Here is a 230,686-nt window from a genome sequence, read left to right as displayed (position 1 = left end):
GAGCTATTGCTGCGCATCAACGGCTTTTTTCTGGGCGCCATCGGCATCGATATGATTGTATCAGGTATAAGGAACCTGGTGACAACCGAGATGATGTAAAACGTATACCAGAAGATATGTTTGGAGTCAATGATCTACCTAAGTTTTTTCTAGCTTTCTTCCTTGTACTACCTGTTATTTCTTTTGTGCACGAGGCGGGGCATGTATTCTTTGCCTGGCTGATGGGTGGCAAAAACATTAAAGTGTCGATTGGGTCGGGTAAAGTGTTGTTTCGATTGGGTATGCTGGAGGTACGGCAATATTATTTCTGGTATGGGCTCTGCTCCTTTGACAACCTGAAGCGGAACCACCGCTTTGCCAATATCGTCATCTTTTCAGGTGGGGCATTATTTAACGCACTTACTGCTCTTGCGGCAATCTTCCTTATCGAGAACGAGGTGCTGGAGCCAGGAATGCTGACTTACCAGTTTACTTACTTCTCGCTCTACTATATTTTTTTCGCTTTGCTGCCTATGCCTTACCCGGATGGCAACGAGAGCGATGGGAAAGTTATCTTTGATTTGATCCGGAACAAGTCACTCTTGAGAACTTACCGGGTGGAGTGGGATGAGGAGAAAAAGCAGTGGTGCGTGCTGGATCATGACAGGGAACTGGTACAGACTTTTGAAGACGAAGAGCAGGCGATGGCCAGAGCACATGAGGTGGCGCAGCAGAATCGGCCTAGCCGCCTGGTGAACAGCAGGAGCGGTCAGGAGATAGAAGTGCACAACTACCCGAAAGTACCTTTGTAAGAGATGATGCTTTTAGCTGTCGCTTCAGGTATACCTGGAGCGGCTTTTTAGTATTCAGAGGAATGAATTATTGAACTTTATCTACAGGGATTTAGCGGCTGTACGTAAATATTTGGAGGAGGCCCAACTTTGCATAAAAACATTATGGATAGTAGGGCTTAGCAAGGCTCAAGATTAGATACTGTAAAAATAAATCAGGTTATGAGTACCAGAGCAAGAGACCAACAAAAAAAGCAGCGCCAAAAAGAATTTCTGGAAAGGAAGAAACATCAGGAGTCTCTAAAGACCGCGGCAAAAAAAGCTAAACGTAATGCATCTAAAAAGGATGATGAAGTTGATCAGCCACCTACATCAGAAGACTAAGCTTGTCCCTTTCTATTCGGGAAGATTATGTGATTCCTTCCTTTGATGTAGTAAACCACTGAATAACCAGTAGTGATGGTTTAGCATCTTATCTATCATTTTAAAACTAGGCAGGAAATTATATTTTCTACTACTTTGTATTTTATAAGCTTATCTCAAGATAAAAATTATGGAAGGAAATAAAGTGCTTAACTATATACAAGATGTATTAGAAAACATGCCAACTGACTGGGTGAAGCTAACAACCCATCGGCTGGATATTTATAATGAAGAATTAGCCAAAACCCAATTCTTAGAGCAGTTTGAAAACCTGTTTAGAGACAGCAATTCAGAAACATCAGCGCTCAATGCACTACCCACTGCTTTCGATTACATCCGGTTAGGACATCCATTATCTTCAGTACTGGAATGGAGTATTGCTAAGCTGAATGATCTGAAACCGGAGCATGTCATCAGCTTTTCTTCCAGGACGGTTCCTGTTTTAGCAGTTCTCAGGAAAAACTTACTGGACCGTAAGAACACACAGATCCTATATGCCGGTGAATTACCAGATGCTTTCGATGCTGAAGTTCTGAAGCATGTTTATGGCTATAAGTTTGATTTAAAGCAGGTTGAAAAAGCAGAAGAGGTTGCTGAGTTTAACGGCAGTACCATTTTCGTTTCGCAGGAAGATGAGATTGGTAAAGTTGACCTCTACCCGAATATTGACTTCTTTGTCCAGGTTCATTCTCAATTTGGAAGTATCCTGTTGGTAAATGGTGAACAAAACGAGCGCTATATCTCAGAAATACAGCATGTGCGAAGAAGAGAAACAATTGCCATGACTCCGGCTAATTGTTTTGCTGCCCTGCAGAAGCTGACAGGGAAAGATTCTTCCAATCATGAGCAGCGTGACGTCGAGAAGAACAACGCACGTGTTTTAGAGTCAATCAGAAAGATCACCGGTACCAATGCAAAAGCACTGGTTGCTTCTTCCGGACTGTCTATGCAGTATGCGATTATGATGGGACTGGTACACGAGGCCCTGGAAAAACATAAAGGAAAGGGAATCAGATTTATTGTTCCTCCCAATTGCTATGGTGGCACAAACGACCAGGCAAGACGGGTAGCTGCTTGTTTGGATAATGTTGAAGTGGTGGACTTACTCGTTGATGGGGAGCATGATATGGTGCGAAGCATTGATACCGTGCTCGATAAAATTGCCAGCCAGGATGCTGTCCCTTACATCATCGCCGAGATTCCAACAAACCCAAGGGTCGAAGTTCCGGATCTTAAAAAATTGAGAGATGTTTTAAGTAAAGAGCGTAAGACTGCAGCCGGTGAAGTCGCAATAGATCCGGTGTTTATCCTGGATCAGACATTTTGTCCTAATGTACAATTCGCAAGTGAGGATAATATACTCTCAGCGATCAGGATCATATCTTACGTTAGCGGGTCGAAATTTCCTAGTGGCGGAAAAGTTACTGCCGGCTACTGTGTAGCAAACACAAAAGCAGAAGCTTTGCTTGAAAAAATAGAAAAGCACCTGATACTCTGCGACAACGAGGCTACAGATCTTCAGATGGAGATACTGGCAGAGCAACTGCCTTCCATGAATCAACGGATTGCAGATGCTTATAAGAACACACGTGACTATGTAAACTTTATCAAGGAAGTTTTACCAGCGGCTAAAATCAATTTTGTTTCAGAAGAATTGGCACAGGAAGGATTTACGCCATCCGTGTTTTCACTGGATCTTCCTACAAAAGGAGATACCGATGCAGAAAGGGAAGCTTATAAAAGAGCGTTAAATCTAAAGCTGATCAACTTAATGATCGAGGAAATTCCCCACGAAAGTAAATACTGTGTGAGCTATGGGCAACTGAAAGGATGCTATTGGACGATACCCGCAACATCCACGCAAGGCACGACGAAAGAAGACGACAAAGATTACATTGCCCGTGTAGCACTATCTCCTGATATGGATCTTGAACTTCATAAAAAAGTCTTTCTGGATTTTGTGGAGCAAATTTAAGCCATCACCAACGCCCCATTGCAACCTGTAGCAATGGGGCTTGATGTTCAGGTCTGGTAGATCAGGGAAGTCTGCACGGGTGCTCTGTCATTGGAAGAGGTTGAAGAAACGGTAGCTCGTATAAAAGGCACCTCCGTAGTGCCAGGTGACTTCAAGAACGCAGCGGCAGACTTAGGGATGTGGCGTAGAGGATGAGGGATAGATAACTCCTTTGATGCAACATCTCCTGTTTTTCTGTGGCTATTGAACCACATGTACGTCTCTAAAGAAATTAGAGTGGTTGAGTTAGAGAGGCTACGAGAGTTCAGATCATATCACTTTCCTATATTCCCGAATACCTCCTATACCTGAACCGAATTGGAAATCGACTAAAAAGTGGGCTGATTTTATGAGTTGAGCGTTTGAAGACAGGTAGATTACCAACCTTAGCACAACCAGACAGTTTTCTGTAACTTCTAGTGAATTGTTTCGAGCGCCCCAAAGGCAAGTCGAACATTTTCAGTATCCCTTAAGGATATAATGTAGTTTCAGAAGTTAATGGTGATGGAACCGCAACTTATATTGGTGATGTAAATCGAACCTCTATGAACAATTGGCATACAAAAACAAGCGAGCAGGTCTTTTCTGAATTGAGGACATCAGCTACAGGCCTTACAGATGCCGGTGCAGAGGCTATCCTGAGGGAGGTCGGGCCAAACAAGCTGGAGGAAAAGAAAGGGAAAAATCCTCTCAAGATGCTGCTCCAGCAGTTCACAGAGACCATGGTGGTTATCCTGATAGTCGCCGCGCTGCTTTCCCTTTTCCTTGGCAAGACCACCGAGGCGGTGGCCATCCTCGCTATCGTGCTGCTCTTCGGGCTTCTCGGCTTCTTCCAGGAGTACCGCGCAGACCGCGCTATGGCCGCGCTGAACCGTATGGTGGTTCCGAAAGTGCGGGTGAGAAGAGGCGGGAAAGTCAGGGAAGTGTCAGCAACCGATTTGGTGCCTGGAGACATAATAGAGCTGGAGGCAGGCAACGTGGTCCCGGCAGACCTCCGGGTGATAGACGCGTTCAACCTCAAAATACAGGAGGCAGCCCTGACAGGTGAGTCGGAGCCTATAGACAAGGACACTGACCCAATACCCAAAGGGGACCTCCCGCTGGGTGACAGAAAGAATATGGCTTACATGGGGACGGTGGTGACCTATGGAAGAGGGGTTGGTGTCACCGTCTCCACAGGGATGCAGACCGAGCTCGGGACAATCGCCAACCTCATAGACTCCGTTGAGTCAGGCAAGACCCCACTGCAGGAAAGGCTCGACAAACTCGGCAAGATGCTTGCCCTGTTCGGCGCCGCAGCGGCCGCACTTGTATTCGGTGTGGGGATGCTTATGGGGGAGGCTGCCGCAGACATGTTCCTCACAGCTGTGAGCGTGGCAGTGGCTGTCGTTCCTGAGGGGCTTCCTGCGGTGGTCACCATCACACTGGCACTGGGCGGGCAGCGCATGCTGAAACGGAACGCGCTGATCAGAAAGCTTCCTGCAGTTGAGACATTGGGCTCCGTCACGGTCATCTGCTCAGACAAGACAGGCACCCTTACCCAGAACAAGATGACAGTGACGGTGGTGGACCTGCCGGAGCGGTCAGTGGAGATAGACCCCTCCGCCATGACGGAAATGGACAGTGCGTCAGCAGATGACCTGGACTTCGCCCTTGCCATTTCGGTTCTGTGCAATGATGCCACGCTCGACCACGGTGCAGAGTCGGATAGCGGGCAGGTCATAGGAGATCCTACAGAGGCCGCCTTGCTCATAGCCGGCGCGAAAAGAGAAATCAGTAAAGAGCACCTCTACGAAACCCTGCCGAGGGTGAATGAGGTGCCTTTTGACAGCACCAGGAAAAGGATGTCCACCATTCATAAAGTGGAGGGTGATTTACCCGATTATTTACTTCCGCTTCAGAACACTCCCTTTTTGCTCTGCACCAAAGGCGCGCCTGACTCTCTGTTGAGTGTTTCGGAGTATGTGTGGGTGAACAACTCGCAGGTGCCGCTGAATGCTGAGTGGAGGGAGCGGATTCTGGAGGCAAACTCGAAGCTGGCCCAAAACGGCATGCGGGTGCTGGGACTCGCTTTCCGCAGCCTGGAGGCGCCAAGCAATGGCGCTGATACGGAGCAGGAGCTGGTGTTCGTAGGCCTTACTGGTATGATAGACCCGCCACGGGAAGAGGTGAAGGCGGCCGTTGAGAATTGCAAGCTAGCAGGTATCCGGCCTATCATGATTACTGGCGACCATCCCCTGACTGCCTCGGCAATAGGCTGTGAGCTGCTGTTCACGGAGCAGTCTGATGCGGTGACAGGTCAAAAGCTGCAGCAGGCAGATGAGGAGGAGCTCCTGGCTTTGGCCAAAACAACCTCTGTCTATGCCCGCGTTTCCCCGGAGGATAAACTAAGGATTGTAAGCGCCTTGCAGAGCCAGGGAGAGGTCGTGGCGATGACGGGCGACGGGGTGAACGACGCCCCGGCGTTGCGAAAGGCTGACATTGGGGTAGCCATGGGCATAACCGGAACCGACGTGGCCAAGGAAGCAGCGGACATGGTGTTACTCGACGACAACTTCACGACCATTGTCGCGGCTGTGGAGGAAGGCAGGGTGATATTCGACAACCTGATTAGGTTCATCAAGTTCTCTCTGGCAGGCAACATCGGCAAGGTGCTGATCATGCTCCTTGCTCCCCTGTTCGGTATGGTCATCGCCTTGCAGCCCTTGCAGCTGCTGTGGCTGAACCTGCTCACAGATGGCTTGCTCGGCCTGGGTTTGGGCACGGAGCCTGGGGAGAAGGATACCATGAGAAGACCACCGAGAAATCCGGAGAAAGGGGCGCTGGAGAGAAAAGACTTCTACCAGATGGGAGTAGTCGGCGTTACCATTGCGGCGGTTTCGCTCGGACTGGCCCTGTACTACTACAACCCTAACAACCCTGAGGACCTGACCTGGCAGACTATGATTTTTGCGACCGTGGGGTTTGCGCAGGTTTTCCAGGCCCTTGCTCTGCGCTCTTCGGCCTACTCCCCGCTAGCCATCGGCACGAACCTACTGATGGTAGTGGTGGTGGTATCCGCTATCCTACTACAGCTCGCCGTTATCTATCTGCCGTTTATGGAGAGCTTTTTCAGACTTGTGCCTTTGTCAGCACAGGACCTGCTGATTTCTATTGCAGCAGGGAGTTTGGTTTTTATTGTTGTAAAAATCGATAGGAAAATCTTCAAAAGGTAAGGTTGAGTCTAGTGCTCCTCAGCCACTGTTTCTAATCCATCCGGAACAGTGGCAAAACAGAGGGTTATTAAATCATCTGATAAATCCTAAACCTACAGTATGGATACCTTTTCAGGCTGGAGTAGAAAGTGGTTGAAAAAGAAAAAGGGAAAAGCGATTCTCAAAATCACTTTTCCCTTTCAGTAGTCCGTAGGGGAATCGAACCCCTGTTGCCAGAATGAAAATCTGGAGTCCTAACCCCTAGACGAACGGACCGTGCTACTGTATTGCGGGTGCAAATATACAAGCCGAATTTTAGGATGCAAAATTATTTTTCAAAAAAGTAGAACTACTGCATCGTTCCCACTTCTGATGCCCTGACAGGCGATTCTTACGGATAACGAGCGGTAAATTTTGTAAACTTCGTCTTATCTTGTGCCGTTATACTTTCATCCATAAAAGAGATAAATACTATGTCAAAAAGAGCACTATATACCGGTGTAACGCCTGAGGCTTACAATGAACTGAAAAGCAAGCTTCAGACCTATGGCATGAATTTGCAGGGCAACAGCGGACGCATAAACGAGAAGGGTGTCAATGCCAATTTCAACTATAACCCTGAGGCAAAGTCGCTTGAGATCAGTGACCTGTCAGTAGGATTTCCGGCCAGTATGATGATCAGCGCCGACAGTCTGATGCAGCGCATGAGCGAGATGATCACCAAGTACGGTGGTCGTGCAGAAGGGTAGGTGATATCCTGTCGCGCATAATGCCGTATAAGAAAATCACTTGAACTTAATACCTAAACGAAACCGAGTATAACTATGGAAAACGATAACAAGAGCAACCAGAATGCCGGCAATGGCGGACAAAGCCAGGGCAAGAAGGAACAAAGCGCTCTCAAACTTCTACAGCCACATGATATGTCTAAAACAGTGGAGTCGGCTATGCATGTGTTCCAGGGCAAACACGATAAACTGCCTGAACTACTGCACGATGTAGGAAAACTGGTACTGCAGGGCGCCCGTCGTATGAGCACGACACAGCTTATTCTGACGGCTGGTGCTGTGACGCTGGGTGCTGTGCTGGTAGCCAAATATGTAGCTGACCAGGATTTTGATTTAGAGGCTTAGTAAGCAACCATTCTAATAGAAACCCTTCACTTAAATCGTGAAGGGTTTTTTTATGCAAATCTATTTCTGGTACGGCCTTTGTAATTGGTTCTATATAGCAAGTAGCTATATTTACCAGAGTGTTTCTAACCTTTTTTATTCAGAACTATGAAAAAAGTATCTTTTATCGCCCTTATGTTTTTGCTGGCGGCTATGTTTCCGGCAATGGCTCAGCAACAAATCATGCCTCCACTTATCAGTGTGAACGGAATAGGGGAGGTGAAGCTTGAACCAAATGAAGTCGTGATAAGCCTGGGAGTGGAGACACGCGAGAAGACCCTGGACCAGGCCCGGAAGCAAACCGATAAGCAAGCCGCTGCCATTATTGCTTATTTGCGCAAACAAGGTGTAGATGCCAAAGATATTCAGACTTCATACGTTAACCTGCAGCCTATCTATTCAGGAAACGAGTTTGGAAAAGCACAGCCCGAATTTTACATGGCGCAGAAAACCATGACCATCGTCATCAGAAAAATCAACAGGTTTGACGAGCTGCTTTCGGGTTTGTACGACAATGGGGTGAATCGCATCGATAACATCTATTTCAGAGTTTCAGACATTGAGAAGCACCGTGCTGAGGCCCGCAAAAAAGCGGTGGCCGACGCCAAGCAGAAAGCCAATTCCCTGGCAGCGGAGTTGGGAGCTAAAGTGGGGAAGGTATATTCCATCAACGAGCATACCTCTAACGGTTCGCCACGCATAGGCTATGCGAAAATGTCAATGGATATGGAAATGGCACAAAGTGGTGGCCCGTCCATAGCAGGAGGGGAAGTGACGGTGACTTCTAATGTAAACGTGAGCTTTGTGATAGAGCAATAGGCTGTAATAGGTAATTAAATCTAAAAGAAGCTCCCTGGTACAAGTCAGGGAGCTTCTTTTAGATTTATAGAGTAGGTATATAACGATATAGTTGCAGCTTACTTTTGAAAGTGCTCCATCGGTTTGAAGTTTTGCTGCTCATCCAGCAGGAAACTTAATGGTTTGCCAGGCTCAGCCAGTATTTCCTTTTCGCGGATGTCCCAGGGCTTGAGCATTTCTTCCAGCATATGGGCATAAGCGGTCATCTCCCAAGGGTTAAAGATCTCGTTCGTTACATCGTCGATAATAGTGTCGAAGGTGATGTGCGTGTCTCCAGGCTTGAATGGTCGCTCAAAATACTCCGGCACTACGTTGAAGATATAAGCTGCATAAAACACACGTGCTTTAAACTCAGCCACCTGAATCGGATGCAGTTGCTGGCCCTGCGTGAGGCGATAAAGCTTGCCGAGGGCTTTGCCGATGATCCCATTGTCGAGGAGCGTGCATACGAGCACGACCGGTCCCAGCTTGATGCTAAAGGCCATGGTCGTCAGTTCGTCCTGGTATTCAAAAGGCAGCTCGTCCTCCGTGGGGCTCACCTCCAACATAAACTGGGAGCAGGGAAGAAAATCGGAAAACTCCATCGGCACCCGGATTGACTGCAGTACCTTAAAGAATTCGCGGAACTTGCCCAGCATTTTCGGGTTTTCACTCACGGGGTTCTGCGGCATAATCAGCGGGTCCGCTTCCTTGATCAGCTCTGTGATCAGCGTACCATAGTACATCTTGCCGATCCACTGGAACAGCTTTTTAGGCTCCAGTGCCTGCAGGCCGGCCATGCCTTTTTCTGTGGCTTTGGCTATTTCTTCCTCCAGCGGAATAACATGATGGGTATGGCAGTGGTCGCAGCAGGGGATGGTGAGCTCACCGTAGGTGCTGACGCTCTTGTCGAGCATAAGCAGCTCCTTGTCACGCAGCTTATACCTGTCCTGCAGCCAAGTGGCGAATACAGGCGTTCGGTTCTCGGGTCCGGTATGTGCCCCGCACAAAAAGCAGTGCTTGTCGCTGAACTGCATGTTCGGGAATGGGTCGTATAGTTTCAACTCAGTCATAATCGCGTCATTTGAGGGTGCAAAGATACGAAGAAGAGCTTGTCAGGATCAGGATTTTCAGGATTAAAGGATTAGCAGGATTTTCATACACGATTTTTAAACCGGTGCCCATTTCAAAGTGGACTTCTGTAGCTGCTAATTCAAAGGTATAGCCTTATAATTCACATTGCATATACCGGGTCCAACCACCCCAGCCCCTCCTTATCCAAGGAGGGGAGCTCCAGCTATTGCTGCTTGATAGGTATAAGCTATGTAGTTTCTCTTTGTAAGTAGATAGACCACTGGCAGGTATAGCAAGACTAACTTACCCCTGATCTATGCAACAGGTCACTTTTGCCAGGTGCACCTTGTGGCGCTCCACTGTTGGGGGTAAAGGGGTCCCCCTGTCAAGAGCGTTCAGCGAGTGGGGGTAGGGGCCCTCGATTTGGAGCGTCTTGATTTTTTTGCTTACTGGGGGTAGGGGCCCTCTATTTTTTCATCAAGGAAAAAAGTAAGGCCCGCCCGGCCAGGGCAAGCTATGAAACAACACATTTGCTATACCTGCAATAGCAGTAATTATACAACTGCTAAAGCGGCAACTAGAATGCCCATTGCCCGCCACACAGGCGAAAAGCCAGCTATGCAATTTTGCTCTAGCTATACCTGAGCCAGCTGCTGCTATACTAGAAGGAATTGATGGAGAGTATAAAGATTCGCTGAGAAAAGGAAGAAGAGAAAAGTTTAACAGCAAGCCTGTAAGCCGGGTTCTGTCATCAGGCCGAAGCCCAACGTCTTATCATTTATCTAGGCCTGCACTCGCGCACAGGCTCCATCGACCTACCCACTGACATCGGACGAGCAGCCCTTAGCCCCGCCGAAGCGGAGCGCTGTCAGCCTATTTGGTCTTTCAACTCCTAAGGTTTACCCAGCCGGACTGGTCACCCAGCCGCTGGTGCGCTCTTACCGCACCTTTTCACCCTTACCAGCTTTGCAGCTGGCGGTTATTTTCTGTGGCACTGGCTGTAGCCTTCCCGTCTCCCGGAAGGCCCCTTCCCGTTAGGAAGTAGGATGCTCTGTGTTGCCCGGACTTTCCTCTCCTCCAGGCGGAGCAGCGATAAGACGGCTTGCTGTTAAGCTTTCTATACCTGCAAAGGTATGGCAAATTGTTGGATTGCTTACTGGTTAAATTGTTGAAAGCAGGTATAAGTTCCCGTTATGAACTCTCCAGATGCTTTAACTTTCTAAATTCACTAAATCACTCATTCACCCATTTACCTTAACCTCACCAGGGTCGCGCCATACCCGAACTTCTCTTTCTTGGCGTCCTCGAAGAAGCGGATGCCCGGAGTGCGGCTCAGGATCTTTTGAATCTCCTTGCGGAGCACGCCGTTGCCGGTGCCGTGTATGAACACGATCTCGTGCATGTTGGCGGCCATGGCGCGGTCCAGTGCATCCTGAAAACGATCAAGTTGTAGCCTTAGCATGGCGCTGTTGCTCATACTGCTGTAATCTTCCACCAGCTTGTCGATGTGCAGATCTACTTCATGTTCAGGTGCCTGTACTTTCGTGCTTTCCTGCGTGGCAGGTTTCTCTGAGAGTTGCTCTTTTATCTTGTCGGTGTCTACGGCAACTGGTTTGGTGTCGAGTTGGAAGAGGTAGGCCTCTTTGTTGAGTACCGGAGCGGTTTTTTTGCTCTTGTAGAAAGAGTTGGCGCGGAACTGCACCTTTTTGGTCACCGGCTCCAACAAGCTCGGACTGCCATTGCGGTGCTGCAAAAACTGCACGATCAGCGTCGGCCACTTCTCGAAGTCCTTCATGTGGTAATGACTCACAACACGGCTGGCTTTCGGAGCCAGCTTGTCGTTTTGCAAACCGCGGTACTGATTATTACGCTCTTCGCCACTGGTAAAAAGTACGTCGTAGTCTGTGTTATTCACCACCGTGGCTGCTAGCAGCTCGTCTGACTGGTGTACCATGGCCAGGTATATGCCTTTTTGGGCCAAAACAGGCGCCGGCGGTTCCTTACGGGCGGCTGGCTTTGCGTAGGGCTCAGGCTCGGTATTTCGGAAAGCCTTGGCTTCTTCCGGCGCGATCAGCACGATTTCACGACGTGACACAGGTATAGTGAAGTCGTTGTCGATGGCGACCTCTACAATGTTATTATCCAGTATGCGGGTGATGATGCCTTCCTCTCGTCCTGACATCAGGCGCACGCGATCTCCTACGTTCATATTTTCGTTGTTCGTTATCCGTTAATGGTTGTTCGTTGGTCACAAGTATAAAGCCTGTGCTGAGGTATAGAGTTGTTTGCTATACCTTATTATACAAGTACAAATTGACTTTACACAAAGATACGATTTGTGCGGCGGAATAATCGTGCCGATTTAGAAGTATACCGGATGGAAGCGCAGTCCGTCTGTGCGGTTGTACTCCAGGGCGGGAGCCGGGATTTTGATGATGCTGAGCACGTATAGCGTGGTGTTGAGGAATTTGCTGCGGCCTTTGAAGTGCATCAGGTTGAGGTCGGGGCTGAGATAGAACTGGCGGCGTGCACTGAAACCTTGTGCCTTGTTCAGCTCCGGATCATTGTATACCATGCCCTCGGCACCGTAGCCAACCGCTATGCTCAGCCATTTGGGATACTTGCTCTCCTCTTTCAGAAAATCGCCCACATTGACGGAGAGCCAATAGGTCTGGCCATTGTAGTCTTTCAGTACCTGCTCCGGAAGGGTGCTGCCCAGCACATTGGGGCGCTGGTCGGCGTAACGGGTGGTCTGGAAAGAAAACTTCGGCATGATGCGCACCTCCCGCCAGGCCAATTCCTGCGCCACCACGGCAGCCGAACCCACCGTGTTGGCAATCGCATCGCCCACTGAGGCGCCGTAGTCAGACTGAAAACCATCGAAGATCTCGATCGGCGTTTGTAAAATAATACCTGTCAGGCCGCCATACCAGATCGCTTTTCTATCAGGCACGCCCGCCCAGCGCAGCAGGTCTATACCTGCACGGCTCTGGTGAAAAGCGCCCCAGAAATGACCGGCTTTGTCCATTTGCTTCCATTGCCGGTTGTCGTTGAAGAAGTGGAAACCTGTACGTTCCTGATCACTGTACCATGCCTTGTTCAGTGAAACCAGCATGGCCGTGTAGCCAACTGTAAAGCCGCTGCCGAGCAGCAGCAAACGTCCTTTGTCAGGCGCTGTGTTGGTGCTGTCAGGTATAGCGGCCATGCCCTGCAAGGGTTGGAGCAGGAGCAGACAAGAGAGCCAGAGAAAAAGCAGGTTTCGCGACATTGCGTGGCAAAGATACACATACCTGTCAAAATCAGTCTGCCCCTCTACCTCAGATCAGCTGCTTTAATCTGTTTCTAATCTACTTTTAATATGCCTTTAATAGAGCCGCCCTACTTTCGTCCTTATTTTGGTTTAAACCTTTTATGAAACGGACTTTATTTCTTTCAGCTCTTTTTATCACCATCACTTTTACAGCATACGCACAGGAAATAGCCATACCTGACACAACCCGGCAGCAGCCCCAAAAGCCACTCAAACTGCACCACGCCGAGCCCCTGTACATCGACCTGATCCGGGACCTTGGCGCGCACAAAGGGGAGAAGGAGTGGAACATCGGTGCCGGCATGACCGACAACCTCGGCTACGACCGATATAATTTTCTGATAGAGTATGAATGGGCGCCGATCGACAGGCTGGGACTGGAGATTGAAGTACCAGTGTCGGTTTACACAACCAACAGCAAAGACCGTCGACCGGAGGTGAACCGACCCTCTGACCGCATCGAGTCGCTGAAGCTGGCGGCGCAGTATACCTTTCTGGTGAATAAGCGGTTTAACACGTCCATGGCTTTGGGCACTATCACGGAGTTCGAACTGACGGACCTCGACCGCATCCGGCGGGATGACGTGTTTCAGGGATTTCTGTTTAATCCCTTTTTAGTGGCGGCCAAAAAGTGGGGCAGTAATTTTCACTCGTTGATCTATACCGGTCCACGGGTGTTCAACCACTTCGGCCACAGCGGACTGGAGACCAGCTACGAGATCAATACGAGTGCACACTACATGATACCGAACAGCCGCAACTTTGTAGGCCTTGAAGTGAACAAAGAGGTGCAGGGTGGGCATATGGACATGGTGCTGCGTCCGCAGATGCGACTGGTGATCAACGAGGGCCTGATGATCGGTATTGTGACAGGTATACCGATTACAAAAGAGCGGGAGCGCATGAGCACCTTTTTCCGACTGATCTACGAGCCGGGGCATAAAAAGCATTAAGAGTAAGCAGGTATAGCAATAGATTTTCTGATCAGATTAAAGTTTAGGTTGTTGTTTATTTGATAGCGTCACTGTTTAACGGTGGCGCTACTTTTTTGCTATCTGCCAAACTGTAAGCATATTAGTATGTTACGATATGTTACAGAGGCTCCAGCCTATAAGGTATAAATACCGCTGTTTATCCTTCGAATTTGCAATATAACCTTATCCGGAAAAAGCCTGTATTAAGGGATGTTTTCAAAACGGCAGGTCGCTTCATTTCCCGCCTGCCATTCGTCTGTACCTAATTATTATAGTGTTGCTTATACCTGTGGCGCATCGGTGTTTTCCTTTTCGCCCTTTATCCATAAAAATATAGTGCAGCTATACCTTACATCTCACCTTATATGAAAATCAAAAAAGTACTTGTCGCTAACCGCGGCGAAATTGCCATCCGTGTGCTCAGGGCCTGTACGGAGCTCAACATCCAGACGGTGGCCATCTATACCTACGAAGACCGTTACTCCCTGCACCGCTACAAAGCCGACGAGGCCTACCAGATCGGCAAAGACAACCAGCCGCTGCAGCCTTACCTCGATATTGACGGCATCATCACCATCGCAAAGGAAAACGGAGTAGACGCTATCCACCCGGGCTACGGCTTCCTTTCCGAAAACCAGCATTTCTCCCGCAAGTGCGCCGAAAACGGCATCATCTTCATCGGTCCGCGGCCGGAGGTGATGGGGTCGTTAGGGGATAAAGTATCAGCCAAGAAAGTAGCCGTTAGCTGTGACGTGCCGATCATCCAGAGCAACGACCTGGATCTGAATACCTATGACACAGCTTTGGAGGAGGCGCACCGCATCGGCTATCCGCTTATGCTCAAGGCCGCTGCCGGTGGTGGTGGGCGCGGCATGCGCGTGATCCGGGATGACGAGCAGCTTGAGAAAGGCTTCTTCGAAGCGAAGAACGAAGCCCTGAAGGCCTTTGGCGACGACACGCTTTTCCTGGAGAAGTATGTCGAGAACCCGAAGCACATTGAGGTGCAGATCGTGGCCGACAACTACGGCAATATCACTCACCTCTTTGAGCGGGACTGTTCGGTGCAGCGCCGCTTCCAGAAAGTGGTGGAGGTGGCCCCGGCCATCAGTCTGAACGAAGAGACACGGCATCAGCTGTACGACTACGCCATCCGCATCTGTAAGGCCGTGAACTATAATAACGTGGGCACGGTGGAGTTTCTGGTGGAGCCGCAGACGAACAACATCTACTTCATCGAAGTAAATCCGCGCATACAGGTGGAGCATACGGTGACGGAGATGATCACAGGTATAGATTTGATCAAAACGCAGATCTTCATTGCCGACGGCTATACCCTGGACCACGAGGAAGTGCTGCTCGGTCCGCAGCACACGGTACGAGCAAATGGCGTAGCCATCCAGTGCCGCATCACTACTGAAGACCCTGAGAATGACTTTAAGCCGGACTACGGCACCATTATCGCTTACCGCAGCGCCGGTGGTTTCGGTATTCGCCTCGACCAGGGCAGTGTGTACCAGGGTGCCAAAATCAGTCCGTTCTTCGACTCGCTGCTCGTAAAAGTATCGGCACAGGCACCGACCTTGCGCCACGCCGCTATGAAGATGTCGCGCACGCTGGACGAGTTCAGAATCAGGGGTGTAAAGCAGAACATCCAGTTCCTGCAGAACATCATCAACCACCCAACTTTCATCTCCGGTGACGCGACCGTGGACTTTGTGAAGAACCACTCCGAACTCTTTGTGTTCCGCAAAAGCAAGGACCGCGCAACGAAGCTACTCAGCTTCCTAGCCGACGTGATCGTGAACGGGCACCCGGACGTGAAGAAACCTGACCCGGACAAGGTGCTTTCCAAACCGGATTTCACAGGCTTTAACCTGAACAAACCTTATGAGCCGGGCACAAAGGATTTGCTCACAAAGCTTGGTCCGGAGGAGTTCTCCAAGTGGCTGCGCAATGACAAGCAAATTCACTATACCGACACCACTTTCCGTGACGCGCACCAGTCCTTGCTTGCCACCCGCATGCGCTCTTTTGACATGCTTAAAATAGCCGAGGCCTATGCCAAGGACCATCCGCAGACCTTCAGCATGGAGGTATGGGGCGGTGCGACTTTCGACGTGTGCCTGCGCTTTTTGCACGAGGACCCGTGGCGCCGACTGGCCGAGATCCGGGAAGCAGTGCCGAACATCTTGCTGCAAATGCTGATCCGCGGGTCGAATGGGGTAGGGTACAAGGCCTATCCGGACAACCTGATTGAGTCGTTTGTAGAGAAGTCGTGGGAGACAGGCGTGGACATTTTCCGCATTTTCGACTCGCTCAACTGGATGAAGAGTATGGAGCCTTGCATCAACTTTGTGCGCAAGCGCACAGGCGGTCTGGCAGAGGGCACAATTTGCTATACCGGCGATATACTAAACCCGAAAAAGACCAAGTATAACCTGGAGTACTACCTGCAACTAGGCAGACAGCTGGAGGAGGCCGGGGCACATATTCTGGCCATCAAAGACATGGCCGGTTTGCTCAAGCCATACGCTGCGCAGGTACTGGTAGAGGCGCTCCGCGATACCGTGAAGCTGCCGATCCACCTGCATACCCACGACACATCAGGTATACAGTCGGCCACCTACCTCAAAGCCATTGAGGCAGGGGTAGACGTGGTGGACGTGGCCCTGGGAGCTATGTCGGGGCTTACCTCGCAGCCGAACTTTAACTCGATGGTAGAGGCCATGCGCTTTCAAGAGCGACACCGCGAGTTCGATCAGAAGAGCCTCAACCGCCACTCCAACTATTGGGAAACGGTGCGCGAGTACTACTATCCGTTTGAGTCCGGCCTAAAAGCAGGTACGGCAGAGGTATACCACCACGAAATTCCGGGCGGACAGTACTCCAATCTTCGTCCGCAGGCCAATGCGCTAGGTCTGGGCGACAAGTGGGAGCTGATCAAAGAGACCTATGCGGAGGTGAACCAGCTGTTCGGGGACCTGGTGAAGGTAACGCCAAGCTCCAAAGTAGTGGGCGACATGGCACTATACCTGGTGTCAAACGGACTGACGACGGTGGATGTACTGGAGCGCGGCGAGCAGATATCTTTCCCTGAATCGGTGCAGTCGCTGTTCCGTGGTGATCTGGGGCAGCCTGTGGGCGGTTTTCCGAAAAAGCTGCAGGCCATCGTGCTCAAAGACGAACAGCCTTACGACGGTCGACCGAACGAGCACCTTGAGCCGATCAACCTGGACCAGGAGTTCAGGAAGTTTCAGGAGAAGTTTGGGGAGCATACCAAGTATACCGACTTCCTTTCGTACCAGCTCTACCCGAAGGTATACGAGGCCTACCACAAGCACTATGATCAGTACGGCAACGTCTCCAAGATCCCGACGCGCCTCTTCTTCTACGGCATGCAACCAGGCGAGGAGGCCATCATCGACATTGCCCGTGGCAAGTCCATTGTAATCAAATACCAGTCGCTGGGCCACGTGGACGAGGACGGTATGCGCACCGTGTTTTTCAAACTAAATGGACAGACGCGGAACATCGAGGTGCGTGACAAGTCGGTAAAAGTGGAGCGGGTGCAGCACCAGAAGGTCGACAAAGGCAATCCGAAGCACATCGGGGCGCCGCTGCAGGGCCTGCTCTCGAAGATACTGGTGGAGAAGGATCAGGAGGTGAAAAAGAACACGCCGCTGTTCGTGATCGAAGCCATGAAAATGGAAACGACCATCACAGCTTCAGAAGCCACCAGGATTGCCGACCTGCACCTGCCGGAGGGCTCGCTGGTGAACACCGACGATCTGGTCCTGAGTTTATCTTAGCACATAAGGTCTAAGCATGAAAAGCCACCAAACCTGCAAAGGCGGTGGCTTTTCTTCTTGCTATCGTAAACCTTCGGGCGCTATATCTAGTACGCTACAGAAGCCATTAGAAAACATTTCGGCATAAAAGCCTGTTTTATACTTGCAGATATGCTGCATGCATACTATTTTTGATCTGTAGCGCAAAAGGTGCTACTCGTCTTCGTAGTCAAGTCCTGCAAACTTGTTATACGCCTGTTGCAACTCTGCAAATGCGTGCATGTTGCCTTCCTGACGGCTGATCAGCATGCCTTTTTTGTAGGTTTGCTCGGCTTTTTCAGGTTGTCCAAGTTCGGCGTATAGGCTGGCTGCGTGGTAGTAAGTGCCTACGTAGCGCTCATGCTCAGACAGCAGTTTCTCGTAAAACTCCATCGCTTTTTGCGGTTCGGATCCACGTAACTCTGTCGCAATTGCATAGATCGTGAATGGATCGTTCGGGTCCTCTTCATAGAATTTGAGGAGCTGTTCTAATCTATTTTGAGACATTTCTATTTGGCTATATTTTAACTAACTTCGCACAAATCTAATTTTAAATAAGCTAACATTTCTAATCATGAAAATATTAGTTTGCATCAGTAACGTTCCGGATACCACATCCAAGATCAACTTTACTGGAGATAACAAAGAGTTCGACAAGAACGGGGTGCAGTACGTAATCAACCCTTGGGATGAGTACGCCCTCACCCGCGCCATTGAGCTGAAAGAGGCCAAAGGCGGCAGCGTAACCGTGCTGAACGTGGGCGAAGCCGACGCTGAGCCGAACATCCGCAAGGCACTGGCCATTGGCGCCGACGACGCCATCCGCGTGAACGCACACCCGAAAGACGCTTTCTTCGTGGCGCAGCAGATCACTGCCATCGCCAAAGAGGGAGGTTACGATATGATCCTGATGGGCAAGGAATCCATCGACTACAACGGCTTCCAGGTACATAACATGGTAGGTGAAATGATGGGTATTCCGTCTGTAACGCCAGCCTTTAAACTGGACATGGTGGACGATAGCACGGCCCGTCTGGAGCGTGAGATCGAAGGTGGCAAAGAAGTGGTGGAAGTAAAACTGCCTTTCGTAGCCAGTGCCCAGCAGCCGATGTGCGAGCCTCGCATCCCGAACATGCGTGGCATCATGACAGCCCGCACCAAGCCACTCAAAGTGGTGGAGCCTACGGGCGGCGAAGCCAAGTCGCAGTACGTGAACTACAGCAAGCCCGAGAAAAAGAGCGGCGTGAAGCTGATAGAACCGGAGAACGCCGGCGAATTGATTAAACTATTGAGAAACGAAGCTAAAGTACTGTAATATGTCTGTATTAGTATTTGTAGAAGGTCTGAACGGAGAGATCAAGAAGTCCTCACTCGAGGCAGCATCCTACGGCAGCCAGGTGGCGCAAGCCATGGGTACCACTGCCACAGCAGTAGCTATCGGCGATGTACACGAAGAGGCGCTTACCAGGTTAGGTGAGCAGGGCATCAGCAAGGTGTTGTACGACGCCGATGACCGCCTGAAGCAGTTCGTGGCTGACGCTTATGTGAAAGTAATCGCAACAGCGGCGCAGCAGGAAAGCGCCAAGGTTCTGGTATTCTCGAACTCCAACATCGGTGCCGCGGTAGGCTCCAAGCTGGCTGTTCGCCTGAACGGCTCACTGGCAACTAACGTAACCGAGCTTCCTAAGATTGACGGAGGTAACTTCACCGTGACACGCGGTGTGTTCTCAGGCAAGGCGTTTGCCGACGTAAACCTGACTTCCGATGTGAAGATCATCGCGGTGAAGAAAAACAGCACCGACATCATCAGCAATGGCGGTTCAACCGCTACGGTAGAGAAGCTTTCAGCTGACCTGGCTGAGTCTGATTTCGCTGCCGCTCCGAAGGAAACGGTAATGCAGGAAACAGGCGGTGGCGTGTTGCTGCCAGAGGCTGAGATCGTCGTGTCTGGCGGTCGCGGTATGAAGGGCCCTGAGAACTGGCATCTGATCGAAGAGCTTGCCCGTGAACTGGGTGCTGCAACCGCTTGCTCCAAGCCTGTTTCTGACATCGGCTGGCGCCCGCACCACGAGCACGTTGGCCAGACGGGTATCACCGTAAGCCCTAACCTGTACATCGCGGCTGGCATCTCTGGTGCCATCCAGCACCTGGCAGGGGTTAACTCTTCTAAAGTGATTGTCGTTATTAATAAGGATCCGGAAGCGCCGTTCTTCAAAGCCGCTGATTATGGCATAGTTGGCGATGCGCTCGAGGTACTTCCTAAATTAATCGAAGCTGCCAAAGCTTTAGACAAATAGACTTAAGAAGAACACAATTGTGAAAAAAATACAGCTAGAGATACTCGGGCTCTCCTCCAGCCAATCGCAGACGGGATCGTTTGCACTGGTGCTGGGAGAGCGTGATGGAAACCGCAGGCTGCCGATCATCATCGGCATGTTCGAAGCGCAGTCCATCGCCATACAGATAGAAAAAATCAACCCAAACCGTCCGCTCACGCACGATCTGTTTAAGACCTTTGCAGAGCAGATGAGCGTGAACATCACTGAGATCCTGATCTCTGACCTGAAGGAGGGCGTGTTCTATTCTAAGATCATGTGCACCGACGGGGAGAAGGAGTTCGAGCTGGATGCACGCCCGTCCGACGCTATTGCGATCGGTCTGCGGTTCGGGGTACCTATCTACACCGTGGAAAGTGTGCTGTCAGAAGCTGGCATTATTTTGAGCGATCTGGAAGAGGAGGAGGACGAAAACGAAGAAATGACCGTAAAGAGCAGTTCTTCATCGACTCCGAGCGCCAAGGAGCCGCTCAACCAGACGTCAGTAGATGACCTGAACAAAATGCTCAACGAGGCTCTTGAAAAAGAGGACTACGAGCGTGCCGCAAAGATCCGTGACGAGTTGAACAAGCGAAACTAGCATAACATACGCTATACTTTAAAAGTCCTGTGTCTATATGGCGCAGGACTTTTTGTTTTAAAAGATATTCGGCTTACTTTTGGCCAAATTTTGTCCCACAGCATGTTCGATATTTTCAGAGGGCTTCTTGGCCTCATAGCCATTATTGCCATCGCCTTTGCGTTCTCTAAAAGCCGTAAAAACATAGACTGGAGACTCGTCGGCTACGGCGTGTGCCTCCAGGTTCTGTTTGGCGTACTCGTAACGCAGGTACCCGTCGTGGCAAAAGGCTTTGCCTACGTCAGCGAAGGCTTTGTTACGTTTCTGGATTTCTCGCAGGCGGGCGCTCAGTTTCTTTTTGGCAACCTGGCCGATCCGTCTAAAAACAGCGGATTGGGCTTTATTTTCGCCTTCTCTGTTCTCCCCACCATCATTTTCTTTTCCACTGTATCGGCTGGTTTGTACTACCTCGGTGTGCTCCAGAAAATTGTGTATGGCATTGCCTGGGTGATGTCGAAGGTGATGCGCCTGTCAGGGCCTGAGAGCCTTTCTGCCGCTGGCAACATCTTCCTGGGGCAAACGGAAGCTCCTTTGCTCGTGCGTCCTTTCATCTCCCGCATGACACGCTCCGAGCTGATGTGTTTGATGACGGGAGGTATGGCAACCTTGGCCGGCGGTGTACTGGCAGCTTACGTGTCTTTCCTCGGTGGTACTGATCCGGCGCAGAAAGCGATTTTCGCGGCGCACTTGCTTACGGCTTCCATCATGAACGCCCCGGCAGGTATAGTGCTCGCCAAAATTCTGGTGCCCGAGACAGAGCATGAAGAGATTACTAATAAACTCGAAGTGAACGAAGAGCAGCTGGGTGTGAACCTGATTGACGCACTCTCAAGAGGAGCGGGGGACGGACTTCGGTTAGCCGCGAACGTAGGTGGTATGTTGCTTGCTTTCATTGCCGTGATTGCTTTGGTAAACTACGTTCTGACCGACATGATTGGCGTTTGGACCGGACTGAATGAAATGGTAGTTGCCAGTACGAACGGGCAATTCAACGGTTTCTCCCTGCAGTACATCCTGGGCCAGATCTTCCGGGTGTTTGCCTTCATCATGGGTGTGCCTTGGGCGGATACCCTGCAGGTAGGCAGTTTGCTTGGGCAGAAAACTGCCATCAACGAATTCGTGGCCTACCTCGACCTGGCCAACATGAAGGAAGCTGGTACCCTTGGCCCGAAAGCCCTGGTGATGGCTACCTACGCACTGGCAGGTTTTTCTAACTTCAGCTCCATTGCCATTCAGATCGGTGGTATCGGCAGCATGGCGCCTAACCAGCAGGGGCAACTCTCTAAGCTGGGCTTCATTGCCTTGCTGGGTGCCTCACTGGCCTGTATGATGACCGCTACTGTGGCAGGTATGCTGTTCGGCCTGAACTTCTAAAAAGATATTTTTACCACATAAAAAAGGCTCCCGCTATACCTTAGCGGGAGCCTTTTTTATAGGTATGCAGGTATAGCTATACCTTATCTTTACCAGTTTGTGTAGTTGCAGCAGGACCCTCCGGCTTTTCAGGCTGAGGCTTGTCCTGTGTCTGTACTGTCTCTTCGGAAGGAGCCTTTTCTTTGCCCTGTGAAGCTAGCTGACCATTATGCCTGCGTTCCTCCTCTTCTTCGCGCTCTTCTTCTTCCACCTTCTTGGCATCACGCATCAGACGGTTGGCGAAGATAAAGTCGTTGAGCTCCTTGATGTCGGTGTCCATGATCTCGTCACGAGTACCCTCCCAAAGCTTTTTGCCTTCGTAAAGGAAAAAGATCTTGTCACCGATTTCAATCACGGAGTTCATATCGTGCGTTACGATGATAGTGGTGATGTTATACTCCTCCGTAATCTCCTTGATCAGTTCGTCGATCTTTAGGGCGGTCTGGGGGTCGAGGCCGGAGTTGGGCTCGTCACAGAACAGGTAGGTACAGTGCGGGGCGATAGCCCGGGCTATACCTACACGCTTCTTCATACCACCACTTATCTCTGAAGGCATTTTTTTATTGGCACCCTCCAAGCCTACACGCTTCAGGCAGAAGTCAACGCGCTCTTTGCGCTCCTCCTTGCTCATGTCCGTTAGCATTTTAAGCGGAAACTCGACATTCTGCTCCACCGTCATGGAGTCAAACAAGGCAGAACTCTGAAAGAGCATGCCGATCTTTCGGCGGATCTCCTGGCGGATGTCTAGTTTGTTATTGGTGAAGTAGGTCCCGTCGAAAGTTACGCTGCCAAGGTCAGGCTTGATAAGGCCTACAATGCACTTGAGGAGCACACTCTTGCCCGTGCCACTGGCGCCTAGCAGGAGGTTGGTTTTGCCCGTCTCAAAGACGCCGCTCACCCCATCCAGCACTTTCTTGTCGCCAAAAGCTTTGTGTATGTTATGTATTTCAATCATGGTGATTCTTGTATTCGGGAGCTAAAGGCAAAGACGCGAAGAACTCCTGTAAATTTTAAATGGCCAACAACCCTACAGTAAGATGTATGCCAGCACAAAGTCTCCAATCAGGATAGCGATTACACTATTGGTTACAGCGGCTGTACTAGCAGCTCCAACTTCCAGCGCTCCGCCTGAGGTATAGTAACCGCGAAATGAGGAGATAGACGAAATCAGAAAAGCAAACACCACTGACTTGATCAGTGCAAACGTAATGTTGTAAGGGATAAACTGGTCGCGTATACCTGTAATGTACTCCTGCGGTGTTAGTTCGCCTGAAAGGGTTCCGGCTAAGTAGCCACCCAGTATGGAAAGAAACATGGCCAGAATAACCAGCATCGGGAAGACCAGGATGGCTGCGATCACCTTGGGCAGCACCAGATAAGAGGCCGAGTTAATACCCATAACCTCGAGTGCGTCTACCTGCTCGGTGATCTGCATGGTACCCAAACCACCGGCTATGCTCGAGCCAACCTTACCTGCCAGAACAATAGAGGTGATGGTGGGTGCCAGCTCCAGAATGGTCATTTCGCGCACCATAAAACCAATGGTGGAACGGGGTATAAAAGCATTGTTGAGGTTGTAAGACACCTGCACACAGGTAACCGCGCCAATGAAGGTAGATACGATGGCAACGATGAGTATAGAGTTGATGCCAATCAAAATAGCCTCGTCGACGGTTCGACCGAACAGAATCTTGGCGGATTCTTTACGGGTGAAAAGGCTTTGCATGAACAGCAGGTATTTCCCAAAGGATTGTAGCATACAGGCGATACGTGTTAAACAAGGTATTAAACGTGTTTCTAAGCAAAAATACTGTTTAAATGCCTATATTACGGTTAAATTTTGAAAACGTATTATCTTATATCTATATAGAGCACATGCAGCAGTATATTTTGGTGACAGGTGGCACAAAAGGCATTGGCAGGGCCGTAATCGAGCAATTTGCAAAAGAGGGCTTTCATATCATTACTTGTTCCCGCAACGAGAAAGACCTCAAGAAGCTGAAACTGGAAATTGAAGAGCGCTATACCTTTTCCAAAGTGTTCTACCAGGAGGCCGACCTGAGCGATATGGGCTCGCTCAAAAACTTCATCTCCTATGTGAAAGACCTCGATGTCAGGATAGAGGTAATTGTTAACAACAGTGGTCTGTTTATACCTGGTAAATTGCACGAGGAGGACGATGCGGCGCTTCCGATGATGATCAACACGAACCTTTACAGCGCCTACTACATCACCAAGGCTTTTGTGTTGGATATGAAAAAGCGCAGGAGCGGGCATGTTTTCAATATGTGCTCCACGGCCAGCATTACACCCTACACCAATGGCGGCTCTTACTGTATTTCAAAATATGCTCTACTCGGGATGTCAAAAGTATTGCGGGAAGAGATGAAAGAGCACGGCGTTCGTGTAACGGCCATTCTGCCCGGCGCAACCTTAACTGCCAGCTGGGAAGGGGTGGACCTGCCGCCAGAGCGGTTTATGCGTGCCGAAGATGTGGCTATGGCCATCTACGGTGCTTATGCCATGTCACCCAACAGCGTAGTGGAGGAGATCCTGATCAGGCCGCAGCTAGGCGATATTTAAAGTTAGAAAGTGAAGCGGGTATGCAGGGTTGATTTGAATCAGAAACAAACTTATGCCTATATGAAAAGAGTATACCTGTTACTACTCGCCCTCGGAAGCGCCACGCTGTCCTTCGGGCAGAAAATGGAATACAGCGCTCATCTGAGCTCTGGTGTGTCGAGATTTGCAGGCGAATCGTCTACCAAAACGACTACGATGGTCCTTAACGATAACTGGGGCAGCGCTCCAATGGTGATCAATCCGTATGGCAGCGGGTATAACGTGACATATGGTGGCAGTTTGCAGGCGCAATTTGTTGCAGCTGGCGGCTTTTTACTTGGTACTCAGGCAGGGTACGAGCAACTACGAACAAGGGCTAAGATAGAGAGAGCCCATGGCGTTTGGTCGCACAGTTCTTCTATGACACATCCGGCTGACGGAAAAGCTGTCATCATAGCCGATTATATCAATCTGCAGCCTTACATTGGCTGGCGGATCAAGCAAAGCCCCATAGCCCTGGATCTGACCCTGGGTTCGGACATTGGTTTCAGTCAGCAAATGAAAGAGCGATCGGAGGCGACACTGGAAGATGGAACTGAATTTAAGACAAGAAAAGACCGCAGCGAGTCGATCACTGATTTCAGACCTAGACTGGGCATAACAGGTTACCAGGGTCACTTCGGCCTGTCCTTGAGTTACGCCCATGGTATCAAGAACTACAAGGCTAACATGGAAGGCGCCAATATGAAACTGTATACCCAGATAATCCGGGTAGGCCTGCTTTACAGATTATAAACTCCCCTAAACATAAAACTATGAAACTGGAAAATAAGATAGCCGTGGTAACCGGCGTGAGCAGAGGTATAGGACTGGCAGCCGTGCATGCGCTGCTGGAGCAAGGTGCGAAAGTGGCAGGCTGGGGCAGAACAAACCCGGAGGTGCAGCACGAGCGCTTTGAGTTTGTAGAATGCGACGTACGCCGCGCCGACTCGGTGCAAATGGCCTATAAGCATACCGTAGAGCATTTTGGAGGCCAGATCAGTGTGCTGGTAAACAACGCCGGCCTGGGTCGATCGTCTACGCTGGAAGACCAGGACCTGGATGAATGGCACCTGATGTTCGACACCAACGTGCACGGTCTCTTTTACTGCACCCGTCTGGTAGTACCGGGGATGAAGGAAATGGGTGAGGGGCACATCATCAACATCTCCTCCATAGCGGGCACCACAGGTATAGAACAGATGTCAGCTTACTGTGCCACCAAGCATGCCGTGCGTGGCATCTCGCATTCGCTCTACAAAGAGGTGCGCGATTATGGCGTGAAGGTTACCTGCATCTACCCCGGTTCGGTGCAAACCAACTTCTTCGACAACATCGACAGCGTGACCGTGAACGATAACATGATGCGTCCCGAGGACATTGCCTCTACCATTGTGCATTGCCTGGAATCACACGCCAACTACCACCATGTAGACATCGAGGTGCGTCCGCTGATGCCGAAAGGCCGAAAACAGGTATAGCCATAATGTGGAACAGCTTTTGTAGCTTTGCAGACTTTATTTAATGAATAATTAACAATGACGAATGACTGATAATTATACATTATTCGTTCGTCATTGTTCATTCGCAGCAGATGTCAGTTGAAGTAAAAAATCTCACCAAGCTTTTCGGGTCGCAGCGGGCTGTCGATGATATTTCATTTTCGGTCTCGCAAGGGCAGATACTTGGCTTTCTGGGCCCGAACGGTGCAGGCAAGTCCACTACCATGAAGATTGCTACCTGCTACCTGCCCCCAAGTGCGGGTACTGTGTTGGTAGCCGGCTACGACGTGTTGCAGGACCCCATCGCGGTGCGCCGCAACGTGGGTTATCTGCCGGAGCACAACCCGCTATACCTGGACATGTATGTGCATGAGTACCTGGCTTTCGTGGCTTCGGTATACGGCCTGAAAGGACGACGTGCAAAGGAGCGGGTGCAGGAGATGGTTGAGCTATGCGGTCTCATACTAGAGCAGGGCAAAAAGATCGGAGCACTCTCCAAAGGCTACCGACAAAGAGTTGGCCTGGCGCAGGCGCTGGTGCATGACCCTCAGGTGCTTATCCTGGACGAACCCACCACCGGCCTCGACCCGAACCAGATCGTGGAGATACGGGCACTTATCAAGCGCATCGGGCAGGACAAAACCGTAATCTTCTCGACCCACATCATGCAGGAAGTAACCGCTATTTGCGACCGTGTCGTGATCATCAACCGGGGCAAACTAGTGGCTGACAGTGATGTGGCTAGTCTGCAGGCTGGCTCCCGTAATGAAAAGACAACCTTGGTGGAGTTTGAGCAGCCTATACCTGTGGAGGCCTTAGAGCAAGTACCAGGTGTATTGACGGCTACGCTAACAGAGGGCGCCACCTACCGGGTAGTTTCACGCAAGGATACTGATATCCGCGCTACCCTTTTCCGGGTGGCAGCCGAGCGCAACTGGCCGCTGGTAGGCCTGCGCCACGAAGAGAACTCACTTGAAAAGATTTTCCAGCAACTGACGAAGTAGGTATACCTCATGCTCGCTATACTTAAAAAAGAATTTAACGGCTTCCTGAACACCCTGATCGCCTATATCGTGATCACGGTATTCCTGGTGGCCATTGGCATGTTCATGTGGGTGTTCCCCGAGAGCAATGTGCTCGATTACGGCTTTGCCGATATGCAGACGCTCTTTAACATGGCACCCTGGCTGTTCCTGTTCCTCATCCCGGCCATCACCATGCGCACCTTTGCCGAGGAAAAGCGGGAAGGCACTATCGAGCTGCTGCTGACCAAACCGATCTCGGATCTGCAGCTGATCCTGGGCAAATACTTTGCTGCGCTGCTGTTGGCGCTCTTTGCCCTTATACCTACCCTGATTTACTACTATACCGTGTACGAACTCGGCAATCCGCAGGGCAACGTTGACTCCGCCGCTGTGGTAGGCTCTTACCTGGGACTGGTGTTCCTGGCGGGCGTTTTTGTCGCTATCGGGGTGTTTGCTTCTTCTGTCTCGGACAACCAGATCATATCGTTCGTGATCGCTATTTTCCTGTGCTACATCATTTACGCCGGCTTCGAACTGATCGCCTCTATACCTGTGTGGGGCGGGTACGGCTACTTTATCAGCCAGCTAGGTATAGAATACCACTACACGGCCATCAGCAAAGGGCTGATCGACTCGCGTGACGTGCTGTACTTCCTGAGTGTGATCGCGATCATGATTTTTTCCACCAAACTTGTATTGAGCAGCAGAAAATGGTAACAGAGCAGGCAACGACACATAAGAGCAAGCGCAGCCGCGACCTGGTCCGTTTTCTGATCGCGATAGCAGCCATTGTGCTGCTTAACATACTGGCCGCCAATTTCTTCTTCCGCCTCGACCTGACCGAGGACAAGCGCTATACCATTTCGCCTGTTACGAAGCAGATGCTGGCGGAGCTGCCGGAACCGGTGTTTGTAGAGGTATACCTGGAGGGCGAGTTTCCGGCAGGCTTCAAGCGGCTACAGCAGTCGGTACGGGAGACCCTGGACGAGTTCCGCATCTACGCAGGCGGCAATGTGCGCTACGAGTTCATCGATCCGAATGACATCACAGACGAGAAGCAGCGGGTAGAGTTTTTTCAGAAACTGGCGCAGGCAGGTATACAGCCGACTAACCTTCGTGCCAACGAAGGCGGCAAGCAGGTGGAGCGCCTGGTGTTTCCGGGTGCGCGTATCATGTACAAAGGCAAGGAAACAGGTGTGATGCTCCTAAAAGGCAACCTGGCAGCCTCTCCTGACGAGCGCCTGAACCAGTCGGTAGAAGGCGTGGAGTACGAACTGGCTACGGCAATCCGCAAAATGGCTTTTCAGGGCAGTAAGACCATCGGCTACATCAGCGGACAAGGCCAATTGGAGACGCAGTACGTGACCGATTTGCTGGGCTCTTTGCAGGAGTTTTACCGGGTGGCCCGTGGCGAACTGCGCGACATACCTACACTGCAGGGCCTGGATCTGATCATTATTGCCAAGCCAACTGAGGCTTTTACTGAAGCCGATAAGTACAAGATCGATCAGTTCATCATGAATGGTGGCAAAGCCGTGTTCTTCGTGGATGCGCTTAACGCGAATATGGACAGCGTTGGGGCAGGAGGGATGTTTGCGATGCCTTACAACCTCAACCTCGATGATATGTTCTTCCGCTACGGCGTGCGCCTGAACCCGACGATGATCATGGACCTGAATTCAGGCTTTATACCGATCGTGACCGGCTATACCGGTGAGCGGCCGCAGACCGAGATGATCAACTGGCGCTTTTATCCGTTGCTTAATACCTTCGCCAAACATCCGATTACCCGCAACATCGACGCGGTGTATTCCAAGTTTATCGGTACAATGGACACGGTACGGGCTGACGGCATACGCAAAACACCTCTAGTCTATACTTCGGGTTACTCCCGTATCATGCAGGCGCCGGTACCGCTTACGCTTGAAGAAGCCCGTATGGAAGTGAAGCCGGAGCAGTACCAGGCGGGGCAGCAGCCGGTGGGCTATCTGCTGGAAGGCGCCTTTACTTCGCTCTTCCGTAACAGGAGAGCACCGGAGGGAGCGGCTGACCCACAGGTGAAAGAGACAGGAGTACCGACCAAAATAGCAGTTTTCTCGGATGGAGACCTCGTGCGCAACGATGTGAACCCACGTACCGGACAAGCCTACGAGCTGGGTTTCGACAGGTATAACAATGTGACGTTTGCAAACCGTGAGCTGGCCATGAACACCATCCATTACCTGCTGGACTCAGAAGGCCTGATCAACGTGCGCAGCAAGGAAATACAACTGCGGCCGCTGGACAGGGTGCGGGTGAAGGAGGAGCGTACCTTCTGGCAACTGCTCAACATCGTGGCTCCAATCGTACTGCTGGCCCTGTTTGGGGTGCTGCGCTACTACCTGCGCAAGCGTCGCTACGAGCGCTTCTGATTTTTTTGCCCTGTATGTAAAGAAATTGTGAAAAAGCGGGGCTGTTGCAGGTAGCATAAATGCGAAAAATTTTTAACTTTGTCCAAATAACATTATAGCTATACATAATGAAATTTATCGTCTCTTCCTCTGCTCTTTTGAAGCAGTTAGCCAGCATAAACGGTGTGGTAACCAACAACCCGGTGGTTCCTATCCTTGAGAACTTCCTGTTCGAGATCAACGACAGCACCCTCACCATCACAGCCAGTGACCTGGAGACTTCCATGATCACCGAACTGCAGGTAGAGGCGAAGGAGAGTGGCCGTATTGCTGCCCCTGCCAAGATCCTGATCGAGACGCTGAAGAACCTGCCAGACCAACCGGTGACCTTCACGATCGACGAAGAGACCTATACCATCGAGATCAGCTCAGCAAACGGACGCTACAAGCTTTCCGGTGAAAACGCAACCGACTTCCCGCGCGTACCTGTGGTGAAAGGTGGCAGCGCCATCGAGATCCCGTCAAACGTGCTGGCTCGTGCCATTAACAAGACCATCTTTGCAGTGAGCAACGACGAGCTTCGTCCAGCCATGACGGGTATCTACGTGCAACTGCGCCCCGACAATGTAACATTCGTAGCCACAGACGGTCACCGTTTACTGCGTTTCCGTCGTACAGATATCTCCACCAGCCAGGAGGCTTCTCTGATCATCCCACGCAAGGCCTTCACACTGCTGAAGTCTACGCTGCCTTCTGAGGCTACTGCCGTGCGTATGGAATTCAACCAGTCTAACGCGTTCTTCAGCTTCGACAACATCCGCATGATCTGCCGTCTCATCGACGAGCGCTATCCGGATTACGAGAACGTTATACCTGTACAGAATCCGAACAAGCTGGTGATCGACCGTGCTGCTTTGCTGAGCTCTGTGCGGCGTATCTCCATCTACTCAAACAAAACAACACACCAGATTCGTCTGAAGCTGTCCGGTTCTGAGCTGCAGGTTTCTGCCGAAGACCTGGATTTCTCAAACGAAGCAAACGAGCGCCTGACTTGCCAGTATGACGGTGAGGACATGGAAATTGGTTTCAACGCGAAGTTTTTGATCGAAATGCTCAACAACATCGATGCCGACGAGATCTCTTTTGAGTTGTCTACACCGAACCGTGCCGGTCTGTTGATGCCGCTTGCGAATGAAGATAATGAAAATGTTCTGATGTTGGTGATGCCTGTAATGCTGAACAATTACGTATAAGAAGATAATTTCTCCTAATGCAGAAAGGCGGACCGGTATGGTTCGCCTTTCTTGTTTTTAGGGTATATCCTATTTAAGAGTATAGCCTACTTTTGCAGCATGATGTATACCGGGAAGTGATCGCTATACCCGCCAATGTAGAGGGTGCCCGACCAGGTCTGACGAGGCGTATCCTTATACCTGCCGAATGTGAATTTGGCAAACTCCGGATCGTGGATGAAGGCAGAGCCGTGAGCATAGTGTAAACCACCCCTGGCATTGAGAAGCGATTTGGACAACAGGATCTGATCACGCATTTTGTTGTCGTTGCGGGTATGGAAGCTACCGCGGCCCTGCACAAACCACAAGTAAAAGGTATTGAACAACTCTTCGTTGTAAGACGGATCAGGTCGCCCTGTCGCCATCAGCACCTTCTCCATGTTCGTGGACTTTGGTTCATCCGTAAAATCGCCCAGCACGATTATTTTAGCATCTCTGTCAGCTTTCTGCTGCGCATCCAGCTGCCGTCTGAGTTCCGCTGCAGCGTCTCTTCTGCGGGCTGTGCCGAGCGTCGTGCTGCCACGGTCTTCCGGCCAGTGGTTGACATAAACTGTCACAGGCTCACCTGCCAGCGTCCCTTTTACCTGTAGTATGCCCCGTGAGCTAAAGCCCTTTTCGGAAAACTGAATAGGAAGGTTTGTGTGAGCCGTTGGTTTGAAAACTCTGGGATTGTAGAGCAGGGCCACATCGAGCCCCTCCGGGTCGGGGGAATCGTAATGAATGATATTGTAGCGGCGTTTGCGAAGAGGAGAGGAGCCGACCAGATCCTCCAGCACCTGACGGTTCTCCACCTCACTGACGCCTAGCAGGTCAGCACCGTTTTTGCCCCCAATGGATTCAATGACTTTTGCAATGTTGCGAATTTTGGTCTTATACCTGTCCTCATCCCACTGCATGATGCCCTCAGGCGTAAAGCCGTCATCATCAGTTTCGGGGTCATTTTTAGTGTCGTACAGCTTCTCTGTGTTATAAAAAGCAACAGTATAGAGTTTCGTTTTTTTAGTAGAGGAGGTTAAGCTGGCACATCCCGAAAGGATGGTCAGGCTAAAAAGAAAGAAGAAGGTTTTTATTCCGTAGCGCATCGCGTAACTTTGTACTTGGTTTGAGTATTCAAGCATAGTACGAGATATATATAGCACAAAGTTTAACAGAAACGAAAATGAAAAAGTCAGAGATATACTTTAGCATCGCGCTGGACGAGCAGCGTGTACCGGAAGCCATCAGCTGGAGAGCTACCGACGCAGGTGAGAAGATCCATTTTGCAAAGGCCATCAACATTTCCCTGTGGGACCGTGATGAAGCTGGCACTATGAAAATCGACCTGTGGACCAAAGACATGCCAATCGACGAAATGAAGTACTTCTACATCGATACGATTGGCGCCATGGCTCAGAGCATCGCTACGGCCACCAGCGACAAGGTAATGGCTGACAAAATGCGTGCACTGTGCGAGGATCTGATGAGCCACGTAGAGGAAGAACGCAAAAAGGAGAACAATTAATAAAGAATTGTCCAGCTCGGTCTATAAACAATGAAAGCCACCCTTAGAGGTGGCTTTTATGCTTTTATTTATAAATGTCGAATTAGTTTACGTTTGAGGCAGTCGTGTTTTCAGTGGCCTTTTCGTTCGTAGCCAGGTTCTGAGAACCTTGTTCGTTCAGGCTTGCCATAAACTCACGGTCTACTTTAGAATATACTTTACGGTCACCGAAGTAGTCGTTATACTGCACGGTGCTCAGGATATCTTCAAACTCCAGGTCACGCACGGCCAGTACTTCTTTGCACTTCTCTGCGATCAGTTGCTCGTTACCTTCGTGCTTCTGCTCGATCTCAGTAATCTGGGCAGCTACGTCCAGGTTGATTTCTCTAATCTTATTGGCCTGGTAGTTATTCAAACGAAGCTCACGAATCATCTGGTCAGACAGGTGGTTGGCACGTTTCTCAGCAATCACTGTTACATTATTACCTGTAGCAAATGCGCCGAATACAGTTCCGAATACCATCAATGTTATTACCAGTAGCTTTTTCATAATTTTAGTGTTTTTGGTGTTTTCAATGCTTTTCATTCTCTCCTGAAGCATTGTAGTTTTAAAACGCAGGCTTCCGGGAAATGATTCCGGCATTTAAAAATTTTTCCTGCTTGCCCTTCAGTGTCGAATACGTGTAATATAGTGCAGAAATAATGCCAAAAAAGGCCAAATAAGCTAATATTTGACCTTTTTTTCATATTCTTTTAGGCAACAATTACCATTCGTTGCGCCACATCATCGATTCGACAGGCTTGGTAGTGCGGTTGTTATACTTGGCATTATCCTTACTATTGTAATAGTTCTCAATGCCGCCCTTTACCTCAAAATAGATCAGCTGACCAATCGGCATGCCAGGGTATACACGCACCTGCTGCGTCACTGAAATCTCCAGTGTCCATGTATTGCAGAAGCCTACATCGCCTTTACCGGCCGTCGCATGAATATCGATGCCGAGACGTCCTACGCTTGACTTGCCTTCCAGAAAAGGTACGTGTGCATGTGTTTCAGTGTATTCCAGTGTCACGCCCAGGTATAGCGTATTAGGCTGCAGGACAAAGCCCTCCTCCGGGATCTCAAACACATCAATCTCGTTGTGGCGACGGGCGTCGAGTACTTCGTCGCGGTAGGTGGCCAGGTAGCGGCCCAGGTGTACATCGTAAGAGTTGGTACCAAGGCTGGAGCGCCTGAACGGCTCAATTAAAATAGTGCCTTTCTCAACCTCTTCTAAAATCTGCTTATCTGTAAGAATCATGGGAGTGCAATGTTAAGACCGTAAAAGTAAGCAAAATGCTTGATTGTTGAATTATTGAATTGCTGTATTGTTGATTGTTAATTGGTCCGACTGCATGGTTAGGTAGGAAGACGAATATGTTGGCAACCGATGCTTCTTCTGTGGGCTATACCTGACTTAATTAAAACGGCAGCCCATTACTGAGCCGCCGTTTTTCTATTTCTCTACTAAATATTTGGTACAGCTTATTGCTGTGCTGCTTCCTGAAGCGCTTCAAGATTTGCCTGCAGGTACTCCTGCACCAGCTCGTCAGTGATGGCCGTAGACACGAACAACGATTCGTACTGAGAAGGAGCCAGGTATACGCCGCGCTGCAGCATGCTGTTGAAATAGCGACCGAACATAGCGGTGTCCGATGTTTTAGCGCTTTCAAAATCTGTAACTGGCTGCTCTGTGAAGAAGATGCTGAACATAGAGCCGACATGATTGATAGTGAAATTCATCCCCAGTTCCTGCATGTTCTGCTTCATTCCGTTTACCATTTTGGTAGTTGTCTGCTCCAGGTTTGTGTATACCTCCGGATGGCCTTGCAGGTACTGCAGCATGGCCATACCTGCCGACATGGCGATCGGGTTACCGGAGAGCGTACCCGCCTGGTAAACCGGGCCGGCTGGCGCTACAAAGTTCATGATCTCTTTCTTGCCCCCGTAAGCGCCTACTGGCATACCGCCGCCGATGATCTTACCCAGCGTAGTCATATCTGGCGTAACGCCAAACAACTGCTGCGCTCCTCCTGGTGTCAGACGGAAACCAGTCATCACTTCATCAAATATCAACACGATGCCCTCTTTGGTGCAAAGGTCACGCAGGCCTTGCAGGAAACCTGCCTCAGGTAGCACTAAGCCCATGTTACCGGCCACTGGCTCCAGTATGATAGCTGCTACCTGATCTTTGTTAGCCTCCACCAGTGTCTTCACAGCCTCCAGGTCATTGAAGGGTGCCGTGAGCGTATCAGCCGCCACTCCCTGCGTTACACCCGGGCTATCCGGCACGCCAAGGGTAATGGCACCACTACCGGCAGCGATCAGGAAAGAGTCGCCGTGGCCATGGTAGCAGCCCTCGAATTTGATCATTTTGTTGCGCCCGGTATAGCCTCTGGCTACACGCACTGCCGACATGGTAGCTTCGGTGCCGGAGTTCACCATGCGCACTTTTTCGATTGATGGCACCATGTCCACGATCAGCTCTGCTATCTCAATCTCTTTGCGGGTAGGAGCTCCAAAAGAAAGCGAGTTAGGTATAGCCTGCTGCACAGCTTCCTGCACGACCTCAGCAGCATGACCCAGAATCATAGGTCCCCAGGAGTTGATGAGCTCCATGTAGCGGTTGCCGTCCTCGTCGAACATATAAGGACCTTTGGCCGATACCATAAAACGTGGATTGCCGCCCACGGCTCTGAAGGCACGTACAGGAGAGTTTACCCCGCCTGGTATGGAGTGCTGTGCACGCTGGAAAAGTTCTTCGCTGATTGGTGCTATTTTCATAATTCTGATTTCTTTGATTTTAAAAGCAATGATCTGATAAGGTGCTATACCTTGAATGTATAATGCCTGGAGCTTAAAAAACCGGGTTTACGACAGTTAGTTGCAGGTTCTCCAGTTTGGTAATCGGGATGTACTGGTTGTCGCGGCGCACTTCATTAAGAGCGGCACGATCGGTATAGCCTATACCTTTGTAAAAAACACCCGGTCTGAGTCCCTCGGAGCCAAGCGCCAGGTTGAAGCGCGGGCCGTAATTTTGGAGCAGTGTTCCGAAATAATACATCATCTCAAAGCCGGCATAAGCATACTGTGATGGCGGCATGTTATATCTGGCAGCATACCTTTTGCGAAAGTGACGCGCTGCCGAGCTCATCTGGTCTATGTATTTCGGGTTTACAAAATAGATCTCCAGATCGTCTAACTGGCGCAGGGTCAGCTGACCTATACCCAGCCACTTTTCAAATGTCACAAGTGGCAGCGTGGCCGCTCTGGACTGCAAGGTGCTAACCGTGTTTGCCGCAGCCGTCATCTGATCTGAGAAAACAGCCAAATGGCCAACGTTCTCCAGTTTCAGGTCTTTAAAAACAGCGGCGGTGGCAGAGCTCTGTGCAGAATTTATTTTTTTGTAAGCTGCCACTTTACCCCCTAATTTCAGGAACTGCTCACGGTAATACTGGCTAAACGCGATGTCATCTTTGTTGTCTTCATACAAGATGACAGCCGTTTTAGGCTCAAAAGTATTATAAGCGTAGGTAGCAGCCTGTCGTGCCTGTGTCGCTACCGAAGACTCAAACAGAAAAATATTGGGATTATCGGCAGCTACTTCCAGGTCTTGTGTAAGCGGATTGACCACAGTCACATTATTCTGTGTAGCAAAACGAGCCGCAATCTTGGCTGCTGACCTGTAAACAGGGCCAATAACCAGATCCATGCTTTTAAGCTCCGGAGTCTCCAGGAGGCGCTTTACAGCAGTTGTATCGGTGCCTGCATCGTAAGCATACAGGTTAATGTTGATTCCCTGGCGCTTAAGGGAGTCCTGCGCCATCCTCATGCCCGCAAAGAGGTCGGTGGCAAACTGATTCTTACGTGCTGCCTGTCCCAGGTCCTGATCCAGCTGGAAGGGCATCAGGGCTGCTACGTTGTAGGCCTGTTTGCGCATGGCATTGGCACTCAGGTAGCGGTTGCGGTCCAGGCGGTGCTTCGAGACAATGCTTTCCAGCGTAGTTCTGTCCTCAGGACGATACCAACCTGCCAATAACTTGTCAGCATAGGTCTGTGCCACAGCTTTATCATCCGGATAGCGCTGCAGGATCTGCTCGAACGTTTCACGGTCCGTAATGCGCATCAGGTAGTGACGCTTCAGGTTCTCGGCGTCGGCTTGTAGTTTAGCGGAACGCAGGCTGCCTAGTTCAGCCAAGGCCTGCTCATACTCGCCCTGCTCAAACAGTACATTAGCCAATAGATAGCTTGCTTCAGGTTGATTAGGCCAGTTAGGGTGCTGGCCCTGTAGCTGCTGTAGCATACGTCGTGCTTCCGGCAGTTTATTTGCCTTGAGCGCCGCTACGGCATAGAGATAAGAAGCTTCGGGAGCATATTGATTTTTAGTACCAGCCTGTGTGATAGGTAAAAGCTCGGCCATGGCCTTGTCGTAACGTTCCTGCTCTAACAGTACCTTACCATTGCTATAGGTTGTGCTATAATCCTGCTGGGCCTGTGCCGGCAGCGCAAGCGCAGCCAGTAGCAGTACACCCGCTGCATGCTTCAATAAGCTTCTCTTCATGTTTATTTAATTTTGAATGGGCGAGATTTTAAATGGGTGAATGAGTGATTTAGTGAATTGCTAAAAACAGTATTTGAATGACTCATTTACTGTTAAAAAACAATTCGATTCATTATTATTCACGCAATCACTCATTCAAAATTCACTCACTAATATTACTCCCACTCGATGGTAGCCGGTGGCTTTGAGCTGATGTCGTATACGACGCGGTTTACGCCTTTTACTTTGTTGATGATCTCGTTTGATACATCGGCCAGGAACTCATACGGCAAACGGCTCCAGTCCGCTGTCATACCGTCGATAGAGGTCACAGCACGGAGGGCCACTACATTTTCGTAAGTCCGTTCATCGCCCATCACGCCCACTGACTGCAGCGGTGTCAGGATAGCGCCAGCCTGCCATACCTCGTCATACAAGCCCGATTTCTTCAGGTTGCTAATGAAGATGTGATCTACCTGCTGCAGCACGTGTACCTTCTCCGGGGTGATATCACCCAATATACGGATTGCCAGGCCAGGACCAGGGAACGGATGGCGCCCCAGGATGGTATCATCAATCTTTAGGGTCTTGCCTACCAAACGCACCTCGTCTTTGAAAAGTGTTTTAAGTGGCTCCACCACCTTCAGTTTCATGAAGTCAGGCAGACCGCCCACGTTGTGGTGCGATTTGATAGTAGCCGAAGGGCCTTTCACACTCAGCGACTCAATTACGTCCGGGTATATAGTGCCTTGTGCCAGCCACTTCACGTCTTCAATCTGATGCGCCTCGTCGTCAAACACCTCGATAAACACGCGGCCAATCGCCTTGCGCTTACCTTCCGGGTCAGAGATGCCGGCCAGTGCCGAATAGAAGCGGTCTTTGGCGTCCACACCTTTTACGTTCAGGCCCATGTGCTTATAAGAGTCAAGCACAGTTTCGAACTCGTCTTTGCGCAGCAGTCCGTTATCTACGAAGATACAGTACAGGTTTTTGCCGATCGCCTGGTGGATCAGCATGGCAGCCACGCTGGAGTCTACACCGCCAGACAGGCCAAGCACTACCTTGTCATTGCCCAGCTGTTCTTTCAGGTCAGCTACTGTGGCATCCACAAACTGCTCAGATGTCCAGTCCTGCTGGCAATCGCAGATGTGCACCACAAAGTTGCGGAGCAGGGTTTTGCCTTCGTCGGAGTGCGTTACTTCCGGGTGGAACTGAATGCCGTAGGTTTCCTGGTCGCGCAGCTTGTAAGCGGCTACACGCACAGTTTCCGTGCTGGCTATTACTTCAAAATTGTCTGGAATCTCTTTAATAGTATCACCATGTGACATCCATACCACCGAACCCGGGGTGAGTTCTTTCATCAGGCGGTTGGCGGTGTGCAGCTCCGTTAGTCTGGCACGTCCGTATTCACGAATGGTGGATGGGGTTACTTCGCCCTGGTGCTCGTAAGCGATCAGTTGTGCGCCGTAGCACACGCCCAGCAAGGGGAGCTTGCCCATAAACTGGCTTAGGTCAATGGTAGGGTGTTCGTGGTCGCGCACCGAGCAGGGGCTGCCCGATAGAATAACGCCTTTGACATCTTCCGTTAGTTCCGGAACATTATTGTAAGGATAGATCTCACAATACACATTTAGCTCGCGCACCCGTCTTGCAATTAACTGGGTGTACTGGGAGCCGAAGTCGAGAATCAGTATTTTTTCTGGCATGCGCAAAGGTAAGGCAGTTTTACAGTTTTTGCTAATACTTGCCACTGGAAATTGCAGGTCCTTCGGCTGGGCAGGTATAAAATCAGGTATGCCAATCCATCTCAACCGACTTTCCATAGGTTTTTTTTGAAATCACTTTACTGTCCGCAAACCTGCAACTAGCACAAGGGTAGGGCGTATAATTTTCAGGCTATGGAGAACAAGGATGAACTAAATATATGGAACTGGGAGCGCATCCTGATAGGGGAGACCCCTCCTGAGTTCATGCTGGAAACGCTGCTGCGAACTATCGTGGTATACCTCTTTCTGATTTTTATACTTCGCCTCCTGGGCAAGCGCATGAACGCACAGTTAACCTTAACGGAGATGGCCGTGATGATAACACTGGGTGCTATTGTGGCGCCTGCCATGCAGATTCCGGACAGAGGTGTCTTACCCACGATCATCATTTTATGCTGCACCTTGCTTTTCCAGCGCGGGCTGGGGCAGCTCTCTTTTAAAAGCAGGAAGGTGGAAGTTATGACGCAGGGGGATGTGAGCCTGATGGTACGGGACGGCGTGCTGCAGGTAGAGGAGATGGCCAAGTCGCGGGTGTCAAGGCAACAGCTTTTTGGGGCGCTGCGCACGCACAGGATAAAACATTTGGGGCAGGTAAAGCGGGTTTACCTGGAGTCCGGAGGCTTTTTTAGTGTTTTCAGGGCCGATGATCCGAAACCTGGCCTGGCCATAGTGCCAGATAAAGACCATGGGATGATCGATGAAACCAAAAGCGATACTATTGAGCAGGTATGCACCAACTGCGGGTATACCGTTCCTTCCCATAAAGATGTTGCCCAAGACAGTACATGCGAAAACTGCAGCCACCAGGAGTGGGGGCAGCCTGTTAGCTTAGAAACCGTAACATGAATCCAGAGGACATTGAAATAACAGACTGGTTGCGGATAATCCTGGGGGATGTGCCCTGGAGCTTTCTGATAGAGGTCATCATCAGGATAACCTTCATCTTTCTGGTGCTGATGGTTGCCATGCGGGCTATGGGAAAAAGAATGGCCGCGCAGCTGACGCGCAACGAAATGGCGGCACTGGTTACTTTGGCTGCAGCGATAGGGGTACCCATGGCTGACCCGACACGTGGATTGGTGCCTATCCTGATTATAGCAGGTGTAGTGATTGGTGTGCAGCGGATAGTATCTGGCAGGGCGCTCGAAAGCACGAAATTTTAAAGTGCGGTACTCGATGATATTGATATTGTGGTAAAAGACGGCACGCTATGTCTTGATAGAATGCAGCATACAAACCTGACAAGGGAGCGGCTGTTTTCGGAGCTGCGGAGTGAGCAAATAGGCAATCTTGGAAATGCCGAAAGAGTGTACCTGGAGGCGAACGGATCTTTTACCGTGTACAAGTACGATGAACCCCGGCCGGGACTTTCGATCATACCACGCTGGGATGATTTTTTTGATGAACAGAGTTTCGTGAAAGATGCTTTTGCCTGCTGTAGCTGCGGTACGGTGGTGAAAGGAAAGGAGGAAAAGCCGGCATTGTCATGCGCACGCTGTGGAAGTCAAGACTGGGATCAGGCTGTTTGTGCTTAAGCAACTGCTTCAGTATCAGGTATGGGGTTAATATCTGAGATTATTATGAGTAATAAATTTGCACTTCAGTATAATCTTCGTACTTTTGTAACGGCAAATCGGCACGGCCAGCTCCCGTCGAACTCCCCCAGGGCCGGAAGGCAGCAAGGGTAGATGGTTGAAGCGGCGCGATGTTGGTTTGCCACTTTTTTTTGCCCATACTTTTCTGACCGGCCCGCTGCCGGTCTTTTTGTTTTAGGCCCAGCTGCTTCTGCTGCTCCTTCCTATACCCTGCCATACAGCAGGTTAACCTGCCTTTGTGGGCTTATACCTCAATTGTCCTGCATCTTTTATACAATGTCTTTTGACTTAGGGCATATTGCGTTAGATTTGTAGGAAAATCTACATCCTCAGCATTATGAAATTCTTTGTTGATACTGCAAACCTGCAGGAAATTCAGGAAGCGCACGACCTCGGTGTGCTCGACGGTGTTACCACCAACCCATCGCTGATGGCCAAAGAAGGCATCTTCGGACACGACAACGTGATGGCGCACTACAAGCAGATTTGCGAAATCGTGGATGGTGACATCAGCGCCGAAGTGATCGCAACGGACTTCGACGGTATGGTACGCGAAGGCGAACTGCTGGCCGAGCTGCACCCGAACATCGTGGTGAAAGTGCCGATGACACGTGAAGGCGTGAAAGCGATCCGTCACTTCAGCGAGCGTGGCATTAAAACCAACTGTACACTGGTATTCTCTGCGGGGCAGGCTATCCTGGCTGCCAAGGCAGGTGCTACGTATGTGTCTCCTTTCGTAGGCCGTCTGGACGACGTATCAACGGATGGTTTGCAGCTGATCGAGCAGATCGTGCACATTTATGGCAACTATGGCTACCAGACACAAGTACTGGCCGCTTCTGTACGCCACGTGATGCACCTGGTGCAGTGTGCTGAGCTTGGTGCTGATGTGGTAACATGTCCGCTTTCAGTGATCACAGGTCTCCTGAACCACCCACTGACTGACATCGGCCTGCAGAAGTTCCTGGCTGACCACGCCAAGGGCAACAAGTAATATTGAATGACTATTGAATAATGATTGATGGTTAATGAATGATGGAGTAGAAGGTATAGACCTGAAACATTATCGTTCATTAACCATTATCTATTTATTTCGTGCAGAATTTCTTCATTAGTCACCATTCATTAGTCATTCTAAAACGATGTACATCATCAAAGTAAAGGGCAAGGCCAAAATTCCGGATTACATTCAGCTGCGCGACGATAATTTCGTGCTGATTGCTTATTTTAGGGCGGACCGTCCCCTCAAGAACTTGGACCGCTATGGTCTGGAAGGAAAAGAGGAGGCTTTGGCTGCGCTGATAGAGTCCCTCGAGTTTGGTAAACTGCAGCAACTAGACATTTAATTTTCTTATGAGCTTTTCTTCATCTACCCCCGTGGTATCGCTACGCGACGTGGCTATTTATCAGGATGTGAACACCGTGCTGAGCAGTGTCAATTTTGACATTGAAAAGGGGGAGTTTGTATACCTGGTAGGGCGCACCGGTAGCGGAAAAAGCTCACTGCTCAAAACCCTGTATGGTGATCTGCCGCTTCAAACCGGTGTAGGTACCATCGCCGATTTTAAACTCACGAAGCTCCCGCGTAAGCAAGTGCCTTTTCTGCGCCGCAAGATTGGCATTGTGTTTCAGGACTTTCAACTGCTTTTCGACCGCACAGTGGCCGAGAACCTGGCCTTTGTCCTAAAAGCCACAGGCTGGAAAGACAAATCGAAGCGAAAGCAGCGCATTACAGAGGTTTTGATGCGTGTAGGACTGGATGCCGCCGCTAACAAACTGCCGCACCAACTGTCAGGAGGCGAGCAGCAGCGTATCGTGGTAGCCCGTGCCCTTCTCAACGAGCCGGTTATTCTGCTGGCCGACGAACCAACCGGTAACCTCGACCCAATCGTGGCAGACGGCATCATGCAACTCTTCAACGAAATCAACAACAGTGGTACGGCTATCCTGATGGCAACGCACAACTACGAGATCATTAACCGCTACCCACACCGTGTACTCAAGTGCGAAAACGGTAAAGTACTTGATTCTAAAGTAGAATCATTCGGCCTGACGACGGGTTACTAGATCAAATTTTCCTGGTATCATAGTAGAGGAGCTTTTACAGAAGGCTCCCTTGACAGGTATACCCTTTCCTATAGCTTATCATAGCTTTCAGTTAATGAGCTCTATGGCTTAGTAAGTCTGCGCAACTGTGCGAGCATCCACTGGTTCATGTCCGGGTATATCCGCAGGCCGAGCATCAGCCCCATGTAAATAGCGGTGATTAAAAGAGACCTTCCAAAGATGTCCAAGTATTTATTGTCTAGGAAAGGCACCAGGTATGAGGCTCCCAGCGCTACGGCTGCGATAGCTGTTACACCCAATGAATTCCAGGCAAAAGGCTGCATCTTGTAGAGCCACTGTACAAAGAACAGGCGTAGCAGGTTGATGGTCACATAGGAAATCATCGAAGCCAGGGCCGCTCCGTTTATGCCGTACAGTGGAATGAACACATAGTTCGTCCAGATAGTCAGGCCGGCCAGCACCACGTTGAAGAGCAGGTCCCAGCGGTACTTCTCTGAGGTAGCCAGGATGATGCCGTTTATACCTGTGGCCAGGTCGATAATGCGGGCCATGGACAGGAACAATACTACATACTTACCAGCCCGGTAGGTTTCCGGCATAAAGGAAAAGAGGTTGTCAATGTTAGCCCAGATACCTATGAACAAAAGCAAACCCACAATCAGGTTGATCAATGTGATCTGTTTGTAAAGCCGTTCCATACCTGCCATGTCCTTGTCTTTCCAGTATTCTGCCACCTGCGGAAAAGCGATCTTGAATATAGACCGTGCCGGCACCATGATGGCGCTGGTAATAAAGAAAGCTGTGGTGTAAATACCGTTGTCGCCCAGGCTGTAGGAACTGATCATGATCTGATCGACAGTCGTGATGATGGTCACCGAAATGTTGCCCAGGAAGGTGAAAAAGCCGAAATACAGCATTTCACGCAAGGGCACGATACTGAGGGCTGCCAGGCGCGGCTTCAGAAACAGTTGCTTTAACCAGAGCGCATACACCACCAGCGAAAGCGTGATCACCGCATTGATGACAATGTAAAGCAGCACGAACTGCCTGAACTCGATCCAGTCAAAGGCATAGAGTCCAATCAGTGCCGTCGTGAGGATGCGCAGCAGAAAGTCCTGGGCGAATGACGAAATGATGGTCTTGAACAGGGAGCGCAGGTAGGCTGTGAGCAAATTGAAAAGTAGCGTGAAAAAGGCCAGCGGGATCACAAAGTAATAGTAATCGAGCAGGAGAGGGGAGTTCTCGATGTAGTAGTCTATCACGACCGGCTTGAACAGCAGGAAGAGCCCTGTAATGGCGCCAAAGCCCAGCACAGGTATAGCCAGCATCAGAAACAGGAAGCCGTGGTGCTCTTTGCTCTTATCCCTGAAATAGGGGAAGTAGCGCACGCTCATGTTCACGAAACCGAGGGCGGAGAACTGCGCAAACATCACCGAGATCTGGATCAGCAGACGCGTTAGACCCACCTCTTCCTCCTCCAAAAAGTTCGGGAAAAGCAGGATGGTGTTCACATAGCCGATGGCGATGCCGGCATATGAGATCACGGTGTTCCAAATACCCTCTCGCTGGAGATGTTTACTCATGTTTCTTTTTCAGGCCACAAAGGTAGCCGATTCTTATAATTGATTGGTGGTAGCCAACATTGCTTTTATAAAGTCAGCTGCCAGTTCGCCGCTCCTGCCGTCGTACTCCGTTCCCACCGTCGCGTGGTAATAGCTGGCTCGCTGGTAAACCTGCGGTTTGTGTGCTATCCCTTGTGCGAGCATTGGCTTGAGCGCATCGTAGGAAGTGGCTTCTTCCACCAGACTATGCTTCACGAAGCCATAATAATCATGTAGCTCCTCTGTCGGGTTGAAGTTATAGTAAACGGACCATACATTGAGCAGCACCGCTTCCAGGTGGATGCCGGAGTTGCCGCTCACTAGCATGTCTATACCTTGCAGGTACTCAAAAACCGACTGTTGTCGGGCGTCAGTTAGGCTGATGTTCGGGCTGATGCCGGTGGCAAAGGAATAGCTGCGTTTGTCGCGGGGGTGGGGGCGAAGCAGAATCCTGAGCTGCGGGAAATCGCGGCTAATCTGGCGTATCAGCTGCTCCACTTCCTCCACCCGGTCCATCAGGTTGCAGGCTATACCTAGTGTTTGCACCTGCTGACTCTTGTTGCGGAGTGAGACAAATTTGTCGGCTTTCGGCATACCGATAAACTCCACTTGCCCCTGCACCGGACCACACTGCCGGTATTTGTCCAGCGAGTCCTGTCCCTCGAGCAGGTTCAGGTCAAACGACAGCGGTGGAAACAAGTTGCTCACGCTCGAGTGTTGCACATAAACGGTAGGTATACCTAATTCCTTCGCCGCCAGCAGTAGGGCACGGGCGTCGGCGTTGTGATCATTGGCAAAGGCGACCGCCTGTGGATGGTATTTTTGTAGCTTCTCCAGGTATACCTCGTAAAAGCCGATGGCATCGTAGAGCAGATCCACGAAGCGGAGTGTGCTGTGCTTGCGATGCTGCAGGAACTGAAAAAACAGGTATGGAAACTTATAGTAGTACAGCAGCTTTTTACGCAGTGATAGCCGCGCCACTTGCTGGTTATACCTGCCAATGGCTTTGCTCTGGCCCGCTACCATCACGGCATCAGGTATAGCCTCCTCCAGAAAATGCAGACTGTCGTAGTTATTCTGGCTGACCACATAGAGCCATACCTTGCCCTTCAATCGCTCCGGCTGCTCCACAGACCGGAACAGATTGCCAAACAGCCGCACCAGAGTGTAGCCAGCCATGCGCAATAGGCGCATGAACGGGTTAGCCGGGGAAGCCGCATTCTTGGCGCTTTCCGGAAGTTGATAGAAACCTTCAGAAAAGTGCAGGTATAGGATGTTGCTGTACAGGGTATACCAGTCTTTCATGCGCTATACCAAGTCCCAACTAAGCGGCGTGCCTGCTTTTATATCTTGTGTGGCGTTTTTTCCCAGCAGATTTTCATAATGCTTCGGCGGCAGCCCCAGGCCCGGTCTGATCACGCGGATATTATCTTTGGTAAATGCTTCGCCTGCTTTGATGTCTTGGGCCGCATAGACAGAGCGCTTGAAAAGGCGGCTTTTTTCCTCTGCCCGCTGCACGCCGTACTGTACCTGCCCCAGCGCCAGCCAGGCTCTTTCCGACTCCACCACCAGCGACTGCAGCTCGGCAGGCTCCAGCGAGAAAGCCGAATCTACGCCACCGTCTGCGCGGCTGAGGGTGAAATGCTTTTCGATAACAGTGGCACCCAAAGCCACAGCAGCCACAGATGCACCAACGCCCATGGTGTGGTCCGAGAGGCCAACTTGTAAGTCATACAAGGCACTTAGGTGCGGGATGGTGCGCAGGTTGGTGTTTTCCGGCGTGGCCGGGTAAGTGGAGGTGCACTTGAGCAGGATCAGTTCCAGGCAGCCTTCTTCGCGCAGCACCTGCACGGCTTCGGCCACTTCCTGCACCGTGGCAGCGCCGGTGCTCATGATCACGGGTTTGCCGGTGGCCGCCACTTTGCGCAGCAGCGGGTGATCCGTGTTCTCAAACGAGGCGATCTTATAGGCCGGAGCTCCCAAGCTCTCCAGGAAATCCACCGCCGATTCGTCGAAGGGGGAGGAGAAGGCGATAAGGCCGCGTTCCCGTGCCCGCTCAAAAATAGGCTGGTGCCACTCCCAGGGGGTATAGGCTTCTTTGTAGAGATCATACAGCTCTCGGCCTTTCCAGAGCGAACCCTCGTCCTCAATGGTGAGGGCACCAGGCAGGGTCATGGTGTCGGCGGTGTAGGTCTGCAGTTTGATGGCGTCGGCGCCTGCGTCAGCGGCGGCGTCTACGATGGCGAGCGCCCGCTCCAGCGACTGGTTGTGGTTGCCTGACATCTCCGCGATGATAAAAGGTTTATGGGATGGGCCGATCATACGGCCGGCAATACTGATATCGTTGATCATGGTTTCTGTTTCTAAACTATGCTCCGGCCTTTGGCTGCCAGACAAAACGGAATGCTTTCGGATGCGCCGGATCGGCCTCTCCATACGCAAAACGGGCTTTTTCAAAAGATCGGACGGAGGCTTTGTGATCCTGCTGCACCAGTCCTTCTACTAGTTGCACATCCGGCCGGTCCTGCAAGAGCTGCTGTATACCTTTGAGCAAAACCGTGTGTCCCAAGCCTTTACCACGATAGTCTGCCGCAATCAGGTAACTGATCGTGGCTGTACTGCCGTTGATGTCGAAGCGAATATGGGCAGTTGGTGTTCCGTCTGCTTCAGCAAGATATAGCATGGCGTCGGGGTTGTCAAGTTTGCCCTGAAACCAGCGGGTGTGATTTTCCAGCAGGATTGGCTCCGGGTTGAAGGAATGCCGGCGCACCTCCGGGTCATTTGCCCAGTCGAAGAGCAGCTGCAAGTCCTCTGGTACAACTTTGCGCAATTTCAGACTTGTAGCCAGGCTGAGGCTTTTGAAAAGCTCCAGCAGTCGCTCGGGGCTTTTGCCGTCGAAAAACAGTCGCTGGGTTAAAATTTGCGCTCTAAAAACCTCTTCGCTTATACCTTGCTGTAGTACTTTTGATAGGCTACCGTAGTCTTGGGCTATACCTTCTGTCGTCAGGAATTGGTGCATACCTGCTTGGTTATCGGCTGTTTGCTTTACAAACAAAAGGCCTCCCACGGCGGCGTATTCATAAGAAATGCCGCTGGCGGAGGTAATGGCAGCCTGGCATTTGGCCATCAGGCGGCGAAGGCTCTCTGCGGAAAGGTCGCGGTGCAGTTTGGCCTGTGGCTGTTCTTTCAGGTGCTGCTTGAGTTCGTGTAATCGGGTATAGGCGCTGCCTACCACTACTTCGATTTGCTTGACGGCAGGTATAGCTTGCAGTGCTTCCAGCGCTTGCTGGGTATGGTTATCCGGATCGGCACCACCCATGCAAACCAGCACACGCAGCTCACCTTCAGGTGTAGCCCTGGCAGCTTTGGCGGCTCTCAGGAAAGCGGGACGGAGCAACGCATAGTGCGGACCGAGCAGCAGTCGGGAATAGGGTGCAGTCTGGTATTTCTCGGGTGAAACGCCACCTGCCTGGTTGATGACTGCATCAGCCGCGAAGGTATAAGCGTGGATATCGTCGATGCAAACCAGTGCTGCGCCGCGGGCTTTGATGTTTTGTTGGTAATTTGTACCAAAGCTATAGCCATCCAGCACCACGATCTCTTCTGCCGAAATATAGGCATCCAGTTCGTGCACAAAGCGATCAGCATCTGGTTCGGCAGGAGGAAGCACGATGATGCCGTCGCATACCTCCCGTATTCGCTCCTGCAAAGCCTGGTCTGGCGATTGAATGGCAAATATGCACTCAAACTTCTGGCGCAGCATGTGCACCAGCGCCAGTGAGCGTGTCACGTGGCCCAGCCCGATGCGGCTGTTGCCGTCTGCCCTGAAAATAATGCGTGTCTTCCTGTTCATGCTATCGTAGTTTTAGCAGCACCCTGGTCAATCCTCCGGACTGCAGCAGTTTCCTGGCAGCTGCCAATTCCTCTTCTTCGGTCACAAAGACCTGTCGCTGCGCATTGGCGGCGTTGATCTCCTGCAGCCAGGGCTGCTCTTGCAGAAGCTGGCCAATCGCCTCGTGTGTGATGGACTGATCCGGTTTCCAGAGCCGCTCAAAAAACAGCGCAGCCAGTGCGTAGTCAGTAGGGTAGTCTACGGTCAGGCGCAGCTGACTGATGCCCGACTCGAAATGCAGGGTCTGATTTATAAAACCGACTTCTTTTCTGATATAAGGCGTCACATGCTCCCGGTCGGCTGTTGCCGTGGACTGGGCAGCGGCTTTTTCCAGCGCTTGTCTGGTAAACACCTCCACGTTGGTACCGAGGGGCAGGCCGGTAGTGATAATATAGTCTGATTCTGTCTGCAGCAGCTGCTCCACCGCCTGATCAATCGTCTCCGGCATCACAAAGGGATTGTCGCCGGTGAGCCGCACGATCACATCCAGCTCGTAGGTATGCGCCGCCTGCCGGAACCTGTCCAGCACATCATCGGCCGAGCCGCGTAGGATGGAAATTTCCCTTTCCTTGCAAAAAGCCTCGATGGCATCGTCTGGGCTTAGGGTGGTGGTAGCGATGATGGTTTGCTGCAGCGATTTCGCCGCACGGGCATTCGTCACCACATGCTCCAGCAGGCAGGTGTTTCCGCTGAAGGGCAGGGGTAGCAGGGCCTTACCGGGCAGTCGCTCTGAGCCCAGACGCACCTGTATGATGGCGCCGACTTTTACCATGCCGTCCAGCCTCCATCCAGCACCATGTTCTGTCCCGTCATAAAAGCCGAGGCGTCTGAGGCCAGATAGACGAAGGCTCCTTTCAGGTCATCGGGTTTGCCGATGCGGTTGAGCGGGTTCTTCTTCTTCAGCTGCTCTACAAAAGTTTCGTTTTGCTGCACCTGCTCGCTCGGGAACGGACCCGGCGTAACGGCGTTGACGGTGATATTGTATTTGCCCAGGTAGCAGGCGAAGTAGCGCGTGAGCTGCAGCACGCCCGCCTTGGCCGCACCGTAGTGCGGCGGGCTCAGGAAAGCCGGACTCTCGTCGTAAATGCTGAAATCGGGGGAAACCATGCCGTACATGGACGACACATTGATGATGCGTCCGCCGTTCTGCTGCAGGTAGGGAATCACCTCCCGGATGCAGCGGTACACGCTGTTGAGGTTGCCGTCGATGCCGTAGGCCCATTCTTCATCTGTGAGCTGCTCCGGCTGCTGTCCTTTGGAGTAGAAGGCGTTGTTCACCAGCACGTCGATGCGGCCCTGCTCTTGCTGCACCTGCTCAAAGGCGGCCGCAACAGTTTTGGTATCGGAGATGTCGCAATAGACGAAAGACAGGTGAAGGTCAGTATATTCGCTGAAAGCCTCCTGAAATTTGGCTTCGCTTCGGCCCAGCACATAAACGGTAGCGCCGGCCTCGGCCAGACCCAGGCTGATGGCGGTGCCCAGATGACCGTAGCCGCCTGTGACGAGGGCCACCTTGTCGGAAAGGGAAAATAAGTCGGTCAGATTGCTGCTCATCGTGTGGACCACTTGTAGGGTAAGAGTATCGTTTCGTTTTCTTCTTTCAATTCTAACAGTTCGGTATGCAGCGCTTCAGGCAGGGTGATATTACTGAAGCTGATGTTCTCCTGCAGTGTCTGCAGGCTCTCCACACCGATCACTACTTTGGAAATATAGGGATTTGCCAGCGCAAAAGCCAGACATACCGCACCGACCGGGAGTTGATAAGCGCTGGTCAACTGCTGCAGCCGCTCCAGTTTGGGCACTGCTTCCTGCAGGTATTGCGGCAGCTTGGTCGGCTGCATAAAGTACAGCCCTTGCAGGTATACAGAGCGGATGTGCGTTTCAATGCCACGGCTTCTCAACTCCGGCAGCAGCTCCTCAAAACGCCTGTCGAAAATACTGTAGGGAAATTGCACCAGATCGATTGGTGCCTCCCGCCGCAGCAGTTCCTCCGCCTCCACCGGATGGTAGAGCGAGATTCCCACCTTCTCCACCTGTCCCGCTGATTTCAGCTCCTGCAGTTCGTCCAATATACCTGGCCTGCCGCTATAACTTGCATAGCTGTGCAACAGGTAGCCATAGAGCTTGTTGACGCGCAGGCGCTCCATAGATTCTTGGAATGCCTGTGCAATGCTTTTATCTGGTTGGTTCGGCGGGTACTTGCTGATGATGCGGTAGGGTGCTGGTAAGGTATGCAGGACGATGCCCAAACATTGCTCGCTGCTGCCGTAGGCGGCCGCCGTGTCCAGGGTGTTTATACCTGCTTTCGCCGCCTCGGCCAGTATAGCTGCTACCTCAGCCTCCGGAATTCGTCCCCGCTGGTTGCTGATGCCGTAAGGGAGCCCGAATTGTGCAGTGCCCAGGACCAGCCTGTTTGTATGTGTCTGACTCGTCAAGCCTATCCTTTGCAAAACTCTTTCACCTTCTCAATCACGAATTGCTGCTCCTCGTCCGTCATGCTTGGGAACATCGGCAGGCTCAGGCAGGCTTCGTAGTAGCGCTCGGCCTTCGGGAAGTCGCCTTTCCTGTGGCCCAGACTGCGGTAGTATGGCATGGTGTGGGCCGGAATATAGTGCACCTGCGCAAAGATCTGGTGTTCGCGCAGGAAGTCATAGAGCCCTTTGCGATCTGCTACCTGGATCACGTACAGGTGGTAGGCGTGGCCAGTCTCACCCGCCTCAGTCAGGGCCGCCGGGTTGGTGCCTAGCACCGCTATACCTGCAGCGCCTGCGAAGGCCTCGTCGTATACCCTTGCGATCTGCCTTCTTCTCGCCATACCCTCATCGGCACGGCTCAGCTGGCTGATACCCAGGGCACAGAGCATGTCGGGAATTCTATAGTTATAGCCCAGTTCCTGCATCTCCATGTACCAGCCGCCGTGGTTCTCCTCCAAAAGGTCCGCCTCGCGTGTGATGCCGTGGGTGCGGTAAAGCAGCAGTTTTTTGTAGAGTTCCTCGTCGTTGGTGGTCACCATGCCGCCCTCGCTCGTGGCGATGTGCTTGACGGGGTGGAAGGAGAAGATGGCCAGTTCGGCAAATTTACCGCTGCCGCAGAACTGCTTCTCGCCCTGGCTGTCGATAAAGAAGCCGCCCGGGGAGTGGGCCGCGTCCTCGATAATCCACAGTCCGTGCTCGTCGGCTAATTGGCGCAGCTCCTCCAGATTTACCGGGTTGCCGGCAAAGTCCACTGGGATGATGCCGCTGTAGTAACCCTTCGGCTTGCCCTCCACCAGCTGCCGCACCTTGGCAATATCGATCAAAGCCGTGGCCGGGTCGATGTCGCAGAACTCGACGGTGCCACCGCAGTAGCGCACGCAGTTGGCCGAGGCCACGAAGGTGATGGGCGTGGTGATCACACGAGAGTTTTCGTTCACGCCCAGCGCCATCGCGCAGAGGTGCAGCGCGGCCGTGCCGTTGCTTACGGCTACAGCGTATTTGGTGCCCACATATCTGGCGAAGGCCTGCTCAAACTCCGCCACCTTCGGCCCCTGCGTCAGGAAATCCGAAGCAAGCGTCTCCACCACCGCCTGTATGTCGGCCTCGGTGATGTGCTGACGACCATAAGGTATAGGGCGCATGTGCTTTTCATTTTGCATGTAAGGAGGTAAAGTTTGGGAGTTAAAGAGTTTAGGAGTTAGAAAGGTAGAAAGTTGAAATGTAGCGACGTTACACCGTAACTTCGTGGTGCTACGTAGTAATTGGCGTACCTCTTGTAAGGACAGGTCCTGACCTGGCCAATCGTGCACCAGAATTCCTCTCTTGGGAGGGGTGGGTTAATCATGCACGAGCAACAATTCAACAATTTAACAACTCAATAATTCATACACTAAAATTCGGATCCACGTGCTGGCGGATCTGATCACGTAACTGCTCTACGCTGAGCCATTCGGTGTTGGTGCCGGAGTTATACTTGAAGCCCAGTTCCACCATTTTACCATTGTGCGCATTCATGAAATCCTCCACTTTCCAGAGCGGCGTGGAAGGCACAATCACGTAGTACTTATCCAACTCCACGGTATTCAGGGAGTCGGTTTCAGTGATCATTTCTTCGTGCAGTTTCTCGCCCGGACGTATACCTACCACCTCTTGTTTGCAGTTCGGACCAATGGCCTCAGCCAGGTCGGTGATCACATAAGAAGGGATTTTTGGTACGAAGATCTCACCACCCCAATGGTGCTCCAGCGCATGGAAAACCAGTTCTACACCCTCTTCCAGGGAAATATTGAAACGGGTCATCTCCGGGTGAGTGATCGGCAACACACCTTCTTCACGCTTCTTTAAGAAGAAAGGCACCACCGAACCACGGGAGCCAATTACGTTGCCGTAGCGAACCACCGAGAACTTGATGTCGCGTTTGCCTTTCATGTTATTGGCAGCTACAAAGAGCTTATCGGAGCACAGTTTGGTCGCGCCGTAGAGGTTGATCGGAGCAGCGGCTTTGTCTGTGGAGAGGGCCACTACGTGCTTCACGCCGGTGTCAAGGGCAGCGTTGATGATGTTCTCTGCACCCAGTACGTTTGTCTTGATGCACTCCATCGGGTTGTACTCAGCGGCAGGCACCTGTTTCATGGCAGCCGCGTGCACGATGATGTCGATGCCCTCACAAGCTCTTTTAAAACGATCGCCGTCGCGCACGTCGCCAATAAAGTAACGAACGGAATTGTACTTGCTGTGCGGAAATACCTGCGACATCTCGAACTGCTTGAGCTCGTCACGGGAGTAGATCACCACCCTTTTTACATCCGGAAAACGGGCATACACCATCTCCACGAACTTCTTTCCAAACGAGCCCGTACCGCCCGTCACGAGTATAGCTTTATTACTTAGGTCTAATGCCATGCTTGTTTTTTACTTAATACCAGGGCTCAGAAACTGTAACCCACGCCAAGCTGCAAGTTAAATATTTAATTGTTGATTGGTAATTGTTAAATTGTTGGATGGATAAATTATTAGTGGCAGGTTGGTTGTTGCATAGGGATGTTGTTATTTGCTGTTTATTATCAGGGGTAATTGTTGATTGTCTAATTGTTGTTTGTGCACGATTAACCCACCCCTGCCCCTCCCAAGAGGGGATTTCGGTGCATGATTCCCAACAATTTATTGCCGGTGCACGGCATTGGGTCGCGACCCGTCCCTACGATTAATAACTCCTAAATTCCCAAACTCTACTGTTTCATGTTGAAAAAAGCTTTTTTCGGGTTGCTGCATACGCTGGGCTATTATTCGCGCTATACCTCGGTGTTGCATCATCCGGGCAAACAGGTACTTTCTCCCGGTTATGTCCTCGACTTTAATGATGTTGAGAAGGCATTCCTGGAGGATTCAGCCCGCAGCTTTAACTACGCCATCGACTATAGTTTGGGCTACAGGCAGAAGGAGCAGTACCTGATTCGGTTACAGCAGGTGGAAGTGCTGGGGAACTCCGGTGCCGTGGTGCTGGACGGAAAGGTCGTGGTGGAGTCGGTAGGAGAGGTGAGTCGGCTGGCCAAATCAGATGCTTTCAAGGAAGTATCGCTGCAGCTGCCTAAAAAGCAGAGCGGGCGCTATACCTCGGTGCTTTTCCTGCCGTGGGCTGACAACAACAATTATCACTGGTTTTTTGATTGTCTGTCGCGCCTATACCTGGTGCTCGAACATACCCAGGAACCGATCAAGGTGATTATGCGACGCGATATGGCCCCTTATCAACTCGAAACGCTGCAATTTGTGCTGATGGACTACCCGCAGGCCAACCTGGTATACATAGGCAAGCACGAGAAATGGCAGGTGGAGGAATTTGTGCTGCCGTCGTTTGTGGCCAATGCGCAAAGCGGATTTCTGCCCCGTGAGGTAGCTGATTGGCTGCGGCAAAAGGTGTGGCAAGGGTATGGTGTACAGCAAAACAGCCCCAAAAGACGTCTCTATATCAGTCGTGCCAAGGCCAAAACCCGTCGTGTGCTGAATGAACAGGAGCTAATTCCGCTGCTAGACAGGTATGGCTTTGAGGTTGTGAGGGCCGAGGAGCTAACTTACCAGCAGCAGGTGCAGCTCTTTTATGAAGCCGAAGCCGTAATTGCCCCCCACGGCGCCGGCCTGACCAATCTTCTTTTCTCGGAGCAATGCCAGGTGCTGGAGTTCCACCCAGCCAACCTGATCAAGACCCACTACTTCCTGCTCTGCAAAGCACTCGGTTTCAGGTATAACGTCGTGGTGGGTACTGTTGGCGGCAGGCTGGAGAATTATACGGTGCCTGTGCAGGAGGTGGAGGCATGGTTGAAAGGCATAGGAATTTAGGTATATTTAGTTAACTTGAAGCTGAATGAAGGGGATTGGTTTTAAGCCACCTCCTTACATAGTGCAGCTAGTGGGAGTAGGTACTCCTGCCAGCAGGTAGTTAGCCAAAATTAGTAATCAATGAAAAAGATGTTTCTTCTGCCCTTAATGCTGGTAATGCTTAGCTGTAACGGCAAGTCTGGAGAACAACCATCAGACTATGGCGAAGTGACTGTAAATGATAATGCTACATCTACTAATGCTAATGAAGAAGCTGTAGAAAAGAATGTATCTTCACTTTATACTTTGGAGTCAGCAACAGAAGAAGACTTTCGCAAGGCAGCTAACGGGAAAACCCACTTCACTATGAACAAAGGTGACGCCCGCAAAGTCAATGGTTCTATAACTCTCAAAATCAATGGCGAGTGGAAATCTATAGAAGCGTTAAAGGACACTCTCATAGGTACAGATGACACAGAACAGGCAGAGTATAAGTATCTAGGTCAAAACAAAGAGCTAAACAAATACTTAATTGCGGGTCACTTCTACGAGCACTATGAAACCTATCTTGTGGACAAGACAACAGGCGAGATAGCCGCAACAGCTTGGACTGAACCTTCTGTGTCACCTGATTTAGGATACTTGGCCAATGTCTCAATAGCGACTGTTATGGACCCTACGCCAAATGGCATCCAAGTATGGAAAGTGACTAAGAATGGGGCAACAACAGCAATTGGAAAATACTTTGAGATAAACCAACAGGACTGGGAAGCTTTCGAAATGAAATGGGAATCTCCAAGGTCAATCATCATCAAAATGATCCCAATGGAACAGTTCGAAATGTTGACGGGAGAGCCAAAACGGGATGACTTCTCTTATCTGCGTCTAACAATAAAATAAAATTGGCTAACACAACACAGGCATCATGTTCGGCTTATGCCTTACCCGTTGCCTGTCCGAACCCGTTCCGAACATCCTCCAACCAACCCATGAAACTACTTTACCTCGCCCTGATCACCACCTTCATAGTCTTCACCGGCTGCTCTACTTCATCTCCCAATTTCCAAAGCATCTACATAAGTGAACTGGAGCACAACCAGGCCATGTATCTCACTAATTTTAAGGAGATCCATGCCATTGTGGAAAGCAAGCATCCTTACCTTAAAAGTAAAGGGATACACCCGGATTCGCTGTTTGCAAAGTACGCAAGCCTAATAACAGAAGTGGAGGATAACACCGCCTATGGTAAGTTGATACTCCGGTATTTTGGCGAGTTGCAGAATGGCCATTCAAGCGTTTATTTCCGGAGAGGCATCATCAACTGCAGTGCAGTCCTGGTAGAAAACCGCTTGTTTATCAGTAGTGTGCGGGATGATCGCTTTGCAGCAGAAGGAATAAAAGAGCAGGACGAGATCATCGGGATAGACGGTATGCCGGTGCTGGAGTGGCTGGAGCAGGAGAAAGCCTATGTATACGCCTCCACAGAGCAGGGAAGAACGACTTTGGCAATTCACAACAACCTTTTCACCAGTTACTTCAAGAACACCCGCCGCTACCTCATAGAGACAGCAGATAGCTTAAAGGAAGTTGCTATCACCTTCGATGATCGGGCTTCTAAATCAGTGCCGGGCTATACCCTGGCTGACGGTAGGAGCATCTCAGACGATGTCGGGTATATTGCCATAAATGGGATGCGGGGCGATGTGGTGGAGCAGTTTCTGCAGCATTACCAGGATTTGAAACACAAGCCCTACCTGATCATCGATCTGCGAAACAACGGAGGAGGAAATTCAGGTTTGGGCGAAAAAATGGCTGCATACCTGGTCAAAAAGAAGCACTGGGCCAGTGTATCACGTAAGTCTTTTAGCCCGGGCCCGAACAGTTACAAGGGCAAATTATTTGTGCTGACGAGCGGCTATACCTTCTCGTCTGCCGAAAGCTTTGCCATTGACCTGTGGGAAGGTGCTGACGCAACGATTATCGGAACGCCAACCCACGGCGACACCGGCAACGGCGCCTCAAACTTTGTAACCAGTCAAGGTATAGCTTTCCGTATACCTACCCGCGAACCAAGGCTTTCTGCCGGCGGCTTCCCGATGGAAGGAAAATCTATACCACCGGCTTACTTGGTGGAGGCTACAGTAGAGGATTTCCTGAAAGGAGAAGACACAGTCCTGAGTTATACCTTGCAGTTGATCGATCAAAAACCGGTGTTATAAGCCAGGAATTGTTAATATCTTAAACCATCACAAACAAACTTTAACATCCTATCACATGAAGTTTCTGAAGATCCTTTACCTCGTATTTGCTGCCGCCATGTTAGTCGATTTAGTCACCTCTTTCTATACTGACCAGGAAGTATTCAGAGTATTTTTCTGGGAGACCAACATCGTGTGGTATCGGATCTATAAACTCTGTTTCCTTTTGTTGGCTGCTGCGGCTTTCTGGGATCAACAGAAGCGTGAAAAATTAAACGAACAGTAAGCTGCCGCTTGATTTTTCAAACAACACTCAAATTTTACGGGGTGTCCGCTATCGAGCAGACGCCCCATTTTTGTATTAAGCCTCTTCCACGAGCCCCAGCTCACGTGCTGAGATTTCCCGCATTTCCACTTTCCGGATCTTGCCGGTCACCGTCATCGGAAAGTCCTCTACAAACTTCCAGTACTTCGGTATTTTGAAGGTGGCTATCTGTCCTTTGCAATAGACCGCTATGTCTTCGGGGGTAGCGTAGAATCCCTTTCGGAGTTTCACCCAAGCCATCACTTCTTCGCCGTATTTGTGGTCGGGCACGCCGATCACGTGTACATCCGAAATGGCTTCGTGTGTGAGCAGAAACTCTTCTATTTCACGTGGGGCAATGTTTTCGCCACCCCGTATGATCAGGTCTTTGATGCGGCCGACCACCTGCACATAGCCTTCTTCGTCCATCACGGCCAGGTCACCGGTGTGCATCCAGCCATTTTGCAGCACCCGTGCCGTTACCTCCGGCATATCCCAGTAGCCCAGCATTACCGAGTAGCCACGGGTGCAGAGCTCGCCCTTCTGCCCACGCGGCACAATCAGGCCTGTTTCCGGGTCCACGATCTTCACTTCCAGGTGCGGGTGTACCTTGCCAACGGTCGAAACGCGCTTCTCCAGCGGATCGTCCAGCTGGCTCTGCGTCGAGACCGGGGAGGTTTCGGTCATGCCGTAGCACACGGTCACTTCCCGCATGTTCATCCGAGACTGCACCTGCTTCATGGTTTCGATGGGGCAGTTGGAGCCGGCCATTACGCCGGTGCGCAGCGTCGAGAAGTCGTATTGAGCGAAGTTTGGGTGTTCCAGCTCGGCAATGAACATGGTGGGCACGCCATACAAGGAGGTGCATTTTTCAACCTGCACGGCCTGCATCACCTGTTCCGGGTCAAAAGTCTCGGCCGGGATTACCATGCAGGAACCGTGCGTAATGCAGGCCAGGTTCCCGATCACCATCCCAAAGCAGTGGTAAAAAGGCACCGGTATGCACACACGGTCTTGCTCGGTATACTTCAGCGTTTCCCCGATAAAGAAGCCATTATTGAGGATGTTGTGGTGGGAGAGGGTGGCGCCTTTGGGCAAGCCCGTGGTGCCCGAGGTATACTGTATGTTGATCGGGTCGTCGAACTGCAAGGTCGCTTCACGCTCCGCCAACTCCTGATCATTCACAGCGCTGCCTGCCGCACTGAACCGCTCCCAGTCACGCTCCATGATCACGGTGCGGGTCGGGTACTCGCAGTCAGGACGGATGTGGTTAAGCATTTCCACATAGTCGGTCTGCCGGAAGTAGTGCGATGCGATGAGCAAACTGATCTGGCTTTGCTTCAGGGCATACTTCAGATCATTGGTTTTGTAGGCCGGGTTAATGTTAACAAGCACCGCACCCACACGGGCAGTGGCAAACTGTACCAGCACCCACTCCATCCGGTTAGGCGACCATATTCCCACGCGGTCCCCTTTCTGAATGCCGTAGGCCATCAGGCTTTTGGCCACTTGATCTACCTGCTCCCACAGCTGTTTGTAAGTAGCGCGGTAGTTTTGCGTCACCATCACAAGGGCTTCGCGGTCGCCAAATTTTTCTACTGTGTTGCGCAAGCTTTGTCCGATGGTTTCGCCGCGAAGGGGCGTGGTGCTTACGCCGTGGCTATAGGAGGGGGTGCTGTTCATGGGGCGTTCCTTTAATATTGCTGGGTATTTGTCAGTTGACTGCGTAATTCATGTTTGAACATTTAAGTTAAAAATCGCCTTCCAGAAAAGCACGTGAAATGTTGCTAATTTGCTATAGCTGGAAAAGTGAAGAGCGCTATACCCAGAACCATGACTTCCGTAGCCGTCTGCAGGTATAGTTTATTGATTGCGGGTATAAAGGATTATTATTTTAATTTTAGAGTGATGGTAGGTGTAGTAAGTTACGAAGGGAGAAACAACTTGGCCATCAGCTTGATCTAAAACCAAACAGATAGTTTTATGAAAATCATATCGCTTGCAGACCATCCGGAATTGATGCAACCAGCTATTCACTATTCCTGGAAGTGCTGGGGCAGCGCCTCTAACTTCAAGTTTTATGAGGACTGCATCCTGCACTCTGTTCAGGATAAGTCACAGCTGCCTATGTTTTATGTGCTGCTGCATGAAGAGCGTATTGTAGGCTCCTACGCTCTGCTCACCAACGACATCATCAGCCGTCAGGACCTGATGCCCTGGCTGGCCTGCCTCTATGTGAATGAAGATCACCGTGGCCAAGGTATAGCCAGCCAGCTACTACAGCACGGGCAGGCAGAAGCCAAGCGTCTGGGTTTCCGGGAGCTATACCTGAGCACAGACCTTGAGAACTTCTATGAACGCAAAGGTTGGCTATACCTGACTGATGGGTATAATGTGATGGGAGAGGCTATTAAGATCTATACCTGCAAAACTGCTCAATCATCTTCAAAATCTTCCTGAGGGGACTATTATACTAAATGCTCCCATAACTATCCGACCCTAACTACAGGCCGCTTACAGGATTGGAAATACGCAGCTTTCCCCGGACTTTCAACCGGAACACAATCTCAAGCAATCTTATTTTATTAATTATACTTTATTAATGATTAATGGAATAATAATTGCTTGCATAGAATATTATGAATACATTGTAATTAACGTTCCACCTCTAATAGAGCCTCATGATGAATAAACTTTACAATTCCGGCCTGATCCTGGCTTGCCTCTCTTTTTCGTTTTATAGCTGCGACTCCAATAAGGAGGGTGAAGTTGTATCTCCTACCCAAGACGAGCTAGAGTACATCGTAATTGACGCCAATACCACTGACCAGCCTGTCCGACCTGATATAAATGCGAATATTGATGGGGCGTTTGCTTACAGAGAAAATCATTATATAGCTCCAGCACCCCATCAGTTTACCATTGACAAAAAATACTTTTGGGCACACTACAGCGGTCAGGACAAAAATGCGCCTGAACTCCCACTTCATGGTAGTAAAGTAAACGGAGAGGCCATGTGCATGAATGGCCTTACAGGCTGCGACAATTTAAAGCCTTCTACTCTCTGGAACTTTTATGGAACGCAGGCGCAGGACAGGAGGCTGAAATGGGAGTATCTCAACAAAGACAAAAGCAAAGGCTTTCGGGTAGAAATGACCAACGTCCCAACGCCTGCCACAGTAGTAGAAGCACCTGTTCGTATTTTGTGGGGGGAAAACATCAATTTTCAATTTGAAAGAAACAGTGCGGCAGATAGTATTGTAATAGCGCTGCTCTTTGTGCCTAAAGACAAGATAGCCGATATACTTCCATTCCCAGTTATTGGAGGTACGCGATCATGGATATTCGCTGCCAAACCTAACGAATCGTCGATTACCATGAAGAAAGAAGTGCTGCAAAGCATGGGGCAGAGATCTGGATTTCCGACTGCAAACGATTCAGTCTTCGTTAATGTAATGACATCCCGCCATGTTATCAAAAATATAGACAACAAGAAGATATTGATCTCCTACACAATAAATGATATAAGTCCTGTCGTGCTGGAAAGAGATGTCGACTAAATCTTAGCAGCCTTTACCGTCAACCGCTTCACCACCTTGGCCAGCTTCTCCGTCAGCGCTCTCCTCGAAAACTGAGAATGGTTGATGTAGGGCAGGTCAAGGTTCGGGTTGATGGACCAGGCTTTGCTCATCAGCATCATGTGGTCGAGCATAAGATCGTAGGCCGTGTAGTGGAACAGGCGACCGGCACCGCATTCGTCAATGATGCGGTCCGTATCGGAGTGTACAGGGCCCAAGCAAACGATCGGTTTGTTTGACGCCAGGTATTCAAACAATTTACCCGGCACATTGGAGTACACGGCGGGTACATCGGCTATGGCCATGAGCAGCATCGTGCTTTCCATCAGGTACTTAATGGCTTCGTTATGCGGCACATGCGGCACAAATTCCGTTATACCTTCCAGTCCGGCCTTACGGATACGCTGCTTCACACCCTCCGACGCTTTGCCCACAAAGCGCAGTTTGTAGTTGATATCGGTGTTAACGGACCTCAGATGCGCGATCGCTTTCAGAAACACATCGATATTGTAATTCTCTGTGATGGTACCGGTATAGGTGATCAGAAATTCGTCCTGCGGTGGGGTCGAGGGGTAGATAAAATCATCCTCGTCATACCCGTTGGGGATCACATGAACCTTATCCGGATCAATATTTACCGGTTTGTTGAGGAAAAGTCGTTTCGTGTCTTCACTTGTCACGATCACGGCATCGGCCCGCTCCAGTACCTGCAACTCGTACTTCTTGTCGATGCGCTTGGCAATCGGGGTATGATAAAGCTGATCGTAGTAATGGATGTTTGTCCAGGGGTCGCGAAGGTCCGCTACCCAGGGCAGCCCGTACTTTTCTTTTAGCTTCAGGCCAATCAGCTGGGTCGAGTGGGGCGGACTGGTGGTGAGGATCGCCTGAAAGCGGCCATCTTGCAGCAGTTCGTCAGCCTTTTTAAGGGCATGTTTGTTCCAGCCCACACGGGCGTCCGGTATAAACAGGTTACCCCGCACAAATTTGAATACCTTATCCAGGAAGCCGGTTTTAGCCTCTTCATTGGCAAAGCCACTATAAGGTATTTCTTTCTTGCCTGAGAGTTTTTTGTAATACTCAAAGGGTTCGGAGGTGGCGGTGCGGTACACGGCTATACCTTCCGGCACTTCTCTCGCAAACGTGTGATCCAGCACCGGGTAAGAGGCTTGCCGCTCATCTACAGTCAGCACACTTGGCCGCACACCCGCCTGTGGCAGGTATTTGCAAAACTTAAGTCCACGCTGCACGCCCGGCCCACCTGAAGGAGGCCAGTAATAGGAGATGTATAGTAAATTGATCTGGTCTGTATTTTCCAAAGCGATCAGTAGAATAACTTCTTTCCCAAATATAACGAATGATTAATTACGGATGAATAATGATTAAGTAATGCATAATGACGAATGATTAATGCAGAATAGTTTAATCTGTATGAAATAAGTAGTTAAGACAATAGGTAGCTCTAAGAATTTAGAGAGTTTTTCCATTCTGCTTAATTCGTAACTCCATAATAATTGATCATTCATTATTACGCATTAATCATTCGTCATTATGCATTACTATAGCAACTATTCCTGATATTCATTAGTTTTGTAGGTAAATCCAGAATTAGAGAGATGTTTGATAATTTAAGTAACAAACTAGACCGCGCCTTTAAAACCCTTAAAGGCCAGGGAAGCATCACAGAAATCAACGTAGCTGCCACCATCAAAGAGGTACGCCGTGCCCTGGTGGACGCCGACGTAAACTATAAAGTAGCCAAAACAGTAACCGACAAGATCAAAGACGAGGCCATGGGCCGCGATGTGCTGATCTCCGTGTCGCCTGGCCAGTTGATGGTGAAGATCGTGTACGAGGAGCTGACGGAGCTGATGGGTGGCCAGAAGCAGGATATCAACCTGAAAGGCGAGCCGGCTATCATCCTGATCGCGGGTCTGCAGGGTTCTGGTAAAACAACCTTTACAGGCAAGCTGGCAAATTACCTCAAAAAGCAGGGCCGTAGCGTGATGGTGGCTGCCTGCGACGTGTACCGTCCGGCTGCGATCAACCAGCTGCAGGTGCTGGCCGAGCAGGTAGGAGTAGAGGCCTATACCGAACTGGAAAACAAGAACCCGGTTCAGATTGCCCTCAACGCCGTTGCCCACGCTAAAAAGACAAACAAGAAAGTAGTCATCATTGACACCGCTGGTCGTTTGGCCGTGGACGAGGCGATGATGAAAGAAATAGCCGAGATCAAGGCTGCCGTGAAGCCAACCGAGACATTGTTCGTGGTTGACTCCATGACGGGTCAGGATGCGGTGAACACAGCCAAGACCTTTAACGAGCGCATCAACTTCGACGGCGTCGTGCTGACCAAGCTTGACGGTGACTCACGCGGTGGCGCTGCCCTTTCTATTCGTGCTGTAGTAGAGAAGCCGATCAAGTTTATCTCTACCGGTGAGAAAATGGAGGCGCTGGACCTGTTCTACCCGGATCGTATGGCCCAGCGTATCCTCGGCATGGGTGACGTGATCTCCCTCGTAGAGCGTGCGCAGCAGGCCTTCGACGAGGACGAGGCGAAGCGCATCAACAAAAAGATCCGCAAAAACCAGTTCAACTTCGACGACTTCCTGACCCAGCTCGAGCAGATCAAGAAAATGGGTGATATCAAGGACCTGGTGGGTATGATCCCGGGTGTAGGCAAAGCCCTGAAAGATGTGGAGATCGATGAAGGTGCCTTCAAACCAATTGAAGCGATCATCAAATCCATGACGCCGCAGGAGCGTGAGAACCCAGACATGATCAGCGGCAGCCGCCGTGCCCGTATCGCCAAAGGCTCCGGTACGGACATCACCCAGGTGAACAACCTGATGAAGCAGTTCAACGACATGCGCAAGATGATGCGCTCCATGAACAAGATGGCCGGTACCAAAGGCGGTATGGCCAACCTTGCCAAGATGATGGGCGGACGTCGCTAAGCGATTCTGGAGATACAGCAAAAGGGCTGAGCAATTGATAGCTCAGCCCTTTTTTATTTTAGGAGCTGTCCGTGTGTGCAGTTTCAGTATACCTGCTTGTTTTCCTTGCTGGCCCAGCGTCTGAATGCCTCCTGTGCTTCTTCCCGGAGCATCTGTTCCATGGGGATAAAGCGGTCCGGTGCATCTTTATCTATCTCGTCGTAAATAAACTGGTCATCAAAACCCACTGCAGCAGCATCGGCCTTGGAGTTGGCATAGTATACCTTGCGCGGGCGGGCCCAGTAGATGGCACCGAGACACATGGGGCAGGGTTCACAACTGGTGTACAGCTCACAGTCTGTCAGCTGGAAAGTGCCGAGCGCCTGACAGGCTTTGCGTATGGCATCTACCTCGGCATGGGCAGTTGGGTCGTTGGTCGCCAGCACATTGTTATACCCACGGGCGATGACCTCACCATCACGCACGACCACAGCACCGAAAGGACCGCCGAAACCTGCTTCCATTTTCTCCAAAGAAAGCTTGATCGCTTCCCGCATAAAGTTTTTCTGTTCTTGTGTCATATGATTAGCTTCACGCTGCAACATACGTAATCGGGCTAGCGTCTGGTTAAAGGGCTGCGAATTTTAATCCTTGACTTTCTGAGGGGAAGCTGCCAGAATTGTTAGTCAGAAGCTTATCCAAATTTCTATTAGATAAGTATATATAAAAGCAATAGCTTACACTACACTTGTGCATTTTAACGCATACTCGTAGTGCAAGCTATTCTAGCTGTTGCTGCTTTACTATTAGGAGAGCAGCCGGTATTTTAATTGATGAAACATCTACTTATGTAAGTATATTGTTTTATTATTGTATTATTATGGCCTTCTAATGCTAAATACGAACCCTGTTTGGTATTAGTTTTGAACAGTCTAAATACGTAAGTATATTTTCGGAATAAACATTGATAACAGGAACTGCCTGATAGCAAATGATTAATTAACTGTATGATAACAAATATTAGTTTGCCTTTTTTACGGTTTTCCAAATTTAGGGTGCTTCTTCTGAGATGGGGTACTTTTGTACTTTTTTTCTGCATGCTCAGTGCCTGCACCGCCACGCGCGAACAGGAGATAGAAGGGGACGTGAACGAGTTTCGGTCCTGGGTAAATGCCCAGACAAACAAACTGGAAGAGCGAACAGAAGAAGACTGGAAGAGAACAAAAGAAGACTTTAAGCGGCGCACGGAAGAGCTTGATCGTAAGCAGGAAAGCTTCTCTGAGAAGTTGAGAGCCGACTATCAGCAGATCAAAGCCGACTTCAAAGCCCGTGAAAAAGAGCGCGACAGGCTGGCAGGCAATCAGGCCGAGCTAACGAAGTGGGAGCGCGACCTGCTGGGGCAGTATGCCAACGGCACCTCCCTGAGTGCCGAAAATGTGGAGCAAGCTTATAAAAACTTTATGAGCAATGTGCGGGCCCGACATAAGACCTGGGACCAGCAGGACTGGGAGATGGCGGCCTCTGTGCTGGATGAGTTGAGCCAGCGCAAAGAGGCTTTCGGCGAACTGCCCGATGAAACAGAAGTGCGCATCAAAGCCCTTCAGATGGAATTTGTCGCCTTGAAAGAAAGCGAAACAGCCAACGAGTAACACCCTATTAACCGCATACACCCTATGGCCAACCTAGAGAACTTAAACCCCGAGTTATACCTTGTCAAAGCCTTTACAGAACAGCCGAACGGAGGCAATACGGCTGGCGTCGTGCTTTTTGCTGACAAGCTTTCACATGAAAGACGCCAGAAGATAGCCGCCATGCTGGGGCTTTCAGAAACAGCTTTTGTGTCAGCCTCTGATGTAGGGGATGTGAAAGTCGAGTTTTATACGCCCATAAAGCAGATTCCGCACTGCGGTCATGCGACGGTAGCTGCTTTTAGTTTGCTGTGGAAGAAAGGGCTGCTGCTCAATGGCAGCGCAGTGAAAGAATCGATAGAAGGCCCACGGCAGATCAGTTTTGAAGGAGGCAAGGTATACCAGGCGCAGCTGCCGCCACAATATACACCTATTGAAACCGCAGATATCAATCCGCATCTGATCGCCGCAGCGCTTGGGCTCCCAGAAGGTTTCGTTTTCCCGTCAGTGCCCGTCATCGCCAGCACAGGAGTTCCTTTTTTGCTTATACCTATACCTGACGAGGACACCCTGCATCACCTCCAACCGGATCAGGAGCTTGTTCGCTCGGTCTCAGACAAGGCGGGTTTGGTAGGCTTCTACGCATTCACGACGGCTACGCCGCTCGCTGACGCGAGTGCCCGTATGTTTGCCCCGAGCTACGGTATACCTGAAGAGTCTGCCACCGGTATGGCAGCGGGGCCGCTTGCCTGCTACCTGCACGATTATCTGCAGCAGCAAAAACCAAACTTCCTGATACACCAGGGTTATCACATGCGCCATCCGTCACCAAGTCAGATCGAAGTGATGCTGCAGCTTGACGGAGAAGGACACATCACAGGCTTGCGTGCCGGGGGGCACGGGCTTGTGATCAGGCAGATGGAGTTAGGAGATTTTTAGTGCTGGCTACCTTAGCCACTGCTGCCGCAGGCGGGTGATCTGCCGGGCATGGTGGTCAAAGTGGTCCTGCAGAAAGGCCAGTGTTTGGGTAACCGTGAGCATACCTGCATACGGGTGACGAAAAACACACTTATCCAACATTGGACGCGGAAGCTCGGTCAAAGTGTCTTCGAGCTGGTAGCGGGCTGCGTCCCATTGTATGCGCAGGGAGTTCAGGCTCGCATGTGCCGGTACTTTCGCCACTGCGGCAGGAGCCTTGAATTTCATGCCCGAATGAAGTGCAACACGAAGCAAGAGAGAGCGGAGTGTATGCGCCAGCGAGGCCGACTCCAGGTCTTCTTCCTGCACTTTGCGCTGTATGTAGCTGTTGGTCAGTTGCTCTACCTGGATCAGGTGGGCCACAGTCTGGTTGATGGACCACTTACCAGTAGCGGCGGGCCGGTTCAGGAGCTCTTCATCCAGGCCCTCGAGCTCGCCGATCAGTCGGTTGCGCGACTCTTCCAGTTTTAAGTATCGGCTTTCAAGCACAGGATTCATCAATTGAATGTGGCTAAATAGTGTCGTGTTCATAGATAAACGTAGGTGTAGGTCGATTATTGAATGCCAATCTACATAAATTTCTGATTAATGCAACGTGGTATGCTATTTTTTTATCTCTAAATAGCTGATAATAAGGCTGGTGGTTTAATATGGAGTAAAATATATAATTGGATAAGTTCAACTTTAAAAAAAGAAAGGAAGAGATTTCTTTTCTTTGCAAAAAAGAATCAGACAGCATGGAGATGACTAATGACCCGGTAGGGGCTGCTATACAGGACTTTATGGCTGGAAACCGCGAGGCAAGCATCGTGGTGGAAAGTAACCTGACCGAAGACGACGAAATAAAAGTAGCATACCTGTTTCGCACATTTGACGAGATGCCGGAATTGGAACTGCTGGCGCTGGAGCAGTGCCGCGGACGTGTGCTGGACGTAGGCGCGGGTGCCGGTTGCCATAGCCTGGCGCTGCAGGAGCGTGGGGTTGATGTAACAGCGCTCGATCTGTCAGCCGGAGCGGTGCAGGCATTACGGGAGCAAGGTATACGTAAGGTAGTGCAGCAGGATATTTTTAAATTGAGCGGTGAGCGTTACGACACGCTGCTGCTGCTGATGAACGGAATAGGTATAGCCGGTGACCTGGAGGGGCTGGAACGCTTCCTGGAGCATGCCAAAACAATTCTTAATCCTGGTGGGCAGATCCTGCTCGAATCGTCTGATATACTCTATATGTTCGAAGAAGAGGACGGATCCGTGCTGCTCGATCTGAATGCCGGCTATTATGGTGAGGTGATGTATAACATGCGCTTTAAGGAGCATCAGACTGGCCAGTTCAAGTGGCTTTTCATCGATCCGGCCATACTGGAAGACTACGCTACTGACCACGGCTATACCTTCGAACAGCTTTACGAGGGCGAGTACGGCAACTACCTGGCCCGACTCGTGCTGCAGCCTGCTTAGCAATGCCCTGCCTGCCTTTCCTAAATCCTGGAGTACGCTTTGCCGTATGGGATTACTTAAGGGAAACAGAAAGCAGGTATGCAGAAAAAGCTTAAAACAACCTGGGAACTCACTAAGCTGACTTTTAAGAAGTTCTTCGACGACAATCCGCTGGATTACGCCGCGATCATCGGCTTTTACACCATTTTCTCATTGCCAGCCGTGCTCATTATAACCATCCGGATTGCGGGTGCTGCTTTTGGGCAGGATGCAGTGCGGGGGGAGGTAGTCAATCAGATCGGCGGCATTATGGGGCGCAACAGCGCAGCCCAGGTACAGAGCATTATCGAAAATGCCAGTCAGTCGGAGTCAAGCACTATTGGAACCATCGTGGGCGTGCTGGTAATGGCTTTTAGTGCGACTACCGTGTTTGTAGCGCTGCAGGACTCGCTCAATGCCATGTGGAAGGTGAAAGCAAAGGCAGATAAAGGTCTTATGAAACTGGTACTCGGGCGTATCCTATCGCTGGCGCTGGTGGTCAGCTTCGGGTTTCTGCTGCTCGTCTCACTTTCTATTGACGTGGTGCTGGGCCTGGTATATGATTACCTGCGGCAGGAGCTGTCAGGTATAGCGGTATACCTGGTCACAATTGGTAATATACTGGTATCCATTGCCATTGCCTCCGTTATCTTTGCGGCCATCTTCAAAGTGTTGCCCGACGCCAAAATTCGCTGGCCTAATGTATGGGTGGGCGCTCTGGTCACAGCCATACTGTTTACCCTGGGCAAGTACATCCTCAACATCTACTTTCAGCATGATCCGCTGGCCGACACCTACGGCGCTGCCGGCTCACTTGTTCTAATCCTGGTTTGGGTGTACTATACCTCCATTATTTTCCTGCTTGGCGCAGAGTTCACACAGGTATACTCAGAAGAGCACGACCAGGGTATAAGGCCCTCCGACACAGCTGTGAAGGTAGAGAAGCAGGAGGTGGAGGAAGATGAAGAAACCGGTAAGGTGGAGGTTAAGCGGAAGTCCGGCTTGAACTAAAGCAAGCACAGTTGGCAGGAGTTAAACAATTTCTGACTTAAGCGTATAAACAGGCAGTAGTAAATGAACGCTGAGAAACCACAACAGAAATTAAAAAGTCTATACCTATGAAAAACTTCAAACCAGTATTCGCAGCCTTTGCGCTACTCTCCCTGTTTCTATTCAGTTGCCAGGAGGGTGGTTCTGATACCACAGAATCGCAAGATAGCAGCACCAATGCTGTGGAAACACAAAATAATGGCTCGAATGACACGGAATCACAGCATGGCGAATCCAGTTCCGTAGCATCTGGCACGTATCAAGGCAGTGTGAAGAAAGTAGAACCTGAAAGGACAGAGATCTATGTGGAAACTGACGATAACCAAACACTAGAACTTTATTTCAGAGAGACTACTAAGCTGACCAGAAACGGTGAGCCAGTCGCTTTCGATCAACTGCGGGAAGGCAATAGAGTAGAGGTGCAAGTCGAGAACGAAGGCGACCGCCTCAACCCGATTGCTGTAAGAATACTGGATTAGAAACAGGAATGCGCTGCGGCCTGAACGCAGGCAATCGCTTTTAGTTTGCGTTCTGAGAGCTTTAAAAAGAATTACTGTGCGTTCCTAGCTAGCAACTTTACGCTGGAAGCACTTGGTTCTTTCCATAAAGTCTCTATCAAACATAAAACGCCCCCTGACTCAAAAGTCAGGGGGCGTTTTATGTTTGGAGGAAGCGGATTAAGCTTTCTTATACATTACTTGCTTCACCGCATCAATCGTGCGTTCCACATTTGGAAGCGAAGCCTCGATCAGGGTAGGCGCATAAGGAAGTGGCACGTCACGGCAGGTTATACGCTTCACAGGGGCATCCATGTAATCGAATGCGTTGCTCTGGATATGGTAAGCCAGCTCAGCAGAGATAGAGGCCAGTGGCCATGCTTCTTCTACTACCACCATGCGGTTGGTTTTCTTCACAGACTCGATCAGCGTTTTGTAGTCGATCGGGCGCACAGTGCGCAGGTCGATTACTTCCGCATTGATACCATCCTTGGCCAGTTCTTCAGCAGCAGCCAGGGCCACTTTCATCATCTTGCCAAACGACACGATGGTCACGTCAGAGCCTTCGCGCTTGATGTCGGCCACACCAATCGGAATCAGGTACTCTTCTTCAGGCACCTCGCCTTTGTCGCCGTACATCTGCTCAGACTCCATGAAGATCACCGGATCGTTGTCGCGGATGGCAGTCTTCAGAAGGCCTTTGGCATCGTATGGGTTAGAAGGAACTACTACTTTCAGACCAGGCGTGTTTGCGTACCAGTTTTCGAAGTTTTGGGAGTGCTGAGAAGACAGCATACCCGCACTACCAGTTGGGCCACGGAACACCATCGGGCAGGAGTACTGACCACCTGACATAGACATCATTTTGGCGGCAGAGTTGATCACCTGGTCAATGGCTACCAGTGAGAAGTTGAATGTCATGAATTCTATGATAGGGCGCAGGCCATTCATAGAGGCTCCTACGCCAATGCCGGCAAAGCCAAGTTCGGCGATAGGAGTGTCAATCACGCGCTCCGGACCAAATTCGTCCAGCATGCCCTGGCTCACTTTGTAAGCACCATTGTATTCGGCTACTTCCTCGCCCATCAGGAATACGCTCTTGTCGCGGCGCATTTCCTCTGACATGGCTTCACGAAGGGCTTCTCTAAACTGTATACTTCGCATATATGTGTTAAAATCTCGGTTCAGTTGGTAAAATTAAGATAAGTCTGTCAATTTGCAATGTATAGCACGTAACTTATCGTATCATCGCTTCCCGGAATGCCTGTTTACCGTGATAGGCGGCAAATTCAGGATCGTCGAATGCGCGCTCCATGTAGCTGCGGTCCTTTTGAATGGCCCGGCGCAAATGGATGCGCACCATGCCCTCGTTCTGCTGACGAGCACCCACGATGGCCAGTGAGTAATGCGCCAGCGGATCATCCTGCTTTAACTCCAGGGCTTTTTCATAATAGTCTCGTGCTCCCTCGTAATTTTCTTTAAGCAGGTAACTCAGCCCCAGGTTCATGTTGGTCTGGTAATCGTCGCCGGAATAGGTCAGGCTGCGGATGGCCTCGTCGTAAAGGCCCATTTCCATTTCGAGGGCGGCTTTGTCGGTGAAGATACGGTGCAGAAGTTCCTGCTCACCACCCAACCGGATGGCGTAATCGTAGATCTGCAGGGCTTTTTCGCGTTCGCCGCGGAGGTGATAGGCACTGGCCAGCGCATAATTCACTTCAGCTGTCGGGTTGCGGAAACCAGCGAAGTTCAGGTTATGAATGGCCTTGTCGAGCAGCGCTTCTCTTGCCTTCGTGCGATATTCCTTGCGGGCCATTTCGGTATACACCACGCCCAGGTTATAGTAAGCAGGCCACTTGTCGGTCGTCTTCACGGCAGCTTCGTACAGCTTGCGGCGTTCCTGCAACAGGGGAGTAAGGGTGGCGGCATACTGCAACTCGTCTGCCGTCAGCACATCAGCGCTGGCAGATTCGTCGGCGATGCGGCGGGCCAGCAGGTATAGCTCGTAATCTGACTTACGGGCACGGTTATAGTCCACCTCCACACGGGCAAAGCGCATGGTCGGGTAGATGTACTTGCGTACGTAGTCGAAGGCTGCACTCTGCTGCAGGGCATCTGCTTTCTGCTTATCGGAGCCAGTACCTTGCAGTATCGTGGCCACCTCCTGCTTTTGCGCCTTCGGCAAAGCCGACTTGTTCACGCGCTCCAACAAGGTTGCCCAGTCGGTTGGCTCTGTTTCCGTACTGATCTCTACCTTCTTGCCCGAGTAGTCGAGTAGACTTACCTTGTTGCGATAGTAGTCGGCAAGCGCTTTAGCGCGTTTCTGTGCCAGGTCAGTGTTTTTTTCGTTTGGCGCCTGGCTACCAATCACCTTGATGGTCTGCCGCTTCACGGTGTCCATGGCGTACTGGTCCAGGACGGGCAGGTTCTCACCCAGGTAGTTTTTGGTGGCAAACTGGTTCTCATCGAAGTAGAACAGAATACTGGCTGGGCCTTCGGCAATTGTTTTGTAATTATCAGGTACATAGGTATAGTCGTTGCTGCGCACCATCAGCAGGGCTGTGGTGTTGAGACCAGTTGCTACCTGCTCTTCCTGGGTGTAGGCCACCCGGTCACGTTTGCGCTTGTCGATAGCGGTACCCTGCACCAACAACCGGCCTTTGTTTTTGTGGGGGGCGTAGGGGAAGGCGAACTCCTGTGTGATGGTCGGACGACGGTTTTCGTAGAGATAGTTGCCGATATCGAAGTTGAGAGCGCCCAGGTGCTCGCGCTGCTGACCGGCGGCTTCGTATACCACATCGATCTTATAACGGTAGTCCTGATTGTTTTTCAGCATCTTCTCAGGCAGGGTGGCTTTTAGCTCAAATACCACTTCTTCGCCGTTTGCTACAAGTGGGTTTGGTGTCACTTCAATTTCCTGCTTTTCGGCTTGATTTACCATGCGCTGTAGGGTGCAGCCTGTGTTGGCTGTGAGCATAACAACAGCCAGGGGCAGGAACAAAGCAGCGTTTTTTTTGTTGTGTTTCATACCAGATTGGGGTAACCAACGTAAGATATAGCTGGGGGCATGCGTTATACCACTGCAATGCCACGATTTTTGTCAATTATTTTTGATGGAAATCCATAAATTTCCTACTTTTAAAATTAAATCAAACGAAAGTGAAAAGGCTACAATACTTTATCGAATCTCAGGCTTTTGGTGTCTGCGCCATGTTGGGTGAGAAGCTTGGCATAGCCTCTAGCAGCATCCGTCTGTCCTTTATCTACATTTCGTTTTTCACACTGGGCTCGCCGATCATCCTGTACTTCATCATGGCCTTCTGGATGAACGTAAGCAAGCACCTGCGCCGTGAGCGTAGCACCGTTTGGGACCTATAGTTCCCGCACCGTGCGTCGCTGGCGCACAAAGTACTGCCACACAATACTTCCTCTGTAAACGCCCGTCATAGCCGGAAAAGTACCTTTCAGCTGCTGTTCTTTTCTGCGCTGCCGCCAGTACTTGTTGTTGCGGAGTATCGCAACGTGTGCATCAAGTACCGCTTTAGCATCGGCTCGCTGCCCCGCCAGCAGCATACGCAGGGCCGCTACCCAGTCGAGCAGGATGCGGATAACAACAGTTGAAAACAGCTCCCCGGCTGGCAGGTTTTTGTACAGCAAGGCCATGCCGTTGCGGAAGTTCAGGTAAGTTTTGCGCGGATTGGACTTGTGCAGCGTACCGCCTCCTACATGGTATACCTGGCTGTGGCCGTTGTACATCACCTTATACCCTGCGTTTTTGGCGCGCCAGCAAAAGTCGATCTCCTCCATGTGCGCAAAAAAAGCTGGCTCCAGTCCGCCAAGACCATGATACACATTGGCCCGCACGAACATACAAGCGCCTGTCGCCCAGAATACCTCCGCCACATCATTGTACTGCCCTTCGTCTTCTTCCAGCGTCTCAAACAGGCGCCCACGGCAAAAAGGATAGCCTAGGGAATCCAGCATACCGCCGCCTGCGCCGGCATACTCAAAAAAGTCAGGGTGTTGCTGCGAAACGATCTTAGGCTGGCAAACGGCGATGTTCTCGTCGGCTTCCATTAACTGGATGATCGGCTCGGTCCAGCCTGGCGGCACGTCCACATCAGAGTTCAGCAGCACGTAGTACTTGGCATCGATCTGGCGCAGGGCAATGTTATACCCTTCGCAAAAACCGTAGTTGTCGTCGTTTTGGATGATGCGCACCTGCGGAAAGTGCTCCTGTAAGAAAGGAATAGAGCCATCGGTAGAGGCATTGTCGGCCACGATGACCTCGCAGCCGGAGCTGTTGGCCACTACCGAGGGCAAAAACTCCTGCAGATAGCGGAGTCCGTTCCAGTTAAGTATTACAATAGCCGTTAGGCTGGGATTAGAGGCCAAAGTTTCCTAGATCTAAACCGGGGATATTAGGTAAAAGGCCTTCTGTGCTCTTCTTCATTTCTTCAGCTGCACGCTCACCCGCTGTCAGCATGGCGTTGTTCACGGCAGCCACCACCAGGTCATTCACCATGTCGCGGTCATTCACGTTCATGATGGAATCATCGATTTCAATCTTGAGGAGCTTGCGCTGCCCATTCACGGTCGCTTTCACGAGGCCCGCCCCCGACTCGGCGGTCACGGTAATGTGCTGCAGGTTATCCTGCGCTTCTTTCATTTTGGCTTGGACTTCTTTCATCTTGCCCATCATGCCCATCATATCAAACATAGTCTATCTTCTTTTTGGTGTACTGTACAGGTATAAACGTCCCCCGATGCCGAGGGGTATACAAATATACAAGCATATCTTGAATTAAGGGAAAAATGGTGTCGGCGAGATGAGTCGGAGATGCTTTATAACCAATTAGGTCCAATTCTTTCGGCCCCTTTTTTTGCACTAATGCTGTGAAATTTATCTATCCTGAAAGGTCGAACTTTCGTATTGTAATTATACATATAATAAATTGTTTGATCAGCTGGCAATTTTGTCAGTGATGTTACATCCGCTCCCTTTCCACAACTTTCACCCTTTTTTACGTCTTCTTAGACTGGAGCAACACTGCTTCTGTGTGATTATAACTATATATGGTACAATAAATTTACTCCATTCCTATGTCAGATTTTATACGCTTGCCCAATCGGGGCTATGGATTCCTGTTAATTGTTTCTTTGTTTCTTTCACTTCTTGTGCAGTCTGTTTCGGCGCAGCAAGTCACAGAAGCCTGGGAGCGGCGCTATGGCAGCGATTTTCCCACGTTTGAGTCAGGTGCTTTTAGCGCGGTTGATGCAGCTGGCAATACCTATGTGGCGGGCAACAGCAGAAGTAGCACTCAGGGTTCTCCTACCAATTTCGATGCCTTTGTGGCAGCTAAATTTAGCCCCACTGGCGAAGTGCTCTGGCAGCACCATTTTCCACTGTTCCAATATCCCCATGCCTTGGTTGATGTCGCACTGGACGAAACGGGCTTTTACGTGGTCGCCTCCACGGTTGACATGGGTTCCCGAACGACTGTGTATGTGGTGAAATATAATGTGGCAGATGGTCAGGTGGTCTGGCAGCAGAGTGAGACGCCGTTTAGTAACATGACAGGTATAGAGCTATTGGCAGATAATAGGGGAGGACTGATTATGGTTGGTTCTGGCCATTTTAATATGCCGGGAGACTTTACGCAATTGTTTAAGTATAATGCAGCCAATGGGGAAAGGATGTGGATACAATCTGTGTCAGGAAGCGAGCCCCCTAACGTGTACCAGCATGTGGCAGGTATAGCCCTGGACAGCCAGGGAGACATCTACCTGACAGGCAGCACGGGTATTCTAGATAACGCCAGCCAGATGCTGACGACAAAGTACAGCGGGGCCGATGGCTCTCTGCTTTGGCAAGTGCAGTATGATACTGACCTGCAGGATCGCGCTATGCAACTTGCCGTGGACGAAACAGGGGGCGTCTATACCTGGGGAATACAGTATGCGACGGATCCAAACCAACCTGAGGGAGGCTTCCTGATCAGGTATGACGCTGCCAATGGCAATCAGGTATGGCACAAGCCAATACAAGGTACAGGTGTACCCGGGCTGCTGGTGGCAGACGAGGCAGGAGGACTATACCTGGGCAGCACGGAGCAAGGGACTACTCAGCTGGCAAGGTATGGCGCTGCTGATGGCGGTTTACGATGGTCAAGCCTGCACCAAGGCACCTTTGCCGCCCTGGACACAGATGAGGCGGGTCATGCATACCTGGGCGTCGCACTCGCAGATGCTGCTTATGCGGTTCGCAGGTATAGCGCTACTAATGGGGAACAGGTATGGGAATATACTTCTCAGGAAGACAGCACCTATGTACTGGATGGGGTGAAAGTATCTGAAGCGGGTACTTTGCACTTGACCGGAACCTCTGGTGGTATTGATTCTCACCTCTTTGCGGCGAGCCTTCAAACAGCTACTGGTGCAGTTGTGTTCAATACTTCCTTCATCCACACCTTACCGGGCATAGACCAGCCAGCTAACATGGTAACGGATGATGATGGTAATGTGTATGTTACGGCTACCAGCGGGAACCCAGATCCTTCGCGCAGTTATCAGCATGCTCTTTTGCTAAAATACTCGCCTGACGGGGAGTTACTATGGAACAGGCAATTTTATAACAGTGATATCAGGCAGACCAGACATTTGGCAGTAGACGCAGCGGGCGCTGTGTATATGATGCTAAGCGTGTACGGAAGCGATGGGCGTCCGCAAATCAGGCAGCTTAAGCTGAGCGGTGCTACGGGCGAGACGATCTGGGAACAAGAGCATGGTCCTACGGATGCCAACCTGGGTAGGGAAATACAACTCGACCAGCAGGGGAATCTTTACATCATGGGCACCGTTAACCCTCAGTTTGATCTTCCTCAAGAGGATTTCCTCATCAAAGTTGACACTGAAACAGGTCAGGAGCTCTGGATGAAGCGTTATGGGCGTCAAGACCCAGATAGTGACCTGCATGAGTTGGTTGCCTTCGCTCTGGACGAAACAGGTGATGTGTATGTGACTGGCACCGAACGTGCCCCCGCTGTAGTAAACAACCTGGCTCTGGCAAAGTATGCGGGCGGCGACGGTAGTGTGCTGTGGAACGAAATTTACAACAGCAGCAACCGACAGACTGAACACCAGGTGACGGCTATAGCAGTTGATACCACGTCAGGCGTATACCTGGCTGCCCTCGACATTCTGGACACTGGTGAGCATGTGGCCTACCTGCTTAAGTTTGAGGCAGCTAGTGGGGCATTCCTATGGCGGCAGCCTACCATTGACGAGGTAACAAACTCAGGCAGCTTGTCGAACCTGATCCTTGACAATGCTGGCGGAGCCTACGTAACGAGTTTTAATAACAGGCTAATCAAGTTGAGCACAGAGGAGCCCGGTGTTCTATGGACATCTCCCTTCCAGGGAGCCATTTCAGCTGTTGAACTCGACGAGGCAGGAGGCATCTATGTAGCGTACAGGGCTACGGATGGTGTGCAAATCGTGAAATACCAGACCTCAGATGGCGTCAGGGTATGGGATGTGTTCAAGGAAGGGCAGGCTAATCATACGCAACAACTTTTGGCTCTGGGCAGAGACAGAAATGTATTTGTGGTGAATACAGTCTACTCGCCTGATACAAACTTTGACCTCCTGACCGTAAAATACAGTCAAACCACGGAAGAGCCAACCTGCGCTATACCTGTAAACGTGCAGCTATACCTGGCGCCTTATGCCATTCGGGCAGGCTGGGAGGCACGCACTACCGCTGACTTTTCGCCCTACATCCTCACCGAAGACACCGGTCTGCGCTGGACCTGGGGCGATGGCTCGGAGCCGAGTATGTCCTATACCGCTTTTGGTACCTCACGCATCACGGGCAAGCATACCTATACCCAGGCGGGCATTTACCAGGTGGGGCTGGACTTTTCCGAAAGCTGCCTGGAGGCGGCCAACAGCGACTATAACCAGTGGCACGTCATTTATGACCCGGGAGCAGGCCATGTGCAGGGCTCTGGCAGTATCTCATTAGCCAATTTCGGGTTGGGTGGCAACAGCCAGAAGCTCGAAGCTGAGTTCTCTTTCTCTGTCCGGTATCAGAACAAGCATGCCACCAGACCACAAGGCACACTGCAGCTGACCTTGAACAAACAGAAATTCTCCCAAAGCGGAGCACTCGACTGGCTGGTGATCACCGGAGACCAGGCCATCTGGAAAGGGACAGCACAGCTACAAGGCGTAGGGCGATTCGGCTATATCGTGTCGGTGCGCGATGCGGGTGGCAAGGGCAAAAACGACCCCAACGACCAGCTCCGCATCCGCATCTGGGACCTTAACCGTGGCAATGCCGTTGTGTTCGACAACTTTGAGTCCGGAGGTGATATTTACGACCTGTCATCTGAAACCGGGCCCCGCATCGGTTGGGGAAACATCGTGATCAATGGCAGGAAAGACAACCGAAACCTGCTTGCTGCTAACGGGAAAGGTATGCAGGGACTGGCATCAGCGGAACTGTTAGCCTATCCGAATCCAGCCACTGCGCTCACAACAATTCGTTTTACTTCGGCTGTGGAAAGCGCTTACGAGCTGCAGCTGTTTGATATGAAAGGCGCACTGATGCAACAGGTAAGACAGGGCCATGTAAGAGCGGGCGAGGTAACCGAAGTGCAGTTGGATGTTTCCTCATTGAAAAAAGGCATGTACCTGGCTCGGATTACCAGTGCTGATGGGGTGCAGACCGTTAAGATAGTGGTTGAAAGATAGTAAGCTGCGCCGTACTGGTTCTAGATTAGCGCAGAAGCGTGACAGTACCGGTACGGCGCTTTGATTCCCCATTGTTGCTCACTATGTTGATTTCGTAGGCATAGGCTCCTGCTGGCTGTGGTTTGCCCTGGTAGGTGCCGTCCCAGCTATTGTTGCGGTCCTCAGAGGCAAACACGACCTGCCCCATGCCGTTGTATACCTTGATAGTGAAGGACCTGATGAAGCGTCCTTTTACTTCGAGCACATCGTTGAGCCCGTCTCCGTTTGGTGTAAAGGCATTGGGAATATGCACCTGCAAAGGCTGCTGGATGACCACAGTATTAGAATAAGAGGTGGCATTGCCGTTACCGGAAGTCACCCGGACACGGTAGCGCAGTTCCTGCAGTTCCTCACTCAGGTTGCGATCGATGTAGGTATTGCCCGTAACCGGTATACTGCTGACCACCCGGCCATCGGCGTCCAGAAGCTCCAGCGTGTATTGGCTCACGCCATCCGGAAAACCGACATAGCCCGTCCAGCCCAATGTGACGACCGGGGCGTTTTCCTGTGGCAGCGCGATCAGGTATACAGGGCAGGTGGTGTTGCTGAGAGCCGAGTTGCGCTCGCAGGGGTTGGTATAGCTGGCGCGGTAGCAAGCCGGATTAAGCGGTTGCAGCGGATCCGTATGTTCTGTCTGCTGGCTGGTGGCCAGGTCTGCAAAGGGCTCTCCTTCAATACTGCGTTGGAAGCGAATCTGCTGGGCAGTCTGGCCGCCTGGAATGGCAAGTGCCAGCTGTACCTGGTTGTTCAGATCGAAAGTACTGTAGAGATAGCCGGCAGGTGGTGTGGCCGTGGAAGTAGCCTGTACGCAGCGGGAAGCAGAAATCGAACGGCTTTGCCCATTATTCAGGGTACTGATTACCTGGTAGCAGTAGTTTTGCCCGCAGCTCAGGCTGCGGTCGGTGTAAGTGGTCGTGTTGCTGTTTAGCTCTGCTAGCTGGTTGCCGTCGCGGTATACCTGATAGCGCTGCACATCGCCGCCTATACCTGACCAGCTAAGGTTGGCCAGTTCATTGCCAGTCTGCACACCCAGCACCAGGCTGCTAACGGGAGCTGAAAAGATGGGAAGCTGATTGCCGCAGTTATCGGCTGGGCGGATCCGGAACTGTAGAGGCTGCCGGGTGTCTGCATTACCGATTCTGAAGTCAACCCACCTGTTTTGAGTAGCTGGCGCACTTGTAAAGACCGGTTCGAAATTGCCGGCTGCTGTGGTGCGTCGCTCCAGCACATAGCGGTAGCCCGGCTGCAGGCTTTCCAACGTGAACAGAATCTCACCATCTGCAGCCTCCCGCAGCACTTCCAGCTTTGCAATCAGAGGTGTGGGAGGAGTCGGCAAAAGCGTGACGGTGTTTGTGCTGCTTGTCTCGCAGGAGCTGCCCGTATACTTTCCACGCACCGTGATGGTATAAGTAGCAGCTGTGCCCTGGTAGGTATAGCGTGGCTGTTCTCCGGCTGCTACGCCTCGTACTACAGTGTTGTCACCGTAATGGATGTCGTATAAGTCGTATCCGGTGTCAGCAATTGTGACCTGAACCGACCTGCTGGCGCAGGGCTGTACCGTGAAACTGGGAGCCGGAGTGGCTACTACTTCAAATTCCTGGGGCTCAATAGTGGTGCTGTTACCACCGCCCCGGTTGATAATCTGCGTGATGATGTATTTGCCCGGCTCCGTGTAGGTATACTGGAAGCGGCCATCAGCACCACGATTCACTAATTCACTCTGGTCAAAATTCTGTGGGTCAAAAGCATCAGGGCCCGGATCGTAGAAAGTCGTATACTGCACATTCTGGTCAGTGCTGCAATCCACAAAAAATACAGGTGTACCTGCGCAAATCACTTTTACTTCCTGCCCGTTCTGTATTGCCCTAAAGCAGCCACTCTGCCCCAAAACAGGTATAGCGGCAAAAAGAAACGATATGAATAGCAGCAGTCTCAAGCGATGGGTATAGGGTGTGCTACGAATATAGGCAAGCAAGGGATAGGAGAAAAGCTTAAACCTAAATTTCAGGTATAGGAGAAGCGGAGAGGCCTCGATTGAATGGGAAGTGTAAATCAACTCAAGCAATTAAAAAGAGAAATCCGCAACAGTACTGGGAACCGCTGCGGATTTCTCTTTTTACGGACTATCACTTAAATCTTGATAATAGGCAAGCTGTAAGTCCTGATAAAGTCTACGCTTTGTTCCATATCCGGATGCATCACCCGGTCGGTACTCACAAAAGGGATCTGCTCGCGGAAATCAGCAAACAGCTGCTCCAGCAGTGGTGAGCTACGATGCGGACGTCTGAATTCCAGCGCCTGCGCAGCGTTCATCAACTCAATGGCCAGTACCCGCTCCACATTCTGCACCACTTTATATAGCTTTGTGGCTGCATTTGAGCCCATGCTCACGTGGTCCTCCTGTCCGTTTGAAGATGGGATGGTATCAATAGAAGCAGGCGTGCAAAGCTGTTTGGTTTGGCTCACAATAGATGCCGCCGTATACTGCGTGATCATAAAGCCGGAGTTCAGCCCAGGCTCCGCCACCAGGAAGTCTGGCAAACCGCGGCTTCCCGAGATCAGCTGGTATGTACGGCGCTCGGATATACTGCCCAGCTCCGCCAAAGCAATCGCCAGGAAGTCCAGCGCCAGCGCCAGCGGCTGACCATGGAAGTTACCACCCGAAATGATCTCGTCCTCTTCCGGGAAGATGTTCGGGTTGTCGGTCACGGAATTGATCTCAGTCAGGATCACTCCTTCAGCGTAGCGGATGGCGTCTTTCGATGCGCCGTGTACCTGCGGAATGCAGCGGAAGGAGTAGGGGTCCTGCACGTGTTGCTTGAACTGGCTGATCAGTTCGCTGCCCTGTAACAGCTGACGGAAATTCGCAGCCGTTTCTATCTGCCCGGGATGCGGACGCGCCTGGTGAATCAGGTGATTAAACGGCTCAATACGTCCATCGAAAGCATCCAGGGACAAAGCGCCCACCACATCGGCTGTGCGCGACAGGCGGCGGCCTTGAAGCAAGCAATGCACCCCATAGGCACTCATAAACTGGGTGCCGTTGAGCAAGGCAAGCCCTTCTTTGGCCTGCAGAGCAATCGGTTCCCAGCTGAACATCTCCAGCACATGGCGGCTCTCCAGACGGTAGCCCTGGTAGTATACCTCACCCAAACCGATCAGCGGCAGGCAAAGGTGCGCCAGCGGAGCCAGGTCACCGCTAGCCCCAAGCGAGCCCTGCTGGTACACGATTGGATAGATGTCGCGGTTGTAAAAATCGATCAGGCGCTTTACCGTCTGCAACTGCACGCCACTATTGCCGTAGGCTAATGATTGTATCTTGAGCAGGAGCATCAGTTTTACCACCTCTGCCGGCACCTCGTCGCCCATGCCACAAGCATGCGACATCATCAGGTTGCGCTGCAGCTGTTCAAGGTTATCATGCGAAATCTGCTTTTTGTAGAGCGACCCGAAGCCGGTATTGATGCCGTAGATGCTCTTGTCGGTGCTGGCGATCTTGCGGTGCAGGTAGTTATAGCAGTGCAAAATACGCTCCTCCGCCTCCTGTGACAGGGCCAGGGTATACCTGCGGCCGATGATTTCCTCGATGCGCTCCAGGCTCAGGTGCTGACTGGAGATATGGTGTACGTCGCTCATGCTGTTTACTTAAAGAGATTCAGATTTCAATTGGGCGATGATATCGTCGATGTAAAGCTCGTCCTGCTCACCGGTCTGCATGTCGCGCAGTTTCAGCTTGCCGGAGGCTATTTCCTCGGAACCTACCAGCAGCACGAACGATATCTTTTTCTGGTCAGCGTAGCTCATCTGCTTCTTCAGTTTGGCTGCCTCCGGGTAAAGTTCCGAGGCTATACCTGCGTTACGCAGTTTCTGCAGCAGGGGCAGGGCATAGCGCTCCGATTCCTTGTCAAACTGTACAATGAGTACCTTGGTGCCTACTTCGCTGCTGGCCGGGAACAGTTGCAGCTCCTCCAGCACATCATAAATGCGGTCCACGCCAAAGGAGAAGCCCACACCTGACACGCCCGGCATACCAAACATGCCCGTCAGGTTGTCGTAACGACCACCGCCGCTGATGCTGCCCATGTTGGCGTTGTTCACTTTTACTTCGAAAATGCAGCCGGTGTAGTAGGAGAGACCACGCGCCAGTGTCACATCCAATTGCAGGCGTGGCTGACCGGACGGGTTCTGCGTTACCAGGGCGTCGCTTCCCAGGTTATCCAGGTATTCCCATACCTCCCGCAGGTCTTTCAGGCCTCGCTGGCCTTCCTCGGTGTTGCCCAGCAGCGTCTGTAGTTGGTCGAGTATTTCCTGATTAGACCCTTTCAGGTCATAAAGCGGCTCCAGTTTATCCACGGCGGCTTCAGCTATACCTCGCTCCAGCAATTCTTTGCGCACGCCTTCTGCTCCGATCTTGTCGAGCTTGTCGATGGCTACACAGATGTCACCTTCACGGCCTTTTTCGCCGATCGCCTCGGCTATACCTGCCAGTATACCTCTGTGGTTGATCTTGATGGTGAAGTCCGTCATACCTAAGCTAACCAGCACCTCGTCAATCATCTGCACGATCTCCGCCTCACAAAGCAAAGAATTGGTACCCACCACGTCGGCATCGCACTGGTAAAACTCGCGGTAGCGGCCACGCTGCGGACGGTCGGCACGCCATACCGGCTGTATCTGGTAGCGCTTGAAAGGGAAGCTGATCTCGTTGCGGTTCATCACCACGAAGCGGGCGAAAGGCACAGTCAGGTCGTAACGGAGCGCTTTTTCGGAAATCTTACGAGTCAGGTGTTTGGAGCCCTGCTCGATGTCAGCGGCTGTGGTTTTGGACAGGAAATCACCAGAGTTCAGGATCTTAAAAATCAGCTGATCGCCTTCATCGCCGTACTTGCCAGTAAGTACCGACAGCTGTTCCATGGCGGGGGTTTCGAGCGGCAGGTAGCCGAATTTCTCAAAGGTGCGTTTGATCACGCCAAATATATAATTGCGCTTGACCACCACGGCGGGGCCAAAGTCACGGGTTCCTTTCGGTATAGATGGTTTTTCCTTGCTCATGTTTTCAACTTTGCAGGCGAAGTTACTAAAACAGGAGCAAATGCGCGGGTTGATTTTTAAAATGCGTTATCCTCGCCACGCAGCATGTTGTACACCGTGTAGAAGACAATTTTAAGATCGAGGATGAAAGACCAGTTTTCAAGGTAAAAGATGTCGAGCTTCACACGGCCGCGGATCTGATAATCCGAACTGGTGTCACCGCGGTAGCCGCGTACTTGAGAGAGTCCGGTTATACCCGGTTTAATGAAGTGACGCACCATGTATTTCTCAGCCACCATTGCGTATTCTTCATTTACCTTGAGCATGTGCGGACGAGGCCCTACAATGGACATCTGGCCCATGAAGACATTAAAGAACTGAGGAAGCTCATCCAGACTTGTTTTGCGCAAGAAAGCGCCTATACGGGTAATGCGTGAGTCTCCCCGTCGGGCTAGAAGGGAATTTGCTTCATTGTTTATGTACATAGACCGTAACTTCCAGCAACGAAATGTTTTGTAATTAATACCCGACCGCTCTTGTCCAAAGAAAATCGGCCCACGAGAGTCTAATTTTATTAACAGCGCTAGTAAAGGTATGAGCCAAGAGAGTATCAATAAGATAACTATTGAGGAGAAAAGCAGGTCGAAAGCTCGCTTCACCGCCTGATTTAATGTATCGTCTAAGGGAATTGAGCGGAATACCAATACAGGCATCATGTCTTTAAAATCCAGCTTTAAACGAGTATGCGGAAGATTGCCTGGCTCCGGCAGGAATTTCATTCGAATCAAATGATCGTCGGCACAGTTCATCAATTGGATAACCTGGTTACGTTGTAACTCGAATGGAGAGCAATAAATTTCATCTACATGATGCTCTTTTAGATATTGCTCCACGTCATCTATAGATCCAAGCTTACTCTCAGCATGTGTTACTTTATCGTCAAAGTAGCCTACCACGTGGTAACCATATTCAGGATGCATTCTAAGAAAACGACGCAGTTCCATTCCCGCTTCACCCATGCCCACAATTACTACAAAGCGCTTGTTATATCCTTTTCTTCGAAAATAGCGGAGCAAATAGATTATTAGCAGACGATATATGAATACAAAACTGGCCAAAATGCTATACTGATAAAACAGAAACTCTCTGGAAGCAAATTGTATATTAAAAAGACGCATAACTGCCTCTAGTAGAATAATATAGAGCAAAGCCAGCTTTATGGTGTTCTGTAGGAACTTGGCTGTGTGTACAACCCGATAGATTTTGTAAATACCTAACAAAAGGGCACACGCATACCAAGCCAGCAAAGCATAGAGAAAGAGCTCCAAATACTGTGTGCTGAAGAATGTACTAATCTTCCGGGCTGAAATTAAATGAGCCAGTATGAAGGAAAGTACGATGGAGAGTGCATCGCCAGCCGCATATAGCGGTTTGATGTATTTATTGTATAAACCAGGCATAGAAATTCACCACAAATATATAAAAAAACAGATTATGGAGATACAATACCCTCAAGCAGTACTTTCCAAGTTCTCTACCTGATGGATTGCATCAGGCATCTGTTAATTCGTTGCTGGTTTTATTTAAAATGAAATTCCGCATGTTCTCCTGAAAGGTTGCTGTACTGAACAGTTCGGCATGCTGCCGTATAGCCTGGGGGTGAAGTTTGCTGGCTACAAGTTCAAAGCGTTGGATTGCCTCCGTAAGTGCTAATGTAGTCTGCTGCTTATATAATATACCTGTTATACCGTCAAGCACTGTTTCGCGGGCCCCACCCTTACCAAACGCGATTACAGGTGTACCACAAGCCTGTGCTTCAACAGGCAGAATTCCGAAATCCTCTTCAGCTGCAAACACAAAGGCCTTAGCCCGCTGGAGATGGTCGCGCAGAACCTGGAAAGGCTGATATCCAATCAACGTAACATTAGATCCGGCTTTTGCTTTAATCTTATTGAAATCTGGTCCATTGCCGATCACGATCAGTTTTTTATCGGGCATCTGGCTGAATGCCTCCACAATCATATCCATTTTCTTGTAGGGCACCATTCTGGATGCGGTCAGGTAAAACTCTTCTTTTTTGGTCGTCAGGGTAAAGCTCTCCACGTCCACCGGAGGATAAATTACTTTTGATGTACGATTATATATCTTTTGTATGCGCCTGCCGATATAAAGTGAATTAGCTATAAAATAATCTACTCGATTTGCCGTAGTAAAATCCCATTGTCGCATGTAATGTAACATTATCTTGGCTACAAACCCTTTCAAACCTTTATTTAAACCTGATTCACGCAGATACTGGTGGTAAAGGTCCCAGGCGTAACGTATTGGAGAATGGCAGTAGCAGATATGTAATTGGTTTGAGTGAGTAAGTACTCCTTTGGCTACAGCGTGGCTACTGCTGATCACGAGGTCGTAGGATGAAAGGTCTAGCTGCTCTATAGCTAGTGGCATCAGGACCAAGTAATTACGATAATGTTTGTGGGCAAAGGGAAGCTTCTGAATGAATGTGGTATTTACCTTCTTATGTAGCATATGCTGCCGAAGGTGGTCGGGCATAAAGTCGATTACTGCATAAAGATCTGCCTCTGGGTATAGACGCAGTAACTGCTCCACCACACGTTCAGAGCCTGAGTAGTCAACAAACCATTCATGTATAATGGCGATTTTCACTATATATTAATTTTTGAGCGCAATATTGGCATCTTTAGTTTAAGATCAAATGGATTGTGCTTTTAAGAGCGAATTTCTTTATTGAAGCCTGCTCGTCTTCACATTCTCGGGGAAGTTGGATCAGTATGCCTATGTCTAGGCTTCTTCAGGTAGCTTAAGTGGACAAATAGGGGGTAAAAGACGGCAAAGAGAATAATACCTTTATGCCTATCAAGGATTACCTCTGTGATAAAAGCAAAAAGGAAAGTTGTTAAGAACAATAAAAATGTGATTTCATGATTGCGAACAGCCAAGCTGTAGCCAAGCCAGAAGATAGATACAAAGATGATAAACCCTAAAGCGCCGTAAATCATCAATTCATGTAAGTATTGATTATGTACATTGAAATCTAGGTAAGACTTATCTGTCAACCTCTTATTCAATTCATGCTGAACATCTCCGATCCCAACTCCCCACAAAGGATTATCAATGATGACATCCAGCGCAGCCTGACCTGAAATAGAGCGCTGATTTATTCCGTAGGCTGATTCGGTAATTTTTGAAACCTTAGTATGAAGGTAAGGAACAGTTTGATAGGCAACACCTAATAAAGTTGCTATACCTATCAGATTCAATAGAGTGAAAATTAAACCCTTGTGTCTGTACAAATAATAAGAAGAAAGGATGACTATAAAAAGCCAGTTGACGAGTAGTGCTGTTCTAGAAGAAATTAAAATTAGGAAGACATTATTTATTATAAAAAGAAGGATGAAATAACGTAAGTGATGTTTTCTTGAGAAAAAGTAAAAGCAGATAATATTGGCTAAAACAAGATATAGAGCCAAATAGGGCGCATGAAAATTGATGGTCTGTGGCAAATACCAAAGTGCTTTCTCCAGATAATATTCATTAGTATTTATCAAGAAGTAGTGAATGGTTAGTACCAAAGCCACGAGACAGCAGAGTGCTACAGAGGTCGCAAAACTATAAAACACCGTTTCTATATGTCTGCTCGTCATTTTCACAGTAAGTATCAAAACAGGAAGAATCAGGAAAGGGAGCCTTCTTTCAAGTATTGAAAGTGCCTGGAACATGTCCGTCGAATAAAATACACTAATTGCATGCATTGCGAAGAGCAGCATGAAAGGCAGTGCATATAGTATTTTGTCATTTTTTATTGAAATGTGTTTTTTATAAAACAGATCATATAAAAAGATTATAGTAAGAAGTATGATGATCAGATTAGGAATGCCGATGTGATACGGAATCACAAGCATTAGTAAACTTATAGTCCAAGGATAGCGATTTTCAGTGATGTGATAAAGGAAGGTATTCATTGAAAAGCCTTAAATGTTCCTGAATTGATTTATCCCAGCTATACTGACCGGATATATTTTTTGCTCTGTGTAAAAGGCTTTCCGCCGCCTGTGGTGTAAGCTGAAGAGCCTCTTCAATAGCAGTTTTAATAGATACAGGTTCGTATGGATTAAAATAAATGGCTCCTTCCCGGCACACTTCAGGTATAGCGGCTTGGTTAGAAACCAGGCTAAGAGTATTAGCTGCCATTGCCTCCAGCGGGGGCAAACCAAACCCTTCATAGGTAGACGGGAAAACAAATAAGAGAGCTTGCTGGTAAATAAATGGAAGGTCTGCTTCGGGTACAAACCCTGTAAAGACCGTTCGCTGTTGAAGTAGAGAGTTAGTTGTTAGTAATTCGGCTAACTCATTGTCACCCGTTATAAAGCCATCTTTTTTGCCTACTACTACCAAGCGTAATTCTTCATTCTGTTTATAAATATCTTCTAATGCATAAACTAAATTTACTAAGTTTTTGTGCGGTTTTACATTTCCTACAAACAATATGTAGTTTTCAGGCAAATTGTACTTTGTTTGTAATATCAATGCCTCCTGACCACTATAAGTTCTAGCAAACTTATCATGATTAACACCATTGTGGATTACGTGAACTTTATCTGACTGTGCCTTGATGTGTTTTAGTATCTCATGCTTCGAGAACTCTGAAACTGTGATAATACTATTGCTACGTTTAACAGCTAAGTTGTAGAAGAGCCTGGCATAAAGCTTCTGCTTTACATTCAGACTGCTGTAGAAGGCAAGGTGAAAAACATCATGTATCGTAGTAATAAAATACTTTGCCTTGGGAGCGAATATTGGTACATTGAAATGTGGTGACCAGAAAATCGTACAGCGAGGTAAAATCCTGGGCAATTTTAATTGCTCCTGTATGGAGTAAATAGGCGCATTATATTCAATCACATCTGCGTCATAACCACTTAAGTTTTCTTGATCACCTAAAAGAACAGTATTATATCTATTACAAATTGCGGGCAATATGTGCTGTAAATAAGTGCCAATACCTGACGCATGAATCATACGGGCATCTACTGCTATCTCGTAATTTGCCATGCTGATTTTGATAAGAATATAGTCATGCATGTAATTATAACCGGGAAAACAACAAGTGTGATCATGATACCAGAGCCAAACCAGTGCAGTCGCCAGAACTCAGCAAATGCATACAAGATGCTTAGAACCGACAGGTATAGATAGTTGTTTTGTTGTTTTTTGAGGAAGCCCACAATAAATGAGAATAGGAAAACAGTAAGCAACATTATAAAAAATGAAGACCAACCATGCAATTGGAAAAGCTGTAAAAAAGCGGAGTTTGTAGACAGAGACGGCTCAATATAGGCATAACGAGCCCAATTATCAGGCTGCCTATTTATTATATCTGCATTATTACCAACAGATATTGCGCCTTGGAAAGGAGCTCCCAAATAAGCAACAATCTCAGAGATGCCTGCAGACCAAAATCCATGTCCCTTAGCCTCATAAAAACCCTTGTTTCTGGAGTAGGATAAGGTACTTAGAATAATAAAGAATACAATACCCGCTAATAAGGTTTTAATTGGCTTAACTTTTATTCTATCTGCATGTGTAATAAAAAGAATCAGGCAGATAAAAATCATCATGACCAGTGATAGCCTGCTCGAAATAACAACTACAGAAGCAAGCATGGCAAAATTTAGGAAATCAAGCCGACTCTTTAACTTGAAATGGAAGCGCCTGAAAATGGCCATCGCACAACTTTGTATAGTTAGGTACCTCAGAGATAGGACACCCGCAGAGTAATCATCATATAGAATATATTTAAGCTCGTTAGCTTGGCCTGAGGTAATGTAGTGCAGAATAAGACTTATACCAGCACTAGAGAGTATTACAAGGTAGGAGGCTACGCACCCTATTAATGCAAAGGCTGTTAAGAATACATAAGGCCGATCCTTATCAAGCGGAACATACCTTTCAAACAGATTCGGAGATAGTTTCTTCCTAATAGCAAGTCCATAACTTAGAAAAGCAATGGCTATAGCCGAAAAATACCAGAGTAAAGCTACTAAGAAGCCTGGGGAAAAAATACTGAACTGCTTGCTAAAACCCTTACGGAGTATACCAAAGTCAGGAACCAACCACGCCAAAAAGCTTAGCGAGACGGTAAAGAATAGGATTCCGTGTGGAGTGGAAAGACTCTTTATAATTTTGCTGAATCCCATAAATTAGATGCGACTTCCTCCCAGGACTTAACTACAATATTCTTAAAACACTCTCTGCTGCTGCCTAAAGCTAACTCTACGGCTAATTTAATTGACTCCCTGTTACCGGGTTGGAAGTAGAAAGTATTTTCACGTTCGGTTTTCAGAAAGTCCGGAGCAATTATTGGCAATTGGCAATAGGAGTACTGCAGCACTTTCAAACTATCGGTAAACGATTCAGCTCCCGGCCTGTAGGTTAGCGTATGAAGGCCTGCATCTGCATATTTTACATAGGCTACAGTATCCATAAAAGGCATTTCACCATAGGCAATAATGTTGTCCTTCATAGGAAGGTCTGTAATAGGTCCTATGATGTGGAACTGATGTTCTGGAAATAAATCGGATGCAGTATTAAGAAACTGAACGTCAAAGTAGTCGTTCCCAATAAATACTATATTCTTTTTGTGCTTGGTTGTATAAGGGTTAGGCAGCTCCTGGTTGAAGACCTGTTTATTTATACCATGATGGTTTAACTGAAGCTTAGATGAATCAAATTGGGAAAGTGTATTATAAATATATGTGCTCGGTACACTCACTAAATCAAACTCTCTAAGCATTTTTTCTTCCAACTTGATCAAATGCGGATGGACATTTAGTAATCGTAGGTCATCAGACACCCGATATACAAATTTTGCTCTACTGTTTAACCTTTTAAACTTATTCAGCAGGTACAGACCAGGCGTACTCTCGAAGACAATTAGGTCTGAGTCTTGAATAAAAGCCTCTGCATTAGCAAAGGAAAACTTACTATATAAGTTAATAAAGGGAGATGACAGCTTATTAAGCAGGCTAAGTCTAAGATTGGCTACATGCCATGGGGTAAAGTGAAGGTAGCTGTATATGCTTTCATCTTTCAAAATAACCTTACCCGCTTCGCTACGGAGATCATACTCAAAACGATAGTCTCCTTTCAATTTCAGTAAGTAGCTTACAGGAGCAGTAAAGAACAAAACCTCATGACCCAGATTTCGAAATGCCTGAGCCAGGTGGTGGAAACCTGCTCTTCTCTTTGAACCCCAGTAATGTCCGGTTACTAATGTGACTTTAGACATATACTTGCTTTATACTAAATAAAATTAACCTTAGACATTAAAATAAGCGTAGGTTTCGACCTAGATTCCCTATTTAAGTGGTAAAAAGGTATTAGTTTACCTTATTGATATCAGCCCATCTTAGGAAGTTCAGATACCTCCAATGCGCTGTGGTATAGGGCCTTTTGTTGCTGAATATTTCTTTAAATTCCTTGTTCAGCATCTCAATGTTTATCTCGTCTGATATTCTAGAACTGTTCAGCACCTCAAAGGTCCAGTCAGAGGAGTTTTTTATCCACTGTTTTTCAGGTGTCTCAAAACCAATCTTATCTTTTCTGTTGAGGATTTCGGTAGGCAGGAAATCCTTCATTGCTTCTCTGAGAAGCTTTTTAGTGTAACCTTCATTAGGAAGAATGTATTCTTCAGGTAGTGAATAAACGAATTCCACTAGATCTTTTGTCAGAAAAGGGACTCTTCCTTCAACAGAAAAAGCCATTGCATTTCTGTCCTGATAGCGCAGCATCGAAGGCAAGTCAGTATGTTTAAGTCCCTTGTAGAGAGAGGCCTTCAAGAAGTTGTCTTCGTATAAGGAACTATCAAAAGCCTCTTCTTCCATTTTGAATATGTCTTTGCTGATAAGCCGTACTGTATGTGATAAATACCTGTTCTGGACCTGCTTTTGAAATTGTTTGGGCAAATATTTATACAGCGTCTTGAGTAGTTCCTTAGCCGTAGATATATTCAGTGCAGGATCGATTTTCCTGATAAATGCCAGGTAACTGATGAAGCCTTCTGAGCGGAGTATGGATAGGGCTCTGCCACTAAAATAAATAGGGTAGCCTGCGAATATTTCATCTGCACCCTGCCCGTCCAGCACCACACTCACATTGTTCTGTTTGATCAGTTCAAAAACCTTGTACTGAGCGTAGATGCTTGTACTACCAAATGGCTCGTCCTGAAGCCGTATAATATTTTCGATTTCAGAGATGAAATTGGCTTCCGAAGGCTGCGTATAATATGGTTGTGCTTTAACTTTTTGATTAACAATATCGATCCATTTCTTTTCACTCCTTCCTTCGTAGTTTGGAAGGTAGCTGAAGGCCAATTTTTGGCTTTCTGGTAGAATGTCGTCGGCAACACATACAAGGGACGAAGAATCGATTCCTCCTGATAAGGTATAGCCAACCTTTACATCACTTCTTAAATGGATCTTAATACTGTTATACAGAATGTCTTTCACCTGTGCTACCGCATCATCGAAAGTTAGATCTCGCCTTTCTGTTGGGGCTATGGACCAATAAGGAGTAGTAGTTAGCGGGCTATAGGAGTCAGCTGATAATACGGTATAGTGCCCGGCAGGTATCTCTTTAATTTCCTTGAAGATGGTTTCAGTATTCTGATTGACCCACCCGAATTTTAGATACTCATTTAGTCTGTTCCTGTTTAGCGAACGACTAACTTTAGGCTCAGCCAGAAGCCCCTTAATCTCAGAGCAGAACAGGAAGAAGTTATCATTCTGTACGTAGTACAGCGGCTTGATACCAAAGGGGTCACGAGCAATGAATAATTCGTTGGTGAATGCATCATGTATTGCAAAGGCAAACATACCGTTGAAGTATTCCAAACTCTCAGTGCCCCATTCTTTGTAGGCATTTAAAATTACTTCCGTGTCAGTTTCTGTATTAAACTGGTAACCTTTCTTGACCAAGGCTTCACGAAGTTCGACGTAATTGTATACCTCTCCATTATAAGAGATGGTGTAGCGTTTATCAGCCGTCTGCATGGGCTGCCATCCCCGTTCAGAGAGGTCCAATATGGATAGCCTACGGTGTAATAGCGCAACGTTAAAGTCAAAGCCTTCATTCGTATCTCTGGTAAGCACTTTGTCGCCATTAGCAAAAAAATAAAAACCATGATCGTCAGGACCTCGATGGCTTATAGTTGCTCCTATTTCCTTGATCGACTCTAATGCGATTCCGGTTCTCTTATAATTTATGGCTCCGCCTATTCCGCACATATGCTTGTTTTCTAAAGCTGCAAATTTAGTACTTTAAACTTACAATAGAATGATAAGACTCTAACTGGGTAAGGAAACAGCCTTGTATAGGCTGATTAGTTGAGGTATAACTGCCTTTTTAGAAAATTTACTCTCAAAGCCTTGGCGAATTAGTTGCGGTTGGAAGTAGTTGTAATTTTCAACCATGTAAAGCAGTTTGTCTGCCAAATCCTGTGGTGACTTTAGTTCTGCAAACAATCCGTTCGTATCATCTACAATACAGGACGGCCCTCCACAACGTGTTGCAATAATTGGTTTCCCACATGCTATTGCTTCGGCATAAACCACGCCAAACGTTTCTCCATGGCTAGGCAGTACGAATGCATGGCACCGCTGGTATTGTTCCCGGGCTTTTTCCCTAGTGACTGTTCCGAGCCAGTTGACATACTTGTCTATTCCAAGCGCTTGGGCTTTCTCTTTATAAAAGTTCAGGTAATCACCGCCTCCACCTATCGTAAAGAATAAAGCTTCGTGTTGCCTGGTAACCAGAGCAATGGCGTCAAGTAAATCATCTATACCTTTCTCGGGCGATAGGTTGGCTAGTGTGAAAAACCTAAAAGGAGGGAGGGGAACTGAAGAACCTACAGTAAAGAAATCTTCATCTATAACATTAGGGATAAATTCAGGTTTTTTAAAACCATAACTTTCGATATCATCAGCAAGACTTGGGCTGACAGCAACAAGAGAGTTTGCTCTTGAAAGAGGTTCTGCAAGCGCTGGGCGAATCATTCCTTTCGACGTTAAGAAAGTCTTGAAAGGAAATGGCCCCATGTGCTCTGTAATTATGTAGGGTATATCAAATTTTCGGGCTAGTTCCATCGCGATAAATCCAGCAGGATAGCTAACATGGGCATGTATCAAATCTACTTTACCAACCAGTTGCTCAAACTTTTTAAGATTACTTAAATTAGCTTCTACCAGTTTACTGATATTCCCACTTAGTATTTTATGTGTCCAGCTTAAAGTAGGAGTATAGATTTCATGTAAATTTTTCTCAATAGTAGAGAGTGTGGTAGATTTGTGCCTATTGAAAGAAGAAACTATATTTTTAGTAGATGCCAGAATATTTTTGTTTATCGTCAATCCTGGGTCGCTTTGTCCCCATAGACTGATTCCAACCTGTATGCTGCTGTCGAATTTTGCGACACTAGCTGCTTGTTCTTTGAAAAATATACCTGCTATTGGACTCTCCTGTGAAGGGTACCAGGAGGGAATGATAAAAATGTTCATAATAAAGCCCCTTATCTAGACACTTGACTAACTTTTAGTAATCGATATCTGACCACTGGGTAAGCAGTTATTCTGTTGAGTAACTTCAATAGTCTAGTACCTCTATTTAATTTGAGAAAATTAAATAACCTCATTCTTCCAAAGTTGTACTTATAAAGCATCCCCTCAAAGGCTGGCACATTAGGATAAATATATAAATCATAAACGAGTTCCTTCATTTCTTCAGACTTAGAAAATAGCCGTGACTTGTTTATTATTGAGGATGCTGAAGCAGCATGTAATCTATACTTCACTGTAGGTATGTTCATATAATGAATCTTATACCCAGCAGAAGTAATTTTTAGCCAAAGAGGCCAATCTTCTATCATAGGAATGCGTTCATCAAAGCCTCCCATTTCATCCAAAAGGGATTTGCTGAAGAAAGCTGTTGGTGCTGATACAAGTACCTGACGCAGCAGTATCTGGTATTGTTGCTCCGGGCTGATACTTGTTGAGCCAAAAGGATGGTTTTCTAATGAATACTCTTCGAAAAAGCACTCATCTCTGAAATGCTCCATATAGTCCAGCCTCTTGGAGTGAACTACCTTAGCTCCTGGGTTTGAGGAAACATAAGTTAGGTAATCTTCTATGCAGTTCGGCATGAGCACGTCATCACCAGCAATCAGCTTCACCCATTCACCTTTTGCTGCCTGCACTCCTGTGTTGCAATTACCCGCAATGCCCACATTCGCCGGAGTTTGGACCAACTGGGTACGGACAAACCGGGTGCTGTTCTCAGTAATCCACTTTTGACATAGAGCTAAAGTGTTATCGCTTGAGCCGTCATCGCTTATGATAAGCTCAATATTCTGATAAGTTTGGTATTTGCTGCTTTCTAGTGTTTCAATAATGTACTTAGCGGAGTTATATGTAACAATGATGATAGAGACAAGCGGTGTAGTAAAATGTTTGTTTTGCATCACATTAAATAGGCAGAGATGGTGTCAAATATGGTAGATCAGGCAACAGTCTATAAATTAAGCTTCAAGTGTTTTTGGCTATCCTCCTTGTGCCTGAAAGGAAAGTATGCCACTATTATAGGTGTTGAGGAGAATTGCAGGTTTATCTGCTATTTATCATTCTTGAATATCAGCTTGATCTTTTTCCTAAATTTCAATAGAAGGGTAAATCCAACAGTAATATTATGGTTCGCAGTGATCAACGAGTAGAGGAGGTTTTTGAATTTACTATCTAAATCGGGGGATTTCATGAGTTCCCAACGTAGGTTTTCTGTGTTTTCTTTAAATGTTTGTATAACTTTTTCTCTTTCGGAGATACTAAGCTGCTGTCTTTTGCTAAAGTATACAGTATAATGATGCACCAAAGATTTAACAAGATCCTCCTTCCAGTATTTGATAATGGATTCCTCAAATCCCCCATTTTTGATAAGCTGGTAAAGTCTGTACTGTGTATGATGAACATCAAAATATTTTATAGAGAACTTCTTTGTTGTTGAATCAAGGTTATTTCTATAGTAGTAAACTGCATCGCAAAATGCTACTGAGCGGGCTTTTAAAAAGAGGAGTCTTGTTGTATACTCATCGCCATTCATACCTATGGTATCGTATCCGATTGGCTTAAGAATACTTGATTTGCATATTCCCCATCCACCTATTTCCCACTTCAAGCTTAGTAGAAAAGCATCCTTTCCTGAGATAACCGGATTTAAATCCCCCTTCAAGCCAGTAATGGAAGATGTAAATGAATCACTTTGGTAATCCCAGAACTTCGTCAGAGAAAGTACAATATCCGCCTTCGTAATACGGTATCTATTAATTAACTTACTCAGATAATCTCTCTCTATTTTGTCATCGCTGTCAAGTATGGCAATAAAATCACCGGACGAAACTTTTAGCCCTTCGTTTCTGGCAGCTGCAGCCAACCCACTGTGTGGGTGGTCTATGACGATGATTCGGGAATCAATCCTTTCAAACTCTTGAAGGATGCTTAAGCTATTGTCAGTAGAGCCATCGTTTATGCAAATTAACTCCCAGTTACTGTAGCTTTGGTTAATCACAGATTCAATAGCCTCCTTTAGGAACTTTTCGGCATTGAATACTGCCATAAGAACAGAGACCGTGGGTCCTACATTAGGTGTCATACTTCAAATTTACTTCCTGTTCTTAATAAGATTAAAGATTCCCACATGCCTATTCAAGTCTATTAAGGCTAGTACAGAAATGACTATAACTAATACAGTACCCAGCACATAATGAAGCATGCCGTCTGTTACTCTGATCGTAATAAATGTCAGTAGCAAGAGGAATCCAAATTTTGAAATTTGGCTAATAGAGTCCTTCGAAAACGAAAAGCCATACCTGCTATTGGCCACATACAGTGAAAGAGGTAATGCCAAAGTATGCATAACCAGATCAGCAATACCTATTCCTTCAAGCCCAATTAAATCATATAGGTATATATATCCCACTATAAAGATAATGTTTATTAGGTTATCGAGAACAAAAGCAGTTTTCAAAGCTCCTTTTGCCAAATACAAATAACCTAGTGCCCATACAATTACTTTGAGAAAAGTAGATAAAACCAGCCATTCTCCCATAGGTACTATTGGTAGGAATTGCTTAGTGTAAAGTATATTGATAGCTAAAGGGAAGAACGTTAGTAAAACGGCACATAGTGGGGCGATCAGAGTTATAGCGATCGTTATCTGATGATTGATAACTTCTTTACACTTTTGGTTGTCGGTATTGATAGCAGCTAATCTAGGGTAATAATCTGCACCCATTGCCGTAAAGACCATGCCTATGTAAGTAGTTAGAAGACCAAATCCGGCCTGGTACAGACCAACTTGTTCTTCCCCGCCCACTCTATTTATAAATGCCAGAATGATGTACCGAATACCTGTACCAATTACACTTGAGATCGTAAGCACAACTCCCAGCTTAACCATATTCAAGCCTTGGTTAAAGGAAGTCTTGAAGGGAATGTCGGCTTTGGGGATAGATACTTTTTTTGCGTAGTGCCAGGATAAGACCAGAGAAGTTAAGGCTGTTACTATTAATGCAGGTGGTATACCATCTATACCGTAAAAATAATAAAGCGGTATAGAGGTGAAGAGGCCAAGAACTGATCCTATAACGGTCGCCTTTGCCATTTCCTGCAGGCGCCTCATACCTTGTAACACGGCTAATTGCCCACCACTGATGGCATTAAGTAGAAAAGTTATAGAAAGCCAAATAAATGCCCATGTATACTCACTATTTCCGAAAGTCCATATACTAAGCCATTGGGACATTATTAAAGTTAAGCCCATGCCCAGCAAGCCTGTAAAGAAGACCCAGCGGCGAAAAGTTATTAATGTTTGGGCTATTCTTTTTTCATCTTGTGTTCCAGCAGCTTCAGAGATGTCACGAATAGCACTAAAACTTATCCCGAGGCCGGTAATTGATGCTATTAGTACTAGAGGTGTATTAAGCAAGCCTAGTACGCCCACTCCGGCCGTACCCAATAATATTGCAATAAGCTTAGTGCGTATTACTCCAACTATAATATTTATTACCTGGACACCTCCAAAAAGAGAAGTCGCCTTCATAATCTGCCTATATGAAGATCGGCTCTCTTCGTTCTGGGAAGAAGGCCTTAACGCGGAATCATCTTTATTAATGCTTTTCTGTAAAAACCGCACTAGGAAAGTTAATTATGATAACAATTTATTGCTTCCACGACGCGAGTAACTTCTTCGTCTTCCATCACTGGGCTTATCGGTAGGCTAATGACTTCGCTATGAATTTTTTCTGTAATAGGAAATACCAAGTGATTTAGTTGTGAATAGGCCTGCTGCTTATGAGGAGGGATAGGATAGTGGATCAATGTCTGTACACCATAACTAGTCAGGTGCTCCTGTAATGCAGCTCTATTAGAGGTTCTGATAACAAACAAATGCCATACATGCCCTTCTGCACGTTCTACATGAGGTAAAATAACGGCAGGGTTCTTTATCTCCTTTAAGTAAGTATAGGCAATTGATCTCCTCCTCTCTGTATCTGCATCCAAATATTTTAGTTTTACATTGAGTACAGCCGCTTGTAGTTCATCCAGGCGACTGTTCAGGCCTACATACTCGTTTACATATTTCACCTGAGACCCGTAATTTGCCAAAGTACGAATTGTGGCGGCGAGCTGAGAATCATTCGTTGTCACTGCACCCGCATCACCTAAGGCTCCAAGGTTTTTGCCAGGGTAAAAGCTCGTACCGGCAGCATCACCCAAGGCTCCTGTTTTCGTGCCATTATATAAAGCGCCTTGTGCCTGAGCGTTATCCTCAATCAGTTTTAAATTATGTTTCTCGCAGATGTTTTTAAGCATCTCACTGTAGGCGCACTGTCCGTACAGGTGCACAATCATTACTGCTTTTGTACGGGAAGTTATTACGCTCTCGACAAGTGAGGCGTCTAAGTTGTAGGTAAGCAGATTCGGCTCTACCAGAACAGGTGTCAGTCTGTTTTCCGTAATAGATAGTATGGAAGCTATGTAGGTGTTGGCAGGGACTATTACTTCGTCACCTTCCTGCATGACACCCATTTCAATATAAGCCCGCAGAATCAGTCGTAAAGCATCCAATCCATTGGCAACTCCTATGGTATAATCTGTACCACAATATTCTGCGAAATTACTCTCAAATTCTTTCACCTCATTTCCAAGCAAATACCATCCGGAGTCAATTACCTTGTTTACAGCTTGTTTAATTTCATCCGCATTCTTCTGGGTAATTTTTTGTAAGTCTAGAAATTTAATCATTTGCGTTCGAAGTAAGATAAAATGTGTGTAGTAGCACCTAAGCGATATCCCAATTTTTCCCATACCCTAAAAACGGCTCTATTTGTTGACTGGGTATTCATGAAAGCGCATTGTACTCCAAGATCCTTTAAGTGATAGCTCATTTCGGATATCAATTTAACATACCAACCTTTGTTAGTAGTAGAAGAGACAGCTGATAAGACCATTTTGCTGATGTTGTATTTGAGACTAGGCCAATCTTCTTTTAAGTAATTAGCAGTTAAGAATGAGTCAGACGGAAGTCCTTCTGCATTAGGGACCAATACTATGTCTGAAAAACCCTTTACTGCTTCCTCAACATACTTTGCTAAAAAGCTATCAGCGATCTCAGTATCAAAAATTACATCAGCGTGGAATCGGTCATAATCATTTCGCATCATAGATGCCACACTCCTTAAGTTATCAATGTCATCAAGAGTAGCCTTCCTTACTTTGTATCTGGCTGGGTAATCATATGCCTGAATCTGATCATTGAAATAGGTAAGACGAGTTTCTGATAGCTTAAACCTTGCTACATTCAAAGCCTGTATTAGCAGTATATCTTCGGAGGGTATTTCAATAAAGCAGTATTCAGCTCTTCTTTCTATGAATAGTAAGATTTTAAATTGTTCTATTGCCTCAATAAGTTCTTCAAAAGATGTACTTAGAGGAAATAGAACTGAATATAGCTTGTAAGTTTTGATCTTAAAAAAGTCAGTATCCCACGGCAGGAATTTCACTAAAAACTGGAAAGGCTTTCCATGCACAGAAATTTCGATAACATCTTGGTTATTAACATGTCGTTCTACCTGAGACTTCACAATGTCTAATTGATCGTCCGATGCTACTGACCTGATAAAGTTATAAGGTGAATAGTAGAATAATTTTTCTTTGCGTTCTTTAAGGTTTTTCATACTCAGTATTTTAGAACGGCCTCACCATCTAATACAACATCACCAGATAAATTAAAACACACTGTTTCCATTATAATTATCTGCTTATGCTCTTTCACTTCCTTTACAACTACCTTAGCAGTAACTCTATCGCCTATATACACTGGCCTTGTGAACTTGATAGACTGTGAAATGTAAATTGCACCGGGACCTGGTAATTTAGTTCCTAAAACAGCACTTATGAGTGAGGCTGTCAGCAGTCCATGCACTATCCGCTTACCGAATATAGACTGTGAAGCTATTTCTTCGTCAAAGTGTATAGGGTTTTTGTCTAAAGAAATCTCACCGAATAAACAAAGATCTTCCTCTGTAAATACTTTAGAAATGGTGGCTTCTTGGCCAATAGTATAGTGCATAGGTAAAGTTGTTTACAAGCCTAGAAGGACTTAAGCGGTTATTACTCTTAATAAGCTACAATCAAATAAGAAATATATAGCCTTTGGAATGACTGACGATTTCTAATAAGTGAATTAAACATCAGACTCACTACTCAACAAAAAAGAGTTGTAATCTCTTATGTAGTCATTTTCATCATAAACATGAGATGTCATAACTAAGCAAATAGAACCAGATGAAAAATTAATTTCGGAAGCCCAAATTTTAGGTGGTATGTGAAGTCCGTAATATGGTCTGTTGAGTTGAACCAATCGTTGAGTTTTACCATCGTCTAATAAAACCTCAAAGCTTCCGCTTGCAGCTACTAAGAATTGATGGCACTCCTTATGTGCATGAGCTCCTCTTGATTCACCTCCAGGTATATCGTAGAGGTAGAACACCCTTTTTATTTCAAATGGCAACTCAACATTAGAAGTAACAGGAGTAATATTACCAGCCCTGTTTTTTATCTGTGGTAGCTGAATGATGCTGCAGTCGTAAACTGTAGGGTTGTCTATAATCATCTTCCTAAATGTAATACCCTTCTACACAAGCCCGTGCTGATGGGTGATATTCCTAACAAGGTAGCCTTTAAAATTGGGATCTTCTGACCTTGTACTCATTGAAGTCCCTGATGTAATCGTTTACTTCATATTTCTGGCTGGAAATATGTAAGCTAAGCGAGTTTGTAGAGAAGTTTTCCATATGCCGCCAGGTAACTGCAGGTATATATAAGCCATAATAGCTTCGGTTTAAAGAAAACTTTTGAATAGAATCATCCGGATAGGTAATAACCACATCTAAGCTACCGCTAAGTGCAATTATTACTTCTTCTTGCTCTTTGTAAGCATGTCCTCCTCTTTGCTCACCTCCAGGCACATCATAGGTCCAGAATACCCGCTGCATTTCGAAAGGGATATGCTGAGGGTTCTGAAGGAAAGTTAGGTTTCCTCTTGGGTCTAATATCTTAGGAAGTTGTATGATGTAAGGCTCCACGTTATCTTGAAGAAGAAAAGTTGTTCAATCCTAATAGTAAGGTTAATTTGTCAGGTCGGATCTACTATTCAGCATTTTTGATAAATGCAAAAAGGTAATTAGACATTACAAGCGCTGTTTTTAGATTGTTAGGTTAAGGTGAATGGATGGGCTGACAAGTTTCTGGTTGCTAACGGGTGATACTCACCCTGTAAGCCGATTGGATGTTGATTTCGGATGTCATGCACAATCTCTATAGACTGACGAGCATCCTCTAATCCATAACCTTTGTCATCAATGATTTCCTGATAGCTAATAGTGTGCAAATCTGTAAACCCTTCACTAAACTCAAGCTCTTCGCCTTCAACCGTGATAGAACGAAATGTGCTTTTACCTTTTACTTTTACTTCTTCAGGAAGCAGTTCGTAGTTAATGCTGAGAAACCAGCGTACCCTGGCATTTTCGAACTCCAGGTAACCTGCAGCACGATCATGCGTGTGCACGTGTACTACGTTTTGCTGAACCTTCCCAAAGATCCAACTTAGCATGTCATAAAAGTGGACGCCAATGTTAGTTGCAATTCCACCTGACTTAGAAAGGTCCCCTTTCCAGGAGGTATAATACCAATGTCCTCGGGAAGTAAGGTAGGTAAGGTCTACTTCGTACTTTTTGTCTTTCGGCCCGTTATCTATTTTTTGCTTAAGAGCTATTATGCTGGGGTGAACTCGTAATTGGAGGATATTATGTATTTTTTTACCGGTCTCTTCTTCAATACTTGCCAGCGCATCGATGTTCCATGGGTTTAGAACAAGGGGCTTTTCACAAATTGCATCAGCTCCATGGCGTAAAGCCATTCTTATATGCGAGTCATGAAGATAGTTAGGCGTACAGATGCTTACATAATCAAGCTTCTGCCCTTGTTCATACTTTAGTTTCTCAAGATGTCTATCAAAACGCTCAAATTCTACGAAGAAGTCAGCATTAGGGAAATAGCTATCCATAATACCAACACTATCAAACTTATCGAGCGCAGCGACCAATATATTACCAGTGTCTTTGATAGCTTTGAGGTGGCGCGGAGCGATATAACCTGCTGCTCCGATTAAAGCAAACTTTTTCATTATCTAATTTTGCAACTTTACGACTTCATCGTCTATTAACTGATAAACCTCATTACTCTCAGGGCAAGTGGCTATACCTTCTGCATTGAACTCTAAGCGATGGCCGTACTCACTCATCCAGCCAACTTGCCTGGATGGATTGCCTACAACCAGTGCGTAGGCAGGTACATGCTTAGTTACAACTGCACCAGCTCCAATAAATGCATAAGCGCCAATGTCGTGCCCACATACAATGGTAGCATTTGCTCCGATTGTTGCCCCTTTCCCTACATGAGTCTTTGTGTACTGGTTTCTTCTGTTTATCGCACTTCGTGGATTTATAACATTGGTAAAAACCATAGAAGGGCCAAGGAAAACATCATCATCACACGTTACCCCGGTATAAATTGATACATTGTTCTGGACTTTAACATTCCTGCCCAATACAACCTCTGGAGAGATAACCACATTTTGTCCTATATTACACTTCTCACCAATAATGCAACCAGGCATTATATGGGAGAAGTGCCAGATTTTGGTGCCATCACCAATTGTACTTCCCTGGTCGATAACTGCGGTCTCATGGCTATAGTATTTCATTACGCTATGCCTTTTATGCTTAGAAATTCTTTTATACCATCAATGATAAAGTGTAGTTCCTCCTCACGTTGCTCTGTATGGATGGGTAAGGACAGCACTTTCTTCGACAACTCTTCAGATACAGGGAAACTAGTATCTGTGGATTTATAGTGTTGATAAGCTTTCTGACGGTGCAACGGAACCGGGTAATACACCATGGCAGGAATTCCTTTCTCCTGAAGATGTGCCTTAAGCTCATCCCTATCAAAATCAATGCATTTAAGAGTATATTGATGGAAGACATGGGTGGAATTCGATACCCGGGAAGGGATTTGCAGTGACTTGTAACCCGATAAGGCAGTGTCATAAAACGAGGCAGACGTGTTTCTTCTGGCACTAAACTCGTCTAAATGTGTAAGTTTTACACGTAAAATGGCCGCCTGAAGCGTATCCAGCCGAGAGTTAATACCAATAACATCATGATAATAGCGTACGCTTTGACCATGGTTGGCAATCATCTTAAGTTTATCCGCAAGATCCTCACTATTGGTAAACAATGCACCACCATCACCATAGCAACCCAGGTTCTTAGAAGGGAAAAATGAGGTTGTCCCTATATCACCTATGGTGCCTGCTTTCTTTACACTACCATCAGAAAATCTGTATTCTGCTCCAATTGCCTGTGCAGTATCCTCAATTACATAGAGCTGATGCTCTTTTGCAATTGCCAGGATACTTTCCATATCAGCACATTGACCAAACAGATGCACTGGAACAATTGCCTTTGTATTTGAAGTGATGCTTTTTCTAACCTCTGCCGGTGAAATCATAAACGTGTCTGGGTCAACGTCTACGAATACAGGCTTCAATCCCAGTAATGCAATAACTTCTGCAGTTGCTACATAAGTAAAAACTGGCACGATGACTTCATCTCCTGGCTTTAAACCTAAAGCCATCATCGCAAGTTGAAGTGCATCAGTGCCATTGGCACATGGAATAACATGAGCTACATGGTTATACTGTTCAAGTTCTCGCGAGAAGAGTGAGACTGCAGGGCCATTGATGAAAGCGGAGGTATTAAATACTTCAGAAATTGCGGAATCAATGGTTGCTTTAAGCCTATCGTATTGACCTTTAAGGTCAACCATTTGTATTTTCATAGATATAGTGTGTAGCTATTATATAAGTAGCTTAGATAATTACTTATTGATGTCGTCGTTAAAATTTTAATGTAAAATTAGTGATTTTAATATTCAAAAAGCACTTTGCGGTTAAATTAAATTAAGCTAGTATATTTGTAGAAAGCTAATAGAATGCAACATTTAAAAGAACCAGAGAACAGACGTTCTAATAACGTAGATGATGAAATAGACCTCATGTCAATCTTCCGGATGATAGGAAGAGCAATAGAGGTAATAAAAAATAAAATAGCTTATGTTATAAGTGTTTTCTTCTCCAATTTAGTACCTATTTTACTTGTTGTAGCTATTTGTCTGGGTATAGGATATTCTCTCTTCTCTACTACAAAGCCTTACTACACCTCATCTATGACGTTGGTGCTGGCTAACATCAGAAATGAATTTATTGAAGATCAACTAAATAAACTTTCTGAGATGATAGCTGATGACAACTTAGAAGCCGTGGCTGAAAGACTTGACATCGCACCTGCAGATGCGAAGGAGATTATGGAGATGAAATTCATTAACCTGGATCAGGAGAGAATTGACGAAGACAGTGTGTTGACAGGTTCTCCGTTTCGCATCCAGCTTGCGATTTACAATCCCCAATTATTTGATATTCTTGAGCCAGCTATTACTAACTACTTGGAAAATAACAGGTATTTTGCTCGTCAGAAGAGAATCAAACAAAGACAAGTCGAAAATATGATCTCTAAGCTGAAAGGAGAAATATCCTCTATCGACAGCTTGAAGACAACAGTAGGTGAACCCAGAGGTCCTGTCAATGGATTCGTGTACGGACAACCAATAGATCCTACTAATCTATATAGAGAGAGTATCTCGATGTATAAAGAGCAGGTAAACCTGGAATCAGACCTGGAGAAGCTTTCTAACGTTGAGATTGTTACAGGTTTCACACCAAGGTTGAGGCCTACGGGACCGAATCTAAAGCGATATTTGGCTATCAGTGGACTGATAGGCTTTTTTCTGGGAATAATTCTTGCCTTATACCTTGAAGGAAGAAAACGAAGAAGAGCAGGTTTAGCATAACGTTTGCTCTTCTATAGTTCAAACAAAAAAGCGGGCTGCCAACATACTGGCAGCCCGCTTTTTTGCAATATGGATAACCTACTCCTCCTGCCGCAATACCCAACTCAGGTTGTAGAGGTCCTTGCGGCGGTCTTTGAGATTGCGCACGCTGCCGGCTGTGTTCAGATCCTTGAGCAGGTCCAGGTCCAGGTCGGCGATCAGGGTCATCTCGGTGTTTGGAGTGGCTTCGGCTACCACAGCATCGTGCGGGAAAGCAAAGTCGGAAGGGGAGAACACGGCGGACTGAGAGTATTGGATGTCCATGTTCTCTACCTTCGGCAGGTTGCCTACACTACCTGTGATGGCCACATAGCACTCGTTCTCGATGGCACGTGCCTGGGCGCAGAGGCGCACGCGCAGGTAGGCGTTCTTGGTATCGGTCCAGTAGGGTACAAACAGGATCTTCATGTCCATGTCAGACAACATACGGGCTAGTTCCGGGAACTCCACATCGTAGCAGATCAGGATGCCGATCTTACCGATGTCGGTATCAAAGATCTTTAGCTTATGACCGCCGCGCATACCCCAGTAATGAGATTCGTCTGGTGTCACGTGCAGCTTGTACTGCTTGTCATAAGTACCATCGCGGCGGCAGAGGTAGCTAACGTTGTAGAGCTTGTTGTCATAGTACTCCGGCATGCTGCCCGCAATGATGTTGATGTTGTAGGAGAGTGCCATGTGAATCATTTGCTCCCGAATCTCGTCGGTGTACTCCGCCATGTTTCGGATTGCCTCTGAAGGAGAATCCTCTTTGGAGAGAGCCATCAGGGGAGCGTTGAAGAACTCCGGAAATACCACGATGTCTGATTTATAGGAACTCACGGTATCTACAAAGAACTCAATCTGCTGCATCATGTCGTCGAGGGACTTGACTGAGCGCATCTGCCACTGCACAATACCGATGCGCACAACGGTCTTTTTGCCGCCTATAAGCTTCTCTTTCTCTTCATAATACACGTTCACCCATTCGAGCAGGGTCGCGTAGGCGCGGGAATCTGTATCATCGGGGAGGTAGCCTTTCAGGATCTTGCGTACGTGGAAGTCGTTGCTCAGCTGGAAAGACAGCACCGGGTCTGCCAGCTCCTTGTTCCGCACCATTTCAATGTACTTGGCTGGTGTCAGCTTATCAGCATAGTCTTTGTAGCCAGGTATACGGCCACCGGCTATGATGCCGCGCAGGTTCAGGTTTTCGCATATTTCCTTGCGGGCATCGTACAGACGACGGCCCAGTCGCAGGTTGCGGTACTCCGGATGCACAAATACATCTATTCCATAGAGCGTGTCACCCTCCGGATCGTGTGATTTGAAAGTGCCCCTGTCGACGATCTGCTCATAGGTATGCTTATCGCCATACACGGCGTAGTCTACAATCAGGCTGAGGGCGACTGCCACTACTTTGCCCTTGTCTTCTATACAGATCTGTCCTTCAGGGAATTTTTTGAGGAGATTGGAAAACTCTTTGCGGGTCCAGGCGCCGTCAATGTTGGAGTACACCAGATCCATGATTTCCTTTACTTCCTTGTAGTCTTTGAGCTCCAGCTGGCGCAGTAATAGTCTGTGCTCAGAATTCGCTTCTATCTTTTCACTCATATATATTTGTGGTTGCTTGCTTCAGGTATACGTGAAGCAAGTATTGTTTTGATGTGATATTTTAATTGAAAGCGGTAAAAAGCGCCTTCGTGCAAATTTAAAAAGAAAAAGCGCAGCTTTTACACTGCGCTTTCTATGTGAGGGTATAGCAGCTATTATAGTTGCACTTCCGGAATATCGCCTTCTACGATCAGACGTCCTGCGGTGGCTTTCTGTATCTCTTCCACGGTCACGCCAGGCGCGCGCTCCAGCAGTTTAAAACCTTCTTCAGTTACTTCCATTACTGCCAGGTCGGTTACGATCTTTTTGATGCATTTAAGGCCTGTGATCGGCAGAGTACATTCTTTGAGCAGCTTGGAGGATCCGTCGCGTGCGGTGTGTTGCATCGCCACGATGATGTTTTTGGCTGAGGCCACCAGATCCATGGCACCACCCATACCTTTCACCATCTTGCCAGGAATCTTCCAGTTGGCGATGTCGCCTTGCTCCGATACTTCCATGGCCCCCAGAATGGTCAGGTCCACATGCTCCCCCCGGATCATGCCAAAGCTCTCCGCAGAGCTAAAGATAGAGGAGCCCGGCAGCGTGGTGATGGTCTGCTTGCCCGCATTGATCAGGTCGGCGTCTACTTTGTCTTCAGTAGGGAAGGGGCCCATGCCCAGCAGCCCGTTCTCAGACTGCAGCACCACTTCCACACCCTCCGGTATGTAGTTGGCCACCAGGGTAGGTATACCGATGCCCAGGTTCACATACATTCCGTTCTTAACTTCTTTTGCGATTCGTTTCGCTATCTGATTCTTGTCTAAAGCCATTTCTTTGTCGGTTAAGCGGTTCTAACTGTGCGCTGTTCAATACGCTTCTCGTACTTCTCGCCCTGGAAAATGCGCTGCACGTAGATGCCCGGCGTGTGGATCATGTTCGGGTCCAGCTCACCGGCCGGTACAAGCTCCTCTACCTCCGCCACGGTGATTTTGCCGGCTGCCGCCATCATCGGGTTGAAGTTACGGGCAGTGCCTTTGTAGATCAGGTTGCCGGCTGTGTCACCTTTCCAGGCCTTCACAAAAGAGAAGTCTGCTTTCAGCCACTCTTCCATCAGGTACATCTTGCCATTGAACTCACGACTTTCCTTGCCTTCGCCCACTTCAGTGCCATAGCCGGCAGGGGTGAAAAAGGCAGGTATACCGGCACCACCGGCACGGATACGCTCTGCCAGCGTGCCTTGCGGTATCAGCTCAACTTCCAGCTCTCCGCTCAGCAACTGGCGCTCAAACTCCGCATTCTCACCCACATAGCTCGAGATCATCTTTTTCACCTGGCGCTGCTGCAGGAGCAGGCCGATGCCAAAGTCGTCTACACCGGCATTATTCGAAATACAGGTAAGGTCTTTCACGCCCAGGCGCAGGAGCTCCTGAATGGCATTCTCGGGAATGCCGCACAAACCGAAGCCGCCCAGCATCAGGGTCATGCCGTCCTGCACACCCTGCAGGGCTTCCTGTGCATTCTTTACAGTTTTATTTATCATAGTTTGAGTATGTGCTTTTGCCCCTTGCCAGATATAGCTATACCTGCGCAGGCAGCGATGAATTAATTGTTTCTATAGAAAAGGTAAGTTAGATAGAAAAAAAGCCATATACAATGTATGGCTTTTCGTTTTTAGGTGAAATCGGTTTTAGATAAGGTGAATACTGCCCGTTAACGCCTGATCCGCACCAGCACCTCCAGCTGCACCTCGCTGCCTATCTCTGAGGCAACAGCACGCTTCACCTTATGCAGGTCCTCCTCGTCGATGGGGTTTGCAGAGACAAGTGTTACCCCCAAAGTCATTGGGTCGCCACCCCTGATCACTGAAACTTGCCGGATGGTGATGTCATCTACGGTGTAGTTGTTCAGCGAGCGGATCACGTTGTGGTCACGGATCATGGTGAATGAGCCGTATGCCAGCGGAAGGCTCACTAGGATCACGATCAGGAGCGAAAGAAGCAGGCCTTTTTTTGCTAATTGCAGCGGACTGAAGCCAAGCAGCAAAAATGTAAAGGATCCCGCCAGCACGATACCTGCCAGGTTGGTCATCAGTAAGAGCAGGGCTTCTATAAACACCTGCCAGTCAGCCCAGCCGATGCCTATACCTGAAACAGCCAGTGGGGGCACCAGGGCAACGGCAATGGCTACGCCAGCCAGGGTCTTGGCTACTTCTTCGCGGGCATGGGCGTAGGCACCCGCTATACCTGACACGATGGCCACACCCAAATCGAGCAGGTTCGGACGTATGCGGGCACCAATCTCTTGGTTTAATCCTTCAAACGGGCTGAGCCACGTGAGTAGGATCGCTGCAATGTACCCTAGCAGCATCCCGTACCCAATTGTTTTCAAGCTCCTGAGTGTAAGTTTCTTCTCCTGCCGCAGCACTCCCATCGAAAGCGAAATAATGGGTGACATGAGCGGCGCCAGGATCATGGCACCAATGATGACAGGGGTGGAGTTGGCAAAAAGGCCGAAGGTAGCCAGCATGGTAGCCAGCACCATCAGGGTGAGGTAGGAGCCGGAAGCTTTGGCATTTTCCCGCAGCACAGTAAACAAGCCTTTAAACTCTTCGGTGGAGGCATGGTATACCCAGGGCAGGGGCTTCTCGATGAAGTCCTGCAGATAGGTGTCTCCTTTCGGCAGCGTACCCACCCTGAATTTCTCTGCGGCCTCACTCTTTGCCTGCTCCGTACCCAGGTACCGCCCGGGTATGACCTGAATACTGCGCTCACTAACGCTGAGCTCAATTTCTTTGGCGCTGAGCAGGTTGTTGTCCTGCGAATAGTCCATCGGTGCCGGACTGCTGATCAGGATAGACTTGGTTTTGATGTGGCCTATAAACGAAGGAAGCTTGTTCCTGTTCTCTTTGTTAAGCGTAGAGGTAATGGAAAACCTGATCAGTTCCATAATACTGCGGGGAGCCAGCACCAGCACATGCAGCCGCCCGTCGTTTATAAATGAGTCCTTTAGCAGAATGCGTGAAACAAAGGAGCTCTTGCCATGCAACACAGCTATGATGCCCAGTGCGGCAGTCTTAAGCGGGGGCTTGTTTCCTGTTGTGATGGTAAACGGCCGCGGCTTGTGCAGTTCCGGAAACCGGAAAATACTACTGAACTTCTCAAATTTTGATAAGAAGGTGTTTTTGGATACACTGCCAGACATCAGGCTCAGGCTGTTCCCGATTACCACATAGTTAAACACGGGCTTTCCATTGCAGAGGAGTAGGTCTGCCTTTATCCCGCTTTCCGTCTTCAGTATATCCTCTATGGCCTCAGAGAGGTTGCCCGATATACCGTAGCCCTGCCGTGCCTCTTTCATGGCCGGGTGGGGTAGAAACCCCAGCGTCCATTGCTTGTGCATGGCGATGGCAACCAGTTCTGCCAGCCATTCATCGCTCAGGTATGTAACCAGGCAGCACTCATGAGCAAGATTATGGTCAGTAACATCTTCGTGGTTAAAGGGAACTAGCTTATGGACAGCATTGCCCAAAGCTGGTACAATCTTGTCTTTGACCGTACTCTCCTCTTTGATATCATAAATAAGGGTAATCTGATCCATCCTTTCCTATAGCCAAAGTAATGTATAAGCTTTGCGGTAGCTGCCTCGGCAGGAGCCAGAAGGCTTATACATTACTCTTTTACCGGATGGTTTGTTGGGGGAGGAGGAATATCAGGTGTGGCTATGTGAGCTGCAGGACGTGCGCTGTGGTTTCTTTGTCCTTTGCCAATTGCGCTTTAAGAGCCTCCAGGTTATCAAATTTCTGCTCTTTGCGCAGTTGCTCTACAAACTCTACCGTTAAGGTATAGCCGTAGATGTCGCGGTTAAAATTCAGGATATTCACTTCCAGTGTCAGGTGTGTGCCTTCTACCGTGGGGCGGGTGCCAATATTCATCATACCCGGGAAGCGCTCGTTATCCAGCTTCACCCAAACCGCATACACGCCATGGGCAGGTATAAGCTTGTGCGATGCAGGCAGGGCCAGGTTGGCAGTCGGGTAGCCGATGGTGCGCCCCAGTTTGTTACCTTCCACAACAGTAGAGGTGAGGCTGTAGGTATGGCCCAGGTAGCGGTTGGCTGTAGGTATATCGCCTGACTCAATCGCCTTGCGTATTTTCGTGGAGCTCACACCGATGTCGTCCACATCCTGGCGCGGGATTTCTTCTACCTCGAAGCCATATTGAGCGGAGCGGGCTTTAAGGTGCTCAAAGCTGCCCTCACGGTTTTTGCCAAAGCGGTGATCGTAACCGATGACGAGTACTTTGGTATGAATCGCCTTCACCAGCACATCCTCTATGAAGGAGCGGGAGCTCAGGCGGGAAAATTCTTTGGTGAAAGGTATGATCAGCAAGTAGTCGATACCGAAACTGCGCAACTGCTCTATACGCTCCTCGATGGTAGCGAGCAACTTGAGGTCATTGTCCTCCGGAAAGAGCACCAGGCGCGGATGGGGCCAGTAGGTGATGACCACACTCTGACCGCTGGTCTGACGGGCACGTTCCTTCACACGCTGCAGGATCTTCTGGTGACCTACATGCACGCCATCGAAGGTGCCGCTGGTGACCACCGGATAACTTAGTTTTGGAAAATCAGCTATATCACGAATTACTTCCATTCGCTTCGAGTTGGGCTCTTCTGATTTCCTGAATATCTTCTATCGTGAGGGCATCCTCCAGCTTATACTCCCCGATCCGGGTGCGCACCAGGGCGGACAGGTGTGCGCCTACACCCAGCTTCTGCCCCAGGTCATGGGCCAGGCTTCGGATATAAGTGCCTTTGCTGCAGATCACCTTAAAGGAAATAACAGCGCCCTCGACACCGGTGATCTCAAATGCCTTGATGGTCACAGTGCGTGCTTTCATCTCGGCCTCTTTGCCTTTGCGGGCCAGGTCATAGGCGCGTTTGCCATCGATCATCAAAGCCGAGTAAATAGGAGGGATCTGCTCGATGGTGCCTACGAAACTATTGGCAGCAGCTTGTATGTCCTCTGGTGTCAGGTGACTGATGTCCTTGCTCTCGCTCACAGGCGTTTCCAGGTCGTAGGAGGGAGTGGTCTGGCCCAAGGTGATGGTGCCGGTGTATTCTTTTTCCTGCGCCTGTATCTCGTCAATCCGTTTGGTGAACTTGCCGGTGCACAGGATCAGCAGTCCTGACGCCAGGGGATCAAGGGTACCGGCATGGCCGATCTTTTTTACACGCAGGGTATTGCGCACTTTTTTCACCACGTCAAACGACGTCCAGGTAAGCGGTTTATCAAGGAGCAGGATCTCGCCTGCTTCAAAGTTGTAGTTCATGTTATACTCTTAAGTCAACGCCCATAGCCAGCAGTGCCAGCAAGGCTATACCTAGTGCTATACGGTAATACCCAAACATCTTGAAGCCATACTTGGTCAGGAAGTTGATAAAGAACCTGATTGCGATCATGGCTACTATAAAAGCGACTATATTGCCGATAAGCAACAGGCGAAGGTCATCGGCTGTGATGACGTCGAAGCTGTTTCTGATTTTTACGAGGTCGAAGGTGACGATGTCTGATATCTCAAGTTTGAGCAGGTCCTTAACCAGCTTATAACCCGCCGCCGCCAGCATAGTAGGTACGGCCAGGAAAAAGGAAAATTCAGCAGCAGCCTTGCGGTTGATGCCTTGTGTAAGGCCACCAATAATAGAGGCTGCAGAGCGTGAAACACCCGGTATCATGGCGATGCACTGAAAGAAACCAATAACCAGAGCATTTTTGTAGGTAATCTTGCTTTCCTGGGCATGGGCAAACCACTTGTCCACAAAGAGCAGCACCACGCCACCTGCCACCAGCATCACGGCTGTGATGAACACGCTGCCCAGCATGGCGTCGATTACGTCGTTGAGCAGAAAACCAATGACAGCCGCAGGTATAAAGGCAAAGAGCAGCTTCTGATAAAACTCAAAACTGTTGAGAAAGCGCTTCCAGTACAGCACCACCACAGACAGGATGGCACCAAACTGAATATTCACGGCAAATATCTTGGTGATCGGGAGCTCGTTTATACCCATCAGGGCCGAAGCGATGATCATGTGACCTGTAGAGGATACAGGCAAAAATTCGGTAAGTCCTTCAACTATGGCTAAAATGATAGCCTGCCATTCACTCATCTAACTACTCTTCTGTGTTTTCGTGTGTTCTATCTTTTACCATGATCGCAAACAGTTCGATCACAAAGCCGGCCATGACCACGATAGGTCCCAGGGTGATGCCCATAAAGCCGAGGCCGTACTGTTCGTTATCGAGCGTCATGATGATAAAACCAACAGCCAGCACGGCAATGCCCACCAGCATCAGGATGTAGTTTTTTCTGCCAAAGGCAAGCTTGTTCTTATTTTCCATATTAATAAAGTTCGTCAAGTGAAAGGCGCAGGTACTTGCGTACGGCGCGGTAAGAGCTCATGAAACCAATCACAGCACCTAATACAATCAGGGCGATCATGAGCATGTACATTTGCTCTTCGTCCTTCAGCAGGCTCAGCTCTGTAATCTCACGATAGGCATACTGCATCAGGGCAAAAAGCAAAACAGAGGCAATAATACCACTTATAATTCCCTGAAAAGCGGCACGGTTAAGAAAAGGCCGCTGTATAAAGAACGACGTAGCCCCCACCAGTTGCATACTCCGGATCAGGAAACGCTGTGAATACAAGGCAAGTTTGATGGTATTGTTGATCAGGATAATCACCACCAGCACCAATATACCTGCAAAAGCAAGCAGCAGGATGCTGATTTTCTGAATGTTGCTGTTAATCGACTCGATCAGGCTTTCGACATACTGCACTTCATACACCCCCTCAATCCCCTCAATATCATTTTTTATACCTTTGAGTTGGGCTGAACTGGAGCTTTCGGCATTGATCCGGAGCACATAGGTGTCACGGAGGGGGTTATCTCCCAGAAAGGCCATGAAGTCTTCGCCGGTCTCTTCAAGAAATGCTTTGGCACCCTCTTCTTTTGAAAGGAACCGTACCTGGGCCGTGTCGCCCTTGTAGGCCACATATTCTTTTGCAGCCAGTGTCTTCTGTAGGCGGTCCAGCTGTACCTGTGTCAGGTTGCGGTCCAGGTATACCTGCATCTCAATGCTTTCCTTCACGATATCCGACAACTTGCCGGCATGGATCAGCAACATGCCGAACAGGCCAATCACAAACAAGGCCAGGGAGATGGAAAACACCACCATGGCATGCGGGTAATTACCGAGCTTCTTCTTCTTAACTGTCTTGTGGGTAGTTGTTGCCATACGATACGCTTCCGTGCAAAAATAGAAATATTATTTAAATATGAGGTGCTTCCGGCTAGCTAATGCAAAAAGCCCGGCTGGTGTTCCGGGCTTTACAGATTCATGCGTGGGTCAGAGTCGAGGATAATGGGGGCTTCCCGCTGCTCCCGCCTGCGTTCGCGTCGCCCTTCCCGGTCCCGGCCAAAGAGTTCCCGCAGATTATCGAAGCGCTTCGTGTGCAGCAAACTCAGGCGTTGCGTGTTCGAAACGCGGGTGCGGTAGTTTTCCGGCAGGGTGTTATACTCCAGTCGGGCCCTCAACTCGCCGCTTTGGGTGATGTAGTACTCGATGGACCAGTTTCCTTGATAGGAGCTTCGGTTGTTACCACCAGCCTGCTCGGACTGTGCGGCTGCGCCTATACCTGTCTGGCTGCTTACCCGCAGGCGACCCTGAAAGAAGGTATAGCTCAGGCGCAGTTGCAAAGTGGAAAGTGCATCCTGGCTCACATCGCCCAGGCCAATATCTACCTCCAGATTGCTGTCTATGGAATTGAGCAGACCACTGAGCTGCCCTGTGAGCAAGCTTCCCAAACTGCCGCCCACTGCCGAGACACCAGCGTTGTCAAAAGAGGCAAACATGCCAATAGGGGCCAGCCTGCGTAGAACAAGTAAACTGAATACCTGTCTGTTCAACTCATTCTCATCGTTGCGAATAGCTGCAATAATAGGGTCGAGCTGAAGGCGGGCATTGGCGGGCATACTTTCAAAGTCAAGGCCCAGCTGAATTTCGGGAGTAAGGATTGGTCCTTTGAGATCAACAATAGCCGTTACCGGGTAGCGGCCCTGCGGTGCAGAAGTTATGTCGCTCTGGCCTCGGTTGTTCATGATGTCTGCCAATGATGCGCTTTGGGTATAAGTGGCACGTAAGTCCATTATACCTTCCAGCGGATCACCATTCCAGGACAATGTACCGCCCGGCGTTACCCTGAATTCGCGTGATACCACGCCTTCCAACAGGTTGAGGTTATAGGCGCCGTTGGCGATCTCAAAGTTGCCATACATGTTAAACTCGCCCCTGGTATCGATGGTCATCTGAATCTGTCCGCTACCCGAGCCCCGGATCACGTCCCCAGTCTGCCGGTCGATGATGATCTCGAAATAAGCGTCGTCCGTAATATCAAGGTCAAAGTTCATGTTGATGCCGGAAAGGTCAACCCGCTGCTCATCCACAGCCACGGCTACACCGGTCGAGTCGCTGATGTTGCGGTTGACGAAGCGGATGAAGTCTTTGCGGGCCAGGTCAGTCTGGTTGTCAAGCGGTACCACAATGCGGGTATTGGCGTCGCTGCGAGCGTTTACGTCTATTTTGAGATTGTCCACCGGGCCCAGCACGCTGGCTGTACCGGTGCCGAAGGCGGTGCCATAGTAGAGTTCGTTCTGCTCGTAGGTGGTGTTCAGAATCATTAGGTTGCGGAAGCGGGCATTCAGGTCGAGTACCATGTTCTGGAAGCCATCGTGGGCGATGCCACCTGTCACAGTGCCCACGTTGCCATAAAGGTCACGCAGCTGCGCATTGCGGAAGCTGATGCTGTTAGCTCCGAAATATACACGGTCGGAGAAGCGGTAAGTGGTGCCCAGGTAATCGAAGCGGAACTGCCCGCCCGTCACCATCACCGATCCGGTCAGCACCGGCGCCGACAGCTTTCCGAGCACCCGGATGCGCCCTTCCATGGTACCCTCCAACTGCGACATGATCGGTTTCAGGATCGGCTCCACAATCTTGAGCTGTGTTTCGTCCAATACGGCCAGCATATCCAGCTGCTCCTCTTCAGCACGGGGATAGTAGTTACCTGTCAGTGTCAGTACCTTCTTGTTGTGCCGTTCAACGTCTACGTCGACTACCATCTGCTGCTGGGCATTGTTCCAGTCGCCTTTGCCCCGGATGTCGCCGATCAGCACATTGTCTAGGTAAAACGAATCGACGCGCATGCCTGCGTTCAGGAGGGCATTGTTATAAACATCCTGCGCGGTAAGATCAGCATTCAGGGTGCCTCTGATCTGCTCGGGCATGAGCGGGTTGAGGTTGCGGAGGTCAAAGTTCTTGATGCTGGCCACCAGCGTACTACCCGGGTCCTGACCAATGGCGCCGTCTACCCGGATGATCTGGTCCTGGTTAGACAATATCAGTTCTTCAAAATCGAAGCGCTTTCCGTTTTCACTGATGTACACCATACTGCCCGGTTGGAAAGCCCATGGCGTTTCACGAAGGGTGATGTTGGACCTGCCGAAGACGACCTGTAGCCGGTCCTGCAGGAAATTCACATCACCTACCACGGTGGCCTGATTATTAAATGCTGGCTGCAGCAGGTTGGTGTAAAACCCGATCGTGCGCTCACTCCAGATCGCTTCCAGCAGGAGGCGCTCTGTTTCGCCCACGGAAGGCAGTACCTGCTTTTCGGAGGTAAACTGGGCACTGGCCAGCACATCCGGACTGTTTTGCAGCTTGGAGGTACTAAGCTCTATGTCGTTCTGGAATAGTGTAACATCGTCATACAGGATCGTGTCTATCTGCGCATAGGATGTCAGGATGACTGTGCTGCCATGCCGGAAGGTGCCTTCCAGCTTTGAGAAATCAGAAATGGTGAGCTCCGGCACAAGCAAGTGAATGAGCGGATTGACCCGCCGCAGGTATAGGTCATAGTCCAAGCTGTACTCGGGTCGGGAAGACGGGCGTTTGCGGCTGTAATAGGCGGCTGTGGCGGCATCGTTACTTTCAAAGTTCAGTTCGTACTCATGCACCAGTTGCCTCAGGTCTTCGATCAGCACAGAGTAGTCGAAGTCACCGCTAACGCGCAAGGCCAGTGGGGTCGAGCGAAGCGTAAGACTGCGTATACCCTCACCGATACGGGACTGTACCCGGATCGTGTCGAGGGCGACACGCTGGCCTTCGTAGGTGACGGCGGCACTGTCAAAAAAGGCGGTGCCTTCAAAGTCATCAAGCCGGAGACCCCGGAAATTAAGGTCAGCATTGGCCTGTACGATCACCGACTTATCCGTAATGCGCAGGGCTTTCAGGTCGGCTTTGTCCAGATCGGCTCTCAGGTTGAAAGCCTGGTTGTTATTTGCCAGGTTTACTTCACCATTGGCCGTAAAGGCCAGGTTCGGGTCAGCAATGGCAAAGCGCCCTTCGTAACGCTGGCGGCTCAGGGTGCCGTCCGTGCGGATGTTACGGTAATTATAATCAAGGAGGTGAAGCTGGGCAATATCTGCGTTGATTTCCATGCGGGCGTCTTCCAGTGTAAAGCCAGATCCGACTACACGACCATCCATGGTGATTGTCTTGATAACGTCCGCATTGCCAATCAGGCGACCGATGTTGAAATTCTGCGTTTTGAGTCGACCACGGTAAGAGGAAGCGTTGTTGCTCCGGTTGATCTTCATGTTGATGTCGGACTGCACATTGCCCAGCGCTGTCGCAAAACTGCCATTGGCCACGAAGTCATTATAGAAGCCCAGGAAGCGCCCGTCGATCTTCACCGTTCCTAATCGGGAGGCGAAGGTATAGGCATCTTCTGGAAGAAACTGCTTGATGTCATCGGCATTAAGCGTAGAAGGTCGCAGACGGATATTGGCAAAGGTCTCACCCCAGTTAGGCAGGCCGTCCACATTCATGGTACCTACTATATGGGTGTTCTGCCCATACTTTATATCCAGGTTAGTGGCCATGAACTCAGCCACACGACCCTCTACCTCAGCTGAGGCGATGTAGGCATTCTCGTCATATTCTCGGAGAGGCGGGGCAAACAGGGCAATATCGCGGGAGTATAGTTGCGAGTCTTTGATCCGGCCTGTGACGGTCACACTGTCCATGAAGTCAGAGAAGTTGCCGAAGCGGTTATAGTCGAAGCGGATGTACTCCTGCACGTTGCTGTCATTTACCCGCAGGTCGAGCTCGTCCCACTCCCAGAAGGTGGAGGCATAGGTCATCAGCACATCGAGGTTGTGCAGGCGTATACCGGATGGACGTTCGTGGGCAGTCAAATCCGTTACCCGAACCTGGAGCGTATCGCCCGGCTCAAACTCCGTGAAGCGTGCCGAGATGCTGTCGATGGCCAGGTGGAAGTAGTCTATGCCGTAGTCAGTGCGGGGGCGGTTGAAGTCGTCGTAGGTAAAAGCCCCGTTCCGTATGACTAGTTCATCTATTGAAAACTCGAAGGGCTGGGAAGCCTTGGTCGTGTCTCTGGTGATCAGGTTGCCGAGGGAAGTGATGAAGGTGGAAAGGTTGAGGGAGTCGGTGCCCTCGTACTGCACCAGGTTAGCCCGTGGCTCATGTAGCTCCAGGGTGGAGATGCCTAATGTGTTCGGCCGGAAGATAGAGAAGAGGCTGATATCGGCTTCGGCCCGACCCACATAAAACAGCTCTTCACCCCGGTAGTCAAGCACCTGCACCTGCTCCAGGATTACATTGCTGAAAAACTCAATATCCACCCGCCCGATGGTGACCTCATGGTCAATGGTGCGGGAGATATAGTCGGCGGCTTTCTGGGCGACCCTGGTTTGGACGCCCGGGTAGCGAATGGCCACAAAAACAACCGCAAATACCACCAAAAGCAACAGGATTAAGGCCAAAACTATTTTTAGAATGGCTTTTCCTATAACTTTGAAGTAATTTATGGACTGTTCTTTTTCCAAAAGATGATTGAACCTACAATATTAGCAATTGAATCTTCGTGCGACGAAACCTCTGCTGCGGTTATACGTGGCGGCAAAGTTTTGTCAAATGTTATTGCTACTCAGGCCGTTCACGAAAAATACGGCGGCGTAGTGCCGGAGCTTGCTTCCAGAGCACACCAACAGAACATCATTCCGGTGGTACAGCAGGCCTTGAGTACAGCAAATGTAAACAAAACTGACTTAAATGCAGTAGCTTTTACCCGCGGCCCGGGCTTACTGGGCGCTCTGCTGGTAGGCAGCTCCTTTGCCAAGTCGTTTGCGCTGGGCCTCAACATACCGCTCATCGACGTAAACCACATGCAGGCGCACATCCTGGCGCACTTTATCGATGACCCGAAGCCCAATTTTCCGTTCCTGTGCCTGACCGTAAGCGGTGGCCATACCCAGGTGGTGCTCGTGAAAGACCACCTGGACATGGAGATTATTGGCCAGACCACGGATGATGCTGTAGGGGAGGCCTTTGACAAAACCGCCAAAATGCTTGGCCTGCCATATCCGGGCGGACCCATGCTTGATAAGACAGCGGCACAGGGTAATCCGAAGGCCTTTTCTTTTCCGGTAGGCAACATGCCCGGCTATGACTTTTCGTTTAGCGGCATCAAAACCTCCGTACTCTACTTCCTTAAAGATAAAACGAAAGACAACCCGAACTTCGTACAGGAGAACCTGGCAGATATCTGCGCTAGTGTGCAGTATACCCTGATCAAGACCCTGCTGAAGAAAGTGGTGCTGGCGTCAAAGGACCTGGGTATAAAAGAAGTAGCCATTGCCGGTGGGGTGTCTGCCAATTCAGGTCTTCGCCAGGCACTGCAGGACTACGCCAAAAAGTACGACTGGAACGTCTATATCCCGGCTTTTCAGTATTGTACCGATAATGCAGGTATGATTGCTATAACAGCTCATTACCAGTATCTTAAAGGTGACTTTGCTGACCAGTATGTAAGTCCGGAGCCGAGGATGAAGTTTTAGAGGTTTGGGAGTTTGAGATTTTGGGAGTTGGGGAGTTTGAGAGGGTATACTGTAGGGACAGGTCGCGACCTGTCCGAATCGTTCACAGGTATAATTTGTCTAGATCAGGATTTTCAATATCGATTGTTCAGCTATCTCAATCCTGTGGATCTTCAAATCCTGTTAATCAACAATCATCCATCAACAATTTAACCATTCACTCAATCACTCAATCACTAAATCTATGCTAAACCCCTTCCAGATCGGCGACAGCAAGGTATACCGCAAAACGGTAACAGAGGCGGACTTTGCCCGTTTTGATGATGGGCTGGTGCATGCGGTTTGCAGTACCTTTTCGCTGGCACAGGCGGTGGAGTGGGCAGGACGTTTGTTTGTGTTGGAGATGAAAGAAGAAGATGAAGAGGGGATAGGTACTTTCCTGACTATCAATCATAAAGGTCCTGCATTTGAGGGTGATCTAATTGAGATAACCGCTTACCTGAAGTCACAGGAGGGCAATAACGTGATTTGTAATTTTGAGGCCCGGGCGGGGGACAGGCTGGTGGCAGACGGGGAGACCGGGCAGAAGATTTTAAAGAAAGAGAAACTGGCCAGGGTGCTGGCCCCAACAAAATAGCATGACGAAAGCAAAAGATAAAGACAGAATCAAGAAGCACGTCAACATCCAGAACCGCAGAGCTTCTTTTGAGTTCCAGTTCCTGGACAAGTATACGGCTGGTATCATGCTGATGGGCACTGAGATCAAATCGATCCGGGAGGGCAAGGTGAATCTGCAGGACGGCTACTGCGTGCTGCACAATGGTGAGCTATACCTGCACAATGTGCACATCTCCACCTATACCGAGGGTACGCACTACAACCACGAGCCTATGCGGGTACGCAAGTTGCTTGTAAACAAGAGCGAACTCAAGCGATTGGAGAAGGGCGTGCAGGAGCAGGGTGTGACGATTATACCTACCCGGATGTTCATTAGCGAGCGTGGTTTTGCTAAAGTAGAGATTGCACTGGCACGCGGTAAGAAGCTGCACGACAAGCGGGAAGACATCAAGGCAAAGGACATAAAACGCGAACTTGACCGAAGCGGGTATTAGTTGATTGAGTGTTTGAGTGAATTAGTGATTGAGTGATTTTTTATTTTTGAGTTCGTCATTGATTTAGGTAAACAAGTGGTGGTTCTCATTGCGATAAGAGGCTTATATAATCGAGGATCATCAAAATCATCGTCAAATCAAGAAATTAACTCAACCACCAAGAATTAATCACTCAACCACTCACTCAGGAACCACTCAACCACTAATTCACTCAATCACTAACTCAAAAATGGACTACGGAATATGCATGCTCAGTCTGGTGCCGATGCGCGCTGAGCCTTCTGACAAAGCGGAAATGGTGACACAGGTGCTCTTTGGGGAGTGTCTGGAGGTGCTCAGTAAGCAGGGAAGCTGGGTGCAGGTGCAGCTGGCTTCGGATGGCTATACTGGCTGGATCGACTATAAGCAGTATGTGCCTGTGTCGACAGCCTACTACCATGAGTGGAAGGCGGCGGCGCATCCGCGTGCGCTCGATATCGTGCAGGTGGTGAGCAATGCTGATATGCGCATTCCGGTAGGTATAGGGGCTTATCTGCCCTTTTTTGACGGTATGAGCCTGCGTATCGACGGGCAGACTTACCAGTACAGCGGACGAGCCACAAACCCTGCTGTACCTGTATCAACGGCTCAAATAGCCAAATTAGCCATGGGGTTCCTGAAAGCGCCTTATCTGTGGGGTGGCAAGTCCATGTTCGGCATCGACTGTTCGGGTTTTACGCAGCAAGTATACAGCCTTTGCGGTTATCAACTGCCCCGTGATGCCAGTCAGCAGGTAGCGGTAGGCGACGAAGTGCACTTTGCTACGCAGACCCAACCCGGTGATCTGGCTTATTTTGCCAATGAAGAAGGCCGCATTACCCATGTAGGTATTATGCTGGAGGGGCAGCAGATCATGCACGCCCACGGCGAGATCCGCATTGACACCCTCGACCACAATGGCATCTACAATGCCGAGCGCAAGCGTTATTCCCACAACCTTCGCATTATCAAGCGTATTTTTTCCTGATTCTCAGCATTTTTCTTTGAACTTAGGCTATAACGAGTTGGTTAATTCTCGTAAAAGCTATAGCAAAAGTTCGAAAAATGGCCATGAGAGACAAAGTGCTGATATTAAACCAGGACTTCAGCGCAATCGCCGTCTGCACGGTGACCAAGGCCTTTTTGCTTGTCTATCTCGAAAAGGCTGAGCTCATTTCTAAGGCCAATGGCGCTGTTTTGCGCACGGTCAGTACTTCTTATCCTGTTCCTTCTGTCATCCGGCTGCAGCGCTATGTCAAGGTGCCCTACTACGGTATAGCCCTTAGCAGGCACAATGTGCTGCGCCGTGACAACTTCCTTTGCCAGTACTGCGGCACCTCCCGTAACCTGACCCTGGACCACCTCTTACCCCGCTCCAGGGGAGGGGAGACCAGTTGGCAGAACATCGTCACGGCCTGCTCCAGGTGCAATTCCCGCAAAGGCGACCGGACCCCCGAAGAAGCTGGTCTTAAACTACATCGTCATCCTTCCCGACCGTCCCTCTATACCTTCCTGCAACAGCACCTGAACGACTCCAATGAGGACTGGCAAATCTACCTGAAAATAGCCAAGAAGTAGGAATATGTAGTTGCTAATATATTTAGCTGTGTTTTGTTAAATCATTAATGATCAGGGTGTGTTGCGCTAATGGTTGCAGGATGAGTTGAAGTGCTTGAATTGTGTTGCGTGTACTGCTTCATAAGAGCGGTTTTTCCTCTTGAATCAGGGACGACTTCCGACTGTTTTAACTACTCTGTATACCTATAAAGTAGGAGTTGCCTGGATAGTTTATACCTGCAGTTCAGTCAGCGTCTGTCTTGGTTTTGTTAAATTGGTAAGAGGGAGGAGTGGCTGATAGCTGGTAAGGCTTATGGCTATACCTTATATTGTGGTGGGCGGGTGATGAGGTAGAACTGTGGGTATGTGCCTTCTGTATCAGGTACTTATACGAGTCGTGTCTTTTGCAAAATCTCTTCTTTATACTAGCATTATTTCTAAGTATTCCTTACTTTTGCCCCTTCATTCGAGTGAATGGCCCCTGGCATTATGTTCGGGGAAATGTAAAACCAAACCAAACCGGCCTATTGCTCTAAGTCGGTGGCTTCTCCAGAGCAGTAAAACATTATGAGTAATTCTCCAGAAAATTTCGATTGGGACAAGTTTGAGTCTCATGGTTTCGGTGGCGGCTACAGCAAAGAAGAGCGCGCTGAAATGGAAAAAATGTATGACGACACCCTGACCACAGTACAGGAGCAGGAGGTTGTTAAAGGAATCGTGGTAGGTATCACTGATCGTGACGTGATCCTGAACATCGGTTTCAAATCTGACGGCCTGGTGCCAGTTTCAGAATTCAGAGATCTTCCTGAACTGAAAGTTGGTGACGAGGTGGAAGTATTCATCGAAGACCAGGAAGACCCGAACGGTCAGCTGATCCTTTCCCGCAAGAAAGCGAAGATTGTATCTGCCTGGGCTAAGATCTATGACGCACTCGAGAACGACAACGTTCTGGAGGGTGTAGTGAAGAGAAGAACCAAAGGTGGTCTTATCATGGACCTCTACGGTGTTGAAGCCTTCTTGCCAGGTTCTCAGATCGACGTGAAGCCGATCCGTGACTTCGACGTGTTCGTTGGTAAGAAGATGGAAGTGAAAGTTGTGAAAATCAACGCCGCTTTCGACAACGTGGTTGTATCTCACAAAGTACTTATCGAGAAAGACCTGGAGCAGCAGCGTGCCGCTATCCTGAACAACCTGGAAAAAGGTCAGGTTCTGGAAGGCGTTATCAAGAACATGACAAACTTCGGTGTGTTCATCGACCTTGGTGGCGTAGACGGTCTGCTTCACATCACAGATATCTCTTGGGGACGTATTAACCACCCAGAAGAAGTATTGAACCTTGACCAGAAGGTGAACGTGGTAGTGCTTGACTTCGATGATGACAAGAAGCGTATCTCTCTTGGCATGAAGCAGCTTACTCCGCACCCTTGGGATGCTCTTCCAGCTGAAATTGAAGTTGGTTCTAGAGTGAAAGGTAAGATCGTTAACGTAGCTGACTACGGCGCATTCCTTGAGCTGATGCCAGGCGTTGAAGGTCTGATCCACGTTTCTGAAATGTCATGGTCACAGCACCTGCGCAACCCACAAGACTTCATCAAGCAAGGCGACGAGGTTGAAGCAGTTGTATTGACACTTGACCGCGAAGAGCGCAAGATGTCTCTTGGTATCAAGCAGCTTACTGAAGATCCATGGACGAAAGAAGATGTTATCACGAAATATGCAGTTGGCACGAAGCACACCGGCGTAGTTCGTAACCTGACAAACTTCGGTCTGTTCCTGGAGCTGGAAGAAGGTGTTGATGGTCTGGTACACGTATCTGACCTGTCTTGGACTAAGAAGATCAAGCACCCATCTGAGTTCGTGAAAGTTGGTGAAAACCTTGACGTAGTTGTTCTGGAGCTTGACGTAGCGAACAGAAGACTTGCTCTTGGTCACAAGCAGCTGGAGGAGAACCCTTGGGATACATTCGAGTCTGTATTCAACGTAGGTTCAGTACACAAAGCTACTGTACTTGAGAAGTCAGACAGAGGCGCTACACTGGAGCTGCCATACGGCATCGAAGGTTTCTCATTCCCTAAAGGTCTTGCTAAAGAAGACGGTTCACAGGTAGAAGCTGGCGAAACGCTTGACTTCCGTGTAACTGAATTCTCTAAGGACGATCGTAAGATCATCCTGTCGCACACTGCTACTTACTCTGAGGCTGACAACGCACGTATCGCTAAGGCCACTAAGAAAGCTGCACCTGCTGCCGGTGGTGAGAAGAAGGAGAAAGCTCCAAAAGTTCAGAAAGAAGCTGAGAACAAGTCTACCCTGGGTGACCTTGACGCACTTTCTGCCCTGAAAGAGCAGATGCTGGAGAATGAAAAAGAAGCAGGCGTTAAGAAGTTAGAAGCCGCTGCCGCTAAAAAGGCAAAAGGTTCTGACGAAGAGTCTGCTGAAGAAGAGAACAACGCTTAGTACTAAGCTTGTCCTATAACCAAAGGCCCCGGAGAGATCCGGGGCCTTTTTTGTTTTGGACAGTTTCTTATAAGCTTAAAAGTTAATATCTTGTTTTGGATATACTACAGTAAGACAGCAAGTAAGCTTTGCGCTATACCTGTGGAAAGGACGATATAGAAAGAATTCCTACTCCACACATATTACAGATAGTAGGAGTAGGTACTCCTGCTAGCGGGTAGTTGGCCACCATTTAAATTATGAAGAAGAATGGGATTTTTTGATAAGCTGTTTGGGAAACCGCAAATCCAACAAGAAAACTTAAAAAGTAATGAACCAGAACATGCTGTCATTATCAGCTTTGATTACGGTATCCAAGGGCTTGAACCACTTCACTCCTTAGAAGAAAAGCTTGAGGAAGTATTAGAAGAAAAGGGAGTAGGAGAATATGACGGTCATGAAATAGCAGTAGACTACAGTGACGGATTTCTCTATCTGTATGGTCAAAACGCAGAAATTCTTTTCAAAACAGTAAAACCGGTGCTAACTGAAACTGAATTTATGAAAGGAGCAAAAGCAAAGTTAAGATTTGGACCACCAGAAGACGGAGTCAGAGAAGTTGAAGTAGAAGTATAAAAAAATCGTTGGCCAACCAAGTTCTGCCTTTATGCTCGGCTCTGCCTTGCCCATCGGCTGCACGAGTAACGTTACATGTCATAAGTAAGTAATGAAAAATCTGTTCCTCATTCTAGTTCTTATTTCAATCACTTCCTGCAAAGTGACTAAAGAAGAAGAATGGGAGTTACCGAACATTATACATGGACTTCAGGAGACTGTGTATATTTATGAAGAAAACGGAAAGCAAGGGCTTCTTGACTCAAGCAAGAATGTTATTTTAAAGGCCCAGTTTGATTACATAGACAATTTGCAAGAACACGGTTTTATACTTGTAGATTCTGGTGGCCACAGAAAATATGACTATTATGAATACAACAAGTATGGATTAATCAATGCTTCTGGAGAAGTTCTATTCAGACCTCAGTTTGACGAAGTGGGTAGACCATCTGATAACTCTGCCTTAGTCTTAAAAGATTCTCTTTATGGATATGTAGATAATAAGGGAATCTGGCTGATTAAGCCCAAGTACCAGTTTGCGGTACCTTTTTACAAAGGAACAGCCATAGTGAAACTGCAGAATAAATTTTATCTGATTGACAAACAGCAAGAGCTTGTTTCTACCATTCCTTTTGATAGCATATGGGGTTTCATGAACGGGGTGTCCGTTGTGCAAAAGGACAAGAAGTTTGGTTTTATCAACTACAGGGGCGAATTAATAGCACCCTATATCTACAGGGGGATAGGAGACTTTAACTGGTATCATGGATTGATAATGGATGATGATGAAAAGTGGTATGTGGTAGACACAACAGGGGATGTTAAAATTAACCAAGGCTTCGATAAGGTTGATATTAGAAATAGACAGGGAGAAATATATGCTGAGGGAATTGTAGACGGGAAACCTGTTAAAATTACGTTGAAAAATTAAGTCATGTAACAAGGTGCAGCCTTAACCCTTGCTACGCTTCGGGCTTAGGCTGCACGAGCACGTCAGACTGTCTAATAACACCCTTCTTCCTGCAACTTTTATCGAGCTAAGTGGCTAAGCGATAATAGGCTTATCCACTTACGCTATGAAATTTAAATACGCCTGCAGCCGCGCAGAGCCACCTGGTGGCGGGGCCAGCCTGGAGGAGCTGATCTCCCCCGACAACGAGGTGCGCTTCATCGACGCCTTTGTCAATTCGCTTCCCCTGGAGAAGCTAGGCTTCCGCACCGACTTTCCCGAGAACGGCCGCCCGGCCTACCATCCCGCTGTTCTTTTGAAGCTGCTGGTCTACGGCTATCTCAACCGCATCCGCTCCTCGCGCTGCCTGGAGCGCGAGTGCCACCGCAACATCGAGGTGATGTGGCTGCTGGGCCAGCTGGCCCCCGACCACAACACGATCGCCAATTTCCGCAAAAACAACTCGAAGGCCATCACCCGCGTCTTCCGGGCCACCGTGAAGATGGCCCAGCGATTTGAACTGGTCGGCGGCGAGCTGCTGGCCGGCGACTCGACCAAGCTCCGGGCCCAGAACTCGAAGAAGAACAACTACAACCGGGGCAAGATCGCCCGCCACCTGGCCTACATAGAGGAGAGGCTCTCTGACTGTCAGCAAGCCCTGGCGCAGACAAACCAGGCTGATCAAATGGAGCAGCTTTTGGATGCCGTGGCCCGCCATGCGCTTCGGCGTGAGCACTACCTAAAGCTGCTGCAGCACCTGCAAGACTCGGGCGAGGACCAGGTCTCCACCTCCGACCCCGAGAGCCGGCAGCTGATCATCCGCAACACCATCACCGAGGTGGCCTACAACGTGCAGGCCACTGTGGACGCCAGGCACTGCCTTTTGCTCGACTATCGCCTCACCAACCACAACGATCGCCAGGCCATGGGAAACATGCTCCGCAGGGCCAAGAGCATCGTGCGAAACAACACCTTCACGGCCCTCTTCGACAAGGGCTACTACGCTGGCTCGGAGCTGGAGACCGCCCGGGGGCTGGGCATCACCACACTGGTGGCCGTTCCTGCTCCCGCCTCCAACGCCCCTGACCCGGCCTACAACGTGGAGCACTTCGCCTATGACGCTGCAAACGATACCTATACCTGCCCCGAAGGCCACACGCTCACCACCAACGGCCATGTCTACACCAAGCACCTGAGCCGCGCCCACCCGACCAGCTTTCATCAGTACCGCACCAGGGCCTGCAGGACGTGCGCGGTTCGGAGCCTTTGTACCACCGCTAAAAACGGCAAGCTTATCGAACGCAACGTCTACTCACCGCTCTTTGAGGAGAACCGGCGGCGCATTGCCGCCAAACCCGCCCTCTACAAGCGGCGGCAGGCCATCGTCGAGCACCCCTTCGGCACCATCAAGCGGCAGTGGGGCTACAGCTACGTGCTCACCAAGAAAGGCATGGGGAGCGCTGCGGCCGACGTGGGCCTGATGCTGGTGGCCTACAACCTGCGCCGCGTCTTCAACATTGTCGGCCTGGGGCGGCTGCTGGCTCACTGTGCGGCCTCTTGCAGCATGCTGCGGACCCTAAAAGCCGTGTTTGGAGCACTTTCGCCAAGCTTGAGGCAGAGAAGAAAAGACCTGTACACTGATGCAGTATATTTTCAAATCGCTATCTTTAGCTAAGAAACGCACGGAGGTTTTTAGACAAACTGACGTTAGGGGCAATAAAAACTATTAAGAAATCGCCTTCCAGATAAATGAAATGTATCTTAACATTGTTGATTCTAACCTTGCTCTGTAGTTGTAAGGGCCCTGAAGCACAACAGAACTGTTTAAAGGATAATATCAACACATTAAAAGATAAAGCTGAATATAACTCCGTTAGAAGCGCTGCCAAAGACACCGTTGCTGATTGGATTGATAAAAATGTTCAATTCTATCGCCATCTTGATAGAGAAACGGTGTGGCACATTGATAGTGCAGTTTTTTTCAATGAAGACAAGAGCAGAGCTTTGCTACTTCTGTTGAAAGTGTATACTATACCTGAATCAAAAATGGACTTTGTGAAAATGCTAGCAGCTGAGAAAAAGAATGGAAGCTGGCACTTTTACACACAGGGCTTCCCTTCTTTATCATTTCCTCGAAACTTGAACTCGAATCAGCCTTATACTTTCGAACAACTTTCTGAAATATCACGAGAAGAGCTTATTCGTGGTGGCTATTATAAATGGAGATCCTGTGGTGTGAACTATGATTATGTAAATGACTGGTTTAATGATTCTTTAGAAGGAAGTCATCAAGAGTACCTTAAAAGCAGAAGTGAAAATTTCAAAAATTAATAACCCTAACCACACCCATAAGCCAGCTACGCCGCCTTATGGCCAAGTACGTTGGGCATAAAAAGAACTAATGAGAAGCTTCAGTATATTGTTTATGGCAGCATGCTTTCTTATATGCCTCTGCGTATCAAGTTCATGCACGAAATATGATTTGAATCCTCATTATCTTGACAATAAAGAAGTCAGATTAGATAGCACTTACTTTTCACCTGATAGCTCAGTGGCTGTTATCTTCTATACCTTAGATATGGGTGCACTTGCATATGGTTACCATAAGGCTATTCTAAGAAAAAACGATTATGATAAAGAGCTAACTCAGTTTGGATTACCATCAGCATTTCTTGTCCAGAAATGGAGAAACAATAATACATTGGAAGTGATTTATGATGAATATCAGGGGTATGTGCAAGATGGATATCTAATAGATTTGCAGCTGGAGAAAGATACTTTAGAAAGAAACGGTGTCACAATATTGGTTGTAGAAAGAAGAATGAATAAAAAAGAGGAAATGGAGCGAGATTGGGAAAAATATCATTCTAAAAACGAATAGAATTTCAACGCCCAACCAAATATATACTTCATGCTTCGGCTAAAGCCTCGCAAGTCGCATATACCAGAACGTTGGGTGTGATTTGAATTATGAAAAAACTGTTACTCCTTTCGTTAATGTTTGCTCTTTTTAGTTGCTCAAGTTTACGGGAACTGAATGGACGAATATATGAAGTACAGAAAGAGCAGTTAACTCAATCTCCATATAAGAGCGCAAGCGATAAGTTTATGCTCGCAAGGATAAAGTCTCAGAAAAGGTTTCGCACTGATGAATTTCCTAAGCATTTAAAGGAGAAGCTATTTCAGCAAGCGCAATTAACCGACACGCTACTTCTTCTTGAAGACTATGATGAAATGTGTGTTAACTGTCCAAGTAAAAGAACTCAGATTCTGTACCAAGACACGGTTTATTCATTAAATATGGCCTTGTCAGGTAACAAGTATATGTATAAAAGTCATAAGGTAAAATTCGACTATTCCCTAAATGACACTTATGCGCTTCATGATTATTATGAACTGGTTGAGATAAAGAATAAAATGAACCGCAAAGAAGCTTGGATGGCAAATCCACTTGAATATGGGGCGGATCGTTGTCTGGATGGCAATCACAGTTTGCTAACAGCTATATACCCTGACGGAGAAATAAAGTCAATGTATGTTCGGTGCTGGTCACCAGAATTTCGGAGAAGAATGCGAAAAGAATAACCTCACCCAACAAGGTTTATACCCTATGCTTCGGCTGATGGCCTCGCACAAGGTATACACAAGACGTTAGGCTAAATACTAATTACAAAAGAGATATTTTTAACTTCTTGACCAATAAAGGCAGAATTGGATAGAAAATTTAAATGAACCTATGTAACATATTAATTGCTCCGATTGCGATTCTGTTAACTATGTTATCAGCCGACATTGGCTGTGTGAAATATGCTATGGTTGAGAAAAATCTAAAAGGGTTTGGGTATAGCCATATGCAAGAAGTCATAGAATTATGCAAACAAGACTCAACCTTTAAGAAAATAGAGAGCCTTCAAAGGCGGAAGAGCAAAGTTGTTGAGACAGTATCTTTAAAAGTTAGTACTGGCAGTTGGCGCATAGAACAAGATACCCTAATTACTTACACTATTGACTCCACTTACCAAGTACCTTTGGAGCATAGGTATGTTATTAAAAATAACCAATTACTACCCATAACTCTTGGTCGTCAGCCTTTCGCTTTTAAGAGACAGAAGTATAGGTATAAATTCTATTCGGGGAATAGGTCGGTTATTAACTGATTAGTTTGCCAATAGGAGTTTGATAATCTTAGAAAAAAGTAAATAGCCTAACAAAACCTAAAGCACATCAAGCCGTGCTTTAGCAAAGCCGTTATTTACTTGAAATAACCTTCCCCGCATATTTAAACCCAATCAACAATATGAGAAAAGTAATCTTAGACCTGGCTGTAACCCTCGACGGATACATTGAAGGGCCAAATGGCGAAGTCGATTGGTGCATCCTGGATGATGATATGGACTTTCAGGGCTTTCTTTCAGGTATAGACACCATACTCTATGGTCGGGTAAGCTATGAGATGTGGGGGAACTTTCAACCCGATGCCAGCGCAAGCGAAATAGAGAAAGCTATCTGGGAGGCAGTACACGCTAAAAGGAAGATCGTTTTCTCCAGTCAGGAGCGGCAGGATAGCAAGGCCACTTTTAGCAATTCTGGTATACCTGAGAAGATAGCCGAGTTCAAACAGCAGGAGGGCAAAGACATCTGGCTATATGGCGGAGCAAAACTCATTACAACCTTTGTCCAGCATGGGCTGATTGACATTTACCGGATTTCTGTTCACCCAACGGTATTAGGAGCAGGCAAACCGCTGTTTCAGGATCTGAAGGAAAGACTAAACCTTAACTTAGTACAAGTAAACAGGTTCAAGTCAGGGGTAGTCCAGCTTATCTATGAATACAAAAGCTGAATGATGAATCGGTATGATAGTATAAGTGCCGTGGTGGCAAAAGTGTTGACCGCCTAATAAGATATAAAATTTAATGCCTCCACCAAGCTGTATAGCCATTACCAATATACTAAGCTACAGAACCAGCATAATACCATGCACCCTTTCATCCAAATACTCCCCGAAGTGCAGCAGGCCCTGGCTAAAGGCAAAGCTGTCGTGGCCCTCGAGTCTACGATCATCGCCCACGGCATGCCTTACCCGCAGAACGTGCAAACGGCCCTGGAGGTAGAGAAGGTGGTGCGGGAAGCAGGTGCTATACCTGCCACCATTGCTATACTGGACGGCAAGAGCTGTGTAGGCCTTACGAAGCAGCAGATCGAGCACCTGGGCCAGGCGAAGGATGTCTGGAAGGTGAGCTTGGTGGATATGCCTTACGTCATCAGTCAGAAAATCGATGGCGCTACAACGGTCGCCGCCACCATGCGAATTGCTTCCATGGCAGGTATACGGGTGTTTGTTACAGGCGGGATCGGGGGTGTGCATAGGGGAGCAGAAACCACGATGGATATCTCGGCAGACCTGACTGAAATGGGGCAGACTTCCGTAGCGGTGGTATCAGCGGGTGTGAAGTCAATCCTGGATATAGGGCTGACCCTGGAATATCTTGAGACGAAAGGGATACCGGTGGTTACTTTCGGCCAGGATGCGTTCCCCAGCTTTTACTCCCGCCAGAGCGGCTTTGCCTCTCCACTACGACTGGACTCTGCCCAGGAAATTGCTGGTCTATTACGCACCAAATGGGAGATGGGACTGGATGGAGCCGTGCTGATAGCGAATCCCATACCTGAAAAGTTTGAAGTGCCTGCGCCTGAAATGGAATGGTATATCACCCAGGCCTTGCATGCTGCCGCACAGCAGCACATCAAGGGCAAGGCCGTTACTCCTTTTCTTTTAAAGTATATCGCTGAGCATAGCCAGGGCGAAAGCCTCGAAGCCAATATCGCGCTGATCAGGCACAATGCCCGGTTGGGAGCGGAGATAGCGGTAGCTTATAGCCAGCCTGGGGTTTAGCTCTAACCGGCTATACCTATTTAGTAGGGGCAGTTTCGGGCTTTGCAAATCCGCTGACGGGTACTTTCTTCTCCTGTGGCAAGGTATGGCCTGACCGTTGCTTGTACCAGGTTTTGAGTCTGCTTACGACCGGCTTTTCAATATAGGCGGTGATCAGCCAGGCCGCTGTAAGTGTAATGGCAAGTGGTGGCACAATCACCAGCAGGCTATCGCCGAACAAGTGTTTCGTCTCGTTGATGATCACATAACCCACAAACTGGTGGATCAGGTAGAGTGCATAGGAGATACTGCCCAGGAAGAGCAGCACCTTGTTCACCAGAAACTCCATTTTGCCAATTAACCCCAGGTAGAACACCCCGAAGAAGGAAATCACCACCAGGGTATGCGGCAGGCCTTCCGGCAGGTATAGCGCCACAATAACAGAGATGCAGAAGAGGAGATGGGCAAGTAAAATGTTGCGTTTTTCAGGCTGCTTCATGAGCAGGTAAAACAAGATACCCGCATAGAAGAACACGCCATGGTATAGGTTCAGGATGGCACCAACCGGGCCAAAGCTAATGCCATACTTATGCACCAGGCTTAGCAGCACCCATACCGGACCCACCCACAAAATACGCTTCAGGTTATTGGTCATGAACAGGCCAAGCATCATCAGGTAGAACATCCATTCCGAAAACAGCGACCAGTATACTCCGTCTACGTCTGGTACGCGGGCCAGCTTCTGGAACATGGTCAGGTTGACGAGCATGTCGGTGAAGGTAGTCTCTAAGCCGGGCAGGCCGAATGTCTGTACCACCACGAAAGTTGTGATCATGCTGAACCAGTAGGTCGGGTAAAGCCGGATGCCGCGGTTAAATAAGAATTCCCCGCCACTCTTGATCCTGTCGAAACTGAAGAAGATCACAAAGCCTGAAATCATGAAGAAAAGCTCTACCCCGAATAAGCCGTAGTCGAAGTCGAAAGCGGGGGAGAAGCTGTGGCCGTAAAGGCTGCGGTACACGGAGGTATAGTGGAAAAGGGCCACTGAGAGTGCGGCAATGCCCCTTAATGCGTCTAAGAATAGAAGTCTGTTCATAATGATAATCAAATACGGGCTTGAAGACATAGGGCAAATGCCTGGTTCCTTCTGCACCGCTGCCTGGCTGATACGTCCAGGATTTACAGTGTGTTATTGTAAAGGGTAAGTGCTATGCGTGCAGCTCTAACAAGTCCGGGTACGGCAGTCGGGCAGCATGTGTTCCAGACAAAGGCGGAAGCGCATAGAGGTTTTCCTGAATATACCCGGAAAGGAGCGATAAAGTTATGGTATGCGAAATGAGTTTTTAAACAGGCAGAAACGGCCGTATGTCGGAAGGATTTTGGTTTTGCGGCACCTTTTTGGTAGCTTGTCGGTTGTAACAAAAGCGCCCTGGTCTGCCAAAAGGATGGCAGGGGCAGAAGGCCGCACACCTTATTAAATCATTGCATGAAAACTACCGTTAACGTACTGCTGGCTGCTGCCCTGATCGGTTTTAGCGCTTGCTCAGAAGACAATAAGAAAGCTGAAACAGCTACTAGCCAACCAACCACTGCGCCGGCTAACACAAACGCTGCAACAGCTGCTCCAGCGGGCACTGTAGCCCTGAATCCTGCTCACGGCCAGCCTGGTCACCGCTGCGACATCGAAGTAGGCGCTCCACTTGATTTGCCAGCACAGCCTAAGCTCACAGCACCGCAGCCTGCATTCCAGCCGCAAGTGTCTGGTTCTGTTGCTGCCGGTACCAACCCACCGCACGGTCAGCCTGGTCACGATTGCGCCGTACCTGTAGGAGCACCGCTTCCTAAATAATCTGGCGTATTCCATTTGAAAAAATAAGGAGCTTATACTTAGCGCTATACCTGATGGCGCTTAAAAAATATGGCCTTATTGTTTGACAAGCATACTTCTCTGCTTATATTTGCACTCCAATCAGGGTAACGTGGCCGAGTGGCTAGGCTCAGCTCTGCAAAAGCTGCTACAGCGGTTCGAATCCGCTCGTTACCTCTTCTTGATCGCCCGGTCGGTATACCTGACCGGGCGATTTTTTTGTCCTCTTCTTTCTTAAATCGGTCTGTAGCTGGCGTAGTGGCTGCAAGTTAGGTATAGCAACCTGAGCTGTTTTATAGCTTGCCCTGGCCGGGCGGACCCTACTTTTTGTCTTGACACAAATCGAGGGCCCCTACCCCCACTCGCTGAACGCTCGAACAGTGGGTCGTCATTTAGGTGCACCTGACTAATGCTTTCTGTTCCATAGCCGGAGGGGCAAGTTAGTCTTGCTATACCTGCCAGTGGTGTGTGCTGCAACAGAACCTACAGCGCTTATACTTATGAACTGGCAGTGGCAGAAAGGTCCCCCTTCGAAGGGGGCAGGGGGATGTTAATCGTGCACCAGAATCCTGTAAACGTTTGGGTGTAGGGGCCCTGTATTAAATCCTGCTAATCCTTTAATTCTGTAAATCCTTGGGGTAGGGGCCCTATATAAAGATTCAGACAAAAGAGAGGGGCAGGGGATGACAACTACTCCCACCCAATGTTCCTGTCTAAAATACTATCTACCAACTTCTTCCATTCAAGCGCACTAATTTTTCAAAAGCCGCTATATCCTTTGTAAAAGTATAACGTATTGCAAGCAGGCAATTTTACGGTTGCTGTATCTCTCAACACCTACAACATATCTGACAGGCAATACAAGCTGCTTACCCATTCCCATGAAGATTACAGACTTGCGCATCATGCGCGGACCAAATTTCTGGTCTGTTGAGCATCCCAAAATTATCGTACTTAAGCTGGACCTGGAAGAACTGGCTGATACTCTTACCCACGAAGTGCACGGATTTGCTGCCCGACTCAAACGACTGTTCCCCGAAATGTATGCCCATCGAGCTGCAGAGGGTGTGGCAGGTGGTTTCTTTAAGTCGGTGGAGGAAGGCACTACCTTCGCTCACGTTGTGCAGCACATTGCGTTGGAGCTGCAAACACTGGCCGGTATGGAGTGCGGCTACGGACGCTGTTACATGGCCCACGAGCAGGGCACACACTTCGTCATCTTCTCTTATCAGGAGGAACGCGCAGGTGAGTATGCCGCTTATGCTGCACTCCGCATCGCTGAGGCGCTGATTAAGGGAGAGAAGTACACACTCGACGAAGACATCGACCGCCTTCACCAGATCCGGGAAGACGAGTATTTCGGACCAAGTACCTACTCCATTGTATCGGAGGCACAGAGCCGCGGTATACCTTATATCCGCCTCAACAGGCATTCGCTTATACAACTAGGTTACGGTGTGAACCAGAAGCGCATTCAGGCCACCATGACCTGTGGTACCGCCTGCTTTGCCGTTGAAATAGCCGGCGACAAGAATGCCACCAAAGAACTGCTCGACGAAGCAGGTATACCTGTACCCAAAGGCACCACCGTCTACGATCAGGAGGAGCTGAAGCAAGCTGTTGACCGACTGGGTTATCCACTGGTGCTCAAGCCACTCGACGGCAACCACGGCAAGGGAGCCACCATCAACATCACCAACTGGAAAGACGCTCTCAAAGGACTGGCTGCCGCTCAAAAGTATTCAGAGGCTGTGTTAGTAGAGCGCTATATACAGGGTTTTGACTTCCGACTGCTGGTGATCAACAAGAAATTTGTGGCCGCTGCCATGCGTACCCCGGCTATGGTAACCGGTGACGGCGTTTCAACGATCAAGCAGTTGGTCGATCTGGAGAACAAAGACCCGAGAAGGGGAGTGGGACACGAAAAGGCCCTGACCCGCATAAAAATTGATCAGCACACCAAAAATATTTTAAAGGCCAAAGACCTTACTACTCAGTCGGTTCTGCCGGAAGGGGAGGTGCTATACCTGAAAAGTACCGCTAACATAAGTACTGGAGGCACCGCAACTGACGTTACTGACTTAGTAGATCCTTACAACATCCTGATGGCCGGGCGAATTGCCGGTCTGGTGGGGCTGGATATCTGCGGCATCGACGTGATGACAACCGACATCGCTATTCCGCTTAACGAAGCCGGAGGTGCTGTACTGGAAGTGAATGCAGCCCCTGGATTCAGGATGCACATTTCGCCGACTTACGGATTACCGCGCAACGTGGCCGAACCGGTAATCGACATGCTCTTTCCGCATGGAAAGCCTGCCCGCATCCCGATTGTGGCTGTAACAGGGACAAACGGAAAAACCACCACGACGCGCCTGATCGCGCACATGGTCAAGAGCAAGGGTTATCAGGTAGGATATACCACTACGGAGGGCATCTACATACAGGACAAGCTGCTTGAGAAAGGTGATACAACAGGGGCTTACAGTGCACAGTTTGTGCTCAAGGACCCGACTGTGAACTTTGCAGTGCTGGAGTGTGCCCGTGGTGGCCTGCTTCGCTCAGGGCTGGGATTCGATCAGTGCGACATCGGCATTGTGACCAACGTGAGCTCCGACCACCTGGGCTTGCGTGATATTCATACCCTGGAGGACCTGGCCAATGTGAAGTCGGTGATCCCGAAGAGCGTGAGCAAAGACGGCTACGCCATTCTGAATGCTGATGACGACCTGGTGTATGCCATGGCTGATGAGCTGAAGTGTAAGGTAGCTTTCTTCAGTATGGACGAGAACAACCCGCGCATACTGAAGCACATTGCCAAGGGCGGACTGGCGGCAGTTTTTGAGAACGGTTATATCTCCATCTTCAAAAACAGCTACAAGATCCGGATAGACCGGGTGGCTGACGTGCCGCTGACCTTTGGAGGTAAAGCGAAATTTAACATAGAGAACATACTGGCTGCCGCGTTGGCTGGCTACGTATCGCACTTTGACATAGAAGACATTAAGCGTGCTCTTCGCACCTTTATACCTTCACCGGACAAAACGCCCGGCCGCATGAACCTGTTCCAGTTTCCGAACTTTGAGGTGCTGGTGGACTACGCACACAACGTGGGTGGTATGAAGGCCATCGGCGGCTTTATGGAAGACCTGGACGTGTCGCGGAAGGTTGGCATCATAGCTGGCGTTGGCGACCGCAGAACGCAGGATTTCTACGAGTTAGGCCAGGTGGCAGGGGAGATCTTCGACGAGATCATTATCCGCCTCGACAGCGACCTGCGCGGGAAAACGCCCGATGAGATTACCCTGCCGATGCTGCAAGGTATAGAAGACGTGGCGCCGCATAAGCAGGTGAAGGTAATACCGGAAGAGATGCGTGCCATCGCCTATGCGCTTGAAAATGCCGAGCAGGGCTCCTTTGTAGCGATCTTCACTGAAGACGTGCACGAATCGGTGAAGATGGTGGAGAGCTTTAAGGTAATACAACACCGCAGCAGTATGCTGGTGGAGTAAAAATTTTCTTGTTGATTAAATTCTAACGCCTGCGTTAGAGAATTTCATGTGAACGATGGACTAAAACCCTTTCCTCAGGATAGGGTTTTTTTTATGGCTATACCTGAAGTATGGGCACAAAAAAGCCCCGGCCTACTGGCAGGGGCTTTCAGACTTTAGGGTTTATTGTTATTTCAGCACAAAGTTAGTTGATCCGATCAGGAAGCCGTCGGCATACAGCTCAATGGTATGCTGGCCTTTCTTATACTCTGCGTTCTTGCTGTATACAAAGCTCACCTGCTGCTGCGTGTTGTCGAACACAATGTCACGCTTAGCGGTGTAGTACATGTCCTGGCCATCAATCTCGAAAGAACCTGAGCCAGTAGACAGATTATATAGAGCTGCGCCATCCGGCTCGATCAAGCGCATATAGATCGTCTTTGGCTCACGTGGTGCCACGTCGTTTTTGCCAAGGTTGAAAGCTACCCGAATCTTCTCCACGTTTCTTATTCTGAATTCGTTGTTCTTGTCATCCAGCTCTTTGCCGCGCTTATTTACCACCTGCACATTCATGCGCTGTGCTTCGAGTCTCGAAGCCACCTTTACCTTCTCCGCCAGCGTTTCGTTGGTGGTCTTCATGGTGGTGAGGCTGTCACTCAGTCGGTTTTGAGTGGTTTTGAGTGAGGTGTTCTCTGTAAAGAGGACTTCATTGTCTTGCTTCAGCGTCGCGATCTCCTGATCTTTCTGTTTCAGCTGCTGCTCAAAGGCCTGCGCACGGTCGCGGAAACGGCGCTGGTCAGCCAGGCTGTAGCTGCTCTTGCGGAAGCTGCGCAGCTCGTTCAGGTCAGACGAAATAGAGGCAATTTGCGCTTCAAGGGAGTCGTTTTCGAGACCCATCGCCTGTAGTTCCTGGCTCTGGCGCTCAAAATCAGCCTTTAGGGCTTCGTAAACTTTTATCTGGTTCTCCAGTTCTTTATCTTTCACACGGATCACCTCGGCCTGCTCCTCGTTTTTCTCTTTTTTCTGATAATTCATGTAAAGCAGGATGCCGTTGATGCTGATCAGGATAACAAGGAGTCCACTAATCAGGAGTTTGCGGTTGCTTCTTTTTTCAGAAGGGTTCATGGGCTGATTTTCTTTTTGGGTGTCTTTTTTTTCCAGCGTACTCATAATTTAGGCTTTTACTGTCTGGAATGGTGCGTATGCAAGTTTCAAATTTAAGACTTTTGCGCTATTATCATACAAGATGAAACAAGAATTTAATGCCGACTACTGGCAAAACCGCTACCAACTGGGCCAGACGGGTTGGGATGTTGGGGCTATAACGCCTCCGCTCCGCGATTATTTCAATCAGATGCCTAACACAGGTCAACGCATACTGGTTCCGGGTTGCGGCAACGCTTACGAAGCGGAATATTTATATCGTAAAGGTTTCGCACATACTTACATAGCAGATGTTGCCGGGGCGCCACTACAGCGCTTCTCCGAACGGGTGCCAGACTTCCCTAAGGATCAATTGCTGCTCGAGGACTTTTTCGAGCTTGAGGGCAAATATGACCTGATCGTAGAGCAAACCTTCTTCTGCGCCATCGACCCACAGCTCCGAGCTGATTATGCCCGCCAATGTGCCAAGCTGCTCGTGCCAGGAGGGAAATTAGTAGGCCTGCTTTTCGACACTACGTTTGAGCACGCAGGGCCACCCTTCGGCGGCAGTCGCGAAGAGTACCGCACTTATCTCGAGACCTACTTCAAGTTCCTCCACTTCGAAACCGCCTACAACTCCATCCCGCCACGTCAGGGGAGGGAGCTGTTTATCGAGTTGAGGAAGAAGGGGGTTTAGGAGTTTGGGAGTTGTAGGGACGTTACACCGTAACGTCGTATTGCTACGCAGTATGGCGGTCCCCGTGTAGGGACAAGTCGCGACCTGTCCGAATCGTGCACAGGTATAATTTGTCTGAATCTTTATATAGGGCCCCTACCCCAAGGATTTACAGGATTAATGGATTTTCAGGATTGGTCTAGTAGAACAATTGATTTCGTAATGTTCAGGATTAATTTAAAATACAATTGACATTGAGAATCCTGTAAATCCTTGGATAGGACCATATGTGAATATCCAACAACCAACAATTAGCAATCAACAATCAATATAGTTCCTAATTCCCCCGCATCTGACTAAATTTGCAGACCGAAAGGCTTAAACCTAGATACTGACCATGTTCGAAATACCAAAACTGAAACATACCGGCTCCGGCAACTTCTTTCTGATGGCTGGGCCTTGCGCTATTGAAGGCGAGGAAATGGCCCTGCAGATAGCCGAGCGACTTGTTACCATCACCGACAAGCTGGAGATCCCATTGATCTTCAAAGGCTCTTACCGCAAAGCCAACCGCTCCCGCCTGGACTCTTTTACAGGTATAGGCGACGAGAAAGCGCTGCGCATCCTGCAGAAGGTGAGCCAGTCATTAGATATACCTACTGTCACTGACATCCACGAAAGCGACGAGGCGGCTATGGCTGCCGAGTATGTGGATGTGCTGCAGATTCCGGCTTTCCTGTGCCGCCAGACCAACTTGCTCGTGGCAGCCGCTAAAACAGGCAAGGTGGTGAATATTAAAAAAGGACAGTTCCTGTCAGGCGAGGCCATGCGCTTTGCTGTGGACAAAGTGCGCGAGTCCGGCAACGACAAAGTGATCCTGACCGACCGTGGCAACAGCTTTGGCTATTCTGATATGGTGGTGGATTTCCGAAACCTGCCTGAAATGCAGACGAATGGTGTACCAGTGGTGATGGACGTGACGCACTCGCTGCAGCAGCCGAACCAAAGCTCCGGTGTGACGGGCGGCAAGCCAGCCCTGATCGAGACGATTGCCAAAGCAGCTATTGCGGTGGGAGCTGACGGTCTGTTCATCGAAACGCACCCGCAGCCATCCATAGCGAAATCGGACGGCGCCAACATGCTGCCACTTGACCAGCTCGAAGGCCTGCTTACCAAATTAGTCCGTATTCGCCAGGCTATTCGCTAAGTAGCCTTTTAACGTATCAAAGGAGAGCATTGACCGCGGTTGATGCTCTCCTTATTTCTTTCAGATTATACCTATGACCGTACCTGCCCATACCCCCGAGTGGGAAGTTTATTTCTGTGACATCAACGACCGCCCTGCTTGTGTGAGCGTTGATCTGGCTTTTGAAAACCTAGCCCCTATACCTGAACAGCACCGCGCTTTTGAACTTGTCGTGGCGCTGCAGCAGCCCGACGCCGATGGTTTTCCGGCTGACGAAGCTGAGTGGGAGCAGCTCGAGGCGATAGAAGAAGCGCTAGTGGAGGAGTTTCAGAACTCCCTTCAAGCCGCCTTTGTAGGCAAGTTGCTGCACGACGGCAAGCGCAGCTTCTACTTCTACAGTGGGCAGGAGGCGTTGCCGGAGGTGATTGCCACGAACGTGATGCAGCAATTCCCCGCCTATACCTTCGCCTCCAACAACCTGCTGGACGCCGACTGGGGGCTTTATCTGGACTTCCTGTTCCCTGAGCCTGCTGATATGCAAAGCATCAGGAACAGCCGCATTCTGCGCATGATGGAGGAGCAGGGTGATGAACACCACATTCCCCGTCCCGTGTCACACTTTGTTAGTTTTGCGACGGAGAAAAACAGAGCCGCCTTTAGAAGTGCTGTGGAAGAAGCGGGCTATACCTTGGTGCAGGAGGCGGAAAACCAAAATGAGTCTGATGTTCCCTACAGCATTGTGATAGCGAGAGTGCAGCCTGTTACCGAGGAAGAGATCCATACCACTACCTTGGGGCTTTGGCAATTAGCGGAGGAGTTTAACGGCGTGTATGGCGGCTGGCAGGCGCAGGTGGTAAAGGAAAATGATTAATATAGTAGCGTAAAATGCTCTTTCGGCTGGGTTTTGCGGAAGAACACCAGCCCGATGTAGAACAGGTCAACCGTTTGACATACCTGTGGGTGCTTCTTGATCTCCTGCCAGGCACGCTTCATCTCCGCTGACCAATAGAGGTCATCCACCACAAACACACTGTGCTCATGGTGCTTGCCCAGGCAGGCATCAAAGTAGCGCAGGGTAGGTTCGTAACGGTGATTCCCGTCAAAGAACACAAAATCCAGCTGCTTCACTTCCTGCAGTTGCTGTGGCAACGTGTCGTCCAGGTTGCCAATAACCTGCTGCACGTGCTGTAGCCCCAGCTTATCAAAGTTTGCTTTTGCCTCTGCTGCTATCGACGGGCATCCTTCAAAGGTATAGACGTCGGCCTGTTTGTTTCCCATCGCGAGGTACGCGGTGGTGAGGCCTAGGGAAGTACCCAGATCGAAGATAGTACCGGGTCTGAAATGTGCGATTAACCGGAGAAGCAACTGGGCATATTTGGCAGGTTTGGCCGAGGTGCGGGCAATGTAACTGATCTTGCGGTCTTTCTTTAGTCCAGCCTTGGGTCCCGCTCCAAAATCAGTGACAGGTATAGTCCGATCTTCCAGCAATAGCGATGCCCGCAGATCTTCAATCAAGGGATAAGCATAGTACGCCCCATCGTGCCGGATGACGTGGTGGTACAGATCGAAAACGAAAGGGGAGTGGACTCCGTGCAGCTTAAAAGCCCTGAGGCGGTAGAGCAGGTAATTAGCCGCAAGGTGGAAGGGGAGCAATTTTTGAATTGTTAAATTGTTGATGGTTAAATTGTTGTTTTCTGGATGATGATCTCAGTGTGTAAGTCTGATACATCCTGCAGAAACTGCAAATTTAAAGGTATAGCCGAATTAACAATGAAACAATTTATTCAGGTATAGATATGTCAACAATTATACAATTAGCAATTATGCGGGTATTGCTGAATCAACAATCAACAATTTAATTCAACTTATAAGGCACAATGAGCGAAAACTCAGGTATGGTCACATGGAACTGCTTGCCGTCGACCATACGCTCCATCAGATAAGTGCCGCGCATTTTGCCCATACCTGTCTTCAGGTTGCAGCCTGACACGTACTCATGGGACTCGCCGGGCTCCAGCACAGGTTGCTGTCCTACCACACCTTCGCCTTCCACTTCTCGCATAGTCCCAGTAGCGTCATGTATGTACCAGTGGCGGCGTAAAAGCTTGACTGTGAACTCACTGTTATTTTCTATACTGATCTTGTAAGCAAATACGAAGTGCTGCTGTACCGGACTGGAGTAATCGGGCAGGTAGTTGGTCGTAACCGTTACTTTTACTCCTTCTGTAGTTTTTGTATCCATGTTACAGAGTTTTTTGTATAATTAGAATCTGTTTCAGGTATAGCCTTCCGGGCCCCTGATACCTGTTACCAAGCAAACCCGATACCCCTACTGATTCTCATGAACGTAAAGATAGAAGAAAGCTGGCAAAAAATCCTGCAAGAAGAATTTGAAAAACCCTATTTCAAAGACCTCGCGTCTTTTGTTAAAGACGAGTACACCTCGCAAAAAGTTTACCCGCCCGGTAACCAGATTTTCAATGCTTTTGAGCGATGTCCTTTCGATCAGGTAAAAGTAGTTATTTTAGGTCAGGATCCCTATCATGGTCCTAATCAGGCAAATGGATTGGCTTTTTCGGTGAAAGATGGTATCCGTATCCCGCCCTCATTGGTCAATATCTTCAAAGAGATCAAAAGTGACCTCGGTAAGGACCTGCCTGCTACCGGAAACCTGGAGCGCTGGGCTGAACAGGGCGTTTTATTACTAAATGCCACCCTCACAGTACGTGCCGGCGACGCAGGATCTCACCAGAAAAAAGGTTGGGAGGAATTTACGGATGCCGTCGTACGCAAAGTGAATGACCTGAAAGAAGGAGTGGTGTTTATGCTCTGGGGAGCCTATGCCCAGAAAAAGGGTGCCTTTATTGACGACCGCAAGCACCTGGTGCTCAAAGCCGCCCACCCATCTCCTTTCGCCGCCGACCGAGGCTTCTTCGGTACCCGCCACTTCAGCAAAGCCAACGAATACCTGAAGGCGCAAGGGAAAGAGCCGATAGATTGGTAGTTGTCATTAATTCCCGGTGCGCTTCATTAAGACATCTAGCCACACGTTGTCATCTCGACGATAGGAGAGATCTGGCTGGACTTTAATGCTTATACTCCAGGTTTCTCCCTAGGGTCGAAACGACATTTAAGTATAAATAAAATAGGGGCCTAAAGCCCCTATTTACTTGATCACGAACGAGGACGTCCTATATCTTCGAATTGCTGCATGATTGTTATTGCTTCCAATTCGCAGTCGTGAACTGCGCCGGGTCAAACCAGCTAGGGTCTACTTTTTCAGGGAAAGAGATATTGAAGTATTCCTCCCGCAGAAACAGCTGGCCGTTATTTTTGAAGACAATCTCTGTCGCGACCATATTTCCCTCGACTTCCTGGTAATTGTTCATCTCTACATCGCGTGCAACGCCTTTGTTGTTCGTGAGGATGCGCACCACGTAGAGATGCTCTTTGTCAACCCAGAATTGGTTACGGCTCTGGTCATTCGGATCGGTTGTGCCCACCACGTAAGCAGCACGGCCCTGCCAGGTAGCCTCTGTAAACTGACTCAGGTCAAAGTTCAGCTCCTGCACCTTGCTGATGGTAGTGGCAGGGTCATAGAAATAGACATCGAAACTCAATAAAACAAGCGGGTGAATCGAATACTGCTTGTTCACCTGCTTTCCTTCTTTAAAGGTGTAGACCGTGTCCTGGTTGTAGATCACGCCATTGCCCGTCTCAAAGCCATCAAAGCGAATGTGCAGGTTAGCGGGATAGCTGTAAATCTCCTGCCAGATTTCCTCACGACTCACCTGATCGTCTTTGTAGAAAATGGCCCGCTGATCAAAGGCAAAATTCGGGTACCACTTGTTTTCCCAGTGGCGGTACATGGCTTCAATCACTTGTTGTCCGGTCTGGGGAGTAGTGGCGGTTGTGTTCATCTTTTGGGTGCAGGCTAGGGTGAGGAAGGGGAGGAGTAGGTAAAGGATACGGGGGAATTGGTTTTTTTTCACGGTTTTATTTATAGTTAAGATATTTGGTATTAGTTTTTTAGGCGGTTCTCAGGATTTTCTCCATCTTTTTTCCTTTTGCCAATTCATCCACCAACTTGTCCAGATACCGCACCTGCCTTGTAATAGGATTTTCAATTTCTTCGATGCGATAGCCGCAGATCGCGCCTGTTATAAGCTGCGCATTCGGGTTTAATTTAGCGCGATTGAAAAATATTTCAAAGCTTACTTTCTGGTCAATCATTTCCTGAACTTCCTGTTCGCCAAAACCCGTTAGCCAGGCTATCACTTGATGCAGCTCTTCTTTCGTCCTACCCTTTTTCTCCACTTTTGTGATGTAATGAGGGTATACCGATGCAAAAGTCATTTTTGCCATGCGTTCATCATGCTCGGGTGTAGTCTTCATGTCTCGTATCGTAATCGCTTTTTAAACAATTAGTGTCTGGTTTTTTACACTTATTGCTTTCTGCACCTTATTAGCCAGAATTTTTGAGAAGGTTTGTTCTCCATATTCTTTGCCGGCTCATCTATCTCAGTCGCCTCAATCAATCCATATGGACCAAATTCCTGCTCAACTGACACCTGATCATAATAGAAAAGGTTGACGCCATGTCTGGTTTCAAACCTGTCCTTACTCAATTCCCTGCCTTCCCCATAAGTAGGGGTGTTTTTGGAAATGGCAACAAAAACCATGTAGCCGTTTGGTCTGAGCTGCTGATAGCAATCACGGATCAGCTTCTCCCGTTCTTTTGCATCCAGCAGGTGGATTAATGCATAGCAGAAAATACCGTCATAAGACTTCTGGTCGAACGGCATATCGCTGACAGAGCCGTGGCATACCTGTAAGCTTTCTCCAAAATGGCTTTTGGCTAAAGCAATAGCAGTTTCTGATATTTCAATTCCGGTTACGTTTAAACCATGATCAGTAAAGATTTTGGCATTTCTACCGTAGCCGAACCCTGGAATTAAGATGTCTTTTAAGCCGTGCTTCTGAAACAACGCTAGGGTTGCCATAGCAGAATCAGCAGGCTCAAATCCCCACATAGTTTGTTTGTCCCGAAAGCTTGATTCCCAGAATTCTGTCATTTTGTTCCTATGAAAAGGATAGTTAAGTAACGGATTGTACAGGCTGCGAATGAGGCGCAGCCGAATATGAAGCCTGTGCCGGGTTACAACCTGTTGATTAATAAAAAACAACTTCACCGTTTTTGATGCCTTCTTCATAGTTTTGAACTATGGCTTTCATTAAGTCCGCAAAGTCATTAGCAAATACTTCATATTCTTCTTCATTCTCGTGGTCCCATCTGATAATTTGGTACTCTCCATTCTTACCTTTAGTGTTTGTATCAAAACACAGCATTCCCCAGTCAGAGTAGTTTGCAAAGGGTATCATTCCTTTGTTATAAAGGTACTCTTTTGGCCAACCATTAAACACATTTTCAAGCATTACCCTTTTCCATTCTTTCGGTAAAAGTTGAGTAAACATCCACACATTACTTATTGGAGCAAGTTCATAGAAGCTCTTATACTTTAAATACTGTTTGAAGGAATCTGGTAACGGGTGTTTAATTTCTGATTCCAAAGCCTCAATTTCTGAGTCGTTGATCAAGCTATCAGATGGTTTCCACGGAATCATATCTCCTTGTACTGGTCTGGATTCATCAACCAAGAAATTGTCAATGATCGTTGACTTGCTTACATAGAAGGAGTCAAACTCAGGACTAGACATGTTCTGAATTGAGATGTCTACAAACTTTTTAATGTAATCGTAATTCATGCTTTCAATATGTTGTAACTACCAGCTAACAGGAGTACTTACTCCCACTATCTGCATTTTATAAAGAGCCATACCTATATTCATAAGCTAAAACTCTTTATAAGCTATACCAAATATACAATATTTCAACAACCACTCTCACAATCTCCAAAACAAAAAACCGCCAGCTCCTCTCAGAACTGGCGGCTTCATTTCATCTATATTTACCTTACTCAATCGTCTTAAACAATCTACTCCATCTGATTTTGTTGAGGAAACTGCCGTATGGGTCGGAGGACATCCAGATCATCACGGCTTTGCCTACAATGTGGTCGGCTGGTACGAAGCCCCAGTAGCGGGAGTCGAGGGAGTTGTGACGGTTGTCACCCATCATGAAGTAGTAATCCTGCTTAAAGGTATAGCTCGTGGCTTCTGCACCGTCCAGGTATAGCTTGCCGTCACGTACCTCCGCGTTTTCGTTACGCTCGTAGCCAAGGATCACCTTCTCGTAAAAAGGCAGCGTTTCCGGTGTAATCGCTACGGTAGCGCCTTCTTTCGGGATGTAAAGAGGACCGAAGTTGTCTTTGTTCCATTCGTACTTGCTCGGCACATGCGGGAATACTTCCGCATCACCTTTACCCGCTTCGTCCATCAGGAGCGTTGCCTCTTTGATGAAATCAAGCTGAGCGAGGGCCTTGGCTTTCTCAGGAGAAGTATCTACAATATAACCGCCCTGCCACTGAATCACATCCGTAATGTCACGCTCCAGGAAGAACTTCTCTGCCAGGCGCTGCTCCGTAGAGAGAAAGTACTTATACTGCATTTTATCCGGATTCTCAGCCATCTGACCGTTGATGTATACCTGCATGTTGCGGATCTCGATGGAGTCGCCGGCAATACCGATACAACGCTTGATGTAATTGGTGCGCAGGTCGGCCGGGTGATGCTCTTCCGGAGGATAGTTGAACACTACCACATCATTGCGCTGTACCTCTGAGAAACCTGGCAAGCGGTATGATTTCAGCTGAATCGCGTCGGAGTAAGAGGGAATGTTCGTCCCCCAGATGGTCTGGTGCGTGAGCGGTACCTGCAGCGGGGTGATCGGGGTGCGTGGACCGTAGTGCAGCTTGCTCACAAACAAGAAGTCACCCACCAGCAGCGACTTCTCCATAGAGGGTGTCGGGATGGTATAGGCCTCAAAAGTAGCCCAGCGGATCAAACTGGCCGCGATAACGGCAAATAAGATGGCGTCGCCCCACTCACGTGCAAAGCTCTTTTTCTTTTTAGGCGCCTTGTTAGCGGGCTTCTTTTCCCAAAACTTTACTTTCATCTATAAAGCGTTTTGTTTCTACAGGTTGAGCATGTCTTTCATGCCGTATACTCCCTGGCGGTCTTTGAGCCACTCAGCTGCCATCAGGGCACCTTCGGCAAATCCGGCACGGCTATGGGCAATGTGGCCCAGTTCTATTTTGTCTACATCCGATTCGTAGGTCACGATGTGGGTGCCTACCACATCCGGCTCACGCTCCGAAATAATATTGAGCTTAGACTTATCTGAATCGTCATCAGCCGCCCAGCCCTGCAGGTCAGGGAAGCTGGCCAGTATACCTTCGGCCGTGGTTATCCCTGTGCCGCTTGGCTTGTCGACCTTATGGAGGTGGTGAATCTCCCGGATAGAGACACTGTACTCCTTATAAGCCTGCATTTTACTGGCAATATATTCGTTAAAATGGAAAAACAAATTAACGCCCACGCTATAATTAGAAGCGTAGAAGAATGCGCCCTTGTTTTCCTGGCACAAAGCTACAGCTTCGCTATACCTGTCCAGCCAGCCTGTAGAGCCTGAAACCACTGGTATACCTTGCGTCAGGCAGTAAGAAATATTGCCAAAGGCAGCTTCCGGATGGGTAAACTCTATGGCTACATCCGTGTTTTCAGGCGTGTAGCTGCTCAGTGTTTCAGCATTGGTATGGTCAATGGTGCCAGCTATCTGGTAACCTTTGGCAAGGGCCATCTGCTCAATGGTTTTCCCCATCTTGCCATAGCCTATCAATAGGATTCTCATTTAGTTCGGGTGTATAAAGTAAGGGTAAGACCGGGCGTAACGCCGTTGGTGGCAGGTGTGCGGAATACGTCGGGCTGCACACGCAGGCTCAGGTTGTCACTCACGTCAAACTCGCGCAGGTGGCCGTGCACGTAAGCTTCCGCTATTTGCATGCCGTAAGCCAGCACTGATATGATGATGGTCAGGTCACGGTTGCGACGGTAAAAATCGCGGCTCACACGCAGGTTCTGGGTTCCGTTTTGCACATCAGCACCATAAACAGGGTCATTGTAGTAGGCGTCGTATACCTGGTAAAAGTTATCGCTGCGTCCTGTACGGGCATTGAGCGCCGCCCTGAACTCCTGGTACTTGTTGTTGTTGTCGATAATAAAGTAACCCAGCACACCGCCAGTAGCATAAATGATGGGCACCTTCCACCAGGCACCGTTGTATACCTGACCTGCTCCGGGTATGATGGCCGAAAAAAGAGCTGCGCGTCCAGGACGGCCCAGGTTTTTGAAGCCGCTCAGGAAAAACTGCTTTTGCTGGGCGGTGTCAGCTTCGGAAGTTAGCACCAAAACCGAGTCCGGTCCGGATGTGACAACTTGCGCCCTGGCCTGCGACGGCAGCAGCTGCGAAAAGAGTAATGCCACAAATAATGCTATACCAGGCGCTAACCTCATGCTGTTCTCTTAGTAGTTCAGAATCTCCAATATACGGTTCAGCTCGTCCACCGATACAAAAGGGATCTTGATCTCACCTTTGCCATCGTTATTGGCCTTCACCAAAATCTTGGTGCCAAATTGCGAAGAAAGCTTTTTTTCGACTCCCTTCAACTCTTCATCATACCTGTTGAAGACCAGTTTTTGTTGCGGATCCGGCTTTTTACTGGCATTCTGCACATTACGTACCAGTTCCTCCACCTTGCGCACCGACAGCTCCTCAGCCACTACCTTGCGGAAGATCTCCAGCTGCTTGTCGATCGTATCGATGTTAATCAGCGCTCTGGCATGGCCCATGCTGATCACATTGTCGCGCAGGGCGATCTGGATGTCTGGCGGCAGTTTAAGCAGGCGCAGGTAGTTGGTTACCGTCGTGCGTTTCTTGCCTACGCGGTCGCCCAGTTCCTCCTGCTTCAGGCTACACTCCGTGAGCAGGCGCTGGTAGGAGAGGGCAATCTCGATCGCGTTCAGGTTTTCACGCTGAATGTTCTCGATCAGGGCCATCTCCAGCATCTGCTGGTCGTCGGCCTTGCGGATGTAAGCCGGAATTTCGGTCAGACCAGCCATTTTGGCGGCCTGGTAGCGACGCTCACCTGATATCAGCTGGTAGCTGTTCTGGTCAAGCTGACGAACCGTGATTGGCTGAATAATGCCTTGTATCCTGATAGACTCAGCCAGTTCTTCCAGCGCCGTCTGATCAAAATGCGTACGGGGCTGGTAAGGATTCGTCTGGATGTGTTCAATAGCTATATCTGCGATGGTATTGACTTCGTTAACGGTGGTAGATTCGGCTGTTTTGCCAGTGTACTTGTTACCCTCCAGAAGAGAGCCAAGGCCTCTGCCAAGGCCTCCCTTGCGTGTTGGTACTGGTTTCTTGTTGTCGGACATGTAATCGTAAGGTTATTTCGCCAGCGCAACGCTGTTCTTCTCTGCTATCTCACGGGCCAGGTTCAGGTAGCTCATGGCACCCTTGCTTTCTGCATCGTACAGAATGGCAGGTATACCATAACCCGGAGACTCGCTCAACTTCACATTTCTCGGGATGATCGTATCAAACACCATTTGCTGGAAGTGCGTTTTCACCTCCTCCACCACCTGGTTGCTCAGGCGCAGACGCACATCATACATCGTTAGCAGGATGCCCTCAATGGCAAGCTCCGTATTCAGGCGCGTCGTGATAATTTTTATCGTGTTGAGCAGTTTGCCCAAACCTTCCAACGCAAAATACTCACACTGAACAGGTATCACCACCGAGTCGGCCGCCGTAAGCGAGTTTACCGTGATAAGGCCCAGTGAAGGCGAACAGTCGATAATGATGAAGTCGTACACCTCCTTGAGCGGAGCCAGCGCTTCGCGCATCCTCTCCTCCCTGTTCGGAATGTTGATCATCTCCACCTCAGCGCCCACCAGGTCGATGTGCGAGGGGATCAAATCCAGGGACTCCAGGTTAGGGGATTTCAGGATAATGTCTTCTATATTCGCTTCCCCTACCATGCACTCGTAGATATTGCTGCTGATGCTGGCGGGGTCGAAGCCGAGGCCCGATGTGGCGTTGGCCTGCGGGTCTGCGTCAACGAGTAATGTCTTAAATTCGAGGGCTGCCAGGCTCGCAGCCAGGTTTATGGCTGTGGTGGTCTTGCCTACGCCACCTTTTTGGTTTGCAACCGCTATTATTTTTCCCATCTAAAAATTATAGGTTTATAGTCTGACCTATCTCCATCAATATTAGTTCCTTGCCGGCCATCTGCGCCACTTCCTTCACTTCTTCATGGTCTATTTTGATGTAAGGGAAGGTGTCGTAATGCATGCCGATCACCTTGTCTACCTGCACAAAATCGGCCGCTACCAGGGCATCGTGGATGTCCATGGTAAAGTTATCGCCGATCGGCATCAGGGCAAAGTCCACATCATACTGCTCAGGTATGAGTTTCATGTCGTAGGTGAGGGCCGTATCGCCGGCAAAATAAAATGTCTGATTCTCTGTTTCCACCACAAATCCGGCTGCTACACCAGCGTAAGTGCCATCTGGCAGGGAGCTGGAATGCACGGCGTTCACCATTTTCACAGTGCCAAATGGCAATGTTACCTTACCGCCGGTGTTCATCGGGTGGGTCTTTTCTATACCTTTCCCCTCATACCAGCTCGCGATCTCAAAATTGGCTACAATGGTGGCACCGTTTTTTTTTGCGATACGCTCCGCATCATGCACGTGGTCCTGATGACCGTGCGAGAGCAGAATGTAATCAGCCTTGATGCTGTCCACGTCGATGTCCTTGGCCAGCTCGTTCGGAGAGATAAACGGGTCGAATAGAATGCGGTGCTCACCGATTTTGAAAAGAAAGCAGGACTGTCCGTAATACGTTATTTCCATAGTTTGCATTTTTTAATCTGTTAGCCCGAATTGGGTATAGAACTTTTACAAAGATACAGTTTTTTGCGCAGAACGTATGATGTTCCACGCGCAGCGGCGTATATTTTTATCCACGATTTTGGGGGTTATCCACATTCCGTACCAGGGTGTTCCTTAAGCGGCTAGCCATAGGATACGTGCATTTTAAGGCCATAAAAGCAAGCGGGTCCGACTGCTCTTGTAGCTGCCGGACCCGCTTGCTTCGGTGGTTCGTTTATATAACAACGCCGCGTGGAACTATTTATTTTGGACCGGCCCTGTTTTATACCCCAGACCGCAGCAGGGTTCAGCCTTGTGGTTCGTTTGGATTGTTTCTTTTCCGCTCGACCCTGATCTCTTCCCGGCGCAGCTCCACATGCTGTGTATCGTGCTCTTCAGTGCGCCGCTTCGTAACGTGTATCTCCTCTACCACCAGCAGGCGCTTCTCCACTACCAGAACTTCTTTCAGCACAGGTATAATCATCTTATCGCCTTCATAGCGTACCGGCGGTGGGGGGGTGTCAACATACTGGTTTACTTCGACGCGTTCTATTTCTGCCTCTTCATGTATGATCGGCAGGTCCAGGTCCACATCTTCCCGGTGCACTTCTTTAGCAATGTGCACATTGCCTGTCTCTCTGACTTCAGTGTCTACCCGCACCTGCTCTTCAATCACAGGTATCGTCTTACTGTACTCAATGTCAACGTCCAGTTTCTCCCGCTCGTCACGGCCATACTCATCCTGTATGTCCCGCTCTTCCAGTGGGGTGGTGCGACTCTCGCGTAGCTTCTCGTCAAATTCTGATTTAAGTTTGTCTGATTTCTTGCTCATGGTTTGGTGCTATATGTGGTGAAGGGGAATAGGCTACTATCGATTTGGTAGTCAGATTGTACGGGCAGTGCAGGGGATGGTTCATGGCTTTACGGAGGTTGTTTTACTGTATTCCTTCAGTAAAACAGCAAGAGGCAGCCACATCATGACTGCCTCTTGCCTTATCTACAAAATCTTTCCCTATATATTGCGAGGGTTGCCGGGTTTGTTACCCGGGTTGCGAAGGTCTTTGTCTCTGTCTAGTTTGTCAATGTCCACATCAGTCTTGCGTACGGTATCCCTTACAGTTTCGTCTCGCTGTTCTGTGTGCTTGTTGATCTTCACTTCTTCTACTACGCGGGCCTCCTTGTTAACTACAGGCACCTCAGCGCGTTCCGTAATGTTGATCTCTCCTTCCTTGAAGTTCTGAAAGTCGCGGTCTGTTGCAGGTCGGTTTACTTTGTTACGCTCTACATCCACATGTTCTTCACGCAGACGCAGATGCTCTTCTACAGGGCGCTCCACAATGCGGCTTCTCATGCGCACACCGCCACGCTCTACTTCACGTTTACCTACGTTCATACGCTCCTCCATAATCGGAATAGACTGGCTAGAGTCGCCTGTTCGCCCGGTGTTGGTCTGGTTCGTGCCCTGTGGTGGTCTGGCTGTACCGGCCTGTGGATTGTTTTGTGCCACATGCTCGTCTACATCCACTGCGCCACATGAGTCCAGTACTTCAGCAGCTTTCTCTGCCTGCTGGCGGGAGTCGGCGTGTACCGTCACTACCCAGCCTCTGCGGGCAGCCTGTGTATGTTTGTTGGCTTCATCATTTGTGCCAAATAGCGATCCAAAGAAACCGCTTACACCATCATTGTCTTTGTCTCTGGTGCTGCCTACTTGCCTCGCTGAAGCAGAAGCAGGGTTTGCTATATCTACTTTGTCACGGCCAATATGGTGCGTGCTCTCTAGCTTTTGCACCGCAGCCTGTGCGTCTATACCTTCTTTAAAAATGCCTATTACAGTTTGTCGTTCCATAGTTATGTGTGCGTTATGTTTAATATTAGGGGTACTTATGCCGTCTTAGTGGCCCGGGGACTCCACCACCCGGTCAATGTGGTTAGTTAGTATGCTCAGTGGGAAATTATGTTCCCATTTAGTTCTTTAAAATCAAGGCCACAGCAGAACCTTGTGCCTGTCGGTCAATAAGTACTCTTCCTGCAAAATATTCCAATAAGAGCTTCCAGATAGTGAAGCACAAGGACAAGGATACTTTTTTATATAGCTTAAATTGAATTAATATTTCTCATAGCCTGGTAATCGAAATTTGGAAAATATATTATATATAAATATAAATTTCCAAATAACCTGCTCTGAGATGGCCCTCTATTTTTTTACGGCCTCAGTTAGGATTGGTTATTGGTATTTCAAAATTACAGGAAGGCTCAATCCTATATTTGAACCTAGTGTTATTGAGATGCAAGTGCAGAAAAAGGGGATAGCATTAGGAGAGGCCAATATTGCGAAGCAGCTTCAGTGAAAACAGGCTAGAGTAAATTTTTTGAAGGAAGCAGAGGTAGAATTCTGGATAGCCTGGCGTTACCTTACAGGTAGCCTTCGTTTCGCTTCCTCATCCGCCATCTTCATGAGCAGGGTATGTACGCTCTCCTGGAAGTCCAACAAGGGCTTCGGGCCACCTTCTTCCTGTTGTACCCGCTTTACTTCTTTGCCCGCTTCATAGAATGTGGTGATGGTGGAGGGCATATCGCTCCAGTTAGTCAGGTACATGTCCTGCAGCGATGCATAGTTTAGCTTTGCTATTTCCTGACGTATCTCCTCCAGTTGTTGGGGCGACAGAGTAAAGGTCACTGTATCCGTAACAGGCACATGGCTATACCCGATATAGCGTATGCTGCCATTCGCCAGAATGGTTGCCTCATAGGAGGGGCAGGTGCCAAGGCAGGGTGTTTTCTGGAAATGCAGCAGCGGGGCGTCCAGTGCTTGCGCACTACTTTTCTGAGCAGTACTGCAGCCTGCCACCAGGATCAGTCCCAGTCCAAGACCTAATTTCAGCAGAAAGAGTAGTGTGTGCATGGCAGTTAGTTATCATTATTGCCCCTGGGGCAGTTTACGAAACTTGCCCTGTTCCAGTACATAGGCAGCAGGTTCGCAGTAAGGGCAATCTATGTAATTGTGCGAAGAGTCAGGCGGATTAACTATAAATATACGGCTGTCCGGACTAAATTGTGCGCCCGTACTGCTCTGCACCTTGTCAAGCACTTTTCCGTCCTGCCGGTCAACTACATAATGCTCCTGGCAGGTAGTGCCACAGCCAACGGTGACCACAGTATACCTGCCGGCAAAGTTTATGCCTTGTTTCAGACCTTCCTGCAGGGCTGAGCGGTATTGTCGGGCATCAGCATGGCTAGCTTCATCTAAAGGGGCTAAGCGGCCCTGGTAAGTCTCCTGCACCCGAAATGCCTCGTCGCTCTGATAAGCCTCCATACGCAGGCGGTAGCGCTGGTATAGTTCCGGGTTCTCTTCTGATGTGATGGGCATGCGCACCGTATCACGTTGCAGGTGCTCTTCCAGCTTCGGGTGTGTGCTGGCAATGGTCTTCTCTTCGTCAGTCTGTTGCTGACAGGCAGCTCCTAGTATGGCCACAAATGACAGTGGCAGTAGGAGGTAGGGTAGTGTATTCTTTCGCATGTTTCTAATATAGGTATAGGGCTATACGCAAAGCAGCGAATATGGTCAACAAAAAAGCCCCGAACTGCTTCGGGGCTTCCTGTAAGGTATAGCATATGAATGCTTATTTCTTGAGTTTCGGGTTGTTGCGACGCTGCTGCTCTTTGTCGGCTGCGGCACGCATGGCCTCCTGCATACGCTCTGTAAAGGAGGGACCGCCGGTTTTCTTCTTCTCCTTGCGCTTGTCTCTGTTCTCTTCCAGTTTCGCTCTGATCTTGCCTTCATCCACAAACTTGCGGATAAGCGCCTGCTGACCGAAAGTCACCATGTTCGACACGAAGTAGTAGAAAGAAAGACCTGCCGGGAAGGAGTTCAGCACGAACATGAAGATGATCGGCATCAGGTAGGTATACATCTTCATCGGACCCTGCATCGTGTTCATCTGGTTGTTAGACCAGGTATAGAGGATCGTCGAAGCCGTCATCAACAGCGTGAACATACTCACGTGGTCGCCATAGAAAGGTATAGTGAACGGCAATCTGGCAAACACGTCATAGGTTGAAAGGTCATCAGCCCACAGGAATGCCTCCTGGCGCAGCTCGATCGAGTTCGGGAAGAAGTTGAACATCGCAAACAGGATCGGGATCTGCAAGAGCATCGGGATACAGCCGCTCAGCGGGTTCACGCCCATTTCGCCGTACAGCTTCATGGTCTCCATCTGCGTCTTCTGCATGTCGCCGTCGTTACGCTCCTTAATGGCATCGATCTCCGGCTTCAGCACCTTCATTTTCGCCATTGACAGGAAGGACTTGTAGGTCAGCGGGAACAGGATCAGCTTGATGTACAGCACCAGCAGGATAATGATGATGCCGTAGTTGCCGAAGTAGTTTTCGAGGAAGTCAAAAGCCGGGATGATGATCCACTTGTTCACCCACGAGAAAATGCCCCAGCCCAGGTCGAGGTTCTTGTTGAACTCGTTGCCCATGTGCTTCAAGATCTTATAGTCGTTCGGACCGAAGTAGTAGGTAAACTCGCCTTTGCCGCTCAGCAGGTCAGCCGTCGGGATCAGGATCTGGGAGTTCAGTGTCTTTACAACAGTCGTGTCAGCCGGGTTGGTCACAGCCTCCAGCTTGGCACCAGAGAAGGTGTTGGCAGCGATAATACCGGCTGTGAAGAAGTTCTGCTTGTTAGCCACCCACTTCATCGGCTCTGTGATCGTCTCTGTCTCCGTACCTTCTGAGATAGACAGATAGTCGAAGCTCTCGTCAGCTGTGTAGTAGTTAATAGTAGACTTGGCACGGTTCTGTGTGATGTCCTTCTCCAGCTGCTTCAGGTTATCGTTCCAGATCATGGTCACGTTGTTGCCGCTGATCTGGTTATCAAGGCCTTTGAAATCCAGCTTGTAACCTACCTGAAAGCTGTTGTCGAACAAGGTATAGATCTGATCAATGGTCTGTCCATTGCCCAGGTCAGCACGGTAGGTGATAGTCTGAGCAGGAACTTCGCCTACGGTCACAGTCTGCACTTCAGACGGTGTGAAGAACAGGTCGGACAGGCGGATGTTCTTGCCATCGTTTGTGGTGAACTGCACATCAGTCTGGCTGCTTTCGCGGTCAAACAGTACCAGGGTATTGCCTCTGTAGTCTTTGTAATTCTTAAGGACCACTTCTTCTACCTGACCACCTTTGCTGTTGAAGGTCACCACCATGTTTTGGTTCTCGAGCGTGGTGGTGCTGGCTTCACCGGTAGCGGCTGCACTGAAAGTGCCCAGCGCGGCGGCGCGGCGCACCTGTGCCAGCGAGTCGTCCTCGGCTACAGGAGCGGGTCCCGTCTGCACCTGCTCTACCTTGGCTGTCTGGTCAAATGCCGGAGTGTTGGCCTCTTCGTTCGTTCCCGAGAAGAAGAAGGAGTAAGCCAGCAGGAGCACGGCAATCAGTCCAAAGCCAATAGCTTGATTTCTATCCATCTAATAAAATAATAATGAGTGTTGGTTAATGCTTATTTAGATTTAGTGTAATTCATAGCCGCTTTCACAAACTTCACGAAAAGCGGGTGCGGATTCAGGACGGTACTCTTCAACTCCGGGTGGTACTGTGCTGCCACAAACCACGGGTGATTTTGCAACTCGATCACTTCTACAAGGCCTGTGTCCGGGTTTATGCCCGAAGCTACCATGCCGGCGTTCTCAAAATCGGCTAAGAACTTGTTGTTGAACTCGTAACGGTGGCGGTGGCGCTCCGATATTTTGGTCTTGCCATAAATAGAAAATGCTTTTGTGCCCTTTTTTAGTTCACAGGTATAGGCACCCAATCGCATGGTACCGCCCTTTTGTGTGATCTGCTTCTGGTCTTCCATCATGTCGATCACCGGGAATGGCGTGTTCGGATCCATCTCAGTGGAGGCAGCGCCTTCCAGACCCAGCACGTTGCGGGCGAACTCCACGGCGGCACATTGCATGCCCAGGCAGATGCCCAGGAACGGTATACCTGCTTCCCGCACAAAGCGGATCGCCTCCAGTTTGCCTTTAAAGCCGCGCTCACCAAAGCCAGGGGCCACCAGCACACCGTCCATACCCTGCAGCAGGCCGGCTACGTTCTCATCGTTGATATTCTCTGACTGGAACCACTTGATGCTCACCTTGCACTCGTTGGCTGCACCAGCATGCACGAAAGACTCCACAATGGACTTGTAGGCATCCGGCAGTTCCACATACTTGCCCACCAGACCAATTTTAACTTCTGCGGTAGGGTTCTTGAGTCGGCCCAAGAATTCTTTCCAGGTTTCGAGTTCCGGCTCACTTTTGTGCGGCAGCTTGAGTTTGGCGATCACGCGCTCGTCCAGCTTCTCCTTGCGCATAAGCAGCGGCACGTCGTATATTGTTTCCGCATCGATTGACTCGATCACGGAGTTTTGCTTCACGTTACAGAACAGCGCGATCTTTTTGCGCAGATCAGTAGGTATATGATGCTCGGAACGGCAAACCAGGATGTCTGGCTGCACACCGGCCTCGGAGAGGTCACGCACCGAATGCTGTGTTGGTTTTGTCTTCAGTTCACCGGCTGCCTTCAGGTAGGGTACCAGGGTCAGATGAATCACGCAGGTTTCATTTACTCCCAATTCCCAGCGCAGCTGACGTACGGCTTCAATAAATGGCAATGACTCGATATCGCCCACGCAACCGCCGATCTCCGTGATCACGATGTCATATTCACCGGACTCGCCCAGCAGCAGCATGCGGCGCTTGATCTCGTCTGTGATGTGTGGAATTACTTGTACCGTTTTGCCCAGGTAAGCACCTTCGCGCTCCTGCGTGATCACATTGTAATAAATGCGACCGGTAGTCACATTATTCGCCTGCGAAGTAGGTACATTCAGGAAACGCTCGTAGTGGCCCAGGTCCAGGTCAGTCTCCGCGCCGTCTTCGGTCACGAAACATTCACCATGCTCGTAGGGGTTGAGCGTGCCCGGGTCGATGTTGATATAAGGGTCGAATTTCTGGATTGTTACAGAGAAGCCCCTTGCCTGCAGCAACTTAGCAAGAGAAGCGGAGATGATACCTTTACCAAGAGAGGAGGTAACGCCTCCTGTAACAAAAATATATTTAGCAGCCATAAGTTAGGTTAAACTTTATGGGCTACAAAGGTACAAGATATATTTGATTTTGTGGTACGATGTCCCATTGTTCTGTCGTTTGCATAGGATATCTTTCTTAACATTCAACAAATACTATAAATAAAAAGCCCCAGCCAAAAGGCCGGGGCTTTCTGTATCATACAATATCAGGAAAATTAACTTTTCGGGTTCAGGATGTTGTCGATACGCACCAAGGCGTCCTGCAGGTGGTACTTGGTCATGCTATCCTGCGTCTTCGGCAGAGAGGCTTTGATCTGGTTGCGCAGGGCCGTCAGCTCGCCGCGCACCATTGGACGGATATCCGACTGCGACACGTTCACCTGTGTGAAGCCCATGAAGGCACGTGCACCACTCGGTACGGAGCGCTGCTCTTCCTTCATCAGGTACTCCATACGATCCAGGTAGCCGCGCTGCAGGTTACGGCGGTACATGTCCACTGTTTTGCCGCTTCCGATCTCAGACCACACGCCGTTGCGCAGGTCGGCCATCATCTCCGGCAAGGTATAGGTCTTGCTGCCCAATGCTGCCTGTGACTCCAGCAGACGCTGCATGCGGCCCGGCTCCAGCACATTGTTCAGGATGTTTACCTGTGCCGTGCGGATACGTTCCACAGCCCCTGCCGACTCGATCTTACGCAGAATGTTCTGGTCCAGCATCCAGGCAGGAGTGGAGAAGCCCTGCTCGTTGAGGAACTTCATGGCACGCTGCTGCTTCTCTTTCGGTACGGCAGCGTACACGTCGCCTTTCTGGTCGTAGGTCTTGTAGTTCTCGTACACCCCGCCGATGTTAGCCGTTACGTGGCCCATATAACGGTTCCACTGACCCAGCACCTGGGTATACATCTCCTGGAGGTCGTCGTAGTTTTTGTTCTCCTCCTTCGTCCACTCCATCAGGTTTGGCATGATGCGCTTCAGGTTCAGGATGCCGTAGTGGCTGGCCAGCATGGCGTCATCACCCAGGTCCTCGGTTTGCGAAGACGGGTCAACCGGGTTGCCCTGCTGGCGGCCGAAGCGGTACATCGGGTCGTTTTCTTTCTCAAGAATCCACTTCGACAGCTTGGCTACGTTATCAAATCCGTTCATCTCCGGGAAGTAGGTATAGCCCCATCTTACCGCATGTTTGTCGTACACACCGATGCCTGGCATCAGGGCAACCCCCTTGTCTTCCGGTTGCGCCACATAGTTAAAGCGGGCATAGTCCATGATAGAAGGGGCAGTGCCCATTTCCTGCGTAAATTTCGCATCGCGCAGTTTTTCCACCGGATAGGCGGCGCTGGAGCCCATGTTGTGCGGCAGACCCAGGGTATGGCCAACTTCGTGTGCGGACACGAAACGAATCAGTTCACCCATCACTTCGTCTTTGAACTTAATGCTGCGGGCATCCGGGTTAATGGCTGCCGTCTGCACAAAGTACCAGTTGCGGAGCAGGTTCATTACGTTGTGGTACCAGCCGATGTGGCTTTCCAGGATCTCGCCGGAGCGCGGGTCGTGCACATTCGGTCCGTAGGCATTCTGCGTCTCAGAAGAGAAGTAGCGGATCACAGAGTAACGGGCATCTTCGGTGCTGAACTCCGGATCTTCTTCCGGGGTAGGAGCGTCTTTTGCGATGATGGCATTTTTGAAGCCAGCCGCCTCGAAGGCCTTGTTCCAGTCTTCCACGCCTTGCTTCAGGTATGGGCGCCATTTCATAGGCGTAGCCGGGTCGATGTAATAAACGATCGGCTTTACCGGCTCTACCAGCTCACCGCGGGCATAAGCCTCTTTGTCTTTCGGCTCGAGTCTCCAGCGCACAATGTAGCGGCGCTTGGCAGCACGCTGCTCGTCTGTGCCGTAGTCAGTCTGCGAAAGGGTAAAGTATCCCACACGCTCGTCAAAACGACGGGCAGGCATCGGCACCTTCGGAAGCAGGAGCATGGAGTGATTCAACTCTACTGTAATTGTACCAGCATTGGAGTTGGCAGGCGGATCAGTTGCCTCGTAGGTCATCAATGAGCGTGCCTCAATATTGAGCGGGAAACTCTTGATGCCCTCCACAAAAGAGCGCTTGTCGTCCAGTTTCTTTACTTTGTGCGTTTCACGCTGGCGCTTGTTCAGACCGAGCGCCTGCACGTCTTTCGAGAAGAAGTCAGTCACTTCGACTACAGAAGCGCCATTGTTGTAGGCCTTTACGTCGAAAGCCTGGATCACTGGAGCCAGGTTAGAGTTCTGCACAGAGTGGAAGATCTCCAACGTGTCGCTGGCCACGTTCTGGTAAGACATCAGGCGCAGCAGGATGCGGTTGCCTTTCTTCTCCCAGCGCAGCATCTGGCGGTTGAGTTCCTCGCCACCGTAGCCGAGGTTAGTGGCTGTCTTGGCGATACGGCTCACCATCAGCATGTCGCGGTTCAGGAGCGTATCCGGAATTTCGTAGAAGTACTTCTCGTCGATGCGGTGTACCTTGAACAGACCTTCGTCGGTTACGGCATTCGGTGTGATGACGCTGGCATATGGTTTTACACCGTTGTCGTCTTTTTTAGCTGCCGGGGTGGACTGTGTCGTGGTTACTTCCTGCTTGGCTTTTTTCTTGTTCTTCTTCTTTTCCTTGCTTTGGGCAAAGGCGGGAGGTGCTACAAGCGCACCAGCCAGAAGCAGTGTAGCCAGCCGGGCATAGCGTACATTTTTGCTCATAATAGGGTGAAAGATTAGGTTAGATTTGGATTAGTGTTTTACAATATACCTGTTTCAGATATTTGATGAAAGACTAGTCCGCAAAAGAATGGTTTAATCGTATCGTCCCGCATCTTTAAATTTAGCTGTTTGCATCAGAACAATACTATAAAAGATAAACATATCACAGCAGAATGAGTAGAAAAATAAGATAGGCCATGCCTCTTGTATGGCCTGACCGGCTCCCTGACCATTAAGCGTTTCACAGCTTAAATCCGACGTGTATCGTCCTTGCTCTTGGTAATCATCACTAATCAAAAATTAACATCAACAGCATGCGAACATCTTTTGTTATAGTTATCGCATGGTGCACCGTTTTTTACACGCAGGCTTACCAGGCGATTGCACAGGGGCATGCGACCAAACACGGTACCGTGAACCTGCAAACCTCCTGCAGTGAGGAGGCGCAGCAGCGTTTTGACACTGGCCTGGCACTCATGCACCACATGATGTATGAGCAGGCGGAGCAGGAGTTTGCCGCCGCAGCAGAGGCCGCTCCGGATTGCGGCATGGCGCAGTGGGGTATCGCCATGAGCTATATCCACCCGCTTTGGGGCGAACGGCCCTCTGATGACAATCTCCGGAAAGGGAAGGCAGCCGTGGAGAATGCCCAGCAGCAAGAGAATCTGACTGATAAAGAAAAAGCTTATATTAAGGCCGTATCCGGGTTCTATGAAAACTGGGAGAATACCAGCTATGCAGATCAACTGAAAGCTTTCGAGAATGGGTATAAGCAGGTGCATCAGGCTTTCCCGGATGAAGTAGAAGCAGCCGCTTTTTATGCGCTGGGTCAGCTTGGCACCGCCCCGAAGACTGATAAAACCTTTGCCAAACAGAAAGAAGCGGGCGCTTTGCTGGAGCAGTTGCATGACAGGAACCCAGACCATCCGGGGCTGTTTCATTACATCATCCATGCCTATGACAATCCCTTGCTGGCAAACAAAGCCGTGAAAGTTTCGAGAGAATATGAGCGTATAGCCCCTGACGTGCCGCACGCCCTGCACATGCCAAGCCACATTTTTATTCGACTGGGTCAGTGGACTGACGCCGTGGACTGGAACATACGCTCAGCAGATGCCGCGCTCCGGCAGTCTTCTAAAGAGGCCGTTTCCATGCACTATCCGCATGCGCTGGATTACATGGCCTATGGTTACCTGCAACAGGGCCGTGACAAAAAAGCGCATGAGGTGGTAGAGAAAATGCAGGCTGTTTCCGGCTATACACCTACGTTCGCGACTGCTTATGCTTTGGCGGCTATACCTGCGCGTCATGCCTTGGAAAGGGGCAAATGGGCTGAAGCTGCTGCTTTGCCTGTCCGGTCTCCTCAAAACTTCACCTGGTATAATTATCCCGGTGCTGAAGCGATTACCCACTTCGCCAAAGGTATAGGAGGTGCCCGTTCAGGCAATATCACGGTGGCAGAAGAGGCCCTGGTAGCATTGGATAAGCTGCGGACACAGCTGAGCGGCTCGGGGGATGCTTATTGGGCTGTGCAGGCCGAAGCGCAACACCTGGCTGTGCAGGCGTGGCTGGAGTTTAAGAAAGGGGATAAGAACAAGGCGCTGGTCATGATGCGGGAAGCAGCTGACAAGGAGGATGCGCTGGACAAACACCCCGTGACGCCTGGAGCCATCTTACCGGCCCGCGAGCTGCTGGGAGATATGCTTTTGTTGAGCAAAAAGCCAGCGGAAGCGATGCAGGCCTATGAAGCCAGTTTGAAGGTATCTCCCAAAAGGTATAACAGTCTCTACGGAGCAGCTCTTGCTGCTGAAAAATCCAAAGACAAGCAAAAGGCGAAGAGCTACTATTTAGAACTACTGGAAATCTCTCCTGAAGCTGATGGCGACCGCGAAAGCTGGGTGCTGGCCAAAAAGTACGCTGCTAAGAAGTAAGGCAGGCTAGAACTCCAGGGTCAGCTGGTAACCCTCCATTTTGTCGTGCTGGTAGAGGAGGGAGGAGGCGGTTATACCTAATAACCGGACCGGGTACGCCGGCAACTGAGGCGTGCGCAGCAGGTCGCGTGCGATGGTGAAGATGGCGTCAGCTGACTTGATCTCGCCCAAAAAAGTCTTGCTGCGGGTGGTTTGGTTAAAGTCGAAATACTTGATCTTGACCGTGATGGTCTTAGCCGTGGCCTGCAACCGCTCCATATCGTGTGCTACTTCCTTCGCCAGCCTTTCGAGCTCCGGCAGCATCACTTCCTCCTCGGTCAGATCCACTTCAAAAGTGCGTTCCGAACCGATGGACTTCCGGATGCGGTGCGGCTGTACCTCCCGGTCGTCCTGCGCCCGGGCAATGCGGTAATAGTAGCGCCCCGTTTTGCCGAAGTGCCGCACCAATTCCTCCTCTGATCGCTCCCGCAGGTCGGCCCCAGTAAGGATGCCCATGCTTTGCAATTTGGCCGCCGTCACTTTCCCGATGCCATAGAATTTCTCGATCGCCAGAGCAGCCACTATTTCCTCTGCTTTGTCAGGCGTGATAAGTGTAAAGCCATTGGGCTTGTTCATGTCCGAGGCGATCTTGGCCAGAAACTTATTAAAAGATACCCCAGCCGAAGCAGTGAGGCCGGTTTCCTCCTGAATTTTGGCTCTGATCTCGTTGGCGATGATCGTAGCGGAAGGCATGCCGATCTTATTTTCGGTCACGTCGAGGTAGGCTTCGTCCAGGGAGAGTGGCTCTACCAGATCGGTATAGGAGTAAAATATCTCTCGTATCTGGCGCGACACGGCGCTGTATACCTCAAAGCGGGGCTTCACAAAGATCAGCTGCGGACAACGCAGCGCCGCGATCTTGGAGGCAAGGGCAGAATGCACGCCATACCTACGGGCCTCGTAACTGGCCGCTGCCACCACACCACGTGCACGCGAACCGCCCACCGCCACGGGTTTGCCGCGCAGCTCCGGGTTATCGCGCTGCTCCACGGAAGCAAAAAAAGCGTCCATGTCGATGTGAATGATCTTGCGGATAGGCGTCTGCATAGGAGCAAAGATACGGAGATTTGGAAGTTAGAAAGGCTGGAAGTTTGGAAGGTAAAAAGTTGGAACGTAGCGGCGTTATACGTAACGTCGTGGTGCTGGTGGAATTTGCGTCTTCCTGTAGGGACAGATCGCAACCTGTACGAATCGTGCACCGGCAATTATATCCCCGGATTGTGCGCAAACAACCTTCAACCATTTAACCAATCAACAATCAACGAACAGCACTCGTTAACCGATAGACAACAATCAGCAATAAACAATTTAAACCATAAAGCTATGAAAGTACTATTTGTTCTGACCTCACACGACCAACTGGGTGACACCGGTAAGAAGACCGGTTTCTGGATAGAGGAGTTTGCCGCGCCCTATTATACCCTGGTCGACGCCGGCGTGCAGGTTGATCTGGTCTCCCCGAAAGGCGGACAGCCGCCAATCGACCCGAAAAGCACGGAGCCCGATGCACAGACGGAGGCGACCAGGCGTTTTTACGAAGACGATGACCTGCAACATAAACTCTCCCGCACCAGGAAGCTTAGCGACGTACATGCTGAGGACTACGATGCCGTATTTTACCCGGGTGGGCACGGACCACTGTGGGACCTGGCAAACGACCGCGATTCCATCCGCCTGATTGAGGAGTTTACGAAGCAGCGGAAACCAGTGGCGGCCGTATGTCACGGTCCGGCCGTACTGGCCGAAGCCAAGGCGCCGAATGGTGAGCCGCTGGTGAAAGGCAAGAAAGTAGCTGGCTTCACCAATACCGAAGAGGAGGCCGTGCAGCTGACGAATATTGTGCCTTTCCTGGTGGAGGACAGGCTGAAGGAACTGGGCGGAGATTACTCTAAAGCGGATGATTGGCAGCCCTATGTGGTGACTGACGGGTTGCTGATCACAGGGCAGAATCCGGCTTCCTCAGAACCAGCGGCAGAAACACTGCTCAAAATGCTTACAAAGGAGAAGGCGTCTTAATCCGCTCATTTCCCGTATACCTTAGCATCAGTGTAGCGTGAAGATCCCACCCAATCCTGTTTTGGAAACGGTGGGATTTTTATGTTAAATAAAGAGGGCCAGTCAATCTATCTGAAACAATCCGATAGGTGTTAGGGTAATTGATGTATATACATTATTTTGCAGTCGATCTAGATTTAACCTTATGCGAAAGATAAAGAAGTTACATAAAGCGGTATACGCACCCATGGATGACCTGGTAACCTACCGGGCTATACCTACGCGCGAAGTGGAGTACATCGACCCCTTCCTTTTCCTGAACCACCACGGTCCGCAGGTATACAAGCCCGGCAACAGGGGACTGCCATTCGGCCCGCACCCGCATCGCGGGTTCGAAACACTGACCTTTATACTCGACGGCGACATCATGCACCAGGATACGGGCGGTGGCAAGGATATCATTGAGGCTGGAGGTGTGCAGTGGATGACAGCCGGTAGCGGCCTGATCCATGCGGAGGTGTCGTCAGATAAATTCAAGCAGGAGGGAGGGCCGCTGGAGATTCTGCAGCTGTGGTTCAACCTACCTGCCCAGCACAAAATGACTGCGCCGAAGTACATTGGTCTTCAGAAAGATAAGATTCCGGTAGTGGAGCTGAATGATGGCAAAGTGCGGGTAAACGTGATTTCCGGCAGTTGGGGGGAGGTGCAGGCGCCCATCCAGAACCTGAGCGACATTCACATGGTGAGCATTGAGATGCATAAGGGCGGAGAGTTCGTCTACAACATCCCATCGGAACGCAACATCTTCTTCTATGTAGTGCGTGGTTCTGTCAAGGTAAACGGCCAGGCGGCTGAAAAGCTGACTTTGGTAGAATTTGACAACGAAGGCAAAGAGGTGAAAGTCGAGGCGACGGAGGACGCTTACATCCTCTTCGGCCATGCTCAGCCGTTCAACGAGCCCGTTGTATCACACGGTCCATTTGTGATGAACACCGAAGAGGAAATTCACCAGGCCTTCCGCGACTACCAAATGGGTAAAATGGGAACCTGGAATTAGTGAGTTTGAGAGTTAGATTGCAGCGACGTTACAATGTAACGTCGTGGTGCGATTAATTTGTCATCTTGAATGCTTCCAGAGATCTGGAATCTCTGGAAGCAATGGCAAGACCTCAGATTTCTCCTAATGGTCGAAATGACAGGGGAAAGCTTAGGTTGACGGCATCGCGAAAGAACTGATGCAATCATACATTCAATTTAACTAGCCACGCCACTATAAAAAAGCTCTCCTTCCCACTCGGGAAGGAGAGCTTTTTTTAATCTATAGCATCCGCTAATTTCTTGGCATCAAACCTTATCTGCCGCGCTTTGGGCCGCCACCTTTTGAAGCATCACCACGTTTGCTTCCGCCTTTCGGTGCTGCGCTTCTGCCGGGCGCTGCTTTAGGTGAGCCTTTAAAGCTACTGCCCCGTGAGCTCTTGCCTGCACTGCCGGCGCCATCTCTGGAAGTACTTGTCCTTTTGAAGCCATCCTTAGATGCGTCTGCTCTTCTGGCACCATCGCTTCCTTTGGTTGATGATCTGGTAGTTGATGATCCCGGTCTGCCTCCTCTTGCCGCACCGTGGCCCGCACCAGTTCTGGCATCCGCACCCGAGGCACCACCTCTGGATGAAGCGCTTCTTGCGCCGCCTCTTGCTCCAGAACGTTCACCTCGTGCCGGTCTGTCATAGCTACTTTCTGAAGTCTTTCGGCTGCTCGCTCCCTTACCGCTAGGTACAAGGCTGGTCAGGCTGTTCACCTCCTGTGGCGTCAAAACGCGCCAGTGACCGGATGGCAGTTTGGCCAGAGAAAACTCACCGAAACGAACACGTTGCAGGTGCACCACCTTATAGCCAAGGCTTTCGCACATGCGCTTCAGGTAGTGATCCGTGCCCGGCTTTAGGGTGATTCGGAATCTTGTCTGATTTTCTTTAGACACAGAATTATTAACGCGCTCTTCTCCGGGTATTGGTTCTCCGCCACCGCTCATTTTGTGCAGGAAATCAGCCGTGATCGTCTTGTCGACCGACACCACATACTCCTTTTCGAACTTATTGTCCGCCCGCTTCACGCCACGTACAAAGTCGCCGTCGTTGCTCAGGAAGATGATGCCTTCCGCTTCACGCTCCAGCATGGCAGTTGGCTCCAGCGTAGCCGGGAAATTGATGGCCCGCACCACATTGTCGCGCACCGCCATATCCGAGGTGGCCGACATGTTGGCCGGTTTGTTGAAGATCAGGTATACGGGCTGTTCCTGTTTCACGCGCAGCATCTCGTCGTCGATGCGCACCTTGTCTTTCGGCGTTACTTTCATGCCGGGGTCGGTCGGTATTTTTCCGTTCACCGTCACACGGCCCTGCTCTATCAGTTCGTCTGCATCGCGACGGGAGCAAAAGCCCGAGTCGCTGATGAATTTATTCAGTCTTTTTGGTTCCATGTTGTTCGTGGCGTTCCTGTTGCAGTAAGTCAGCACCATATTCTACGCCAATCCTGTAAGAAGAAGCAAAATTACGGGAAAATATAGCTTTACCTAAGCTTTGCCTCAACTGAAAGATTTAGCACCGCTCCGAACAAACAAGACTACTCGTTTTCAAGTGCGTAAGATGTCTGCCGCATAGAAATAGTAAAGCCGATCACGCAACCAACCAGTGCCGGCACAATCCAGCCCATACCCAGGCTATACAGCGGCAGGTAACGTGCAAATACGTCACTGATGCCCAACTCAAATCCTGCGGCGCCCAGACCTTCTACCACACTCACGATACCTGTCAGCAGCACCGACCAGGTATAGATCGCATTTCGGTTGCGGAGCAGGGAGCCAAACAGCGTCAGGGTAATCAGGACGATTACGATCGGGTAAATCGCCACCAGCACAGGTATAGAGAAAGAGATGATCTGCGTCAGGCCCACGTTCGAGATCAAGGCGCTCACCAGCGTCAGTCCTAACACATATTGCTTATAAGATACCGAAGGGCGCAGCTTGTTAAAATAGCTGGAGCAGGCCACGATCAGGCCGATGCTGGTGGTGAGGCAGGCAAAGGTGATGGCTACGCTCAGAATCAGGCTGCCGGAGAGTCCGAACTGCAGGCTGGAGATCTGGCTTATGATCAGGCCGCCGTTTTCCAGATGCCCGATCGCCTGAACGCTCGTGGCTCCTGAATAAGCCAGTCCGACATACACCAGGCCAAGACCGGCTGCCGCTATCAGGCCGGCTGTAGTGCAGACTTTAGCGATTTGCTTTGGGCTGTCAACCCCCTTGGAGCGTATGGCATTGATCACAATCAGACCGAACACAAAAGAACCAATGGTGTCCATGGTCAGGTAGCCTTCCTGGAAGCCTTTGAAGAACGGAGCAGCCTCGTATGCTGCCAGCGGAGTTGTGATCTCACCTAGCGGCGAAACAATGTTCTGGAGCAGCAGGGCGGTGAGGATAAGCAGCAGCACTGGGGTGAGAATTTTGCCGATGCGGTCCACGACCTTACCCGGGTTTAAGGCCAGCAGGTACGTAACAGTAAAGAAAACCACAGAATACAGCAGCATACCCCATCCCGATGTTTTTAGTCCCTCTGACAGAAAGGGTGCAATACCGATTTCATAAGATACTGTGCCGGTTCGGGGCACGGCAAACAGCGGCCCGATGGTCAGGTAGATGATAACCGGGAACAACAGCCCAAACAGTGGGTGCACCCTGGCCGAAATGGACTGCACATCTTCATTTTTAGACATGCCTATCGCGATAACACCGAGCAGCGGAAGCCCCACGCCCGTCATCAAAAAGCCGACAATAGCGGGTGTAAGTTCAGTGCCGGCTGCCTGTCCCAGAGACAAAGGAAAAATAAGATTGCCTGCGCCAAAGAAAATGGCAAATAGCATTAAGCCAATGAAAAATGTTTCTTTAAAAGAGAGTGTTCCTGCTTTCACAATATTTTATGCTCAGTGAGAGGATGTATTGAATCTAACTGCAAGTAAATATCCAACTCGTCAAAATCCTACATTTATCTTGTGTTTAGTAAGAAGAGTGGGCTGACTATTATTGTGATCATTAAACACGAAAGAGATCTGAATATTAGCTTATATTGCTAATGCTATATGTGATGGAGCGATATCATCTACATACAGACTTCATCATACTTCTTACACTTCCATGAATAAACCTCTACTACTGCTTTTATTTTGGTTCTTTTCGCTAAACCTGCAGGCTCAGATCCAATGGGGACATCAGGTTGGGTCAACGGGGATGAATGCTGTTGAGAACCACATCGTTGATAAAGACGGCAACATCATTTCAGTGGGACATTATGAGGGAACCATCACCATTGGCAACCATACCCTCACCAGCCTGGAGAATATTGACATGTTTATGTACAAAGCAAACCCAGCGGGGCAGGTGCTTTGGGCGAAAACATTGGGCGGCCCTCAAAATGGGGGCGCCATTGGCGTGGCTACAGATAAGTATGGTAACATCTATGTGGGCGGCGTATTTATAGAGGAACTGCTTATAGATGGCAAAGTTGTATTGAAGGGAGAAGGTGTATTTAACACTTTCATCGGCAAATTTGATACGAACGGTCAGCTACTATGGTCCAAGGGAGTGCTCACCAGGGAGCGCTACGCCTCGGCTACGTTGATGGGCGTCATCACAGCCAGCCCGGAAGGAGAGGTGGTGTTACCGGTACAGTTCTGGGGTACAGTTCAGCTTGAAAACCAGCAGTACAAAAGTCAGAATCCGAGAGGGAATGATCTGCTGCTAGTCAAATTAACTTCAGAAGGCCAGGTATCGTTTGTCAGCCGATCCTTCCACGATGGCAGTGTCTATCCCCGCGAAGTAAAGCTGGATGCGGTTGGGAATGTGTACATGACAGGGGCTTACATCGGTACGTACAAAATAGCAAATCACAGTATCGCGACAGGCCCTGAATCCCATGATGATATTTTCATTGCAAAGTTTGACAAACAGGGGCGCACGCTCTGGCTCAAGGGCTTTAACAATGCTGTCGGCCTGCTGAGTAGTGCCGGAGAGAGTCTGGAAATTGATCCCAAAACTAAAAACATATACCTGGCAGGCTACTTTAAGGGCAGAATTGATTTCGATGGCATTGCGCTCGAAGAAACAGGCATGGTTGAGTTTCCGGGAGTGCCAGCAGATATTTTTCTGGCCAGTCTGACTGAGAACGGTGCTGTGATCTGGGCCAGAAGCTATGCAGGAGAGGGGCATGACCTAGCCAAGGACTTAAAACTGCTGCCCTCCGGAGGACTCGTTCTGGCAGGGGCCTGGGACTTCAAGCCTTTTGTGCAGTATTTTGATGCTGCGGGAAACCCGGGAGAGCGCATTAGCCTGAACGCTGGTGGGGTTGCCGATAATATTACGCTCGCTGCAAACGGTGCCTTCTATATCTCGGGACAGTTTTGGGGACCTCTCAAGGCTGAATACCTTTCCTGGAACGCGAAGGGAGAAATCAATGGTTTTCTGGTGAAGTTTGATCCCTGCAGTGCCAAAAGCGCTCTAGCGGGCAGCGCGTACAAAACCTACAATGTGATCACTCCAAACGGAGACGGCAAAAACGAGTATTTTGTGCTTGACCCTGCATTGGCGGGAGCTAAACTACAGGTATACAGCAGGTGGGGAAGCAAAGTGTACGAAAGCAGTAACTATAATAATGACTGGAGTGGCAATGGCCTTCCCGAAGCTGTGTATCATTGGGTAGCCACACACGACTGCTCCGGCACTCTGAAAGGCACTGTTACCATCATCAGGTGAGCTTTATGAAGCCATCTAAGTAGATAAAGAGAATTGAATTAAACTGGTAATTAATTCTTAGCTATCCTGTTTGCGGAAAATTTATTCTGATGAAGAAGTAGTTGAGTATGTGAGCTTTAATTTTCTCTTTAAACGAGCTGCTATACCTTCGCTGATTTTGTTTGAAACCATTTTTCCCTTGCCAGCCTTATATAAGCAATCACCCGAAGCAATATCCGATTATGCTGGAATATTCCATGTTCGAAAGGCTCCCTTACCGGAGCCAGCGCGAAGCCCTGAAAAAGGAGGGCACACTCATTGCACGCCGTCAGGTGAACGGGTATACAATCTTATTGTACACTTTGGGGCACACATTTGTGGAGGTATGGACGGGCACAGAGGCGGAGGTTGTGAGTACCTTTAAGCAAACAGCCAGTGCCATGGCAGTGCTGGAGCCCTATGCGGATGAAATAGATATCCGGCAGCTGATCAGCACGCTATCCTAGCAAGACATTACTGACAATGAAAATGCAAAACCCCGTCTGTAGTAGGTATACCTACCGCAGACGGGGTTTTTATGTCAGCAAGGGTTACTTACTTTTTAAGAGAATACTGTCGGAGCCATTCCTCTGCTGAATTCTTGTCATCAAATACCTTTGCCGTGAAAGCTTTCAGATTGTTGTAAAAGCTGGCGGCAGTTGATTCAGCAAAGGTTTCCGGAGTAGTGATCATGGCAAAATACTTTAGTCCGGCTCTGGCAGCGCGAGGGCTCCATTCATTGAGCACCCAGCTGAGGGAGTGGTCCCATCCACCGATGATCAGCCGCGTGTCATTCAGCACACAGTTAAAACCTGCCTCGGCCAGCGCTTCGGTGTAAGCTTGAGCACCAGTCTTGATATTCTCTTCTGTTAGATAACCCATCCAGTTCACATGCACCCATTTGTTCTTCGCATTTACCTCTATGGTAAGGTATACGCGGCCAAACGGGTTCTTCAATTCTTTCTTCATTGCTCAAACATAAGCGTCCAACTGCAAATTTATCTTAAAGCGATCAGACTTTTCCAAACTTTACATCCTGCCAAGGCTATTCACAACCAAATACGCCGTCACCAATAGGCGCGCCAGGAGGCAGACTGAGCTGTTTGGTTGGTTTCACTTCCTCTGGTTTCTCCATACGGGCCAGCGCGAAATCCAGATGTGCTTTGTAGCCCGTGTCGCGTGTGCGTTTGGTCTGACTGGTGGCATGCTGCTTAATGTCGGCCAGTGCGCTGGCGGCAACGGCACGTGCCTGGTAAGAGGCATTCTCGTTTTGTGCCAGTGCCATCAGGTGGGTCAGTACGACCTGTTCGGTTTGTAGCTGTACCTGACCGGCCAGTCCACTCTGGCGTCTGCTTTTCCAGGTTTGGTCAATCAACTGACTGGTTACATCCTGCAGACTGAGTGAGTTATGACGGGCTCCGAATTCCACGAGGCGTGAGGCGCGCTCCGGGTGCAGCAGGAAAGAAATTGAGAAGTCAGCAGAGGCCTGCGCTGCGGCCAGTGGATCAAACGTGAGCCCGGTTCTTTTCGCAAAGAGCTCACGATTGTTTCCCAGGCCCGGTGCACGGGGCGGAATCAGGGCGATGACGTTCTCTGGCAGGGTAAGCACTTCCGGCGAAATCGTCTGAAGCATGGCATCGAGGCCCTTTTGCTGCTCTCTTTTGTCAAGCACTTCGGTTACCAGCTGCTTATCGCCACGCAGGGCATAGGTATAGCGCATGCCCCCGATCAGCTTGGCCGCCGCCTCAGTCTGGTAGCGGTGGAAGTTATAAATGGGCACCAGCACATCTTCCAGTGTACTCATAGCCGTACCTGGCTTAATGTTTTTCTCAGAGAAATTCTGCAGTGCTTTTTTGCGAACATCCAGCACCCGCGTCAGCTCATCCGCCGCATTGGTGCCGTTGTCCCACAGGTGAGCAGTCGGGTGGGCACCGCCGGGAGCACGGGCATCCGTGTCAGAGATAAAAGTAAGGCCTCGGGTACGACCCTGTGCCAGCAGCTCGTCCAGAGCTTTCTTCTCGTCAGTTCCCTGCGGGAAGTCCTGGTAGCCATAAGTCACGGCCAGCTTGTCCCACTCGCCTATACCTGTGCCGTAGGCATTGCTGATGTTGATGTTGCCGGCTCTGTCCAGTTGTACCTGCGGGTGCGGATAGTCCATCACCGAGGCATTGTTGTTGGCGTCGTAGTTGTGCATGATGCCCAGGGTATGGCCCAGTTCGTGCGCTGACAATTGCCTGATGCGGGCTAGTGCCATTTCCATCATCGCCTTATTTTCGGGCTTGCCATCTTCATAAGGTGCCAACAGTCCCTCCGCAATCAGATAGTCCTGGCGCACACGCAAAGAGCCCAGCGACACATGTCCTTTGATGATCTCGCCTGTGCGCGGATCCATCACAGAAGCGCCGTAAGACCATCCTCGTGTGCTGCGGTGCACCCACTGGATCATGTTGTAGCGCACATCCATCGGGTCAGCCGTATCGGGCAGCACCTCTGCCCGGAAGGCATCTTTATAACCAGCCGCCTCAAAAGCCTGGTTCCACCAGCGGGCACCGTCCAGCAGAGCAGAGCGGATCGGCTCCGGCGCCCCATTGTCCACGTAGTACACGATCGGCTTAACAGCTTCCGATACCTTGGCAGAAGGGTTCTTTTTCTGCAGACGGTGACGGGCAATGTAGCGCTTCTCGATTTTTTCGTTGACAGGTGTGGCGTAGTCGAAATAGGAGATACCGAAATAACCGGCTCGCGGATCAGCTTCACGCGGTGTGTAGTTATTGTCAGGCAGCTCGATGAAGGAGTGGTGCTGGCGCAGGGTAACGGCTTGCTCATCAGGAGCTACGCTGCGCACAATAAAGCCGCCATTGTCACTGGTGAAAGTAAGGGTCGACTCAAACTCAGTGTTTTTCGGAAAGTTCTTGGTGCGAGGCAGGTATAGCGCCGAGCGACTGGCGTCGAGGCGGTAGGTGCCCTGGTTGGAGCGCCGTATGCTGCCGATCACATCGTGTGCATCGCGCAGCAGAAAGTCAGTGGCATCTACCAGCACCCGCGGCCCATCCGCCGCCTCGGCCTTAAATCCCCAGAGCACCGATTGGGCGAAAGATTCTTCCACGGCGCGGGCTTCGTTCTGATTGTCCGTGATGGCTCTGTAGCGCAGGTTTGGCTGCACGAGCAGCACCTTCGGACCGATCTTTTTAAAGGAAACAATGCGTTGGCCGCCCAGCTGGCCACGATCGAGGCCAATGTCGTTGGAGCCGAGTCCGCCCGGCAGCGAGTTCACATACAGAAAATCCTGCCCGAACTTATCGATCTCCAGCCAGATCTTACCGTTGTTTTCGTCCCAGTAGAAGGTATAGAAACCGGGGAATTTTTTCATCCCCGCAGTTTTGGAACTGATGCTGGGGAGGTGCTGTGCCTGGGCGCTCCCAAAGGCAAGCAGCGGAAGCAGAAGAAGGAGCAGAAGCCCGTTTTTAAGAGTTAATTTCATGGTTTAAGGTATAGAATAAGATAGGGTATGCAGGCTTAAGTTACGCATTTTGAAAATAGAATCCTGAAAATATAGCTTAAACTGAATTGAACGAGAGGCTGCCTTAAATCTGAAAACCTTAAGCGCTCAGGGGAGTACATATTCTCTGAGCGCTCTCAGAGCACGATTTAGAACAAACAAAACCTTTCACTATGAAAAAGATACTGATGGCTATTTCGGCCTTTGCGCTGCTGACAGCCTGCGGCAATGAGCAGAAATCGGAGTACGAACGCTACTACGACAGTGATTACCAGCCTGACACCACGGCAGTAGCTTCTCGTCCGCAACCGCCGCGCCCTGCCACCACACCACCTGCAGGAGGAGCCACGCAGGATGTACAGACCACACCGGCCGGCACGGAGACTGGTCCGGGAGCAACGGAGGGAGCTCCCCAGCAAAAAGAGGCACTGGCCGGGCAGTACGCCAAAGGGGAGAAGCTGATCGCCAGTTCTGACTGCCTTGCCTGCCACAAAGTGGACCAGAAAGTGGTGGGGCCGTCATACCAGGAAGTGGCCGAAAAATACGAATTCAACGACAAAAACGTAGATTATCTATCGAGCAAAATCATCCAGGGCGGATCCGGAGCCTGGGGGCAGATCCCAATGCCGCCGCACCCGAACATGAGCGAAGCCGATGCCAAGGAGATGGCACGTTACATCCTGTCACTTCGCCAATAGCATGATCCTGAAAGCTGTCCTCCGGTACCCGGACAGGTATGGGGACAGCTTTTTTATACCTTAACCACAGCAAGCCAACACGCATGAGCAGAGCCAAAAATTACAGTGAACTGGAAGCGGAACTGGTGCTCGACGCCAAGGCCACGCTTGGGGAGGGAGCCATCTGGCATCCGTCTGAGAAGCGCCTTTACTGGGTGGATATAGAAGGCCGCAAACTGCACCTGTTCGACCCTACCACGGACGAGGACACCGTCTGGCCGGTAGGAGAACGGGTTGGTACGGTGGTACCCCTGGTGAATGGTGGTGCATTGGTTGCCCTGCAGAATGGCGTGCATTTTATCAATACTGAAACCGGCGAACTGACACTGGTTGCCAATCCGCTCGAACAGGATGATATCCGGTTCAATGACGGAAAATGTGATCCGGCTGGCAGGTTTTGGGTAGGCACCATGGCACTTGACTCCCGTGAAGGGGCTGCGGTGCTTTACCGCATGGAGCACGACGGGCAGATGGCGCAAGTGCTGGACGATCTGACTGTTTCAAACGGCCTGGTCTGGACGGCAGACAAAAGTCGCATGTACTTCATTGACACACCCACCCGCCAGGTGCAGTCCTTCTCTTATGACCATGATACAGGCACCATCCGGAAGGAGCGGGACGTGTTTGCAATACCAGAGCATGAAGGAAAGCCAGACGGGATGACCATCGATGAAAAAGGAAGGCTTTGGATCGCGCTCTACGGCGGCGGCGGCGTAGGCTGCTGGGACACGGAAACAGGCGAGTTGCTCCTCAAGGTAAAAGTACCGGCTCCGCATACTACTTCCTGCGCCTTCGGTGGCGAGCGCCTTGACACACTCTATATCACCACCGCCCGCAATGGTTTGGATGATGATCAGTTGCAGCAATATCCGAAGAGCGGCGGTATATTTGCCCTGAAACCAGATGCCAAAGGGGTTCCTGCGAACTTTTTCCTGAGTCGGCTGTAAGATTTAAGCCAATTTCAGGTGCTGTGAATTAGTCCCTGTGCGGTAGAAATTTTCATTGTACAAGGTGCTATACCTAATAGACTATTAATTTAAAAATCTTAACTAAACTATGATTCCAGCTAAAGCTTATGCCGCATTCGATCCTACCAGTCCGCTCGGGCCCTTCAGCCTGGAGCGCCGCGAGGTGGGGGAGCATGACGTGCTGATCGATATCAAATACTGTGGCGTGTGCCACTCGGACCTGCACCAGGTCCGCAACGAATGGGGCGGGGCCATGTACCCGCTGGTACCCGGTCACGAGATCGTGGGGGTAGTGAGCAAGGTAGGATCTGCCGTGAAGAAATTCAAAGAAGGCGATCTGGCCGGTGTCGGCTGTTTTGTCGACTCGTGCCGCGAGTGCCACAGCTGCAAGGAAGGCCTGGAGCAGTACTGCGAAGTGCAGAATGTGGGCACCTACAACAGCTTTGAGCGTGACGGGAAAACCATTACGTATGGCGGCTACTCCAGCCAGATCGTAGTGGACGAGAACTATACCCTGAAGGTGCCGGAGAACCTGGACCTGGCCCGTACAGCGCCGCTGCTTTGCGCCGGTATCACCACCTATTCGCCTATCATGCAGTGGAAGATCGGGGAGGGGCACCGCGTAGGCATCGTAGGCCTCGGGGGACTGGGGCATATGGCCGTGAAGATCGCTGCTGCCAAAGGTGCCGACGTGACGGTGCTGAGTACTTCGCCTAATAAGAAACAGGATGCCCTGGACCTGGGCGCGCACAACTTCGCTGTGACAAAAGACGAGGCGACGCTCAAACAGCTGCGTAACTCGTTTGACTTTATCATTGACACGGTATCGGCTCCGCACGACTACAACCTATACCTGTCTATGCTGAAACGTGACGGCACGATGATCCTGCTGGGAGCGCCACCAGAGCCGTCAACAGTAGCAGGCTTTAGCCTGATCGCCCGCCGCAAGCGCCTGGCTGGCTCTATGATCGGCGGTATACCGGAGACACAGGAAATGCTGGACTTCTGCGCCGAGCACAACATCATGTCCGACATCGAGCTGATCAATATGGAAGACATCAACGAGGCGTATGAACGCATGCTGCGCAGTGATGTGAAGTACCGCTTTGTGATCGATATGGCGAGTTTGCAGTAGGTACTGATGAGCTAGGACGCTCGCGCCATTAAAAAGGCTCTCCTATCTTTGGGAGAGCCTTTTCTAATTTAATCCCTCTAACTCCCGCTGTAGATTCGCTCTTGCCTTTTCTTCAAATGCCTCCTGAAAGACTGGGGTCTTAAAAATATGTTCTTGGGCCAGAAAATGCTGCAACACTTTGCGTCTGCCAGGTTTGAAGATCAGGTCGGGGTAGATGCTATACTCTTTCCGCACCCCCTGGCTATACCTGTCATAGCACTCCTGGTCTGCGCCCAGTATGGCGAGATCCAGGTCGAGTAGCAGGTTGATCAGCTTATGTATATTTGTCTGATGGACCTTGGTGGCGATGATCATTTCTTTCACCTGCAGTATATCAGCCTCAGGTATACCGAGTCTGCGCAGGCGCTCTTCAGCGAGGGCGGCACTTTGCTCTTCATTGTCAGACCGGGTCGCCTTGTACACGATGTCGTGGTAAAAAATGGCGAAGCGTAACATGTCCTGCTGCGGCGACTCCGACTTATACCTGTCGGCCAGCTCCAGCATGTAGGCGAGATGGTCGAGGTTGTGGTAATGCCTGTCCCCAGCGGTATAAGCCTTTTGCAGTTCATGCCACAGCTGCCTGATTAGTGCGTCATCTGAGGTATACCTGCGGCAAAGTGCTTCCCATGTTGATTTCACAGAATCGTTCATCTTTATTACTTACCAGGTCTGAAGCGCACGACGATCCGAACCCGCTGCTCTATTTTATGCCCATCCTGCGTAGCTGATTCCCACTTCGGACCCTGTGCAACAAGGCGCATGGCTTCATCATCGCAAGGCGGACATAGGCTACGGATAACTTCCAGGTTTTCAAGGGAGCCAGTGGTGGTGACAGTTGCCTTAATCACGACACGACCTCTCGTCATCTCTGAGGTATAGCGCAGGTTCTCCTCCATGTACTGACGATAAGCTTTATGGCCTACAGCTGGTTTTGCAGCCACAACAGGAGCTGGATTAGCGGTGTGTTGGCGCGTTACCACTACTTCGCTCAAGGCGCGGTTGTCTACCTGCAGATCCATGGTAATCGGATCCGTACCTGCATACACTCCCTTCTCCCTAGTTTGATAGCCAATGTACCTGAAAACCAGTGTTGCCTTCTCATCCGGCAAGGTCAATACGAAATTTCCCTGTACATCAGTCGCTACGGCTTGGGAAGTGCCTTTCACCACAACCGACACACCGGGCAACGGCGTACCATCCTGATCGATAACTTTGCCCTGCACCTGATTCGGACCGAGCTGCTTGTTGCGCTGTACCTGCACACCCGCTACTCTTGCCTGCAGGGCTTTGGCCACGGAGGTGCTTTCCGGTAGCATTGTGTTGCGCTGCGGAGGTGGCGGTACCGTCACCTCCGCCAGTTGTTTTTCAGGTTGTGCAGTTACAATTCGCTCAGGTATAGATTCTGTCAGATCGGCTACATCAATTTCAACTTCTACCTCTTCAAGGTCATCTATTACAGAAGCTTCTTCCCGAACAGGTGTATTTTTACGTGCCCGAGGTGCAAGGAGCGCTCTGGGTTGTGTGACAGCGGCTAGCTGGCTTGGACGCACTGTGTCGGGCTTGGCATCTGCTAAAGTTTCAGGTATAACCGGCACCTCGGCTTTTTCGCCCAGATCCATTGCCTCCTGAATTGCTCTTTCCTGCCGGGCGGCTATGCCTTGCTGTTCGCTCACCTGTTGGTAGTTGTAGTAGAATACCACAATAGTGGAAAGTAGCACCATGGCCAGAGCAGCAGCTACTTTCCAGTCGGTCAGGTATAGCGGCACAGGTTTGCGCTTCTGGCGGCGGCTTTTGGCAGCGATGTGGCGGTTGATGTCCCGCACATGGCTTACGGTTTGGGCAGCATCAGACACAGCCAGCCCCTCCAGCACATCCGAGCACAGGTCGCAGTCCAACAGGTGGCGCTCCAATTGGTGGTGCAGGGCTTCGGGCAAAGTACCTTCATGGTACTGCTCCAGCAGTTCCACGGAGGGGTGGTCGCCCCGGTCCCATAGTATATGTCGCTTATCTGGCTGCATGGTTTTTCTCCATGATGATTTTCAGGTTTCGCTTTCCGTTCTGGATGTAGCTTTTTACTTTATTCAGATCGCAGCCCGTCAGGGCGCTGATCTCTTTGTAACTCTTCTGCTGCAGGTAAAACAGCTCCACACATTCCCGCTGCTGCGGTGGCAACTCCTTTAAGGCCGCGTGCAAAGCCTGCTCCATTTTCTCAGATTCCTCCGCTTCAGAAGGATGCAGGGGCTCCGTATTTTCCATAACGGGCGGGGTATTATCCGAAAGAGGCACCGATTTTTTGTGCTTGTTGGCCCGCAGCTGCATCAGGCAGAAGTTACGGGTGGTGACATGCAGCCAGCTCTTGAAATTGCTTACCTCGTGCTGCAGCAGTGCTTTCGACACGTGCTCAAACAACTGCATAGTAGCGTCTTTGCTTTCTTCCGGGTCCTGCAGGTATTTCTGGCAGACCAGGTATACCAGCTTGGAGTGGCGCTGAAACAATTCCCCCAGATGCTCCAGATCGCCGGTCTCTTTATAGAGGCGCACCAGCTCCTGATCATCGGGAGGCGGCTTGGCATTGGTGAAAAGCTTGATGAAGAAAGGGAGCATGTGCCGGAATTGAATTTCTAAAGAAAAGAAAAATATTCTGAAAATTTTATGGAAAGCCTGTGGAGGTGTCATCATGTCGGAAACCAAAACATAATAGCCATGAAAAAGAACCTCTTCCTGCTCTTCGCCCTGATGCTGTTCGGGCTGACTGCAAACGCGCAAAGCCGCACCATCACCGGCACCGTAACCGACGCCAACGACGGCAATCCGCTACCCGGTGTAAGCATTACTATTAAGGGCTCCACTAAGGGCGCCGCCACCGACAAGCACGGTAAGTATAGCCTGTCTATACCTGATGATAACGCTACACTCGTATTCCGATTCATTGGCTACATGACACAGGAAATAAAAGTAGGCAAGCGGGAAGTATTGGACGTGAAACTGCAAATCGACGGTCGACAGCTCTGTGAGGTCGTTGTGACAAAACAAAGCGTGGGCAGAGTGCTGGCTGGTAAAGTGGCGGGTGTTTTCCAGGGAAGAAATCTAGCAGAGAGTGAAGTATATGCACCTGCACCTATTTTTGATGCCGCACCGCTGGTACATAGCACCGAGAATTATGACTTCATCAAAGAGAATTCCTTTCTGGACGCTCAGAAGAATCCGCTCTCCACTTTCTCCATCGATGTAGACAATGCCTCCTATAGCAACGTTCGCCGCTTCCTGAATCAGGGCCAGCGTCCCCCTGCTGATGCCGTGCGCATTGAGGAGATGGTGAACTACTTCAACTATGACTACCCACAGCCAACCGGTGATGCGCCCTTTTCAGTGACTACGGAGTTATCCGCCTGCCCCTGGAACAAACAAAACCAACTGCTGCACATCGGTCTGCAGGGCAAGCGTGTTGCTACGGACAAACTGCCGCCTTCCAATCTGGTATTCCTGATCGACGTATCCGGGTCCATGTACTCGCCTGATAAGCTCCCGCTCGTAAAAGCCGGTCTGAAGCTGCTGGTGGAGGAGCTCCGTCCGCAGGATCAGGTGTCGATGGTGGTCTATGCCGGTGCGGCGGGACTGGTACTGCCTTCCACATCCGGGAAAGAGAAGAAAAAGATCATCGCAGCTTTGGATAAGCTCGAAGCAGGTGGTTCAACTGCCGGTGGCGCAGGTATAAACCTGGCCTACAAAGTAGCCGAGGAGAATTTCGTGAAAGGTGGAAATAACCGGGTTATTCTGGCATCAGATGGTGACTTCAATGTAGGCGTAAGCAGCGACAGCGAACTGCAGCGCCTGATCGAGAAGAAACGTGAAACCGGTGTGTTCCTCACCGTGCTGGGCTTCGGCACTGGCAACCTGAAAGACTCCCGTATGGAGCAATTGGCCAACAAAGGAAATGGCAACTATGCTTACATCGATAACATTCGGGAAGCGCAGAAAGTGTTCGTAAACGAGTTCGGTGGCACCCTCTTCACCATTGCCAAAGACGTGAAACTGCAGCTGGAGTTCAACCCTGCCAAAGTAAAAGCCTACCGCCTGATCGGCTACGAAAACCGCGCATTGGCCAACGAAGAATTCAACGATGATAAGAAAGATGCCGGCGATATGGGCTCCGGCCACACCGTCACCGCCCTCTACGAGATCATACCAGTAGGGGCTTCATCCGAAACACAAGCGGGACTTGTGGATGAACTGAAATACCAGAAAACAACTGTCGATCCGAAAGCCAAAAGAACTGACGAAATGCTCACCATGAAGCTGCGTTACAAAGAGCCGAATGGTGTGACCAGCAGACTAATAACTACAACGGTGAGTAGTCAGGCTATACCTGCCGCGCAAACCTCAGATAATTTCCGCTTTTCAGCCGCCGTGGCTGCCTGCGGCATGCTCCTCCGTGACTCGGAGCACAAAGGCAACGCCTCGTACCCGATGGTGCTGGAGCTAGCGAAGAATGCCCGTGGCAAGGATGAAGAGGGGTACCGGGTTGAGTTTGTCAATCTGGTGAAGTCGATGGGCTTGTTGAGTGAGAGGTAATTGGTTCTTCTTTTGCTGAAGAGTAGGAAGAAGTAATTGCTTCTTCCTACTTTTTTAATTGTGGTTGGCATACCGTTGATGCCGCGAGCGTCCAAGCTCGTGATTACTATCGATAGGCCTTTGGCCGCTTAGGCATGCTCGTGGAGCAACTGCTGTTGCATTTATAGCATGCTGTTTTGCTTTGTAGCTTGCCCTGGCCGGGTGGGCCTTACTTTTTGTCTTGACACAAAAAGTAAGCAAAAAAGTCAAGACGCTCCAAATCGAGGGCCCCTACCCCCACTCGCTGAACGCTCAAACAGTGGAGCGCCAAAGGGTGCACCTGGCCAATGCGATCTGTTTTATAGCTTCAGGGGCAAGTTACCTTTTCAATGCGTGCTAGCGGTTTGTACTACAACGTTTATACCTAGAAGGTGGCAATAGCAGAAGCCCCCCTACTTGGATAAGGAGGGGCAGGGTGGATTGACCCGATATTGCTAAAGATTTGCAATAGCTACGGCGCTATACCTGTAGAATGGCAATAGCTAATTCCCCTCTGGTGGGCAGCGGCCATCGACTAAGAAGAGGGACAGGAGGATGACAATCGTACACTCCGACATTATCAATTCTGAAAATCTTTCTAAATCCTGTAAATCCTTGGGGTAGGGGTCCTATATAAAGATTCAGACAAACTTCCGCACCACCCACGTCGTCATGGCGCGTTCCTGCTCCACCAGCACCGTCTTCAAAGGTTCCATACGCTCAGCTCCTAAACCCTTTTCCAACGCTACAATCATCCCTTCATCCGCCAAAAACCAAACCGGCCCGTGCGACATCCGGTAATACCTCCCCTCCACCTGCTGCAGTTTGTTTTCCAGCCCTATCGTGGTGCTGAAGCGGGCGAAGAGCATACCGCCCGGTTTGAGCACTCGCCACAACTCCCGTACAATGCCCTTGAAATGTTCCTCGCTTCGGGCGAAATGTAATACAGCACTGCAGAGTACTACATCAAATTGTGCATCGGCAAACGGCAGCTCATCCAGATCAGCGACCACAAAATTTCTGGCAGGCAGAGTAGGAGCCAACTCAGATGCTAGCTGACGCGTTTTTTCAATTGCTTCCACCGAAATATCTGCACCGTATACCTGTACGCCGGCCTGCATCAGGTAGGCAATATTTCGTCCGGTACCACAGCCGGCATCCAACAATCGCATACCTTTCTGGATGCGGCCTTTCAGCAATTGATCGAAGAGGTAGATATCGATGTCGCCGAACTGGGCGCGGAGGGAAGTGAGCGGGATGTGAAACATAGCTACTGTTGTTCAGACAATGGTGATACAATGCGTACGAGGCTGAAATTAAGCATGATTTTTCTATCCTTTTTGCTCTTTTTTTAAGAATATTGAACAGCAATAATCGACTATAGCCCCTATGAATAACGCAACTGCAACCGAAACTGTGAAACGCTCTGGCCTGTCTGTGAGCGAGTTTATCCAAAAATACGCTAACCATCCAACTTACATCCCGCCGACCGGACCTGAACTGAATGCCAAAAACTGGCAATGTGAGGCGGCCCTGCGCATGTTCCTTAACAACCTTACCGACGAAGTGGCCGAGGACCCGAGCCGGCTGGTGGTATACGGCGGCATCGGGCAGGCGGCCCGCACTGTGGCCGATGCGCAGAAGATTATCGAGGTGCTGTTGACGTTGGAAGAAGACGAAAGTTTGCTGGTTCAGTCCGGTAAGCCTGTGGGCAAGGTACGCACGCATGCTGAGGCGCCGCGTGTGCTGATCGCCAACTCCAACCTGGTGCCGCACTGGGCGACCTGGGAGCACTTCAACGAGCTGCGTGCCCGAGGCCTGATGATGTACGGACAGATGACGGCCGGTAGCTGGATCTACATTGGTACGCAGGGCATCTTACAAGGCACTTACGAGACCTTTGCAGCTTGCGGCAGAATACACTTTAACGACGACCTGCGCCACAAACTGCTCGTAACGGGCGGTCTGGGCGGCATGGGCGGGGCGCAGCCGCTGGCCGCAACTATTGCGGGTGCAACCTTTCTGGGTGTGGATGTGGATCCGGAGCGCATCAAAAAGCGTCATGAGACCCGTTACATCGACAAAATGACTCACGACTACGAAGAGGCGAAGCGCTGGGCACTGGAAGCCAAGGAAAAAGGCGAGGCTATCTCCATCGGGCTGGTAGGCGACATCGGTGATGTGCTCGAGAAACTGATTCAGGATAATATCACCCCGGAAATCCTGACTGACCAAACTTCGGCCCACGATCCGATCAACGGCTACGTGCCGAACGGATTGACGCTGGAGGAAGCCAAGTCACTGCGAGAAAGCGATCCGCAGGAGTACAAAGCCCGCTCGCTCAGGAGCATGGCCCGCCACGTGGGCTTTATGCTGGAGCTGCAACGCCGCGGCAGCCGCACATTTGACTATGGCAACAACCTGCGTGAGTTCGCGCAGCAGGGCGGCGAGCCGAACGCCTTCAAAATACCAGGTTTTGTGCCGGAGTACATGCGTCCGCTCTTCTGCGAAGGCAAAGGTCCTTTCCGCTGGGCGGCTCTCTCCGGTGATCCGGAAGATATCCGCGTGACCGACGAGGCATTGAAGCAACTCTTCCCGGAGAACACGCACATGATCAAGTGGCTAAACGAAGCAGAAGAAAAAGTGGCTTTCCAGGGACTGCCTTGCCGCATCTGCTGGCTGGGTATGGGCGAGCGCGAGAAGGCTGGCCTTATGTTCAACCAGTTGGTGCGCGATGGCAAAGTAAAAGCCCCGATCGTCATCGGCCGCGACCACCTCGACTGCGGCTCCGTGGCCTCACCATACCGCGAAACAGAAGGTATGCTGGATGGATCAGACGCTGTATCAGATTGGCCACTGCTCAACCTGATGTCCAACACGGCGGGCGGTGCTACCTGGGTATCGTTCCACCATGGAGGCGGTGTAGGTATAGGCTACTCGCAGCATGCGGGTATGGTGATCCTGGCAGACGGTACCGAGCGTGCCGACCGCTGCCTGAGCCGTGTGCTGCACAACGACCCGGCCATGGGCATTTTCCGACACGCCGACGCCGGTTACGAAACGGCTCAGGCAAATGCGGAGAAGTTTGGGTTGAAACTATAAGCTACTGTTGTTCAGATTCAAATGGCTATACCGTCTTTTAGATTGCTAGTGAGAAATCTGGAGAACGTGTGCACGAGATCCGGATTTCTCCTGACTGCACGTGCGCCTTTCGACTTTCGTCTCGGGCGTGTTTGAGATGACAGTCACTCTGAATAGCCGTTTACCCATAAACAGCAATCCATAAAACTATGAAAGTAGAAACTTCACATATTTTAATCGGCCCATTTAGCCAGGTACTCACGATGGCTGATTTGCCGGAGTCGGGCCCCATCGCTGACGAACAGCTGCAGGTGCTGGAAAATGCCGGCGTACTGGTGTACGAGGGGCAGATCACACAAGTAGGCCATTACGACAAGCTGCTGCAAATTGCTGCTGACAAGAAGTACCTGCTGCACAAAATTGACCAGCCCATGGTGCTGTTGCCGGGTCTGATCGACTCCCATACCCATATTTGCTTTGCAGGTTCAAGAGCAAACGACTATGCCATGCGGGTGGCCGGAAAATCATACCTGGAGATCGCCCGCAGCGGAGGCGGTATACTCGACAGCGTGCGCAGAACCCGTGAGGCCACCGTGGTGGAGCTGGTGGACTTGCTCAGGAAGCGCTGCGACCGCCACCTGCACGAGGGGGTGACGACCTGCGAAGTTAAAAGCGGGTATGGCCTGACCACAGAAGAAGAACTAAAAATGCTGGAGGCAATTCAGCTGGTTAACAAGCACCATGCGCTGGAGCTTGTACCTACCTGTCTGGCCGCCCACATGCGTCCGCCGGAGCACACCGACTCGCGGCTATACCTGCAGGAAGTGGTGACCGAACTTCTGCCGCAGATCAAAGAGCAGGGCTTGGCGAACCGGGTGGATATTTTTATCGAGGATACCGCCTTCAACGAAGAGGATTCGCTGGAGTACCTGCTGGCAGCGAAGGACATGGGCTTTGATATTACCGTGCATGCTGACCAGTTCAGCACGGGAGGTAGCAGGATTGCCGCCGAAGTCGGAGCCCTGAGCGCTGACCATCTTGAAGCTAGTGGAGAGGAGGAAATAGGACTGATGCGAGCCGCTGGCGTGGTAGCCACGGTACTGCCCGGCGCATCTTTAGGCTTAGGTATGCACTACGCTCCGGCCCGCAAAATGCTCGACGGCGGTCTTTGTGTGGCTATCGCGACTGACTGGAATCCGGGTTCTGCGCCGATGGGTGACTTGTTGTTGCAGGCTGCACTGATCGGAGCCGCTGAGAAACTGACCTGTGCCGAAACGCTGGCTGGCATCACCGTTCGCGCCGCAAAAGCCCTGAACCTGTCTGACCGTGGCACCCTTGAGAAAGGCAAGCTAGCCGACATGATCGCCTTCCCGACTGATAATTACAGAGAAATCCTCTACCTGCAAGGCAAACTGAAGCCAACGCAGGTATGGAAGCGGGGGCGGGAGATGTAGCGGCTGTTTATGTTACAAGTGTGTAACAATCACTCCCCGAACAACAATCAACGATTTAACCATCAGCAATTAAATACATGTACAAACCCACAGCACCCGGCACCTGGAAAGGCAGAGTAGACGCTACTGACGGAGCGGAAGGCAAGCGCTGGCACCAGGGAATAGAGCTCCTCAACCTGACCGAGGAAACAGCTTCTGCCAATGCAGATCAGGCAATCGCTTTCCTGGGCTTTTGCTGCGACGAAGGAGTTCGGCGCAACCAGGGCAGGGAAGGGGCGGTGCAGGGACCGGTGGCGCTTCGGCAGGCCATGGCTTCCTTTGCATGGCATCTGGAAGATGATACTGCCCTGTTTGATGCAGGTGATGTGTACTGCACCAACCAGAACCTGGAGGAGGCGCAGAAACAGCTGGGCAAAAAGGTACACGCCCTGCTTGCCCATACCTACAAGACCATTGTACTGGGCGGTGGACACGAAACAGCCTATGGACATTATTTGGGTATAAAACAGTTACTGCCGCAGGATAAACAGCTTGGTATTATTAACTTCGACGCTCACTTCGACCTGCGCAGCTATGAAAAGCAGTCCAGCTCGGGCTCTCCTTTTCTGCAGATAGCTGACGACCTGCTGGCCGATAACCGGGAGTTCAATTACCTGTGTCTCGGTATACAGCAGTACGGCAATACCCAAAAGCTCTTCAGCACGGCCAAAGACTATGGCGCTGATTACGTGTTTGCACCCGCCATGCAGGTATACAATTACGAGCAGCTACGGGAGAAACTACAGCAGTTTATAGGCATGGTGGATGTGCTCTACGTCAGCATTGATCTGGATGTGTTTGCGGCGGCTTATGCGCCGGGCGTGAGTGCACCTGCTGCGCTGGGTATTCACCCGGAAATTGCGCTGATTTTGCTGCAGGAGATCATCGGCAGCGGCAAAATGCTGGCCTTGGATGTAGTGGAGCTGAATCCGGCACTGGATATCGATAACCGAACGGCAAAACTGGGCGCTTCGCTGCTATACCATGTGGTACAGCAATGGAGTCAGATATAATTGAGTTGAGGAGTTTGTGAATTTAAGAGTTAAAGAGGTTAAGAGGGAAAAATTCGCAAAAACTGATTCAAATTTAATTCCATACTAATTCTCAACTCCAAAACTCTCAAACTCCTCAACTTGCCTTATTTACCGATCTTGAACTTTGTCCAATAGGTCGTGTCGGGGGTTATTACTTCTACCTGGTACGTGTCTGGTCTTAGCTTGCCCAGGTCAAAGCGCCAGGCGGTTTCTTTTTTGGCTACGCTGACAGGCTTCTTATAGACTATTTTACCAGCTTTGTTTTTCACTTCCAGCCGTGCGTTTTCAGTTAGCACCTGGTTGAAGTCCAGCACAAATGTGCCTTTCTTAGTGGGGTTCAGAAAGATGCCCGACAGTGTTTCCATGCGGGCGAGGGTGTCAGATTTAGCAACTTTGAGTTGTTTCTGCTCTGCGGGTGGAAGCTGCGTTGAGCTATCCTGCGCCATGGCGCTATAACCAGCCAGTAGCACTGCGCCGGCCAGCAAATACGTTTGTTTCATCTTCATAATTATATCCAGTACAGATTACGTATACGGCGATATATGCATAATCTGAGCCAGATTTTAGCAGGCTTAGGATATTTCTAAAAAAAACAGTGCAATTTTTTTAGAAGGCTACCCGGTAAGCCACTACGCGGTTGTCATAGAAAGTAGGTACGTAAAGCAGGCCCTGCTCTTCAGAATAGAAAATATCTGCGGCGTTGATTTTTTTGTTCTTGGTGTCAAGTATTTTCCAGTTCCGGCCATTGATGTCGACGTAGTAAATCTCTCCGTTCCAGTTCGATACCAGTGTGCCATCTGTGCCTACCCGGGTTATCCCATCTGCCGACGGAATCTTGTCGGTCCAGTCTGTGAAGTCTTGCCGCTCGATATCCAGGAAGCGAACCTTGCCGGTGTTGTGGGAGGCCACGATTAGTCGGTTGTTGTCATACAACAAGCCATTGGGACGTTCGCGCTTTGTATCGAGCCACTGGCTCACGCGACCATTGCGGAACAGGTAGATGGCGCCACGCTGAGAATCCGACACGTATACATTGCCGGCATTGTCAACTGTCACGTCGTTGAGCATCTGGGCTTTGTCAGCCTTATGGCGTGCAAGTATGGCACCTGTTTGCGTGGCGATGGCGATGATCTCGTCCATATCGGCCACATAGAGTATATTGTTGTGCAGCGCTAAGCCCTTGGGGTCGTTCAGGCCCGATACCCAGTACAGTTGGTCTACATCGCCATTCGGGTTGAGGCGTGAGATGAAGCCATCGCCGTCTTTCCGGTCTTTGCTGACCTGGTTGATATTGGAGACATAGAGGACGTTGCGCTCACGGTCGAATACCACCGACTCCGGTGTGCGCAGGGTGTTGTCAGTGGCCCATGCTTCGGTCAGTGTCACAGGGGCTCTTGATGAAAAGAGTCCGCCGCTGCAGCCTTGCAGGGTAAGTGCGGTCAGTATGATGAGGCTAAGGAAAGATAATGGTCGCATAGTCAGGTCTGTTGTTTTACCCTACTACGCGATAGCGCCCTGCCTGTTTTAATCTGTCTCGAGTCCGAGCTTCTGCATGGTGCGCAAACGAGACACCTTACCGGTAGGTGTTTCAGAGAAGGCAGGACTGTAGTAAATGTCTTTTGGCATTTCAAACTTGCGCAAAATGCTTCGCATTTTATCCATTACCCGCTGCTCATCCTCATCTGCCAGCTGTTTGCCTTCCAGCACCAGAATCACTTTCTCACCCAGCAGTTCGTCGGGTTGTGAGGCCACAAAGAAGCGCGGCGCCTGCTCCAGTTCTGCCAAAGCTTCTGACACGGCTACCTCCACCACTTCGGTCTGCACTTTCACACCACCCGTATTAATGGTATTGTCGGCACGTCCAATCCAGCGGAAGCGGGTAGGAGTCAGGATCTCCACAATATCATTGGTCACCAGCGTTTCGTTTTCAGTCAGATCAGCCGTGATGGTCAGGCAGCCCCGGTTGTCCTGCCCGATGGTAACCCCCTCAAGGGTTTCATAATAATCGGCAGCATCAGGTCCGTTGAGCAGGCGCAGGGCAATGTGCGAGGCGGTCTCAGTCATGCCATAGGTGTGGTATACCGGTACCTGCAGTTGCTGTAGCTCACGTTGCAGTGAAAAGTTTACCGGAGCGCCTCCTACCAGGATGGCCTTCATTTTGTCAAGCCGCTCCGTAGCACCACTATTTTCCTGCAGAATCGTCTGCAACTGCATCGGCACAAAAGAGGCGAAATGATACACTTCGTCAACAGGAGCAAGCGTAAGCGGGTTTCCGACAGGCTCCACGATGGTCATTTGCATATCTGTCAGCAGCCCGCGCACCAGCATCATCATGCCGGCTATGTACTCTGTGTTGAGGCACACGAGCATATGCTCACCGGCTTTCAGACCGAGTAACCTAACAGTGCGGCGTGCGCTGATCTCCATTTGCAGGCGGGAGAGAGTGATCAGCTTAGGCGTACCCGTTGAGCCGGAAGTGTGGATCGGAAATTCCTGCACACCATTGAGCCAGTCACGACAAAATTCGAGGGTTTTAGCTTCGTAGCCATTGAGCGGTACGCTGTTGCGAAAAGAGTAGGCCGCTATCTCGTCGTAATAAAACTTGTTACCGTTCAGGGTCAGGAACCTTTGCGTCATGGAGTGTCTCAGTATTACAAGCAAGGAAAGCCTTTGGGCTGCCTCGCCGCATGTTTAATCGTTTTATTTGAGGAGCCTGACAGGTATAGCCTCAGCTCGTTTGTGTTGTTTGTACCATACGCAGCCAGGGTGCTGCCCGGCTATTCCCAATACTTTCTTCTAAGGTATAGCCGCCCTAAATTTTGCCCAAAATTACGATATTCAGGTATAAGACCTAAATAAGGCCAGGTATAATTTTGCTAAAGGCACCATTTGTTTAGGCACCTGCTTTTTTGCAGGGGGGTGTAAAGATAAAGTGCTCCCACTCTCCTCAGAAAGGATAGCGGGAGCTCATCGTAAAATGATTTCAGGCTGCCGGACTTCGCTTCACTTAGAGCTTGCATTTTGTGGAAGCGTCTGCAATGGTCAGGATTGCCTCAGGGCCAGTCTTGAAGGCTTAATAAAGCACATCCCTTTCCGGTCGGCGAATCAGGTTGTCTACCGATAAACGGCCAGAGCCCAAAACCAGAAAAACTATGAGCAGGATCAGGACAATAAGAGATGACCAGAGTTCAGTGTTCTCGGAGTAAAAGCCCCGCTGCGGATTGATAAAAAACACAGCACCCAGCAGAATAGGAAGCTGGAAGAGAATAGCGATGCGTGTAATCAGGCCCATGGCGATAAGCAACCCGCCTACCAGGTGCGCAAAGGCCACATAATGAGCCATCCCGAACGACACCCACTGAAACTGGCTGTTGCGCATGATGCTCTGCAGAGCTGCCGTATCCTGAATAAACATGACTCCTTTCACGAATAAAAAGATACCCAGCGCCATGCGCACGAAGTCTACCCAAACCGGATGGTGTGCATCTGCCCAGTGCTCGATCCGGTGCATGTCTTGCGTTAAGTTCATGGCTGTATGATTTTAGGTTTAAGAAATTTGTATACAATTATTTAAACGAATTATACCGTGAAACGGACAATGTAATAAGGGATATATCGTATGGTTGGGGTTTTCGCCTGCCTAGCCGGGGGAGTGGGTATAGCTGGGGGTGATTGCAGGTATAACGACTGGTATTGCTGTATAGCTTGCCCTGGCTGGCAAATTCCTATGGCGCGAGCGTCCACGCTCGTGTCTAATATGGTGGAGCCTCTGGCCCCCTTGTCAGGTATAGGTATAGCTATAGGTCCAGCGAGTTTACTATTTCTTTTTCATACCGCAAGTTTAGCGTTAGCGCAACTTGTGGTGGCACATGGCGGCAGTTTGTAACTAGCGAATTACGGTTTTGCAGGTGTAGCAAACTATACTGTCTTATAGCTTCGCCTGTGCGGCGGGCACTCACTTTTTTTCTTGATAAAAAAATAGAGGGCCCCTACCCCCAGTAAGCAAAAAAATCAAGACTCCCCAAATCGAGGGCCCCTACCCCCACTCGCTGAACGCTCGAACAGTGGGTTGTCAGTTGGTGCACCTGGCAAGGTGATTTGCTTCGTAGTTGCAGGGGCAAGGATGTCTTGTTACACCTGCCAAGGGAGCGAGCTGCAGCTGCACCTGCACCTACAATACTTATACCTATGGAGAGGTTGAAGCAGAAACTCCCCTCTCTAGAGCAGGGTCGTTTCATCCTTAGTATACACGTTCAAACCCTACTGTCATTCTGTAAAGAAACTTGGTTGAAGGGAGGTTAAGCCGATGCTACTGGCTACCAAGATCCATTCAGGATGACAAAAATAAAATGAAACGACCCTGCTCTCGAGGGTAGTAGGGTCGTTTCATTTGACTAGAGCACGAAAGACAGAATTTACAGATCAGTACCCCCAAAGAGTGGCAGTATTCAAGGGTTCCCCTCATTGGACTACGGAGAACGAGAGTTCGAGCGTAGCTCTGAGGGGCAGTGGTGGTTGGACCCGGCTCCGAGAGAATCCTGAAAGTCCTTTAATCCTGTAAATCCTTGGGGTAGGGGCCCTATATAAAGATTCAGACAAGCCATACCCTACAAAGCCTTCAGCAGCGCCTGCTTATAGGCGGCAAACTCTGCTGCGTTTGCTTTGCTGTCGGTGAAGATCTCCAGTATACCTGCTCCGACATTGGGAGCAAAAAATGCAGGGAGTGCCTGCTCCAATTCCTCCAGCGAAGCACAAGCTGTATAGCCCAGACCAAAATCCTGCGCGGTATTGCGGGCGTCGAGTTGTTGCCTTGTTTCGAAGAACTCCTCCAGTTCCGGCTGTCGTCGCGGACCGTCGATCAGTCTGAAGATGCCGCCAGCGTGGTTGTTGATGATGATGATGCGCAAATTGGCTGGCAGGTAATTGTGCCAGAGACCGTTGCGGTCGTAGAAGAAAGCCATGTCGCCAGTGAGGAGCGTGGTGATGCGCTTGCTGCTGAGGGCACAGCCGACGGTGGTGCTGGTGCTGCCGTCAATGCCGCTGGTGCCGCGATTGGCATATACCTGTACTTCCTGCTCCGGCTGAAGGGCCAGTATGTTGGCATAGCGCACCGCCATGCTGTTGGCCAGGTGCAGATTGCTCTGCTGTGGCAGACTGTTTAGCACGCGGCTGATGGCAGTTAATTCACTGTAGGGAGCTGTTTGGGTAAAATCCTTCAGGAACTGAGTAGCCTTGACCTCTATACCTGCCCATGATTTGATATAGCCTGCGTCTTCGCGGGTGCTGCCGGCCATGCTGCGGAAAAAGCTGCCCGGGGTGCAGCGGATGATCTTGGTGAGCGACTGGAAAGTATCGGCCACTTGACCGGCTGGTTGTATGTGCCAGTGCGCCCTGGGCTTGTACTGGCGCAGGTATAGCTTCAGGCTTTTAGAGATGATAGACTTGCCAAAGGTGATGAGTAAATCCGGCTGCAGGGCCTGCATTTTCTCCGGATCAGGACAGGCCAGTACCGCATCGTGATGGCGCACTACGCCTGCTAGTTGCTGTGTGTTGCTGATGATATCGCCTACTGCTACGGCGCCTGTGGAGCTCATAAACGTCTGGAGGGCATGCAACAGCTTCGGGTCCTGGTTTCCCTGGCCGGCTACGATCAGCACCCGCTTAAAATATAGCAGTTCCTGCTCCAGCCTGAGGGCCTGCATCGGGTTCAGATCAAAGGCGTTGTGATCTTCTTCAATCACTTTTACCTGCTCGTCAAACTCTATTTTCTCGCCTTCAGCCGGATAAAAAGGCTCCCGCAGCGGCACATTGATGTGCACTGGACCAGCAGGGAAGGCGACCGCTTCGTTCAGCGCCTCCGACACCATGCGTTCCGTGTGCCATACCGCATCAGGGTGCTCCAGGGCCACCGGAAAATCAAAACTGCGCTTAATGTGCTGTCCGTATACCTGTTGCTGGCGGATGGTCTGTCCGTCTAGCTGGTCGATCCACTCCGGCGGACGGTCGGCGGTAAGGACTAGCAGCGGCACCTGCAGAAAAAAAGCCTCTGCCACAGCCGGAGCGTAATTCAAGGCTGCTGTACCTGAAGTGCAAATGAGTACCGTCGGTCTGCCTGTTGTCTGCGCCATACCCAGTGCAATAAAGGCCGCTGCCCGTTCGTCACTCACCGTGCGCACCGTCAGCTTCGGGTGACGGGCAAATGCGATCGTCAGCGGCGCACAGCGCGACCCCGGCGACAACACCACATTTTCCACCCCCTTGCGGGCACATATCTCAGCTATATTGGCAACAGGCGCTTTTATCATTTTTGATTTAGTGATTAAGAGGATGGGTGAATTGTTAAATTGTTGAATGGTTAAGTTGTTTGATCGTGTTTAAGTAGGTCTTCAGTGGAGTTTTGATTAGGCTATAATATTCAATTATACATTAATAATTCAGATATAAATAATCACGCAACCACTCATTCACAACTCGCTAAATCAAAAACTCACTCACTCATTCACTCATTCACTCATTCAAACTCCAGACGATGTTTAAAATTCAGCAAGAATTTTAAACATCGTCTGGAGTTTATGCTCTGTTTCCTGCCACTCCTTTTCGGGGGAGGACTCGCCGGTTATGCCGGCTCCCGCATATAATACGGCCTCGTGCTGTAATAGCTGCATGCAGCGCAGGTTCACGAAAAGGTGCGTGCCTGCATCACTGTTCACAGGTCCTAAAAAGCCGCTGTAGTAGCTGCGGTCGTAGCCTTCGTGGTTCAGGATGAAGCGTAAGGCCGGTTCTTTGGGAAGTCCGCAAACGGCGGAAGTAGGGTGCAGCAAGCGCAGCATATCGGTGCCGAGGGTGGGGAAGTCCACTTCCTTCAGGTCTACTTTGAAGTCGGTGCGCAGGTGCATCAGGTTGCCGGCAATCACCGTGCGAGGACCCACTTCGGTATATTCGCGCAGACGCAGTTTTTTGAAACAGCTCAGAATGTAGCGCTCCACCATGCCCTGCTCTTCAATTTCCTTTTGCCTCCAGATGGCATTGGCCGTAGAGCCGTCTTCGCAAAGGGGTTGTGTACCGGCTAGTGCCACCGTTTTGAACAGCTGTTGCTGGTCCACGCTCACGAGTATTTCCGGCGAGGCGCCCAGCCAGGTGCCCACACCAGGTATAGCCACCAGCGACACGAAAGCATTAGGATAGGCCGAAGCCATTTTCTCAAAGGCCTTGTGCAGGCTGAAGGCCTCGGGAAGGTGAGAGGTGCTGCTTCGGGAGAGCACTACTTTTTCCATTGCCTCCGCCCGGATCACATCAACAGCCAGACTCACGGCAGCTTTAAAGGTTTCCTCGTTGCGTTCGGAGGGGCGTGCAGAATCATCAGGTACAGGCCATGCGGCAGGCATGCGATGATGGATTTCCCGGATCGCTTCCAGGAACTGATCAACCTGCTTAGCAGGGGCATCAGGAGCGGTGCTGAGCTGCCTGTTGAGCGAGCTGTAGCGGATGTCGGCTTTCAGGAAAATATGTCCCTCAGCTCCATCTGTCACAAAAGGACAGAAGAGAAAACCTACCGGACTAGGCTCCAGCTCAGGTATAGCGGAGGTAGTTTGCGTATCAAAAGAGATGCAGGCCTGCACTTCGGTCTGCAAAGGCAGTCGCCAAACGGCAATCGCCTGCTGCTGCACGAGCGCCGCCGATAGTACCTGTTCCAGGGTATAACTTTGCGTATTTTCCTCTCTCATACCAGCTGCCTGCTCCATCTTTTATTTCTTATCAATTACGGCTACGGTCATGCGGCTGAGACATACCAGATTGCCAGTTTCGGAGGTGATCTTTATTTCCCATACCTGCGTGCTGCGGCCCTGGTGCAGGGCTTTGGCCTCGCCATATACCCAACCTTCACGCACGCTCCGGATGTGATTGGCATTTATCTCCAGACCGACGCAGGCTTTCTGGCTCAGATCCACCGAAAGAGCGGCTCCGATGCTGCCCAGCGTTTCAGCCAAAGCCACAGAGGCGCCGCCGTGCAGCAGACCCATCGGTTGGTGGGTGCGGCGGTCAACCGGCATCTTCGCAATCAGAACGCCATCCTTATAAGAGGTTAATTCGATGCCGAGGTGCTCCACCATCGTGTTTTTACTCCACTCCTGCAGCTTTTCTAACGTAGAATCCATTTTGTATTGGCTTTGAATGCTAACTTCGCATTCTCGTATCTGTAAAGAGGCAAAATTAAGAACAATTTTGAGTATTAAGAAAATATACCTGATCCGCCACGGGCAGACCGATTTTAACCTGCAGGGCATTGTGCAAGGCAGCGGCGTGGATGCGTCGCTCAACGAGCTGGGCCTTAGACAGGCGGCTGCTTTTTTCCAGCAGTACCAGCACATTCCGTTTGACAAGGTTTATACCTCCACGCTGCAGCGCGCTGTACAGTCGGTGCAGAGCTTCATTGATAAAGGTATACCGCACGAGCGCCACGCCGGTCTCAACGAGATCAACTGGGGCACCCGCGAAGGCACCCGCATCACGCCCGAGGAGGATGCCTACTACCACCGCATGCTGCAGACCTGGAATGAAGGCGAGACGAACATGTGCATAGAAGGAGGGGAGAGCCCTGATCTGGTGGCCGCCCGGCAGAAGCCCGTAGTGGACCTGATCCTGAGCAGACCGGAAGAGGAAAACGTGCTGATCTGCATGCACGGCCGTGCCATGCGCATCTTGCTGAGCCAGCTGCTGCGCTACCCGTTGCGTTGTATGGATCAGTTCGAGCACCAGAACCTGTGCCTCTACCAGCTCGACTTCACAGGCAGTATGTTCACTGTGAAGAAGTACTGTGACGTGGCCCATTTGCAGGATGTACAGGTATAATTTAAGCTCCTGAACAAAATAGAAAGTATAGTTTGAATAAAATATTTTTAGGTCTAATTTTGGGACTTATTGATTAGACGAAATAGGCGAACAAACAAGACGATAAATTATGGCTGAAGTGATACGAATGCCTAAGATGAGCGACACGATGACGGAGGGGGTGATTGCATCTTGGCTTAAGAAAGTAGGTGACAAGGTTAGCGCTGGCGATATACTGGCCGAGGTGGAAACCGATAAGGCAACCATGGAACTGGAATCATACGAAGATGGCACCCTGTTGCACATTGGTCCGCAGAAGGGCGATTCTGTACCTGTTGATGCTGTAATAGCAATCATCGGCAAAGAAGGCGAAGATATCTCTGACCTGCTGAGCGGTGCCGGAAACGGTGAGAAGCCTGCAGCCAAGGAAGAGCCGAAGGCCGAGAAGAAAGAAGAGAAAAAAGAAGCCGCTCCTGCCAAGGCTGAAGCTCCTGCCGCTAAAACCTCCGTGGATACGTCCAGCATCAAGGCCAATGTGATCCGCATGCCGAAGATGAGCGACACTATGACGGAAGGTGTGCTGGTATCGTGGCTGAAGAAAGTAGGAGACAAGGTGAGCGCTGGCGACGTACTGGCTGAAGTGGAGACCGACAAGGCGACCATGGAGCTGGAGTCATACGAAGACGGCACGCTGCTTTATACAGGCGTTAACGAAGGTGATTCTGTAGCGATCGATGCCATTATCGCCATCATCGGTGAGAAAGGTGCTGACTATCAGGCCCTGCTCGATGCAGAAGGTGGCGTAGAAGAGCGCTCCCGCGAAGAGAACGCCAAGTCTGACGAAAACATAGAAGCCCGTACTGAAGAAACTACGGAAGATAAAGTACAGGATACGAAAGTGCCTGCCGGCGAAACAGAGCAGGTAGCCGCTGAAGGAAACGGTCGTATCAAGGCTTCTCCGCTTGCTAAGAAAGTAGCCAAAGAAAAAGGCTTCAACCTGAGCCAGATCAAAGGTACAGGTGAGGGTGGACGCATCGTGCTGCGCGACGTGGAGAACTTCACGCCATCTGCCGCTGCGCCACAGAAAGAAGCTGCCAAGGCTCCTGCCGCCGCTCCGGCTGCGCAGGCTATACCTGGCGCTCCGGCTGATTCTTACGAAGAGGTGAACGTGTCACAGATGCGCAAAGTGATTGCCCGTCGTCTGGCTGAGAGCAAGTTCACGGCACCGCACTTCTACCTGACCATGGAAATTGACATGGACAAGGCAATGGAAGCCCGTGTATCGATCAACGAGGTGTCTCCGGTGAAAGTATCGTTCAACGACCTGGTGATCAAAGCTGCCGCTGCGGCGCTTCGTCAGCACCCTGCTGTAAACTCATCCTGGCTGGGCGACAAGATCCGTTACAACAAGCACATCAACATTGGTGTAGCTGTGGCAGTAGAGGAAGGCCTGCTGGTACCAGTGGTACGCAACGCCGACTACAAGTCGCTGTCAACTATCGCCGCTGAAGTGAAAGACCTGGGTGGCAAGGCGAAGAGCAAGAAGCTGCAGCCATCTGACTGGGAAGGTAACACCTTCACCATCTCGAACCTGGGTATGTTCGGCATCGAAGAGTTTACTGCCATCATCAACCCGCCGGATGCCTGCATCATGGCCGTGGGTGGCATCAAGCAGACTCCGGTTGTACGTGACGGACAGATCAAGATTGGTAACGTGATGAAAGTTACGCTATCTTGCGATCACCGTGTAGTAGACGGCGCTGTTGGTTCTGCCTTCCTGCAGACCTTCAAGAACCTGCTCGAGAATCCGGTGAGAATACTGGTGTAGTTTCTTGATAAATGATTTTTTGACAAAGGACAAAAGACTTTTGAAGTTATAAATTGAAAAGGGCCTCTTCGGAAACGGAGAGGCCCTTTGATTTATTAAATCCGGGAGATGGGAAGGATGCTATAAGGCGCCTTGTTATGTTGTAATTTATATATATTGATATTACTTAGCTATTTTCATTTAGAGCACGTACATGTTATTAGGTAAGAAAGTGCTTTTCAGTAAATCAACAGGATTTTGAAGAAATAGCCATTTTTGTTTGCCATCACCAGTTCCAGACTTTCATTATATGAAATTCATTTATTTATTGAGTGCGCTTGCACTGACGTTCACATTTGGCTGTAATAATCAACCACAAGAAGAACAAGTAAAAGTTGTAGAAAAAGAAACAGTAAAAGTTGTTGAAGTAGAAAAGCCAGCTCCCGTGCCAGCAACAAAAGTAGTTGTAGAACAGGAAAAGGGGACGTCCATTGAGCTGGGCCCTGAAGGGGGTTCACTTAAAACGAAAAAAGTAGATATCAAAATCAACAACTAATTCCAGACGGTTGTGATACGGAAAAAGCCGGGCGATTAGCCCGGCTTTTTTGTTTAATGAACTTGATACCTGCATAGGCTGGCGGCTGGTTTGTGCCAGCAGGACAGAGCTTAACCCTTTTCTAACTCACGGATTACTTTGCACGGATTACCCGCTGCAAACACATCGGCAGGTATGTCTTTAGTCACCACACTTCCTGCACCTATCACGCTGCGGTCACCGATCGATACGCCGGGGCAGATTACGGCGCTGCCGCCAATCCATACGTCTTCACCGATGCTGATGGGTTTGGCATACTCCACACCGGAGGCTCGTTCCCGGTAATTCATGGGATGGGTGGCGGTGTATACCTGCACATTAGGGCCGAAGAGGGTGCGACTGCCAATACGCACCTCCATTACATCAAGCACCACGCAGTTGAAGTTAAAGAACACTCTTTCACCCACGATCATGTTGTAGCCATAGTCGCAGTAGAAGGGTGGCTGCAGCCAAAGGCCTTCCCCGGCGTTTGGGATAAGTGCTTTCAGGGTACGTCTTCGCTCTTCTACCTGGTCTTCACGGCTGTCGTTGAGTTCTTTCAGGAGCAGGCGCGTCTGCAGGCGCTCGTCCGAAATCTGCTTGTCCAGCGGGTCGTACAATTCTCCTGCCAGCATTTTCTCTTTCTCGGTTTTCATAGGCGGGTATACGTGAGCAGATTGGTGTGGCTATACCGCTGCGGCATTAAACCACTCCGTCAGGAGGCCGCGATCGATGTCCTGCACGCTTTTGATCTTAATGTGGCGCATGTCTTTGCCGGTTCCTTCCAGCAGGCCCTTCGGGTCGTTGAGTTTATCGAACTGGAAGAAGCCCAGCGTCACGTAGGCCTTGGCAGTTTTGAGGTAAGCAAAGTCTTTGTCAGATCGGAAAACGGGGCGGCTCCACTTAAACTCTTCGGTCACGCCCGGAACAGTGTCGTGCACGAGCTGGCGTAGTGCCTCAAGGGTTTCCTTATGTTTTTCGGAGGTGTTGATGTAGTCGTTTACTTGTGGGTGCATGAGGTGGCTTTTAGATTTACTTAACTGACCCTAAATTATATATAAATTTCCTATTCCTACTAAATGCCTTCCACAGTTGTCTGATGGAGATAATATGGGCGGAATAAGCGATGGGCACTACCACTGCCGGCAGCCAGATATAAGGAAAGAGGAGCACGGCCACATTGGGTTGATCGAAGGCAAACTGCTGAAAAGGGGAGGGGGCAGAGAGTACGCCATTGCTTACCGTGAAGACCAACAGGCCAAGTGCGACTATGTTCCAGACTGTCAGCAGCTCGGGGCGCCACTTGTTTCTCACGAAAGTCAGGTAGTATACCAGCGGGGCTGTGATGCCGGAAATAATATCCAGGTTCCTTCCCTGAAAGGTCATGAGTTCGGGTGTGAGCTGGTGCAGGAAGAGCCAGAGCAAGACCAGCTCCACTGGTATGCGCATGACCTGCAGGAGCGTAAGCGTCTTCAGGTTAAATGCGTCGAGCCAGGCTCTACCCTTAGGTGAACAAAAAACAGCAATAAGACCCAGTAGCGGGGGCAACACGGCTACCAGAAAGCGGGGAGGCAAAGTATCTGTCACCGCAAAGAAGCCACTCCATGCCAGTGCACCTGTCAGTGCCATCCAACTGAGCAGGACGTAAAAGAGCCAGCGGGTATGCGAGGCTTTTGAGAAAAAGTAAGTGGCAGCAAGTACCGTCGGTACAAAGGTGCTGTAGATGTAAAACGGTAATGTTTCCATGATGCTCTGCGTTTAATTATTAACGATTCAAAGAAAACGCACAGGCCTGCCAATACACTTGCCATTTGGCAAGAAGTGCTGCAGGCAGGAAAAAATTTTACTTATGCTGCTTGCTTATTTCTCGCCGGATGCGGCTTAGCGAGCTGTCGGTGATGCCCAGGTAAGAGGCAATGTGTTTGAGAGGGGCCTGCCTGAATATTTCGGGGTTCGACTGCAGCAGCATGGCATAGCGCGTTTCAGCCGTCTCCGTAATCATGGATTGCATGCGCAGTTTGAGGGAGGCATACCCTTTGACTAAGATCCCCCTGCCGACTTCTCTGAACTCCGGTATGCTATGAAAGAGCTTGTTCAGGTCTTCAAAAGAAATAACCCAGCCGCGGCAAGGAGCAAGGGCCTGAATACTCTCTTTGGCAGGCATGCGCATAAAAAAAGAAGCCCCATCAAACACAGGCTGCCCCGCCCCATAGAAGGCGGTGGTCACTTCGTTGCCTTCTGTATCGAGTGAATAGGCACGCATAAAACCACTTTCGAGCAGCAAGTATTCCTGACTGATTTTTCCTTCGCTCAGGAGATGCGCATGCTTGTCAATCAGCTTCTCGTGAAAGTGCTGGGCAATGCTATCCAGTTTCTCAGATTGAGGAACCCCTGCCTGAAAGAAATGCCTTACAAATGCTTTTTCGTTTTCCATGGGGTGTCAGTAGTTGCGTTGCTTCTTTAGAAACCCAGAGTATCCGTGTAGTTGATGGGTGAGGTAGATACTAACGGATTGAGCTTTGCCGTAGCGCAGCTAATGTAAAGCTGTGGTTACAGGCAGCTTTTTACAATCCCTGGTGATCCAATTTATAACACACAATCCAATAATGCTCTAAGTCAATATAGTCAATGCTTTTTGAAAAACTTTTCAGTTTCTGAAAAAGGAATTCTTGTGAGGGAAAATTCTTTAAAACTAAATGGGTCGAGCCATTCTCAAGGCTTCTCGTCTGGTATGTATTGCCTTGTTCATCTGTCTTAGTTATACTCTTCATGCTGTGGCTACTGCCTTCCACTTGTTTGCTGTCTATGAATGCAACTGTCGCGTTTGGTTTTAAAAAACCCGTGATTCTTTGAAGAAAATTATCAAGATCCTGAAGCAGGATATGACTCCATATAAAACCACCAAACAGTCCGTCATATTTGGCCTCTGGTATCAGAGAATACATGTCTGCCACTTCAAAAACTATGTTTTTGGATAAATTCCTGCTTCTTGCAATCTCAATAACGCTTTCGTTGACATCTGTCGCAAATACTGATGTAGCAGATTTTGCTATTTGTTCTGTCCAATAACCTGTGCCGCAAGCAATTTCCAGAACTTTCTTTCTTAAAAACAGTTTTTGAAATATCTCTGTCGCTTTAACCAAGTCATTCTGCTCTTCAGGAATCAGATAGACCCTGTCGTATTCTTTTGCCCTTTCCTTATAGTATGATGTTAAATCCTGATTCATTGTAAATCTTACATTTACACGTAAAGCTTTTCTATAAAATTACCTGTAACCGGGTTGTGCAGCCGAAGCCCTTAGCATAGCAAAGGGCTTCGGCTGCACCGGGTTACGGGGTAGTAATTCTTCTTTTAAAGCTCAATTGAGATTTTAACTTTTCCACCCAAGCCTTTCTCAACAATATCGAATAAGGTTTTGAGTGTCAGATTACTCCCGTCATTTTCAACTCTGGATATGTAGGTTCTTTTCTTGTCAATGATTTCCCCTAATTCCTGCTGGGTAAGGTGCCTGGCTTCACGGGCCTTTTTCAATTCAAGTCCAATTTTAAAAGATTCAAACTCCCTGTCAAGGTTATCCCGTCTCTCAGTTCCCTTCACCCCGTATACTCTGTTCTTGATGTCTGCCCAAGAGCTAACTTCTCTTTCTTTATCTTTTCCCTTCATAATATTCAGCCATTAATTGTAGTGCCTTGTCAATTTCTTTCTTTGGTGTCTTTTGTGTTTTCTTTTGAAAGCCGTTCAGCAAGATGACCAGCTTGCCTTCGTCGAAAAAACAGAACACCCGCCAAATGTTCGAAGCAAGTTGTACACGTGCTTCATATAATCCGTCTGTGCCTGTCAAGTGCTTCAGGTAATTCTGAGGCACTCGCTCAAGTGTTTCTATCGCTTCCAAAATCTTGAATATCTTGTCCTGCACCTTAACGGGCTGCTCCTTCAAGAAATCTTCAAAGTAGTTTTTGTAAGCAATGATTTCTCTGATTTTCTCCATCTGCTGTATTTTCAACAGTAAATGTAACTTAAAAGTTACTATAATCTATAAAAAAATATTCTTTCTTATGATTCCTTATTTCCCGTAACGGCTGGTACATAAGGTGATTGAGGCGAAGCCGAGAGTAACTTGTGTACATTGTTGGCGGAAGCTATTCTTAATCGCCATAGAATTTCACATAGGTATGGGGCTCGTCCATACATGCAGATGTTAACTCAAGTATCTCTTCTATCTGTTTTCTTACATCTGCTGACTCGTCCTTCCACAGTTCTTCAAGGTCATAAACTAACTCCTTGCACATGATGGAGTTGAATGTGGTATCGTCATAAGGGTCAATATACCTTAGAGTCTTGAACTTTTCAGATTCAAGATGAGCAAATGAAGTAGGTGTAAACTCTTTGGAGAGCTTCTTTATTTCATTTCCCCTGTAGTCTTCTAAAATTACTGTCCATCCCATTTAAGAAACTTTCCCTTTAATTTTTTCTATAGTTAAAGTTACCGCCAACTATCTGCTAGCAGGAGTACCTACTCCTACTATCTGCACTATGTGTGGAGTTGATTTAGCATCCTTTTCACTAACTCTATACTCAAAGCAGTCCTTCTTTTCCATCTTCTTCATAGCGCAACACTAATATAGTTCTTTTCTACAGATTGTCAAGCGGGCTCACGATTTTATCCAGTGCGTAGGTGGTCACATGGGTGTACACCTCCGTGGTCTTGCTGCTTCTGTGCCCGAGCAGGGTCTGGATGTACCTAAGATCCGTGCCCTGCTCCAGCAAATGTGTGGCGAAAGAGTGCCTGAGCGTGTGCGGGGTGGCGTTGGTCTTCACACCTGCCTTTTTGCGGCAGGCCTGAAACACGTTGCGCAGGCTGTCTGCCGTGTACTGCCCCCCGAACTGCCCCTCAAAAAGCCATTCTTTCGGTTTGTACTCCCTGTAATAAGCCCTCAGGCTCTCCAGCAGCTTCTGCGAGAGCACGGTGGTGCGATCCTTCTTGCCCTTGCCGCCCCGAATCAACACGAGATTGCGGTCAGACTTCACGTCGGTGAGCTTCAGGTTGATTACCTCGCCGATACGAAGCCCGCCCGCGTAGAGCAGCTGCAGCATGCAGCGGTGCTTGAGGTTGTCGGTGGCCGTGAGTATTTTCTTCACCTCCTCCTTGCTGAGCACGGTGGGCAGCCTGTCGGGCTTCTCCGGGCGCTCCACATTGCCCAGCTGCACCTCGTGGCGACCGAGCACCCGCTGGAAGTAGAACTTGACGGCATTGATTGACTGGTTGATGAAAGAGCAGGAGTAGGCCCCGGCCTGCACCATCTGCCGGTGGTAGTGGTTGATGTCCTCCTCTGTAAAGACATTCACCTGCTCCAGGCCCTTGTCTTGGTGGCTGTTGAGGAAGCGCAGCAGCAGCGAGTGGTAGGTGCGGATCGTGTTCATGGAGTAGTTGAGGAGAAAGAGCTTCTCCAGGTAGTCGATCGGGCAGGTAATATAGTCTGCGCCTTTGCTGTAGGTCTGCTCCCAGAGCCGGCGCAGCAGCACCACGTCCCGCACCACCAGCTCCTGGCTCAGCCACAGCCAGCCCACGCCCTCCAGTTCCTCAGCCAGGGCCTGTATGTACTGCCCGCCCTCAGGTATGGCGAAGCACTTGGGCTCCCGCTGCCAGGTGGCCAGCCTGCTGTACTTGAGTGTCTCGTATACCTGCTGGCTGTGGCGGAAGGTAACGCTTATGACGGTTTCGTTTTCCTCCACCAGCATCGGCTGCAGCTTCACCACCGGCATGTCGGGCAGCTTTTGGAGCGGCTCGCCCTGCTGCCCTGCGGCCAGTACAGGCACCAGCTTGCTGGGTTTGAGCCTCTTGGGCCGGTAGAGGTACTGTGTGCTCACTTTCGCCAGTCCCTGAAAGTGCGTGAAGGTCATTTCCAGGCTCTGTGGCCGGTGGTGCATCACAAAGCACTTGTAGGTCTTGCTGTACTTGATCCAGCCAGCCTCCTTCAGCCGCTTGACTATGAAAGGGTTGGGCTTGTGCCACAGGCGGATGTATTTGACGCCTTCATGCTCCAGGGCGTTCAGGTAAATAACAGGCTGATTAGATGGGTATTGCATCATGCATAGATTTTTCAACCGCAAATAAGCACCTAAATCAAAGACAGTCGTAAAATACCCGGATAAGTCCGGCTATACCCGGTTAAACCGGTTTTACCCGGGTATAGCCCAATAAAAACGAACAATGTATGCAGGAGAGAACATGTGAAAACTGTAAAGCAAAACTCACAGGCAGAATCGACAAGCGCTACTGCAGCGACCAGTGCAGGTCGATAGCCAAAAACAGCCGAAAGACCCAGAACGCGGGCGAACGCCTGATGAAGGAGATTAACTCCAAACTGCGCCACAACCGCTTTGTGCTGCAGCGCCACAGCCCCGAGGGCAAAACCACCCTCAGGCGGGAGGTGCTGCAAATGGCCGGCTTCGACTTCCGGCACTTCACCCACCTCTACCGCACCAAGCAGAGCAACACCTACCACTTCTGCTACGACTACGGCTACCTGCTGCTGCCCGACGAGAAGGTACTGATCGTTAACTGGCAGCCTTACATGGAGAAGGGCCAAGGTAAAATTCAATAAAAAAAGCCGCTCCATTTGGAACGGCTTTGTCGATTCTATACCTATGAGCTATACCTTACGGAATCCACTTGATGTCCGAGAAGTCAGGCTTACGCTTCTCCAGGAAGGCATTGCGACCCTCTTTGGCTTCGTCGGTCATGTAGGCGAGGCGGGTGGCTTCGCCGGCAAACACTTGCTGGCCCACCATGCCGTCGTCGGTCAGGTTGAAGGCGAACTTGAGCATTTTGATCGATGTAGGGGACTTGGCCAGGATCTCCTGCGCCCACTCATAAGCGGTGTCTTCCAGTTCGGCATGTGGAACCACAGCGTTCACCATACCCATGTCGTAGGCGTCCTGTGCTGAGTAGTTGCGGCCCAGGAAGAAGATCTCACGGGCACGTTTCTGACCCACCATCTTGGCCAGGTAAGCCGAACCGTAACCACCATCGAAGCTGGTCACGTCGGCATCGGTTTGCTTGAAGATTGCGTGCTCTTTGCTGGCCAGCGTCAGGTCGCATACCACGTGCAGCGAGTGTCCGCCACCCACGGCCCAGCCCGGTACCACGGCAATCACGACCTTCGGCATAAAGCGGATCAGGCGCTGCACTTCCAGAATGTTCAGGCGCGGCATACCTGCCTCGTCTACATAACCCTGGTGGCCACGGGCGTTCTGGTCGCCACCGCTGCAGAAAGAGTATACCCCGTCCTTGGTAGAAGGCCCCTCGGCGGAGAATAACACCACCCCAATCGAGGTGTCTTCACGGGCGTCCAAAAAAGCCTCAAACAGTTCGCCCACCGTTTTCGGGCGGAAGGCATTACGTACGTTCGGCCGGTTAAAGGCAATGCGGGCCACGCCATTGCATTTCTTGTAGGTGATGTCCTCGTATTCTTTAACTGTTACCCAGTTTGCTTTGCTCATATCTCTTCGTGTTAATTCACAAAATTAAAGTTTTCGGCGGCCTTCGCAAAACAAAAGCATGGCGCTTGTGGCCATTCTGCTCTTATCAGTTTATCTCGATTTTCTTTCCGAAAGTAAGTGTGTTCAGGTCAAGCCTGATGTAATAGTGATCTTTGTCTTTGGCATCGAAACGCTTATTCCTGTCGCTGTCCCGCTGCATTTTGACAAGCGCATACCCCTGTTTGTCAAAGATCTCCATCGAGACGGCATTCTCATTTTCGGGGGTCAGGGCTTTGAGCTGTTGACCGGTTTTGTCTGAAACAAATAAAACGGCAGGGTCATCGCTGTCAATTCTACCACTGTTGTTATAGTCGCCTGCCTTCACAAAGTAAAACAACCACTGCTTACTCATGTTCTGCAAGCCGGGTTTTTCGTTTTCATAGCGGCTATACTGTGTCCTCTCTTTGGTAAACGGCCTGATGAAAGTATCGCTCTCGAAGAGCTTCCGGTAGCTGTCAGTATGCAGGTCATAAAAAACCACGTTGGCGTAAAAGTCATTCCATAGCGCTATTTTATTGGAGGATAGCAGCTCTGCATTGTAGCGCGTAGGAATCATAACGGTAGAGGAAGTATCCAGAACAAGGGCTTCACCGAATAGGCGCGGTAGTTTGTCATTCTTTTGAGCACACAAAAACAACGGCACGGTCAACAGTGCCAGTGCGATAACGATAGATCTCATACAATGTATTTCGTTTATATAGCAAAACGAATATAGTGATTTCGTCAGTATATGTTGCACGGCTGATTTTAAAGGGCCTAGATATACAGACAATTTGTCGGCTGCTATACCTTTGGCTTTTTGTTTGCAGAAGTACTGGCTTTAGCTAAAGCTTTTTAAGGTATAGCCGTATACCTTTCACATAAACCAAAACACAGAGATGGCAAAAATAAGATCAACTACAGTAGTAGGTATATACCACAACGGTGAAGTATGTGTAGGCGCCGACGGACAGGCTACCATGGACAAGCACGTGGCCAAGAGCAATGTCAAAAAGATCCGTAAGCTGCTCGACGGCAAGATCGTGACAGGCTTTGCCGGTTCCACTGCCGATGCCTTCACGCTGCTCGAGCGCTTCGAGGAGAAGCTGAACGCCTACCAGAGCAACATGAAGCGTGCTGCCATCGAGCTGGCCAAAGACTGGCGCAAAGACCAGTACCTGCGCAAACTGGAGGCCATGATGGTGGTCGCCAACAAAGAAGAGCTCCTGATCATCTCTGGTACGGGCGACGTACTGGAGCCAGACAACCAAATCGCCGCTATCGGCTCGGGCAGTATGTTTGCACACGCAGCGGCCCTGGCTTTGAAGAAGCACGCTCCACACCTCTCGGCCGAGGATATGGTGCGCGAAAGCCTCAACATTGCCGCCGACATCTGCATTTACACCAACCATAACCTCGTGATCGAGAAACCAGCAAAATAACTTTTTTGCATAAAGCAAATGGTGCAGACCATCGAACAGGCCATCCGGCAGTTATACCCTATTTCGGATAGATCCTTTGAGCAGCTCACGGCGCTGATGCAGCGGCAGGAGTTGCCCAAAGGGCATATCCTTTTCCGGGAAGGGCAGGTGAGCAACAAGGTTTTCTTTATTGAGCGGGGCATCGCACGTGCCTTCTGCTACCGCAACGACCAGGAGGTGACCTTCTGGTTTGGCGCCGAAAGCGATCTGGTGTTTTCCTACTACAGCTATGTGGCCAACAAGCCCGGCTACGAAACCGTGGAGCTGCTAGAAAATTCGGTGGTGCAGGCCATGGACCTTGCCCAATTGCAGGAGCTGTACCTGACCAACATCGAACTGGCAAATTGGGGCCGCAAGCTGGCCGAGTACGAACTCATCAAAACAGAGGAGCGGTTCATGGTTTTTCAGTTTCAGTCGGCCACCGAACGCTACAAAGCTCTGCTGCAGCAGAACCCCGCCCTGATCCAGCGCGTGCCCCTCAACCAGATCGCCTCTTACCTGGGTGTCACGCAGGTCACCCTCAGCCGCATCCGGGCGGAGGTCAGGTGATTTTTTAACATTTGTTAAATTTCTTCCGGTCCGGAGTCCCGACCTTTGTAAAAAAAGAAAATGGGCTGGATATACCTCATCATGGCGGGAATGTTTGAGATCGGGTTTACCACCTGTCTCAAGCTATCGAACAACTTCAGCGTGATGAAGTGGTCAGTTGGGTTTTTCCTGTGCATTTCCGTGAGCTTCTTTTTGCTCAACAAAGCCATTCAAACTATCCCGATGGGCACTGCCTACGCCGTTTGGACAGGTATAGGCGCGGTGGGTACGGTGCTGGTTGGGATGCTGCTTTACAGGGAGTCTGCCGACATTTGGCGGCTGTTCTTCATCTTCCTGCTCATCTGCTCCATTATTGGACTGAAGCTGGTTTCGAAGTAAGCGAAGAGGCATATTGTATTAAAGTATATCTTTGCGGGACAAGATCTTTTTTTAACTCATATCGGGTTGCAGGAGTATAAACACGAATTAGTACAAAGTATAAACACAAGGAAAATGGAAGTATCTAATTTTTTAAGAAAGCACTACAAGCACTTCAACGCAGCTTCGCTCATCGACGCAGCCGAAGGATATAAGACACACCTGGACAACGGCGGTAAAATGCTGGTGACGCTGGCTGGTGCCATGTCTACGGCTGAGCTGGGCATTATTCTGGCTGAGATGATCCGCCAGGACAAAATCCACGCGATCTCCTGTACAGGTGCCAATTTGGAAGAAGATATCTTCAACCTGGTGGCGCACGATTTTTACGAGCGCGTACCGCATTACCGCGAACTGTCTGCCGCTGATGAAGAGGAGCTGCTGAGCCGTCACCTTAACCGCGTAACGGATACCTGTATACCTGAGGAAGAGGCTATGCGTCGTCTGGAGCATGTGGTATTGAAGTACTGGGAAAAAGCGGACAAGGCGGGCGAAGCTTATTTCCCGCACGAGTTTTTCTACCAGATCCTATTGAGTGGCGAGCTGGAGCAGTACTACCAGATCGACCCGAAGAATAGCTGGATGCTGGAAGCTGCCAAGAAAAATCTGCCGATCATTTGCCCGGGCTGGGAAGATTCCACGCTGGGTAACATCTACGCCGGTCACGTGATCAGCGGCGACATCAAGAATGTGCATACCATGAAAACAGGTATACAGTACATGATGTACCTTGCCGACTGGTATACTGAGACTGCCAAAGAAGAGTCTACGATCGGTTTCTTCCAGATCGGTGGCGGTATAGCCGGTGACTTCCCTATCTGCGTAGTGCCGATGCTGCACCAGGACTTGCAGCGCGACGGTGTTCCGCTGTGGGGCTACTTCGCCCAGATTTCTGACTCTACCACCAGCTACGGTTCTTACTCAGGTGCTGTGCCAAACGAGAAGATCACCTGGGGTAAACTCGGCAAAGACACACCAAAGTTCATGATCGAGTCAGACGCCACTATCGTGGCTCCGCTGATCTTCGCGCTGGTGCTGGATATGTAATTTTTTTAGACAAAAGACTATTGCATAAAAAGACAAAGGATTTTTGAGGTATAATAGAGAAGCCCGCTGCGTTAGTAGCGGGCTTCTTGTTTTAACTTTCCAATCTTATTTCGCCAGTTTCTCCGCCCTGAACACATGATCCGCAGCCTGCAGGATCTTGCCTTTGAGCCTCGGGTTATAATCCGGGTGCTCAGCCAGGAAGGCACGTATAGTCGCCGCTGCAGTAGGGGTTTGGTAGTGGCTGAAGGTCGATTGTAGCCAATTGGTCGGGAAGAAGATGTCGCCGGTCAGCTGAATTTCCTCTACCAACTCCAGGCTCTCGCGCAGGTACTTTTCTGACGAGGCAGCACGCAGCGGGTGGTGCAGATAGGAGAGGGCTGATCCAACCCAGGCTTCCTTGTCGCGGTTGCTGCGCGACTTGAGCGAGGCAAAGAAGGCATCGCGTACCTGCTCGTCACCTGACAGGGCTGGCATCAGGAACTGCAGGCGCTTCTGACGGTCCGGGTTCTTGATGCGGGCCAGCTGCTGGCGCAGTGTACCTGCTGAGTTGGCATAGTCACGCACGGCCAGTGACAGAGCCAGCGAGGTATAGTCGTCTTCATTGAGCGTAACGCCAGCCGGGGCCTTCTGTGCCTCCCATACCTGGTGCAGACGACCCTGTGCCTCTTTGGTGAGGGCAATATTCTGGTAGGTCTTGAACAGGAGCTTTTTCGCATTGCCTGACTTTTGCTTCTCCATGGCGTCCCACAGGTTCTTTTCAAAAGCAGGGGCTATCTCAGCTCTTCTGGCTGGTGTGGTAAACTTCCAGTAGGTATCGCTCAGGTAGCCGGTCAACAGCTTCAGGTTGAGTTCATCTGTTTCCACACCTGACTCCAGCAGCGTGATGGGCAGTAGCAGGTCTGGCGTCACCGTTCTGCCGTTGAGCATGTTCTCGTAAAGGTTGATGTACACAGAAGCCCGCATCACCGGATTGATTTGGCTAATGCCGGCCCGGTAACGCAGATCGACCGGGAACACGCCATAGCCCTGCCCGGAGGAGTTGAAGAGGACGGTGAGCGGCATGCGCTTGCCGATAGCTTCGCTCAACTGTACAGAGGCTTTGTCCATATTTACAGTCAATTCCTGCACACTGTCAGCATACACCAGCGCCACCTCAAAGAGCTGCGGCCAGAGGCGGCCGGAGCCGTCTTCAGCTTTCTGACTGATCGTAAACGAGCTGATCTGACCGTCTGCCACTTGTAGGTCGTAGTCGAATACCGGACGGCCAGGTTCATTCACCCATACCTGGTTCCAGGCCTGCAGGTCTGCCGGTGTGCGGGCGTCCAGAATTTCGATCAATTGCGGCCAGGTGGCATTGCTGTTGGCATAAGTCTTTAGGTATACCTGCAGACCCTCCTGAAAAGCTGCCTCGCCCATCAGCCGCTCCAGTTGTCGCATCATGATAGGCGCCTTGTGGTAGATGATGTGCCCGTACAGCGAGCCTGCATCCTGCAGGTTAGCCAGGTCCTGCCGAATCGGGTTGGCACCGGCCGTGCGGTCCACACTGTAGGCGGCCGGGAAGTGGTCGATCAGGAACTTGAGGTCGTAGTTGCTGTTCTTCACTGTCGTCTTCGAAATCTTATCAGCCATGAAGTTGGCAAAGACCTCCTTCATCCACACGTCGTTGAACCAGCGCATTGTCACCAGGTCGCCAAACCACATGTGCGCCGTTTCATGCGCGATCAGGTTAGAGCGTGCCACCAGTTGGTCTTTCGTAGCGCCTTCGTCCAGGAAGAGTGTAGAGGCCTTATAGTCGACTGCGCCTACGTGCTCCATGCCGCCATACTGGAAGTCAGGTATAGCCACGAAGTCAAACTTCTGGAAAGGGTAGGGGATCCGGGTATAGTCCTCCATAAAAGCCAGCGCATCGCGGTGTATGCTGAAGATAGGATCTATACTTTTCAGCTTGTCCGGATCGGTTTCGCGGTGGTAAAAATGCATGGTGCGGCCCCGGTCGCTGTTGCTCACCTTCCGGAAATCGCCGGCCACAAACGAGAAGAGGTAGGTCGGAATGGTATCCGAAGGCAGGTAGGTATAGGTCTTGGTAGCGCCGGTCAGCACGGAGTCCTGCAGCGGGGCGTTTGCCAGGGCTTTCCAGTCCTGCGGCAGTGTGAGGGTGAGTTTGAACACCGCCTTCAGATCCGGCTGATCGAAGCAGGGAAACACGGTGCGGGCACGGTCCGGTACAAGCAAGGTATAGAGGTAGTCCTCGTTGCGGTTGAGTGAAAGGTTGCCGGCCGTGAAGTCGATCTGCACCTGGTTCGGCCCTTCCTTCAGGTAGCGCGGCTCGATCACAATATGCTCGTTCTGGAACACGATCGGTATTTGCTTCCCGTTTACCCGCACAGCGTGCAGGTGGTCCGGCTGCTCCTTAAAATCGATTTGCAGGGCCTGCTCCCTGGTGAGCAGGTTGAACGAAATGGTTTCAGAGGCAGGTATAGGCGCGTCCTTGCCAGTGGGGATCTGCAGCTTTATGTCATACTGCACATTGCGTAGCGTCTGGTTGCGGTGTTCAGCCAGGGTTCTGGACACGCCCGTTTCAACGGGTAATGCGGGTGACTGTGCGACGCGGGTGCTGCAGGATGTGCCGGCGAAAAGTGCCAGGGCTACCATACCTGCTTTATAAGAGGAGGCGAAATTGCTTTTCATGAAAATGCTTTGTCTTGAAAGTAAAGATAAGCATCTCCGGCAGGAAGCGAAATGTCTCACGATTTAAACTATAGACCCGCGATACTCAGTCCTTTTTAAAGGCATTTATCTCAGGATAGGCGTGCATCTTGTGCTCCGAGATATCCAGCCCCTCCAACTCTTCTTCCTCCGTCGGACGAATACCCATTGTTTTCTTCAGGCCATACCAAACGGCCACAGCAAACGTGAAGCTAAAACCCCCGACCACTGCCACACCCAGTAGCTGACTTATAAACTGGTCCCAGCCGGCAAGGTCACCGAAGATACCCACCGCCAGCGTGCCCCAGATGCCGCAGATCAGGTGGGCGGAGAGAGCTCCAACCGGATCATCTACCCGCAGCAGGTTATAGATCTTTACCCCCAGTACCACCAGGCACCCGGCCACAAACCCGATGAGCAGGGAGTCCATAAGGTGCATCTGGTCTGCACCGGCTGTGATGGCTACCAGACCGGCCAGAATGCCGTTCAGAATCATAGTCAGGTCGTTGGTCTTGAAGAGCAGGACAGAGAAAAAGTAGGCACCTATGGCACCCGCCGAAGCCGATAGGGCAGTCATCACCACTGCCTCCGATATCTGCTCAGGGGCGGCTGACTCCACAGAGGCGCCGCTGAAACCAAACCAGCCCATCCAAAGGAGAAATATCCCGATGGTGGCAAGCGGCATGCTGTGTCCGGGCATGGGCTTGGTTTTACCATTCTTAAACTTCCCGATCCGGGCGCCAAGCAGCAGTGCTCCTGCCAGTCCGCCCCAGCCGCCCACGGTGTGGATGAGGGTGGCTCCCCCAAAGTCATAGAAAGGTGTGTCGAGTGTATCCAGAAAGCCGCCGCCCCACTTCCACATGCCCACAATCGGGTAGCAGAAGCCGACGTACAGCACCGAGAAGATCAGGAAACTGTTGAGCTTGACCCGTTCTGCCACGGCACCTGACACGATCGTGGCGGAGGTGGCAGCCAGCATGGCGTTGAAAAGGAAATCCGACCAGTGCATATAGCCTTCCTTATAGATGGCGCTTTCGCTGCTGTCCGGCTCCGGCAGCCCAAACTCGTTAAAGCCGATGAACATACCGGCATAAGCCTCCCCCGGGAACATCAGGGAGAAGCCCCAGAAGGTATAGGTGATGATGCCGATCGGCACAATCAGGGTGTTTTTGAAAAGGATGTTCACTGTGTTCTTCGACCGGACCAGGCCGGACTCCAGGGTTGCGAAACCCAGGTGCGTAATGAACACCAGAAAAGTGCAGAGTAGAATCCAGGCGTTGTTGATGACAAATATTTCCTGCGACATTTTTAGAGGATTTCGTCTCCTGTTGCACCATCGCGAATACGGATGGCCTGGCTTACATCCGAGATAAAGATCCTGCCGTCTCCGATCTTGCCGGTTCGGGACTGCGAGATGATGCATTGCAGCACTTCATCCACACGTTGGTCCGGAACGACGATCTCTATTTTGATGCGCGGAATAAAATCGGCCTGGTGCGATTCACCCCGGTATACCTGCGCAGTGGCAGCCTCTTTACCAAAACCCCGCACATCATAGGCGGTCATGTATTCAATGCCTTTCTCAGCAAACAGGTCGCGCAGTGCATCCAGTTTGCCCATCCTGACGATAGCCTCAATCTTTTTCATCTTTGCAATAAGAAGCAAAAGCCGCGAAATTCGCGGCTCTTGCTCCAAACAAACAATCAATAACAAACAACTTACTTAAGCCGGGGTCATGTGTCGCTCCCGATCCCAGTGGCGATGCTTTTTGATCGCATCGATAAATTTATCGGCGAACTCACCTGCGTCGGCGTCGGAGCCGGCAGTTACTACGCCGGAATGTGACATCACCTTACCAGAATCTTTCTCAGCGAAACTAACGCCTACCACGAAGGCCTTTTCGAGCAGATTAATACCGAAGCCAGAGGTGGCGATCGGTTTGCAGTGCTTGAAGGCCTCAGCCACAAAATGCAGCGCATCACCCAGACCCATCATCTTGCGCACGCTCTTCTCGCCGTCCGGGATATATACCGCGTCGAACATAATAGAGCCGGCTGCCACGTGGTGCTTGTCCACTTCAACTTCCTGTCCTGTGCTGGAAACACGCTTACCCAGCAGCTTCGAAATGATCTTCGGATGAGCGCCAGCCGCCTCCAGGGCTTCCTTCACCTGCATCACTTCGTTGTAGTCAAAGCCGTCTTCAATCAGGATGGCCACTTGTCTGGACTTAGCCGTTTCGATCTTGTTTTTCTCCATGCTGATCGCGGCGGACTCCTTCACAGACTTGCCTTTTTTGATTTTTTCAGAGGCTTCATCTTTTATGAAATTGCCGGTCGGTTCAGAATCCTGGTCGATCGGCATCTCAATGCCAATGCCGGCAGCTACCAGAGCGGCGAATTGCGGATCCACTTTGTAGAAGTTGGCAACCTGTCTTCTTCGGATCTCTTTGTTTCCTACTTTGCCCAACTCGAAATGCGCCGCTGATACCAGGTGCTCTTTCTCCGGTTCGGTAAGCGAATTCCAGAACAAGGTAGCCTGGCTGTAGTGGTCGTTAAAGCTTTCGCTGCGGGCCCGTATTTTGTGACCTTCTACTTTCTCCATGTAATGCACGTAGGCGCCCATATTTTCAGGTGCCATCATGGGGCAACCGTTGCCAATGGAGTTTGGCCAGTAGTTGGCTTTACCTTTGCCAATGGACATTTTCATAAAGCCCGCTCCATGGTTGTTATGCACCGGAGCCACCGGTCTGTTGATCGGCACCTCCGTGAAGTTGACACTCGTAAAGCGGTTTAGCTGCGTGTCAAGGTATGAGAAGAGGCGAGCCTGCAGCAGCGGGTCATTGGTCACGTCAATGCCTGGCACCAGGTTACCCGGGTGGAATGCTACCTGCTCTGTTTCTGCAAAGAAGTTATCCGGGTTACGGTTGAGCACCATCTTGCCTACCTTTTTCAGGGGCACAAGCTCCTCAGGCACAATCTTGGTTGCATCGAGCAGGTCGAAATCATACTTAAATTCATCTTCTTCCGGAATCAGCTGCACCGCCAGCTCAAACTCTGGATAGTCACCCATTTCAATGGCATCCCACAGGTCGCGACGCAGCCAGTCGGAGTCTTTACCGGCAAGCTTTTGCGCCTCATCCCATACCAGGGAGTGTGTACCCAGCGTAGGGCGCCAGTGGAATTTCACAAAAGTGGCCTTCCCAGCCTCGTTGATCAGGCGGAAGGTATGCACACCAAAGCCTTCCATCATGCGGAAGCTGCGCGGAATGGCCCGGTCAGAGAGCACCCACATGAGCATATGCGTGGTTTCCGGCATCAGTGAGGCGAAATCCCAAAAGGTATCGTGGGCGGCTGAGGCCTGCGGAATTTCATTGTCTGCTTCCGGCTTGAGGGCGTGTACCAGGTCAGGGAATTTATTGCCATCCTGTATAAAGAAGGGTGGCATGTTGTTGGCCACCAGGTCGTAGTTGCCCTCTGCGGTATAAAACTTAGTGGCAAAACCGCGCACGTCACGCACCGTGTCAGCCGAGCCGCGGGAGCCCACTACTGTGGAGAAGCGCACAAATACGGGGGTTTTGGTACTAGGGTCGGTGAGAAACTTCGCCTTGGTGAATTTTTTCAAAGAATCGTCGTAGGGCTGAAAGTAGCCATGTGCTCCGGAACCACGGGCATGTACTACACGCTCCGGTATGGACTCGTGGTCCAGGTGCGTCATTTTTTCGCGGAAGTGAAAGTCCTCCATCAGGGTAGGACCACGCTGTCCTGCTTTTAGGGAATCATCTGTGTGGTTGATCCTAACCCCCTGGTCGGTGGTCATGTATTGGCCATCGTCATCCTTCCGGAAATGCTCCAGCTGCTTGTTTTTGCTGTCCTCATTTACCTCGGTAGGCTTAGGCTGTTTGTTGTCTTTCTCTTCCATAGTCATGTTTGTTTTTGAGATGTGTGTATTGGATATGCTTTTGACTTTGTGTGATTAAATCAATTCAAGAATACGGGGATGAATTTTAAGGGGTTAAGAAAAAGTGAAACAAAACGTGATTAAAATGAAATTAAAATAATACTTTCTCTATAACAGGCACAGGTATATCAGCTGTAGTGCATCTACAGACAGGTTTGAGTAAGGGCTGTGCTTGGAAAATTCTGGGATAAAACGGAAGGGTAAAGAGGAGCAAACCTATAACGTCAGCTCCTTACGCCCGAAGGTATACTCGTCTTCCTTTAAATAATAATCACCGCACTTTTGCAGTATGGTCAGGTTGTCGATCCTGATCTCCCAGTTGAAATTGTAGTTGAACAGAAAGGTGAGTACTGGTCCCAGTACTTCGGGAGAGGTGTCGCCAAGGGCCAGGGAAATGTGAGGGAGCCACATGTTGGGGTTGTAGTAGATGCCCATCTCGCTGCTCATCTCGGATATGTCGCGGTGCAGGCGGGCGTGCAGCTGGTTGAGCGGCGCTGTGCGCAGCACCGGGATGTAGATCACCGGTTTTTCGCCCGGGAACACGCCCAGACCGGTGGTGCGGATAGTGAAGGGCTCGGTTTCACGACTGGTTTCCGCCAGGTATTGCTGGAGCTCTTCCATGTCCGGTATTTCGGCTGTAAGCAGGGTCAGGTGCGGGTATGGTGTCATCTTCACCTCATTGAGCCCAAATTTCTCATCAAGCAGCTCAGTCAGTTCAGATACACGCGCAGAATGAGATGGGTCGAGCAGGGATGTAACTGCGATCATAAAAGGCTATATTTTATTGCTGTTCTCAACGTATCGCACACACATTTTCCAAAAGCATAAAGCTATAGAACGAGGCGCATGTGATAATGTTTACCTGGCCGGGGCTTTTTGCAGCAGGCATCTTTTATTTCTACGTATGAGGTGACTTTTGGTCTGTGGACCTTTGCACTGGGGATGTTTCCCAAAATAAGTACCTTTGTATCTCAGCTTTCTGAATCTATGATCTCAATTAATAACCTTAGCTTTCATTTTGGCAGCCGCCCCATGTACGAGGATGCCAACCTGCACATCAAACCCAAAGACAAGATTGGCCTGATCGGGCTCAACGGTACCGGCAAGTCTACACTGCTGCGCATTATCGTGGGCGAGTACAAGCCTGACGGTGGCAGCATACAAATGAGCAAGGAAACCACCATCGGTTTCCTGAACCAGGACCTGCTCAGCTACGAAACCCACGAGAGTATCCTGTCGGTGGCCATGCAGGCCTTTGAAGAAGCTATCTCGCTACAGCAGGAGATCGATCAGATACTGGTGGAGTTTGAAAACAACTTTCATGACAAGCTGGTCGATAAGCTGGCTTCGCTGCAGGAGCGCTTTGAGGCCCTGGGTGGCTATACCATGCAGGCTGAGGCGGAGTCGATCCTGGAGGGGCTTGGCTTTACAACGGAGGAGCTGAAGCAACCACTGGCCTCTTTCTCGGGTGGCTGGCGCATGCGCGTGATGCTGGCCAAGATCCTGTTGCAGAAGCCATCGCTGCTGCTGCTCGACGAACCAACCAACCACCTGGACCTGCCCTCAATCAAGTGGCTCGAATCATACCTGGACCGCTTTGAAGGGGCCGTGGTGATTGTGTCGCACGACCGGGAGTTCCTGGACAAAACCACCAATATTACGGTGGAGGTATCGGGGGCCAAGCTGAACCTGTACCCGGGCAATTACAGTTTTTATGTAGAGGAGAAAGCCCTGCGCAACGAAATACAGAAAGGCGCCTACGAAAATCAGCAGGCCCAGATCCGGCAGACGGAGCGTTTTATCGAGCGGTTCAAGGCCAAAGCGACCAAGGCCAAGCAGGCCCAGAGCCGCATGAAGCAGCTCGAGCGCATGGAGCGCATTGAGGAGGTGGCACCGGAGGCGGCCAAGGTGAACTTCAGTTTCCGCTTCAACGTGCAGCCGGGCCGGCATATCTTCCGGCTCGAGCACATGAGCAAGAGCTTTGGCAGCAAACTGATTTTCCGGGATACCAACGTGCACATTGAGCGGGGCGACAAGATCGCGCTCATCGGTGCTAACGGCAAAGGTAAGTCCACGCTGCTGCGCATCATTGCCGGCACCGAGCCGATCCAGGGCAAACGCGAAATGGGGCACAATGTGATCATGTCCTTCTATGCCCAGCACCAGCTGGAGGCCCTGAACGTGGAAAACGAAATACTGCAGGAACTGCAGCAGGCTGGCTCCGGCAAAACTGAGGTAGAACTGCGCACGCTGCTGGGCTCATTCCTCTTCACCGGCGACGATGTATTCAAGAAGATCAAAGTACTGTCAGGAGGGGAGAAGAGCCGCGTGGCACTGGCCAAAACGCTGATCTCAGAGGCCAACTTCCTGATGCTCGACGAGCCGACCAACCACCTCGACATGATGTCAGTGAATATCCTGATCCAGGCGCTGGAGCAGTATGAGGGTACCTTTATTGTGATCTCGCACGACCGCTACTTTGTGGAGAACGTGGCGACCAAGATCTGGTACATCGATGATTACCAGCTGAAAGAATACCCGGGCACTTACCACGAATATGAAGCGTTCCAGGAGAAGCGCGAGAAAGAAAATAAACGCGATGCCGCTGCCGCGCCGGCTCCTAAAAAAGACGAACCGAAGCAGAAGCGCGACAACAGTGAATTCAATGCCCTGAACAACCAACTGAAGCAGGTCAACCGCCAGATCAGCGAGGTAGAGAAACAGGTGCAGATTCTGGAGCAGGAGCTCGCCAGATACGAAACGGAGTTGGCTGACCCAAAGGTATACGGTAACCCGAACGTACTCCAGGAAACATCCCAGAAGTTTGAAACGGTGCAGAAAGAGCTGGATGCTGTAAACCAGAAGTGGGAGAGCCTGATGCTGGAAGCCGAAGAGCTGGAAGAGCAACTGGGAAGCTAGCCTGGAAACCTGCCTATAATAATCCTGCCTATAATAATAAGGTGTTATTCTAAGTCGAAGCAGCAGGCCATTGGTCTGCTGCTTTTTTGTGTTGATTCAGATGTATTTTGCTGAATGTCAGTAGGTGTGAAGTGTAATGGGTCTATACTTTAATGCAAAAATATGCGTATATAAAAATTGCACTTTGAGATAAAGTGCAATTTTGCTATTTTGTTCCTGAGTCTCACCTTATACCTATGAAAACTTACTTGATAATGTTACTGCTTGTTTTGAGCAGTATGTATAACCGCTCCTTTGCACAGCATGACGATGAAATAATTGTACAGAAAAAAGGGTTTGGATTTGCTTACTATCAGTATGGCAGGCAAATCAGTAAAAAACAGCTTTTGCATATTTTGGATCAACATCCGGAGGCAAGACAAGAGCTTCAGAAAGCTAACCGCAACTCACTTCCGGCTTCTGTGCTTTCCTACGCAGGCGGGCTCCTGATGACGTACCCAATGAGTCGGCAGCTGTCCGGCAACCAGCCTAACTGGCTGATCTCCGGTGCGGGGGCCAGTCTGCTGACCTTAAGTATACCCTTTGCAGGTGCCAGAATGAAACGGGAGCACCAGGCGATCCATGTGTATAATGAAGGGCTGCGCTATGCCAGCAAACCCCAACCAGACCTGCGCATAGGCTATACCTTTAACCGGGCCACCCTGATCTTTACCTTCTGATCAGTATCAGGCTTCCAAGCACTTCATGGCTGTACTTCCTGCCTGCGCCAGTCTATGGTATGAAACAGCCACACAACCAGGGTATGGTTGCTGGTAAAGCGGCCCGGTGTGGCTGCCTGCACGTAGCGGTTCATGTAGCCAGCCTGCAGCATCAGCCCTTTGTACCGGGCGGCGGCCATCAGTGAGATACGGTTCTGGTCAAAGGGAGCGGTGGCTTCTTCGCCCAGGTTCATCAGCAATTCGTTGGATACGACCAGGCTGGGCAATATACCTCCAAAAGTAAGGGCGGGGAAATTGCGCCGCAGCACGGTCTGTATGCGGGCGCGGTGGTTAAAGGTATAGCCTTCCGCCAGTTCACCGGCCGACAGTCGCTGGCGGTAGCGCAAGTCCCAGCGTAGCCGGTGCTGCAGGGCAAAGTTGCCTCCAAGTGGGGTCGGTATCACGACCTGCGCCCAGGGGCGGTGCTCCCGCCGCCTGAGCTCACCGCCCACCGGGAGCCGCACATGCGCATAGCCCGCCGTCACATCTATGCGGTTTGGGAAGTGTGTGGTCAGGCCGGTGCGGATCACCCCAAAACCCTCCGGTATGTAATGAAAGTCGTTCCAGATGGAAAATCGCTCTGAAACCCGGGCCGAGGTCATGTAGCCAAACCAGAGCTGCTCGTTGTGCTGCACCTCTTTTTGCTGCGCGGCCAGCTTTGCCGGGCAGAAGAGTCCCGGCAGGAGCATGAGCAGACAGAGCAGGCAGTGGCTCCTGTATTTCCGGGCTCGTGGTGTGTTGGCAGCGTGCTGTTGTCGCATCTTACGAAGATACCATGAAAATAGAATTATACACCCTTTACTAACATACCTTTAGTGGCTTCGTATTTAAAGCGATGCTATTCCTCACCTCGTACAATGGACAATCTCAATACAATAAACCAGATCAGCCAACAGAGCAATAAAATTTTGTTTCAGTTTGATCTGACTCAAAATAAATTCAATTTTCTGTCAGCTGCTTTTCGTGATTTATGGGAACCGGAGCGGTTCCAGCAGCAACCCCAACTCCTGCTCGATACTGTGCTGGAAGAAGACCGCTCCGCCGCGCTCGACTGCTGGTATAAACTGCTGCAGGGCGAACCTGTTGAGAAAAGCATACGCATCATCCGAAACGGCAGACTGCGTCACGTTCGCTGCAGTGTTTATCCTATTCGCGATGCAGCGCAGCAAATTGTGGCAGTGGCAGGTATGGCCGAGGATATAAGTCGTCAGCAGGAGTTTGTAAACTACCTCACCGAGTTCGGACATCGCAAGAACAGTGCGCTCGAAATGGTACTGCATGACCTGCACGGGCCATTGGCAGTAGTTCGGAGTGTGGCCGCTCTGCTGCGCAAAGACACAGCGGATAACCGGCTTGAGGAAGTGGCGCAATACACCACCATAATTGAAAACGCCTGCATACAGTGCACGGATCTGATTCGGGACCTGCTCAGCGAGGAGCATCTGGTGTCGCCGGAAATCTCAGTGACCAGAACACGCGTTGACCTGAACAAGCTGATTAGCACCATAGTTGAGTCCTACCAGAAAAGTCAGATTGTGCAGCAGGCGCTGGTACTGGAGCTGCCGCAGGAGCCGCTCGTGCTGGACCTGGACCAGATTAAGATGTCCCAGGTGCTGAACAACCTGATCTCTAATTCCATCAAGTTTACCCCGAGCACGGGCAGCATCACTATCCGTGCCTACCAGGAGGAGGATGAAGTCGTAATTGAGCACAGCGACACAGGCATTGGTATACCTGAGAATCTGCAGGCGAAGTTATTTGAGCGAAAGGCCAAAGTCGGAAGACCGGGACTGAAAGGGGAGAAGTCGCGCGGGCTGGGCCTTTCCATTGTATATGAGCTGGTGAGGCTGCATGGTGGCCACATCAGTGTGCACAGCCGGGAGCATGAGGGCACCCGCTTTGTAGTCAGGTTGCCGCTCTATACCGCTTAGGCGCGGCCGTTGCGTGTGCGCTTTATGTAGTTCAGACTTTCATCGTCAAGTGGCTTGTGCAGAAATCCGCGCACAAGCGGGTAATTACGGGAAAGATCCTTGTCGCTGGCAGCGATGGATGAGGTGAGGATGAACACATCCAGTTTTCCTTTTAGTTTTTCTTCATAGGGGCGCAGCACTTCCAGAAAATCCCAGCCGCTTTTGACAGGCATGTTCAGGTCAAGCAGGATCACATCCGGCAGGGGAGCAGTGTCAGTAAAGGACAGATCAGCCAGGGCATCATCTGCAGAGCTATAGGTATGAATCTCATCGGCAAAGCCTGCTTCCTCCAGCATCAGGGAGGTCAGGTATATGCTGATGTCATCATCATCAATTATGTAAACCTTGCTGGCCATAGGCTGGGAGCTCAAACTGTAATGTGAAAGTTGTGCCTGCTTCGGGCTTACTTTCTACGTCTATCTTGCCTCCAATGGCGTTCATTTGCATTTTCACCAGGTATAGCCCTATACCTTTGCCATCAGGTCCTGTATGGAAGCGCTTGTACAGCTGGAACAGGTGCGGCTTCACTAAGTCCAGGTCCATTCCGCTGCCATTGTCTTTTACACGTAGTTGCAGGCCGTTATCTTCCCTTACGCTATTTACCTCGATAAGTAAGTCGCGGTGCGGTGATTTATACTTGATCGCGTTTGAGATCAGGTTGTGCAGTATGCTGTAGACGTAAGCCCGGTTGGCCCAGAGCAGGTCATCCTCCTTCAGATCCAGCACGATCCGGCCATTGGCCTGGCTCAGCAGATGCTGCAGGCTGTGCACCACTTCTGCCGTCACTTCGCTCAACCGGACCATTTCATGGGCTGCCTGCAGGTCAGAGGAACGCACAGCCAGTATTTTGTTCAGGTCACTGATCACATCATCAAGCCGACGGGCGGAGGTTTCCAGGTTTTGCAAGCCTTGGGCAAAGCGGCTGCTGTCGCGGTCAAGCTTCTGTAGCACGGACGACAGCCCTACCAGGTTAGCGACGGGCGCACGCAGGTTGTGCGATACAATGTAGTTGAACTGCTGCAGGTCCTGATTCTGATGGTACAGGTGCTCGGTCGTTTTGAGCAACTGCTCCTGATCGAGCTTGCGTTCAGTGATATCGGTGTGGATATAGATGTGCTTTACTACCTGTCCCTGCTCATTGGCAATAGGGGAGATGGTGACATCAGCCCAGATCAGGTCGCCGTTTTTCTTATAGCTGCGCAGTTCCTTGCGCATCGGGATACCTTTTGCCAGCTGTTCTCTTACCCACAGAATCTCGCGTGGGTCCGTGTCCGAAGTGGTTAGGATATCGCTGGGGCGCTTGCCCGCTACTTCCTCCATGGTATAGCCGGTCACGTTACAGAAAGCCTCATTGACCCACTCTATCTCAAGATCGCCGTTGGTGATGATCACGCCGTTTGTTGTTTTGCTGGCAACAAGCGAAAGCTTCCGCAGTTCTTCCTGCGCAACTACCTGTGCTGTGATGTCAGCAAAGGCTATGAGGATACCGCCTTCGAAGGGGCTGATGGTAAACCGCAGAAAAGCGCCCAAAACGCAGAATTGCTCTTCGAACTGTACTGCTTTTTTTGTTTCAGCTACTTCAAGGCATTTCTGCTTGAAAAGGGTGTTCTCCAGCATCGGGTATTCCTCCCAAATGCAGCGATCCATTAAGTCATCGAGATTCCGATTTAGGAAATTTGCGAAGACAGTGTTGCCGAAGCTGTAGCGCCACTCTTTGTCCAGGGCAAAAAAGCCTTCTGACATCCCTTCCAAAATTTTGTGCAGCTTTTTCGCCTGTGCTTTTACAAGCAGGTTCGCCTCTTTTTCGCTGGTGCTATCTTTGGCAATGCATTGTATGGCGAGCACCCGGCCCTCCAGCACGACAGGTACGAGTGTGGCCGACAAATAGCGCTTGCTGCCATCGCGGTGCCGGATGCAGGTCTCGAAGTTGCAGGGCTGCCCCGTAAGCGCTGTGGAGAAGGCCTTAGAGGTTTCTTCACGGCTATCCGGCAATACAAAGTCGGCAAAATGGCTTTTCGGAAATTCTTCACGCGTGTAACCAGACAACTTCACCACGGCATCGTTACAGGCCTGTACTTCCCCGCTTGTGCTCATAGTGAATACCAGGTCGGGGTTGTTGAAGAAGAGCGCTTTATAATAGGCCTGGCTTATCTTTTGCTGTTGCAGCGCCTCCATCTGAGGGGTAATGTCCCTGGAGTTGGTCACCAGCCCCCGTACATGCGGGTTGTCCAGCATGTTGGTTGACATACAGCTGAGCCAGTGCCAGTCACCGTTTTTAGCTTTGAAGCGAACAGGTGGAAGGTTTACTTGCTTAGTGCCGCCAATGGTCAGGTTATAGAGCTCCTGCTCGAGAGAAGGTATATCGTCCGGGTGTATCAGGTCAAACACATGGGTGCCCAGCAGATCTTCAGGACTGTAGCCAAGTTCGGTGCCTACAGAGTCAGAAATATATTGATAGATCCCATCACAGTTGAGTACCGTGATGAGCTCAGACCCGTGACGTACAATAGAACTATAGAAATCTGGTGTAAGGACCAGCTCTTCTGGTGGCGTAAAATTTACCTTCATAAAGGTGTAGTGGCTAAAAACTTCCTGAATGTAATTGTAATTAGGCAATATGGGTTCAATTGTATGCCAAAATTTATTAACTTGTTCTAATTGTAGCATAATGACTATTTAATGTCCAATATTGGGCTTAATATTGCTCTCTGCTATACTGTTTCTGCCTTGGTTGACAAAGTGCTTGCTCAGGTATAAAATAGGATAATAAAGATGTTTGCTTAGGAGGAAATTGTACTAAGGTAGGGGCGATTAAAAATTAAAGCCGGAAGCTTTTAATAGTACGGCATTTGTTATGTCGCAAGAGGATGAAGAATCGCCCGCCCCAGAACTGGCGGTGTGTGCAGCTCCCGCGAGTGTCTCCAGCAACAGCCCTGACATACCTAGGCCCAACTTCGCAAAGCCGATCAGTCAGACGCTCACGGGTTTAGAAGTTGCCGCAAGTTCAGGGGAAATATACCTTAAACTCCGGCAGCTGTGATGCAAAAGCTCCTCCGAAAAATATTTCCAAAAAGATAACAACTTTCTAATATAGGTAGGCGTATATATAGGCAGCTTAGCGAAAGCTCATTTTGTGAATGATAAGAGCGGCTCCGGGGGTGAACGACCGGGGCCGCTTTTTTTGTACCTATACCTTAGCTTTTGAGCCAGGCGAGGGCATCGTCCGGTGTTGCAAAGGTCGCTACTTCATATGTGAGCGTACCAGACTGTCGGGCTGCTTCGATGTTGCGCTGGGCGCGGGCCTCATCTTCAGGATTGAAAGGCTGTACGCGGGCCACTTTTATCAGTCGTGTTTTGGCCAGCATCGCCGCCAGCTCCATGGTCAGCTGCCTGTTCTCTTCCTCATCTATTTCGACTGCCGTGGTGCGGGCGTCGAGCAGGAGCTTGCGCACATCATAGTTCCGGATCGTCTCCACCATGATATGCAGGCTATGCCTGATCTCTGACAAATGATAGCGCTGCAGGTCTGGGTAGCGCACCTGCAGTATGTCGGTGGCCGGATTGTACTCCAGTCGCAATATGCTGTTTTGCAAAAGAATCATGGGTCGTGATGAATGCTAAGATGACTTAGGGGTGAATCGGCACAAGTTACAAAGCAGCCCCTGAACGGTCAAGCTAAATTAGGGACAGGTCAATAATTTATACTAAAATTATGCTGTGGTTTTGATTTTAAAACTGGAAACTGTTTATTGCAAACCCTTGTCGAAATATATGGATAGGAGCATCCTGGTGACATAAACACGGAAACGATTGTTTTGCTGCCCCAGGTGCTTGAATCTGCTATACAGACTGTATCGCAATGATAATATACAAAAAAAACTATATAAGCATTGCCTATTACGAGGCTGAGCAATTACTGGAGATCACCTGGTCGGCTTACGCGGCAAGCGCTGAGTACCGGGAAGCGATGCTGCAGTACATTCAGATACTCAAAAACTACGAAGTGAAGCGCTGGCTTGATGACTACCGCCAGGCTCGTGTGGTGCGTCTGTCAGACCAGCAGTGGACGAAGGAGGAGTGGGCGCCGCTTTTTTACCCGCAAACACTCCAGTTGGAGAAAATGGCCCGCGTACGCTCCACTGACATCTCAGCACGGATCAGCTGCGAAAACATGTTCAAATATATAGACCATAACACCCTTCCTTATGGCTTCAGAGAATTTGAGGAGTATGGAGAGGCCCGAAACTGGATACTTGGATGATCATCTAAATGCCTTACTTTTGTCCCGTGTCGCGTATAAGTAGCGCTGTACCCAAAAAACTTACATGATCATTCCAAATAAATTCCTGAAGCTGGACTATAACCCCACAACAGACATCCTGTTGGTAGAGTGGCCTAATATGCACAACTATACTTTGCCGGAGGTATCGTATATCATCAACGAGGTGGTAGAAACGGTGCGCAGCTACGACATCAAGCGTATCCTCACCGACACGCGCCAGTCGAAAGTGACGGTGCCGATGGAGGAGTATGCCGGGATCATAAACAACCTGGCTATGCAGTTGGCCACTACCCGGCTGCAAAAGTTTGCCAAGCTCAAGACCGCTGACCCTGATCGCGAAACCATTTCCAGCAACGCCGCAGCCCTGGTCGTCGGATCCATCACGTATCGCAGCTTCGATAGCATGGGAGAAGCGATTGAATGGCTTATAGAGAGTTGAGGAATCAGAGAGTTTGGTAGTTTGGGAATTTGAGAGTTTAGAAACTTAGGAACCAGGACTAATTTATAAAAAGCCTAGGTATATGGCTAGACAGAAATTCACTCCAAACTAACTCAGTTACTTCGTATACGATAGTTTTCCAACTTTCTAAATCCCAGATTCTAAATCATTAACTCCTAAACTCTCAAACTCCCATGCGTCCTTACATACTTGCCGAAACGAACTGGAAAGCGATCAAAGACCAGCAGGTTGAAGTAGCTATACTACCCTGGGGTGCCACTGAGGCCCACAACTACCACCTGCCTTATGGTACCGACAACATGGAGGCAGAGTCGGTGGCGGCTGAGGCTGCCCGGCTGGCCTGGGAAACAGGGGCGAAGGTGATGGTGCTGCCGGTTATACCTTTTGGCGTAAACACCGGCCAGGCCGACATCACGCTCGACATTAACCTGAACCCCAGCACCCAACTGGCCATCCTGCGCGACATCGTTACAGTGCTTAACCGCCAGGGTATACAGAAGCTGCTGCTGCTCAACAGCCACGGCGGCAACGATTTCAAACCGATATTGCGCGAGCTCGGCCTGCAGTTTCCGGATATGTTCCTGCTGACCTGCAACTGGTTCCTGGCCGCTGACCGCAAAGCCTTCTTCGACAGTCCCGGTGACCATGCCGACGAGATGGAGACCAGCATCATGCAGCACCTGCGCCCCGACCTGGTGCTGCCGCTGAGTGAAGCAGGGGAGGGCAAGGAGCACAAGTCCCGCCTCACAGGTATACGCGAAGGCTGGGCCTGGTCAGAACGCCTCTGGTCGCAGGTAAGCGACGACACCGGCATCGGCAACCCGGCCGCCGCCACACCCGCCAAAGGAAAAGCCTTCTTCGAAGCCACCACCCAGAACATCGCCCAACTGCTGATCGAACTCAGCCAAGTGGACCCAAAGGACAGGTATAGGAGAGTTTAGGAGTTTGGGAGTTGAAATCCTGATACGGGCAATTATTGGATAAAAAAAGCCCTGCTGCACTGGCGTATTCGCTTAAGTGCAGCAGGGCTTTTCAGGTATGGGCAGTGCTTACTTTGCTGCAATAGTGCGCAGGGCGTCGCGCATTTCGGTGAGCAGCACTTCTTCTTTGGTTGGAGCAGGCGGCACTGCCGGGGCGGCGGCCTTTTTACGCATCATGCGGTTCATGGCTTTTACGATCAGGAAGATGATGAAGGCCAGGATCAGGAAGTTGATCAATACCGTAATAAAGTTACCCCAGGCAAACACGGCACCCAGTTTACGAGCCTCCTCTAAAGCCAGGCCCTGCGGTACGGCATCAGAGAGTGGTACATACAGGTTTGAGAAGTCCATATCACCAATCGCCTTACCGACCAGCGGCATGATGAGGTCGTTGACAACAGAATTAACCAAACCACTGAAGGCGGCACCAATGATGATACCAATGGCCAAATCCATCACGTTGCCGCGCATGGCAAACTCTTTAAATTCTTTCATCATACCCTTATGCTGTGATTTTTGAAGGTGAGGAGATTTTGCTTTTTATGATATGTAAATATATTCATTTGAAAGTATAAAGCAAGCGACCTATACCTACGCATTTAACTGAATAGCCCCCATAAAGACACAGCCCGGTGCTATACCTAGAACAGGTATAGCACCGGGCTGAATTCTCTTCCCGGAAGGTGTAGTGCCTGCCGCAAAAAAACATTGGGTGCATTCTGGTAGATACCTGCACCCAATGGTCCTGCAAATCAGGGCAGACTGCCCGATCGACTGATTATTCCTTCACTTTGTAGCTACAGTTCTGACCTGCGCTGTATTCTATTTTCTCGTCAGACAGTAGCCCTTCAATGAGTTCGTCTGTGTACTCCTTGCTGAAGCCAAGGCTCTCGCCAAGGGCTCTTTCGTCCAGCTTTCCGTTGTTTTTGCGCAAAGCTTCGAGGTACTTCTTTTTATCTTCTTCCATTGTTTTCAGTTTAAGTTCAGTTGCGCGATGTCGCCACACGGCTATCAGCCATACCTTAGGTTAGTTTGTTGATTTGGCTGCCCCTGTCTTTTGTTTTTCTTCTCAGCCCGGATCAGGTCAACGAGCTCCGGCAGGTCTACTTTCAGGTTCTCGTGCTGGCCTTGTCCGGCATCTTTTACCAGACTGTCGCTCTTGCAGATGATGTAGCTGTAGTCCATGCCCATTTTGGTGGCAATGTCGTAGAAAGGCTCTATTACAAAACCTTCGTGAAACAGCTCAATCACCTGAGTGCCCGGCTTGCAGAACATTATGCTTACCAAACCCGCTCCCGTGGCCGATACGACCGAGCTTGCCCTTGAGAACAGCCTGATCCGCTCCAGCATGGATAATTGGCTCAGCACCACCGGGCGGTAGCCGTAAGGTTTCAGGGCCTCCACCAGCTCTGCTTCGTTCTCGACCTGTCTCAGTTTGGAGTCGCTGCGGCTGATGTATAGTTTTAAGTCCTGTTGTTTTGTTTCGGTTTCTTGTGCGGCAAGGGGTACAAAAGCGGCCTGTATGTAATTGCAGAGCCAATGCGGTACCAGCGTGTGATTGCCACGGGGAGCAGTGGAGGCGATGATGCAATCGGCCATGATGTGCGGATGCTCGTCACTGGCAATCAGTTTTCCATCCGGTATCCCGAGTAGTCGCAGTGTTTCGAGCTGGTAGCTATAGCGCAGGCTGGGCACCAGGAACCAATCCACTTTATCGTAGAGTCCGCTCTCTTTGAGCAAATGCAGGCGTGGCAGCACATCCACAAACCAGTGGCTGATGTTATTAAGCCCCGCACCTCCTGTGAGCAAGGAGAACACTGTGCCCTCAATCCTTTTGGGTCTGGAAAAATAGCGCTGTTCAAAAATATTGTTATACCCGCTTTCCGTCACTTTCCCCTCTTTCATACTCAGGGACACATTCTCGATCAGGCGGTTGTATTTGCTGATGATCGCTACGGTGCTGTCGTTGTCGGTGTAGATTCTGCCATTGGGGGCTTCTACCACCACATAGTCAGTGGTGACTTCCCGCTGCGGTTTCCAGTAGGCTGAACAGGCTTCGAAGAGAGCCTCCGGGATGTCCAGGGTGGTGCGCAAAGCGGGATAAACAGGGTATAGCGTTACTTCAAGCTGAGTTTGTGCATTATCTGCATTCAGGTAGTATATACTTTGTGGCCTGTAGCGGATGTTGTGAGACACAAAGCGTCCAGTAATCTTTTTCAGCCGGTTTATGATCCTTTTATAAAGTATTTTCATGGTAATCCAGGGTAGGCAGCAATGGCTTATGGCAAACATTGCCTGTTGTAGTTATAGGTATGGGCGGTGAGTAAATAGAGACGCTGCAGCTAACCAGAGGTGGTTTACGGATTATTTTCAAACTTGAGTGAGAATTTCAGGAGTAAAAAAAAACTACTCCCCCTGGGCAACAAAGGATGCCATTCACGGGGGAGTAGGAGTAGTGTGTAGCCGGTCGTAATCTATCATCAGTATTATAAATCAATCTGATTCTATATACTGATTAACTTATAGGATTGTTCTTGCTAAATTGTCCTGATTTAAGCTAGTTTACGCTGGGCAAAGAACTTGTCAAGGCCTATTTGTTCTATTTTAATATTCTTATAGGCTGCCGTGGCTTTAAATTCTTCGATGATCTCGAGCACGTCGTCGTCTATATTTACAGAACGGGAAGCATCGATTACCACCGTGGAATTAGGTGCTACGTGGTCCAGCGTGAGCATGACACTTGCCTTGTTCAGGAAAGTAACCTCCTCCGAAAGAACCAGCTCCACACGTTCGCCCTCATAATGTGCTTTCTTATCAATAAAGAACGGCGTGCGGTAATTGTCGCGCAGGATCATGAACACCGACACGGCACCACCGATCATGATACCTGTGATCAGGTCGGTCAGCATCACGGCCACGATGGTCACAAAGAACGGCACAAACTGGCGCTTGCCAGCCTTCCACATGCGGCGGAACAGGGCCACCGACGTCAGTTTATAACCCACCACAAAGAGCACCGCCGAAAGCGAAGCCAGCGGAATCATGTTGAGGACTCTAGGTATAGCCATGACACAGATCAGCATGACGGTACCGTGTGTGATGGTTGCCAGTGGCGTACGGCCACCTGAAGATACGTTCGCAGAAGTACGCACGATCACGGCCGTCACCGGCAGACCACCGATAAAGCCCGATACTATGTTGCCTATTCCTTGGGCTTTGAGTTCGCGGTTAGTGGATGATTTACGCTTGTAGGGGTCCAGCTTATCGCCTGCCTCAGTGCTCAGCAAAGACTCCAGCGATGCGATAAAGGCAATGCTCAGGGCCACGGTATAGAGCTCCGGATTAGTGAGTTGGGAGAAATCCGGGAAAGTGAAAAACGAGAAAAACTCACCGATGCCATCAGCTGCCGGAAGTTGCACCAGTCGGTTTCCGCTGAGGGCCAGGTGTGGAAAATAAGCTGCGAATAGCTGGTTCACAAGTACGCTCACAACTACTGCAATAAGGGCAGAGGGCACGAACTTAAAGAAGGTAAAGCGCTTGAGCGCCGGTTGGTCCCAGGCAAAGATGATGATGAGCGAGAGCACCGTGATGATAGTGGCGCCCAGGCTGATCTGGTCCAGCACACCGGCAAACAGGTTGGTGCTAAGGCCGTCTTCCATGCTGCCGAAGAGCTCTTTGCCCGCATACCCGAAGGCGTGCGGTATCTGGTTGATGATGAGGATAAGGCCGATAGAAGCCAGGATGCCCTTGATCATCGAGCTTGGGAAGAAGTAGGCAATAG

At 49.9% G+C, this 230,686-nt stretch carries 210 protein-coding genes, 2 tRNA genes, 2 other RNA genes and 1 pseudogene (2 of these 215 running past the window's edge); 91 read left to right on the top strand and 124 right to left on the bottom strand.

Annotation, left to right across the window (positions count from 1 at the left end; all coding sequences use genetic code 11):
* From AC5FXQ_RS06935 to AC5FXQ_RS06915, 5 genes are all read left to right on the top strand, one after another.
* Positions 1-99: the end of a MarC family protein gene (locus tag AC5FXQ_RS06935; RefSeq protein ID WP_493601755.1), read on the top strand. The gene continues 513 nt to the left of window position 1, outside the view; only the last 99 of its 612 coding nucleotides appear in the window; the start codon falls outside the window, past its left edge; it ends in the stop codon at positions 97-99.
* Positions 100-116: 17 nt separating this feature from the next.
* Positions 117-791 (top strand): site-2 protease family protein, encoded by a 675-nt coding sequence (locus tag AC5FXQ_RS06930; protein ID WP_493601754.1) that lies wholly within the window; start codon positions 117-119, stop codon positions 789-791.
* 201 nt (positions 792-992) lie between these two features.
* Entirely contained in the window at positions 993-1,154 is a 162-nt protein-coding gene (locus AC5FXQ_RS06925; RefSeq protein ID WP_493601753.1) for a hypothetical protein, read from the top strand.
* 169 nt (positions 1,155-1,323) lie between these two features.
* On the top strand, positions 1,324-3,168 hold the full coding sequence (locus AC5FXQ_RS06920; protein WP_493601752.1) for a PLP-dependent aminotransferase family protein: 1,845 nt from the start codon (positions 1,324-1,326) through the stop codon (positions 3,166-3,168).
* Between the two features lie 584 nt (positions 3,169-3,752).
* Positions 3,753-6,422, top strand: a complete 2,670-nt coding sequence (locus AC5FXQ_RS06915; RefSeq protein ID WP_493601751.1) for a cation-translocating P-type ATPase — start codon at positions 3,753-3,755, stop codon at positions 6,420-6,422.
* A gap of 183 nt (positions 6,423-6,605) precedes the next feature.
* Here the strand turns inward: AC5FXQ_RS06915 and AC5FXQ_RS06910 are convergent.
* Positions 6,606-6,677, bottom strand: a tRNA-Glu gene (locus tag AC5FXQ_RS06910).
* Between the two features lie 197 nt (positions 6,678-6,874).
* Between AC5FXQ_RS06910 and AC5FXQ_RS06905 the strand changes: the two genes are divergently transcribed.
* The 3 genes from AC5FXQ_RS06905 (at position 6,875) to AC5FXQ_RS06895 (ending at position 8,392) form a co-directional block, all read left to right on the top strand.
* The gene (locus tag AC5FXQ_RS06905; RefSeq protein WP_299990561.1) at positions 6,875-7,150 is read left to right on the top strand and encodes a hypothetical protein; all 276 of its coding nucleotides are present in this window, start codon (positions 6,875-6,877) and stop codon (positions 7,148-7,150) included.
* Between the two features lie 75 nt (positions 7,151-7,225).
* On the top strand, positions 7,226-7,534 hold the full coding sequence (locus AC5FXQ_RS06900; RefSeq protein WP_007654587.1) for a hypothetical protein: 309 nt from the start codon (positions 7,226-7,228) through the stop codon (positions 7,532-7,534).
* A gap of 147 nt (positions 7,535-7,681) precedes the next feature.
* Positions 7,682-8,392 (top strand): SIMPL domain-containing protein, encoded by a 711-nt coding sequence (locus AC5FXQ_RS06895; protein ID WP_493601750.1) that lies wholly within the window; start codon positions 7,682-7,684, stop codon positions 8,390-8,392.
* A 98-nt stretch (positions 8,393-8,490) separates the two neighbouring features.
* Here the strand turns inward: AC5FXQ_RS06895 and AC5FXQ_RS06890 are convergent, their stop codons facing one another.
* From AC5FXQ_RS06890 to AC5FXQ_RS06875, 4 genes are all read right to left on the bottom strand, one after another.
* Positions 8,491-9,483, bottom strand: coding sequence for a hypothetical protein (locus AC5FXQ_RS06890; protein WP_493601749.1), 993 nt, complete (start codon positions 9,481-9,483; stop codon positions 8,491-8,493).
* Between the two features lie 719 nt (positions 9,484-10,202).
* An RNA gene (gene rnpB / locus AC5FXQ_RS06885) (RNase P RNA component class A) lies at positions 10,203-10,593 on the bottom strand.
* A 140-nt stretch (positions 10,594-10,733) separates the two neighbouring features.
* A complete protein-coding gene (locus AC5FXQ_RS06880; RefSeq protein WP_493601748.1) occupies positions 10,734-11,693 on the bottom strand; it encodes a DUF2027 domain-containing protein in 960 nt (319 codons plus the stop codon).
* A gap of 153 nt (positions 11,694-11,846) precedes the next feature.
* Positions 11,847-12,752, bottom strand: a complete 906-nt coding sequence (locus AC5FXQ_RS06875; RefSeq protein WP_493601747.1) for a DUF2279 domain-containing protein — start codon at positions 12,750-12,752, stop codon at positions 11,847-11,849.
* Positions 12,753-12,895: 143 nt separating this feature from the next.
* Between AC5FXQ_RS06875 and AC5FXQ_RS06870 the strand changes: the two genes are divergently transcribed.
* Together AC5FXQ_RS06870 and AC5FXQ_RS06865 are read left to right on the top strand one after the other, a co-directional pair.
* Complete coding sequence (locus tag AC5FXQ_RS06870; protein WP_493601746.1) at positions 12,896-13,747, top strand: HAEPLYID family protein; 852 nt, start codon at positions 12,896-12,898, stop codon at positions 13,745-13,747.
* Positions 13,748-14,133: 386 nt separating this feature from the next.
* The gene (locus tag AC5FXQ_RS06865; protein ID WP_493601745.1) at positions 14,134-17,577 is read left to right on the top strand and encodes a pyruvate carboxylase; all 3,444 of its coding nucleotides are present in this window, start codon (positions 14,134-14,136) and stop codon (positions 17,575-17,577) included.
* Positions 17,578-17,769: 192 nt separating this feature from the next.
* On the opposite strand, the gene AC5FXQ_RS06860 is transcribed toward AC5FXQ_RS06865, so the two are convergent.
* A complete protein-coding gene (locus AC5FXQ_RS06860) occupies positions 17,770-18,102 on the bottom strand; it encodes a tetratricopeptide repeat protein (RefSeq protein ID WP_493601744.1) in 333 nt (110 codons plus the stop codon).
* A 67-nt stretch (positions 18,103-18,169) separates the two neighbouring features.
* Here AC5FXQ_RS06860 and AC5FXQ_RS06855 point away from each other — a divergent pair, with 67 nt between their 5' ends.
* The 4 genes from AC5FXQ_RS06855 to AC5FXQ_RS06840 all read left to right on the top strand — a co-directional run bounded on the left by AC5FXQ_RS06855 (position 18,170) and on the right by AC5FXQ_RS06840 (position 21,924).
* Positions 18,170-18,910 (top strand): electron transfer flavoprotein subunit beta/FixA family protein, encoded by a 741-nt coding sequence (locus tag AC5FXQ_RS06855; protein WP_493601743.1) that lies wholly within the window; start codon positions 18,170-18,172, stop codon positions 18,908-18,910.
* A 1-nt stretch (position 18,911) separates the two neighbouring features.
* Positions 18,912-19,892 carry an electron transfer flavoprotein subunit alpha/FixB family protein gene (locus tag AC5FXQ_RS06850; protein ID WP_493601742.1) on the top strand — a complete coding sequence of 327 codons (981 nt, stop codon included), beginning with the start codon at positions 18,912-18,914 and terminating at the stop codon, positions 19,890-19,892.
* Positions 19,893-19,911: 19 nt separating this feature from the next.
* Positions 19,912-20,511, top strand: coding sequence for a bifunctional nuclease family protein (locus AC5FXQ_RS06845; RefSeq protein ID WP_196119719.1), 600 nt, complete (start codon positions 19,912-19,914; stop codon positions 20,509-20,511).
* Between the two features lie 102 nt (positions 20,512-20,613).
* Positions 20,614-21,924: a NupC/NupG family nucleoside CNT transporter gene (locus AC5FXQ_RS06840; protein WP_493601741.1), complete on the top strand. Its 1,311-nt coding sequence runs from the start codon at positions 20,614-20,616 to the stop codon at positions 21,922-21,924.
* Between the two features lie 250 nt (positions 21,925-22,174).
* On the opposite strand, the pseudogene AC5FXQ_RS06835 reads toward AC5FXQ_RS06840, so the two are convergent.
* Positions 22,175-22,918, bottom strand: a pseudogene (locus AC5FXQ_RS06835) (ABC transporter ATP-binding protein); the annotation flags it as partial.
* 72 nt (positions 22,919-22,990) lie between these two features.
* Positions 22,991-23,722, bottom strand: a complete 732-nt coding sequence (locus AC5FXQ_RS06830; protein ID WP_493601740.1) for an MlaE family ABC transporter permease — start codon at positions 23,720-23,722, stop codon at positions 22,991-22,993.
* A gap of 116 nt (positions 23,723-23,838) precedes the next feature.
* Here AC5FXQ_RS06830 and AC5FXQ_RS06825 point away from each other — a divergent pair, with 116 nt between their 5' ends.
* The 7 genes from AC5FXQ_RS06825 (at position 23,839) to dnaN (ending at position 30,734) form a co-directional block, all read left to right on the top strand.
* Positions 23,839-24,546, top strand: coding sequence for an SDR family oxidoreductase (locus AC5FXQ_RS06825; protein WP_493601739.1), 708 nt, complete (start codon positions 23,839-23,841; stop codon positions 24,544-24,546).
* A gap of 60 nt (positions 24,547-24,606) precedes the next feature.
* Positions 24,607-25,320: a hypothetical protein gene (locus AC5FXQ_RS06820; RefSeq protein ID WP_493601738.1), complete on the top strand. Its 714-nt coding sequence runs from the start codon at positions 24,607-24,609 to the stop codon at positions 25,318-25,320.
* 20 nt (positions 25,321-25,340) lie between these two features.
* On the top strand, positions 25,341-26,045 hold the full coding sequence (locus AC5FXQ_RS06815; RefSeq protein ID WP_493601737.1) for an SDR family oxidoreductase: 705 nt from the start codon (positions 25,341-25,343) through the stop codon (positions 26,043-26,045).
* Between the two features lie 113 nt (positions 26,046-26,158).
* Complete coding sequence (gene gldA / locus AC5FXQ_RS06810; protein WP_493601736.1) at positions 26,159-27,070, top strand: gliding motility-associated ABC transporter ATP-binding subunit GldA; 912 nt, start codon at positions 26,159-26,161, stop codon at positions 27,068-27,070.
* Positions 27,071-27,079: 9 nt separating this feature from the next.
* Positions 27,080-27,808, top strand: a complete 729-nt coding sequence (gene gldF, locus AC5FXQ_RS06805) for a gliding motility-associated ABC transporter permease subunit GldF (protein ID WP_493601735.1) — start codon at positions 27,080-27,082, stop codon at positions 27,806-27,808.
* Positions 27,802-29,502: a gliding motility-associated ABC transporter substrate-binding protein GldG gene (gldG, locus tag AC5FXQ_RS06800; protein ID WP_493601734.1), complete on the top strand. Its 1,701-nt coding sequence runs from the start codon at positions 27,802-27,804 to the stop codon at positions 29,500-29,502. Before gldF ends, gldG begins: the two co-directional genes overlap by 7 nt.
* Before the next feature lie 107 nt (positions 29,503-29,609).
* Positions 29,610-30,734, top strand: coding sequence for a DNA polymerase III subunit beta (gene dnaN / locus AC5FXQ_RS06795; RefSeq protein WP_493601733.1), 1,125 nt, complete (start codon positions 29,610-29,612; stop codon positions 30,732-30,734).
* An 86-nt stretch (positions 30,735-30,820) separates the two neighbouring features.
* On the opposite strand, the gene AC5FXQ_RS06790 is transcribed toward dnaN, so the two are convergent.
* Positions 30,821-31,855: an endonuclease/exonuclease/phosphatase family protein gene (locus AC5FXQ_RS06790; protein ID WP_493601732.1), complete on the bottom strand. Its 1,035-nt coding sequence runs from the start codon at positions 31,853-31,855 to the stop codon at positions 30,821-30,823.
* A gap of 77 nt (positions 31,856-31,932) precedes the next feature.
* Here AC5FXQ_RS06790 and gldC point away from each other — a divergent pair, with 77 nt between their 5' ends.
* The gene (gldC, locus tag AC5FXQ_RS06785; RefSeq protein WP_116544583.1) at positions 31,933-32,274 is read left to right on the top strand and encodes a gliding motility protein GldC; all 342 of its coding nucleotides are present in this window, start codon (positions 31,933-31,935) and stop codon (positions 32,272-32,274) included.
* Positions 32,275-32,356: 82 nt separating this feature from the next.
* Here gldC and AC5FXQ_RS06780 read toward each other — a convergent pair whose 3' ends face one another.
* From AC5FXQ_RS06780 to guaA, 5 genes are all read right to left on the bottom strand, one after another.
* Complete coding sequence (locus AC5FXQ_RS06780; RefSeq protein WP_493601731.1) at positions 32,357-32,803, bottom strand: DUF4890 domain-containing protein; 447 nt, start codon at positions 32,801-32,803, stop codon at positions 32,357-32,359.
* A 214-nt stretch (positions 32,804-33,017) separates the two neighbouring features.
* A complete protein-coding gene (dcd, locus tag AC5FXQ_RS06775; RefSeq protein ID WP_493601730.1) occupies positions 33,018-33,554 on the bottom strand; it encodes a dCTP deaminase in 537 nt (178 codons plus the stop codon).
* A 224-nt stretch (positions 33,555-33,778) separates the two neighbouring features.
* A complete protein-coding gene (hemL, locus tag AC5FXQ_RS06770; RefSeq protein ID WP_493601729.1) occupies positions 33,779-35,077 on the bottom strand; it encodes a glutamate-1-semialdehyde 2,1-aminomutase in 1,299 nt (432 codons plus the stop codon).
* A 73-nt stretch (positions 35,078-35,150) separates the two neighbouring features.
* Positions 35,151-36,854, bottom strand: a complete 1,704-nt coding sequence (locus tag AC5FXQ_RS06765; RefSeq protein ID WP_493601728.1) for an ABC transporter substrate-binding protein — start codon at positions 36,852-36,854, stop codon at positions 35,151-35,153.
* A gap of 155 nt (positions 36,855-37,009) precedes the next feature.
* Positions 37,010-38,539 carry a glutamine-hydrolyzing GMP synthase gene (guaA, locus tag AC5FXQ_RS06760; protein ID WP_493601799.1) on the bottom strand — a complete coding sequence of 510 codons (1,530 nt, stop codon included), beginning with the start codon at positions 38,537-38,539 and terminating at the stop codon, positions 37,010-37,012.
* A 192-nt stretch (positions 38,540-38,731) separates the two neighbouring features.
* On the opposite strand from guaA, the gene AC5FXQ_RS06755 reads away from it, so the two are divergent.
* The 7 genes from AC5FXQ_RS06755 to AC5FXQ_RS06725 all read left to right on the top strand — a co-directional run bounded on the left by AC5FXQ_RS06755 (position 38,732) and on the right by AC5FXQ_RS06725 (position 42,261).
* A complete protein-coding gene (locus AC5FXQ_RS06755; protein ID WP_493601727.1) occupies positions 38,732-39,445 on the top strand; it encodes a DUF421 domain-containing protein in 714 nt (237 codons plus the stop codon).
* Positions 39,442-39,762 carry a DUF421 domain-containing protein gene (locus tag AC5FXQ_RS06750; RefSeq protein WP_493601726.1) on the top strand — a complete coding sequence of 107 codons (321 nt, stop codon included), beginning with the start codon at positions 39,442-39,444 and terminating at the stop codon, positions 39,760-39,762. The genes AC5FXQ_RS06755 and AC5FXQ_RS06750 overlap by 4 nt, the downstream gene beginning before the upstream one ends.
* A gap of 27 nt (positions 39,763-39,789) precedes the next feature.
* The gene (locus AC5FXQ_RS06745) at positions 39,790-40,134 is read left to right on the top strand and encodes a YetF domain-containing protein (RefSeq protein ID WP_493601725.1); all 345 of its coding nucleotides are present in this window, start codon (positions 39,790-39,792) and stop codon (positions 40,132-40,134) included.
* 90 nt (positions 40,135-40,224) lie between these two features.
* Positions 40,225-40,322: signal recognition particle sRNA small type (ffs, locus tag AC5FXQ_RS06740), an RNA gene on the top strand.
* Between the two features lie 209 nt (positions 40,323-40,531).
* Positions 40,532-41,188, top strand: a complete 657-nt coding sequence (fsa, locus tag AC5FXQ_RS06735; protein WP_007654513.1) for a fructose-6-phosphate aldolase — start codon at positions 40,532-40,534, stop codon at positions 41,186-41,188.
* A gap of 148 nt (positions 41,189-41,336) precedes the next feature.
* Positions 41,337-41,540: a hypothetical protein gene (locus AC5FXQ_RS06730; protein ID WP_007654512.1), complete on the top strand. Its 204-nt coding sequence runs from the start codon at positions 41,337-41,339 to the stop codon at positions 41,538-41,540.
* Positions 41,541-41,547: 7 nt separating this feature from the next.
* On the top strand, positions 41,548-42,261 hold the full coding sequence (locus AC5FXQ_RS06725; protein WP_493601724.1) for a cell division ATP-binding protein FtsE: 714 nt from the start codon (positions 41,548-41,550) through the stop codon (positions 42,259-42,261).
* Between the two features lie 101 nt (positions 42,262-42,362).
* On the opposite strand, the gene AC5FXQ_RS06720 is transcribed toward AC5FXQ_RS06725, so the two are convergent.
* The 9 genes from AC5FXQ_RS06720 to pseB all read right to left on the bottom strand — a co-directional run bounded on the left by AC5FXQ_RS06720 (position 42,363) and on the right by pseB (position 52,631).
* Positions 42,363-43,844 carry a lipopolysaccharide biosynthesis protein gene (locus tag AC5FXQ_RS06720; protein ID WP_493601723.1) on the bottom strand — a complete coding sequence of 494 codons (1,482 nt, stop codon included), beginning with the start codon at positions 43,842-43,844 and terminating at the stop codon, positions 42,363-42,365.
* A 33-nt stretch (positions 43,845-43,877) separates the two neighbouring features.
* Positions 43,878-45,167, bottom strand: a complete 1,290-nt coding sequence (locus tag AC5FXQ_RS06715) for a hypothetical protein (RefSeq protein ID WP_493601722.1) — start codon at positions 45,165-45,167, stop codon at positions 43,878-43,880.
* A 3-nt stretch (positions 45,168-45,170) separates the two neighbouring features.
* On the bottom strand, positions 45,171-46,214 hold the full coding sequence (gene pseI / locus AC5FXQ_RS06710) for a pseudaminic acid synthase (protein ID WP_493601721.1): 1,044 nt from the start codon (positions 46,212-46,214) through the stop codon (positions 45,171-45,173).
* A 16-nt stretch (positions 46,215-46,230) separates the two neighbouring features.
* The gene (pseG, locus tag AC5FXQ_RS06705; RefSeq protein WP_493601720.1) at positions 46,231-47,715 is read right to left on the bottom strand and encodes a UDP-2,4-diacetamido-2,4,6-trideoxy-beta-L-altropyranose hydrolase; all 1,485 of its coding nucleotides are present in this window, start codon (positions 47,713-47,715) and stop codon (positions 46,231-46,233) included.
* Position 47,716: 1 nt separating this feature from the next.
* Positions 47,717-48,526, bottom strand: a complete 810-nt coding sequence (locus AC5FXQ_RS06700; protein WP_493601719.1) for a cytidylyltransferase domain-containing protein — start codon at positions 48,524-48,526, stop codon at positions 47,717-47,719.
* On the bottom strand, positions 48,520-49,308 hold the full coding sequence (locus AC5FXQ_RS06695; RefSeq protein WP_493601718.1) for an SDR family NAD(P)-dependent oxidoreductase: 789 nt from the start codon (positions 49,306-49,308) through the stop codon (positions 48,520-48,522). The genes AC5FXQ_RS06700 and AC5FXQ_RS06695 overlap by 7 nt, the downstream gene beginning before the upstream one ends.
* Positions 49,305-50,189: an aldo/keto reductase gene (locus AC5FXQ_RS06690; protein WP_493601717.1), complete on the bottom strand. Its 885-nt coding sequence runs from the start codon at positions 50,187-50,189 to the stop codon at positions 49,305-49,307. Before AC5FXQ_RS06690 ends, AC5FXQ_RS06695 begins: the two co-directional genes overlap by 4 nt.
* Before the next feature lie 2 nt (positions 50,190-50,191).
* The gene (gene pseC / locus AC5FXQ_RS06685) at positions 50,192-51,388 is read right to left on the bottom strand and encodes a UDP-4-amino-4,6-dideoxy-N-acetyl-beta-L-altrosamine transaminase (protein ID WP_493601716.1); all 1,197 of its coding nucleotides are present in this window, start codon (positions 51,386-51,388) and stop codon (positions 50,192-50,194) included.
* A 223-nt stretch (positions 51,389-51,611) separates the two neighbouring features.
* The gene (pseB, locus tag AC5FXQ_RS06680) at positions 51,612-52,631 is read right to left on the bottom strand and encodes a UDP-N-acetylglucosamine 4,6-dehydratase (inverting) (protein ID WP_493601715.1); all 1,020 of its coding nucleotides are present in this window, start codon (positions 52,629-52,631) and stop codon (positions 51,612-51,614) included.
* Between the two features lie 336 nt (positions 52,632-52,967).
* Between pseB and AC5FXQ_RS06675 the strand changes: the two genes are divergently transcribed.
* The 4 genes from AC5FXQ_RS06675 (at position 52,968) to AC5FXQ_RS06660 (ending at position 56,528) form a co-directional block, all read left to right on the top strand.
* Positions 52,968-54,065, top strand: coding sequence for a glycosyltransferase family 61 protein (locus AC5FXQ_RS06675; RefSeq protein ID WP_493601714.1), 1,098 nt, complete (start codon positions 52,968-52,970; stop codon positions 54,063-54,065).
* 120 nt (positions 54,066-54,185) lie between these two features.
* On the top strand, positions 54,186-54,944 hold the full coding sequence (locus AC5FXQ_RS06670; RefSeq protein WP_493601713.1) for a hypothetical protein: 759 nt from the start codon (positions 54,186-54,188) through the stop codon (positions 54,942-54,944).
* 89 nt (positions 54,945-55,033) lie between these two features.
* Positions 55,034-56,263, top strand: a complete 1,230-nt coding sequence (locus AC5FXQ_RS06665; protein ID WP_493601712.1) for a S41 family peptidase — start codon at positions 55,034-55,036, stop codon at positions 56,261-56,263.
* A gap of 55 nt (positions 56,264-56,318) precedes the next feature.
* Positions 56,319-56,528 (top strand): hypothetical protein, encoded by a 210-nt coding sequence (locus tag AC5FXQ_RS06660; RefSeq protein ID WP_493601711.1) that lies wholly within the window; start codon positions 56,319-56,321, stop codon positions 56,526-56,528.
* A 75-nt stretch (positions 56,529-56,603) separates the two neighbouring features.
* On the opposite strand, the gene AC5FXQ_RS06655 is transcribed toward AC5FXQ_RS06660, so the two are convergent.
* The gene (locus AC5FXQ_RS06655) at positions 56,604-58,229 is read right to left on the bottom strand and encodes an AMP-binding protein (RefSeq protein ID WP_493601710.1); all 1,626 of its coding nucleotides are present in this window, start codon (positions 58,227-58,229) and stop codon (positions 56,604-56,606) included.
* 300 nt (positions 58,230-58,529) lie between these two features.
* Between AC5FXQ_RS06655 and AC5FXQ_RS06650 the strand changes: the two genes are divergently transcribed.
* Both AC5FXQ_RS06650 and AC5FXQ_RS06645 read left to right on the top strand, forming a co-directional pair.
* A complete protein-coding gene (locus tag AC5FXQ_RS06650) occupies positions 58,530-59,006 on the top strand; it encodes a GNAT family N-acetyltransferase (protein WP_493601709.1) in 477 nt (158 codons plus the stop codon).
* 221 nt (positions 59,007-59,227) lie between these two features.
* On the top strand, positions 59,228-60,106 hold the full coding sequence (locus tag AC5FXQ_RS06645) for a hypothetical protein (RefSeq protein WP_493601708.1): 879 nt from the start codon (positions 59,228-59,230) through the stop codon (positions 60,104-60,106).
* Here AC5FXQ_RS06645 and AC5FXQ_RS06640 read toward each other — a convergent pair.
* The gene (locus AC5FXQ_RS06640; protein ID WP_493601707.1) at positions 60,103-61,440 is read right to left on the bottom strand and encodes a glycosyltransferase family 4 protein; all 1,338 of its coding nucleotides are present in this window, start codon (positions 61,438-61,440) and stop codon (positions 60,103-60,105) included. The two genes, AC5FXQ_RS06645 and AC5FXQ_RS06640, sit on opposite strands and share 4 nt — an antisense overlap.
* Positions 61,441-61,737: 297 nt before the next feature.
* Here AC5FXQ_RS06640 and ffh point away from each other — a divergent pair, with 297 nt between their 5' ends.
* Positions 61,738-63,078: a signal recognition particle protein gene (gene ffh, locus AC5FXQ_RS06635; protein WP_493601706.1), complete on the top strand. Its 1,341-nt coding sequence runs from the start codon at positions 61,738-61,740 to the stop codon at positions 63,076-63,078.
* An 83-nt stretch (positions 63,079-63,161) separates the two neighbouring features.
* On the opposite strand, the gene AC5FXQ_RS06630 is transcribed toward ffh, so the two are convergent.
* On the bottom strand, positions 63,162-63,638 hold the full coding sequence (locus AC5FXQ_RS06630; RefSeq protein WP_493601705.1) for a nucleoside deaminase: 477 nt from the start codon (positions 63,636-63,638) through the stop codon (positions 63,162-63,164).
* 516 nt (positions 63,639-64,154) lie between these two features.
* Here AC5FXQ_RS06630 and AC5FXQ_RS06625 point away from each other — a divergent pair.
* Positions 64,155-64,706 (top strand): hypothetical protein, encoded by a 552-nt coding sequence (locus AC5FXQ_RS06625; protein ID WP_493601704.1) that lies wholly within the window; start codon positions 64,155-64,157, stop codon positions 64,704-64,706.
* 24 nt (positions 64,707-64,730) lie between these two features.
* Positions 64,731-65,624 (top strand): PhzF family phenazine biosynthesis protein, encoded by an 894-nt coding sequence (locus tag AC5FXQ_RS06620; protein ID WP_493601703.1) that lies wholly within the window; start codon positions 64,731-64,733, stop codon positions 65,622-65,624.
* A gap of 6 nt (positions 65,625-65,630) precedes the next feature.
* On the opposite strand, the gene AC5FXQ_RS06615 is transcribed toward AC5FXQ_RS06620, so the two are convergent.
* Complete coding sequence (locus AC5FXQ_RS06615) at positions 65,631-66,194, bottom strand: DinB family protein (RefSeq protein WP_493601702.1); 564 nt, start codon at positions 66,192-66,194, stop codon at positions 65,631-65,633.
* Between the two features lie 206 nt (positions 66,195-66,400).
* On the opposite strand from AC5FXQ_RS06615, the gene AC5FXQ_RS06610 reads away from it, so the two are divergent.
* The 3 genes from AC5FXQ_RS06610 (at position 66,401) to AC5FXQ_RS06600 (ending at position 68,667) form a co-directional block, all read left to right on the top strand.
* Complete coding sequence (locus AC5FXQ_RS06610) at positions 66,401-67,120, top strand: class I SAM-dependent methyltransferase (RefSeq protein WP_493601701.1); 720 nt, start codon at positions 66,401-66,403, stop codon at positions 67,118-67,120.
* 78 nt (positions 67,121-67,198) lie between these two features.
* Positions 67,199-68,149, top strand: coding sequence for a YihY/virulence factor BrkB family protein (locus AC5FXQ_RS06605; protein WP_493601700.1), 951 nt, complete (start codon positions 67,199-67,201; stop codon positions 68,147-68,149).
* A gap of 107 nt (positions 68,150-68,256) precedes the next feature.
* Positions 68,257-68,667, top strand: coding sequence for a hypothetical protein (locus tag AC5FXQ_RS06600; RefSeq protein ID WP_493601699.1), 411 nt, complete (start codon positions 68,257-68,259; stop codon positions 68,665-68,667).
* A gap of 198 nt (positions 68,668-68,865) precedes the next feature.
* Here AC5FXQ_RS06600 and AC5FXQ_RS06595 read toward each other — a convergent pair whose 3' ends face one another.
* The gene (locus tag AC5FXQ_RS06595) at positions 68,866-69,849 is read right to left on the bottom strand and encodes a pyruvate dehydrogenase complex E1 component subunit beta (RefSeq protein ID WP_493601698.1); all 984 of its coding nucleotides are present in this window, start codon (positions 69,847-69,849) and stop codon (positions 68,866-68,868) included.
* Positions 69,850-69,922: 73 nt separating this feature from the next.
* On the bottom strand, positions 69,923-71,710 hold the full coding sequence (locus tag AC5FXQ_RS06590) for a tetratricopeptide repeat protein (protein ID WP_493601697.1): 1,788 nt from the start codon (positions 71,708-71,710) through the stop codon (positions 69,923-69,925).
* 131 nt (positions 71,711-71,841) lie between these two features.
* Between AC5FXQ_RS06590 and AC5FXQ_RS06585 the strand changes: the two genes are divergently transcribed.
* Positions 71,842-72,060, top strand: coding sequence for a PspC domain-containing protein (locus tag AC5FXQ_RS06585; RefSeq protein WP_007654962.1), 219 nt, complete (start codon positions 71,842-71,844; stop codon positions 72,058-72,060).
* Here the strand turns inward: AC5FXQ_RS06585 and AC5FXQ_RS06580 are convergent.
* Together AC5FXQ_RS06580 and AC5FXQ_RS06575 are read right to left on the bottom strand one after the other, a co-directional pair.
* Entirely contained in the window at positions 72,055-73,077 is a 1,023-nt protein-coding gene (locus AC5FXQ_RS06580; RefSeq protein ID WP_493601696.1) for a glycosyltransferase family 2 protein, read from the bottom strand. The genes AC5FXQ_RS06585 and AC5FXQ_RS06580 overlap by 6 nt on opposite strands.
* Complete coding sequence (locus AC5FXQ_RS06575; protein ID WP_493601695.1) at positions 73,067-73,402, bottom strand: YbaB/EbfC family nucleoid-associated protein; 336 nt, start codon at positions 73,400-73,402, stop codon at positions 73,067-73,069. Before AC5FXQ_RS06575 ends, AC5FXQ_RS06580 begins: the two co-directional genes overlap by 11 nt.
* A gap of 383 nt (positions 73,403-73,785) precedes the next feature.
* On the opposite strand from AC5FXQ_RS06575, the gene AC5FXQ_RS06570 reads away from it, so the two are divergent.
* Positions 73,786-77,439, top strand: coding sequence for an outer membrane protein assembly factor BamB family protein (locus AC5FXQ_RS06570; RefSeq protein WP_493601694.1), 3,654 nt, complete (start codon positions 73,786-73,788; stop codon positions 77,437-77,439).
* Between the two features lie 25 nt (positions 77,440-77,464).
* Here AC5FXQ_RS06570 and AC5FXQ_RS06565 read toward each other — a convergent pair whose 3' ends face one another.
* From AC5FXQ_RS06565 to AC5FXQ_RS06460, 22 genes are all read right to left on the bottom strand, one after another.
* Positions 77,465-79,414 (bottom strand): T9SS type B sorting domain-containing protein, encoded by a 1,950-nt coding sequence (locus tag AC5FXQ_RS06565; protein WP_493601693.1) that lies wholly within the window; start codon positions 79,412-79,414, stop codon positions 77,465-77,467.
* 194 nt (positions 79,415-79,608) lie between these two features.
* Positions 79,609-81,114, bottom strand: a complete 1,506-nt coding sequence (gene hutH, locus AC5FXQ_RS06560; RefSeq protein WP_493601692.1) for a histidine ammonia-lyase — start codon at positions 81,112-81,114, stop codon at positions 79,609-79,611.
* Positions 81,115-81,123: 9 nt separating this feature from the next.
* Positions 81,124-82,530: a histidine--tRNA ligase gene (hisS, locus tag AC5FXQ_RS06555; RefSeq protein WP_493601691.1), complete on the bottom strand. Its 1,407-nt coding sequence runs from the start codon at positions 82,528-82,530 to the stop codon at positions 81,124-81,126.
* A 56-nt stretch (positions 82,531-82,586) separates the two neighbouring features.
* A complete protein-coding gene (locus AC5FXQ_RS06550) occupies positions 82,587-83,969 on the bottom strand; it encodes an undecaprenyl-phosphate glucose phosphotransferase (RefSeq protein ID WP_493601690.1) in 1,383 nt (460 codons plus the stop codon).
* 91 nt (positions 83,970-84,060) lie between these two features.
* On the bottom strand, positions 84,061-85,179 hold the full coding sequence (locus tag AC5FXQ_RS06545; RefSeq protein WP_493601689.1) for a glycosyltransferase family 4 protein: 1,119 nt from the start codon (positions 85,177-85,179) through the stop codon (positions 84,061-84,063).
* 98 nt (positions 85,180-85,277) lie between these two features.
* The gene (locus AC5FXQ_RS06540) at positions 85,278-86,495 is read right to left on the bottom strand and encodes an O-antigen ligase family protein (RefSeq protein ID WP_493601688.1); all 1,218 of its coding nucleotides are present in this window, start codon (positions 86,493-86,495) and stop codon (positions 85,278-85,280) included.
* Positions 86,467-87,585, bottom strand: a complete 1,119-nt coding sequence (locus tag AC5FXQ_RS06535) for a glycosyltransferase family 4 protein (protein ID WP_493601687.1) — start codon at positions 87,583-87,585, stop codon at positions 86,467-86,469. Before AC5FXQ_RS06535 ends, AC5FXQ_RS06540 begins: the two co-directional genes overlap by 29 nt.
* Complete coding sequence (locus AC5FXQ_RS06530) at positions 87,567-88,730, bottom strand: hypothetical protein (RefSeq protein ID WP_493601686.1); 1,164 nt, start codon at positions 88,728-88,730, stop codon at positions 87,567-87,569. Before AC5FXQ_RS06530 ends, AC5FXQ_RS06535 begins: the two co-directional genes overlap by 19 nt.
* Positions 88,709-89,821: a GumK N-terminal domain-containing glycosyltransferase gene (locus AC5FXQ_RS06525; RefSeq protein WP_493601685.1), complete on the bottom strand. Its 1,113-nt coding sequence runs from the start codon at positions 89,819-89,821 to the stop codon at positions 88,709-88,711. Before AC5FXQ_RS06525 ends, AC5FXQ_RS06530 begins: the two co-directional genes overlap by 22 nt.
* Before the next feature lie 91 nt (positions 89,822-89,912).
* Positions 89,913-91,817: an asparagine synthase (glutamine-hydrolyzing) gene (gene asnB / locus AC5FXQ_RS06520; protein ID WP_493601684.1), complete on the bottom strand. Its 1,905-nt coding sequence runs from the start codon at positions 91,815-91,817 to the stop codon at positions 89,913-89,915.
* A 60-nt stretch (positions 91,818-91,877) separates the two neighbouring features.
* The gene (locus AC5FXQ_RS06515) at positions 91,878-93,086 is read right to left on the bottom strand and encodes a glycosyltransferase (RefSeq protein ID WP_493601683.1); all 1,209 of its coding nucleotides are present in this window, start codon (positions 93,084-93,086) and stop codon (positions 91,878-91,880) included.
* A gap of 11 nt (positions 93,087-93,097) precedes the next feature.
* On the bottom strand, positions 93,098-94,045 hold the full coding sequence (locus AC5FXQ_RS06510; protein ID WP_493601682.1) for a glycosyltransferase family 2 protein: 948 nt from the start codon (positions 94,043-94,045) through the stop codon (positions 93,098-93,100).
* A 149-nt stretch (positions 94,046-94,194) separates the two neighbouring features.
* On the bottom strand, positions 94,195-95,226 hold the full coding sequence (locus tag AC5FXQ_RS06505; protein WP_493601681.1) for a glycosyltransferase: 1,032 nt from the start codon (positions 95,224-95,226) through the stop codon (positions 94,195-94,197).
* A 9-nt stretch (positions 95,227-95,235) separates the two neighbouring features.
* Positions 95,236-96,675, bottom strand: a complete 1,440-nt coding sequence (locus tag AC5FXQ_RS06500; RefSeq protein WP_493601680.1) for an O-antigen translocase — start codon at positions 96,673-96,675, stop codon at positions 95,236-95,238.
* A 101-nt stretch (positions 96,676-96,776) separates the two neighbouring features.
* Positions 96,777-97,880, bottom strand: a complete 1,104-nt coding sequence (locus AC5FXQ_RS06495) for a DegT/DnrJ/EryC1/StrS family aminotransferase (protein ID WP_493601679.1) — start codon at positions 97,878-97,880, stop codon at positions 96,777-96,779.
* Positions 97,877-98,812: a GNAT family protein gene (locus tag AC5FXQ_RS06490; RefSeq protein ID WP_493601678.1), complete on the bottom strand. Its 936-nt coding sequence runs from the start codon at positions 98,810-98,812 to the stop codon at positions 97,877-97,879. The genes AC5FXQ_RS06495 and AC5FXQ_RS06490 overlap by 4 nt, the downstream gene beginning before the upstream one ends.
* 2 nt (positions 98,813-98,814) lie before the next feature.
* Positions 98,815-99,207 carry a MaoC family dehydratase gene (locus AC5FXQ_RS06485; RefSeq protein ID WP_493601677.1) on the bottom strand — a complete coding sequence of 131 codons (393 nt, stop codon included), beginning with the start codon at positions 99,205-99,207 and terminating at the stop codon, positions 98,815-98,817.
* Positions 99,208-99,321: 114 nt separating this feature from the next.
* Entirely contained in the window at positions 99,322-99,750 is a 429-nt protein-coding gene (locus AC5FXQ_RS06480; protein ID WP_493601676.1) for a sugar 3,4-ketoisomerase, read from the bottom strand.
* A 67-nt stretch (positions 99,751-99,817) separates the two neighbouring features.
* Positions 99,818-100,222 carry a sugar 3,4-ketoisomerase gene (locus AC5FXQ_RS06475; RefSeq protein ID WP_493601675.1) on the bottom strand — a complete coding sequence of 135 codons (405 nt, stop codon included), beginning with the start codon at positions 100,220-100,222 and terminating at the stop codon, positions 99,818-99,820.
* A 128-nt stretch (positions 100,223-100,350) separates the two neighbouring features.
* The gene (locus AC5FXQ_RS06470) at positions 100,351-101,322 is read right to left on the bottom strand and encodes a Gfo/Idh/MocA family protein (RefSeq protein ID WP_493601674.1); all 972 of its coding nucleotides are present in this window, start codon (positions 101,320-101,322) and stop codon (positions 100,351-100,353) included.
* Between the two features lie 3 nt (positions 101,323-101,325).
* Positions 101,326-101,901: an acyltransferase gene (locus AC5FXQ_RS06465; protein ID WP_493601673.1), complete on the bottom strand. Its 576-nt coding sequence runs from the start codon at positions 101,899-101,901 to the stop codon at positions 101,326-101,328.
* The gene (locus tag AC5FXQ_RS06460) at positions 101,901-103,040 is read right to left on the bottom strand and encodes a DegT/DnrJ/EryC1/StrS family aminotransferase (protein WP_493601672.1); all 1,140 of its coding nucleotides are present in this window, start codon (positions 103,038-103,040) and stop codon (positions 101,901-101,903) included. The genes AC5FXQ_RS06465 and AC5FXQ_RS06460 overlap by 1 nt, the downstream gene beginning before the upstream one ends.
* A gap of 153 nt (positions 103,041-103,193) precedes the next feature.
* On the opposite strand from AC5FXQ_RS06460, the gene AC5FXQ_RS06455 reads away from it, so the two are divergent.
* Entirely contained in the window at positions 103,194-104,108 is a 915-nt protein-coding gene (locus AC5FXQ_RS06455) for a chain length determinant protein (protein ID WP_493601671.1), read from the top strand.
* A gap of 78 nt (positions 104,109-104,186) precedes the next feature.
* Here AC5FXQ_RS06455 and AC5FXQ_RS06450 read toward each other — a convergent pair whose 3' ends face one another.
* The 10 genes from AC5FXQ_RS06450 to AC5FXQ_RS06405 all read right to left on the bottom strand — a co-directional run bounded on the left by AC5FXQ_RS06450 (position 104,187) and on the right by AC5FXQ_RS06405 (position 117,624).
* Positions 104,187-105,737, bottom strand: a complete 1,551-nt coding sequence (locus AC5FXQ_RS06450; RefSeq protein ID WP_493601670.1) for a carbon-nitrogen hydrolase family protein — start codon at positions 105,735-105,737, stop codon at positions 104,187-104,189.
* Positions 105,738-105,892: 155 nt separating this feature from the next.
* Positions 105,893-106,549, bottom strand: coding sequence for a CoA transferase subunit B (locus tag AC5FXQ_RS06445; RefSeq protein ID WP_493601669.1), 657 nt, complete (start codon positions 106,547-106,549; stop codon positions 105,893-105,895).
* Positions 106,550-106,560: 11 nt separating this feature from the next.
* Positions 106,561-107,259 carry a CoA transferase subunit A gene (locus AC5FXQ_RS06440; protein ID WP_007660176.1) on the bottom strand — a complete coding sequence of 233 codons (699 nt, stop codon included), beginning with the start codon at positions 107,257-107,259 and terminating at the stop codon, positions 106,561-106,563.
* Positions 107,260-107,429: 170 nt separating this feature from the next.
* The gene (locus tag AC5FXQ_RS06435) at positions 107,430-109,316 is read right to left on the bottom strand and encodes a DUF389 domain-containing protein (protein WP_493601668.1); all 1,887 of its coding nucleotides are present in this window, start codon (positions 109,314-109,316) and stop codon (positions 107,430-107,432) included.
* A gap of 121 nt (positions 109,317-109,437) precedes the next feature.
* Positions 109,438-110,370, bottom strand: a complete 933-nt coding sequence (locus AC5FXQ_RS06430) for a bifunctional riboflavin kinase/FAD synthetase (protein WP_493601667.1) — start codon at positions 110,368-110,370, stop codon at positions 109,438-109,440.
* Positions 110,354-111,049 carry a tRNA pseudouridine(55) synthase TruB gene (truB, locus tag AC5FXQ_RS06425; RefSeq protein ID WP_493601666.1) on the bottom strand — a complete coding sequence of 232 codons (696 nt, stop codon included), beginning with the start codon at positions 111,047-111,049 and terminating at the stop codon, positions 110,354-110,356. Before truB ends, AC5FXQ_RS06430 begins: the two co-directional genes overlap by 17 nt.
* Before the next feature lies 1 nt (position 111,050).
* Complete coding sequence (locus tag AC5FXQ_RS06420) at positions 111,051-111,884, bottom strand: undecaprenyl-diphosphate phosphatase (protein WP_493601665.1); 834 nt, start codon at positions 111,882-111,884, stop codon at positions 111,051-111,053.
* A 4-nt stretch (positions 111,885-111,888) separates the two neighbouring features.
* Positions 111,889-112,116: a DUF3098 domain-containing protein gene (locus tag AC5FXQ_RS06415; protein ID WP_493601664.1), complete on the bottom strand. Its 228-nt coding sequence runs from the start codon at positions 112,114-112,116 to the stop codon at positions 111,889-111,891.
* Between the two features lies 1 nt (position 112,117).
* Complete coding sequence (locus AC5FXQ_RS06410) at positions 112,118-113,017, bottom strand: cell division protein FtsX (RefSeq protein WP_493601663.1); 900 nt, start codon at positions 113,015-113,017, stop codon at positions 112,118-112,120.
* A gap of 92 nt (positions 113,018-113,109) precedes the next feature.
* Positions 113,110-117,624 carry a translocation/assembly module TamB domain-containing protein gene (locus tag AC5FXQ_RS06405; RefSeq protein WP_493601662.1) on the bottom strand — a complete coding sequence of 1,505 codons (4,515 nt, stop codon included), beginning with the start codon at positions 117,622-117,624 and terminating at the stop codon, positions 113,110-113,112.
* A gap of 66 nt (positions 117,625-117,690) precedes the next feature.
* Here AC5FXQ_RS06405 and tsaD point away from each other — a divergent pair, with 66 nt between their 5' ends.
* From tsaD to AC5FXQ_RS06335, 14 genes are all read left to right on the top strand, one after another.
* On the top strand, positions 117,691-118,698 hold the full coding sequence (tsaD, locus tag AC5FXQ_RS06400; protein ID WP_493601661.1) for a tRNA (adenosine(37)-N6)-threonylcarbamoyltransferase complex transferase subunit TsaD: 1,008 nt from the start codon (positions 117,691-117,693) through the stop codon (positions 118,696-118,698).
* Positions 118,699-118,921: 223 nt separating this feature from the next.
* On the top strand, positions 118,922-119,314 hold the full coding sequence (locus AC5FXQ_RS06395; protein ID WP_493601660.1) for a thioesterase family protein: 393 nt from the start codon (positions 118,922-118,924) through the stop codon (positions 119,312-119,314).
* Position 119,315: 1 nt separating this feature from the next.
* Positions 119,316-119,789, top strand: coding sequence for an SsrA-binding protein SmpB (gene smpB / locus AC5FXQ_RS06390; protein ID WP_493601659.1), 474 nt, complete (start codon positions 119,316-119,318; stop codon positions 119,787-119,789).
* Positions 119,790-120,018: 229 nt separating this feature from the next.
* Positions 120,019-120,795: an NlpC/P60 family protein gene (locus tag AC5FXQ_RS06385; RefSeq protein ID WP_493601658.1), complete on the top strand. Its 777-nt coding sequence runs from the start codon at positions 120,019-120,021 to the stop codon at positions 120,793-120,795.
* A gap of 83 nt (positions 120,796-120,878) precedes the next feature.
* Positions 120,879-121,385 (top strand): HNH endonuclease, encoded by a 507-nt coding sequence (locus tag AC5FXQ_RS06380; protein WP_196119527.1) that lies wholly within the window; start codon positions 120,879-120,881, stop codon positions 121,383-121,385.
* 546 nt (positions 121,386-121,931) lie between these two features.
* Positions 121,932-123,818 (top strand): 30S ribosomal protein S1, encoded by a 1,887-nt coding sequence (gene rpsA, locus AC5FXQ_RS06375; RefSeq protein WP_493601657.1) that lies wholly within the window; start codon positions 121,932-121,934, stop codon positions 123,816-123,818.
* Between the two features lie 249 nt (positions 123,819-124,067).
* Entirely contained in the window at positions 124,068-124,433 is a 366-nt protein-coding gene (locus tag AC5FXQ_RS06370) for a hypothetical protein (protein ID WP_493601656.1), read from the top strand.
* 142 nt (positions 124,434-124,575) lie between these two features.
* Positions 124,576-125,343: a WG repeat-containing protein gene (locus AC5FXQ_RS06365; RefSeq protein ID WP_493601655.1), complete on the top strand. Its 768-nt coding sequence runs from the start codon at positions 124,576-124,578 to the stop codon at positions 125,341-125,343.
* A gap of 145 nt (positions 125,344-125,488) precedes the next feature.
* Positions 125,489-127,036, top strand: a complete 1,548-nt coding sequence (locus tag AC5FXQ_RS06360; protein WP_493601654.1) for an IS1182 family transposase — start codon at positions 125,489-125,491, stop codon at positions 127,034-127,036.
* A 74-nt stretch (positions 127,037-127,110) separates the two neighbouring features.
* Positions 127,111-127,692: a hypothetical protein gene (locus tag AC5FXQ_RS06355; protein WP_493601653.1), complete on the top strand. Its 582-nt coding sequence runs from the start codon at positions 127,111-127,113 to the stop codon at positions 127,690-127,692.
* 247 nt (positions 127,693-127,939) lie between these two features.
* Positions 127,940-128,242: a hypothetical protein gene (locus AC5FXQ_RS06350; RefSeq protein WP_493601652.1), complete on the top strand. Its 303-nt coding sequence runs from the start codon at positions 127,940-127,942 to the stop codon at positions 128,240-128,242.
* 89 nt (positions 128,243-128,331) lie between these two features.
* Positions 128,332-128,946: a hypothetical protein gene (locus AC5FXQ_RS06345; protein WP_493601651.1), complete on the top strand. Its 615-nt coding sequence runs from the start codon at positions 128,332-128,334 to the stop codon at positions 128,944-128,946.
* A 712-nt stretch (positions 128,947-129,658) separates the two neighbouring features.
* Positions 129,659-130,204, top strand: a complete 546-nt coding sequence (locus AC5FXQ_RS06340) for a dihydrofolate reductase family protein (RefSeq protein WP_493601650.1) — start codon at positions 129,659-129,661, stop codon at positions 130,202-130,204.
* Positions 130,205-130,339: 135 nt separating this feature from the next.
* Positions 130,340-131,257 carry a pseudouridine-5'-phosphate glycosidase gene (locus AC5FXQ_RS06335; protein ID WP_493601649.1) on the top strand — a complete coding sequence of 306 codons (918 nt, stop codon included), beginning with the start codon at positions 130,340-130,342 and terminating at the stop codon, positions 131,255-131,257.
* Positions 131,258-131,273: 16 nt separating this feature from the next.
* Here AC5FXQ_RS06335 and AC5FXQ_RS06330 read toward each other — a convergent pair whose 3' ends face one another.
* Positions 131,274-132,332, bottom strand: a complete 1,059-nt coding sequence (locus tag AC5FXQ_RS06330) for an acyltransferase family protein (RefSeq protein ID WP_493601648.1) — start codon at positions 132,330-132,332, stop codon at positions 131,274-131,276.
* Positions 132,333-132,722: 390 nt separating this feature from the next.
* Here AC5FXQ_RS06330 and AC5FXQ_RS06325 point away from each other — a divergent pair, with 390 nt between their 5' ends.
* The 3 genes from AC5FXQ_RS06325 to cphA all read left to right on the top strand — a co-directional run bounded on the left by AC5FXQ_RS06325 (position 132,723) and on the right by cphA (position 136,615).
* The gene (locus AC5FXQ_RS06325) at positions 132,723-133,085 is read left to right on the top strand and encodes a hypothetical protein (RefSeq protein WP_493601647.1); all 363 of its coding nucleotides are present in this window, start codon (positions 132,723-132,725) and stop codon (positions 133,083-133,085) included.
* Positions 133,086-133,209: 124 nt separating this feature from the next.
* Positions 133,210-133,280 (top strand) — tRNA-Cys (locus AC5FXQ_RS06320).
* Between the two features lie 704 nt (positions 133,281-133,984).
* Positions 133,985-136,615, top strand: coding sequence for a cyanophycin synthetase (gene cphA, locus AC5FXQ_RS06315; protein WP_493601646.1), 2,631 nt, complete (start codon positions 133,985-133,987; stop codon positions 136,613-136,615).
* 168 nt (positions 136,616-136,783) lie between these two features.
* Here cphA and AC5FXQ_RS06310 read toward each other — a convergent pair whose 3' ends face one another.
* Positions 136,784-137,764 carry a DUF8428 domain-containing protein gene (locus AC5FXQ_RS06310; protein WP_493601645.1) on the bottom strand — a complete coding sequence of 327 codons (981 nt, stop codon included), beginning with the start codon at positions 137,762-137,764 and terminating at the stop codon, positions 136,784-136,786.
* 76 nt (positions 137,765-137,840) lie between these two features.
* Here AC5FXQ_RS06310 and AC5FXQ_RS06305 point away from each other — a divergent pair, with 76 nt between their 5' ends.
* From AC5FXQ_RS06305 to AC5FXQ_RS06295, 3 genes are all read left to right on the top strand, one after another.
* Positions 137,841-138,434: a methyltransferase domain-containing protein gene (locus AC5FXQ_RS06305; RefSeq protein WP_493601644.1), complete on the top strand. Its 594-nt coding sequence runs from the start codon at positions 137,841-137,843 to the stop codon at positions 138,432-138,434.
* A 376-nt stretch (positions 138,435-138,810) separates the two neighbouring features.
* A complete protein-coding gene (gene kdsA / locus AC5FXQ_RS06300) occupies positions 138,811-139,620 on the top strand; it encodes a 3-deoxy-8-phosphooctulonate synthase (RefSeq protein WP_493601643.1) in 810 nt (269 codons plus the stop codon).
* Positions 139,621-139,693: 73 nt separating this feature from the next.
* Entirely contained in the window at positions 139,694-140,470 is a 777-nt protein-coding gene (locus AC5FXQ_RS06295; RefSeq protein ID WP_493601642.1) for a DUF695 domain-containing protein, read from the top strand.
* Here AC5FXQ_RS06295 and AC5FXQ_RS06290 read toward each other — a convergent pair.
* Positions 140,467-141,252, bottom strand: coding sequence for an O-methyltransferase (locus AC5FXQ_RS06290; RefSeq protein ID WP_493601641.1), 786 nt, complete (start codon positions 141,250-141,252; stop codon positions 140,467-140,469). The genes AC5FXQ_RS06295 and AC5FXQ_RS06290 overlap by 4 nt on opposite strands.
* Before the next feature lie 202 nt (positions 141,253-141,454).
* The gene (gene apaG, locus AC5FXQ_RS06285; RefSeq protein ID WP_007654728.1) at positions 141,455-141,841 is read right to left on the bottom strand and encodes a Co2+/Mg2+ efflux facilitator ApaG/CorD; all 387 of its coding nucleotides are present in this window, start codon (positions 141,839-141,841) and stop codon (positions 141,455-141,457) included.
* Positions 141,842-141,940: 99 nt separating this feature from the next.
* Here apaG and ung point away from each other — a divergent pair, with 99 nt between their 5' ends.
* Positions 141,941-142,603 (top strand): uracil-DNA glycosylase, encoded by a 663-nt coding sequence (gene ung, locus AC5FXQ_RS06280; RefSeq protein ID WP_493601640.1) that lies wholly within the window; start codon positions 141,941-141,943, stop codon positions 142,601-142,603.
* 214 nt (positions 142,604-142,817) lie between these two features.
* Here ung and AC5FXQ_RS06275 read toward each other — a convergent pair whose 3' ends face one another.
* From AC5FXQ_RS06275 to AC5FXQ_RS06195, 17 genes are all read right to left on the bottom strand, one after another.
* On the bottom strand, positions 142,818-143,591 hold the full coding sequence (locus AC5FXQ_RS06275) for a LolA-like protein (RefSeq protein ID WP_493601639.1): 774 nt from the start codon (positions 143,589-143,591) through the stop codon (positions 142,818-142,820).
* Positions 143,592-143,628: 37 nt separating this feature from the next.
* Positions 143,629-143,994 carry a DUF2200 domain-containing protein gene (locus AC5FXQ_RS06270; RefSeq protein ID WP_493601638.1) on the bottom strand — a complete coding sequence of 122 codons (366 nt, stop codon included), beginning with the start codon at positions 143,992-143,994 and terminating at the stop codon, positions 143,629-143,631.
* Positions 143,995-144,044: 50 nt separating this feature from the next.
* Positions 144,045-144,812: a class I SAM-dependent methyltransferase gene (locus AC5FXQ_RS06265; RefSeq protein ID WP_493601637.1), complete on the bottom strand. Its 768-nt coding sequence runs from the start codon at positions 144,810-144,812 to the stop codon at positions 144,045-144,047.
* A complete protein-coding gene (locus AC5FXQ_RS06260) occupies positions 144,772-145,365 on the bottom strand; it encodes an SMI1/KNR4 family protein (RefSeq protein WP_493601636.1) in 594 nt (197 codons plus the stop codon). The genes AC5FXQ_RS06265 and AC5FXQ_RS06260 overlap by 41 nt, the downstream gene beginning before the upstream one ends.
* Positions 145,366-145,573: 208 nt before the next feature.
* Complete coding sequence (gene lepB, locus AC5FXQ_RS06255; RefSeq protein ID WP_493601635.1) at positions 145,574-146,674, bottom strand: signal peptidase I; 1,101 nt, start codon at positions 146,672-146,674, stop codon at positions 145,574-145,576.
* Positions 146,675-146,692: 18 nt separating this feature from the next.
* On the bottom strand, positions 146,693-147,409 hold the full coding sequence (gene dapB / locus AC5FXQ_RS06250; protein WP_493601634.1) for a 4-hydroxy-tetrahydrodipicolinate reductase: 717 nt from the start codon (positions 147,407-147,409) through the stop codon (positions 146,693-146,695).
* Entirely contained in the window at positions 147,406-148,071 is a 666-nt protein-coding gene (locus AC5FXQ_RS06245) for a DUF5683 domain-containing protein (RefSeq protein ID WP_493601633.1), read from the bottom strand. The genes dapB and AC5FXQ_RS06245 overlap by 4 nt, the downstream gene beginning before the upstream one ends.
* Positions 148,072-148,080: 9 nt before the next feature.
* Entirely contained in the window at positions 148,081-148,998 is a 918-nt protein-coding gene (locus AC5FXQ_RS06240) for a ParB/RepB/Spo0J family partition protein (RefSeq protein ID WP_493601632.1), read from the bottom strand.
* Positions 148,999-149,010: 12 nt separating this feature from the next.
* Entirely contained in the window at positions 149,011-149,793 is a 783-nt protein-coding gene (locus AC5FXQ_RS06235) for a ParA family protein (protein WP_493601631.1), read from the bottom strand.
* A 7-nt stretch (positions 149,794-149,800) separates the two neighbouring features.
* The gene (locus tag AC5FXQ_RS06230) at positions 149,801-150,481 is read right to left on the bottom strand and encodes a metal-dependent hydrolase (RefSeq protein ID WP_493601630.1); all 681 of its coding nucleotides are present in this window, start codon (positions 150,479-150,481) and stop codon (positions 149,801-149,803) included.
* Between the two features lie 325 nt (positions 150,482-150,806).
* Positions 150,807-151,331, bottom strand: a complete 525-nt coding sequence (locus AC5FXQ_RS06225; RefSeq protein ID WP_493601629.1) for a YsnF/AvaK domain-containing protein — start codon at positions 151,329-151,331, stop codon at positions 150,807-150,809.
* A gap of 180 nt (positions 151,332-151,511) precedes the next feature.
* Entirely contained in the window at positions 151,512-152,345 is an 834-nt protein-coding gene (locus AC5FXQ_RS06220; protein ID WP_493601628.1) for a YsnF/AvaK domain-containing protein, read from the bottom strand.
* Positions 152,346-152,906: 561 nt separating this feature from the next.
* Positions 152,907-153,401: a DUF6438 domain-containing protein gene (locus AC5FXQ_RS06215; RefSeq protein WP_493601627.1), complete on the bottom strand. Its 495-nt coding sequence runs from the start codon at positions 153,399-153,401 to the stop codon at positions 152,907-152,909.
* 15 nt (positions 153,402-153,416) lie between these two features.
* Positions 153,417-154,016 carry a hypothetical protein gene (locus AC5FXQ_RS06210; protein WP_493601626.1) on the bottom strand — a complete coding sequence of 200 codons (600 nt, stop codon included), beginning with the start codon at positions 154,014-154,016 and terminating at the stop codon, positions 153,417-153,419.
* 103 nt (positions 154,017-154,119) lie between these two features.
* The gene (yidC, locus tag AC5FXQ_RS06205; RefSeq protein ID WP_493601625.1) at positions 154,120-155,961 is read right to left on the bottom strand and encodes a membrane protein insertase YidC; all 1,842 of its coding nucleotides are present in this window, start codon (positions 155,959-155,961) and stop codon (positions 154,120-154,122) included.
* Between the two features lie 32 nt (positions 155,962-155,993).
* Entirely contained in the window at positions 155,994-157,607 is a 1,614-nt protein-coding gene (gene pyrG, locus AC5FXQ_RS06200; protein ID WP_493601624.1) for a CTP synthase, read from the bottom strand.
* Positions 157,608-157,783: 176 nt separating this feature from the next.
* Positions 157,784-160,294, bottom strand: a complete 2,511-nt coding sequence (locus AC5FXQ_RS06195; RefSeq protein WP_493601623.1) for a zinc-dependent metalloprotease — start codon at positions 160,292-160,294, stop codon at positions 157,784-157,786.
* A 314-nt stretch (positions 160,295-160,608) separates the two neighbouring features.
* Here AC5FXQ_RS06195 and AC5FXQ_RS06190 point away from each other — a divergent pair, with 314 nt between their 5' ends.
* Entirely contained in the window at positions 160,609-162,225 is a 1,617-nt protein-coding gene (locus AC5FXQ_RS06190; RefSeq protein ID WP_493601622.1) for a tetratricopeptide repeat protein, read from the top strand.
* A gap of 6 nt (positions 162,226-162,231) precedes the next feature.
* Here AC5FXQ_RS06190 and dinB read toward each other — a convergent pair whose 3' ends face one another.
* On the bottom strand, positions 162,232-163,311 hold the full coding sequence (gene dinB / locus AC5FXQ_RS06185) for a DNA polymerase IV (RefSeq protein ID WP_493601621.1): 1,080 nt from the start codon (positions 163,309-163,311) through the stop codon (positions 162,232-162,234).
* Positions 163,312-163,587: 276 nt separating this feature from the next.
* Between dinB and AC5FXQ_RS06180 the strand changes: the two genes are divergently transcribed.
* Together AC5FXQ_RS06180 and AC5FXQ_RS06175 are read left to right on the top strand one after the other, a co-directional pair.
* Positions 163,588-164,280, top strand: coding sequence for a type 1 glutamine amidotransferase domain-containing protein (locus AC5FXQ_RS06180; protein ID WP_493601620.1), 693 nt, complete (start codon positions 163,588-163,590; stop codon positions 164,278-164,280).
* Between the two features lie 184 nt (positions 164,281-164,464).
* Positions 164,465-165,316 carry a pirin family protein gene (locus AC5FXQ_RS06175; protein ID WP_493601619.1) on the top strand — a complete coding sequence of 284 codons (852 nt, stop codon included), beginning with the start codon at positions 164,465-164,467 and terminating at the stop codon, positions 165,314-165,316.
* A gap of 294 nt (positions 165,317-165,610) precedes the next feature.
* Here AC5FXQ_RS06175 and AC5FXQ_RS06170 read toward each other — a convergent pair whose 3' ends face one another.
* Positions 165,611-166,732: a pseudouridine synthase gene (locus tag AC5FXQ_RS06170; RefSeq protein WP_493601618.1), complete on the bottom strand. Its 1,122-nt coding sequence runs from the start codon at positions 166,730-166,732 to the stop codon at positions 165,611-165,613.
* A 143-nt stretch (positions 166,733-166,875) separates the two neighbouring features.
* On the bottom strand, positions 166,876-168,216 hold the full coding sequence (gene brnQ, locus AC5FXQ_RS06165) for a branched-chain amino acid transport system II carrier protein (protein WP_493601617.1): 1,341 nt from the start codon (positions 168,214-168,216) through the stop codon (positions 166,876-166,878).
* A 223-nt stretch (positions 168,217-168,439) separates the two neighbouring features.
* Between brnQ and AC5FXQ_RS06160 the strand changes: the two genes are divergently transcribed.
* Complete coding sequence (locus AC5FXQ_RS06160) at positions 168,440-170,053, top strand: T9SS type B sorting domain-containing protein (protein ID WP_493601616.1); 1,614 nt, start codon at positions 168,440-168,442, stop codon at positions 170,051-170,053.
* Between the two features lie 161 nt (positions 170,054-170,214).
* Positions 170,215-170,538: a hypothetical protein gene (locus tag AC5FXQ_RS06155; protein WP_493601615.1), complete on the top strand. Its 324-nt coding sequence runs from the start codon at positions 170,215-170,217 to the stop codon at positions 170,536-170,538.
* Between the two features lie 88 nt (positions 170,539-170,626).
* Here the strand turns inward: AC5FXQ_RS06155 and AC5FXQ_RS06150 are convergent, their stop codons facing one another.
* Positions 170,627-171,040, bottom strand: coding sequence for an STAS/SEC14 domain-containing protein (locus tag AC5FXQ_RS06150; protein WP_493601614.1), 414 nt, complete (start codon positions 171,038-171,040; stop codon positions 170,627-170,629).
* A 76-nt stretch (positions 171,041-171,116) separates the two neighbouring features.
* Positions 171,117-173,552 carry a zinc-dependent metalloprotease gene (locus AC5FXQ_RS06145; protein WP_493601613.1) on the bottom strand — a complete coding sequence of 812 codons (2,436 nt, stop codon included), beginning with the start codon at positions 173,550-173,552 and terminating at the stop codon, positions 171,117-171,119.
* Between the two features lie 191 nt (positions 173,553-173,743).
* Here AC5FXQ_RS06145 and AC5FXQ_RS06140 point away from each other — a divergent pair, with 191 nt between their 5' ends.
* From AC5FXQ_RS06140 to AC5FXQ_RS06130, 3 genes are all read left to right on the top strand, one after another.
* Complete coding sequence (locus tag AC5FXQ_RS06140) at positions 173,744-174,268, top strand: c-type cytochrome (protein WP_493601612.1); 525 nt, start codon at positions 173,744-173,746, stop codon at positions 174,266-174,268.
* Between the two features lie 83 nt (positions 174,269-174,351).
* A complete protein-coding gene (locus AC5FXQ_RS06135; RefSeq protein WP_493601611.1) occupies positions 174,352-175,254 on the top strand; it encodes an SMP-30/gluconolactonase/LRE family protein in 903 nt (300 codons plus the stop codon).
* Between the two features lie 109 nt (positions 175,255-175,363).
* The gene (locus AC5FXQ_RS06130; protein ID WP_493601610.1) at positions 175,364-176,410 is read left to right on the top strand and encodes an NAD(P)-dependent alcohol dehydrogenase; all 1,047 of its coding nucleotides are present in this window, start codon (positions 175,364-175,366) and stop codon (positions 176,408-176,410) included.
* 63 nt (positions 176,411-176,473) lie between these two features.
* Here the strand turns inward: AC5FXQ_RS06130 and AC5FXQ_RS06125 are convergent, their stop codons facing one another.
* Genes AC5FXQ_RS06125 through AC5FXQ_RS06115 form a run of 3 tightly spaced genes read right to left on the bottom strand, consistent with a single transcriptional unit; the run spans position 176,474 to position 179,053 of the window.
* The gene (locus AC5FXQ_RS06125) at positions 176,474-177,100 is read right to left on the bottom strand and encodes an HD domain-containing protein (RefSeq protein WP_493601609.1); all 627 of its coding nucleotides are present in this window, start codon (positions 177,098-177,100) and stop codon (positions 176,474-176,476) included.
* A 5-nt stretch (positions 177,101-177,105) separates the two neighbouring features.
* Positions 177,106-178,467 carry a carboxypeptidase-like regulatory domain-containing protein gene (locus AC5FXQ_RS06120; RefSeq protein ID WP_493601608.1) on the bottom strand — a complete coding sequence of 454 codons (1,362 nt, stop codon included), beginning with the start codon at positions 178,465-178,467 and terminating at the stop codon, positions 177,106-177,108.
* Positions 178,454-179,053, bottom strand: a complete 600-nt coding sequence (locus AC5FXQ_RS06115; protein WP_493601607.1) for an RNA polymerase sigma factor — start codon at positions 179,051-179,053, stop codon at positions 178,454-178,456. The genes AC5FXQ_RS06120 and AC5FXQ_RS06115 overlap by 14 nt, the downstream gene beginning before the upstream one ends.
* 99 nt (positions 179,054-179,152) lie before the next feature.
* Between AC5FXQ_RS06115 and AC5FXQ_RS06110 the strand changes: the two genes are divergently transcribed.
* On the top strand, positions 179,153-181,021 hold the full coding sequence (locus AC5FXQ_RS06110; protein ID WP_493601606.1) for a vWA domain-containing protein: 1,869 nt from the start codon (positions 179,153-179,155) through the stop codon (positions 181,019-181,021).
* Between the two features lie 659 nt (positions 181,022-181,680).
* Here AC5FXQ_RS06110 and AC5FXQ_RS06105 read toward each other — a convergent pair.
* The gene (locus tag AC5FXQ_RS06105) at positions 181,681-182,307 is read right to left on the bottom strand and encodes a class I SAM-dependent methyltransferase (RefSeq protein WP_493601605.1); all 627 of its coding nucleotides are present in this window, start codon (positions 182,305-182,307) and stop codon (positions 181,681-181,683) included.
* Between the two features lie 121 nt (positions 182,308-182,428).
* Here AC5FXQ_RS06105 and hutU point away from each other — a divergent pair, with 121 nt between their 5' ends.
* The 3 genes from hutU to hutG all read left to right on the top strand — a co-directional run bounded on the left by hutU (position 182,429) and on the right by hutG (position 186,626).
* Positions 182,429-184,141 (top strand): urocanate hydratase, encoded by a 1,713-nt coding sequence (gene hutU / locus AC5FXQ_RS06100; protein ID WP_493601604.1) that lies wholly within the window; start codon positions 182,429-182,431, stop codon positions 184,139-184,141.
* A 188-nt stretch (positions 184,142-184,329) separates the two neighbouring features.
* A complete protein-coding gene (gene hutI, locus AC5FXQ_RS06095; protein ID WP_493601603.1) occupies positions 184,330-185,574 on the top strand; it encodes an imidazolonepropionase in 1,245 nt (414 codons plus the stop codon).
* Between the two features lie 77 nt (positions 185,575-185,651).
* Positions 185,652-186,626, top strand: a complete 975-nt coding sequence (gene hutG / locus AC5FXQ_RS06090; RefSeq protein ID WP_493601602.1) for a formimidoylglutamase — start codon at positions 185,652-185,654, stop codon at positions 186,624-186,626.
* Positions 186,627-186,751: 125 nt separating this feature from the next.
* On the opposite strand, the gene AC5FXQ_RS06085 is transcribed toward hutG, so the two are convergent.
* From AC5FXQ_RS06085 to AC5FXQ_RS06055, 7 genes are all read right to left on the bottom strand, one after another.
* The gene (locus AC5FXQ_RS06085; RefSeq protein WP_493601601.1) at positions 186,752-187,153 is read right to left on the bottom strand and encodes a hypothetical protein; all 402 of its coding nucleotides are present in this window, start codon (positions 187,151-187,153) and stop codon (positions 186,752-186,754) included.
* 100 nt (positions 187,154-187,253) lie between these two features.
* On the bottom strand, positions 187,254-188,123 hold the full coding sequence (locus tag AC5FXQ_RS06080) for an SMP-30/gluconolactonase/LRE family protein (RefSeq protein WP_493601600.1): 870 nt from the start codon (positions 188,121-188,123) through the stop codon (positions 187,254-187,256).
* A gap of 48 nt (positions 188,124-188,171) precedes the next feature.
* Positions 188,172-189,284 carry an AMP-binding protein gene (locus AC5FXQ_RS06075; protein WP_493601599.1) on the bottom strand — a complete coding sequence of 371 codons (1,113 nt, stop codon included), beginning with the start codon at positions 189,282-189,284 and terminating at the stop codon, positions 188,172-188,174.
* Positions 189,285-189,720: 436 nt separating this feature from the next.
* Complete coding sequence (locus AC5FXQ_RS06070) at positions 189,721-190,176, bottom strand: DoxX family protein (RefSeq protein ID WP_493601598.1); 456 nt, start codon at positions 190,174-190,176, stop codon at positions 189,721-189,723.
* 1,078 nt (positions 190,177-191,254) lie between these two features.
* Complete coding sequence (gene menD, locus AC5FXQ_RS06065; protein WP_493601597.1) at positions 191,255-192,952, bottom strand: 2-succinyl-5-enolpyruvyl-6-hydroxy-3-cyclohexene-1-carboxylic-acid synthase; 1,698 nt, start codon at positions 192,950-192,952, stop codon at positions 191,255-191,257.
* A 228-nt stretch (positions 192,953-193,180) separates the two neighbouring features.
* The gene (locus AC5FXQ_RS06060; RefSeq protein WP_493601596.1) at positions 193,181-194,389 is read right to left on the bottom strand and encodes an isochorismate synthase; all 1,209 of its coding nucleotides are present in this window, start codon (positions 194,387-194,389) and stop codon (positions 193,181-193,183) included.
* Between the two features lie 3 nt (positions 194,390-194,392).
* The gene (locus tag AC5FXQ_RS06055) at positions 194,393-194,803 is read right to left on the bottom strand and encodes a hotdog fold thioesterase (RefSeq protein ID WP_493601595.1); all 411 of its coding nucleotides are present in this window, start codon (positions 194,801-194,803) and stop codon (positions 194,393-194,395) included.
* 67 nt (positions 194,804-194,870) lie between these two features.
* On the opposite strand from AC5FXQ_RS06055, the gene AC5FXQ_RS06050 reads away from it, so the two are divergent.
* From AC5FXQ_RS06050 to AC5FXQ_RS06040, 3 genes are all read left to right on the top strand, one after another.
* On the top strand, positions 194,871-195,497 hold the full coding sequence (locus AC5FXQ_RS06050; protein ID WP_493601594.1) for a histidine phosphatase family protein: 627 nt from the start codon (positions 194,871-194,873) through the stop codon (positions 195,495-195,497).
* Between the two features lie 109 nt (positions 195,498-195,606).
* Positions 195,607-197,304 carry a pyruvate dehydrogenase complex dihydrolipoamide acetyltransferase gene (locus AC5FXQ_RS06045; RefSeq protein ID WP_493601593.1) on the top strand — a complete coding sequence of 566 codons (1,698 nt, stop codon included), beginning with the start codon at positions 195,607-195,609 and terminating at the stop codon, positions 197,302-197,304.
* 289 nt (positions 197,305-197,593) lie between these two features.
* Positions 197,594-197,839 carry a hypothetical protein gene (locus AC5FXQ_RS06040; protein ID WP_493601592.1) on the top strand — a complete coding sequence of 82 codons (246 nt, stop codon included), beginning with the start codon at positions 197,594-197,596 and terminating at the stop codon, positions 197,837-197,839.
* A 110-nt stretch (positions 197,840-197,949) separates the two neighbouring features.
* Here the strand turns inward: AC5FXQ_RS06040 and AC5FXQ_RS06035 are convergent, their stop codons facing one another.
* From AC5FXQ_RS06035 to AC5FXQ_RS05995, 9 genes are all read right to left on the bottom strand, one after another.
* Positions 197,950-198,513: a sugar O-acetyltransferase gene (locus tag AC5FXQ_RS06035; protein ID WP_493601591.1), complete on the bottom strand. Its 564-nt coding sequence runs from the start codon at positions 198,511-198,513 to the stop codon at positions 197,950-197,952.
* A 30-nt stretch (positions 198,514-198,543) separates the two neighbouring features.
* Positions 198,544-198,873, bottom strand: coding sequence for a DUF1801 domain-containing protein (locus tag AC5FXQ_RS06030; protein WP_493601590.1), 330 nt, complete (start codon positions 198,871-198,873; stop codon positions 198,544-198,546).
* Positions 198,874-198,889: 16 nt separating this feature from the next.
* On the bottom strand, positions 198,890-199,603 hold the full coding sequence (locus tag AC5FXQ_RS06025) for a DUF8737 domain-containing protein (protein WP_493601589.1): 714 nt from the start codon (positions 199,601-199,603) through the stop codon (positions 198,890-198,892).
* 97 nt (positions 199,604-199,700) lie between these two features.
* Positions 199,701-200,291 carry a Crp/Fnr family transcriptional regulator gene (locus AC5FXQ_RS06020; RefSeq protein WP_493601588.1) on the bottom strand — a complete coding sequence of 197 codons (591 nt, stop codon included), beginning with the start codon at positions 200,289-200,291 and terminating at the stop codon, positions 199,701-199,703.
* A gap of 130 nt (positions 200,292-200,421) precedes the next feature.
* Entirely contained in the window at positions 200,422-201,084 is a 663-nt protein-coding gene (locus tag AC5FXQ_RS06015; protein ID WP_493601587.1) for a class I SAM-dependent methyltransferase, read from the bottom strand.
* Positions 201,085-201,209: 125 nt separating this feature from the next.
* Complete coding sequence (locus AC5FXQ_RS06010) at positions 201,210-201,521, bottom strand: helix-turn-helix domain-containing protein (RefSeq protein WP_116545156.1); 312 nt, start codon at positions 201,519-201,521, stop codon at positions 201,210-201,212.
* On the bottom strand, positions 201,505-201,846 hold the full coding sequence (locus AC5FXQ_RS06005) for a type II toxin-antitoxin system RelE/ParE family toxin (RefSeq protein WP_219877471.1): 342 nt from the start codon (positions 201,844-201,846) through the stop codon (positions 201,505-201,507). Before AC5FXQ_RS06005 ends, AC5FXQ_RS06010 begins: the two co-directional genes overlap by 17 nt.
* A gap of 157 nt (positions 201,847-202,003) precedes the next feature.
* The gene (locus AC5FXQ_RS06000; protein ID WP_493601586.1) at positions 202,004-202,303 is read right to left on the bottom strand and encodes a hypothetical protein; all 300 of its coding nucleotides are present in this window, start codon (positions 202,301-202,303) and stop codon (positions 202,004-202,006) included.
* A 187-nt stretch (positions 202,304-202,490) separates the two neighbouring features.
* Positions 202,491-203,948, bottom strand: a complete 1,458-nt coding sequence (locus AC5FXQ_RS05995) for a tyrosine-type recombinase/integrase (RefSeq protein WP_493601585.1) — start codon at positions 203,946-203,948, stop codon at positions 202,491-202,493.
* 125 nt (positions 203,949-204,073) lie between these two features.
* Between AC5FXQ_RS05995 and AC5FXQ_RS05990 the strand changes: the two genes are divergently transcribed.
* Positions 204,074-204,463: a hypothetical protein gene (locus AC5FXQ_RS05990; protein WP_493601584.1), complete on the top strand. Its 390-nt coding sequence runs from the start codon at positions 204,074-204,076 to the stop codon at positions 204,461-204,463.
* A 55-nt stretch (positions 204,464-204,518) separates the two neighbouring features.
* Here the strand turns inward: AC5FXQ_RS05990 and AC5FXQ_RS05985 are convergent, their stop codons facing one another.
* Both AC5FXQ_RS05985 and AC5FXQ_RS05980 read right to left on the bottom strand, forming a co-directional pair.
* Positions 204,519-205,361: a 1,4-dihydroxy-2-naphthoyl-CoA synthase gene (locus AC5FXQ_RS05985; RefSeq protein WP_493601583.1), complete on the bottom strand. Its 843-nt coding sequence runs from the start codon at positions 205,359-205,361 to the stop codon at positions 204,519-204,521.
* 85 nt (positions 205,362-205,446) lie between these two features.
* Positions 205,447-206,079: a hypothetical protein gene (locus AC5FXQ_RS05980; protein ID WP_493601582.1), complete on the bottom strand. Its 633-nt coding sequence runs from the start codon at positions 206,077-206,079 to the stop codon at positions 205,447-205,449.
* A gap of 199 nt (positions 206,080-206,278) precedes the next feature.
* Between AC5FXQ_RS05980 and hslV the strand changes: the two genes are divergently transcribed.
* The 4 genes from hslV to AC5FXQ_RS05960 all read left to right on the top strand — a co-directional run bounded on the left by hslV (position 206,279) and on the right by AC5FXQ_RS05960 (position 208,873).
* A complete protein-coding gene (hslV, locus tag AC5FXQ_RS05975) occupies positions 206,279-206,821 on the top strand; it encodes an ATP-dependent protease subunit HslV (protein WP_007660238.1) in 543 nt (180 codons plus the stop codon).
* Between the two features lie 18 nt (positions 206,822-206,839).
* A complete protein-coding gene (locus AC5FXQ_RS05970; RefSeq protein WP_007660236.1) occupies positions 206,840-207,409 on the top strand; it encodes a Crp/Fnr family transcriptional regulator in 570 nt (189 codons plus the stop codon).
* Positions 207,410-207,469: 60 nt separating this feature from the next.
* A complete protein-coding gene (locus AC5FXQ_RS05965) occupies positions 207,470-207,787 on the top strand; it encodes a DMT family transporter (protein ID WP_493601581.1) in 318 nt (105 codons plus the stop codon).
* A 114-nt stretch (positions 207,788-207,901) separates the two neighbouring features.
* A complete protein-coding gene (locus AC5FXQ_RS05960; protein ID WP_493601580.1) occupies positions 207,902-208,873 on the top strand; it encodes a deoxyhypusine synthase family protein in 972 nt (323 codons plus the stop codon).
* 105 nt (positions 208,874-208,978) lie between these two features.
* On the opposite strand, the gene AC5FXQ_RS05955 is transcribed toward AC5FXQ_RS05960, so the two are convergent.
* From AC5FXQ_RS05955 to AC5FXQ_RS05935, 5 genes are all read right to left on the bottom strand, one after another.
* Complete coding sequence (locus AC5FXQ_RS05955; RefSeq protein WP_493601579.1) at positions 208,979-211,561, bottom strand: M1 family metallopeptidase; 2,583 nt, start codon at positions 211,559-211,561, stop codon at positions 208,979-208,981.
* An 85-nt stretch (positions 211,562-211,646) separates the two neighbouring features.
* Positions 211,647-212,885 carry an ammonium transporter gene (locus AC5FXQ_RS05950; RefSeq protein WP_493601578.1) on the bottom strand — a complete coding sequence of 413 codons (1,239 nt, stop codon included), beginning with the start codon at positions 212,883-212,885 and terminating at the stop codon, positions 211,647-211,649.
* A 2-nt stretch (positions 212,886-212,887) separates the two neighbouring features.
* Positions 212,888-213,226 (bottom strand): P-II family nitrogen regulator, encoded by a 339-nt coding sequence (locus tag AC5FXQ_RS05945; protein ID WP_493601577.1) that lies wholly within the window; start codon positions 213,224-213,226, stop codon positions 212,888-212,890.
* A gap of 75 nt (positions 213,227-213,301) precedes the next feature.
* Positions 213,302-215,497: a catalase gene (locus AC5FXQ_RS05940; RefSeq protein WP_493601576.1), complete on the bottom strand. Its 2,196-nt coding sequence runs from the start codon at positions 215,495-215,497 to the stop codon at positions 213,302-213,304.
* Positions 215,498-215,752: 255 nt separating this feature from the next.
* On the bottom strand, positions 215,753-216,304 hold the full coding sequence (locus tag AC5FXQ_RS05935; protein ID WP_493601575.1) for a 2'-5' RNA ligase family protein: 552 nt from the start codon (positions 216,302-216,304) through the stop codon (positions 215,753-215,755).
* A gap of 219 nt (positions 216,305-216,523) precedes the next feature.
* Between AC5FXQ_RS05935 and abc-f the strand changes: the two genes are divergently transcribed.
* Positions 216,524-218,455: a ribosomal protection-like ABC-F family protein gene (gene abc-f, locus AC5FXQ_RS05930; protein ID WP_493601574.1), complete on the top strand. Its 1,932-nt coding sequence runs from the start codon at positions 216,524-216,526 to the stop codon at positions 218,453-218,455.
* 395 nt (positions 218,456-218,850) lie between these two features.
* The gene (locus AC5FXQ_RS05925) at positions 218,851-219,174 is read left to right on the top strand and encodes a hypothetical protein (protein ID WP_493601573.1); all 324 of its coding nucleotides are present in this window, start codon (positions 218,851-218,853) and stop codon (positions 219,172-219,174) included.
* A 23-nt stretch (positions 219,175-219,197) separates the two neighbouring features.
* Here the strand turns inward: AC5FXQ_RS05925 and AC5FXQ_RS05920 are convergent, their stop codons facing one another.
* On the bottom strand, positions 219,198-219,974 hold the full coding sequence (locus AC5FXQ_RS05920; protein WP_493601572.1) for a DUF2490 domain-containing protein: 777 nt from the start codon (positions 219,972-219,974) through the stop codon (positions 219,198-219,200).
* A gap of 96 nt (positions 219,975-220,070) precedes the next feature.
* On the opposite strand from AC5FXQ_RS05920, the gene AC5FXQ_RS05915 reads away from it, so the two are divergent.
* Complete coding sequence (locus AC5FXQ_RS05915; protein WP_493601571.1) at positions 220,071-221,144, top strand: PAS domain-containing sensor histidine kinase; 1,074 nt, start codon at positions 220,071-220,073, stop codon at positions 221,142-221,144.
* On the opposite strand, the gene AC5FXQ_RS05910 is transcribed toward AC5FXQ_RS05915, so the two are convergent.
* From AC5FXQ_RS05910 to AC5FXQ_RS05900, 3 genes are all read right to left on the bottom strand, one after another.
* Positions 221,141-221,539 carry a response regulator gene (locus AC5FXQ_RS05910; RefSeq protein WP_493601570.1) on the bottom strand — a complete coding sequence of 133 codons (399 nt, stop codon included), beginning with the start codon at positions 221,537-221,539 and terminating at the stop codon, positions 221,141-221,143. The two genes, AC5FXQ_RS05915 and AC5FXQ_RS05910, sit on opposite strands and share 4 nt — an antisense overlap.
* Positions 221,514-223,751, bottom strand: coding sequence for a PAS domain-containing sensor histidine kinase (locus tag AC5FXQ_RS05905; RefSeq protein ID WP_493601569.1), 2,238 nt, complete (start codon positions 223,749-223,751; stop codon positions 221,514-221,516). Before AC5FXQ_RS05905 ends, AC5FXQ_RS05910 begins: the two co-directional genes overlap by 26 nt.
* Before the next feature lie 626 nt (positions 223,752-224,377).
* Positions 224,378-224,785, bottom strand: coding sequence for a hypothetical protein (locus tag AC5FXQ_RS05900; protein WP_493601568.1), 408 nt, complete (start codon positions 224,783-224,785; stop codon positions 224,378-224,380).
* Between the two features lie 257 nt (positions 224,786-225,042).
* On the opposite strand from AC5FXQ_RS05900, the gene AC5FXQ_RS05895 reads away from it, so the two are divergent.
* The 3 genes from AC5FXQ_RS05895 to AC5FXQ_RS05885 all read left to right on the top strand — a co-directional run bounded on the left by AC5FXQ_RS05895 (position 225,043) and on the right by AC5FXQ_RS05885 (position 226,866).
* Positions 225,043-225,444, top strand: a complete 402-nt coding sequence (locus tag AC5FXQ_RS05895; protein WP_493601567.1) for a hypothetical protein — start codon at positions 225,043-225,045, stop codon at positions 225,442-225,444.
* Positions 225,445-225,508: 64 nt separating this feature from the next.
* Positions 225,509-225,904 (top strand): hypothetical protein, encoded by a 396-nt coding sequence (locus tag AC5FXQ_RS05890; RefSeq protein ID WP_493601566.1) that lies wholly within the window; start codon positions 225,509-225,511, stop codon positions 225,902-225,904.
* 194 nt (positions 225,905-226,098) lie between these two features.
* Positions 226,099-226,866 carry a creatininase family protein gene (locus AC5FXQ_RS05885; protein WP_493601565.1) on the top strand — a complete coding sequence of 256 codons (768 nt, stop codon included), beginning with the start codon at positions 226,099-226,101 and terminating at the stop codon, positions 226,864-226,866.
* 108 nt (positions 226,867-226,974) lie between these two features.
* Here AC5FXQ_RS05885 and mscL read toward each other — a convergent pair whose 3' ends face one another.
* The 4 genes from mscL to AC5FXQ_RS05865 form a co-directional block, all read right to left on the bottom strand.
* Entirely contained in the window at positions 226,975-227,403 is a 429-nt protein-coding gene (mscL, locus tag AC5FXQ_RS05880; RefSeq protein ID WP_493601564.1) for a large conductance mechanosensitive channel protein MscL, read from the bottom strand.
* Between the two features lie 280 nt (positions 227,404-227,683).
* Positions 227,684-227,872, bottom strand: a complete 189-nt coding sequence (locus AC5FXQ_RS05875) for a hypothetical protein (protein WP_493601563.1) — start codon at positions 227,870-227,872, stop codon at positions 227,684-227,686.
* A gap of 44 nt (positions 227,873-227,916) precedes the next feature.
* Positions 227,917-229,158: a glycosyltransferase family 61 protein gene (locus AC5FXQ_RS05870; protein ID WP_493601562.1), complete on the bottom strand. Its 1,242-nt coding sequence runs from the start codon at positions 229,156-229,158 to the stop codon at positions 227,917-227,919.
* Between the two features lie 299 nt (positions 229,159-229,457).
* A protein-coding gene (locus AC5FXQ_RS05865; protein ID WP_493601561.1) for a SulP family inorganic anion transporter crosses the window boundary here: on the bottom strand, positions 229,458-230,686 show its 3' portion. Its footprint extends 352 nt past the window's final position; only the last 1,229 of its 1,581 coding nucleotides appear in the window; its start codon lies off the right edge, out of view — the gene reads right to left on this strand; it ends in the stop codon at positions 229,458-229,460.

Source organism: Pontibacter sp. LHS1 (genome assembly GCF_058932855.1).
The sequence above is the reverse complement of the archived record's forward strand: the minus strand, read 5'-3'. Positions and strand labels throughout refer to the sequence as shown.

Excerpts from the sequence above, each read along its gene's own strand:
- AC5FXQ_RS06370 (WP_493601656.1), top strand. The coding sequence starts at position 124,068 with ATGGGATTTTTTGATAAGCTGTTTGGGAAACCGCAAATCCAACAAGAA.
- AC5FXQ_RS06650 (WP_493601709.1), top strand. The coding sequence starts at position 58,530 with ATGAAAATCATATCGCTTGCAGACCATCCGGAATTGATGCAACCAGCT.
- AC5FXQ_RS05990 (WP_493601584.1), top strand. The coding sequence starts at position 204,074 with ATGCAGGAGAGAACATGTGAAAACTGTAAAGCAAAACTCACAGGCAGA.
- smpB (WP_493601659.1), top strand. The coding sequence starts at position 119,316 with ATGACGAAAGCAAAAGATAAAGACAGAATCAAGAAGCACGTCAACATC.
- AC5FXQ_RS06495 (WP_493601679.1), bottom strand. The coding sequence starts at position 97,880 with ATGATTAAATTTCTAGACTTACAAAAAATTACCCAGAAGAATGCGGAT.
- tsaD (WP_493601661.1), top strand. The coding sequence starts at position 117,691 with ATGATTGAACCTACAATATTAGCAATTGAATCTTCGTGCGACGAAACC.
- menD (WP_493601597.1), bottom strand. The coding sequence starts at position 192,952 with ATGATAAAAGCGCCTGTTGCCAATATAGCTGAGATATGTGCCCGCAAG.
- AC5FXQ_RS06780 (WP_493601731.1), bottom strand. The coding sequence starts at position 32,803 with ATGAAAAAGCTACTGGTAATAACATTGATGGTATTCGGAACTGTATTC.
- gldF (WP_493601735.1), top strand. The coding sequence starts at position 27,080 with ATGCTCGCTATACTTAAAAAAGAATTTAACGGCTTCCTGAACACCCTG.
- AC5FXQ_RS06665 (WP_493601712.1), top strand. The coding sequence starts at position 55,034 with ATGAAACTACTTTACCTCGCCCTGATCACCACCTTCATAGTCTTCACC.
- AC5FXQ_RS06420 (WP_493601665.1), bottom strand. The coding sequence starts at position 111,884 with ATGAGTGAATGGCAGGCTATCATTTTAGCCATAGTTGAAGGACTTACC.
- hutU (WP_493601604.1), top strand. The coding sequence starts at position 182,429 with ATGAATAACGCAACTGCAACCGAAACTGTGAAACGCTCTGGCCTGTCT.
- AC5FXQ_RS06460 (WP_493601672.1), bottom strand. The coding sequence starts at position 103,040 with ATGAAAATACAAATGGTTGACCTTAAAGGTCAATACGATAGGCTTAAA.
- AC5FXQ_RS05940 (WP_493601576.1), bottom strand. The coding sequence starts at position 215,497 with ATGGAAGAGAAAGACAACAAACAGCCTAAGCCTACCGAGGTAAATGAG.
- AC5FXQ_RS06145 (WP_493601613.1), bottom strand. The coding sequence starts at position 173,552 with ATGAAATTAACTCTTAAAAACGGGCTTCTGCTCCTTCTTCTGCTTCCG.
- AC5FXQ_RS06005 (WP_219877471.1), bottom strand. The coding sequence starts at position 201,846 with ATGGAGAAAATCAGAGAAATCATTGCTTACAAAAACTACTTTGAAGAT.
- AC5FXQ_RS06915 (WP_493601751.1), top strand. The coding sequence starts at position 3,753 with ATGAACAATTGGCATACAAAAACAAGCGAGCAGGTCTTTTCTGAATTG.
- AC5FXQ_RS06135 (WP_493601611.1), top strand. The coding sequence starts at position 174,352 with ATGAGCAGAGCCAAAAATTACAGTGAACTGGAAGCGGAACTGGTGCTC.
- AC5FXQ_RS06790 (WP_493601732.1), bottom strand. The coding sequence starts at position 31,855 with ATGCGCTACGGAATAAAAACCTTCTTCTTTCTTTTTAGCCTGACCATC.
- AC5FXQ_RS06040 (WP_493601592.1), top strand. The coding sequence starts at position 197,594 with ATGAAATTCATTTATTTATTGAGTGCGCTTGCACTGACGTTCACATTT.
- hutG (WP_493601602.1), top strand. The coding sequence starts at position 185,652 with ATGTACAAACCCACAGCACCCGGCACCTGGAAAGGCAGAGTAGACGCT.
- AC5FXQ_RS06170 (WP_493601618.1), bottom strand. The coding sequence starts at position 166,732 with ATGGAACCAAAAAGACTGAATAAATTCATCAGCGACTCGGGCTTTTGC.
- AC5FXQ_RS06540 (WP_493601688.1), bottom strand. The coding sequence starts at position 86,495 with ATGAATACCTTCCTTTATCACATCACTGAAAATCGCTATCCTTGGACT.
- AC5FXQ_RS06330 (WP_493601648.1), bottom strand. The coding sequence starts at position 132,332 with ATGAACAGACTTCTATTCTTAGACGCATTAAGGGGCATTGCCGCACTC.
- AC5FXQ_RS06905 (WP_299990561.1), top strand. The coding sequence starts at position 6,875 with ATGTCAAAAAGAGCACTATATACCGGTGTAACGCCTGAGGCTTACAAT.
- abc-f (WP_493601574.1), top strand. The coding sequence starts at position 216,524 with ATGATCTCAATTAATAACCTTAGCTTTCATTTTGGCAGCCGCCCCATG.
- AC5FXQ_RS06030 (WP_493601590.1), bottom strand. The coding sequence starts at position 198,873 with ATGCACCCACAAGTAAACGACTACATCAACACCTCCGAAAAACATAAG.
- apaG (WP_007654728.1), bottom strand. The coding sequence starts at position 141,841 with ATGGATACAAAAACTACAGAAGGAGTAAAAGTAACGGTTACGACCAAC.
- AC5FXQ_RS06410 (WP_493601663.1), bottom strand. The coding sequence starts at position 113,017 with ATGGCAACAACTACCCACAAGACAGTTAAGAAGAAGAAGCTCGGTAAT.
- AC5FXQ_RS05885 (WP_493601565.1), top strand. The coding sequence starts at position 226,099 with ATGCGTCCTTACATACTTGCCGAAACGAACTGGAAAGCGATCAAAGAC.
- AC5FXQ_RS06700 (WP_493601719.1), bottom strand. The coding sequence starts at position 48,526 with ATGGTAAAAGTCGGCGCCATCATACAGGTGCGTCTGGGCTCAGAGCGA.
- AC5FXQ_RS06160 (WP_493601616.1), top strand. The coding sequence starts at position 168,440 with ATGAATAAACCTCTACTACTGCTTTTATTTTGGTTCTTTTCGCTAAAC.
- dapB (WP_493601634.1), bottom strand. The coding sequence starts at position 147,409 with ATGAGAATCCTATTGATAGGCTATGGCAAGATGGGGAAAACCATTGAG.
- AC5FXQ_RS06550 (WP_493601690.1), bottom strand. The coding sequence starts at position 83,969 with ATGCCTGGTTTATACAATAAATACATCAAACCGCTATATGCGGCTGGC.
- AC5FXQ_RS06305 (WP_493601644.1), top strand. The coding sequence starts at position 137,841 with ATGAAACAAGAATTTAATGCCGACTACTGGCAAAACCGCTACCAACTG.
- pseB (WP_493601715.1), bottom strand. The coding sequence starts at position 52,631 with ATGGCATTAGACCTAAGTAATAAAGCTATACTCGTGACGGGCGGTACG.
- AC5FXQ_RS06865 (WP_493601745.1), top strand. The coding sequence starts at position 14,134 with ATGAAAATCAAAAAAGTACTTGTCGCTAACCGCGGCGAAATTGCCATC.
- AC5FXQ_RS06445 (WP_493601669.1), bottom strand. The coding sequence starts at position 106,549 with ATGGCTTTAGACAAGAATCAGATAGCGAAACGAATCGCAAAAGAAGTT.
- AC5FXQ_RS05905 (WP_493601569.1), bottom strand. The coding sequence starts at position 223,751 with ATGAAGGTAAATTTTACGCCACCAGAAGAGCTGGTCCTTACACCAGAT.
- AC5FXQ_RS06840 (WP_493601741.1), top strand. The coding sequence starts at position 20,614 with ATGTTCGATATTTTCAGAGGGCTTCTTGGCCTCATAGCCATTATTGCC.
- AC5FXQ_RS05935 (WP_493601575.1), bottom strand. The coding sequence starts at position 216,304 with ATGATCGCAGTTACATCCCTGCTCGACCCATCTCATTCTGCGCGTGTA.
- AC5FXQ_RS06695 (WP_493601718.1), bottom strand. The coding sequence starts at position 49,308 with ATGAGCAGCAATCTGACCGACTTATTTTCCCTTTCCGACAAGGTGGCC.
- ffh (WP_493601706.1), top strand. The coding sequence starts at position 61,738 with ATGTTTGATAATTTAAGTAACAAACTAGACCGCGCCTTTAAAACCCTT.
- yidC (WP_493601625.1), bottom strand. The coding sequence starts at position 155,961 with ATGGATAGAAATCAAGCTATTGGCTTTGGACTGATTGCCGTGCTCCTG.
- AC5FXQ_RS06920 (WP_493601752.1), top strand. The coding sequence starts at position 1,324 with ATGGAAGGAAATAAAGTGCTTAACTATATACAAGATGTATTAGAAAAC.
- AC5FXQ_RS06045 (WP_493601593.1), top strand. The coding sequence starts at position 195,607 with ATGGCTGAAGTGATACGAATGCCTAAGATGAGCGACACGATGACGGAG.
- AC5FXQ_RS06385 (WP_493601658.1), top strand. The coding sequence starts at position 120,019 with ATGGACTACGGAATATGCATGCTCAGTCTGGTGCCGATGCGCGCTGAG.
- AC5FXQ_RS06180 (WP_493601620.1), top strand. The coding sequence starts at position 163,588 with ATGAAAGTACTATTTGTTCTGACCTCACACGACCAACTGGGTGACACC.
- AC5FXQ_RS06880 (WP_493601748.1), bottom strand. The coding sequence starts at position 11,693 with ATGAACGTAGGAGATCGCGTGCGCCTGATGTCAGGACGAGAGGAAGGC.
- AC5FXQ_RS06610 (WP_493601701.1), top strand. The coding sequence starts at position 66,401 with ATGGAGATGACTAATGACCCGGTAGGGGCTGCTATACAGGACTTTATG.
- AC5FXQ_RS06925 (WP_493601753.1), top strand. The coding sequence starts at position 993 with ATGAGTACCAGAGCAAGAGACCAACAAAAAAAGCAGCGCCAAAAAGAA.
- AC5FXQ_RS06415 (WP_493601664.1), bottom strand. The coding sequence starts at position 112,116 with ATGGAAAATAAGAACAAGCTTGCCTTTGGCAGAAAAAACTACATCCTG.
- AC5FXQ_RS06755 (WP_493601727.1), top strand. The coding sequence starts at position 38,732 with ATGGAGAACAAGGATGAACTAAATATATGGAACTGGGAGCGCATCCTG.
- AC5FXQ_RS06515 (WP_493601683.1), bottom strand. The coding sequence starts at position 93,086 with ATGAACATTTTTATCATTCCCTCCTGGTACCCTTCACAGGAGAGTCCA.
- AC5FXQ_RS06860 (WP_493601744.1), bottom strand. The coding sequence starts at position 18,102 with ATGTCTCAAAATAGATTAGAACAGCTCCTCAAATTCTATGAAGAGGAC.
- AC5FXQ_RS06645 (WP_493601708.1), top strand. The coding sequence starts at position 59,228 with ATGATGAATAAACTTTACAATTCCGGCCTGATCCTGGCTTGCCTCTCT.
- AC5FXQ_RS06525 (WP_493601685.1), bottom strand. The coding sequence starts at position 89,821 with ATGTCTAAAGTCACATTAGTAACCGGACATTACTGGGGTTCAAAGAGA.
- AC5FXQ_RS06325 (WP_493601647.1), top strand. The coding sequence starts at position 132,723 with ATGAAAACTACCGTTAACGTACTGCTGGCTGCTGCCCTGATCGGTTTT.
- AC5FXQ_RS05870 (WP_493601562.1), bottom strand. The coding sequence starts at position 229,158 with ATGAAAATACTTTATAAAAGGATCATAAACCGGCTGAAAAAGATTACT.
- AC5FXQ_RS06620 (WP_493601703.1), top strand. The coding sequence starts at position 64,731 with ATGGCCAACCTAGAGAACTTAAACCCCGAGTTATACCTTGTCAAAGCC.
- AC5FXQ_RS06120 (WP_493601608.1), bottom strand. The coding sequence starts at position 178,467 with ATGCAGCCAGATAAGCGACATATACTATGGGACCGGGGCGACCACCCC.
- AC5FXQ_RS06175 (WP_493601619.1), top strand. The coding sequence starts at position 164,465 with ATGCGAAAGATAAAGAAGTTACATAAAGCGGTATACGCACCCATGGAT.
- AC5FXQ_RS06240 (WP_493601632.1), bottom strand. The coding sequence starts at position 148,998 with ATGTCCGACAACAAGAAACCAGTACCAACACGCAAGGGAGGCCTTGGC.
- AC5FXQ_RS06230 (WP_493601630.1), bottom strand. The coding sequence starts at position 150,481 with ATGGAAATAACGTATTACGGACAGTCCTGCTTTCTTTTCAAAATCGGT.
- AC5FXQ_RS06435 (WP_493601668.1), bottom strand. The coding sequence starts at position 109,316 with ATGGATCAGATTACCCTTATTTATGATATCAAAGAGGAGAGTACGGTC.
- hslV (WP_007660238.1), top strand. The coding sequence starts at position 206,279 with ATGGCAAAAATAAGATCAACTACAGTAGTAGGTATATACCACAACGGT.
- AC5FXQ_RS06060 (WP_493601596.1), bottom strand. The coding sequence starts at position 194,389 with ATGGAGCAGGCAGCTGGTATGAGAGAGGAAAATACGCAAAGTTATACC.
- AC5FXQ_RS05895 (WP_493601567.1), top strand. The coding sequence starts at position 225,043 with ATGATAATATACAAAAAAAACTATATAAGCATTGCCTATTACGAGGCT.
- gldA (WP_493601736.1), top strand. The coding sequence starts at position 26,159 with ATGTCAGTTGAAGTAAAAAATCTCACCAAGCTTTTCGGGTCGCAGCGG.
- kdsA (WP_493601643.1), top strand. The coding sequence starts at position 138,811 with ATGTTCGAAATACCAAAACTGAAACATACCGGCTCCGGCAACTTCTTT.
- AC5FXQ_RS06035 (WP_493601591.1), bottom strand. The coding sequence starts at position 198,513 with ATGAAAACCGAGAAAGAGAAAATGCTGGCAGGAGAATTGTACGACCCG.
- AC5FXQ_RS06130 (WP_493601610.1), top strand. The coding sequence starts at position 175,364 with ATGATTCCAGCTAAAGCTTATGCCGCATTCGATCCTACCAGTCCGCTC.
- AC5FXQ_RS05995 (WP_493601585.1), bottom strand. The coding sequence starts at position 203,948 with ATGATGCAATACCCATCTAATCAGCCTGTTATTTACCTGAACGCCCTG.
- AC5FXQ_RS06730 (WP_007654512.1), top strand. The coding sequence starts at position 41,337 with ATGTACATCATCAAAGTAAAGGGCAAGGCCAAAATTCCGGATTACATT.
- AC5FXQ_RS06440 (WP_007660176.1), bottom strand. The coding sequence starts at position 107,259 with ATGATAAATAAAACTGTAAAGAATGCACAGGAAGCCCTGCAGGGTGTG.
- AC5FXQ_RS06750 (WP_493601726.1), top strand. The coding sequence starts at position 39,442 with ATGAATCCAGAGGACATTGAAATAACAGACTGGTTGCGGATAATCCTG.
- AC5FXQ_RS06000 (WP_493601586.1), bottom strand. The coding sequence starts at position 202,303 with ATGGGATGGACAGTAATTTTAGAAGACTACAGGGGAAATGAAATAAAG.
- AC5FXQ_RS06535 (WP_493601687.1), bottom strand. The coding sequence starts at position 87,585 with ATGGCAAATTACGAGATAGCAGTAGATGCCCGTATGATTCATGCGTCA.
- AC5FXQ_RS06820 (WP_493601738.1), top strand. The coding sequence starts at position 24,607 with ATGAAAAGAGTATACCTGTTACTACTCGCCCTCGGAAGCGCCACGCTG.
- AC5FXQ_RS06190 (WP_493601622.1), top strand. The coding sequence starts at position 160,609 with ATGCGAACATCTTTTGTTATAGTTATCGCATGGTGCACCGTTTTTTAC.
- AC5FXQ_RS06025 (WP_493601589.1), bottom strand. The coding sequence starts at position 199,603 with ATGGAAACATTACCGTTTTACATCTACAGCACCTTTGTACCGACGGTA.
- AC5FXQ_RS06890 (WP_493601749.1), bottom strand. The coding sequence starts at position 9,483 with ATGACTGAGTTGAAACTATACGACCCATTCCCGAACATGCAGTTCAGC.
- AC5FXQ_RS06355 (WP_493601653.1), top strand. The coding sequence starts at position 127,111 with ATGAAATGTATCTTAACATTGTTGATTCTAACCTTGCTCTGTAGTTGT.
- ung (WP_493601640.1), top strand. The coding sequence starts at position 141,941 with ATGAACGTAAAGATAGAAGAAAGCTGGCAAAAAATCCTGCAAGAAGAA.
- AC5FXQ_RS06150 (WP_493601614.1), bottom strand. The coding sequence starts at position 171,040 with ATGAAGAAAGAATTGAAGAACCCGTTTGGCCGCGTATACCTTACCATA.
- AC5FXQ_RS06350 (WP_493601652.1), top strand. The coding sequence starts at position 127,940 with ATGGGTGCACTTGCATATGGTTACCATAAGGCTATTCTAAGAAAAAAC.
- AC5FXQ_RS06870 (WP_493601746.1), top strand. The coding sequence starts at position 12,896 with ATGAAACGGACTTTATTTCTTTCAGCTCTTTTTATCACCATCACTTTT.
- AC5FXQ_RS05945 (WP_493601577.1), bottom strand. The coding sequence starts at position 213,226 with ATGAAAAAGATTGAGGCTATCGTCAGGATGGGCAAACTGGATGCACTG.
- AC5FXQ_RS06310 (WP_493601645.1), bottom strand. The coding sequence starts at position 137,764 with ATGAGTACGCTGGAAAAAAAAGACACCCAAAAAGAAAATCAGCCCATG.
- AC5FXQ_RS06605 (WP_493601700.1), top strand. The coding sequence starts at position 67,199 with ATGCAGAAAAAGCTTAAAACAACCTGGGAACTCACTAAGCTGACTTTT.
- AC5FXQ_RS06625 (WP_493601704.1), top strand. The coding sequence starts at position 64,155 with ATGCTCAGTGCCTGCACCGCCACGCGCGAACAGGAGATAGAAGGGGAC.
- AC5FXQ_RS06430 (WP_493601667.1), bottom strand. The coding sequence starts at position 110,370 with ATGGAAGTAATTCGTGATATAGCTGATTTTCCAAAACTAAGTTATCCG.
- AC5FXQ_RS06075 (WP_493601599.1), bottom strand. The coding sequence starts at position 189,284 with ATGACGCAAAGGTTCCTGACCCTGAACGGTAACAAGTTTTATTACGAC.
- rpsA (WP_493601657.1), top strand. The coding sequence starts at position 121,932 with ATGAGTAATTCTCCAGAAAATTTCGATTGGGACAAGTTTGAGTCTCAT.
- AC5FXQ_RS06490 (WP_493601678.1), bottom strand. The coding sequence starts at position 98,812 with ATGAAAAACCTTAAAGAACGCAAAGAAAAATTATTCTACTATTCACCT.
- AC5FXQ_RS05900 (WP_493601568.1), bottom strand. The coding sequence starts at position 224,785 with ATGATTCTTTTGCAAAACAGCATATTGCGACTGGAGTACAATCCGGCC.
- AC5FXQ_RS06080 (WP_493601600.1), bottom strand. The coding sequence starts at position 188,123 with ATGCGACCATTATCTTTCCTTAGCCTCATCATACTGACCGCACTTACC.
- hisS (WP_493601691.1), bottom strand. The coding sequence starts at position 82,530 with ATGAGCAAGGAAAAACCATCTATACCGAAAGGAACCCGTGACTTTGGC.
- AC5FXQ_RS06670 (WP_493601713.1), top strand. The coding sequence starts at position 54,186 with ATGAAAAAGATGTTTCTTCTGCCCTTAATGCTGGTAATGCTTAGCTGT.
- AC5FXQ_RS06345 (WP_493601651.1), top strand. The coding sequence starts at position 128,332 with ATGAAAAAACTGTTACTCCTTTCGTTAATGTTTGCTCTTTTTAGTTGC.
- AC5FXQ_RS06725 (WP_493601724.1), top strand. The coding sequence starts at position 41,548 with ATGAGCTTTTCTTCATCTACCCCCGTGGTATCGCTACGCGACGTGGCT.
- AC5FXQ_RS06715 (WP_493601722.1), bottom strand. The coding sequence starts at position 45,167 with ATGAAAGACTGGTATACCCTGTACAGCAACATCCTATACCTGCACTTT.
- AC5FXQ_RS06600 (WP_493601699.1), top strand. The coding sequence starts at position 68,257 with ATGAAAAACTTCAAACCAGTATTCGCAGCCTTTGCGCTACTCTCCCTG.
- AC5FXQ_RS06825 (WP_493601739.1), top strand. The coding sequence starts at position 23,839 with ATGCAGCAGTATATTTTGGTGACAGGTGGCACAAAAGGCATTGGCAGG.
- AC5FXQ_RS06930 (WP_493601754.1), top strand. The coding sequence starts at position 117 with ATGTTTGGAGTCAATGATCTACCTAAGTTTTTTCTAGCTTTCTTCCTT.
- AC5FXQ_RS06875 (WP_493601747.1), bottom strand. The coding sequence starts at position 12,752 with ATGTCGCGAAACCTGCTTTTTCTCTGGCTCTCTTGTCTGCTCCTGCTC.
- AC5FXQ_RS06140 (WP_493601612.1), top strand. The coding sequence starts at position 173,744 with ATGAAAAAGATACTGATGGCTATTTCGGCCTTTGCGCTGCTGACAGCC.
- AC5FXQ_RS06615 (WP_493601702.1), bottom strand. The coding sequence starts at position 66,194 with ATGAACACGACACTATTTAGCCACATTCAATTGATGAATCCTGTGCTT.
- AC5FXQ_RS06265 (WP_493601637.1), bottom strand. The coding sequence starts at position 144,812 with ATGAAGAAGGCATCAAAAACGGTGAAGTTGTTTTTTATTAATCAACAG.
- AC5FXQ_RS06195 (WP_493601623.1), bottom strand. The coding sequence starts at position 160,294 with ATGAGCAAAAATGTACGCTATGCCCGGCTGGCTACACTGCTTCTGGCT.
- AC5FXQ_RS06595 (WP_493601698.1), bottom strand. The coding sequence starts at position 69,849 with ATGCGAAGTATACAGTTTAGAGAAGCCCTTCGTGAAGCCATGTCAGAG.
- AC5FXQ_RS06485 (WP_493601677.1), bottom strand. The coding sequence starts at position 99,207 with ATGCACTATACTATTGGCCAAGAAGCCACCATTTCTAAAGTATTTACA.
- gldG (WP_493601734.1), top strand. The coding sequence starts at position 27,802 with ATGGTAACAGAGCAGGCAACGACACATAAGAGCAAGCGCAGCCGCGAC.
- AC5FXQ_RS05915 (WP_493601571.1), top strand. The coding sequence starts at position 220,071 with ATGGACAATCTCAATACAATAAACCAGATCAGCCAACAGAGCAATAAA.
- truB (WP_493601666.1), bottom strand. The coding sequence starts at position 111,049 with ATGAACTACAACTTTGAAGCAGGCGAGATCCTGCTCCTTGATAAACCG.
- mscL (WP_493601564.1), bottom strand. The coding sequence starts at position 227,403 with ATGATGAAAGAATTTAAAGAGTTTGCCATGCGCGGCAACGTGATGGAT.
- AC5FXQ_RS06720 (WP_493601723.1), bottom strand. The coding sequence starts at position 43,844 with ATGAGTAAACATCTCCAGCGAGAGGGTATTTGGAACACCGTGATCTCA.
- AC5FXQ_RS06765 (WP_493601728.1), bottom strand. The coding sequence starts at position 36,854 with ATGAAGAGAAGCTTATTGAAGCATGCAGCGGGTGTACTGCTACTGGCT.
- AC5FXQ_RS05910 (WP_493601570.1), bottom strand. The coding sequence starts at position 221,539 with ATGGCCAGCAAGGTTTACATAATTGATGATGATGACATCAGCATATAC.
- AC5FXQ_RS06575 (WP_493601695.1), bottom strand. The coding sequence starts at position 73,402 with ATGTTTGATATGATGGGCATGATGGGCAAGATGAAAGAAGTCCAAGCC.
- AC5FXQ_RS06450 (WP_493601670.1), bottom strand. The coding sequence starts at position 105,737 with ATGAGTGAAAAGATAGAAGCGAATTCTGAGCACAGACTATTACTGCGC.
- hutI (WP_493601603.1), top strand. The coding sequence starts at position 184,330 with ATGAAAGTAGAAACTTCACATATTTTAATCGGCCCATTTAGCCAGGTA.
- AC5FXQ_RS06500 (WP_493601680.1), bottom strand. The coding sequence starts at position 96,675 with ATGAAGGCGACTTCTCTTTTTGGAGGTGTCCAGGTAATAAATATTATA.
- lepB (WP_493601635.1), bottom strand. The coding sequence starts at position 146,674 with ATGAAAGTAAAGTTTTGGGAAAAGAAGCCCGCTAACAAGGCGCCTAAA.
- fsa (WP_007654513.1), top strand. The coding sequence starts at position 40,532 with ATGAAATTCTTTGTTGATACTGCAAACCTGCAGGAAATTCAGGAAGCG.
- hemL (WP_493601729.1), bottom strand. The coding sequence starts at position 35,077 with ATGAAAATAGCACCAATCAGCGAAGAACTTTTCCAGCGTGCACAGCAC.
- AC5FXQ_RS06105 (WP_493601605.1), bottom strand. The coding sequence starts at position 182,307 with ATGTTTCACATCCCGCTCACTTCCCTCCGCGCCCAGTTCGGCGACATC.
- AC5FXQ_RS06260 (WP_493601636.1), bottom strand. The coding sequence starts at position 145,365 with ATGAATTACGATTACATTAAAAAGTTTGTAGACATCTCAATTCAGAAC.
- AC5FXQ_RS05950 (WP_493601578.1), bottom strand. The coding sequence starts at position 212,885 with ATGTCGCAGGAAATATTTGTCATCAACAACGCCTGGATTCTACTCTGC.
- guaA (WP_493601799.1), bottom strand. The coding sequence starts at position 38,539 with ATGCCAGAAAAAATACTGATTCTCGACTTCGGCTCCCAGTACACCCAG.
- AC5FXQ_RS06395 (WP_493601660.1), top strand. The coding sequence starts at position 118,922 with ATGCTAAACCCCTTCCAGATCGGCGACAGCAAGGTATACCGCAAAACG.
- AC5FXQ_RS06470 (WP_493601674.1), bottom strand. The coding sequence starts at position 101,322 with ATGAAAAAGTTTGCTTTAATCGGAGCAGCAGGTTATATCGCTCCGCGC.
- AC5FXQ_RS06115 (WP_493601607.1), bottom strand. The coding sequence starts at position 179,053 with ATGCTCCCTTTCTTCATCAAGCTTTTCACCAATGCCAAGCCGCCTCCC.
- AC5FXQ_RS06085 (WP_493601601.1), bottom strand. The coding sequence starts at position 187,153 with ATGAAGATGAAACAAACGTATTTGCTGGCCGGCGCAGTGCTACTGGCT.
- gldC (WP_116544583.1), top strand. The coding sequence starts at position 31,933 with ATGAAAAAGTCAGAGATATACTTTAGCATCGCGCTGGACGAGCAGCGT.
- AC5FXQ_RS06465 (WP_493601673.1), bottom strand. The coding sequence starts at position 101,901 with ATGAAATACTATAGCCATGAGACCGCAGTTATCGACCAGGGAAGTACA.
- AC5FXQ_RS06125 (WP_493601609.1), bottom strand. The coding sequence starts at position 177,100 with ATGAACGATTCTGTGAAATCAACATGGGAAGCACTTTGCCGCAGGTAT.
- pseI (WP_493601721.1), bottom strand. The coding sequence starts at position 46,214 with ATGATCAACGATATCAGTATTGCCGGCCGTATGATCGGCCCATCCCAT.
- AC5FXQ_RS06335 (WP_493601649.1), top strand. The coding sequence starts at position 130,340 with ATGCACCCTTTCATCCAAATACTCCCCGAAGTGCAGCAGGCCCTGGCT.
- AC5FXQ_RS06455 (WP_493601671.1), top strand. The coding sequence starts at position 103,194 with ATGCAACATTTAAAAGAACCAGAGAACAGACGTTCTAATAACGTAGAT.
- pseG (WP_493601720.1), bottom strand. The coding sequence starts at position 47,715 with ATGAACAGGAAGACACGCATTATTTTCAGGGCAGACGGCAACAGCCGC.
- AC5FXQ_RS06660 (WP_493601711.1), top strand. The coding sequence starts at position 56,319 with ATGAAGTTTCTGAAGATCCTTTACCTCGTATTTGCTGCCGCCATGTTA.
- AC5FXQ_RS06015 (WP_493601587.1), bottom strand. The coding sequence starts at position 201,084 with ATGAATCAGGATTTAACATCATACTATAAGGAAAGGGCAAAAGAATAC.
- AC5FXQ_RS05980 (WP_493601582.1), bottom strand. The coding sequence starts at position 206,079 with ATGAGATCTATCGTTATCGCACTGGCACTGTTGACCGTGCCGTTGTTT.
- AC5FXQ_RS06855 (WP_493601743.1), top strand. The coding sequence starts at position 18,170 with ATGAAAATATTAGTTTGCATCAGTAACGTTCCGGATACCACATCCAAG.
- AC5FXQ_RS06235 (WP_493601631.1), bottom strand. The coding sequence starts at position 149,793 with ATGGGAAAAATAATAGCGGTTGCAAACCAAAAAGGTGGCGTAGGCAAG.
- dnaN (WP_493601733.1), top strand. The coding sequence starts at position 29,610 with ATGAAATTTATCGTCTCTTCCTCTGCTCTTTTGAAGCAGTTAGCCAGC.
- AC5FXQ_RS05985 (WP_493601583.1), bottom strand. The coding sequence starts at position 205,361 with ATGAGCAAAGCAAACTGGGTAACAGTTAAAGAATACGAGGACATCACC.
- AC5FXQ_RS06340 (WP_493601650.1), top strand. The coding sequence starts at position 129,659 with ATGAGAAAAGTAATCTTAGACCTGGCTGTAACCCTCGACGGATACATT.
- AC5FXQ_RS06295 (WP_493601642.1), top strand. The coding sequence starts at position 139,694 with ATGACCGTACCTGCCCATACCCCCGAGTGGGAAGTTTATTTCTGTGAC.
- AC5FXQ_RS06110 (WP_493601606.1), top strand. The coding sequence starts at position 179,153 with ATGAAAAAGAACCTCTTCCTGCTCTTCGCCCTGATGCTGTTCGGGCTG.
- cphA (WP_493601646.1), top strand. The coding sequence starts at position 133,985 with ATGAAGATTACAGACTTGCGCATCATGCGCGGACCAAATTTCTGGTCT.
- AC5FXQ_RS06055 (WP_493601595.1), bottom strand. The coding sequence starts at position 194,803 with ATGGATTCTACGTTAGAAAAGCTGCAGGAGTGGAGTAAAAACACGATG.
- AC5FXQ_RS06220 (WP_493601628.1), bottom strand. The coding sequence starts at position 152,345 with ATGGAACGACAAACTGTAATAGGCATTTTTAAAGAAGGTATAGACGCA.
- AC5FXQ_RS05960 (WP_493601580.1), top strand. The coding sequence starts at position 207,902 with ATGGAAGTATCTAATTTTTTAAGAAAGCACTACAAGCACTTCAACGCA.
- AC5FXQ_RS05890 (WP_493601566.1), top strand. The coding sequence starts at position 225,509 with ATGATCATTCCAAATAAATTCCTGAAGCTGGACTATAACCCCACAACA.
- AC5FXQ_RS05920 (WP_493601572.1), bottom strand. The coding sequence starts at position 219,974 with ATGCGACAACAGCACGCTGCCAACACACCACGAGCCCGGAAATACAGG.
- AC5FXQ_RS06210 (WP_493601626.1), bottom strand. The coding sequence starts at position 154,016 with ATGCGAAAGAATACACTACCCTACCTCCTACTGCCACTGTCATTTGTG.
- hutH (WP_493601692.1), bottom strand. The coding sequence starts at position 81,114 with ATGAGCGACGTACACCATATCTCCAGTCAGCACCTGAGCCTGGAGCGC.
- AC5FXQ_RS06900 (WP_007654587.1), top strand. The coding sequence starts at position 7,226 with ATGGAAAACGATAACAAGAGCAACCAGAATGCCGGCAATGGCGGACAA.
- AC5FXQ_RS06590 (WP_493601697.1), bottom strand. The coding sequence starts at position 71,710 with ATGAAACACAACAAAAAAAACGCTGCTTTGTTCCTGCCCCTGGCTGTT.
- AC5FXQ_RS06510 (WP_493601682.1), bottom strand. The coding sequence starts at position 94,045 with ATGCAAAACAAACATTTTACTACACCGCTTGTCTCTATCATCATTGTT.
- AC5FXQ_RS06530 (WP_493601686.1), bottom strand. The coding sequence starts at position 88,730 with ATGGGATTCAGCAAAATTATAAAGAGTCTTTCCACTCCACACGGAATC.
- dcd (WP_493601730.1), bottom strand. The coding sequence starts at position 33,554 with ATGATTCTTACAGATAAGCAGATTTTAGAAGAGGTTGAGAAAGGCACT.
- AC5FXQ_RS06630 (WP_493601705.1), bottom strand. The coding sequence starts at position 63,638 with ATGACACAAGAACAGAAAAACTTTATGCGGGAAGCGATCAAGCTTTCT.
- AC5FXQ_RS06830 (WP_493601740.1), bottom strand. The coding sequence starts at position 23,722 with ATGCTACAATCCTTTGGGAAATACCTGCTGTTCATGCAAAGCCTTTTC.
- AC5FXQ_RS05875 (WP_493601563.1), bottom strand. The coding sequence starts at position 227,872 with ATGGAAGAAGATAAAAAGAAGTACCTCGAAGCTTTGCGCAAAAACAAC.
- AC5FXQ_RS06675 (WP_493601714.1), top strand. The coding sequence starts at position 52,968 with ATGTTGAAAAAAGCTTTTTTCGGGTTGCTGCATACGCTGGGCTATTAT.
- pyrG (WP_493601624.1), bottom strand. The coding sequence starts at position 157,607 with ATGGCTGCTAAATATATTTTTGTTACAGGAGGCGTTACCTCCTCTCTT.
- AC5FXQ_RS06010 (WP_116545156.1), bottom strand. The coding sequence starts at position 201,521 with ATGAAGGGAAAAGATAAAGAAAGAGAAGTTAGCTCTTGGGCAGACATC.
- AC5FXQ_RS06505 (WP_493601681.1), bottom strand. The coding sequence starts at position 95,226 with ATGACACCTAATGTAGGACCCACGGTCTCTGTTCTTATGGCAGTATTC.
- AC5FXQ_RS06360 (WP_493601654.1), top strand. The coding sequence starts at position 125,489 with ATGAAATTTAAATACGCCTGCAGCCGCGCAGAGCCACCTGGTGGCGGG.
- AC5FXQ_RS06655 (WP_493601710.1), bottom strand. The coding sequence starts at position 58,229 with ATGAACAGCACCCCCTCCTATAGCCACGGCGTAAGCACCACGCCCCTT.
- AC5FXQ_RS06850 (WP_493601742.1), top strand. The coding sequence starts at position 18,912 with ATGTCTGTATTAGTATTTGTAGAAGGTCTGAACGGAGAGATCAAGAAG.
- pseC (WP_493601716.1), bottom strand. The coding sequence starts at position 51,388 with ATGCAAAATGAAAAGCACATGCGCCCTATACCTTATGGTCGTCAGCAC.
- AC5FXQ_RS06815 (WP_493601737.1), top strand. The coding sequence starts at position 25,341 with ATGAAACTGGAAAATAAGATAGCCGTGGTAACCGGCGTGAGCAGAGGT.
- dinB (WP_493601621.1), bottom strand. The coding sequence starts at position 163,311 with ATGCAGACGCCTATCCGCAAGATCATTCACATCGACATGGACGCTTTT.
- AC5FXQ_RS05965 (WP_493601581.1), top strand. The coding sequence starts at position 207,470 with ATGGGCTGGATATACCTCATCATGGCGGGAATGTTTGAGATCGGGTTT.
- AC5FXQ_RS06380 (WP_196119527.1), top strand. The coding sequence starts at position 120,879 with ATGAGAGACAAAGTGCTGATATTAAACCAGGACTTCAGCGCAATCGCC.
- AC5FXQ_RS06570 (WP_493601694.1), top strand. The coding sequence starts at position 73,786 with ATGTCAGATTTTATACGCTTGCCCAATCGGGGCTATGGATTCCTGTTA.
- AC5FXQ_RS06070 (WP_493601598.1), bottom strand. The coding sequence starts at position 190,176 with ATGAACTTAACGCAAGACATGCACCGGATCGAGCACTGGGCAGATGCA.
- AC5FXQ_RS06895 (WP_493601750.1), top strand. The coding sequence starts at position 7,682 with ATGAAAAAAGTATCTTTTATCGCCCTTATGTTTTTGCTGGCGGCTATG.
- AC5FXQ_RS06020 (WP_493601588.1), bottom strand. The coding sequence starts at position 200,291 with ATGGAAAACGAAAAAGCATTTGTAAGGCATTTCTTTCAGGCAGGGGTT.
- AC5FXQ_RS05955 (WP_493601579.1), bottom strand. The coding sequence starts at position 211,561 with ATGAAAAGCAATTTCGCCTCCTCTTATAAAGCAGGTATGGTAGCCCTG.
- asnB (WP_493601684.1), bottom strand. The coding sequence starts at position 91,817 with ATGTGCGGAATAGGCGGAGCCATAAATTATAAGAGAACCGGAATCGCA.
- AC5FXQ_RS06245 (WP_493601633.1), bottom strand. The coding sequence starts at position 148,071 with ATGAGGTTAGCGCCTGGTATAGCATTATTTGTGGCATTACTCTTTTCG.
- AC5FXQ_RS06270 (WP_493601638.1), bottom strand. The coding sequence starts at position 143,994 with ATGAAGACTACACCCGAGCATGATGAACGCATGGCAAAAATGACTTTT.
- AC5FXQ_RS05970 (WP_007660236.1), top strand. The coding sequence starts at position 206,840 with ATGGTGCAGACCATCGAACAGGCCATCCGGCAGTTATACCCTATTTCG.
- AC5FXQ_RS06480 (WP_493601676.1), bottom strand. The coding sequence starts at position 99,750 with ATGATTATAGACAACCCTACAGTTTACGACTGCAGCATCATTCAGCTA.
- AC5FXQ_RS06215 (WP_493601627.1), bottom strand. The coding sequence starts at position 153,401 with ATGCACACACTACTCTTTCTGCTGAAATTAGGTCTTGGACTGGGACTG.
- AC5FXQ_RS06225 (WP_493601629.1), bottom strand. The coding sequence starts at position 151,331 with ATGAGCAAGAAATCAGACAAACTTAAATCAGAATTTGACGAGAAGCTA.